Here is a 230,686-nt window from a genome sequence, read left to right as displayed (position 1 = left end):
GCTTTTATACTATTTTTACAAAAAAAAAAAAAAAAATTGAAGAAAAATGAACAGCCTATAAGAAACTTCAATTAATTTTTATAAATGTATGAAAAACAAACTTTTAAGATTATTTTATATTTAAATATTGCCACAAAATACAAATTTTAGCACAAAAGGAAAGGCTAGAATAATTTAAGAAAGATATAAATGTAACAATATTTATTTTTCATACATAAATATCTTAAACTATATTTTACTAATAATCAATTACTTTTATCAAAAAATATTCTAAAAAGCATTAAAAGTCATCTTAATCAATGTTAGGAATAACTCAAAAAATGATATAATGAATCAAGAAGTGGGTGATTTTAACATATGCATGATGGTATTTTTTTAATTAATAAACCAGCTGGAAAAACAAGTAATCAAATTATTCAAGATATTAAGAAAACCTTGATGATTAAAAAAATTGGCCATGCTGGAACTTTAGACCCTTTAGCAACAGGCCTTTTGGTGGTATTAGTCAATAATGCGACTAAAATGAGTGAATATTTGTTAACAGCAGTTAAAGCTTATGATGTTGAAATGCAATTATTTGTTGAAACAGATACTGGTGATATTACTGGCAATGTTGTTAAGGAAGCGCCCCCCTTTAAGCTTCGTAAGAAACAATTAAAGAAAATTTTTAGTGAATTTAATGGATTTATGTATGAACAATATCCTCCTAAATATTCTGCTATTAAAGTTAATGGTAAAAAGCTTTATGAATATGCTCGCCGCGATGAAGTAGTTGAAATTAAACCACGAACAGTTACAATTAAAGAAATTAAGTTGAAAAAATATAATCATCATGACCATACTATTACATTTAGTGTTTTATGTACCAAAGGAACATATATTCGTAGTTTGGTTATGGACCTTGCCGCAAAATTAAATACGATTGCAACGGTTAAAAGTTTATGTCGAACGCAATCAGGGAATTTTTTGTTATCAAAAGCAATTGCTCCCGAAGAAGTAAATTTTGATCGCTTAATTTCAATGTATGATGCCTTGTTCACAAATAAACAGCAGTTATTACTTTATCATTATGATGAAGAAATTAGACAAGGAAAACCAATAGTTATTATTAATCATACAGATCCAATTATTTTTATTATTGATAAAAACAAAAATGTTTTAGCAATTTATAAACATATTGGTAAACATGTTTATGCTTGTCAGCGGGGGTTATGGGCAAATATTGATATTAACCAACAACAAAAAATAGATAAGGATGATCATTATTAATGAAAATTTTAACATGAAATAAACCAGCTAATAACGAAGCAAAAATTGTTTGTTTAGGTCTATTTGATGGTTTTCATTTGGGACATTTAAAACTAATTAATCGGTTAATGGAAATTAAAACAAAACAACATTTAACCACATTATTTTTTACAATGTCACAAAGTGTTACTGATTTTTTACATCAAACTGATACAAAATTATTAGATAATAAATCAAAACAACAAACAGCTGCAAAATTAGAGTTTGATTATTATTTAGAAGTTCCATTGACAAGTGAATTTATGAATTTATCTGCGCAACAATTTTTAACAATATTAAAAGAACGGTTTCATGTTGTTAAAATTGTTATTGGGTCTGATTTTCGGTTTGGAAAAAATCGTGAAGGAGATTTTAACCAAATTATCACTTTTTTTGGCCAAGAAAATGTTTATTTAATTACTCGTCAAGATGATGCTTTTTCTTCAACAAAAATTCGTAATTTATTGTTAAACCATGATTTACCAGCAGCAAATAAATTATTATATGAAGATTATCATTTACGTGGTAAAGTAAAACCAGGTAAACAAATTGGACGAACAATTAATTTTCCAACCGCGAATATGTATTTACCACAAAAAGTAATTTTACCTTATGGGGTTTATATCACACAAACTTGAGCACAAGGGAATCTTTATCCATCAATGACTTCATATCGGTTATTTGAAGCAAAGGAAGTTGTTGAAACATATTTACTAGATGTTGATTTAAATTTATATAATCAAGAAATTATTGTTTATTTTAAAAAATATTTACGTGAAAATATTAAAATAAATAATTTAACCGAATTAGTTGATCTTTTAGAACAAGATTTAGTTGATACACTTGCATTTTTTGCGAATAAAGCATAATATTAATGAGGTTGTTATTTTGTTGGTTTAAGATAACCCTTTCTTAAATTCTTTGATTTAACATTATGCGCCACAGTAATGAAGGGAGAAATTTATTAATGGTTTCAAAAGATAGAAAAGCAGAATTAGTATCGAAATTTGGACAAAATGCGAAAGATACTGGTTCAACAAAAGTACAAATTGCTATTTTAACAGAAGATATTAACAATTTAACTGCACACTTGAAAATTCATCGTAAAGATATTGTTTCAAGAAGAAGTTTATTACAAAAAGTAGCACAAAGAAAGCATTTACTTGCTTACTTAACTAAAATTGATTTTAATGAATATAAAGCAATCATTGAAGAATTAGGAATTAGAAAATAAAGTTTAAAGGTTTTAAACTTTTTTTATTTAATAATTTCCTTTTTTGTTTCAATAATAAGATTAACTAAAGAATAATTAATTCATTTGGCATTTAGTTGACCGAATAAAATAAGTGTCAGTTTTTAAAATTTTATAAGTAGATTCAGCTACTGCATTGTCATAAGGATATCCAGGTTTACTATAAGATTTTTGTACATTGTTCTTAGTCAAAAGTTTATAAATAGTACTATTGTTAAATTCACTTCCTTGGTCAGTATGAAATATTTTAATATTTTCTAAAGAAAAATTAAGTTTGTTAAAAGTACTCTCAACTAATTTTTGGATGGGTTAAGATAAATTGGACAACAATAATGTAGAGTAAAAGATTATAATTAAGTTACAATGGAGGTGTAATTATATGGCAAAGAATCATTATACCGATGAATTTAAACAACAAATTGTTGGTCTTTATAAATCAGGCAAAACATCTGGTCAATTATCTAATGACTATCAAATTGGTAAATCCACTGTTTGAAAATGAGTGCATGAATTTAACAATTCAGGATCATTTAAAGCTAAAGACAATCGCTCTGTTGAACTTATGTTTGAATTAATAATCAATGATATTATGTATATTTATTGATTGATTTGTTTAATCGTGAAATTATTAGCTATGATGTTAGTTCTCATAAAGATGCAAAATTAGTTGAAAGTACTTTTAACAAACTTAATTTTTCTTTAGAAAATATTAAAATATTTCATACTAACCAAGGAAGTGAATTTAACAATAGTACTATTTATAAACTTTTGACTAAGAACAATGTACAAAAATCTTATAGTAAACCTGGATATCCTTATGACAATGCAGTAGTTGAATCTACTTATAAAATTTTAAAAACTGAATTAGTCAAAAATAAAAAATTTAAAAGTATTGAAGAATTTAAATTAGAATTATTTGATTATGTTAATTGATATAATAATACTCGTATTCATAGCAAATTAAATTATTTATCACCAATCCAATATAAAAATCTTTACTCTATATAAAATTTGTCCAAAAAACCCTTGCCATTCCAATCATAAATCTCCTGTAAATAAAGACAAAATGAAGTTTGGAATGGCAACACTTTTTAGGACACTTTTTATGTAGACTTCTGATTTCTAAATTCAACTGGAGTTAAGTAATTCAAACTACCATGAATTCGAATATTGTTGTATCAATTAATGAAATTAAATAGTTCCAACTTTAATTGTTCTAAATTTTTAAATTTTCGGCCATTAATAAATTCAGTTTTAAAAGCTTTATAGGTTGTTTCAGCTACTGCGTTATCGTAAGGGCAACCTTTTGCACTTAATGATCTTTTAATATTAAATGTTAATAAAATTTCTTCAATAATTTTATTTTTAAATTCATTACCACGATCTGTATGAAACAACCTAATTTAATTTAGTGGTCGTGTTATTTTATAAAATGCCTGCTGAACTAGTTCAGCAGTTTTATTTGTTCCAGCGCTATAGCCAATTACTTCACGGTTAAATAAATCAATTAGTAAGCAAATATAATGTCATTTTGAACCAACTTGAACATAGGTTAAATCGCTCACAATAACTTCATTTTGTCTTTTATTACTAAACTCACGATTTAGAATATTACTAATTTGATCATTATTTACAGGAGATTTATGATTGCGATATTTTAATTTAGTATATTTTGATACTAAATTATTTATTGCCATAATTCTTCTAATTTTTCGTCGAGATAAAATAATGTTCTTTCTTGCTAAAATAATTTTAATTAACTTCATTTTCATAAATATTAATTTCAGTTTTAGTGTTCTTATTAATTTGATAATAATACTTTGATTTTGCTATCTTTAATATTTGACACATTTTCCTCACTGAATATTTGTCTTTATTGTTAGTAATTAATATTACTTTTTGCCGATTATCAGTGCTGCTTGCTTTAAAATATCATTTTCCATTCGTAATTGTTTGTTTTCTTTTCGCAACTGAATAAGTTCATTTTCTTCAACAAAGCGATTGTCTTTAGCTTTAAAAGAACCAGAATTCTCAAATTTTTTTACTCATTGATAAAGAACTGCCTTTGAAATTTTATATTCGTTAACAATTTCAATATTACTTTTACCATTTTTATATAACATTACGATTTGTTTCTTGAATTCATCGGTGTACTGGTTTTTTGCCATTTTTATATTCCTGCTTTCCTAATAATTTTAGCTTATTTTTTACAGTCTACATAAATATGGTCCAAGTTATTGTAACCTATCCAGTTATTGTGAGCGATTTAACCTATGTTCAAGTTGGTTCAAAATGACATTATATTTGCTTACTAATTGATTTATTTAACCGTGAAGTAATTGGCTATAGCGCTGGAACAAATAAAACTGCTGAACTAGTTCAGCAGGCATTTTATAAAATAACATGACCACTAAATCAAATTAGGTTGTTTCATACAGATCGTGGTAATGAATTTAAAAATAAAATTATTGAAGAAATTTTATTAACATTTAATATTAAAAGATCATTAAGTGCAAAAGGTTGCCCTTACGATAACGCAGTAGCTGAAACAACCTATAAAGCTTTTAAAACTGAATTTATTAATGGCCGAAAATTTAAAAATTTAGAACAATTAAAGTTGGAACTATTTAATTTCATTAATTGATACAACAATATTCGAATTCATGGTAGTTTGAATTACTTAACTCCAGTTGAATTTAGAAATCAGAAGTCTACATAAAAAGTGTCCTAAAAAGTGTTGCCATTCCAATAAAGTGCTTGGTTTTTTTGTTATTTTAGGATATACTTAATACGCTGTTGAACTTTAATTTATTCTGTGATCCAAAATAATGCCAATATGTGAATTCAACAGTCGTAATGTTAAAAAACAACTAAACTATTTTATATTAACTATTTAAAGGAGACTAAATGAATTTTAATACACTAAATTTATCCCCAGCCTTAGAACGAATGATTACTAAGATGGGATATACTAATCTAACTGAAATTCAAGAAAAAGCTATTCCAGTTGCATTAAATAATCAAGACATTATTGGCAAAAGTCATACTGGAACTGGTAAAACAGCCGCTTTTATTTTACCAATTTTACAAAGGTTAGATCCACAATTAAAACGACCACAAGCTATTATTTTATGCCCAACAAGAGAACTGGCAATGCAGGTAATTGATCAAGTTCGAAAATTTGCGACTTATTTAGAAGGAGTAAACGCAACATTATTATGCGGTGGTTCTCATTTACAACGCCAAATTTACTCATTGCGAAAAAGTAACATTGTTGTTGGAACACCAGGGCGAATTGCTGATCATATCAATCGTAATACCTTGCGGTTAAACACAATTAAAACAATTGTTTTAGATGAAGCAGATGAAATGTTAAAAATGGGTTTTAAAACCGAACTTGATAAGGTGTTTGAAAATGCCCCCAAAAAATATCAGACATTATTATTTTCTGCAACAATGCCAAAACAAGTCTTGGAAATTGCTAATAAGTATCAAAATAATCCTGTTGAAATTGTTGTAACAAGAAATGCTACAGAACAAAACAATATTACTCAGTATTATGTTGATGCAATTTCTTATCGTAAAGAAGATGTTTTAATTGCTCTATATAAAAATTTACAACCAAAACGAAGTATTATTTTTTCTAATACAAAAGCTTTTACTGATAAAATTGCTAAAATGCTTGCAACAATTGGGGTTACTAGTTGTGTTATTAATGGGGATAAACGGCAACGTGAACGATTACAAGCAATGCGATCATTTCGTGAAGGAAAAGCAACGGTATTAGTTGCAACTGATGTTGCTGCACGAGGAATTGATATTGATCAGATTGATTATGTTTTTAATTATGATATTCCAACGGAACGAGAAAGTTATATTCACCGCATTGGTAGAACAGCACGAGCAGGTGCTACGGGAGTTGCAATAACGATTGTTTCGAATCGTAATGATTTAAATGAAATTAAACATTTGGCACAATATCAAAAGAAAAAAATTGAATTATTTGATATTACTAATTATAATTTAAAAGAAAAAATAAAAGAATCTAAGAATTTTAGTGGAAATTACAAAAAGTTAGATTCTAAACAAAATAAGAATAGTAAATATAGTAATTCTTATGGTTCATCCAAAACTGACCGTGGTAATTTTAATAAGAGTAATGCCCCACAATTTGGAAAAAATTGCAAAAAAAAAAAAAAAAATTGCAAAAAACAAATTAAAATTTAATTAAATTTTTATTAGAAAGAAGAAGGTTATCTTCTTTCTTTTTATATATCTAAAAAACAATAATGGAATGGCAAGGGTTTTTTGGACAAATTTTATATAGAGTAAAGATTTTTATATTGGATTGGTGATAAATAATTTAATTTGCTATGAATACGAGTATTATTATATCAATTAACATAATCAAAGGGAGTGTTGCATATAAACGGGTATTATTTAATTTATTTAAAAACAAGAAACTTTTTTCTTTTATAAAAACATAATAACACAAAAAAATAAAAATACAAATAATAATTTCATATTTTAGCACACTAAAAAATAGTTTAAAAAACTAAGATTAAATTATTTTAAATTAACTAAAATTAAATCTCATAATTTTTAAATCTAAAATTTTTTTAAATGTTGAGAATGAAAATGTTTTATTACCGTATCCTAAACAAGATTTTACAACTCTTGAAACATCACTTTCAGCAGATACGCCAATATTTCACTCTTTATTTTGATTTAAAATACCATTTTTTAAATTAATAAAATACTTTAATTTAATTCTTTCATTCTGTAATGATTTTAAAAAAGTTATAAATTCGTCGTATTTTCCTTGTAAAAACAATTCCCTTGCGTATAAATAATTTTTAAAGGATTCTTTACTACGATTACCACAATATATATTATTCTTTAATTCTCTTATTGCATGAAACCTATCAAATATAAACATACCATCTAAAATTTTAGCAGTTTTTTTAATTCACTTAGCGCTATCCCCACCAATAATTAATTTAATATTTTCATAATTTGTATAATGTACGATGAAGCTCCAAAAAAACAACTCTTGTTAGGGTTGTTTTTTTATTTGAAATAAAACAACTCCTAAAAGGAGGTAATGATAATTAAACAACAAAAAAATATGTGATGTTAATGATTGCTATAAAGTAATATCATTCATTACCGAAGAATTTGTATCAAATAAAGTTTTATGAACTTGTGAAAAACATAAAGATTTATTAAATCACACAAAAGATAAAAAACAAAAGCGGTTTTATAAACGCTTAGAAAATTCAAAAATTATCTTTGATTGAGAAACTGGGTTTTTAAAACTTAAATTTTATAAAACAACTTAATGCAGTGTGGGACGGTTATTTTTAATAACTAAGTGTTTTTATTCCACAGCCTGCCGAGGCAAGTACTGAAATAGTGTATGAGGAAAAATGTAAATCGGCGCTGGTTTTTATAACTAAGCGATAGTCGTGATAAGTCCAAGGCTAATATCAAACGACAATAAAAAAAGAGATAGTGACTTAAACAATTAAATTTGCGTTTAGCATTCGGTCCTTCATATGGGTGCAAGTAAATTTAATTTCAAAAACTGAGCGTCAAATCCCAGAGCGAAAGCACAAATGGGCACGGAAGAAGGAAGACATATATGTCTGGCGTACCAACTATACAAACAACTACAAATTGTAGAACATTGTAGTTGATTTACCAACATTTACCAAGATTATAGGAGGTTTATATGAAAAAGTTAAATAAAATTTGTCTTAAACAAAGATATTGAGGTTATTGCTCAAAATGTAATCAAGAAAATAAATTAAATCAATTAATGCTTAAAAGTTATCCAGTTTCATTTGAAGAAATGACTGATGAACATTGAGCATTAGGCAGAAAGAATTAAGAGGAAAAATATATGAATTGAGAAATTAATTATAAAAACGCTTGATTAACTTTTATTAGTGTTAATTGAAATAAATGTAAAGATAAAAAATATAAGTGTTATTGAAAAGATAATTCTATTGACATATTAACATTATCAGAATTATATTTTAATTTTAAAAATACAAGCGAGTTAAATAATTTATTAAGATTGAAAATTGTTAGGAGGAATAAATTATGAATAAAAGATATTTATTAGTAATGAGATGATTTGATCATTTTAATGAGGAAGATATTTTTCAAACATCATTTTTTTATACATTAGAAGAAGCAAAGATTACTGCTGAGTTTCAAAATAAACAAGAATGATTAACAACAATTATTGATTTAGAAAGCATTCAATGAGAAGGAGTTGAATAATATGAAAGAAAAAATTAAAATTAGAGATTATGAAATGACATTAGAAGAATATCAAGTAGATACTTTATTAGATATATTAAGAGAATTTATAAAAGCAAATATTCTTAAAAATAGTGAAGAATTGATTAAAAAATTAGAACTTATAGTAAAGGAAAATACTTCAGAATTATATTCTAATATAGAAAAATTAAAAATTATGGACCCTAAAAAATACAATGAATTATTTGGTAAAGGAGATGAATAATATGGAAAAAAATAATATTAGTATTAATGAATTTTTAAATAAATATAAAGCTAACGAAGATGAAGATGATTTTAAATATGATGTTAAAGTTGGTCATTATTTTGTTGAAGGAGATTGGTCATTAAATTTTAAAGAATTACATCTTGATAAATATAATATTGATGAATTTAAACAGTTAATTAAAGATTATGATAATAATCGTAAATATTGAGAAGAAAATGAAATTTGTAAAGATTGTGAAAGAAGAAAAAGACTAAGTGAAATTTGTAAAGGAGATGAATAATATGAACTTAAAAGATTTGTTAAAAGAAATGTTTGATAATTATCCAGATTGTTATAAAGATTATGGTTTAGCAATTATGGATCGTTATGAAATTGAAGTTGAAAAGAAAAAATTAACACCTGAAGAAATTGATAATCTTACTCATTTATATTTTGATAAACCCAAAAATAATTATATTGTAAATGAAGATTAATACTTATTTTAGAAAGGATGATTAAAAAATGAGTAAATATGCTAGTAAAGATTGAATTAAGAAACATTCAAAAGATGGATTATATCTAAGTTATAATGAAAATTATATTTTTTGTCCAACTCATCGAAAAATGTTAAAAGTTGTAATTAATGATTTAAAAAAATTGATTGGAGATGATAAATAATGAATGATGTAGTTAAAAATATAGTAAATAATATTACATTTCAATTTCCTTTAAAAGGAGATGATTTTAAAAATGCAAGTCTTTTAGCGTATAATATTCAAAAAATTGAAGAAGAAAATAAACAAGAATTAACTGAGTATATTTTTAGACATATTAATCATTATGCATTAAATGGTTATCAAGATGTTCATTTAAAAGATATTCCAAGTGCTATTACTAAAAATAATTTTGTTTTTAAAGAATGATTAGAACCTATTCAAAAATTATTAGATGAACATAATAGAATTGGTAAAATAATTACTAATTATAGAAATTATATTGAAAGATACAGAGTTGAAATTAATAATAATTTGACACAAGCTCGCAAACAAAAACAACAAGAGTTTTTAAAAGAACAAGAATTAAAAAAGCAAGAATTAATTGAAAAAGCAAATAATTTAACTGTTGATATGGGTTTAGATATAGACCAAATTCAAGATGAACAAGTTCGTGTAATGGAAAAAATTGAAGAAATTGATAAATCACTTGATCCAAAACAATTAAAAAAAGTTGGTATTAATATTATTAAAGATAAATTATTAGTAAAAGATATTGAATTAATTGGTATTAATGATGATTTTTTACAAAATGCAGATAAATTAGAACTTATTAATTTAATTAAAAATTATTTAATTATTGATGAAAAAATTGTTAAAAATGAAATTAAAAACCAATGAGATAGTAATAAAGATATTAATTTAATTGGCATTAAAGGTATTAATTTTAAAATAAATAAAGGAGATAAATAATATGGCAAATGAATTACAGCAATATATTAAAGGTGCAATTATTAAATATGAAATTAAAGTTAATGATAAATATTTAAAAGAAAATATTTTAGCACTTGAAGAATTAAAAATGAAAAATGGACAATCTTATATGCAATTAATTAATAATGCTGATAATGCTAAAATCACAGCATTAGGAATTATTAAATTAAGTAATAAAGGATTAATTTTTAGTAAAGATTTTAATATTATTCCATTTAAAAATAAATTAACAACTATTATTGATAGTAAAGTTTATTGTAAAAAAATTGAAGAAGCAGGATATAGTCCACGAAAAGCAATTATATTTAAAGGTGAAAAATTTGAATGAGATACTTTAAATTCATGTCCTAAAATACATGATATTAATTTTAATGCAAATACTAGTGATTATAATGAAATTATTGGTGCTTATGCTTTTGCAAAAGATATGAATGGAAATTATCAAGGTATTTTATTAAGAAAAGCAGATATTGATCGTTTAAAAAATAGTAGTCCAAGTGGAAATAGTGAATATTCACCTTGAAATAAATGACCAAAAGAAATGGTTGAAGCTAAATTATATCGTAAATTAGCATTAGAAATGGGTATTGATATTTCAGATATTGATTTAGATGAAAAAGAAATTAAAGAAGATGGTAATTTTGAATATATTCCATTTAATGATATTACTGTCGCCAAAAATAAGGGGCAAATGAGCGATGAACCATTATCAAATAATATAAATACCCCATCTTATACAGAAATAGCGAACACAAACGATAATGTAGTTAAAGAAGAAGATATATCAAATGTAGTACCAGCAGTTAATAACAATGATGAAGAATGAGCAACTTGATAAAAATTGGTATTGACCCATCAGGAACTGGTACTACCGCTATTGCTATTTTTGAAGATAATAAACTTATTAGAAAAGAATTGTTTGATAATAAAGATTGAAAATGTCATGCTACTTATATTATTGAAATTATTTGAGAATATCTATATCAAAATGAAATTATAAATATTGAAAATTGCTTATATACAAATTCTAATGGTTCAAAAGACCGTGATGATTTATTAAGATTATTAGGTGTTGTTGAAAAACAATTTTGAAATAGTATTAATTGAGTATCACCAAAGCATACTAAATCAGTTGTTAAAAATATGGAAAATTTAAGTAAATATAATGATAATTGTTTATGAGAATTTGAAAAAGATGTTAATTTAACTTATGAATATGGTAAAGGTTGATTCTATAATAATGAAAAAATAAGTAATCATCTCCGCGATGCAATTATTATTGCTAATTATGAGGGTTAATTATGAAACAATCATATAATCAAAAAACAGGAAAATATTATTCTAAATTAATTCGTAATGTTAATGTTTACTTAAATGAAAACCAAGAAAAAGTATGAAATGAATTACCTGAATTATATACTAATAATCAAAAAATACAGCATTTTATTAATTATTATATTATAAATAATAAAGGAGGAAATGATAATGAATAAAGTAAAATATAAAATTAACAACGATATTATTTTTTCTATCACAAAGTATTTAGTTGAAAAATATAATATTAAAGAACCTGTTAAATTACAAAAAATTTTATATTTTTTATATTTAGATTATTTAAAACAATATGATGAAAAATTATTTGATGATGAATTTGAAGCATGGATTTATGGTCCAGTTATAAGAAAAATTTTTAACCATATAAGATATAATGGATATAATTTTATTGAAATAGAAAGTTATACTGATAAATATTTAGAAATAGAAAAAATACAATACTTAACAGATGAAAAAGTGAAAAATTTTATTAATGAAAATATAAAAAAATACATAAATATGTCATCAATAGAATTAGTAGAAAAAACTCGTTATTCATTACCATGAATAAAAGCAAGAAAAAATTTAGGGCCACACGATATATCAAAAAATAAATTATTATTTAAAGATATTCAAGAATTTACAAAAGGCAACAATGATAATGAATAACTATATATTATGTTATAAAACCTTACAAGGTAATAGGCCTTGTAAAACACCATTAGGTAATTATATTACTGGATCAGATATTGAAGATATAAATATTAATTCAACTGAATACTGAGAATATTATAAAAAAACATATGGGGAAAAGAATTTAGTTATATTAGAAAATAAAAAAGGAGGTTAAATAAATGTGTGGAAATTGTAAGTGTCAAAATTGTAAAGATGAAAACAGAAGAATTAGAAAGAAAAATTATGCTTTTGAATTTTGTGAAGAACAAATAAAGAGAAATCCAAATCAATTTGGAATCAGAATAATAATGCGTATGATAGAAGATAACTTTTAGAAAACAAATAAAAAATAACCTTAATTGGTTATTTTTTTAAATACTATTTGTTAGTTGTCTAATAGCATCTTTTTGTGCTTGTTTTTTGTCGTTTACTTTAACTTGTTTTTTAACATTTTTAATTTGACCTGTTTTTAATGCTAATTCTGTTGCATATTCAGGTCCTCGTAAATGTTTTTCGTGTGCAATAACAGCAGTTCTTAATTCTCTAATTTCTGCTTTATATTTTTTAATTTTTTTAGCAGATAATCCAAGAATACCAAGACTACCCATTCCACCAGCACCTGCTAACACAAGTAAAGTAATCATTAATGTTTCATTCATTTTTTTAATTCCTTTCTTATCCTTACTCAAACAGTGGCCATCCATCCTTTCAGAACAAAATAATTTATAAATTAAACTATATAACCACCCAAAATATCAACCGCCCCTATATAGTTTATCTTAATTTATATTTAATTCTTGTTTTTGTTTTTTAATGTTTTCATTCTGTATATTTTTAAATATATCTTCTGTTATACCATCTAATTTATTTCATGCTTTTGCTATTCGTGGTTGAATAACACGCGGATTAATTCGACAATCTAAACAATGTCTTAAATGGTCTTTTTTTCATTTTGATTTATCAATTCAAATAATAATTAAAGAAATTATTAAAGTAATTAAAGGTAATATTGTAAATACTAATCCCATTTTGGATATTTTTAATCGTGGTATATCAATTTTCATATCTACTTTGGGTTTACTACTAGCAACAAATATACCCTGAATTCCGTGTGTAAATAAAGGTGTTAATAAAATAGCAATGCCATTACCTCAATATTGACCATAATTATACCAATTAATATTATCTTTAATTGCATTAATCATTCCATATTCTAATCAACAATTTAATACTAAAAATATTAATGTATAAAAACTAACTACTCAACTACGAATTTTATATTTTCTTTCTCATTCTCTAATATCTTTATGAGTTCAATTATAAGTCGGAATAGGGTCTTTTTTAAATCAATTTCACGGTAATGCACCCTTTAATCAAGTTGTTTTATCTTGTTTCATTAATTAAACTCCTTTCTAACTTATTTTTTTCTTACGCATAATTACAATATTTTTTATTTTTTCATATATTATATTTTTTTTATAAACTCTTATTTTTTTATCAGATACTTTAAATGAAATAGTATATAAATTATCTTGATTTCAAATAGCAATACAATTATTATAATAATTAATATTATCATTAATTGGATAAAAACTTAACATTCCTGATATGTTATCGTTTCCTAATCCATATACTGATATTTTATATTCATAATTGCTATCATATTTATTAAAAATATAACTTGTGCTTTCTGATATAAAATCACTAGTATCTACAATTTCTCAATAATGATGTTGCGTTGGAGTATAATCTTTTACTTCAATTGTATTATTTTCTCCCATTGTTAAAGTACGACCTAAATTAAAATTAATATGATTATCATTACTAATACTAATACCAACGCCATTTTGGATTTTATCTTGTTTAGTATTAATATCTTGTGATGTTTTTACAATATATTTACCATTTTGCTTATCAATATAATTTTTATCTAAATCACTATTTTTAATAACATCTGATGGAACATCGCCACCTTTTTTTGCTTTTCAAACTCCATTTTCATTATAAATTGTATCATTATCAAATGGAACTATTAATTTAATATATTCGTTATAATCAATCTTACTAAAATCATTAATAGTTGGATAAGTTATATTAATTGAATTATTAGTTTGTAATCGTTCTTTTAATCAAAATAATAATGTTGAATAAAAAGTTTTTTTACTAATATGTTTATATTCTTCCTCTCATGAATGAGCATAATTATCTAAACTATAATTATAAGGTCTAGATACTGTTTTACTAGATATAATATCAATAATTTCACCTGCTAATTTTAAAGCATTTTTAACATCACGAGTAATATTTTCATTTGCCTCAGGGTCATTAGTTTGTGAATAAGCAACGCCACCTTGTGAAAATGAAGCACCACCAGTTAAATCATTAACTCCTTTTGGTAAATATCAATTAATAACTGCTAATAAACAAGCAGATTGAATATAACTTAATCATTTATCATATTCAATTAAACCAGTATTATCTTTTTTTACTCAGGGAAATAAATCTTTTTTATTTATTTTATCGGAAATTGTTCCACCTGATAATCTATCCATTCATAAACTAGTTTTTAAAATAGCATTATAAATTAAATTATCATTATAAGCAGATTGTTTTCTATCATTAATAGGTTGTCAAAGTTTACTTTCTTTCACATCTTCAACTGTTATAAATAACAAATTACTTAAATTATTTTCCATATAAAACACCCCTTAATTGATTACGATATTTATTTTTTAAATTACTTGGCTTATAACTATTAACTCTTGTTCTTGTTTTCTTAATTGTTTTAATAGATTTATTAACCTGATAAAATTTATTATTAACTGGTGTTTTATATAAATTCTTAATGTTTTTAACATCACTTCGGCGTTCACGATACCATTTTTTATTATTAATTTCACCAGCAAAATTAAAATTAAAATGTCCAATTTTTAAATTATTAATAAAGTTTTTAATTTGTTGTAATTTTTGAACTGTTGGTAATGTTAATTTAGTAGTTCCTTTGGGGTATTTTTCTTTTAATGCTTGTGGTAATCGTTTTTTAATATAATCTCTTAAATGACTAGGTAATCATTTTCTTAATCAATATCTTCAAAATAATGTTCCAGCGTTAGATACAGCATTACTTAATAATTTTCAAATTTCAACTGGAACACTAGGATAAACATATGGACCATAAAATTTCGGATTTTTTGCTGTTTTTGTATATATTAAAATAGTTAAATTACCTGTTAAAGTTAACTTATTTGTAATATTAAACATACCGCTATCAAGTCAACTACTATTTAAAGGTTGTCAATTAGTATTTAGATAATTTTCATTTTTAAATTGTTCTCTATTTTGAATATTATTATCTTTTTCTAATTGACTTAATATTTGTTGTATTTCTTTTTTATGACCTTTTTTAATTAAATCTAAATAAGTAAATGGATTTAATCACTGATAAATATCTTCAATTTTATTTGTAATTTTATTATATTTATCAGTAATATAATTAATTGGCTTTAATACTTTATTTTTAACTTGATTAACTCTATTAATTAAATTTACAAATTTACTTATTAAAGGTTTATTTTCTAAATTAGATACTAATAAAGTTAAAACGCGTAATATTAGTAAATTCATTGTTTATTAAGAATTTTTAATTACAACATCAATAGGGTTTGTTTGACCAGTGGCGTTATTTTTACCTTCAATTTGAACGGCAACAGTTTTATCATTTGTAATATTAATTGGTCAATCTTCACCTTTACTTTCAATAAAGTAATCAAAATCACTTTCAGTTAAAGAAATATCTACGGTTTTAACTGCTTTTAAAACAACATCTTTAAATTGTGGTTTTAACTGTTCTGGTGTTGCTTTTGTTGGATCTGCAACATGAATAGTAGGTGTATCTAATTTATTAATTTTACTAATATCAATTTTATTTGGTTCTGGAATTACATAATCAATAGGTACACGATAAGTTTTATTTAAATTATCATATGCTTGTTTAACTTCTTCCTTAGTTGGTGCTTTTTCTAAAATAATCTTACATGTTTTTGGATATAAAATAGTTGGTGTAGCATATTGTACTTTACCAATTCATTTAGGGTTAGCAGTATCATTATCCAAAACTTGTTGAATAGTATCCATATTAATTGGATATGCTCATACTTGTTTATTAATAATTAAACCATTTACATTAGTAAAATTATAACCTTTATCACGGTTAACTTGTCCTTGTGTATATGTTTTTTCTAAATGAAAACTTTTAGATACAGGAATACCCATTGCTGTATTCTCGTATAATTCACCATTAACCATTGCTTTTAATTGGGCTTGTGAACCAATTACTTTTAAATAAGCAGGTGTTAATCCTAAATAGGCTCTACGACCTAAAACCATAAACATTTTATCTGTTGGCAATCCAAAATATAAATTACTAATTTGATTTGTTAATTCAATCAAAGTTTCATTTAATGTAAAGAATGCTTTATTTGCATCATCTGCATTTTCTGCTGTATAACTACGAAATGGAATTACTTCATATTGACCATCTGCTAAGCAATAATCATAAATAGCTTGAATTAATTCACATTCTAAATTAACAAATTTATTCTGTACAACACTAGAAATAGCATTAGCAATAACACCATTTTTAATATTTTGTTCTATTAATGCTAAATCAAAAGCCTCATTCATTAATTTTAAATTAAATCTTTTATCAATAGGAACTGGAATTCTTGTTAATCCCATTGTTTGAGTTGTTCCACCATTTGGTAATGAATAATCATTTTGTCATACCACACGATGAGTTAAATTATATAATGCTTGACCAGCATTTGGTAATCAAGCAACTTGTTCTGCTGTTGCAGTTGCATATTGCATAATACTTGCATATTCATTATATAAAGGTCCACGCAATAAAGCATTAACCATATCAACATATGCTTTTTGATCTGTTGTATTACCTTCCAATGTAAAAGGTACTTGTGGCAAATTAATTGTTGCCATAATATTTCACTCCCTTATTATCTAAGGTTTTTAAGTGTATAATCAGTTATTTTTTTAATTTCATCAGGAGTATATGCTCCTTTTTCTTTAATAGTTTCAATTTCATCATTCTTATTTTCAGTAGATTTTTCAATCATATCTTTAATAAAATTAGTTGGTGAAACTGATGGTTGCTCTTCAACAAACAAATCAGGTTTTAATTCTTTTAAAGTTTGCATTTTTTCAATTAAAGAATTACCACTAACTTTATCTAAATTAGTTTTAATATCTTCAATTTTAGTAGATGGAACATCTTTAAATGCTTTTAATTCATCTAATTCATTAGATAATTTAATAAAGTCTTCTTTTGATATAACATCTTCGCGTTTTTGCACACTTTCTCTAATTTGCTTTGCTTCATTATTAAACTGATTTAAGATATTTTCTGCAATTTCTTCACTTAAACCTTGTTCGATTAATTGTTCTTTTGTAAGTGCCATTTTATAAACCTCTCTTTTTTTATTCTTGTCCGATTAACAAGTCAGCATAAACTCTTTTTTATGGAAAAAGATTAAACCTATGCTTTTAATTATATACCAATAGTTCACAATTACAACACTTTTTATATACAAAAATTACTAAACTTAATATATTTTATTGCTAATTTAGGCTTTAAAACGCGTAATAAAGGTATTTACAAACACTTATATTTATATATAATTTAATTAGTAAATAAAAGAGGGAGATATATACATGAAAAGATTATTAAGTATAATTGGTGCAATTTCATTAGTAGGAACAAGTACAACAAGTTTAGTTGCTTGTAATAAAACACATGAATATACACCAGAAGAATTAGCAAAATTAAAAGAAGAAAACAAAATAAATACAAAAGACCAAACTGTTAGAGATAACTTAGAATGAATAGCACCACAAGAAAAACCATTTAATGAGGTTGATAATAAATGATATTATGTAGTATGAAAAAAAAATGATAAATGAGAAATAATTAAAACTTTAAGAAATTATAATATTGAAGTAGGAAAAGAATATAGTATTTATAAAGATGATAATTATGAATTAAAATTCTTTAAATATCCAAATAAAGATGCATCATTATTTTATTATAGTAAAAGTCCTAGTGTTTTTAGAGAATGAAAAAAAACAAATTCTAATTATTTTAAATCAGTTTATCGTTGAAATTTAGATACTAAGGAACCAGATTTAATTATTGATAATAATGGAAATATAAAAGTTAATGGAGAATAGAAAAAGAGATAATTAAATCTCTTTTTATTTTATCTTGGTTTAATAGTTATTTTAACTGGGACATCACTATTATTTACTATATTTAATACACCCAAAGCATTTAAGTCTATTGTTATATCTTTATCATTACCTCAATAATTAAATCCAGTTCCTAATAATAAGTGGACAAATAATACTTTTGAAAATCTAATTTTTAATTTCATATCATTTGTATAATATGCTTGTAAATATGTTTCTGTAATTTTTGAATTGTCATTATTAGATAATTTTGTTATTTGCAATAAAAAATTAATATTTCAATGATTTTGTTCAGATAAATATTTATTTGAATAATCTCCACTAGGCAAACCACTAGTAGAAGCAGTAGCAAATGTTTGAATATCATTTACTTTTATATTGTCTGTATATAAAGTTATTGTATTCTCAAAATTAATATTATCTTTTTGTTCTAATCCTGCTTTTTGTAAAGTTATATTAGATAATAAACCACCACTAAAATTGCAACTATTAGCCCCACCTAGAAAATTAATATTTCTATCTTTAATAAATCGCTCTATATCAGGTTTAAAACATCTAACTTGTAAATTATTAAGATTACTTATTTCTATTGTTTTATAAGAACTAATAAATTTATCAATACTTTGAATTGTTGGGTCAATTTGTCTTAAATCAATTTCAGTTTCATAATAACCTTCATTAAATTTATCAGAAAATAAATTAACATAACTTTGAGAATTTATTGCTTTCTTACATTGTGCTGGTGCTGTAATTTTAGTTTTTAATGCTTTTCCTATTTTAGCATCTCAGATATCTTGTGTATAAGGTTTATAGTTATATGGCACTGGTGGGAGAACATATTCAGGGTAATTAAATGTTGGTATTTCATAATCATGGGGTAATAAGAAACTAGTTTTATAATTAGTTGTCATATCGCGTAAATAATTATTTAAGACACTTTTTGTTTTACCTCTAAAACTTCATACTGATAAGCGTAAATAATCTTCTTCATTATTTGTATATGGATTATCAGCATAAAAGATAATTTCAAAATTACCTTTATATAATGCTTGAATTGAAAACATATCAATAATATAACTACAATTTGTCCCATCTGGTATTTGCAAGAATTCCAAATCATTATCTATTTCACTATCACTAACTGGTGTTTGAGCATCAACTGCTTTAGTTTGTTCATTAATTAAATAAACTCGATTAGTTTTAGGATTTAATTGTTTTAAATTATAAGTTGAATAAATTAATTCTTCGGTTGTCTTACCATCCTTAGTTAAAACAGTACCTTTGCATTTATCAGTTAATAAAGTAGTAAAACCTAAACTAGTAGCATTAGCACCAATCATAGCACCAACTTTATCATTACCTTGTTCTCTAAAAATTTCAAATGGTAAATAACCTTTACCCGCAGCCTTATCACCTCAAAAGGCATCATTATAAAAACTATAAACATTAGCACTCATAAAGCCATTAAGTCATGGGAAATTAGGTCATTTATCATCTTGGGTAATTGTTAAATTACCAATTCAATCCCAAGGAATACCAAACGAAACAAAGTTTAGAAATTTTCCAATAGCAGGTATCGTAAAAGGATTAAATACTAATTTTTGTGTATAGTTTAAAGGCAATGTAGTAATTTGACGATTAATAAAATTATTCATATTTAAAATATCTCAAACATTACAAGAACCCATTTTATTATATTCAATTTGAACTTGACCAACTGTATTACCAAATTCGTCTTTTCTTCTAAAATATGATGATGCTTGGGTACTAATTATATTATCAACATTGCCACTATTTACTTTTACTTTATTTGGTGGTGTTATTTTCCAATTTTTAGACCAATAAGGTTTAGAGTTTTCATTTTCTTCCTTAATAGTTGTACCAACAGTTGGATTAGTTGCTGTTGAACTTGCTTTATCTGTTATTACCATACCCTCATTATTTTTTTCATTTCAAAAATCAGACATTGATTGAATATATTCTTTTCAATCTTTATATCCAGTAATAATTGTTGGTTGAATACCTTGAATATTATATCAACTTACATCAGGTGAAGCATAAGTATTAATTTTATCTGGAGGAGCAGGAAACATGTTATACATTAATAAATCACGAGAATTCATTACTTTTTTATTAAATTGACCTTTAATAATTGGTCGGCCAATAACTGGCATATCAAAAAAGATTGGATTACCATAAAATTTAACTGCCATTGCTCTAACACCAGGGTCTTTTAATAAAATTTCATCTAATTCAACAATACTTTTATTTAGTTTTTCATCATAAGTTATTTTAGGAAAACAATAACCTTCACCTGGTGCACTTGTTTGAATAAATTGTCTTACTGATAAACCACTATGACTAATTTTGTCATTAATACTTGAAAATGTAATTTCTTGTCATAAAAAACTACCGTCATAAGGTGAATAATAATTAATAACATTTGACGGATATAATCATTGTCTATCTTGGGGTGCAGAATTAATATCACCACCTCCAATATTTAAGCCACGGTCATTAAATACAGTATAAAAATTATAATAATCATTAATATTTAATTTCTCAGCATCTTCATCTAAAATTAATAAAGTATATTGCCGTTCTGTTGATTGTTGAGTAAATACTTGTTCAAATTTAGCTTCTCCAAATTGAATTGAACTTCTATCATCAATCATATAAGCATCTCAATATTTACCAACTTTAACCTCTTTTGTATAAAAGTTATCGGCTTTATTATCATTATTAATAAAATAACTTAATTTATATTGATTTAAGTATTCTAACATTCTATTAATATCATAAATATTTTCACCATCAATTAATTTTCAATAAACATTATTATTTTCATCTTTTAATTTTATCGCAAAAGGTGTTTCATTATTGGCTCATATAGTTGAGTTAATAGGTTGATTTTTAAAATCATCAATAGTTAAGATATTAATTTCTTCACCTTTATATTTTTGGATTATTTTTAAACTACCTTGTCATTGAGCAATAGTACTTTCCATATTATCAAATATTCGTGTATAACTACCATAATCACTTGGTTTAGCGTTATTAGGTTTTCAACCTGTTTCAGTATCAGGTATATATGAACTATAAACATTAAAAGGAAATACCATTCAATGTCTATTATCTCTTATGTTTTCTCTGATATCTATTAAAGTATCATGGGCTTGTCTTCTTAATTCTTCCATAACACCTGGGTTAATTCTACTCATTTGTTAGTTCTCCTTAATTTCTGTTCTACCTTGGATAGCATTTTGATTATTACCAGTTTCATCGTATTCCATTAATTTATTATTATGTTCTATTTCTTTTGCTTGCATTTTATCTTGTCATGCTTCTACTTTTTCAAAATATTTTGTTGCTTCTAATTCATCAATATTATCATATTCAGTTATGGCTCTTATTGGTTCCATTGTGCCATTTTCTAATCTAGCAGTAATTAATTCATTTTGTCGCATTTGGTCTACTAAACTAGCACTAACAAAATCAAATCCATAAGGTCGTTCACCATTTCCATCTCATAAACCATAATATTTTAAAACAGTATCAAATATTTTAGTATAATATTGTTTACGATATGCTTGTAAATATGCTTGTTTTTCTAAATCTTTTGTTTTAGTTAATAATGATTGTGTTTTATTTTGGTCATTATCTGATTTATCACCAAATGGACTAGAATAATGACATGCTAAATATACTTGCTCAATAATAGATTTTTGGTCTTCTGTATATGTTTCTAAGGTTGGTGTACCTTGTACTACTTGTAAAGATTGAGATAATTGACCATCTACTGCTGATTGACCTGATTGAATAAAAATATCATCAAAAGCATTTTGTAATACTTTTTTATTACCTTTATTGTAAGCAGTCATTAAATCATCATCTAATATTCCATATCAATGAGTACGATTTGCTCATCGTTCTTTTGATTTAATATCAAAACTATCTTCTAAATCAAATTGTAATTTATAACAATTTGCCATAGTAGGTCATGGATTTAAAGTGGTTGATGTTGATAAAAATAATGGATTAGGTTCATTTATCATTTCTCAAAAAGGTACAATACCTAATTTATTTTTAAATTCTTGTACTAAAACAGGTCTAACATCATCTTTAATTTGTGTTTTACTTTGCCCAACAACTATTTCATTATTTTTAGGTCAACCTTTAATAACTATTTTATCTTTGGTACAAATTAAATTTAAAATAAAACCACTATCTGATTGATGATAATTTAATCAAATATCAGCACCTTGTTCAATTTCGTTTATTTTACTTACACGTGATGTAAAGTTAAAAGGATTAATTCATAAATCAATATTACCATCTGATGTTTCTAATAAACCAAAGATAGTTTTACCCATTAAACTTGCTGTTAATTCATTTTTATCTAATTTTTCTTTTATTTTATAAGTTTCATATCATCAATTTAATTTTTCTAAAATATCTTTACGATGAGACTTAAATAAAATATCTTTACCATTTACTAATCGCATTTGATGGCGAGCAATAATATTGGCTAAATTAATAGTTCAATCATAATTATAAAATTTTAAAACACTATTAATATCATTTAAGTTTGGTAAACTAGGGAAAGTATTATTCATTGTTATTTTGCTCCTTTAATTTTAAAATAAGTGCATAATTAATAATATTTACTGTTAATAAACTAGGTTCATTTGCTAACACTTGCACACATACTTTAACTTTTTGGTATCTTTTAATATATTCGTTATATAAATTTAATTTACATATTGCGATATTATCTTTTTTTAATTCTTGACAAACCCTTTTTTTAACTTGTCCACAAACAGACATATATGGTCTTTTTGCATTTATTACACGCTCATCATGTATTACATAAATATCTTTTTTCATTAAGTTATTCACTCCCTTTGTTGTCATAATTTATAATCTGCTGAATTATTATGTTTAACCATTGGAATTAATTCAAAGTGTAAGGCATAAAAATCACTATCAAAGGTATCATCATATAAGTCTAACGGTCGTTCTTCTCGGGCATCTGGTTTATCTTCTCATTGAATTAATTCATACTGCTTTTTACTTATAGGACATTTTTCTCATAATCATTTTAATTGATTAGTATTTATTAGCATTGTGAATGCTTCAACACGATGTCTTACTTTAAACTTCTGCTTTTGTGCTGGTTTAAAATGCATATATTGACCAAAAGAATAATTATATTTTTCTCGGTTTAAACTTTGCAATGTTGAATAAGCACTATCATCAACATTAATTGATATACCTTGTTGTATTAAATTAAAATATTGATTTAATTGATTGTTATAAAACTCTAAAATATCTTTAACTTGTTCTAATTCAGTTTTAAATTGTTGTGTAGCATTTGAGTGTGTATATTCTGCTACTTTATATGCTTTTTTATCAAATGAATTATATATTCAAAAACTCGCTGCTGTTGTATGTCCTTTGGGACTAGTAGCATTCGCAATATCAACGCCACCTAATAATTTCGTTGGTTGAATAATATCTGTTGCTTGCATTATATCAATATATCTAGCAAAGATTGACCCACTAGTATTACCTGGTAAACCTCAACTCCATACTCTTGCTCTTTCAATATCTAATTGTTCTAATCTTAATTGTTCATTAACTTTATCTTGTGGTAATTCATAATTAAGTCTTCAACTAGAATAATGAATAATAATCTTCATATTTCATTTTTTAATATATTTAATTTGTTCATATTTACTACGCATTATTTCTTCATTAAAAGGTAATAATTGATTACAATAACCAACAATATATCTTTTTAAACTTTCAGGATTACATGTATTAATTGTTATTTTATTTTTATAACCACGAATAGCAAATTCTAAATCACTTAAATCTTTTTGTTGAAATTGATCACATTCTTCTCTTCAATCAATAACTAATTTATATTTATTCAAATCAGCAAAGGCTTTTAATTTTTCTTTCCGACTTGGTGAATGTAACCCTTTACAATATATTTTGCTACCATTTGATAAAGTAAAAGTAAAATTTGATAAATTAATAGTATAAGGAATATGATTTTCATCTAACATATTTCATATGTTTTGAAATACACTATCTTTTAAATCTTTACTTCAATACATACTAGCAATAATACAAATTGGCTCTTGAATTAATAAACTAATTTTTAATAATTCACCAAACATTTTAATATTTGAAATAGTCTTACCACTATATCGTGTTCCAATTTGATTAATTTCATTAACTAACTCATATTTCTTAGCAAAGGGATATTTATTACCAATACTACTATTTTGTAATAACCAATAAGGTGTTTCTAACAAATAAGTAAAATGATTAAGCATTATTATCACTTTCTTTTTTAATATCTCTAATATCAGTTTGTAAATTAACAATTATTGGCTGTTGATTATTTAAGTTTAATTCTTTTTCAAGTTCTTTTTCTTGTAGTGAATATTTATAATTAAATGCTCGTTGTCAATATAATTTAGCACCATCAGGTGATTTCATCATAAAATTAATTATTTCACTTTCAATTCTATCAACTTGTTTTTCAAGTAAAGGAACTATCTTTTCGCTCCGATAAATTTCTTGCCTTCAATGACGAGAAAGGTTGAATTCATTGGTTAAATCATTCAAAGTATATGGTTTATTAGGTGATTTATTTTGCCAAAATTCATCTATTTTACGATAGAATGTTCGTAAACTTGCTTTATTTGGATTAAATTCTTTCATTTTTACTCCTTTTTGCATATTAAAATTGCTATTATTTAACGAATATGATTAAATAAAAGAGTAATAAAACCTATAAAACTGTATCAATATATAAAAGAACTTAATATAATATTTTGTTCTTTTTTATTATCTATATTTTACATCAAAATTAAAAAAAAGTAAATTACTTTACTTTTTATTTTAGTATACAAGCATATAGAGATAAATTGGAACTTGTTACAATATAATTATATAATTAATAATATATTTGTCAATAATTTTAATTTAAAAAAATGTGAAAATTTATCTTTTTTATAAATTTAATGTATAACTATTTTTATAAAAGAATTGGAGGAAATATAGAGTAATGAAAGATTATACACATGTAAAATATGATGAACGAAAATTTTTTAAGGATTTATTTTTATCTGATAGTTGCAAAAAGAAAAATGGCACACTTAATTTATCTGAAATATCAAGACAAATAGGAAGAGATATTAATACTGTTAAAAGAGAAATTAATAGATTTACAAATATAGAAGATTATAATGCCCGTGAGGCACATGATGATTACTATAAAAAACGAAAAAAATCTATTAAAAAACTACCTACATTTACAGAAGAACAACAAGAATTTTTAAATTTAAGATTTAATATTTTGGGTGATTCACCAGCAGAAATTATTCAGCGATTTTTAATAAAATTTGGTATCAAATTTCCCGCTTGCCTTAAAACATTTTATAAATGAATTTTTTTAGGTCTTTTGGGTTTGTTAAAGAAAAATTTATTAAATGGTGGTAGAAGAAATAGAACAAAGAAAAGACCTGATAATCGTGGAAAATTAGATGAAAGATTTAAATCAATATGAGATATTGAAAATAAAAAAACTAATACTGGTTGATTTGAAATGGATACAGTAGTTGGTAAAGACCATCAATCTAGTTGTTTAGTATTAGTTGAACAAAATAGTAAAAATTATTTTGCTATGAAATTAGAAGAACATACTGCTAATGAAGTTTTAAAAAAACTTGAAGAATTAGTTAGAATTAATGGTTTAGTTGGAAAAATTAAAGGAATAATAACAGATAGAGGAAGAGAATTTAGTAAGTTTGAAGAAATGGAAAAGATTACTAGTTCTAATATTTATTATTGTGACCCAGGTTCACCTAAACAAAAACCCTTAATTGAAAGAATGAACCGTGAATTTAGAAAACGATATGGTAAAGGAACAGATTTTAATCTTGTTACGCAACAAGAAATAAATTTAGTAGTTGATATTATAAATGAAAAATTAAGGCCTGTTTTAAATTGAAGAACGGCAAAAGAGGTATTTTCAGAGAATTTTAAATAAGTTTATTTGAATAATTTAATAAACTATTTTTCAGTGTGTTAAAATTAAGATAAATTTACAAATAATTTAACAAATAATTTATTTTTTTTAAAAAATAGTTGCATTTCTTTAAAAGAGTGTTATTATCAAAATAACAAGAGATAAATTTGGAGCTTAAATTTACATAATACAATTTTTAAAAAATTTTTGAATTTGTTTTTTAATAAAAAACGCATTAAATTCTGCACCCCGAGTTTTCTTATTAAGAAAAAAATAACAATATTTTTTATTTAAAGATTTATTATTTTCTTTTCCAGTATTAAATGAAATTATTCTAACAGTTTGCAAATAAGATTTATTATTTTTATTTTTTAAAGTTACATGTGCATCATCTAAATTAATATATAAATTTTCACAATTTTTCAAATTTATTCTTTTATCTTTTCTTTTTATTAATGCTTTTCGTAAAATACGCGAAATAGATGAACAATGTAATTTGCAATTAAACATATCTAATATATCACTATATCTTTTATTTTTTACTATTTCAGCAGTTATTTTTAGTTTTAAATCATTAATTATTCTTTGCCATTTTTTAACTCCAAATTGTTTATCAACAAGAGAAACATATTTTCACTTACCCTTATAAAAATATTTGTAAATTCTTCTCTTATAAATTAATATTCCAAATTCTATTTTAATTTTTCTAGTTTTTATTTCTTTTACAAAATATTTTGTTTTATCTCGTTTTTTCAAAATTATATCATCAGTTCTTTCTATCTTTTCTTTTAACTGATTTAAAGCATTTTCATAAATATTTTCACTAAATTTATTAAAATTAAACATTTTATTATTTCCTTTCTTTATTAAATTAAAATTATTAATTAATATATTTCATAAATTTACACATACTTAAAAAATGTATAGTATAATTATGTTAATTATAACATTTCACAGAAAGGGATAAATATATGAAAAAGTTATTAAGTATTTTAGGAGTAATCGGATTAACAACAGCAATTACAACATCATTAATTAGTTGTGAAAAACCAAATAACAATGAAAACGGGGGTAATAAACCAGAACCACCATATAATCCACAACAACCACCAGAAAATAGTAGTTGAAAGTTAATTAATAATTCTTTAAATAATATACGAAAAGAATTTGAAAAGCATAATGATAAATGATATTTTATTATTTGAAAAAGAGGAAATAGTTCAAATTGAATATGACAATCAATGTTTTTTAAATATAATGAGTCTGCTCCTAGAATGACGGGTGCTTGACTTTCTTCTATAAAATCAATTTATCGTTGAGATGGTTTAAATGAACCTCAAATACCCGAAATTAATACAAATACAGGTGAAATATTAGATTGAAAAGAATAAAAGGACTTTGCAAGTCCTTTTTAAATTAATCGTACAAATTTCATAAAAATAATTAATAAGAATATATTTGTTATTGTATTATACAATGCTGGACTAAATTTTCACACCTCAAATGTCTGACTAAAAAAACTATATATTGTTTGAAATATTTGACCAACACCACTTGCTAATTCATTAACTTGTTTTACCCCAGGAATATTATTGACAATTCAAATTGCCGCATTTCTGATATTACACGCTAAATTATATCAACTACAACTTTCATATTGTGCTTGTCATCATTGCCCATCAGGGAATAATCCACCATTATTTATTTCTTGTCAATTATAAATTCCAAAATTAAAATCATAATAACGATACATATCATTTTCTTTTTGTGCTTGTAATTCAAAAACATTATAACCAATTTTTTGTTCTTCAATCTTTTTATATTTTAAACCATATTTATCTTTTAAAACACCTTCAAAAACATAACCCTCATTTTGATTAATATTATAATTATTTGCAACTGAAAAATCATAATTAAATACATTACCATAATTTGTGTTATAAAACCGATTTTTAAATGCTGAATACAATTTAATATCTAACTGATTATATTTATCAGAAAAATAAAAATAACGAGGATAAATTTTAAAACCATTATTCGCTAATAAACCATATTTTTTATTATATCCTTGAACATAAGTATTATTTTCTAAATCAAAAATGGTTCGTAAATAATCTTTATAAAAGTTTTGCGAAACAGTAAACATACTATTTAATATTTTTTCAAATTGACTTTTATTAGTATTATTTTCATCAATTAAAACATCTCTAAAATTAACTAACTTTAAACCAAAAAAATTAATTAAAACAGTATCATATCGTAAATTATCAATATAACCACTTTCAATAAAATTACTACGATTTTGAAACACAGGTACCAATGCATGAGCAAAAAAGGATTTTAAAAACTTATTAATATCAATTTGTCCTTTCATCTGCTCAAAAACATATTTGTTAGTATTGGGCGAACTACTTTGATTATAGTTATAAGTTTCAGCACTAAAATTAAAGATATTATCTTTTTCTTTCATAAAAGAAAATAAAAAACCTAAATCATCAGTATACCGATAACTATTTGTATTATTACCATTCCAATATTGTTTAAGATGTGTTAATTCTAAACTACCAGCAACAATATTTTTATGCTCATCAATGGTTAAAATCATTCGGTAAATTAATTTTCTAGTTAAAATAATATCAGGTTTTCAATCTAATTTTTCCATATTACTAATAATTTCAAAATCAAATATTATTCTTTGACTACCTAAATTTGGATCATCATAGTTTGGATTTCCACCTTGCTGAACTCTAATATTTTCTTGTACAATAACATCAATATATTTTAATAAAAAAGAACGAGTATTTTGATATTCATTATCAGTTCAAAAAATAACTTCACCAGTACTTTCATTAAATTCTAGTTTTTTAGGTTTATTTGTATTATCTCAACGATAAATTGATTTTATAAAAGAAAGTCAAGCACCCGTCATTCTAGGAGCAGACTCATCATATTTAAAAAACATTGATTGTCATATTCAATTTGAACTATTTCCTCTTTTTCAAATAATAAAATATCATTTATCATTATGCTTTTCAAATTCTTTTCGTATATTATTTAAAGAACTATCAATTAACTTTCAATTTTGATTAACCAAATTAACTTGTTGTAAATTATCAACACCTTTTTCTAATTTATTAATAACTTCCACAGTATTAAAATACTTTGCAAAGGAATAAGAGAAATTAGTTAATTCTTTTAAAAATTGCTTTTTGTCAATATCATAAAATTTATTAATATTATACTGTTTAGCATAAATATCTCAATTTTTATACAAATCCATAAACTCATCACTAGGCTTATCAAATGAAATTCCCGTTGAATAACTATCTTTTAAAAAGTCTAAATATCATTTATCATTGTAAGTTAATGTTTGTGATGTTTTTAAAGTCGGATTAATAAAATAATTTGTTTCTGACCAATTTTCAAAAAAACTACTGCGTAAAAACATTGTATTAATAAAATCAGTTTCATTCATTCCCGTTGTTTGTTGATTAACAGTATAATTTTGCTGATTTAATGGTTTGAATGCTGTTAAAGTAATAAAAGGAATAATTAACCCTAAAATACCTAAAATAAATATGGCAAATAAAGATAATGACTTACGCATTATTCTTTACCACCTTTTCTTTTTTATTTTCTTTTATTAATTTGATAATTTGATTAAATAGATAACCATAAAAATAATGAATTACTAAAATATATCATAATATATCAAATCATAAACCATAAATTATATAACCATTTATACCAGCATATTTCTCTTTTAATTCATCAATAGTTGAAACTGTATCTAATATACATACAAGTGTTAATGAAAAACTTATAATAAGATACAAAATTAAATCAACCCAAGAAATAAATAAACCATTTTTATGTTTCTTTTCATTTTTATTATCCATAAACTTAACTCCTAACTATACAATGTTTTTGAAACAATAAACCCAACAATATATAAACTTGATATCGTTAACATTAACGGATGACTAAACAAAATTGCCATTTTACCAAACAACGAAAGCAAAAAAGTATCTGAGTTATATAAATCCATAATAATATTTTTTGCTGATGTTAATTGATTTATAATGACTGTAATAAATCCTGTTCCAAAAATAGCGATTGCCGCCACCAATAAAACTAATTTAATCATTATTTATGTACTCTCCTATATCCTTGTTCTCTTGTTTTTGCTTGTTTTACTAAATTTGATAATTGTTGTTTATTACGATTAATTTTAAACTGTTTACGATCTTTAATATGTTTTTGCATACCTTGTTTAGTATCTGAAACTCCACGAGCAGTTGCAGAATAAATATTTGATACACCTGTTTGTACTGTTGAACCTAATTCGTTGTATTGAGTTCTTGTACCGTGAATTGCATAAATAGATAACTTAACAACCATAAAAAAGATAATAAAATAAGCAATTGTCGTATTTGTCATTGGTAATTTTGTATTTCAAATTACATCAAAAATAAACAAAAATACATCAAAAATAAAACTAAAAATCTTATCTCAATTACTACTTTCTGATAATAAATTAATCATCTTTACCACTTCCTTTTTCTTTTTTAGGTTTTAAATTCTTTTTCAAAATATCAATATCAAACAATTCTAACCGCTCTTTAACACTCAATTTAGTAATTTCTGACCAATAATATTCTTTATAATTAACTATTTCATCATTTTTTAAATCACGCACAAACTTTAATCATTGACTATCATATTTCTGTGCAAATTCTAACGGAATAATTATTTTAAAAAACCGAATTCCTAACCCGACATCTGACTTATGTTTTGCTCGTTTACCTTCTGCTGTTCGTTCTACTGATTTTGTTTTTCAAATTTCATAATCAGTAATATCTTGAAAAATGCCAATTCGCATAATAAAGAACCGATTAAAAAAATTAAATCCTTTTTTAGCAATAGGTTTTTTCAGTGAAATTGGAATAATAATACCACTTGCTAATTGTCGGATATTATTTCAAATCATACCCTCACGCTGAGCTGTAAACAAAGCACGATTACCAAAATGTCTTGCTAAAACAATTCACGGAATTTTACCACTATGAACTTTTTTCTCATCGTGGGGACTAGTTCCATCAATATATAAATAACTTTCATCAAATAAAATAACACTGTCATCAGGGGGAACTGGTTTTGTTCTATCTGTAAAATCTAAATTTTTAAATGTTAAAACTTTAACTTTATCATCTTCTAACGGATAATTACTATAAATCTTATCTGTTAATAGTTTCATAGTTTGTGATAAATAAGTTAAAAGTAATGTTTTTCCCGTTCCTAATTTACCAATAATTACCGATAACGGATTATCTCAAACAAAATTAACTAACCGAAAAGCATTTAACTGATAAAATATGTTTTTTCAAACTCATCATACAAAATAAACACATTGCAAAGCAAACAATAATCAAAATACTAAACCAGTATAATTTAATGAAATTATTCAAAATAATAAATCAATTAAACTAAACAAAATCATTGAACCACTAATATAACAATAATTTTTTAAGAAAAATATAAACTTTTTCATTACTTAAAATACCCAACTATTTTAAAAATCATTCATAACAAAAACCAAGTTAAAAACAAAATCACAATTCAAACACCAACCATCAGAGTTAAATATTCATTTTGAGTCAAAGTCCAAGTTGTAATACTTTCAACATTTATTTTATCTATAAACAAAAATATATGAATAAAAAACTCTTTTAATTTTTCTCAATCATTTTGCATATTTAAAAACTCCACATTTTTTGAATAAGTTTAAAAAACATCCCAAAAAATAAAACGATAAATAATACAAACGATATCACATATAAAAATTCAGGGGCATTTGAACCAATAATATAACTAACAAATTGAACTCAATAGTCATATAAACTCATTTAATTTAAATCTTTCAAATCATTAATCAATTCTTGCTGTTTTTCAACAGTTCAATTTGTTAAATTATTTTTAGTTGTTTTTACTTTTTTAGGTTCATTTGAAAATAATGCTTTGTGCATATTGTTAAAATAATTTTGTTTATATTGATTATACAAATTAATTAATTCTATTCCAGTTAAATATTTTCAAATATGGCGTTTTAAATTTTCATCATATTTTACAATAGGATAAGAATTATCATAAATTAAACCAATAGCAACTTGATCAGAATGTTTTTCACTCGGATAAATAAACTTATTACTTAATCAAAAACCAATATGGCGATTATGATTAGGCAAATTTATAAAACTTGCTTTATCTGTTTCAAAAACTATTAACTCTTTACGAATAAAATAATTTTCTATATTTTTATTTTTCTTAACAAAATTACTCAATTTTATCAACTCCTTAATAAACATTGTTTCTAATTAACAATGTTATATTTAATGTTCATATATTGCTTATTTATTGATAAAAACATTGATTATTAACAATGTTATACATAATGCTAATATATTGTTTATTTAATGTTTAATAAACAATGTTATTAACAATGTTAAATATATAAAATAGTAAAAATTGGCACACTGAAAAATACTTGGATAGGTTACAATAACTTGGACCATATTTATGTAGACTGTAAAAAAATAAGCTAAAATTATTAGGAAAGCAGGAATATAAAAATGGCAAAAAACCAGTACACCGATGAATTCAAGAAACAAATCGTAATGTTATATAAAAATGGTAAAAGTAATATTGAAATTGTTAACGAATATAAAATTTCAAAGGCAGTTCTTTATCAATGAGTAAAAAAATTTGAGAATTCTGGTTCTTTTAAAGCTAAAGACAATCGCTCTGTTGAAGAAAATGAACTTATTCAGTTGCGAAAAGAAAACAAACAATTACGAATGGAAAATGATATTTTAAAGCAAGCAGCACTGATAATCGGCAAAAAGTAATATTAATTACTAACAATAAAGACAAATATTCAGTGAGGAAAATGTGTCAAATATTAAAGATAGCAAAATCAAAGTATTATTATCAAATTAATAAGATCACTAAAACTGAAATTAATATTTATGAAAATGAAGTTATCAGTGCATTTAAAGAAAGCTATAAAGTTTATGGTGCTAGAAAAATTAAAATTATTTTAGCAAGAAAGAACATTATTTTATCTCGACAAAAAATTAGAAGAATTATGGCAATAAATAATTTAGTATCAAAATATACTAAATTAAAATATCGCAATCATAAATCTCCTGTAAATAATGATCAAATTAGTAATATTCTAAATCGTGAGTTTAGTAATAAAAGACAAAATGAAGTTATTGTGAGCGATTTAACCTATGTTCAAGTTGGTTCAAAATGACATTATATTTGCTTACTAATTGATTTATTTAACCGTGAAGTAATTGGCTATAGCGCTGGAACAAATAAAACTGCTGAACTAGTTCAGCAGGCATTTTATAAAATAACACGACCACTAAATCAAATTAGGTTGTTTCATACAGATCGTGGTAATGAATTTAAAAATAAAATTATTGAAGAAATTTTATTAACATTTAATATTAAAAGATCATTAAGTGCAAAAGGTTGCCCTTACGATAACGCAGTAGCTGAAACAACCTATAAAGCTTTTAAAACTGAATTTATTAATGGTCGAAAATTTAAAAATTTAGAACAATTAAAGTTGGAACTATTTAATTTCATTAATTGATACAACAATATTCGAATTCATGGTAGTTTGAATTACTTAACTCCAGTTGAATTTAGAAATCAGAAGTCTACATAAAAAGTGTCCTAAAAAGTGTTGCCATTCCAGGTAAGATTTTTCAAACAATATATAGTTTTTTTAGTCAAACATTTGAAGTATGAAAATTTAGTCCAGCATTATACAATACAAAAACAGATAACAAAAAAGAATTCCAAAAACCAGTTAACATTAAAAGTGATAAAATTATTAAAGCAACTATGATGAAAGTTGCTGAAGCACATCCAATTTGAGAAAAAAGATAAATTAATCTTGTATTTGTGAAAGAAATAATATAATATTAATTATACAATGCCAAAAGTAATATTTTTGGTAAAGGAGATAATAGGAATGAAAAAATTGTTAAGTATTTTTACTGCAATTAGCATTTTAGCTACTCCAATAACATGAGTTGCTGGTTGCAGTCCAGTTCTTGACTTACCTTATATTTCAAATAATAAAATTTCAGAAAATACAAAGAAAGCAATTAATGATGCTGTTTTAAGTAACAAAAAAGATGCAAAAATTAAGTCATTATTTGATTATAATCTTGATGAATGGTCAAATCCCAACTTTAAACCAGTTAAAAATATTATGACAGTAAAGTTAAATTCGAATGATTTATTTAATCAGACGCATCAATATTTAACAATGCAACAAAAGATGAATAATAATGTAGCAATCAAAAAAGATACTTTAGAATATATGCAAAAAAGTTTATTATCTTCACGAGATATGATTAGTCAACCGTGACCGACAGTTGTGGAAAAGTATAATTGATATTTAGATCAAAAAAGTAAAGATCAAAGTGTTATTGATTTATCACAATTAACGAGTTATTTTGATGGTAGTTCTTCAAATGAAGCTTTAATTGATAAGAAACGCTGATTATATGTTGACCAAGTTCGTAGTAATAACCCAAATGATTGATTTAAAGATGCGCATGCATGGTCATTAAATCCAAAGAGTATTCGTTATAATGAAAAAACTAAATTTGATCAAGGAATTTTTTATCATATTTTACTTAATACCTTTTTAAAAGAAGTTAACAATGAATATAATGTTAAACTAAGAGCAATTTGAAATGAAAATGATAGTCAATATATTGTTAGTCCAGATATTGCGGGGATTACTTTTGCTTTTACCACATGAGATCCAAACAAATGAACGAAACACTTTGTTGATGGTCATCCAATTGTTGAAAGTAATGCCAATATTTTTGAAAACTTACCAATTTTACCAATTGAACAAACAATTGGTGTTAAATTAATTGTTGCTGATATTTATGGAACAATTTCAAGCTATCTGATTGGAAACTTTGTTATTTCTAACTTATTAGGTTTAGACAGTTCTTCATAATTTTTATAATATAATTAAAACATAATTAAAAAAGAGAATTATGAACATCTAAAATAAAATTGACATTATCATTATCTTCTCTTTTTTAATTGATAATTATTTTCATCATAACATTCTCTTATTTTTTTTATATATTTGTGGTATTTTTAAATAATAGTGTTATAATAAAAGCACAAATTTGAGATGAAAGTATATTCCTAATTTTGAATATACCTGTACAACTATACTTTCATTAATTTACATCTTTTATTGTTGATTTTTGAGAGTTTATGGTTGAGACTCTTTTTTATATTAAATACAACTATATCAAACTCATTATCATCAGAAAGTGTGGGCTTCTTGAACATCAACAGAAGGGATTGCTGCAGTATATGTTGATGGTAATATTAATATATATTATGATTAAAACTAATATAACATTAAAGCATTGGATTTATTTGCAATGTTTTTATTTTTTGCAAATTTCTTGCAATAAGGTATTTTGAGATGGGAACAAATTTGATAAAGATTTGATTTCCTTGCATTTCTGTTAGTTTTAAATAAAAATTATCTTGTAAACAGTTTTAAAGTTTACATTTTAACCGTTTAAGACTAGGTAATACTAATTAAATTACCAGAATCATTTGGAGGATAATGATTTGAAGAAAATTTTAGGATTATTAACAGCAATAACGTTAACTAGCAGTAGTGTGGTTAGTGTTATTAGTTGTCAAAAAAACCAACTTATTTGTTTGGTGGATCAACTTCGGTGCAACCGTTAATGAATTCTGTTTTAAAAAAAATTAATTCAGAACATGATATTAGGGTTGCTTACAATAGTAGTGGCTCTAGTGGCGGAGAAACAGGGATTAAAGATAATACCTTAGTTTTTGGTTTTACTTCGCGGGCTTTAAAAACAGAGTTTACAAAAGTTCCGTGTGCTGGTTTAAAATTTGCTATTGATGGTATTTTGATAATTGCTAATTTACCATCAGATTGTATTTTAGCACCTTCAAACTTAGACATTGTTAATGGTAAGGTTGATATTTTACAACAAATTTATGAAGGGGCAACAAAACAATGAGGTGATTTGTTGGGATGCCAATCTTCAAAAAAGGTTATTCCAATTAATCGTGAACATAATTCTGGAACACGTGATGTTTTCCAAGGAAAGCTACAAATTAAAGAATTTAGCTCATCGTTAAGAACAGTAAACAATACTGCTGCGGCAATTCAAGAAGTAAAAAATATTCAAGGAGCAATTGGATATGTTTCATATGGTGCTAAAAAATTGGTAGATGAAGCAAATTTGAGTATTTTAAGATATAAAGGTATTGTAGCATTACCAGCAACTTTAGAAACAGATTATGATTTAAAACGTTATTTTGAGTTAACATTTCGTTTAAAGGATAATAAAAATTTATCATTAGTCAAAGATTTTCTGACGTTCTTAAAAGATAAAGAAAAAGGTCAACAAGCGATTCAGGCTGATGAATTAATCCCAGTTTGAGAATGATATGGCACAAATCCTTTTTCTGATTTATCAACATTAGATTAATTTATGCATCAAATTAATAGTAACGTCTTTAAACGCAAACAAATTACTAATCGTCTTGCAAAAGTAATCATTACTTTATTTTCATTGTGTGGGATTATTGCCGTCCTTTTGATTATTTATTTCATTGTTGCTAGTTCGATTCCCGCTTTGCGGTACCAAGGATTTTGAAAGTTTTTAACAGGAACTAAATGAGTTATTAATAATGAAATGGGAGAATACCAGTTTGGTGCTTTAGCGTTTATTATTGGTACGATTTTAGTTTTAACATTAGCGATTATTATTGCTGCTCCGTTAGCAATTTTAACCGCTCTTTTTGTGACAGAATTTTTATCCCCGCGACTGAGAGCTTTTATTATTTTTATTATTGAATTATTAGCGGGAATTCCTCCGGTTTTATTTGCGGTGTTTGGTCGTGAGACAATTGGAATATTATTTGTGCGGATGGGTGCTAGTGGACCAACAAACTTATTAACAGCGGGTGTTATTTTAGCCTTCTTAGCTTTACCAACAATTTTTGCATTATCCGCAAATGCTTTTTTAAGTGTTCCTAAATCATATCGTTTTGCTGCTTTAGCAATAGGTGCGTCACGAACATATACTGCTTTTAAAGTGGTGAAAAAGGCAGCAAAAACAAAAATTATTGGTGCTGTTATTTTTGGAATGTGTCGTGTTATTGGGGAAGTGACGGCGATGATTTTATTAACTGGAATGGCCGCTCAAATCCCTAATTTAAACGAGGGGTTTTGAAAGTTTTTATTTAGTCCAATTGCGACATTGGCAACCCAAATTGGAATTGAACTACCTGAACATGTTGCTAGTTTACATCGTTCGGCCTTATTTGCTTTAGGGTTGGTTTTATTAATAATGGTTTCAATTTTAAATCTTATTATCTTAACCACTTATAAAATTCAACGACAAAAAGAACGTGGAAAACATTTAATTCCTGGGTTAAAGCGAAAACATCATCAGCTTTTAACCACTATGTTAACAGAAGCAAATTATTCATCAGAGTTGTCACAAGAAAGTTTTCGTGCTTTAATTAATAAAAAAATAACAACTAATTATTATAATAAAACAATGAATTCTTGGCGAATCTTTTGAATGATATTAACTTGCTTATTAACTCTTAGTTTTAGTGCTTGGATTATATTAAATATTATTAGCAATGGGTTTGCCGCAGTTATGTTAATTTTTACCGGAACGTTTTTATCAATTCCAATTGGAATTATTACGGCAATTTATTTAAGTGAATATGCCCGAAAAAATAGCCGCTTAGTAACTTTAATTCAGTTTTCAACTGATGCTTTAGTTGCAACACCATCAATTGTTTTTGCTATTTTTGGTTATGTTGTTCTTGTTGGTGGGTTGCAATTGGGACATAATTTTTGCTCAGCAGGATTAATGTTTTTTGTAATGACTTTACCAATTATTATTCGGGTAGTTGAAGATGCGCTGCGAAATGTACCTCAAGAATATCGTAATGCTGCTTTGGCGTTGGGAACAAGTAAAATTGGAATGGTTTGTAAAGTTGCTTTGCCAAATGTGAAAGGGGGAATTGTAACAGGAGTAATTTTTGCAATTAGTAAAATTATTACCGAAACCGCACCGGTTCTTATTATTTTGACTTCCTCTCCTTTTATTCCAACTGGTTTTAATGATATTGGAACAACATTAACGGTAAAAGTTTTTCAATTAGTTAATGAACCAGGATTGTTACTAGTTCTTTCAAATTATTTGCAAGTTTCATTAACCGAATTAACAAATCATATGATTCATCATTTGTCCTTTATTATTATTCTATTTGTTTTAGCGTTAAATATTTTTGTTAAAATTATTGGATCGTTTGAAAACAATCGTCAACCGAAATGATGAACAGTGATTAGTACTTTTATTAAATGCTATTGTGGTTCTTTGTTAGGACGAAAAAATGCATGAAAAAAACAACTGCAAAAATCAGCGCATAGTTCAAATAAAACTGCAAAAATTACAACAAAAATAAGAAATTACAATGAGCAATTATTAATAATGTATCAGACAAAGTTAACAAAATTAAAAAAAGAAATTGAAAGTATTAATCACCAGAAAAAACAGGATAATTATCAACTATCAATTACTGCTTTAGAACATAAGATTGAGAACTTAGAAGAGGAAATGGAATAAAATATGATGAAAAAAACAACACAAACTTTTAACAATAAAATTAAGCAGTGGTTTAAAAAGTTTTTTCGTTGTTTAATAAATCAGCATCAACATGAGTTATTAAAAACACCAACTGCTTTGCCAAAAAATGTAATTTTGGGAATTGAAAAATTTGGAGCAAAACAAGCATTATTTGATATTAATTTAAATATTTTAAAGAACAAGGTTACTGCTTTAATTGGTTCTTCAGGTTGTGGAAAATCAACATTACTACGGGCAATTAACCGGATGAATGATCTAATTGAAGGGACAAAAATGAGTGGGGCAGTTATGTATAATAATAAAAACATTTATCAGTATCGCCAAAATATTATTTCATTACGGACTAAAATTGGCATGGTGTTTCAAAAACCAAATCCTTTTCCAAAGTCAATTTATGAAAATATTGCTTTTGGGTTAAAAAGTTTAGGAATTTTTGATAAAAGAATTCTTGGCCAAACTGTTGAAGCATCACTACGACAAGCAGCGTTATGAGATGAAGTTAAAGATAACTTACGTGATTCAGGATTGAGTTTATCAGGGGGGTAACAACAACGATTGTGTATTGCTCGTGCTATTGCGTTAAAACCAGAAATTTTATTAATGGATGAACCAACGAGTGCATTAGACCCAATTGCAACAGCCAAAATTGAAGAGTTAATTTCTGATTTAAAAAAGAATTTTACAATTATTATTGTAACTCATTCATTACAACAAGCTGCGCGAATTTCTGATTATACTGCATTTTTTTGAATGGGACAGTTAATTGAATATAATAAAACCGCCTTATTATTTTCCCATCCGCAAGAAACAAAAACAGAAGATTATATTACAGGACGTTTTGGTTAAAACCTATAAAAGATATGATAAAATATAATTGTCCGCAAGGACAGTTTTCTACGTTTATTATAACGTTAAGGTGTGTTTGGGGTTATTAACCGCTATATAAATCAATAACTCTACACCCAAGCACTTAAAGCGGTTCAGAGTTATTTTAAAACTAAATCAAAACTAACACTTGTTGTTAGTTTTTTCATTTAAAAAAGTAGATTCTTCAGTAAAAATTAGTTATATTTATAATGAGATTAGGGAGGTTTAATTGGTGAAAAAAAAGTCATTTTAATTGTTGGACCAACTGCAAGTGGTAAAACCGATTTATCAATTAAGGTTGCCCAACAATTTATGGGAGAATGTGTTAATGCTGATGCAACACAAATTTTTAATGGGTTGAATCTTGCAACCAATAAAATAACTCCTGCTGAGCAAGCGGGAATTCCGCATCATTTATTATCAATAATTGATTTAAATGATAGTTATTCCATTAATACTTATCAAGAACAAGGACGAGTTGTTTTAGAGCAACTTTGAGCAAGCAATAAACTACCAATTGTTGTTGGTGGGAGTGGATTATATATTAATGCTTTATTAAAAAAATACCAGTTTTCTAACCAAGGGCGTGATTTAGCAAAAGCAAAAGAATATGAACAGACCTCAAACCAAGTCTTATGGGAAAGATTAGCAGCAATTGATCCGCAAGAAAGTACTAAAATTCATCCCAATAATCGTAAACGAGTTTGACGAGCGTTAGAATATTACTTTCAAACCGGAACTTTAAAATCAAGGAATGACCAAGCGCATCATGATTGGTATGTTGAGCCATATATTATTGGATTATTACCAGATAAAGCAGAACTTTATCAACATATTGCTGATCGTGTTTTAAGTTTAACGGAACGAGGATTATTTGATGAGGTTAAAGCAGCATATGAATATTGTAACTATGATATAACTAAACAAAGCATGAAGATTATTGGTTGTCCAGAAATTGTCCAGTATTTAAAAGGAGAAATTACATATGAAGCAACGTTAGCGGCAATGGTACAAGCTAATAAAATTTATGCAAAAAAACAAATTACATGATTTAAACATCAATTAACAAATGTTCATTGATATCCAGTTCACTATTCACAATTTGAGGATGTTTGTCACCAGATTATCCTTGATTTACAAAATAGTCATTATTTAAAATAGGAGGCCCCCGTATGAAAATTTCATCAGATTTACAATCATTTGCAGAAATGGTTCAAACAAAACGTCATCAAATAAAAACTAATGAACAAATGCGAAAAGATTGTTATGTTTTCGAAAAAACAAAGTTAGCGGCTGGAAAAGAGCAAGGATGACGAAGAAAAAGCAAAAATCTTAAAAAAGAATATCAAGAAGAAGTCCGTCACTATTATTTAAATGCAAATCATTTTTTACTGAACAAATTTTAGAAATAAAAACAAAAATTAACTTAAACCTTATGACAATAACAAGTTTAAGGAAGAGTACTACCAAAGCTAATAAAAGTGAAGTTAAAACACAAATTAAAACATTGCAAGATAATAATAAAGTTAACTATCAAAAGTTAAACATTTTACAACCACATTTATTTTGAACAGTTGATTTTAGTTTAGCTGTTTTTATTTTTTTAAAGTATAAAAAAGTTAATCCGTTATGAGTAATTTTAGGGTCGGGGTTTGTTGGATTTTGTATTTTTTACTTTATTCATTAATTTCAGGTTTTTCTAGCTAATAATTATTAAATTATTAGAGTTTTTTTGATATAATATAAGATGTCAAAACTTAAAAACTATTTGAGATTTAACTAGATATGATCACAGTAATGATTTTTTACTTGCAAAAATTATATTTAATAATGACTTTATTAATGGGCTATAAGATATTAGAAATATCATCAAATGCTGGTGTTGAAGAAATAAAAGAAAATTTTCGTCGTTTAGCTAAAAAATATCATCCGGATATTTCGAAAGAAAAAAATGCTGAAAACAAGTTTCGTGAAATTACTGAAGCATATGAAATTTTATCAAATCCTAAATCAAAACTTAGTTGAAGAAAATTGTAAAATTTGTGACGGTGTAGGATTCTATCTTGAAAATGGTTTTGAGTGTTTTTGTACGGCTTGTGGTGGTTTTGGCCGCCATGAAGAACAAAAAACCATTGTTGTTTATTTGCCAAGTTTATCAAAACCAAAGCAAAAAGTAATTATTCATCATGTTGGACATGCGGGTTATGCTGGTGGCGAACGGGGTGATGTCCGTTTAAGGTTAATTCTTTACTAGATTTTGTTAATCTTTAACAAAATGATATAATTATTTTAGTCCAAGTTGAGCATAAAAAACAAAAATATCAAAAAAACGAACAAATTGTTCGTTTTCTTTTAGTATAATGATAATAATGGATTTAGAAAAGGATAAACGATGAAATTTATTGATGTTGCAACAATTAAATTATTTGCAGGTAAAGGCGGCGATGGAGCGGTTGCTTTTCATCGTGAATTATATGTTCCAAAGGGGGGGGCATCGGGTGGTGATGGAGGCAATGGTGGAAGCATTATTTTTGTTGGCGAAGAAGGGATGAACACCTTATTGGATTTAAAGTATCAACGAGAAATTAAAGCTCTTGATGGTGAAAATGGGATAATTAAAAATATGCATGGGAAAAATGCTATTAATAAATATATCAAGGTACCATTAGGAACATTAATATATAATAATATAACAAATGAAGTTATTGGTGATATTGTTACTCATCAGCAAGAAATTGTTCTTGCAAAAGGGGGGCAAGGTGGTCGTGGAAATGCTCGTTTTGCAAATGCAAAAAATAAGGCGCCAACCATTTTTGAAGCGGGTGATTTAGGTGAAACATTAGAAATTCGTTGTGAATTAAAAGTTTTGGCTGATGTTGGACTTGTTGGATTACCAAATGCTGGGAAATCAACATTATTAGCTAAAATTTCAAAAGCTAAACCACAAATTGCTGATTATCCCTTTACAACTTTAACACCTCAATTGGGAGTGGTTCGTGACCAAAATAATTATAGTTTTGTTGTTGCAGACTTACCAGGATTAATTGCGGGGGCTGCTGTTGGGAAGGGCTTAGGCCATGATTTTTTACGGCATATTGAGCGTTGTAAATTAATTGTTCATGTGTTAGATATGTCTGGAAATTATGGCACAGAAGATGTTTATCAAAATTATTTAAACATTAAAACCGAATTAAAAGATTACAATTATAAATTAGAATTACGAAAAGAAATTATTGTGGCAAATAAAATAGACCTTGAAACTTCGGCACTAAATTTAGTAAAGTTTAAAGAACAGATGCCAACTGCTGAAATTATTGAGATTAGTGGTTTAAAAAATCATAATTTAACATTGCTAATAAATCAAATTGGGGCTACTTTAGCAACGATTAATGAAGATAAGGCTTTATGACAATTAGATGATCCAACACCAGAACAGGATGACTATAAGGTATATACTTATAGTGAACCGTTTGAAACAGAAATAGTTGTTGATAATCTTGGTAATGGTGTTTGAAAAGTAACCGGAACGGCGGTTCAAAAGGCATATCAAAAAACCCCAATTACAACATATGATAATTTATTATTATTCAATAAAAAATTACAAGATTTAAAAGTTTTTGAAATGTTACGAGCAAAAGGAGCACAACCAGGTGATGTTGTTCGAATTTTTGATTACGAATTAGAATGGGATGGATAAGAATGAAGGATTTAAACCAATATTTAACATATTTAATTGATTGAATTAGAACAGAAGTAACCAAAGCACATTGCCATGGGGTTGTTGTTGGGCTATCTGGTGGAATTGATTCTGCTGTAGTTGGGTTATTAGCTCAAAAAGCTTTTCCTGAGCAGCATTTAACCGTTGTTATGCCTTGTCATTCTGACCAGTTTGATCAAGAATGTGCAAATTTATTAATTAATACGCATCAATTAAAACATCAAATTGTGGATTTATCATCAACATATGATCAATTAGTGGCAACTTTATCATTACCTCAACATCAATTAGCATTAAGTAATATTAAGCCACGTTTACGAATGACAACGTTATATGCTTTAGCACAAAGCTGTAAGTACTTAGTGCTAGGAACTGATAATGCTGATGAATGACATGTTGGTTATTTTACAAAATATGGTGATGGTGGGGTTGACTTAGTTCCAATTATTCATTTGTTAAAAGGTGAAGTTCAACAAGCAGCTCATTTATTAGGGGTTCCAGTTGAAATCATTATGCGTCCGCCAACAGCAGGATTATGAACCGCGCAAACAGATGAGGAAGAGTTAGGGGTTAGTTATCACCAGTTAGATGCTTATTTGCAAGGAAAATCAGTGCCAGTAACTGTAACAAAACGAATTCAACAATTGCACCAAGGTTCTGAACATAAACGTCAATTAGCAAAAACACCACCAGTTGTTTTTAGTGCTTTAATTAGTACATCAAAAAAGTAAAAATTATTAAAAACAGTGATTAATTTTTATTATAATAAAAACCTTTAAAAATAGCAGTTTTTGCCCCTTGTTTTATGAGCAATTTTAGAGTATAATTATATAACAGTAAAAGTGCGAGTAATTTTAAGGAGTATATAAAATGGATGATAAATTAATTGTAGATAATACCGATTTTTACTAAAATTTACACTTGAAAATTTAGATATTTTAAAGAAGTTAAATACTAGACTTGATCAAGAAGTGAATAACTTATATGACCTTGCAAATCAAAAGAAACAGTCAGTTCAACATTTACTAGGAAAATCAAAACATAGTCATAGTAAGATTAAAAGTCGCAATGAATTTTAGAATCTAATTCAACATGCTTTATTGGAAAAATATGTCGAAGGAATTTTAACTCGTTTTGAATTTCGAATTAATACAATTGTTCGTCAATATAATTTAAAAGAAAAATATGTCAGTGTTGTTAATCCCGCTGAAGTAAATGCTAAGAATTTATATTTAAAAATTAAAGAACCACAACGTTATTCAACAAAAGAAATGTTAGAGTTACAAGAGTTATTAAAAGAAGTTAATGTTCCTTTGGTTGGATTAGTTAAACAATATAATGAAAATCTTGCTCAAATTAATGCAAGTAAGGTTATTGATTTTTTCTTATTAGATGATGAAGGTTAAAAATTTTTATTAATTTTTATTTGTTTTGCTGCTTTAACCTGTGAATTATTCGTAGTTTTGTTATAATAAAAATATAGAAACGAGGCGAATATAATGGAATACAAAATTCGTAGCAAAAACATTATTATTACTGATGCAATGCATCAGCATTTAGTAGATACTTTTAATAAATTATTGAAATATCAACAAGTTAATGAAAATGATCTTGTTCATGTTGACGTTGAGTTTACTAAAGAAAACAATGTTGTAATTAATACTTCAATTGATATTAGAGGGAAAAACAATTTTTTAAAAGCAGAAGTTCATAATAGCGATTTTTATAAGGCAATTGACCAAGCTTTACATAAAATTGAAGAACAGTTACGAAAAATTAAAGGCAAAAGAGAAGATCGCCATAATAAAAATCAGCCACTCGGAAAATTTTATGCAACTTCAATTGAAGCAGAAGAGGACCAAGAAGAGGAATTTAGTTAATCTAATATAAAAAAAGTTTAACCACGTGTGTGGTTAAACTTTTTTTATATTAACTGTATTATTTGTGGCATTTGTTTTATTAACCCGAATTGCACCAATTCCTTCTAATAATCAAATTAAAGCCCCAATTACAGCAATTAATTCACCAACAACAATTACTCAAGTTGAAATTTCTTTTGTTGAAGTAATAATTGCCCCGATCATGCCGACAATTGCAATAACAATGAAAACAATTCCAGCAATTAATTTACCAATTTTGTGACGAACAAAGGTTGCAACACAAATAAACAAGAAAGCGGTAATTAGAATAATTGCGCCATTATCACCAGTGTTGTTGTGAACAAAAAGTCTTGTATCAACTTTAACATTTGGGAATGAGCTTAGAATTGCTAAGATAAACAATCACAATCCAGAAATTCAAATCATTACTTTTTGAAAAGTAACATTAATTTTAATTGTTGCATATTTTAATTTTGCCATAATTTTTCCTCCTTAACCATAACAATAGATATATTATAACTTAGTTTTAACGATATTTTTGATAAATTAAATAATTCGTAAAATATCGTTTGTTTTAATATTTAAAAATTTAATCATTCCTGGCGCTAAGCAATAGACAAAATAACATTCGAAAAAATAATGACTCATTTTTTGTGAACCAAAATTTTGAATTGTTGAAATAACTTCAAAGTTTTTATTACAAAAAATAACATCAAGTTGATAAAAAATCCCAAAACTATTAAATCCTCGAACATTTCGTAGTAAATAACCATCTTTCATAGTAATATCTTTTGGCTGAATTAAACTGGTAAATTTATCACGTCAAGACTTAATAATATGAATGTTAGCGTCTTGGGGAATGCTATTGACTGTTAATGTTTTACGATCTTTTAATAAATAATATTTCTTATTTCGTTTATGTTTTGTACGATGAAATTTATAAATTAAATTTGAAAAAACTCCCATAGTAACACCTTTCTCTTTTTTCTTAACCATTATATAAAATTATATTATAATTACCATGAGAAAAGAGGTGTTATTATGAAATTTGCATTATTTTTAGCAACTGGTTTTGAAGAAGGTGAAGTCATTATTACAACAGATGTGTTACGTCGTGGAGGAATTACTTTGGAATTAGTTAGTATTATGAAAAAATTAGAAGTTGTGTCAGCTCATAATGTTACTATAACAGCTGATAAATTAATTGAAGATGTTAAATATGAAGATTATGACGGGTTTGTGTTACCTGGTGGTCGTCTTGGGGTTGATAATTTAACAAAAAGTGAAATGTTAAAGGATTGATTATTAAAAGCAAATAGTGATCAAAAAACAATTGCGGCAGTATGTGCAGCGCCCCAAATTTTAGGACATTTAGGAATTTTGGATAATAAAGAAGCTACAAGTTATCCAGGATGCACAAAAGGGATGGAAAAAGCAATTTACAATGATGAAATGGCAGTGATTACCGATGGTCATGTTATTACAGGTGCTTCAGTTGGGTCAACAATGAATTTTGCGTTGGCAATTGCTGATCGAGTATTAGGACCAGAAAAAGTGATGAAATTACATCATGAATTAGTTATTCGAGATTAAAATTATCTTGCAAATAATTTGCAAGATAATTTTAATTTAACAAATTATTTGCTAAATTAAAAGGGTAAAATAAAACTACCTCAAAGGAACATTAGTAATTTGGAATTAATTGTTAACAACTCTTGGATCTGTTTCTAGTAATCTAGATATTAACTCCCTTTGTCTAAAAAAGAGTTTTTTAACTTAATTGAGGTAGATGGGGTATTTGCTATCTTTTTGATAACAAAGAATATTTTTAACTATAAAATTTAATGTTCATTAATTTATAATACACTAAATTTTAGTAGTAATAATGGTAAAAAAGTGCCATAATAAATTTTGAAAAAACTAAAATATATTAATAAACTTAATTAGATTAAAACTTTAAAAATAGGAGGAAAAATATGAAGAGAATATTAGCTCTTTTAGGAGTAATATCGTTAGTGGGAACAAGTGCCGTTTCAGTTGTTGCTTGTAGTCATCCCCAAAATAAAGTGTCAGTTGATGACATTAAAAAAGAATTAGAACAATACACTGATACACCATTTTTTGCTTCTTCATCACAAATAACAAATGTTAAATTAGCATCAGAATTAGCTAGTCGAATGACATTAGGAAGTTATAAATTAGTTGTTAAAGATGATACCACATTTGTGGAACCAAACATTTCGGATGGTAATACTGTATTGGCACAAAGCATTGCCGATTTTAAAACACAATTAGCAGAACTATCGGTAAAAGGACAATTAGTTGTAAATAATGGTAGCGCAGTTGTTAGTTTGCAAAAAAAAGATAGTGAATTATTTAGTGTTAAAATTAAGTGATCAACAAATGAATTACTATTTTTAGCAAGTACCATTAATTTTATTAATGGTGTGGGAGAAACAACACAAAATATTAAATTTTCGTTGCCACCAATCATTCCAGAATTAGATATTAACCTTGCTGATTTATATAGTTTTCTTAGTGTAATTCAACTACCAGAAGAATTAATCAATAGTATTAATTTGGCAGAAATAAATAATCCAAATTCAGATTTTGTTTCTAAGTTTAATGCTGTCTTAAAAGACATTAGTGATTCTTTAGGAGTTCTTGGACTTGGCGATTTCTTAACAAAAGATGCATCGTTTACGTATCAAATTGTTAAGGATGAGGATAATGATATTTCCTTTGTTGGAGCAGGAACTGTTAAGGACTTATTACATAATTTTGCTCCAGATCTTATTGCGTTATTACAATGATACATTAAAGAGGGAAAACAAAAAATTGAAGCAACTCATAATACTGTTTTACCATTAATACAATACTTATTCTCACCAGTTAATAATAATGTAAAAGAAAATATTAAAACTGAATTTGGTGAAGCTAATTGATTCTATACAAATACAGCAACTAATTTTGATAGTTTGGTTTTTCATTTACTATCAGATTATAAAAGTAAACCAACTGAAGAAGATAATCATTATATCTTTAAGGTTGTTGGTAAGATAAAATATGACACAGGATGAGAAATAAAAATACCTATACCTCTTGATTTTGTTATGAATCAAAATTTACTTGGTGATGAAGGACCTAATGCTCTTCTAGCAGTTCTTTGTTTTAAATTAAATCCAACTCTATTATTGACAAGTATTTTAGATGTTTTTGGTAAAAATGAGGGAAAAGGAATTGATGCTGTTGGAGAAAGCATTTTACAACCAAAACAATGACAAGGAATTAATGATTTTATAACAGATAAAATCCCAGGCATTAATGTTTATTTAGGGCCAAGTATTATGGATTTTGCAGGACCAGCGATCTTACGTAATTTAGGTTTAAGTAGTACTGAAATAGACAACAATAATATTACAATGATTGCTGGAACAGTTAAGTTGCAATTTAAAAATAGCAATAATGAGTGAGAGAATTTTACAACAATTCTTGTAAAAAATGGTGATAAGATGGTTCCAAATTTAACTCAGATTTTAAAGGCAACTGATGTAAAAATTAGTTTTATGAATGTTCAATTTAAAGTTACGCTAAAAGATAATAATAAGATTGTTTATGAAACAAATGGTAATGTAAATTTTGATTTATGATTATCAGACTTGATGAATTAAATATCAAAAAAGAATTTTAAATTTATATTTCTTGCATAATTATAAATATTAGCAAGATATCAGAGTGGGGTTGAAGGCATCGTTAATTATGCTTTCAATCCATTTTTAATATACAAAATTAAAGACACAACAGGGGCAACAACTATTATTAGTTGTTCGTCAAAACCGGCTGTTGACCCCGGCACTGATGATAATGATATTGGAAAAGATTTAGATGTATTATTAAAAATTATGAACGAAGCGTATGAGGCATTTTTAAATTATGCAAATTAAAAGGCTGTTATTGATATGAATGATTATCAAATTCCAGAATTAGACCAATTATTTGTTTTAGTTAGTTCAAAGGAACCGGAAGTTGAATTGCAATTAGAAACTCCTGTTGGTGAGAAAATAAATAATTTTTTTGAAAATGATTTTAAAATAATTTTTGATAGTATTAATCGTCAAATTGCTCATGAATATTCAAATTATTATGTTGATTCATTGTCGTTTACTTTTAAAACCAGTCCTTCGATTTTAAAAGTAAACTATGTTGATTTAACAGCATTACAAAAATGAACAACAGAACCAATTAAGGCTTTAAAAGCAGTTGTGGTAAATTATAGTTTTGGATATACAGGCAAATTTAAAACATTGATTAACCCATCAAGATTTAACATTAAATATGTTATTACAAATAATCCTAATTTGATTAAAACTTTAATGCTTGATTTAACTAACAAAATGGGAAAAGTTTTAATTGATTTTATTAATCAAAATCCTGAAGTTGCCATTGATGTAAATCCGGCGTTTAAAGAAACATATAATATGTTTAGTGTTTATTATGAAAGAGATGCAACATTAATTAATAAGGATATGTTAGTTTTTTTAGATGATATGTTCAAAAAAATGATACAACAAAAGAAATAATGGCAGTAGTAAAGTATGATTCTAATCAAGATATTTTGGATTTAAAAAAGGGGACAATAAATTCAGGTAATCGTATTAATTATGATGGCTCATGATCAGAAATGCAAAACCAAACACCAGCCACTTGAGCAGGTGAGGGACAACAACCTGCTGGGTTAACAGCGGAGAATTTTGTCAAATTTTACCGCGCAAAAATGTCAATTTTGCAGGATACAAGTAAAGATTTAACTTTAGGAACTTTTAGTATTAATTTTAATAAAATAGTTGTAGCTGGCTTGCCATTGTTAGCAAGTGGGTTTAATGATAATAAACCATTAATGATTGAAATTAAGATATCACAAACTGGTTTAAATACAAAATTAACTAATTTTGGCAATATTATTATTGTGTTTATTAAATACTATAATGTCAAATTAAGAAGAAGTGGAACAAATGAATTTTATATGAAGCAAAATGTCCTGGATGAAATTATTGCAAAATATGGAAAGGGTGTAAAAAGTATAAGGCTTAATCCGCTTTATAGTAAAATTTTAGAAGATTTTAAACAAAGTGATATTGCTAAAACATTACCAGATCTTGATTTATTATCTTTACAAGACTTTCGTTCATATTCTCCTACGGTGAATACAATTATTAGTTGTAATAATTGACCAAAGTATATTCCTGATGATGATTCATCAAAAACTATTAACGATGTTGAAATTATGAATAAAATTATTGGGAAAGATTTAGTTGGTGAAGCAATTAGCGAATGACGTTTTCTGGATCAATTAGTAACTGCCTTTAAAACTGAATTTGATAACCTGAATCGTGCAATTAACAATGAATATTCTAACTTTTATCTTAATACACTTCCGTTATCAATGGAATCTAATGATATTTATTTTATTTTAGAGCATATTAATTTTGATAATTTGGCAAAACTAATTATAGTTGATAGTAATAGTATTATGGGAATTACTATTAATTTCAATATTAAATATCAAGTTAAATTTAAAGATTTTGAACAACCTGATAAAATCGACGGATTAGTTGTTATTGCAAATGATCTTGAAGCATTAAGTGGGATTCAAAAAAATCTTGAAAACTATTTTATAAGTTTTATTGATGAACTTTTGAAAAAGCAAAAGTATGAAATTATTGATACCGTAAATCGTAATTTTAATGATCTTAATAGTAGTAATACTATTTGATCAATAATTATGACTGAATTAAACGCAAGATAAAAATAGTCCTTAATGAAATTATTATTTTGAGACATTTCATTTGAGTAAAACAGTATCTAAGTCAGATTCAGTTTTATCATGGGCTGACGGAGGGTATAATGCAGAAAAATTAACCCCCGAAAACTTTTTAAAATTTTATAAACGAAAATATTTTCAAGTAAGTTCGCAAGAAGACTATTATGTTAAAGCAAATATTGAAGCTTTTAAACCAAACAATTTAACAATTGAAAACTTACCTTTTAATAATAAAGATTCATTTAAAAAACTTAAAACTTCAATTAAAGTTTTAACAGCAAAAGATTTTGTTGATCAAAAATTAAATGAATTTGCTGAAACAACGATGAATTTATGACATTATTATCAAATTGAAACATATAATGATAAACTTGTCTTTAAAATGAACCAAAATGATTTTGATAATTTAGTTAAAGCAACTAATTCTTTCTCAGAAAAAAATAATTTATATGTAAATTTAGCGCCAGTATTTCAGAAAGTTGTTTAATTTAAAGAACAAATTGTTGTGGATAGTTTTTCCATCAATTTTTAATTGAAAACTTTTTAATTTTTTTTTTTTTTTTTGTTTATAATTAATTATGAAAAAAAGAAAATTATAGGAAATAAAGGAGCTAAGTTGGTCAATGAAAAAATTATTATTAATTTTAGCTAGTTTAGGTATTACAGCAACCCCCAGCTTTAGTTTAATTGCTTGTAATCCACCCCAAAAGCAAGAAAAAAATATTTTACAAACATTTCAAATTAATTCAAATCAAACAGGTGTTGAAATTTTAGCTAATTTACATACTTTTATGCAAATTCGGTATCGGTTAACCCAAGATCCCACTGCAAGAAAAATTGCTACATATCAGATTTTATATCAAAATAAGGATATTACTAATGATCAAACAGTAACTGTTAATCGTGATGAAATTGTTTATATTACTATTACTTTAGCACCAGCTAATCCATCAATTCAATTTGATCAACAAAATTTAGTGCAAGAAGGATTTAAATTAGGAAATACATATAATGTTGAAATTAAAGTTACTGATGTTAACAAACAGGATATTAAGACAGTTATTGTTCCTGATTTAAAAACTCCCGCTTGAGAAGATGAAACCTATCAAAAATTAAATACTAATTCCAATATTATTGAAGCGGTTCGTGATGCAATTAATCACCGTTTGTCAATTACAGCTTCAAATAGTGATTTTATGATTACTAATAATTATGATCAAAACCCCAGTGAAAAACAAGCACCAGGAACAGTTGTGACTTTTACTGTTAGTGCAACGATAAATAGTAGTTTAATTCAAGGTTCATTTACCTTTACTAATACTTTGTCAGCCCGAAAGGATATTTCTGAAGTTGAAATTAATAATTTACCAGTTAACCCAAATCCAAAATTTACTTATGGCCAATTAAATAATAATAAAGAGATTTTAGATGCAATTATTGGAACAATTAATAATAAGTTACAGATTACTATTACAACAAAAGATTTTATTGTTACAAATGATCAAATGGTTAATAAACAGCAAGAACCAAGTCAAACAGTAACATTTACTGTAACAGCAACAGAAAATAGTAGTTTAATTCAAGGCACCTTTAAATTTACAGTTGTGTTAGCAAAATTAAGTTTAAATTCAGTGAAAATTGATGAAACAAACATTATAATTGTTGCTGATCCTGATTCATTTTATGAGAACTTAAATCAAAATGATGAAATTATTGCAGCAGTAATGACAGCTATTAATAAGACCTTGTTAATTACAGCGACTAACCATGATTTTATAATTAGTAATGACCAGCCAGTTGATAAAAAACAAGAACCAAAGACAGTTATAACTTTTACCATTGCTGCAAGTGAGACTAGCAAATTAATTATTGATCAATTTACCTTTAAAATTACTTTACAAGAAAAAATAATGTAATAACAATCATCAAAATAGAAGAGGAAGTTAATATGAGTCAAGAAAATAAAAATATGAATTGAAAAATAGTAAGTAAAGAAATTATTAATAAGCAACTACAAGAATATTATCAAAATAATATTTCATTCCAACCGCCAACAAAACGCCATCAATTAGTAATACGATGAATGTTGTTTTTAGGACCATTTTTAACATTAATGGGAATTTTTATTAGTATTTTAATTGTTGTTAAAAGTATTGCTATTTACTTAATTTTTTTACCACTTTTAATGTTATTAATGGGAATTAGTTTAATTGTTGTTGTTTCTTATTACATGGTTAAGTGAACGCGGTTATTAAAACTATATGACAAAATTATGCAAAAAATTAATCTAGTTGAAATTTATAATTTAGGTTTAGCCCATTATTTTAGTTCACAATTAATTTTAAAAAACATTAGTCAAACTTTTCAACCAGCACCAAGTGGATTAATTAATTTTAATTCTAATACTAAAATTGATACTGTCTTTAATTTATCACATCCTATGGGTAAAATTTCGTTTGGAACAATTACGCATCATGTAATTAATAAAGTTAATGGTAAAATTGATAAAGAGGAATTTTATCGGTTACCAATTTTTACTGTGCAGCCAGATGCCAAATTAACTGCAGAATTTACAATTCAACCGCGAAGCGTATTAACCAATTTTTTTAATCCACTAACTTATATTAATTTTGATGATAAATTATTTGAAGGAACATTTTTGGTTGGTGGTCATCATGAACGGGTGATTAAAAATTTCTTAATCCCCAAAATTTGTAAGAACTTACTTGTCTTAGCCTCAAAGTCACCGACAATTCCTGCAATTGATGTAGCACAAAATGTTTTAACATTTTTATTTCAATCTTATTTAGTTAAAAATTGAAATGACAAAGAAATGACATTAACACAAGTTGATTTCTCAGGGAGTTTTAACCGTGTAACTGATGATATTATTGCTAAAATTGAAACAGATATTATTTGGTTAAAAGAATGCTTAATTTGATTAAATCAATTTGGGATTATGATGGTATAGTAATTTATTTTAAGAGTAATAATTTTATTAATAAAACAGGAGTGATATGATAATAAATGAAAGAGAAATTGTTTACGAATCAAAATCAGCAAAAACTATTAGTTGAATTAAATCATGAAATGCAAACTGCTGATGAGGTTTGCTTTGTTTTTCCTTTTATTTCAAAAGCAATTATTAATAAAATTGAAGCATCAATTAAGCATTGTTGTGCAAATAAAATTCCAATTCGGATTATCACTACTACTTTTGATGATTTAGCTGAATATAATAATTTATTAGAATTAGCACGATTAGTAACAACTTATGACAATATTCAGATTAAAGTTGAAGATAATTTAGAAAAACGAAGTGAACGAATTCATATTAAAGCTTCAGTTTTTAAACGTTTTAATGGGGTTTCAACAGCAATTATTGGTTCTTCAAATTTAACATATAAAGGAATGATAACGGGACGGGAATGGAATATTAAATTAACAACAATTAATAATCATAGTTTAGTTACAGAAATTATTACTGAATTTGAACAATTATGAAATGAAGTCTTAGTTGATTTTAATGATGAATTTGCTCGGAACCATTTATTAGAACGCATTAATCAAAATCAAACAGCACGCATTGCAACACTGTTCAATAATACGCCAACTGAATTTTTAACAATTCGGAAATACTTATATGATTTTCAAAAAGATATTGTGGCAAAATTACAATATCGTCGAAAATTAGGTAAAAATGCTCATTTAGTAATTATGGCAACCGGAACTGGTAAAACTGTAGTCGCTGCTTTTGATTATTTTTATCAATTGCAAGCAAAGGGTGGCCAACTGGTAAAAATATTGTTTCTAGCTCATCAAAAGGAAATTTTAGATCAAGCATTGCAAACTTTTCGTGGCGTTTTAATGGATCAAACTTTTGGGGAAGTAATGTATGAAGGGAAAACTAGCGAAAATAATGCTCATTTATTTGCGACAATTCAAACGATGGCTAATAAATTATCGCAGTTTAAACGAAATCACTTTGATGTAATTATTTTTGATGAGGCCCATCATATTGCTGCTACTACTTTTGATCAGGTTTTTAATTATTTTCAACCACAACAAGTTCTTGGGTTAACAGCAACCCCAGAACGCGAAGATGGAAAATCAATTAAAAAATATTTTGCTGATGAATATGCAGCAGAATTGCGACTATGGGATGCAATTAATCAACGCTTATTATGTCCATTTGATTATTATTGTATTGATGATAACACCGTTGATTTAACTGGTGTTGATTTAAAAGCCGATAATGAACTTTTCAAAAAGTTAAATACAACAGCACGAAATGATTTATTATTAAAAATGATTGACAAGTATATAGGGTTATATGCAAAACCAACCGCCTTAATCTTTTGTGTTACAACCGAACATGCCAAATTAGTTGCAACATTTTTACGAGCAAATCATTTTCGTGCCGATTATCTAACTTCTGAAAATCGTGAGCAGCGAACAAGGATTTTACATGAATTTAAAATTGGACGTATTAATTATTTATGTGTTGTTAATATGTTTAACGAAGGAATTGATGTTCCAGAGATTAACACAATTATTTTATTACGACCAACAAATTCTAAAACAGTCTATTTACAACAACTTGGCCGGGGATTACGAAAAACGGAATTAAAAAGTCGGTTAGAAGTTTATGATTTAATTAGCAACATTGATAGTAAGTATGATATTACAATTGGAATTAAAAATTTATATGACCCAAAATTAACATCAATAAAGGGATTGTTAGCAAACGATGGGTTACCTTATAATTGCACAATTAGCTTAGAACAACGATCACAAAAAGTTATTTTAAATAATTTGCGAAAATGATATGATAACCGTGCCCGCATTAAAAGTCATATTCGTGAATACTATCAAAAATATCAAAACAATGGTTTGGCGTATTTATTACATGATTATGATTTATCATTATATCAATTTTACAATTATGTAAATGATTTCTACGTTAAAATTGGGCGTAATATTGAATGATACCAAATTGATGAAAATAATACAAACCGTAATAAAAACTTATTAAAACAATTTTTATTTTTAGATAGTTATCAACTTATTAATTATTTTATTTTACGTTTAAGCCAAAAACTTACTAATGAAGAAATTAACTTAGATTATGATAATTTATTAATAACATCACTATTATATGAAGTAACTAGTATGACTGTTTTTATTGAGTTATTTCCAAATTATGCAACAATCCCTGATTTAGTAACATATTTTATTAATCATCATCAGCTTATTGTTACAGAATTATTAATTATTTTACAATATAAATTAGAACATGAAACTTTAAAGATGCACTCTGAGCAAAAAGACCCATTATTAAAAGGAATTACTTACACCGTTAAACAAGTACTATCAGTTATTGGGCGAACTAACTTTTTATTAACACGTGGTGAATTACGAATTATTGCTTTTCAAGCTGGTTATTTAACATTTGATAACGTTAAACAAGTTATTTTAGCAGATGAAGATGGCACTGGTTATGGTAAATTAACAAAATATTTACCAGATGAGCAAGTTTTTTATTGGTCGATTCCTGAAACAATGACCTTGGCTAATAAGTTAGTAAAAGATATTCAAAACAATGACATTGTTAAGTATTTGTTTTTACAAAATAAAATTAATACAAAGTGATCAAATTTAGGGTTAAAATTATATTGTTTTATTGGCTTTGGACATTATGAGGCAATGTTAACAGAAAACTATCTTACAGCTAAATTTTCTATTGAAAAAGATTAAAAGTCATCTTTCATTTTTTCACTTTAATTAATCAGAAATTAATGCAAATTTTTCTTTTTAATAATAAATTAAAAATAAAGTAATTAGTTCGTTCCAATTTGTTAAAAATGTATTATAATTAAAAAATAGTATTATTTTTATCAAAGGAGCCTATAAAAAATGGAAAGCTTTAATTGGAATGGCAACACTTTTTAGGACACTTTTTATGTAGACTTCTGATTTCTAAATTCAACTGGAGTTAAGTAATTCAAACTACCATGAATTCGAATATTGTTGTATCAATTAATGAAATTAAATAGTTCCAACTTTAATTGTTCTAAATTTTTAAATTTTCGACCATTAATAAATTCAGTTTTAAAAGCTTTATAGGTTGTTTCAGCTACTGCGTTATCGTAAGGGCAACCTTTTGCACTTAATGATCTTTTAATATTAAATGTTAATAAAATTTCTTCAATAATTTTATTTTTAAATTCATTACCACGATCTGTATGAAACAACCTAATTTGATTTAGTGGTCGTGTTATTTTATAAAATGCCTGCTGAACTAGTTCAGCAGTTTTATTTGTTCCAGCGCTATAGCCAATTACTTCACGGTTAAATAAATCAATTAGTAAGCAAATATAATGTCATTTTGAACCAACTTGAACATAGGTTAAATCGCTCACAATAACTTCATTTTGTCTTTTATTACTAAACTCACGATTTAGAATATTACTAATTTGATCATTATTTACAGGAGATTTATGATTGCGATATTTTAATTTAGTATATTTTGATACTAAATTATTTATTGCCATAATTCTTCTAATTTTTTGTCGAGATAAAATAATGTTCTTTCTTGCTAAAATAATTTTAATTTTTCTAGCACCATAAACTTTATAGCTTTCTTTAAATGCACTGATAACTTCATTTTCATAAATATTAATTTCAGTTTTAGTGATCTTATTAATTTGATAATAATACTTTGATTTTGCTATCTTTAATATTTGACACATTTTCCTCACTGAATATTTGTCTTTATTGTTAGTAATTAATATTACTTTTTGCCGATTATCAGTGCTGCTTGCTTTAAAATATCATTTTCCATTCGTAATTGTTTGTTTTCTTTTCGCAACTGAATAAGTTCATTTTCTTCAACAGAGCGATTGTCTTTAGCTTTAAAAGAACCAGAATTCTCATTTTTTTACTCATTGATAAAGAACTGCCTTTGAAATTTTATATTCGTTAACAATTTCAATATTACTTTTACCATTTTTATATAACATTACGATTTGTTTCTTGAATTCATCGGTGTACTGGTTTTTTGCCATTTTTATATTCCTGCTTTCCTAATAATTTTAGCTTATTTTTTTACAGTCTACATAAATATGGTCCAAGTTATTGTAACCTATCTAAATCTTGATTTTATTCGAAATTTAACGAGATTAGTAACATTTAATAATGCTGAACAATTGTATCAGACAAAGAAGGTAACATTATTAAAAATTGATGAACAACAAACCTCAAATAACAAAAAAGAATTAATTATTAGTTGCCAAGTTGTAGCAAAAAATAATAGTGATTATTATGAAGTTAATGTTGTTTTTGCCATTGTTGCTGAAATGACATTTTTGACTCGTCAAAGTTGTAGTTGTATTGACTATAATTTTCAGCATCAAATTTGTCAGCATATTATTGCAACTTTGTTGTTTGCTTTTTATGAATCAAAAGAAAACATTCAACAGTGGCGATCAGTATTTACCGCAACTGATCACTTATTAATCACATTTGTTAATAAGAATAAACAAAATTATGAAATTAAAGAAAATATTGTTGATTGTCAATGTAGCTTAATTATTGATTCAACATTTCAAAAACCCGCTGTTGTGCAATTAAAATTGGGTTATGAAAATGATCAGTTTTTTGAAATTAAAAATATTTATCATTTTTTAGGTTTTTTGGCAAAAAATCCCCTTGATTCAGATTATTTAAAAGGTTATGAGATTTCACAAAAATTTGTTTTGTATCCAGCAAAAGTAGTTTTTTCACCATTTGCGGAAAAAGTAATTCGGTTTTTACAGCGAGAATTTATTAATGTTTTTAGTTTTTTACAAACACAGAAAATGGATTTTTATGGTGTGTCAATTACAAAAAGTTTTGGTTTTTCAGCTTATCAAACAGAACAATTTTTAATAACTTTACAGGACGAAACAATTAAATTAATTATTAATGATCATGAATATCCAAATATTAAAATCAGTGTTGATCAGTATCAACCCAGTTTAAAAGTTCAACAAAATGATAATTTAATTCAAATTATTAACAATAAAATAACACCCATAGTTTTAACGACAAATCAAGGAAGTTTATTTGATTATGAACAAATTTTTCTATTAGGAGAAAAAATACCTTTTTGTTAGGACCAATTTATCAAACAATGGCAGTGACTAATCAAAATCAAATTACTTTCACTACTCATCAAACTAGTGCCGTTATTAAAGAAATTGTTGCTTTGTTAGATTATCCTCGTGATGTTGTTAATGTGGATAAAACAATTTTGAACACATTAGAAAAAGCACCATTAATTATTGAAAGTTATTTTGATTTTAAGGGTAAGGAAATTATCTTACGCCCAATCTTTCGTTATGGCACAATAACAATTGATTTGTTAAATAAAACTAACGATGATAGTAAAATTGTGTTACGTGATATTTATCAAGAACAACAATATTTAACTCTTTTAAAACAAATTGGTTTCGTTAAAAAATATAATTATTTAATTTTGAATGATTTAAATTATGTTATTAAATTGTTATCAGAGCATATTTCAACGCTAGAAACACTTTCGCAAATTTTTTATACTGATAATTTTAAAAATGTTCGCTTAGTTGATTTTAATGTTCATAGTTCAACTATTAATGTTAATCAAAAAAATAATTGGTTAGAATTTGAATTTCAAGGATTAATAATGGGAATAAATATCATCAATTAGCAAATGGGGGAATTATTGATTTACAAGCAGAACAATTTGCATCAGGTAAATTGCAATTGCCAAAATATCATGCTTTATCAGTTTAATGATAATGTGCTTTGCTTAAAACAAAATAATTATGGCTATGAAATTTATTTAGTTACAAATAAAAGACTGAATTTTAAGAAGGCAACTCAAATTAAAATGTATACTTTTTTAAAGTATGAGAATGATACGTGTTTTCAGTGATTTGGGTTTTTAGATTTAGCGACAAATAAAATTTTTGGCGACTTATTAACTGTTCCAACAATTGGTGTTAAAACCGCAGTTAAAGTATTACAACAAATTAGTGTTGAAGATTTATTAATGCTTATTCAACAAAATAATATTGTTGAAATTGAAAAATTACAGGGATTAAAGACATAGTGTTCGATTATTATTACATACTTTACAAAAAATTTATTTTAAAAAAAATTATAATAATCTTCAAAATAAAGTAATTAGTTGCTTAAAAGAATTAGGTTATCCGTTGACTGTTATTTATTCTGCAATTAATAGTGTTAATTCGGTTCCAACTAAACTTGACCAATATTTAAAACTAGTTTTATTTAGAATTAGTCAAAATGATACAGTTTAATTTTTGCCCGGTTAATTTTGTTGGCAATAGTGGTGTTTGAAAAACTAGTTTAGCACATTTAATCAAAACTTAGTTACAACAAAAACTATTACTTTTACATGGCCCAAATTTGCAAAAACCAAGTGATTTAATTAGTTCTTTAATGCAGGTAAAAGCATTTAATTTAGTTTTTATTGATGAGGTTCATGCAATTAGTCGTGAGGTTGCTGAAATTTTATACCTGGTTTTAGATGATAACTGTTTAAACTTATTGTTGGGAAAAGATTATAATACAAAAAATGTTGTTTTACCGTTACCATTTTTTACCTTGTTAGCAGCAACAACATTACTATATCAAGTGCCACAACCATTATTAAATCGTTTTACAACAATTTTTCATTTTGATGAATATACTAATGATGATATGCAACAAATTTTAAATAATTTGTTTTTAAAAGTAGGAATAAAATTACCATTAGAAGAACTAGTTTTTTTAGCTAGTTATAGTCAAAATAATCCATGTGCCGCCCTAAAATTATTTTATCGGATTTATGACTATTTATTAGTAACACCACAACCGATAAAATTAAAATTTTTACAAGAAATTTTAAATAATTTAAAGGTTTATCAAGATGGTTTAGAATGAGGAGAAGTAAATTACTTAAAACAAATTTATCTTCTTTTTCAGACACAACCAGTTGGGTTAAGCACCTTAAGTCAAGTTTTATCTGAACCATTGCTAACAATTACAAATATTTTAGAACCTTTCTTGTTAAAAAAAGGTTATTTAGTAAAAACATCTCGTGGACGGGTTTTAACAAATAAAGCAGTGGAATTTTTAAAAAATATTACATAATTTACTTAATTTTTTTGAGAAGTCGGTTATAATAATAATTGGAACTAAGGTAAGGTGTAAAAATGAGCCACAATCATAAAAAGGAACAAGAACAAATTGCAAATTATGCCTGTAAAATGATTAGTTTAAAAGCAGTTGATTTAAGATTATCTAATCCAAATATCACGGAACAAGATGTTGCAGATTATTTAATAAAGATGATTTTAGTCGATAAAACAATTATTGATGTTAGTGAAGTAGCTTATTATATCTTTAATATCAAGATTAATCGGATGATTGAATTTATGAATAATCAAAAAATTACTGCGGCTGATTTATCCTTAGAAGATTTTAAAGATATGTTTATTAAATAATAAAATTAAACAACTAATAGTGTACAATATATAAAGAAAAGTTTTAAAATAGAACAGTGGTGTAGAACGTGAAGAAAAACGAACAAATTACAACAATTAAAGAACCAAAAAATAAAAAGGCAATTAGCAAATTAATTATTCGCATTGGAACTTTGATTGTTTTAATTGTTGCAATGATTGTTGGTACTTATTTTTCAGCTGATAGTTTTCGTTATTCATATAAAACTGGAATTGCTTATTCAGGTGGATATCAAGTTCAGGTTAATGTTTTAAATAAAAATGATCCTAATTTTTCACCAGATACACCAAATGGTGATAGTAAAAAAGGATTGGATTTATTACGTAATAAATTAGATCCATTATCAAATCAAAATTTATATTTACAAACATTAGGTCGCAGCGCTGTTGAAGTTGTTGTTGGAAAAGATATGTTTAAATCTTATAATGCTTTGAGCAAAGTAATTCAACGCTTAGGAGCAATTTACTTAACAGATAGTAAAGGAAAAGACTTACTAGTTGGTGATAACAATGGAACAAAAGAACGAACACCATTAAGTGATGTTATTTCAGGTTCAACAACAGGGGTTGATCAAAATCGTCGCCCAATTATTACTTTAAAAATTAAAGATCAAGCAAAATGAGATAGTATTATTAATAGTTTAAAACCATCAGAAGGTGGGGGCCAAGCACAACCATTGTATATTTGAACTGATATTGGTCAATTTATTGATGATTTACGTCATAATACTGAAAATATTCCAGCAATTGCAACTGTTTTTAATGCTGAAATTCGTAGTAAAGTTTCGGCGAGTGATTGAAGTAATATTTATCAAATTTTTAATGTTGAATATTATGATGCTGGAACTTCACAAATTCGCACTGGTAATTTACTAGATTTAGCTTTAAGTTATCCAATTTCGCAAGTTCAAACTTGAATGGAAGATGCCCGTTTTCGTTTTACTTCTGTACCACTCGACAGGTTATTAATTGACCCAAATGATAAAACAGCAACAACAAATCAGTTTATTGATCCGTTACGACCATATTTACAAACAATTATTGAATATAATACTGCATTAACAGATTTATACAAAGAACATATCATTAATTGAAATTCAATTAAACTTGGGACAGGAGCTGCTGAAAATTCAAATCAAATTACAACTTCAACTGAAACTGAATCTCGTCAAATTAGTAATTTAATTAATGGGGGCTTAAGTGGTTTAGAGTTTGTTATTCGTGGTTATCGTGAAATTCCACCTGTTGTTTCAGCTAGTGTTTTTAAAATTTCTTTAATCATTTTAGGAGTATTAGTATTAGCAATCTTCGTTGTTTTATTAGTTTATTATCGTTTATTTGGTTTTATTGCAATTTTAACGTTATTGTTTACAATAATTGCAACATTATATTTTTCTTCGTTATTGAAAGTTCAAATTTCGCCAGAAAGTATTGCGGCATTAATGATTGCATTTGGTTTAGCACTTGAAGGAAACTTGTTATTCTTTTCACGGTATAAACGTGAGCGGTACGAAAATCAAATTCCATTTGAACCGGCAATGAAAATTGCTAATAAACAAACAATTGCCGTCTTTATTGATGCATTAGTAGTTTTAATTATTTTAGGATTATCATTGTTTTGATTAGGAACAAATAATATTAATTCATTTGCCACAATTTTACTAGTTGGATTAATTATTTCCATTGTAATGGTATTTGCTGTTGCGCGTTTAATGTACTGAATTGTTATTAAATTACGTTGACAAGAAAAACACCCTTGATTAGATGTTTCACGCTTTTCATTATGAAAATTATTTATGAAAAAAAGAGTTACACTAACAACAGCACCAGACGCATTAGCTGCTAGTGCTCAATTGCAAATGCCAGAAACAAGTGAACCTGTCATAACAGCGAATGATAATGTTGCAACTGTAATACCAAAAAAAGGAAAGCAATATAAAGTAGGAAAGTGAACATTTTATAATATTACAAAATGAACACCAGTTGTTGGAATTATTTTATTAATTGTTGCGTTAGCAATTGCTTTTGCTGGAAAAGCAAATGTTGCTAATTCAATTAAACCAGGAATTAATTTTACGATTAATCAAGATTTATGAGGAACTGATAACGATGAAACAGCAATTGCAAAGTTATCAACGCAATTAGAAAGTATTCGCAAAACAGCGCGTTATAACTTTAGTTACAATATTTATATTCTTAAAAAACAAGAAAGTGGCATTAATAACCGAATTTTAGTTGTTAGTACCAATATTACAAAGGGGACTTTTGAACGAGAATTGTTAACAGCCATTGCATCATTTTATAATGCAACCCCTGATGACCCTTCATTAGCATTGCAACAGACTGATCCGGTTATGGAAGGCTATATTCTAAAAAATGCCGCAATTAGTATTGGTGTTGGATTAGTATGTATCTTTGTTTATACTTTATTCCGTTTAGACTGAGCGCAATTTGTAGGAATGGTTTTAGCTAGTTTATTTGCTTTAGTCACAACTATTGGAATTGCAATTATTACTCAAGTATTAATTACTTTTGAAATGTCAATCGCATTCTTAGCAATTTTTGGTTTTGCAATTGCCTTTGCAACAATGGTAATGGTTCGGGCAAAACAAAATAAAAAAGCGATTAATATTCGTGAATATGAAACATTTTTCACCTATATGTCAGAGCACCGTTCACAAATTAAACGTTTACGTCGGGCACATAAAGCTTATTATCAAGAAGAATTAAAGAAATTAGCAATCAAACATCCTGAATTAACCTTACGAGAAATTAAAAAACAATATCATGATCAATTAAAACGAACACAATTAGCGGCAAAAGATATTAAAAGTAAAAATAATAAAGTAATTCGTGAAGTTCGTAAAGACTTTAGAGTTTATAATTATGAACATAACTTTTTGCAAAAAGTTGCTAATATTACGATTAAACAAATACTACAACATTGTTTGACACTAGGAATTATGTTTGCAGTTTTATTAATTACTTTAGCTGCTTTTTCAGGAACATGGTTTGGCTTTAATATTGTGATTTTAATTGGTTTAATTGCTGGAATGTTTGCAACATTATTTGTTGGAATTCCAATTTGAGTAGCCTTAGAAAAATATCGGGCTTTAAATAAAATCCGTGTTAAAAATTATTTAGATTCACAACGTGTTGAAATTGATGAACAAACCGTGATTGGTATTAATGATTAAAATATTAACCAAGAAAGGGATTTTGAAAAAATGGAACTAAAAAACTTTATTGTTGACATTCCTAATTATCCAAAACCAGGGGTTATTTTTCGGGACATTACACCAATTTTAAATAATCCTCCTGTTTTTAAAATGGTTGTTGATCAATTGGCAGCTTATGCAATTACACAACAAGCAACGGTGATTATTGCTCCAGAAGCACGTGGGTTCTTATTTGGACCAACAGTTAGTTATGCTGCAAACTTGCGTTTTGTTCCGGTTCGAAAACTGGGGAAATTACCGCGCCAAGTTGTTAGCGCTAAGTATAGTTATGAGTATGCGACTAATCAGTTAGAAATGCATGTTGAAGATTTAAAACAAAATGACCGCGTATTAATTGTTGATGATGTTTTAGCAACAGGAGGAACAGCACAAGCAATTTGTCAACTTGTTCAAAATAAACAGGCAACAATTGTTGGATTAGCCTTTGTTGTTGATTTAACATATTTAAATGGTAAAAAAGATTTAGGTGGATATCCAATTAAAGATAGAATAAAAAATTAGGGTACCTCCTAATATTAGAAAAACGTCTATAATATAGGCGTTTTTCTAATATTCTACAAAAGTCAAGTAGGAGGTAAAAAAGATGGTAAAAACTAATTTTAATGATATAGAAAATAAAAATATTCCTAAGTATGTATTAAATTTTATATTGGATGGGTTAAGATAAATTGGACAACAATAATGTAGAGTAAAAGATTATAATTAAGTTACAATGGAGGTGTAATTATATGGCAAAGAATCATTATACCGATGAATTTAAACAACAAATTGTTGGTCTTTATAAATCAGGCAAAACATCTGGTCAATTATCTAATGACTATCAAATTGGTAAATCCACTGTTTGAAAATGAGTGCATGAATTTAACAATTCAGGATCTGGAATGACAAGGGTTTTTGGACAAATTTTATATAGAGTAAAGATTTTTATATTGGATTGGTGATAAATAATTTAATTTGCTATGAATACGAGTATTATTATATCAATTAACATAATCAAATAATTCTAATTTAAATTCTTCAATACTTTTAAATTTTTTATTTTTGACTAATTCAGTTTTTAAAATTTTATAAGTAGATTCAGCTACTGCATTGTCATAAGGATATCCAGGTTTACTATAAGATTTTTGTACATTGTTCTTAGTCAAAAGTTTATAAATAGTACTATTGTTAAATTCACTTCCTTGGTCAGTATGAAATATTTTAATATTTTATAAAGAAAAATTAAGTTTGTTAAAAGTACTCTCAACTAATTTTGCATCTTTATGAGAACTAACATCATAGCTAATAATTTCACGATTAAACAAATCAATCAATAAACATACATAATATCATTGATTATTAATTCAAACATAAGTTAAATCACTGACAACAACTTCATGTAATTTATAATTATCAAAATATTGATTTAACAAATTATTATAATTAAATTATATTTTTGCATTATTTGACTAATTTTTATTCGTGACAATATAATATTTTGTTGTGCTAACATAACTTTAATTTTTCTTGTACCATAGTTTTTTCTACTTTTTAAGAAAATACTGATAATAGTATTATCAATATGTTGGGCTTGACTAAGTTTATTTGATTTTAATTGATAATAAAATGTTGATCTAGCAACTTTTAGTGTTTTACATAAATTAGTAATTTTATACTTTTCTTTGTTATTTTTTATAATTACTATTTTTTGCCGATTATCAGTGCTGCTTGCTTTAAAATATCATTTTCCATTCGTAATTGTTTGTTTTCTTTTCGCAACTGAATAAGTTCATTTTCTTCAACAGAGCGATTGTCTTTAGCTTTAAATGATCCTGAATTGTTAAATTCATGCACTCATTTTCAAACAGTGGATTTACCAATTTGATAGTCATTAGATAATTGACCAGATGTTTTGCCTGATTTATAAAGACCAACAATTTGTTGTTTAAAATTGTAACTTAATTATAATCTTTTACTCTACATTATTGTTGTCCAATTTATCTTAACTCATCCAATATAATAATACTCGTATTCATAGCAAATTAAATTATTTATCACCAATCCAATATAAAAATCTTTACTCTATATAAAATTTGTCCAAAAAACCCTTGCCATTCCAAAACTTTATTCTAAGCCAATTAAAACCCTGATTGAATATTCAGCTTAATCGGTATATAATTATAATTAGTATAAAGAAAAGGGGTTGTTTATAGTGGATCGGGATATTAAATACGAAGAGGTCTTAGCCCAAATTAAGTTGTACATCAAAGATGCGACAACATTAAAAGAAATTCAGAAAGCATATGAATATGCAGAAGAAAAACATCAAGGCCAAGTTCGTAATAGTGGAATACCATATATTAATCATCCATTATGAACAACCTTTTTTTTGGCACAATGACGAATGGGACCAAAAACATTAATTGCAGGATTATTGCATGATGTGTTAGAAGATACCCCAGCTACATTTGAAGAGTTACAAGAACGGTTTGGAATTGAAATTGCTAATTTAGTTGAAGGAGTAACAAAAGTTAGTTATTTTGCGAAAGAAAACCGAACACAAATTAAGGCACAATATTTACGTAAATTATATTTATCAATGGCAAAAGATATTCGTGTTATTATTATTAAGTTAGCAGATCGGTTACATAATTTAAAAACAATTGGTTATTTAAAACCAGAACGTCAGCAAATTATTGCCCGTGAAAGTTTAGAAATTTATTCAGCAATTGCCCATCGGTTAGGAATGAAGGCTGTTAAACAGGAAATTGAAGATATTAGTTTTAAAATTATTAATCCGGTTCAATATAATAAAATTGTTTCGTTGCTAGAATCAAGTAATAAAGCACGCGAAAATACTATTAATCAAAAAATTGAAGAATTAAAACAAATCTTAATTACTGAAAAAAAAATGTCAGTCAAAGTATATGGTCGGAGCAAATCAATTTATTCAATTTATCGTAAAATGAATCAATTTGGAAAAAACTTTGATGATATTCATGATATTTTAGCAGTTCGCATTATTACAAATAGTGTTGATGAATGTTATAAAGTATTAGGATTTGTCCACCAGCATTATACTCCGTTAAATAATCGTTTTAAAGATTATATTGCAACTCCAAAACATAATTTATATCAATCATTACATACAACAATTGCAGCTGATGATGGTGTTATTTTTGAAGTGCAAATTCGAACTGAAGAAATGGATGAGTTAGCAGAACAAGGAGTTGCTGCTCATTGACGTTATAAAGAAGGCGAAAATTATGATATTGCTAAAAAACAAAAAGATATTGATGATCGCTTAGATATTTTTAAACGAATTTTGGATTTAGAAAATATTTCCGTGCAAGAACGAGATGAAATTCAACAAGAAGTTTATAAACCTGATCAATTAATGGAAGAGATTATTCAAAATGACATTTTTTCTTCGTTAATTTATGTTTTAACGCCAAACGGGAAAGTAGTTACGTTGCCATTTGGTTCAACGGTGCTTGATTTTGCCTATAAAATTCACTCTGAAATTGGAGAGAAAACAATTGGGGCTAAAATCAATGGTTTATTTTCTCCAATTTCAACAGTTTTAAAATCAGGAGATGTTGTTGATATTAAAACAGCGGCGACTCAAAAGCCAAATCATTCTTGGCTAGTGGTTGCTAAAACATCATCAGCATTACAAAAAATTAAAAAATATTTAAAAAAAGAATTAGCAGAAGCAACCAATGATACAAAATCAATTAACCTAGAAAAAATTAAACAAACAAAAGGACAAATTGAAGAGTACATTGCTAAAAAAGATTTAAAATGAAAATTAGTTGATTCAGAAACGCAACTAGAACGATTGCATGCGATTAACTATAATAATATTGAAGATTTTTTATTAGATGTTGCTAACGATGAATACACGTTGGAAGAAGCAATTAATTTAATTTATTTAGATCAAGCAACAAGTCAGAATGAAAAAATTCTAAAAAAACTACAAGACAAACAATATAAAAAAGCCCAGTTAAAAGATGATATTATTGTGCAAGGAATTTCAAGTATTAAGGTTGTGATTTCACAATGTTGTTTGCCATTGCCATATGAAGAAATTACAGGGTATGTTTCAAAAGCAGAAGGAATTAAAGTACATTTAAAAACTTGTCGTAATTTACAAAGCAGTGAAAAACAAGAACGACAAGTGGAAGTTAGTTGAAATGAAGCGGTTTGTAAAAATAAACAGTATGATTGTGCAATTCGGATTGAAGCAATTGATCGTCCCGCTTTGTTAGTTGATGTCACAAAAGTGTTAAGTCATTTAAATGCTTCAGTTCAAATGATGACAGCTAATATTTCTAGTGATTTAATGAATATTACCATTAAGACAATTATTAAAATTAGTAATGCTGATCGATTTCAACAAATTCGTTTGTCGTTGTTAGCAATTCCCGATATTAAAATTGTGGAACGAGTTATGATGTAACAACAACTTTGGAACACAAACACTATATACGGTTATTAGTTTTCTTGGTATAATAAAGATACCTAAGAAAATAGAAAATGGAGGAAGTTATGACAATAAAGTCTTGGCTAAAATTTAGTAGCATATGATTTTTAGCAGGAATTGTAATTATTATGGCCGGAGCAGTTGTTCCAACTTTAAACCAACAGGTAGGTGCGTTAAAAGAAGAAATTATTAAATCATTAAGTGTTAATGGTTTGACACCCAATCCTTTAGAAAGTTTAAAAGGTGATAGTGCTTATAATATTTTAAATTTTTTATTATCATATGGATCATTTCAAGCAATTTTTAGTTTGGATGGTTTTGGTCTTTTTAAATTTTGAGTAATTGATTTATATATTTTTGTTCCTATTTTAAGTGTGTTTGCTGTTGGGACAGCAATTTTTGTTGTTGTTTTACTAACAAATGCAACTGCTGCGCATTGAAAATGGAATGCTCGCTTGTTAGTTGGAAAAATTTTAACAATAGGAGGAGGGATTACATTATATGTTACTTTATTCCTAGGATTATTTTTAGTTGCAATTGCTGATAATTCAAATTTTGTTAATGGACAAGAAAAAGATTGATATAATTTAACAAGCGGTGGTTTAGTAACATGAACTAATAATGTTCAGTATCAACCAAATGTTTTTTCCGTGTTAGGATTAAGTATTAATCAAACTGGTTTAAGTACCTTTTTAGCACAAGCGCCTGGAGTTTTACAAGTTGGGGCGGTTTTCATTATTTTCATTGCCTCAATTGTGGTTGCAATCTTAACGGTTGGTTTAGCAATTCGGATTGCAATTGAATTATTATTACCATCGTCATCAAGCCATCGTGGTGGTCTTGGAGCAAGTTTTGTCCAATGATTAGGATATATTAATATTTCTTCTCGTCGTGAATTACGTAAACGATTAGGAAGCAATATTGGGATGATTTTATTAATGATTGGTTTTCTTGTTGTTATGATTTTTCCGGCCTTTACTTCAACAACTCATTATGTGACAGCCAATTGAGTTATTTTAGGAATTGCGATTGTGTTAATGATTATTAGTTTTATTCCGCTTTATTTTATGCTCTTTTGTTTAGCTCGTTTGCAAGGATTTTCTTATAATTTACTAATGTTTATACAAATGTTGACATGATTAGTGATTGGTTTAATTTGACAAATTTTAATGTGAACTGAGTTTACACAATATTTTCAATATCCAGCAGTGGTACCAGTTATTATGCTTTTCTTCTTTATTAACATTCTATTAGTTTCATTTTATTTACTAGTTCGTGGTTATCGAAAATAAGAATTGGTCTTTAACTTCTTTGAAATAAAGAAGTTTTTTTCTTTTCGTATGCTATAATTCTATTAATTATTAAAAAGAAGGGAAAGTTAGGATGACAAAACTTACAGCAAATGCGATTCGAAAAATGTGGTTAGATTTTTTTCGGAGTAAAGATCATTACGAATTGCCATCAGTATCATTAATTCCCGTTGATGATCCATCATTATTATGAATTAATTCCGGGGTGGCAACATTAAAACCATATTTTGATGGTCGAAAAACACCGCCAGCACCACGGTTAACAAATTCACAAAAATCAATTCGGACAAATGATATTGAGAATGTAGGACATACGGCCCGTCATCATACGTTATTTGAAATGTTAGGTAACTTTTCAATTGGTGATTATTTTAAAAAGGAAGCAATTGTTTATGCTTGAGAATTTTTAACTGATAAAAAATGAATTGGATTTAGTCCTGACAAATTATATGTTACTGTTTATAAAGATGACCAAGAAGCATATGACGTTTGACACAATGTTATAGGGTTAAGTCCTGAACGAATTATTAAGGGGGATAAAGATACTAATTTTTGAGAAATTGGAGAAGGGCCATGTGGACCAAATACCGAAATTTTTTATGATCGCGGTGAAAAATATGACCCTGAACATGTTGGGATAAGGTTATTACAAGAAGACCTAGAAAATGATCGTTATTTAGAAGTTTGAAATATTGTTTTTTCTCAATACAATAATAATGGGGATGGAACTTATATCGATTTACCGCGAAAAAACATTGATACGGGGGCTGGATTAGAACGAATTACTTCTATTATTCAAGAAACACCAACTAATTTTGAAACAGATTTATTTATGCCCATTATTAAAGCAGTTGAAAAATTAGTGCAGGGGAAATATCATTATGATCAAACCGCATTGTTTACTAGTGATGCGCATCAAATTAAAATTAATACAGCGTTTAAAGTAATTGCTGATCATTTACGAGCAGTAACATTTGCAATTGCGGATGGTGCTTTTCCGGGTAACAAGGATCGTGGTTATGTTATTCGTCGGTTAATTCGTCGTGCTAGTCTATATGGAAAAAAATTAGAATTAGAACAACCATTTTTATACCAATTAGTACAAACAGTAATTACCATTATGAGTGAATATTATACTTATTTAATTGAGAAACAACCAATTATTGAACAAGCTGTTTTAGATGAAGAAAATAAATTTTTAAAAACATTAGAACAAGGGAACAAATTATTTAACGAAGTTAAAACAAAGTATGGAATAATTTCAAAAGAACATGCCTTTCGCTTATTTGAAAGTTACGGTTTTCCAATTGAATTAATTGTTGAAGAAGCTCACGAGGCAGGAATAAAAGTTGACCGAACTGGTTTTGAAGAATTATTGGCAAATGCAAAAGAAATTTCACGAACCAATCGTAAAGATATTAAAGCAATTCATTTACAAAGTGAACTTTTTACGCAGTTAGATGTTGTTAGTAAATTTGTTGGTTATAAACATGAACAAGTTAATAATACAGAAATTGTTTTTATGTTCGCAAATGATCAGCCAGTTTCTGAATTAACAAATACAACGGGATATCTTATTTTAGCAGAAACACCTTTTTATGCAGAAAAGGGTGGGCAAGCAACCGACCGTGGTTTAATCTTAAAAGATAATAACACTGCTTATGTCTTAGATGTGCAACAAGGACCAAATAAACAACACTTGCATTTTGTAAGAGTGGAAGGAACTTTAAAAAGTGGTGATTTAGTAAATGCTTCAATTGATAGTGATCGTCGATTTTATACGCGTAAAAACCATTCTGGAACGCATCTAATTCATGCGGCATTACGAGAAGTATTAGAAACCCATGTTATGCAAACTGGTTCTTATAATGATGATGAACGATTGCGAATTGATATTACCCATAATCAACCAATTATTCCTGAAGAAATTATGGCTGTTGAAGTGTCAGTAAGAAAAGCTATTCGTGCGGCAATTCCTTGTGAAATAATTTATACTGATATGCAAACAGCACTAGAAGTACATCAAGCGTTAGCTTTCTTTACTGAAAAATATGATGAAGAAGTACGAATTATTAAATTTGGAACTTATTCATGCGAGCTTTGTGGAGGAACGCATGTTGCTAATTCACAAGATGTCGAAGATTTATTAGTAACTGGAATTGAATCAAAAGGGGTTGGAACCTTTCGAATTCATGCCATTACATCAAATAGAACAATTGCTAGTTATTTAAATGAACAATTTCTAAAAGAAAAAACAGAGGCAATTAATTATTTTGAAAAATACAATCAAGGAAAAGCAGTTTTAACTAATCAAGAGTTAGAGCAAATTTGAAACCAAATTAGTAATTTAACTGTTTCAAAAGAAAACTGAAAATTATTAAAACAATTAGTAAATCAATTTAAAGAGAGTTTTAAACATTGACAAAAACAATATGATAATGTTATTGTGCAAGATTTTGTGAAGCAATATCATGCTTTACCATTGCAAGAAAAAAATGGCATTCAAGTTTTGACTTATCAATTTCCAACAAAAGTTGATGTTAATGCTTTGAAAGTATTAATTGATGATTATAAAGCACGGTATTCTAATATTTTAATTTTTTTTGTTGATATTACTGATTCGACCCAACAAAAATTAGTGGTTGGTGTTAGTGATACTTTACATGATCGTTACCAAGCGGGACGTATTATTCAACAACTAAATTCATTACTTGATGGCAAGGGGGGAGGGAACAACAGCGTGGCACAAAGTGGTTTCAAAAATAAAACTATTATTGCAGAATTGCTGGCCGACCCACTGCTGTTTTTACAACAACATGGCTAAATATTATTTAGGAATTGACTTAGGGACAAAAACATTAGGACTTGCCACAAGTCATGGCGTGATCGCAACAAGTTATGGTGTTTATCAATTTTCTGATCATGATTTTTTAAATGCAGCACAATATTTAGCAACCTTAATTGCAAATGAAAAGATTACTGATATTGTAATTGGTTATCCTAAAAATATGAATAATACAATTGGACCACGAGCAATCATGGCGGATGAATTCATTGCTTTATTAAAACCAATGTTAAGTGTTATTATTGAGATTCACTTAATTGATGAACGTTTAACAACACGACAAGCACATCAAATTATGTTAGAAGCTAATTTATCGCGGCAAAAGCGAAAAAGTAAAAAAGATAGTTTAGCAGCACAATTAATTTTAGAAACATTTCTTCAACAAAAATAAAAGAGAACTTCTCTTTTATTTTTTTAATTAATTATCATACAAGTATCGATAGAAAAAGCAAGAAAAAAATGATATAATTTTATGGAAAGCATTTTACTTATGGTTATAAATAAAATTGAGGTAAAGATGATGGCTAAGAAGAAACTAAATGAAACAAAACAACTACAAGAAGTTAACAACAGTTTAAAAATGAAGGTTAATGAAACAACTGTTATTAAAGCTTTAACAAAAGCTTGAAAAAAATCAGAACCGTATTTAAAGTTAATGACAGAATATGAAACATTAAATGCAACTAGTACGGTTGATTGAGATAATCGTTATGAAAAAGAATACGAAAAATTTATCAAAGCAGTTCTGGGAGAAAATGTTAACTTTAAAAAAACAACAACTAAAAAAGCATCAAGACCAATAGAAAAAATAAAAGCAACAGCAAGTAAAAAAAGTAATATGGGATTAAATCCCAGACAATTAGATCTTTTAACAAAACGAAAACTATATCGTTCAGAAGATTTATTTCCAGCCCGAGTGGTAAGAGGATACCAAGAATCACAAGAAGCAATTGAATCAGAATTAAAAGAACCACGAGAAAGTTTTTTAAATAATAATATTAATGCATTGGCAGTTGATCAAAAAGAAAAAGAAGTAGGATTAATTTCAACAGTCAATCTTACTTTTGAAACAGAAGATGATAATTTGGCGGTTGAAAATATAACCGGAAAATCAACACCAAAAGAAGTTGAAGATTTAATTAGAAAATTAAATCCAAATCAACAACGTTTAATTCGACAACGGAATGAACAATACGGTCGCTATCATAGTGAACGAGAAAAAAACATTTCTGAACATCATGATGAAGATACTGGTGAAATATTAAAAACTTTTAATAACCAAGTTAAAGAACATGCAAAGAGTTGAGGTTTAAATCAAAATCAAATTGAATTATTAGCACGACGTGATGCGACGAATCATGATGAACATCTAGAATTATTGTCTCGTCGTGATTCACATCCGTCAGAATGAAAACAATATATGAAAGAAATTACTTTGTCGAAGGATGATAATGAAGAAAAAGTTGTGATTAATCCAGAAAATGTTATTAAAAAACGTAATCAAATGGTGCAAGAAAGTTTATCTCGTAGTTTAGGAAAAACAAAAAAACAAATTGGGGGTAAATATATTCGAAATTTCATCACTGATGAGCCACAACGAAAACCAATTTTTAAAACAGATCTTTATTTAGACACAGCAATTACTAATCAAATTAGACAATTGTTTGTTAAAGCAATTCAGAAACCAAAACCAAAAGTTTTATCAAAATTTGCAACTACTAACGTAATGTCAAATCCAGCAAATACCTCATTTTCAGCGCCAAGTAGTAATAACTTAACACAATTAAATGGCGCAGCAAAAGAAAGTACACCAAGTAAGACAACAGTTCTTCCTGCAATGTCACCGCAAGAAAAATATATTTCAACAGTTGATTCTAAAAAACGACCTAATTTAAAAAAAACTAAAATTTGGTAATAATTACGAAGAAAAAAGAATGAAAAAACTAGATGTCATAACAATGACGAAAGAACAACTTTCATTAGACAATATGAAAATAAAAAAAGATGCTAATGAGAAAGCACGATTAATTGATTTAACAAGGAAGTACGCTATCAAAAAAACTGCGTTATCGAAAAGTTAAACCAAAACCATTACCACAGATTTTAATTAATAAATATCTTGCAGAAGGAAAAAAAGTTGTTAATGGTTTTTTAGTTGACCCAGTAGAAGATAAAACTGGCGAGGAGCATCAAAAAATAGTGAGGGAATAATAATGGGAGCAAAACAAACAACATTACCAACAGCAGATTTAATTCGAAAATATTTTGATGAAGTTGTCACGTCAAGTGGGATTGATCCGCAAAAACGACCAGATGTTGTTCTTCAATGAGCGCAAGAAAAAGAGCTCTGAGCACAAGAAACTGATGCTAAAATGCAACAACAATTGTTACAAGTGTTAAAAATTAATCAAAAAGTTCAAGCGCAACAGTTGCATCGTCAACAAGAATTAATTTTGCGTGATTTGCAACAATCACGGCTAGTCGAACTAAAAAAACGAGAAGAATATTTAGCAACATTAGCAAAGCCAGTTAAACTACCAAAGATAAATAAAAAAATACTTAATAGTGAGATTGAAGCAAAAGATTCACTTCCAAAATCATTTTTTGCAAAAGATAACAAAATGACACCTTCCTATGAAGAAGATAATTATGGCACAATTTTAATGCGCGAAATTGGACAAGCGTTAGCTAATGAATATGAGATATATCATCCGGTGCAAATTGAAAAACCAATTAAGCAAGGGGTTGTTCCGAAAATAACAAAATGACAGCGGTTAATTTATAAAAAAGGTCTCAAATAAAGGTGATAGAGTTTAATTAAAATAATGAAATAATATTATAAATAATTTATTAAAAAAAGCAAGGTTTTTTGCTAAAACTATTTAAAAAAGTTTAAAAATTTTATATAATATATATATGTATTAAAAATGAGAAAGCAAATAAGAGGATTAAAAAATGGCAAAAGAAAAAGACTCAGAAACTGTTGTCGTTACTCGTGCTAATTATGGTAGCATTGTTGATTCAGAACGAGATGCAGCAGAACTAATGGATAAAAAATTAACTCCAGCAACAATTAAAGTTTTATTAAGACAATTAGATGAAAATAGCCCAGAGTATCAAGCATTAAAACAAAAATATTTAATTGAAGTTGTTGGAACCAAAAAAAAGGGAGTTATTCGTTTAAAAGATAAAGATAATGCTTGAGAAGAACAAAAAAATAAAAGTAAATTCATTGATTATAGTTATCGTAGTGACAAAGAAATTCCAGTTTTTGCAAGATTAAACAATCATAAAGCAAAAAAAGCAGCTAGTAAAAAACCAGCAGCAAAAGTGAAGCAGCCACTTCAGCAAGATATCCTAATTTCAACACCATTAGATCAACCAAAAACTAATAAAACTGTTAGTAGAACAAAAAGGTCTGCTAAAAATGCCATTCCGAAAACAACTAATTTAATTAAACCACCGTTAAAAGATAGTGAATTAATTAATGATCAATTTAATACTTTCTCGAATTGAAATAGTTTAGATGTTGATCGTGTAAAAACAAAATTAGGGTCATCAGAACCAGAAACAAACGAAATGAAAACAATTATTCGGCGAACTGAAACAGAAGAAGTAACAACAATTCGTCGTGATTTACGCCCAATTTTAGCCCACCAGATTTCACAAATTAAACAAAATGGGTTATCAGTTGTTGACTTTGTTGTTGATTCTGATGATAAAATTGAAATTGAAAAAGGGGACGAAGAAATCCTTGTTCGCTTAATTAAACAAAATCAAGTTGAAATTAACTTAAATGAATTTGCGGCAAGAGATATTGTACCACCAAAACCAAAACCAGTTAAAATAATTCGTACTGCTGAAGATCCATTATCAATGGAAGAACGATTAATTTTACGGTTAGAAAATAAGGCACGTTTTTATAAATTAAATGCGGAAGAACAAACACAATTAGAACATTTAAAAGAAACATTTGCTTTTAAAACAAAGCAAAAAAAGAATAAAAAAGAAAGCCCTGCACTAAAAGCAAAGAACAAAAAAGGAGAAACCTCAACAATGGACTTTGCTAATGAACAAGCAGAATTACTGAGTGAAGATCGTTATAAAAAAACAAATTATAATCATCAGTATGATGAGAAGAAACGACCTAATATCGATCAACGTTTAGTCTATGAACAAAAAATGTTGCAGTATTTATTAGAAGTTCGACAACAATATGAACAAGGTTATAATCGCCAAATTTCACAAGAATTAGCTGATTTTAACCGGGCAATCAATTTATCACGAACAATTAAAACAAATGATGATAAATTAAATGCGGCAATTTTAGAAAATCGTAATAAATCAATTGCGCTGTTACGAAAACATGTTATGTTATTAAACCAGAAGCAATATGCTGAAATTAAGTTGTTAGATAAACAAGTTCTTAAATATAAAAACACAAAAGGAAATATTGAAGAGTTTATTAAACGTCAAAAAGAATTTCAACGATTATTACGAATTCGTGACGAAGTGAAAGAAAATCGCCAAGCTTTAATTGAATCATTACGAGTGCAAGCACAATTGATGCAAGAAGCACGGAACAACAAATAACGTATTAATTATCAACTCGTTAACTATCAACCAAAATTAGCAATAAAAGAGAGATAGAAGAGGAGGTAACGAGAAATGATAAGAGATATAAAACCGGACATTTATTTTTTTTACATAATGGGAAAATTATTTGTATTGATCGAATGCATAAAAATCAAATGTTTTTTTTGCTGACAATGAACAAGATTATAATCATTATCTTAGTTATAATGTTTATACCGAAGATAATGTCGCAAACTCCCCGAGTAAAAATGACTTTATTTTATTACAAAATGTTAAGTTACATGGGAAATTATTGTATTTATATCCAAAAGAAATTAGGTTTTTAAAGTTAGCAGAAATTAAAGCACCATTATTACTTAATGGCATTCATGTTCGTGTTCATGAAAAAACATTTGATTATCAAGAAGCATTAACACGGAAAGACAACGATGTTTTAATTGAACAGCTAATTGCTGAAGATGAAATACAATATCGTTATCAACATCAAAAACGAACTAGTCACTTTTGATATCGTAAGAAACCGTAGGTTTCTTTTTTACTTAATTTAAGAGAAAGGAGGGGAAATAATGTTAACTCATAAGAATCAACATTATTTAACAAAAATTCGTCAGGAATTAGGATTACCAGCGTTAAATTGAAAACAAGAATTAAAATTAGAGCAATATCGTTATTTTGATAAAATTATTGAACGATATGTTAAAACGGTTAATTATATGTGATATTTTAAAAATATTGCTTTTTATGATGATGTTAGCAAAATAATATATTATTTTCCCCGGTTAATTTTAACTCGTAAGAATCTTTATTTTTTAAAAATACAAACATTAAATGGGTCAGTTAGTACAACAATGGCAGGCCCAGTGTGAGAACAAAATAATACTTTAATTACTTCTCCCGTTGTAACACAACAATTCATGATTAATCGAATGATGAAAATGATTAATGCGAAACAATTCTTACGAACAGCAACCATTAATTTGGTTGTCATTAATAGTAAAGAACCATTTACAATAACAGATGCTAAAAATTATAATAATATTCAAATAATTAATCAACAAGAATATCATTGAAGTGATATAATAAAACATATTGAAAAGAACGATGATTTAACAAATGATCACTTAGCTGATGAAACAATTTTAATGTTACATCATTTATTTGGAGTTCATAGTCATCGTCATAATTCTCGGTTACAAAAACGAAGTTTATTTTGTTTATATCACTATATTTAAAAAGGAGTATGTCACGTGTCAAAACGCCAAGAACGGATTAATATTATTAATTTGTTATATCGTCATTTTATTTTGCAACATGATGTTTTAACAACAAAACAAGAGGCTTATGATTTTTCACAAGTTGTAACAACTAGCATTGAATCAGAACAAATTGATGATATTTTAGGTAATTTAACAACAATTATTGGGCTTATTAATCAACATTTAAAATCAGGATGAAGTTTTGAACGATTAAGTAATTATCATAAAGCTGTTTTAGTGTATGGTGTTTATGCAATTCATTATCAAGGATTAGCAAAGGCAATTGTTATTAATGAAAGTTTAGAAATTCTAAAACTTTATAGTGAAGATACTAATTTTAGTTATATTAATTCAGTTTTAGATCAAATTTAATGTTTTTATCTATCTGATAAAATAAAAAGTCATAAATCAACGAAAAAAAGTAAGGTTATGCTTTTTTTTTTTTTTTTGATAAAATAAACAAGCATATTTATTAATTAAAATTGAATAAATATAGCTAGGAAGTTGTAAAAGAACGCAAAGCGATTGATGCGTCCAAACCGTTAGTTGAAGTAATTGATGTTACAAAAAAGTACAAAAATAAAGTTGCTTTAAATAATGTTAATTTAGTGTATATTGTAAATGCAATTGCGCTTTTCCAAAGCTCTTATTAATTAGATAATAACACTATAGAAAAATAATGCAACACTTTTTGTGTTATTTTTTTAATTTGTTCTCATTTTAGCATAATGAAAAATATTTATTAAATTTTTCAATAAGTTTATTTACTAACTATTTTCAATCATAAAATTAAATGCTTCTTTTGAAGATATTCAGTTTAAACAAGGCCGGAGTTTTTCATTTATTATTTTCATAACTCAGTTTAACTGTTTATTATCAACTTTATTAAAATCTGTTCCTTTAGGTAATTCACGCCTAATATCTCTATTTACTCTTTCAACATCAGTAATCAACTTTCAATTATCTTCAATTAAATTAACTACTTGTAAATCAGTTATATTTGTTTTTAATTTATTTAACTAACATTTGCATTAAATTATATTTATTTGCAAATGAATAAACAAAATTAGTTAATTCTTTTAAAAATTGTTTTTTGTCAGCATCATAAAATTTATCAATACTATATTGTTTAGCATAACTATCTCAATTTTTATATAAGTCCATAAACTCATCACTAGACTTATCAAATGAAATTCCTGTTGAATAACTATCTTTCAAAAAATCTAAATACCATTTATCATTGTAAGTTAATGTTTGTGATGTTTTTAAAGTCGGATTAATAAAATAATTTGTTTCAGACCAATTTTCAAAAAAAGTACTACGTAAAAACATTGTATTAATAAAATCAGTTTCATTCATTCCCGTTGTTTGTTGATTAACAGTATAATTTTGCTGATTTAAGGGTTTAAATGCTGTTAAAGTAATAAAAGGAATAATTAAACCTAAAATACCTAAAATAGATATTGCAAATAAAGATAATGATTTTTTCATATTTATAATTCAACTCCTAACTATACAATGTTTTTGAAACAATAAACCCAACAATATATAAACTTGATATCGTTAACATTAACGGATGAGAAAACAAAATTGCCATTTTGCCAAACAACGAAAGCAAAAAAGTGTCTGAGTTATATAAATCCATAATGATATTTTTTGCTGATGTTAATTGATTTATGATTACTGTTATAAAACCAGTACCAAAAATAGCGATTGCCGCAACTAATAAAACTAATCTAATCATTATTTATTTACTCTCCGATATCCTTGTTCTCTTGTTTTTGCTTGTTTTGCTAAATTTGATAATTGTTGTTTATTACGATTAATTTTAAACTGTTTACGATCTTTAATATGTTTTTGCATACCTTGTTTAGTATCTGAAACTCCACGAGCAGTTGCAGAATAAATATTTGATACACCACTTTGTACTGTTGAACCTAATTCGTTGTATTGAGTTCTTGTACCGTGAATTGCATAAATAGATAACTTAACAACCATAAAAAAGATAATAAAATAAGCAATTGTCGTATTTGTCATTGGTAATTTTGTATTTCAAATTACATCAAAAATAAACAAAAATACATCAAAAATAAAACTAAAAATCTTATCTCAATTACTACTTTCTGATAATAAATTAATCATCTTTAACACTTCCTTTTTCTTTTTTAGGTTTTAAATTTTTTTTCAAAATATCAATATCAAACAATTCTAACCGCTCTTTAACACTCAATTTAGTAATTTCTGACCAATAGTATTCTTTGTTATTAATTATTTCATCATTTTTTAAATCACGCACAAACTTTAATCATTGACTATCATATTTCTGTGCAAATTCTAACGGAATAATTATTTTAAAAAACCGAATTCCTAACCCAACATCCGACTTATGTTTTGTTCGTTTACCTTCTGCTGTTCGTTCTACTGATTTTGTTTTTCAAATTTCATAATCAGTAATATCTTGAAAAATGCCAATTCGCATAATAAAGAACCGATTAAAAAAATTAAATCCTTTTTTAGCAATAGGTTTTTTCAGTAAAATTGGAATAATAATACCACTTGCTAATTGTCGGATATTATTTCAAATCATACCTTCACGTTGAGCTGTAAACAAAGCACGATTACCAAAATGTCTTGCTAAAACAATTCACGGAATTTTACCACTATGAACCTTTTTCTCATCGTGCGGACTAGTTCCGTCAATATATAAATAACTTTCATCAAATAAAATAACACTATCATCTGGGGGAACTGGTTTTGTTCGATCTGTAAAATCTAAATTTTTAAATGTTAAAACTTTAACTTTATCATCTTCTAACGGATAATTACTATAAATCTTATCTGTTAATAGTTTCATAGTTTGTGATAAATAAGTTAAAAGTAATGTTTTTCCCGTTCCTAATTTACCAATAATTACCGATAACGGATTATCTCAAACAAAATTTACTAACCGAAAAGCATTTAACTGATAAAATATATTTTTTCAAACTCATCATACAAAATAAACACATTGCAAAGCAAACAATAATCAGAATACTAAACCAGTATAATTTAATGAAATTATTCAAAGTAATAAATCAATTAAACTAAACAAAATCATTGAACCGCTAATATAACAATAATTTTTTAAGAAAAATATAAACTTTTTCATTTTACCTCCAATAGTTATTTATAATTAAACTAGTATTATTATGGTTTTCTCTCCCCACAAATCAAAAAGGAAAGTAATAAAAATTAAGAAAATTTTAAAAATAATTTCAATATTATTGCCTATCATTGAAATTATAAACTTTTTAATTAATCCTATCGGAAAATTAATTACTACAATTAATTTTATAAAATGAATATTTAAGAATATTAGTCAAATAAATGCAAAAGAAATATTTTTTATAACATTATTTATATTAATAATTACTGCATTCATAATGAAAATATATATTATATTCAAAAAAAGATTTTAAAATTTTGTGGGGAGAGAAAACCATAATAATAACAAAATTTAATTATTTAAAATAACTAACTATTTTGAAAACCATTCACAATAAAAACCAAGTTAAAAATAAAATAACAATTCAAATGCTAATCATAAGAATAAGAGTTAAATATTTATTTTGAGTCAAAGTTCAAGTTGTAATACTTTCAACGTTAGATTTATCAATAAATAAAAATACATGAATAAAAAACTCTTTTAATTTTTCTCAATCTTTTGTCATAATTTAAAAGCTTCACATTTTTTGAATAATTTTAAAAAACATACCAAAAAATAATGTAAAGTAAAGATGCAAATAGGACATTTAACCCTTATTAATTTGATAATATATCTTTTATTAAAAAATGCAATACTTTTTTGAAAAAAATAATTTTTTTTTAAATATAAGTTAATATTTCAGCACGCAAAAAAGGAAACTTTGCTACAAATATATAATTCATATTTAAAAAAATTAAATATTAATATTTTGTAAAAATACATCTTTGGAAGATAATCAACCTAAACTCGGTCGCGGTTTTTCATTAATAATTTTCATAATTTTATTAATTTCTTTTTGAGTAATTTGATTAAAATCTGTTCCCTTAATGAGATATTCTCTAATATCTCTATTCATTCTTTCAACTTTGGGTTTTCGAATGGCAACACTTTTTAGAACACTTTTTATGTAGACTTCTGATTTCTAAATTCAACTGGAGTTAAGTAATTCAAACTACCATGAATTCGAATATTGTTGTATCAATTAATGAAATTAAATAGTTCCAACTTTAATTGTTCTAAATTTTTAAATTTTCGACCATTAATAAATTCAGTTTTAAAAGCTTTATAGGTTGTTTCAGCTACTGCGTTATCGTAAGGGCAACCTTTTGCACTTAAAATTTCTTCAATAATTTTATTTTTAAATTCATTACCACGATCTGTATGAAACAACCTAATTTGATTTAGTGGTCATGTTATTTTATAAAATGCCTGCTGAACTAGTTCAGCAGTTTTATTTGTTCCAGCGCTATAGCCAATTACTTCACGGTTAAATAAATCAATTAGTAAGCAAATATAATGTCATTTTGAACCAACTTGAACATAGGTTAAATCGCTCACAATAACTTCATTTTGTCTTTTATTACTAAACTCACGATTTAGAATATTACTAATTTGATCATTATTTACAGGAGATTTATGATTGCGATATTTTAATTTAGTATATTTTGATACTAAATTATTTATTGCCATAATTCTTCTAATTTTTTGTCGAGATAAAATAATGTTCTTTCTTGCTAAAATAATTTTAATTTTTCTAGCACCATAAACTTTATAGCTTTCTTTAAATGCACTGATAACTTCATTTTCATAAATATTAATTTCAGTTTTAGTGATCTTATTAATTTGATAATAATACTTTGATTTTGCTATCTTTAATATTTGACACATTTTCCTCACTGAATATTTGTCTTTATTGTTAGTAATTAATATTACTTTTTGCCGATTATCAGTGCTGCTTGCTTTAAAATATCATTTTCCATTCGTAATTGTTTGTTTTCTTTTCGCAACTGAATAAGTTCATTTTCTTCAACAGAGCGATTGTCTTTAGCTTTAAAAGAACCAGAATTCTCAAATTTTTTTACTCATTGATAAAGAACTGCCTTTGAAATTTTATATTCGTTAACAATTTCAATATTACTTTTACCATTTTTATATAACATTACGATTTGTTTCTTGAATTCATCGGTGTACTGGTTTTTTGCCATTTTTATATTCCTGCTTTCCTAATAATTTTAGCTTATTTTTTTACAGTCTACATAAATATGGTCCAAGTTATTGTAACCTATCCAGAAAGTGGAATTATAGCTTATGATACTGATAAAGGAATTACTGGAACAAGTGCAGTTTTATTAAGTATAATTGTTGCTTTGTGATCTATTTTACCGCAAGTAATAGAATTACCTAATTATTTACAATTTTTAAAATGTGGTTTAGAAAATGTTGATTGAAAAAATAATTATGGAAATGCATTATTAATGTTAATTATTCCGTCTAGTGCTAGTTTTTTTTATCAAAAAGCACTTAAAATTATTCCAAATGCAAAGATAAGATTATTAACTAATATTGCAACTAAAATTATTCCAGTTATTATTCTTACTATTTTTATTTGATTTATTTTAAAAATGAAAGCATATTTTAAAGCAAGAGAAAATGAAAAATCAATTAATATTGCTAAACATGCTGAAAATAAAAAATTAAAAATAGAAAAACAAAAAGAATTAATAGTTCAAAAACAAGCTTTAAAAATATTACGAGAGGAAAATAAAAAATATGGCAAAAAAACAAATTAAAAGAAATATTGAAAAAATGCGAATGGATAAAAATATTTGTTGGATGATAATTGATGGTAAAGAGTGTTTTAAAAAAGTAAGTAAAAATTGAAATGGTATTGGTGTTCCTGCTTGTGAAGAACATACTAAAATATTTCAAGAATTAATGAAAGAAACTTATGATTATGGTGTAAATAATAAAAAAGAATATTTAGATCAATATGAAAAAGGTTTTAAAGAAGGAATTGAAGAAGCTAGAACTGAAATTAAGAAAAAATACCCACAAGTTTACAAAAATTAAAATGATGGTAAGATGGTGACGATAGTTTTTGAAATTTTCTATAAAAAATAATGGAGGGATTAAAGTATGACAAACTTTAAATATGATTATAAAGAAAATATGACACAAGATGAAATTAATGCTTTATTAGAACAAAAAGAAAAGCAAGTATTATCTAGTGTTTTACCAAATGCAGAAACTCGTATTAAAACTGAAACAGAAAAACAATATGAAGAAAAAATTAATAGTTATCAGTCAAAAATAAGAGAATATGAGTTATCACAAGTACCACAAGAAAATCGTAAAATAGTAGCAAATCTAACAACAGAAGGACATTTATTATTATCAGCACAAGAAATGAGAGTTAAAGATATTTTATCAAACCCTGATTATTATACATTTCATCGTTTAACAGCAACAGCACAATCAAGTCCTAATATGGAAAGTGCTGATTATGCAGTAGCAATTTATACAATTCCAGAACGATTATTTTATGGAGATAGTGAGTGAAATCACGAAAAAGGAAACCCAAAACAAAATCAAAATGCTAAGCGTGGTCGTTTAGTAATTGATCATACTATTGGTTTAAAAACACAATGAAGACGATTTGATTTATCTCGTTTAAAAAATACTGATCCATCATTACGAGGTGAATTAGTAGCAAAATGAACAGGTTCAATTACAGAAAATATGATGTTTAATTTAGAATTATACTTTTTAAAAGGTGTAATTGATAATTATATTGCTCGTAGTAAATTTAATAAAGATTATGCTTTTGTTTATGATACAACTAAAATTAAAACTCAACAAGATGCCTTAGATTTAATGTATAAATTAGGGCATCGTATGACAGATGAAACAAGAAAAATTAATGCATCTCAAATTGGGACAAATACTAGTGATTGAGAAATGATTTGAGAACCACATTCATATTTAGATTTAACACGAGCATATACTCAATTAATTGGTGAAAATATTTCAGCAAATACAATGGTAACTGGTACTTTATTCCAAGATAAAGTTTTAGGTTATATGGTTTCTAAATCATTATGACTTGGTCAAAATATTAAACCTTTACATGGTAAAACATCAGATGGACAATTAGAAATTAATTTACAAGGAATGAATAGAACTCGTGGCTTTGATTTATCTATTAATAATAAAATAGAAGCATTAGTTATTCATAGAGATAATGTCGCAATGATTACTATTTTTACTGAAAATATTAGTTATGTTGATAATGATACACAAGAACCTGCATTTACTAGTCGTGTATTATTTTCATTACCTGCTTTAACAAGACCTGAATTAGGTTTCTTAATTGTTAAAGAAATGTTTACAGAACAAGAACAAATGGATGCTATTGCTCGTATGTGAGATAATACAGATCCAACTGGTGATTCATGACAAAAATATAATGAATTTACTGGTGAATGAGAAAATGAATTAACTTATCAATTATTAGATTATGATCCAAATTATAAAGATTTTTATAATCCTACATTTAAAACTGCAATTCAAAATACTATTACTAATATTAATAATTTAGATGTAGATCAAACAGCATTAAATATGGATGTATCTAAAAAATATAATGAGTTTTTTGGAATTACTCCAACAACTCCTGACACAGCAGAAATTAAAAAATTATTTGATAAAATTTTAGATAATAATTTAACTACACCACAGAAAAAACGAGTTTTAGCATTTATGCGTTCTATTATGATATTAAGTGATGGCAAAAATGATTATCCAATTCAAACAAATTCAGCAGGTATTTATTTACCAGTTAATGAAATTGTAAGTGGTAATATTTATTTACATATTAATGCAGGTATTATTGATAATCAAAATATTAATGATAAAAAAATATTAATTAAAGGTAATTCTAAAATAAATATTAGTGGAATTAATAAATTAGATAAACCTACTATTCATATTGCAGTCCCAACAAAAGCAACAGCTGAACAGTTAAAACCACAATTTAAAGATGTTGTTTTAAAAGCAGTAAAAGCAGTAAATAGTTCTTTAATTGAAAGTGATTTTGATTACTTTATTGAAAGTAAAGGTGAAGACTGACCAATTAATATTACAAATGATAAAACAGTTGTAGTTCAAATTGAAGGTAAAAACAACGCTACTGGTCAAACAAATCCGATTGATGTAGTAATTAAAAATTCATAGTATATAAAAAATAGGAATTAACCTATTTTTTATTTTTTATATTATTTACTGGATGTTTAATTATATTAATTCCTTTTTTAAGTTCTTTATAAAGATTAATTGTTTTTGGTTTTGATATTATTTTAGTATGTAAATTTTTATATCCTGTTTTTAAATTAGTAGCATATTCTCTTTGTTGATTTAATCAATTTTTATTATCGATATATTGTTTATTTTTATTTAATTTACTATCTTTTAAATTATAAAAATTAGTACTATATTTATTAATTTCTTTATTTAATTCTAATAGGTTTTTATTAATACGACTAGCTCTTAATTTAACATCTCCACTTGCTTTATTTTGTTTAGTATTTATTTGTCAATTTACATATTCTCTTAATTCACTGCGTAATCATACATGTAATCACATATTTCATAATACTGATCCTGCCCCAGTTCCATTTTTACCAGTTGCTGATTTCATTGCTTGTCATACTTGGATATGTACTTTTGGGTAAGTATATGGTCCATATCATCTTCTTTGTTTATCATTATCTGATTGAATTAAAATAGTTAAATTACCTATTAATTTTTGTTTATTAGTTATTTGAAAAAATCCTTTTTTACATCAACTACTAGATAAGATAGTTCAATTACTTTCTGTTGGAGTTAATGATTTTACAATTTCTTTATATTTATTTTTATCTAAAAAACTAATATCTTTAAATAATTGTATTTCTAAACTACGAGGTATTTTTTTTAAAAGATCATTTAAAACATTTGGATTTAAATAATATTGAATTTGTGCTAATTGATGTTCAATATCTTGAATACTTTGTAAAATTGCTTTTATTTTAGAATTATCATATTTTTCTAATAATTTTATAATTCTTAATGCTATTTTGGGGTTTTTTAAAATACTAGTAATTAATGTTAATAATTTTCACATTTTTTGACACTCTCCTTATGGTGATTATATAATGGGTGATGACAAAAAGAGGTGTAAAAATGCAAGATAAACAAGAAATAAATTTTAATGAATTAATTAATAAGCCTGAATATTTAAGTTATGTATAATGTACGATGAAGCTCCAAAAAAACAACTCTTGTTAGGGTTGTTTTTTTATTTGAAATAAAACAACTCCTAAAAGGAGGTAATGATAATTAAACAACAAAAAATATGTGATGTTAATGATTGCTATAAAGTAATATCATTCATTACCGAAGAATTTGTATCAAATAAAGTTTTATGAACTTGTGAAAAACATAAAGATTTATTAAATCACACAAAAGATAAAAAACAAAAGCGGTTTTATAAACGCTTAGAAAATTCAAAAATTATCTTTGATTGAGAAACTGGGTTTTTAAAACTTAAATTTTATAAAACAACTTAATGCAGTGTGGGACGGTTATTTTTAATAACTAAGTGTTTTTATTCCACAGCCTGCCGAGGCAAGTACTGAAATAGTGTATGAGGAAAAATGTAAATCGGCGCTGGTTTTTATAACTAAGCGATAGTCGTGATAAGTCCAAGGCTAATATCAAACGACAATAAAAAAAGAGATAGTGACTTAAACAATTAAATTTGCGTTTAGCATTCGGTCCTTCATATGGGTGCAAGTAAATTTAATTTCAAAAACTGAGCGTCAAATCCCAGAGCGAAAGCACAAATGGGCACGGAAGAAGGAAGACATATATGTCTGGCGTACCAACTATACAAACAACTACAAATTGTAGAACATTGTAGTTGATTTACCAACATTTACCAAGATTATAGGAGGTTTATATGAAAAAGTTAAATAAAATTTGTCTTAAACAAAGATATTGAGGTTATTGCTCAAAATGTAATCAAGAAAATAAATTAAATCAATTAATGCTTAAAAGTTATCCAGTTTCATTTGAAGAAATGACTGATGAACATTGAGCATTAGGCAGAAAGAATTAAGAGGAAAAATATATGAATTGAGAAATTAATTATAAAAACGCTTGATTAACTTTTATTAGTGTTAATTGAAATAAATGTAAAGATAAAAAATATAAGTGTTATTGAAAAGATAATTCTATTGACATATTAACATTATCAGAATTATATTTTAATTTTAAAAATACAAGCGAGTTAAATAATTTATTAAGATTGAAAATTGTTAGGAGGAATAAATTATGAATAAAAGATATTTATTAGTAATGAGATGATTTGATCATTTTAATGAGGAAGATATTTTTCAAACATCATTTTTTTATACATTAGAAGAAGCAAAGATTACTGCTGAGTTTCAAAATAAACAAGAATGATTAACAACAATTATTGATTTAGAAAGCATTCAATGAGAAGGAGTTGAATAATATGAAAGAAAAAATTAAAATTAGAGATTATGAAATGACATTAGAAGAATATCAAGTAGATACTTTATTAGATATATTAAGAGAATTTATAAAAGCAAATATTCTTAAAAATAGTGAAGAATTGATTAAAAAATTAGAACTTATAGTAAAGGAAAATACTTCAGAATTATATTCTAATATAGAAAAATTAAAAATTATGGACCCTAAAAAATACAATGAATTATTTGGTAAAGGAGATGAATAATATGGAAAAAAATAATATTAGTATTAATGAATTTTTAAATAAATATAAAGCTAACGAAGATGAAGATGATTTTAAATATGATGTTAAAGTTGGTCATTATTTTGTTGAAGGAGATTGGTCATTAAATTTTAAAGAATTACATCTTGATAAATATAATATTGATGAATTTAAACAGTTAATTAAAGATTATGATAATAATCGTAAATATTGAGAAGAAAATGAAATTTGTAAAGATTGTGAAAGAAGAAAAAGACTAAGTGAAATTTGTAAAGGAGATGAATAATATGAACTTAAAAGATTTATTAAATGAAATGTTTGATAATTATCCAGATTGTTATAAAGATTATGGTTTAGCAATTATGGATCGTTATGAAATTGAAGTTGAAAAGAAAAAATTAACACCTGAAGAAATTGATAATCTTACTCATTTATATTTTGATAAACCCAAAAATAATTATATTGTAAATGAAGATTAATACTTATTTTAGAAAGGATGATTAAAAAATGAGTAAATATGCTAGTAAAGATTGAATTAAGAAACATTCAAAAGATGGATTATATCTAAGTTATAATGAAAATTATATTTTTTGTCCAACTCATCGAAAAATGTTAAAAGTTGTAATTAATGATTTAAAAAAATTGATTGGAGATGATAAATAATGAATGATGTAGTTAAAAATATAGTAAATAATATTACATTTCAATTTCCTTTAAAAGGAGATGATTTTAAAAATGCAAGTCTTTTAGCGTATAATATTCAAAAAATTAAAGAAGAAAATAAACAAGAATTAACTGAGTATATTTTTAGACATATTAATCATTATGCATTAAATGGTTATCAAGATGTTCATTTAAAAGATATTCCAAGTGCTATTACTAAAAATAATTTTGTTTTTAAAGAATGATTAGAACCTATTCAAAAATTATTAGATGAACATAATAGAATTGGCAAAATAATTACTAATTATAGAAATTATATTGAAAGATACAGAGTTGAAATTAATAATAATTTGACACAAGCTCGCAAACAAAAACAACAAGAGTTTTTAAAAGAACAAGAATTAAAAAAGCAAGAATTAATTGAAAAAGCAAATAATTTAACTGTTGATATGGGTTTAGACATAGACCAAATTCAAGATGAACAAGTTCGTGTAATGGAAAAAAATGAAGAAATTGATAAATCACTTGATCCAAAACAATTAAAAAAAGTTGGTATTAATATAATTAAAGAAAAATTATTAGTAAAAGATATTGAATTAATTGGTATTAATGATGATTTTTTACAAAATGCAGATAAATTAGAACTTATTAATTTAATTAAAAATTATTTAATTATTGATGAAAAAATTGTTAAAAATGAAATTAAAAACCAATGAGATAGTAATAAAGATATTAATTTAATTGGCATTAAAGGTATTAATTTTAAAATAAATAAAGGAGATAAATAATATGGCAAATGAATTACAGCAATATATTAAAGGTGCAATTATTAAATATGAAATTAAAGTTAATGATAAATATTTAAAAGAAAATATTTTAGCACTTGAAGAATTAAAAATGAAAAATGGACAATCTTATATGCAATTAATTAATAATGCTGATAATGCTAAAATCACAGCATTAGGAATTATTAAATTAAGTAATAAAGGATTAATTTTTAGTAAAGATTTTAATATTATTCCATTTAAAAATAAATTAACAACTATTATTGATAGTAAAGTTTATTGTAAAAAAATTGAAGAAGCAGGATATAGTCCACGAAAAGCAATTATATTTAAAGGTGAAAAATTTGAATGAGATACTTTAAATTCATGTCCTAAAATACATGATATTAATTTTAATGCAAATACTAGTGATTATAATGAAATTATTGGTGCTTATGCTTTTGCAAAAGATATGAATGGAAATTATCAAGGTATTTTATTAAGAAAAGCAGATATTGATCGTTTAAAAAATAGTAGTCCAAGTGGAAATAGTGAATATTCACCTTGAAATAAATGACCAAAAGAAATGGTTGAAGCTAAATTATATCGTAAATTAGCATTAGAAATGGGTATTGATATTTCAGATATTGATTTAGATGAAAAAGAAATTAAAGAAGATGGTAATTTTGAATATATTCCATTTAATGATATTACTGTCGCCAAAAATAAGGGGCAAATGAGCGATGAACCATTATCAAATAATATAAATACCCCATCTTATACAGAAATAGCTAACACAAACGATAATGTAGTTAAAGAAGAAGATATATCAAATGTAGTACCAGCAGTTAATAACAATGATGAAGAATGAGCAACTTGATAAAAATTGGTATTGACCCATCAGGAACTGGTACTACCGCTATTGCTATTTTTGAAGATAATAAACTTATTAGAAAAGAATTGTTTGATAATAAAGATTGAAAATGTCATGCTACTTATATTATTGAAATTATTTGAGAATATCTATATCAAAATGAAATTATAAATATTGAAAATTGCTTATATACAAATTCTAATGGTTCAAAAGACCGTGATGATTTATTAAGATTATTAGGTGTTGTTGAAAAACAATTTTGAAATAGTATTAATTGAGTATCACCAAAGCATACTAAATCAGTTGTTAAAAATATGGAAAATTTAAGTAAATATAATGATAATTGTTTATGAGAATTTGAAAAAGATGTTAATTTAACTTATGAATATGGTAAAGGTTGATTCTATAATAATGAAAAAATAAGTAATCATCTCCGCGATGCAATTATTATTGCTAATTATGAGGGTTAATTATGAAACAATCATATAATCAAAAAACAGGAAAATATTATTCTAAATTAATTCGTAATGTTAATGTTTACTTAAATGAAAACCAAGAAAAAGTATGAAATGAATTACCTGAATTATATACTAATAATCAAAAAATACAGCATTTTATTAATTATTATATTATAAATAATAAAGGAGGAAATGATAATGAATAAAGTAAAATATAAAATTAACAACGATATTATTTTTTCTATCACAAAGTATTTAGTTGAAAAATATAATATTAAAGAACCTGTTAAATTACAAAAAATTTTATATTTTTTATATTTAGATTATTTAAAACAATATGATGAAAAATTATTTGATGATGAATTTGAAGCATGGATTTATGGTCCAGTTATAAGAAAAATTTTTAACCATATAAGATATAATGGATATAATTTTATTGAAATAGAAAGTTATACTGATAAATATTTAGAAATAGAAAAAATACAATACTTAACAGATGAAAAAGTGAAAAATTTTATTAATGAAAATATAAAAAAATACATAAATATGTCATCAATAGAATTAGTAGAAAAAACTCGTTATTCATTACCATGAATAAAAGCAAGAAAAAATTTAGGGCCACACGATATATCAAAAAATAAATTATTATTTAAAGATATTCAAGAATTTACAAAAGGCAACAATGATAATGAATAACTATATATTATGTTATAAAACCTTACAAGGTAATAGGCCTTGTAAAACACCATTAGGTAATTATATTACTGGATCAGATATTGAAGATATAAATATTAATTCAACTGAATACTGAGAATATTATAAAAAAACATATGGGGAAAAGAATTTAGTTATATTAGAAAATAAAAAAGGAGGTTAAATAAATGTGTGGAAATTGTAAGTGTCAAAATTGTAAAGATGAAAACAGAAGAATTAGAAAGAAAAATTATGCTTTTGAATTTTGTGAAGAACAAATAAAGAGAAATCCAAATCAATTTGGAATCAGAATAATAATGCGTATGATAGAAGATAACTTTTAGAAAACAAATAAAAAATAACCTTAATTGGTTATTTTTTTAAATACTATTTGTTAGTTGTCTAATAGCATCTTTTTGTGCTTGTTTTTTGTCGTTTACTTTAACTTGTTTTTTAACATTTTTAATTTGACCTGTTTTTAATGCTAATTCTGTTGCATATTCAGGTCCTCGTAAATGTTTTTCGTGTGCAATAACAGCAGTTCTTAATTCTCTAATTTCTGCTTTATATTTTTTAATTTTTTTAGCAGATAATCCAAGAATACCAAGACTACCCATTCCACCAGCACCTGCTAACACAAGTAAAGTAATCATTAATGTTTCATTCATTTTTTTAATTCCTTTCTTATCCTTACTCAAACAGTGGCCATCCATCCTTTCAGAACAAAATAATTTATAAATTAAACTATATAACCACCCAAAATATCAACCGCCCCTATATAGTTTATCTTAATTTATATTTAATTCTTGTTTTTGTTTTTTAATGTTTTCATTCTGTATATTTTTAAATATATCTTCTGTTATACCATCTAATTTATTTCATGCTTTTGCTATTCGTGGTTGAATAACACGCGGATTAATTCGACAATCTAAACAATGTCTTAAATGGTCTTTTTTTCATTTTGATTTATCAATTCAAATAATAATTAAAGAAATTATTAAAGTAATTAAAGGTAATATTGTAAATACTAATCCCATTTTGGATATTTTTAATCGTGGTATATCAATTTTCATATCTACTTTGGGTTTACTACTAGCAACAAATATACCCTGGATTCCGTGTGTAAATAAAGGTGTTAATAAAATAGCAATGCCATTACCTCAATATTGACCATAATTATACCAATTAATATTATCTTTAATTGCATTAATCATTCCATATTCTAATCAACAATTTAATACTAAAAATATTAATGTATAAAAACTAACTACTCAACTACGAATTTTATATTTTCTTTCTCATTCTCTAATATCTTTATGAGTTCAATTATAAGTCGGAATAGGGTCTTTTTTAAATCAATTTCACGGTAATGCACCCTTTAATCAAGTTGTTTTATCTTGTTTCATTAATTAAACTCCTTTCTAACTTATTTTTTTCTTACGCATAATTACAATATTTTTTATTTTTTCATATATTATATTTTTTTTATAAACTCTTATTTTTTTATCAGATACTTTAAATGAAATAGTATATAAATTATCTTGATTTCAAATAGCAATACAATTATTATAATAATTAATATTATCATTAATTGGATAAAAACTTAACATTCCTGATATGTTATCGTTTCCTAATCCATATACTGATATTTTATATTCATAATTGCTATCATATTTATTAAAAATATAACTTGTGCTTTCTGATATAAAATCACTAGTATCTACAATTTCTCAATAATGATGTTGCGTTGGAGTATAATCTTTTACTTCAATTGTATTATTTTCTCCCATTGTTAAAGTACGACCTAAATTAAAATTAATATGATTATCATTACTAATACTAATACCAACGCCATTTTGGATTTTATCTTGTTTAGTATTAATATCTTGTGATGTTTTTACAATATATTTACCATTTTGCTTATCAATATAATTTTTATCTAAATCACTATTTTTAATAACATCTGATGGAACATCGCCACCTTTTTTTGCTTTTCAAACTCCATTTTCATTATAAATTGTATCATTATCAAATGGAACTATTAATTTAATATATTCGTTATAATCAATCTTACTAAAATCATTAATAGTTGGATAAGTAATATTTATTGAATTATCTGTTTGTAATCGTTCTTTTAATCAAAATAATAATGTTGGATAAAAAGTTTTTTTACTAATATGTTTATATTCTTCCTCTCATGAATGAGCATAATTATCTAAACTATAATTATAAGGTCTAGATACTGTTTTACTAGATATAATATCAATAATTTCACCTGCTAATTTTAAAGCATTTTTAACATCACGAGTAATATTTTCATTTGCCTCAGGGTCATTAGTTTGTGAATAAGCAACGCCACCTTGTGAAAATGAAGCACCACCAGTTAAATCATTAACTCCTTTTGGTAAATATCAATTAATAACTGCTAATAAACAAGCAGATTGAATATAACTTAATCATTTATCATATTCAATTAAACCAGTATTATCTTTTTTTACTCAGGGAAATAAATCTTTTTTATTTATTTTATCGGAAATTGTTCCACCTGATAATCTATCCATTCATAAACTAGTTTTTAAAATAGCATTATAAATTAAATTATCATTATAAGCAGATTGTTTTCTATCATTAATAGGTTGTCAAAGTTTACTTTCTTTCACATCTTCAACTGTTATAAATAACAAATTACTTAAATTATTTTCCATATAAAACACCCCTTAATTGATTACGATATTTATTTTTTAAATTACTTGGCTTATAACTATTAACTCTTGTTCTTGTTTTCTTAATTGTTTTAATAGATTTATTAACCTGATAAAATTTATTATTAACTGGTGTTTTATATAAATTCTTAATGTTTTTAACATCACTTCGGCGTTCACGATACCATTTTTTATTATTAATTTCACCAGCAAAATTAAAATTAAAATGTCCAATTTTTAAATTATTAATAAAGTTTTTAATTTGTTGTAATTTTTGAACTGTTGGTAATGTTAATTTAGTAGTTTCTTTGGGGTATTTTTCTTTTAATGCTTGTGGTAATCGTTTTTTAATATAATCTCTTAAATGACTAGGTAATCATTTTCTTAATCAATATCTTCAAAATAATGTTCCAGCGTTAGATACAGCATTACTTAATAATTTTCAAATTTCAACTGGAACACTAGGATAAACATATGGACCATAAAATTTCGGATTTTTTGCTGTTTTTGTATATATTAAAATAGTTAAATTACCTGTTAAAGTTAACTTATTTGTAATATTAAACATACCGCTATCAAGTCAACTACTATTTAAAGGTTGTCAATTAGTATTTAGATAATTTTCATTTTTAAATTGTTCTCTATTTTGAATATTATTATCTTTTTCTAATTGACTTAATATTTGTTGTATTTCTTTTTTATGACCTTTTTTAATTAAATCTAAATAAGTAAATGGATTTAATCACTGATAAATATCTTCAATTTTATTTGTAATTTTATTATATTTATCAGTAATATAATTAATTGGCTTTAATACTTTATTTTTAACTTGATTAACTCTATTAATTAAATTTACAAATTTACTTATTAAAGGTTTATTTTCTAAATTAGATACTAATAAAGTTAAAACGCGTAATATTAGTAAATTCATTGTTTATTAAGAATTTTTAATTTTAACATCAATCGGATTTGTTTGACCAGTGGCGTTATTTTTAGCTTCAATTTGAACGGCAACAGTTTTATCATTTGTAATATTAATTGGTCAATCTTCACCTTTACTTTCAATAAAGTAATCAAAATCACTTTCAATTAAAGAACTATTTACTGCTTTTACTGCTTTTAAAACAACATCTTTAAATTGTGGTTTTAACTGTTCTGGTGTTGTTTGTGTTGGATCTGCAACATGAATAGTAGGTGTATCTAATTTATTAATTTTACTAATATCAATTTTATTTGGTTCTGGAATTACATAATCAATAGGTACACGATAAGTTTTATTTAAATTATCATATGCTTGTTTAACTTCTTCCTTAGTTGGTGCTTTTTCTAAAATAATCTTACATGTTTTTGGATATAAAATAGTTGGTGTAGCATATTGTACTTTACCAATTCATTTAGGGTTAGCAGTATCATTATCCAAAACTTGTTGAATAGTATCCATATTAATTGGATATGCTCATACTTGTTTATTAATAATTAAACCATTTACATTAGTAAAATTATAACCTTTATCACGGTTAACTTGTCCTTGTGTATATGTTTTTTCTAAATGAAAACTTTTAGATACAGGAATACCCATTGCTGTATTCTCGTATAATTCACCATTAACCATTGCTTTTAATTGGGCTTGTGAACCAATTACTTTTAAATAAGCAGGTGTTAATCCTAAATAGGCTCTACGACCTAAAACCATAAACATTTTATCTGTTGGCAATCCAAAATATAAATTACTAATTTGATTTGTTAATTCAATCAAAGTTTCATTTAATGTAAAGAATGCTTTATTTGCATCATCTGCATTTTCTGCTGTATAACTACGAAATGGAATTACTTCATATTGACCATCTGCTAAGCAATAATCATAAATAGCTTGAATTAATTCACATTCTAAATTAACAAATTTATTCTGTACAACACTAGAAATAGCATTAGCAATAACACCATTTTTAATATTTTGTTCTATTAATGCTAAATCAAAAGCCTCATTCATTAATTTTAAATTAAATCTTTTATCAATAGGAACTGGAATTCTTGTTAATCCCATTGTTTGAGTTGTTCCACCATTTGGTAATGAATAATCATTTTGTCATACCACACGATGAGTTAAATTATATAATGCTTGACCAGCATTTGGTAATCAAGCAACTTGTTCTGCTGTTGCAGTTGCATATTGCATAATACTTGCATATTCATTATATAAAGGTCCACGCAATAAAGCATTAACCATATCAACATATGCTTTTTGATCTGTTGTATTACCTTCCAATGTAAAAGGTACTTGTGGCAAATTAATTGTTGCCATAATATTTCACTCCCTTATTATCTAAGGTTTTTAAGTGTATAATCAGTTATTTTTTTAATTTCATCAGGAGTATATGCTCCTTTTTCTTTAATAGTTTCAATTTCATCATTTTTATTTTCAGTAGATTTTTCAATCATATCTTTAATAAAATTAGTTGGTGAAACTGATGGTTGCTCTTCAACAAACAAATCAGGTTTTAATTCTTTTAAAGTTTGCATTTTTTCAATTAAAGAATTACCACTAACTTTATCTAAATTAGTTTTAATATCTTCAATTTTAGTAGATGGAACATCTTTAAATGCTTTTAATTCATCTAATTCATTAGATAATTTAATAAAGTCTTCTTTTGATATAACATCTTCGCGTTTTTGCACACTTTCTCTAATTTGCTTTGCTTCATTATTAAACTGATTTAAGATATTTTCAGCAATTTCTTCACTTAAACCTTGTTCGATTAATTGTTCTTTTGTAAGTGCCATTTTATAAACCTCTCTTTTTTTATTCTTGTCCGATTAACAAGTCAGCATAAACTCTTTTTTACGGAAAAAGATTAAACCTATGTTTTTAATTATATACCAATAGTTCACAATTACAATACTTTTTATATAATAAATCTAAACTTAATATATTTTATTGCTAATTTAGCCCTTAAAACAATTAATAAAGGTATTTACAAATACTTATATTTATATATAATTAATATTGTAAATAAACTATATCATCAGAGAAAGGCTGTAAAGTCCAGGTTATTTATTGTTTTTGGTCCTGAGTTAAGGAATTTTGTTTATTTTATATCCTTTAATAAATTGGTTAATAACAATGATGATTGAGTGGATTAACCTAAAAAACAGTAAAAAAAGAAATTTAATTATCTCTTTTTTTATTTTTTATTATATAATTTAACTAATAGAAAAAAGGGTTAATTGGAATGAAAAGATTATTAAGTATTATTGGTGCAATATCATTACTAGGAACAAGTACAACAAGTTTAGTTGCTTGTAATAAAACACATGAATATACACCCGAAGAATTAGCAAAATTAAAAGAAGAAAACAAAATAAATACCAAAGATCAAACTATTAGAGATAACTTAGAATGAATTGCAGCACAAGAAAAACCATTTAATACAGTTGATAATAAATGATATTATGTTGTATGAAAAGGTAAAAATTGAAATAATACAAAAATTAAAAATGACCAAGAAATAATAACACCTCCAAAATGAGAATATAGATATAAAGATTTAGATATAAAAAAAGAATATAAACTTCAATTACGTTATTACTCGCGTAATAATACTACAATTGACTTAATTATTTTTAAATCAATTAATGACCCAAGTTTAATATGGAAAAAAGATACTAATAATTTTAAAGTCTACCGTTGAAATTTAGATATAACAGAGCCTAATTTAGTAGTTGATAATGATGGCAATATAAAAGTTGATGGAGAATAAAAAAAGAGATTTAATCTCTTTTTTCTTTTACCTTGGTTTAATTATAATTTGGATTGGGTTATCACTATTATTTAGTATATTTAATACACCCAAAGCATTTAAGTCTATTGTTATATTTTTATCATTACCAGAATTATAAAAATCAAGACCATTATCAGTATTACGCAGAAATAATTGAGCAAAAAGTACTTTTTTAAATCTAATTTTTAATTTCATATCATTTGTATAATATGCTTGTAAATATGTTTCTTTAATTTTATTATCATCATTATCAGATAATTTTGTTATTTGAAGTAAAAAATTAATATCACCTTTCCCTTTTTCTGTTGTATAACTATTTTTATAATTTCCGCTTGGTAAACCATTTGTAGTGCCTGTTAAAAATGTTTGAATATCATTAACTTCTATTTCATCAGTATATATAATTTTTTTCTCAAAAGTAATATTATCTTTTTGTTCTAACCCTGTTTTTTGTAAAGTAATTTTAGATAATGAACCATAATCATATCAGCAATTTCCTAAACGACCACCAGTTAAATTAACATCTCTATCTTTAATAAAATGTTCTATGTTAGGTTTCAAACATCTAACTTGTAAATTATTAATATTACTTATTTCAATAGTTTTATAAGCATCTTTAAATTTATCTATACTTTGAATTGTTGGGTCAATTTGTCTTAAATCAATTTCAGTTTCATAATAAGCATCCTTAAATTCATCAGAAAATAAATTAATATAACTATTAGGAGTATTTGAGCGGTTACATTGTGCTGGTGCTGTAATTTTAGTTATTAATGCTTGTCCTGTTTTACCATTTCAAATATCTTGTGTATAAGGTTGATAGTTATAAGGTACTGGTGGGAGAACATATTGTGGGTAATTAAAGGTTGGTATTTCATAGTCGTGTGGGAGTAAGAAACTAGTTTTATAATTAGTTGTCATATCTCGTAAATAATTATTTAATACACTTTTTGTTTTTCCACGAAAACTCCATACTGATAAGCGTAAATAATCTTCTTCATTATTAGTATATGGATTATCAGCATAAAAGATAATTTCAAAATTACCTTTATATAATGCTTGAATTGAAAACATATCAATTATATAACTACAATTTGTACCATCAGGTGTTTGTAAGAATTCACAATCATCATCTTGTTCACTAAGAGTAACTGGTGTTTGAGCATCAACTGCTTTAGTTTGTTCATTAATTAAATAAACTCGGTTAGTTTTAGGATTTAATTGTTTTAAATTATATGTTGAATAAACTAACTCACTTGTTTTTGAACCATCGTTAGTTAAAACAGTACCTTTACATTTATCAGTTAATAAAGTTGTAAAACCTAAACTAGGTGAAGGCTATGTAATTCCTAAAATAATATGAGATGATTTAGGTATTCCAAAAGATTATGAAATTAACGAGAAATTTACTGGTGATAATGGTATTAAAAGTATTCAATTAACTTTATTAGGTAATAATGGTTTTACTGCACCAGTTATTTTTGGTCGCCCGATTGAAAATTTAGGGAAATGAAATGAAAAAGTATATCCACAGCGTAGATTATTTATTGATAATTTAAAAATGCCAGTAGCAGATAGTTTAACAAAATCATCTAAACCATTAACTACTTATTTATTAACAAATGGAATTCCTGCTATTAATGGTCAATATGATAATTGATTAAAAAGAAAACAAGGTCAATCTAACCAAGAGGTTAAAAAGAATTATGAAGGATACTTAAATACTGATAGAAAATTAACTCAAGCAACTAACCCCAATAATTTAACAGTTAAAGATGTTGCTTTAAATTATAAAGGTAATAAAGTTATTAAAGATTTTGATGTACGAGCAAATGGTTATTTTAAATATAATGTTGATATTGGATATAATACAATTAACCCAAGTAAAAATCGTGGGCAATTAAAAGATATGTTAAATTTATTTAGTATTATGGTTAATCATATTATTAGTTTGCCAATAGATATTACTGAAAGTATTGCATGAACTCAGCGTGATATACCTATTGTTGGTAAATTTTTAAATGCAATAAGTTTAGGTATTCCGATTTATTGAAAAACTATTGATAATAATACTAATAATTTATATCCAAATATTAAAACAGGAATTCCCTTATTTATTGGTAAAGCAAATTATACATTTTATGATGAAAGTTATTGACCTATTGTTGAAGATAGTACGCGTCCCCAAGCAAAAAATCAAGGTAATATCCCCTTAGATGCATTTAGATATAATACCCAAGATGAGGTAAATGATATTATTGGTGCTAGTGCAAGTAACACAAGTTGAGCATTTACTTTAACTGATAAAATAACAGTATCAAGATGAGGCAAAAAATCAAAAACAGAAGATGGTAAAAATTATAGAATTAGTAGTGTTATGATACCTCAATCATTTAATAATGAAGATAGTATTTATTTAATTAATGAAGAAACAGTATCTTTACCAACAATGGAAAGTGAAAATATATTAACTGATATTGTTGGCAGTGGTAGATATATAATTGATGCAGTTGGTTTTTATAATTTAGGTAAAACTGCCTGTCGTATTTATATGTTTTCTGATGATATTGATATATATGACCCATATTCAATTATGAGTTATTTTGTTAGTTTACAAACTACAAGTTTATATAATAATTCAGTACGAGATTGATTAACTCTTTATTCACTTAGTTATTTAGATCAGTACATAGATGATGATATCGTACACGATTGACCTGTTAAATTACCAGACCCACCACCAAGTATTAATTTTTATCCAGTACAAATTAATTTAAGTAAAGCAAATATTGAATTAAATGTTAAAAGTACATGAGATGGTTGATCATCTACTCCCGATGAAAAACAATATTCACAAAATATAATATTATTTGATTTTGGAACATTTGGAGCAACTGATTGACAAACAGTTATAGATAATTATGATAGTTTTACAATTAGTACAAACTCGGCAAGAGTAAGAATATGAGGATATCCAAGTGGATCTGGGGGAAAAATAAAAGAATACATTAATGAACCATTAGGAGTAAATACTGAAATTAAAATTAAAGATATTAATAATTCTGGATTTACTGTTTTTGAATATTTAAGAGAAAAAGATTATCCTTGAAATAGAAATAAATCTGGTTATCATTTTAAAACCCAAATTGTATTTTATAATGATAGTGTTAAATTAAAAATGCGAGTTTTATATGAATTATTTGTTAGAGGTGGTAATTACGATATTATCGCTGAAACTATGGAGGGAAATTTTAAAGTTGAAATTAATCCACTAGCATACATTAAATTAAAAGAAAAATAGGTTTTTATACCTATTTTTTATTCTCCTTTAACTTTTACATTACCTTTGTCATCAATAATTAATTCAGGTTCCTTAGTATCTAAATTTCAACGATAAACTGATTTAAAATATGAACCATCATCAGCATATCAAGTATGATCTGTATTAATAATGCCTTTTTTAATTAAAAATGTATAATAACGAAAATAAGGAGGTTTAAAAATAAGACTATATTTATCATAATTATCTATTTTTTTTCATTATTTGTATTATTTTTAAATTTACTAAGTTTTCAATTATCATTTTTATCACCACGCCATACTACATAATAATATTTATTATCCACAGTATTAAATGGTTTTTCTTGTGGTGCTATTCATTCTAAATTATCTTTAATAGTTTGGTCTTTTGTATTTATTTTGTTTTCTTTTTTAAATGTTCTAATTCTTCCTTTGTATATTCTTGTTGTGTTTTATTACAAGCAACTAAACTTGTAGAGCTTGTTGCTGTTAATCCGATTGCTCCTAAAATGCTTAATAATTTTTTCATATGTATTATCCCTCTTTTATCTATTTTATTCACATCTTTTTTCGTTGCATATTAAACAAATATCGTATTTATTGTCATAGTTTTTATTTTTACTCTTATAAATAGCATGATTTAGATCTAAAAATAAGGGAGTAATAATAAAAATACCTAAATTGTTATCGTTAATTGTACTAAAAAATAATCTAGGTTTATTCCCAGATAAACCACATTGAAATATATTTGCGCTAATTATATTTTGAGATATTCATTCATCATTATAATTAAATTCTTTAAATTTGTAAGTCAGATACAAAATGATTATGATTTCCCTTAGAAAGTTCACTATGAAAACGATTGTTTTTAGAAATTGTTATAAAGTTATCAAAATATGTTTTAATAATTTTTTTAATTAAATTTTTATCTGTTTTGTATGTATATCTAATACCATATTTTTTAAAATCCATACAACCATAAATAAAATTGTTATAGTTTATTAAATTCTTCACTTTTTACAAATTTTTTTATTAACTCAAATGAAATAACTTTATCAGATGGCTCATCATATTCTAATTCTCCACGGGTTTCTTTTCACGGTAATGTATTATGACTTTTTTCTACTAACTCTATTGGTGATAATGATAAATATTTTTTAATATCTTCATCAATAAAATTTTTAATATCTTCATCATCCAATTCTTTTATTTCAGTTAATTCATATTTATCATATTCTTCAATTAGTGAAAAAATACAACCGTTATTTTTCATATGGTTAAAAATTTTTCTTATAACTGGCCCATAAACTCATGCTTCAAATTCATCTTCAAATAATTTTTTACCATATTGTTTTAAATAATCTAAATATAAAAAATATAAAATCTTTTGCAACTTAGTTGATTGTTTAATATCGTATTTTTCAACTAAATATTTTGATATAGAAAAAATAATTTCATTATTTATTTTTTTATTTAAACTTTTCATATTTTTCGCTCCCTCTTTTATTTCTTTACTAAATTATATAATAAAAAATAAAAAAGAGATAATTAAATCTCTTTTTTTGTCGGGCAGCTTGCCTGCTCTCTAAGAACACACCAGCAACTTTGTTTCTAGAAGTATTTACCGACTAGACTCTGGCCGACAGCAATTACATTTATAATTGCTTATACAATTATTATAAACTATTTTTGGAAATTTACAATTTAAAATTTTAATTTCATGATTTTTTAATAAATCTAAAAATTTATATATTTCATTATATGAATTTAAATATTTATTTGAAAAGTTTGCTATTATATCAGCACCTTGTATGCAATCTTTTATAGAGTTTAAATGTTTTAATTCCTTAATTCATATATTTTGTTTTCGCAAAAATCCAATCATACGATGGCATCGTGTAAGTGAAGTGCAACAAATCAACTCAGAAAGGGGTTGATTTTTTATTGAAAAGAAACATTATTTTATTTTGCGGTCCTTAGTAACTAAGTATGGGAAAGATAATGTTATTAATACTGTTAATAACATTGTAATTAATAATGAAAAAGAAGATGAATAAATTATCCGCGTAATTTATTAGCGGTAATTTATTCAATATTGTTTATTTTGAGCGTAGCGAACACGCGAAGCGTGTCGCAAAATTAGATTTTTAGGAGGATTAAATTATGCCATTTTGATTAACGACAATATTTAGTGTTGTTATTATATTAGGTATTTTTGCTTGAATTGGTTTATCAATTTATCAAAAAATTCGCCAAATTCGAGGTAAAAAAAAGATAAAAAAGAAATTGAAAACAAGGAGGATAAGAAATAATGTTAGGTATGTATTTAAAAACAGCAATTAATTTTTTAGCAGTTGGTGATAAGCCTACTATTTCAGATGGAATGGGTTCGATTTGAAGTGGTTTAGGACAAGCAATGATGAAAGTTAAAGAAGCAATTTATGCTGTATTACCACAATTAATGACCTTTTTAGGTGATGCGTGAATTATTTTAATTTCATTTGGTATTTTTGTTATTGTTAAGATATTAAACTTTTTCCGTGTTATGGTTAAAGGATTTTAATATTTAGTATAACTGATTATATATTTTAGCTGTGGCACACTAACTTTGTTATGTGATTTTATTAAATAATTTTATTGTTTATTTTTACACTATACACTGTTTACAAATTTATTTTTTAATAAACTTTATTATTGTTAATATTGGAATAATAAAAATTCCTATTATACATATAAATTTAACTATATTTTCTATAGTGGATAAATCTATATTTGGATAGGTTACAATAACTTGGACCATATTTATGTAGACTGTAAAAAAATAAGCTAAAATTATTAGGAAAGCAGGAATATAAAAATGGCAAAAAACCAGTACACCGATGAATTCAAGAAACAAATCGTAATGTTATATAAAAATGGTAAAAGTAATATTGAAATTGTTAACGAATATAAAATTTCAAAGGCAGTTCTTTATCAATAAGTAAAAAAAATTGAGAATTCTGGTTCTTTTAAAGCTAAAGACAATCGCTCTGTTGAAGAAAATGAACTTATTCAGTTGCGAAAAGAAAACAAACAATTACGAATGGAAAATGATATTTTAAAGCAAGCAGCACTGATAATCGGCAAAAAGTAATATTAATTACTAACAATAAAGACAAATATTCAGTGAGGAAAATGTGTCAAATATTAAAGATAGCAAAATCAAAGTATTATTATCAAATTAATAAGAACACTAAAACTGAAATTAATATTTATGAAAATGAAGTTATCAGTGCATTTAAAGAAAGCTATAAAGTTTATGGTGCTAGAAAAATTAAAATTATTTTAGCAAGAAAGAACATTATTTTATCTCGACAAAAAATTAGAAGAATTATGGCAATAAATAATTTAGTATCAAAATATACTAAATTAAAATATCGCAATCATAAATCTCCTGTAAATAATGATCAAATTAGTAATATTCTAAATCGTGAGTTTAGTAATAAAAGACAAAATGAAGTTATTGTGAGCGATTTAACCTATGTTCAAGTTGGTTCAAAATGACATTATATTTGCTTACTAATTGATTTATTTAACCGTGAAGTAATTGGCTATAGCGCTGGAACAAATAAAACTGCTGAACTAGTTCAGCAGGCATTTTATAAAATAACACGACCACTAAATTAAATTAGGTTGTTTCATACAGATCGTGGTAATGAATTTAAAAATAAAATTATTGAAGAAATTTTAAGTGCAAAAGGTTGCCCTTACGATAACGCAGTAGCTGAAACAACCTATAAAGCTTTTAAAACTGAATTTATTAATGGTCGAAAATTTAAAAATTTAGAACAATTAAAGTTGGAACTATTTAATTTCATTAATTGATACAACAATATTCGAATTCATGGTAGTTTGAATTACTTAACTCCAGTTGAATTTAGAAATCAGAAGTCTACATAAAAAGTGTTCTAAAAAGTGTTGCCATTCCAACCTCCATTGTAACTTAATTATAATCTTTTACTCTACATTATTGTTGTCCAATTTATCTTAACCCATCCACTTTAAGAACTATATTTTAAAAAAGAATTAAGTAATTTTTAAATTACTTAATTCTTTTTTCTTTCTTAAAAATTATGATTTATTTTTTTCTGTTTATGAGACAAAAATGCTTGCATTTATTAATAAAATTTGTTAAATATATTATTGGCAGTTACATATGCCATTTGCTAAAAATTATAAATAAGGAGGGATTTTTGATGATAAAACCATTGGGCAAAAATATTGTCTTAGCAAAAGAAGAAAAAGAAGAAACTTTCATTAATGGAATTTATTTACAAGAAGATGAAAAAAGCAAAAGTCATATCGGAAAAATAATTGCAATTAGTACCGAAGTTGAAAAGGAACAAACATTTGAAGGAAAAATCAATAATAAAGTTTTTTATCGTGAATATGCTGGAACCGAAGTTGAATATAATAATAAAAAATTAGTTTTAATTTCTGTAGAAGATGTTTTAGGTATTATTGAAGAATAAATTTTAAAGGGGGAATCAAATTATGGCAAAAGAAATTAAATTTTCAGAAGATGCAAGAATGATGCTAATTAACGGAATTAATAAATTAACTGACGCTGTTAAAGTAACATTAGGCCCAAAAGGAAAATATGTTTTATTAGAAAAAGAATATGGTTCACCATTAATTACAAATGATGGTGTTACCATTTCCAAAGAAATTGAATTAAGTAATCATTTTGAAAACATGGGAGCAAAATTAGTTGCTGAAGTAGCTAATAAAACAAATGATGTGGCTGGTGATGGGACAACAACAGCCATTGTTTTAACACAAGCAATCGTTAAGGAAGGATTAAAAAATATTACTGCGGGAGCTAATGCAGTAGCAATTCGAAATGGGATTGAAAAAACAGTTAAAGCAATTGTGGAATTATTACAACAATCAGCAAAACAAATTAAAACTAAAGCAGAAATTGCTCAAGTTGCTAGTGTTAGTTCAAAAGACCAAGAAATTGGTAATTTAATTGCTGAAATTATGGGAAAGGTTGGTAATGATGGTGTTATTACCATTGAAGAATCAAAGACAATTGATACTGAATTAAGTATTACCGAAGGATTACAATTTGATAAAGGTTATCTATCACAATATATGGTAACTGATAGTGAAAAAATGTTAACAGAATTTGAAAATCCTTATATTTTACTTACTGATAAAAAAATTAGTAATATGAAAGAGATTCTACCAATTTTAGAAAAAATTGTTGAAGAAGGACGTGCGTTATTAATTATTGCTGATGATATTGATGGTGATGTTTTACCAACATTATTACTAAATAAAATGCGTGGGGCATTTAATATTTGTGTTGTTAAAGCACCAGAATTTGGTGATAATCGTAAAAACTTATTAGAAGACATTGCTATTTTAACTAATGCAAAATTTATTAATGGTGAGTTAGGAATGGATTTTAAAACATTAACTTTAGATGATCTAGGAACAGCAAAAAAAGTAATTATTTCAAAAGATACAACAACAATTATTGAAGGAGGTTGCAAAAAAAGTGATTTAGAAGCGCGAAAAGAGTTTATTCGTGGTCAAATTAAAAGTGCAACTTCATCATTTGAACAAGAAAAATTACAAAAACGTTTAGCAAAATTAGCTGGTGGAGTTGGAATTATTAGAGTTGGTGCACCAACCGAAACCGAAATGAAAGAGAAAAAACTACGTATTGAAGATGCGTTAAATTCAACAAAAGCAGCAGTTGAAGAAGGAATTGTTGCTGGTGGGGGAACTGCTTTAGTGCAAGTTGGTTCAAAATTAGCTAATTTAAAATTAAATGAAGAAGAAAAGTTAGGATTAAATATTGTATTACGAGCAATTGAAGAACCAGTTCGTCAAATCGCTGCTAATGCCGGGGTTGATGGTTCAATAATTATTAATAAATTAAAAGACCAAGCTAATAATGTTGGTTATAATGCTGCAACAAATGTTTGAGAAGACATGATCACAGCCGGAATTGTTGATCCCGTTAAAGTGACAAGATATGCATTACAACATGCTGGTAGTGTTAGTGCCTTATTGTTAACAACAGAAGCTGTTGTGGTAAATAATCCAGAAGAAAAGCACTCAAAAATGCCAAGTTATCCTGATTTAGGAATTTAATAAAAAAAACAAAAAAACAAGTAAAACTTGTTTTTTTGTTTTTTTTATTAAAATAGAAAAGTAATAAGGGTGATAATAATAATAATAATAATGATATTCCTGAAAAACTTCGTAATATGATTAATACAACAGGACTGTTAACAAAAATTACTTTATTAGCACGTCATGAGAATTTAAATTTTAATCCAAGTGAACTTGTGCGAAGTTTATATGCTCCAGCAGCATATTGAAAATCAATTCCAAGTATTTATACTTACAATAATCAAAAAATTAATTTATCAAAATTAGTTCAAGATTTTAACAACAATTACAATAAAATGATTGCTCACACAAAAAATGCTGATCCTAAGTCAACCCGTGAACAATTGTTACCACAATATTATATTGGAATGTATGATAATACTTATTATCGTGATTTTCTTGCGAATGGTTTTTTTGAACCTGCAAAACAACAAATTGATGCTAATCGTAGTGAATTATTAGGTTATAACTATGATATGGGTGCTTTGTCAGCTTTAATGAACAATGTTGGTATTAAGTTCTGAATTCCAGCAACGCGTGCTTTCTATGTTAGTTATCCTGCAGGAGGAATGGGCTTATCAACTAATCCTTTCTATAATAACCAACATGTTGGTGTTAAAGAAAAAAATTTATTTATTGATACTGAACAAAGTACTGGTTTAAAACCACAATATGAATTCGGTGATAATGAATATACAATTGAAAAAACTTCAACTTTAACGGCAATTTATGGTAAAACGGCGCAATTTTTATCAATGTTAAATCAAGTTGATGAAAATCCATTAGGTGCTCAAATTGGGGCAATGTTTTTAAATAATATTTTTAACTTTATTGGTAAAGATGCTCAAGTAGAAACAAATCCAATTTATGTTTTATTGCGAGTAATTATTAGTGAATTTTTAGCACAAATTAATTCTTTGGTGGGAATTGATAGTGGTTTTTGAGGATTTTTATCAATTGGTGAAGTTAATGATGAATTAAAAAAATTAGTGGAACAAAGTCCGGAAACAAAAGAACTATTAACAAAGTTAAAAGATGAAACAAGCAAAGGATATCATAATTTTAATTTAACAAATGCCATTATGAATAAAAAAATTCCTGATTTTAAAACTTATAATGATAATAATCTTGCTGGAAACTATCAAAATATTGGTCATGTTGGTGAATTACTACTAAATATTTGGAAAAAATTATCCCCAGCAACCCAAAAAGCATTAAATCTTAAAATAACAAATAATATTATTGATAGTCTGGCTAGTAAAATAAAAACTGCAATTTGGTGAGCTTCAGAGCAAGCACAAAAAACAAGTTTACAACAATTACTAGATATTTTATTAGCTTTACAAGGTGATAAAGTTAATTTTAAATTTACTTTATCAAATATCTTCTTTGATTTAACAGATTTAATTAAGACTTTAACAAATGATAATGATATTTTGACAACTCTAAGTGGTTATCAAAACTTAGCAAATTCTTTTGAAGAGTTAACAACAACTAATTTAAATAATGTTTTAAAAACAATGAGTTGAAATAATAGTACAAACAAGTTTGAAAAAAATTCATTATTACAACATTTACTAGTTGCTATTTCTGATCCAACCGCTATTGCTTATCAAGATTATAATTACTTATTTTTTAATAGTAATAGTCCTTTCTTTGCTGGTGTTAATAATGTTATGAAAACTTTACATGAAAATGTATTACAATATGTTGTTGATGATAAATATTGAAAAGTAAGTAATCCACAATATACACAAAAAGTGGTAGGAGCAGAAGAACGTTTATCATATGATTTTGAATATAATGGTGTTGGTGATAGTTCAGTAACAAAATTGTATACTGAAAGTCATACTAATCAAATTAATGTTAATGATCAATTTTATGATGATCATTACAATCCAAAACAGTTTTATAGTATTGATAATAAGCAGGAAAACATTGCATATAGCGGATTGGGATTGTCAGATAATTTAAAACCAGTTAGTCATAAGTACCATATTGAATGAACTAATGTTGGTAATTTAGAACAACCAATGTGAATTATTACAAAAATTGATAATTATGTTCGTTCTGGTGAAATTACGAACGGAATTAGGTCAACTCAAAGTGGAGCGTGAAAACAAATTTATTTCTTATATTAATTAAGTAAAAAATATGAAAGGAATTTATAAATGTTTAAAAAAATTGCAATGTCATTAATTTTATTTTTAACGATTTTTACTGCTGTAGTGACAATTGTTTTATTTGTGAAAAAGGATAGTTTTATGCGAAGTGTTTGATTAGAGGGTTGTCAACCAACAACGCAAAGTCAAAGTAAAGATAAAACTCCTTATGTTCACACTTTTTTTGGTAGTCAACATGATAATTATGCTTTATATCAGCCAAATGAATTAAGCAATGATTTAAAAAATGCTAAGTTTTATGGTAATTTAGAAAATTATAATAATTGTATTAATCCTAATGTTAATTTGCAATTATGAAAACAAGATTTTATTAATACACAATTAGTTCTGAAAACAAACAACTATGATATTACTAATTTAACCGCAACTGTTACTAATGCTGCTGAGTTAGAAAAAACCAATCTGACAATTCAGATTGGTTTTAATCGTTTTATTTATGCATCATATTCGTTAACAACTCAACGAATTCCAAATCCATATGGAATTAATGAAAAATTATTAGTTCCTGATGCAATTACTACAAATTCAATTGAAAAAAATGCTTATAAAAATAAAGTTTATATTTTATGAATCAAAATTATGAGCTTTAAAGATAAAGTTGTGGCTAATCCAGGAAATTATACTGTTAATGTTCAATTAACTGGTGATGTTCTGGGAACAAAACAAACTAATGTACTTTTAAGTGAAAATGAAATTCAAGTTAAAGTTGCTGACTTATTATTGCCAGCAGAACAAAAAAATCCGATTTTAATATTTATTCATTTTTTGGTTGAAGTGCTGCTTACTATAATAATTATCAAGTTCCAAATATTATTAAAAACAAATATGATAATATTGAATATATTGATTATAATTGAGATCGTTATTGAAAACAAGAGAACACTTATTTACATAATGTTTTAGGGATGAATTATTTTCAAAGTTCAATTTCATTAAATGAACGAAAAAATACCGAATGGCATAATAATTGATTGGATGGAAACAAAGTTCAAACATTTTTACCATGACGGTATAAGCAGCAAAAAGGATTATACGATGACAAGCCGCTTGAAATAAAACTTATAAAACTAATAATGTTTGAGATGAAGATAAACAAGACTATATGCCAATTAGTATGAATATGTATGTTGAAGACGGGATTAGAAATAACGAATGATTTTTAAAACAATTGTTAAATCATATTAAAACAGTTAAACCGAAATGAACACAAACTGTTACTCCATATCTTTATATTGATGAATTACCCGATTCAACAATTGGTAAATATTTAACATTAATTCAGAAATATGATCCTAACCGTGAAATGATAAAGGATATATTACGGGTCAGTATTCATTAGATGCTGATAATACGTTTAATTTAATTCGTTCTGAACCCGGGGTAAGTTCTTATATTCAATTAGCTTTATTAAAAGAAAATGCTCCACATTATATGCGTTATCTTTTAAATGGATGGACCGAAACAGCATATTGATCAGCTGATTATGATGAACATACTGGTTTAATTTATATTGCTGGTGATACAATGTTTGCTTATCCTTCAATTGCAAATTCTGATCCAAACAATAATGTTGTTGCTGATTTTAATCCCTCAACACGATTAGATGCCATTGCCTACGGAGTTAATATGAACAATAAAATTATGTACTTAAAAAAATTAAACTTATTACCAAATTATGTAACAATGATGTCATATGTTAATAGCAATGTTAAATTAAGTAAACCAACTAGTCATAGTAAGTTCAATTTTAATTACAATGCGTTAACAGCAGAAAGTGATATTAAATTATCAAATTCATTCTTATATCGCTTTTTAACACGAAATAATATTGATGAAGTAATGGTTGTTAAAACATTTGAAAATATCATTAATAAAGTTGTAACAACATATTTAGGAGGTTAAGATGGTTCCATTTTATTTAGTTATTCTTGAAATCTTTATTTATTTAGCATTAGCAATTTGACTTATTGGTACAATATATTTGATTTACGGTTATTGTCAAAGTTTTCTTCGGAAAAACCGAATTATTTCGTGGATTTTTTTTGGGGTTAATGTTGGAACAACAGTAATATTATTAATCTTAGTAATTTTATCGTTCTTAGTAATTTTTGAACCAATTATTTTTGGAAATGGTGATATTTCTAACGAAGCAACATTATTAAACATTGCTTATTTTGGCATAAGTACTTTAATTTTAGCAATATTATGAATTATTTATTTAAGTAGTTGCTCGATATATTTTACGATTTATCAAAAAAATGATCGTGTTTATTTATTTGACAGTTATTTTGATCAAAATAAAAATAAAAAAATTATTGCAAATAAACATGTCTTAATTTATCAAAATAAAATTTTTTTTACAATTATTTTTCGTTTTTCTAAAACTTATCAATATTTAACTACTAAATAAAAAGAATTAATAACACTTTTAACGAAAGAGGACAGAAAAATGTGATTATTGTTGAAACAAGGAATTTTAAATACTTTTAAAAATAAAACACAAGTTTTTATTTTTGTTATTTTAATTGTTTTAACAGCACTATTTTCAACTGTTTGTTTAACTTCTTTTGATCGGTTGCAAAAAGCAAATAAAACAATGGGATATGGAACATTAAATATTGATTATAACTATAATTATATTTCAACTAATTATGAAGCAAACAATCAACAAACCATTACACCTTGGTTTGCTTTTGACGTTGATTATGCTGGGATTGGAAATGGTTTTTTTGAAAAAAACTATGGAACCTTAACAATTGGGGGTCCAGATGATGTTTTAAAACCATTTGATTTAGGTACGGGTTTAAAAGGGGAAAAATACCAATTTAAAATTGATAAAAACCATTTGAAAATTGCAAAAAGTGGTAGTTGAGTACCATTTGAAAATATTTTATTAGATTATAATGCAATTAACCTGACTGATAATAATGTTTTAACGGGAGAATTTTCACAGTTATATCGGTTTAATTTTAATGCGTATTCATTTCAAAAATCATTATTAGGACAATTATACAAGCGTTTTATTTTTAATAATAGTATTGATCAACTGTTAAAACACAAGCAATTAATTTGGTAAAACGTTATATGCATTTTATTTTAGAGTCACGGTTAACTTATTTAGTGTATAAAAACATTGAAGTTTATGCGTTAAAAAATAATACTACAGATACTGACCTTTTAAATCAGTTTATTAACGGGGCAAACTTAGGTGAACATTGGCAAACAAAAAATTTAGGAATTGATAATCCTGGTAAAAATGTTGCTCGAGCAGATCGAATTTTTTTAACCCCAACAGCAACAACCGATAAATATTAGGGGATGCGGGGAACAATAGGTTTTCCAATTTATGATCCAAATAATACTTTGGGGTTAAAAGAACTTGAATGTCAGAATAGCACTGGTTGTACAGGAGTCGAAAATTATCGTTATTTTTTAACTGATGCTAAAAATGATAATATTGTGCAACTTTTGAATGATAAAAATGATCATAGTAATGCTACTAAAAACTTTTTGTTAAACGGTAGTTATAAGGTTCGTAATTTAAGTGCATATGACTTTTTTGGTCAGTATGATTATAATAATAAATTTATTAATAATGATTTTTTAACAACTTATCAAGATATGCTTGGAATGATTAGCAATTTTCAAGTTGTTAATCGTAACCAAGGAATTGCGTGAACAACTGATGGAAAAAATATAAGTTTATTGACTGAACGCAACCTTATAATTCAGGACAATTAAAAATATTACAAAAATCAAAATGATTTGATCGGGGTTTAAATGAAATGGTTGATACGGCAATTGTGTTACCACAGTATTTTAAAGCAAATCATTTGCGTTTTGATGATACGATTTTAGTTAATCAATTAAAACTTTATATTGAAGCTGTTGGAGGCGATACACAAAATATTTATCCAACAATTTATGATACTGATTTTTTACCTGATGTATAATGTACGATGAAGCTCCAAAAAAACAACTCTTGTTAGGGTTGTTTTTTTATTTGAAATAAAACAACTCCTAAAAGGAGGTAATGATAATTAAACAACAAAAAATATGTGATGTTAATGATTGCTATAAAGTAATATCATTCATTACCGAAGAATTTTTATCAAATAAAGTTTTATGAACTTGTGAAAAACATAAAGATTTATTGAATAAAGTAAAAGATAAAACACAAAAACAATTTTATCAAAAATTAGAAAATTCAAAAATTATCTTTGATTGAGAAACTGGGTTTTTAAAACTTAAATTTTATAAAACAACTTAATGCAGTGTGGGACGGTTATTTTTAATAACTAAGTGTTTTTATTCCACAGCCTGCCGAGGCAAGTACTGAAATAGTGTATGAGGAAAAATGTAAATCGGCGCTGGTTTTTATAACTAAGCGATAGTCGTGATAAGTCCAAGGCTAATATCAAACGACAATAAAAAAAGAGATAGTGACTTAAACAATTAAATTTGCGTTTAGCATTCGGTCCTTCATATGGGTGCAAGTAAATTTAATTTCAAAAACTGAGCGTCAAATCCCAGAGCGAAAGCACAAATGGGCACGGAAGAAGGAAGACATATATGTCTGGCGTACCAACTATACAAACAACTACAAATTGTAGAACATTGTAGTTGATTTACCAACATTTACCAAGATTATAGGAGGTTTATATGAAAAAGTTAAATAAAATTTGTCTTAAACAAAGATATTGAGGTTATTGCTCAAAATGTAATCAAGAAAATAAATTAAATCAATTAATGCTTAAAAGTTATCCAGTTTCATTTGAAGAAATGACTGATGAACATTGAGCATTAGGCAGAAAGAATTAAGAGGAAAAATATATGAATTGAGAAATTAATTATAAAAACGCTTGATTAACTTTTATTAGTGTTAATTGAAATAAATGTAAAGATAAAAAATATAAGTGTTATTGAAAAGATAATTCTATTGACATATTAACATTATCAGAATTATATTTTAATTTTAAAAATACAAGCGAGTTAAATAATTTATTAAGATTGAAAATTGTTAGGAGGAATAAATTATGAATAAAAGATATTTATTAGTAATGAAAAGTAAATATGGTGATTTAATAACAAACTGCTTTTATACATTAGAAGAAGCGAAAATTACTGCTAATGTTGAAAATAAACAAGAATGATTAACAACAATTATTGATTTAGAAAGCATTCAATGAGAAGGAGTTGAATAATATGAAAGAAAAAATTAAAATTAGAGATTATGAAATGACATTAGAAGAATATCAAGTAGATACTTTATTAGATATATTAAGAGAATTTATAAAAGCAAATATTCTTAAAAATAGTGAAGAATTGATTAAAAAATTAGAACTTATAGTAAAGGAAAATACTTCAGAATTATATTCTAATATAGAAAAATTAAAAATTATGGACCCTAAAAAATACAATGAATTATTTGGTAAAGGAGATGAATAATATGGAAAAAAATAATATTAGTATTAATGAATTTTTAAATAAATATAAAGCTAACGAAGATGAAGATGATTTTAAATATGATGTTAAAGTTGGTCATTATTTTGTTGAAGGAGATTGGTCATTAAATTTTAAAGAATTACATCTTGATAAATATAATATTGATGAATTTAAACAGTTAATTAAAGATTATGATAATAATCGTAAATATTGAGAAGAAAATGAAATTTGTAAAGATTGTGAAAGAAGAAAAAGACTAAGTGAAATTTGTAAAGGAGATAAATAATTATGAATTTAAAAGATTTATTAAATGAAATGTTTGATAATTATCCAGATTGTTATAAAGATTATGGTTTAGCAATTATGGATCGTTATGAAATTGAAGTTGAAAAGAAAAAATTAACACCTGAAGAAATTGATAATCTTACTCATTTATATTTTGATAAACCCAAAAATAATTATATTGTAAATGAAGATTAATACTTATTTTAGAAAGGATGATTAAAAAATGAGTAAATATGCTAGTAAAGATTGAATTAAGAAACATTCAAAAGATGGATTATATCTAAGTTATAATGAAAATTATATTTTTTGTCCAACTCATCGAAAAATGTTAAAAGTTGTAATTAATGATTTAAAAAAATTGATTGGAGATGATAAATAATGAGTGATGTAGTTAAAAATATAGTAAATAATATTACATTTCAATTTCCTTTAAAAGGAGATGATTTTAAAAATGCAAGTCTTTTAGCGTATAATATTCAAAAAATTAAAGAAGAAAATAAACAAGAATTAACTGAGTATATTTTTAGACATATTAATCATTATGCATTAAATGGTTATCAAGATGTTCATTTAAAAGATATTCCAAGTGCTATTACTAAAAATAATTTTGTTTTTAAAGAATGATTAGAACCTATTCAAAAATTATTAGATGAACATAATAGAATTGGCAAAATAATTACTAATTATAGAAATTATATTGAAAGATACAGAGTTGAAATTAATAATAATTTGACACAAGCTCGCAAACAAAAACAACAAGAGTTTTTAAAAGAACAAGAATTAAAAAAGCAAGAATTAATTGAAAAAGCAAATAATTTAACTGTTGATATGGGTGTAGACATAGACCAAATTCAAGATGAACAAGTTCGTGTAATGGAAAAAATTGAAGAAATTGATAAATCACTTGATCCAAAACAATTAAAAAAAGTTGGTATTAATATAATTAAAGAAAAATTATTAGTAAAAGATATTGAATTAATTGGTATTAATGATGATTTTTTACAAAATGCAGATAAATTAGAACTTATTAATTTAATTAAAAATTATTTAATTATTGATGAAAAAATTGTTAAAAATGAAATTAAAGACCAATGAGATAGTAATGCCGATGTAAATACTATTGGAGTTAAAGGTATTAATTTTAAAATAAATAAAGGAGAAAAATAAATATGTTAGAAGATACTAAAAGAGAAATAAAAAATATTATTGATGATATAGATACTTTAAAAAATGAGATTGATTATTACGAAGATGCAGAAACAACAAAAGATATGGATTTTGGTGGTTGATATAAAAGTTTTATAAATATTATTACCCAATTAAAAGAAATAATTAAGGAGGATTAAAATATGGCAAATATGATTGATTTTTTAAAAGAAGAAAAAACAACTCAATGAATTAAAAGTAAATTTTCTAATGAAAGTGAAATTGCTAGATTTAAAAGTAATTTAGTAGCTATTTCTAACAGCAATGATTTATTACAAAAAGCAAGTCCTGCAACAATTATGACTGCTTGTTATCAAGGTGTTTTATTAAATTTACCTATGGAAAAGCAATTTGGTTATGCTTATGTCGTTCCATATAATACTAAAATAACAAGAATTATTAATGGTCGTGAAATCCAAGAATGAGTTAATCAAGCACAATTTCAAATGGGTTATAAAGGTTATATTCAATTAGCACAAAGAAGTGGTCAATATTTAGATATGTCAGTATCTGATGTCAGAAATGGTGAATTAGTAAATTATGATCGTTTAAAAGGTACTACTTTTAATTGAATACAAGATGAAGATGAAAGAGAAAAATTATCAATTATAGGTTATGTAGCATATTTTAAAATGGTTAATGGTTTTGAAAAAACTTTATATATGACAAAAGAACAAATGGAAAATCATTTTATGAAATACTCTAAAACTTATGCTAAAAATAAATCATTTTATATTGCTAGTTTTGATGAAATGGCATTAAAAACAGTATTAACTAGTTTATTAAGAAAATGAGGTATTATGTCTGTTGAATTACAACAAGCATATAAATCAGATCAAGCCGTTATTACGACTAATGATGAAAAGATTTATATTGATAATGATATTACTGTCGCCAAAAATCAGGGGCAGATGAGCGTTGAACCTGTATCAAATAATATAAATACCACATCTTATACAGAAATAGCGGACACAAACGATAATGTAGTTAAAGAAGAAGATATATCAAATGTAGTACCAGCAGTTAATAACAATGATGAAGAATGAGCAACTTGATAAAAATTGGTATTGACCCATCAGGAACTGGTACTACCGCTATTGCTATTTTTGAAGATAATAAACTTATTAGAAAAGAATTGTTTGATAATAAAGATTGAAAATGTCATGCTATTTATATTATTGAAATTATTTGAGAATATCTATATCAAAATGAAATTATAAATATTGAAAATTGCTTATATACAAATGCTAATGGTTCAAAAGACCGCGATGATTTATTAAGATTATTAGGTGTTGTTGAAAAACAATTTTGAAATAGTATTAATTGAGTATCACCAAAACATACTAAATCAGTTGTTAAAAATATGGAAAATTTAAGTAAATATAATGATAATTGTTTATGAGAATTTGAAAAAGATGTTAATTTAACTTATGAATATGGTAAAGGTTGATTCTATAATAATGAAAAAATAAGTAATCATCTCCGCGATGCAATTATTATTGCTAATTATGAGGGTTAATTATGAAACAATCATATAATCAAAAAACAGGAAAATATTATTCTAAATTAATTCGTAATGTTAATGTTTACTTAAATGAAAACCAAGAAAAAGTATGAAATGAATTACCTGAATTATATACTAATAATCAAAAAATACAGCATTTTATTAATTATTATATTATAAATAATAAAGGAGGAAATGATAATGAATAAAGTAAAATATAAAATTAACAACGATATTATTTTTTCTATCACAAAGTATTTAGTTGAAAAATATAATATTAAAGAACCTGTTAAATTACAAAAAATTTTATATTTTTTATATTTAGATTATTTAAAACAATATGATGAAAAATTATTTGATGATGAATTTGAAGCATGGATTTATGGTCCAGTTATAAGAAAAATTTTTAACCATATAAGATATAATGGATATAATTTTATTGAAATAGAAAGTTATACTGATAAATATTTAGAAATAGAAAAAATACAATACTTAACAGATGAAAAAGTGAAAAATTTTATTAATGAAAATATAAAAAAATACATAAATATGTCATCAATAGAATTAGTAGAAAAAACTCGTTATTCATTACCATGAATAAAAGCAAGAAAAAATTTAGGGCCACACGATATATCAAAAAATAAATTATTATTTAAAGATATTCAAGAATTTACAAAAGGCAACAATGATAATGAATAACTATATATTATGTTATAAAACCTTACAAGGTAATAGGCCTTGTAAAACACCATTAGGTAATTATATTACTGGATCAGATATTGAAGATATAAATATTAATTCAACTGAATACTGAGAATATTATAAAAAAACATATGGGGAAAAGAATTTAGTTATATTAGAAAATAAAAAAGGAGGTTAAATAAATGTGTGGAAATTGTAAGTGTCAAAATTGTAAAGATGAAAACAGAAGAATTAGAAAGAAAAATTATGCTTTTGAATTTTGTGAAGAACAAATAAAGAGAAATCCAAATCAATTTGGAATCAGAATAATAATGCGTATGATAGAAGATAACTTTTAGAAAACAAATAAAAAATAACCTTAATTGGTTATTTTTTTAAATACTATTTGTTAGTTGTCTAATAGCATCTTTTTGTGCTTGTTTTTTGTCGTTTACTTTAACTTGTTTTTTAACATTTTTAATTTGACCTGTTTTTAATGCTAATTCTGTTGCATATTCAGGTCCTCGTAAATGTTTTTCGTGTGCAATAACAGCAGTTCTTAATTCTCTAATTTCTGCTTTATATTTTTTAATTTTTTTAGCAGATAATCCAAGAATACCAAGACTACCCATTCCACCAGCACCTGCTAACACAAGTAAAGTAATCATTAATGTTTCATTCATTTTTTTAATTCCTTTCTTATCCTTACTCAAACAGTGGCCATCCATCCTTTCAGAACAAAATAATTTATAAATTAAACTATATAACCACCCAAAATATCAACCGCCCCTATATAGTTTATCTTAATTTATATTTAATTCTTGTTTTTGTTTTTTAATGTTTTCATTCTGTATATTTTTAAATATATCTTCTGTTATACCATCTAATTTATTTCATGCTTTTGCTATTCGTGGTTGAATAACACGCGGATTAATTCGACAATCTAAACAATGTCTTAAATGGTCTTTTTTTCATTTTGATTTATCAATTCAAATAATAATTAAAGAAATTATTAAAGTAATTAAAGGTAATATTGTAAATACTAATCCCATTTTGGATATTTTTAATCGTGGTATATCAATTTTCATATCTACTTTGGGTTTACTACTAGCAACAAATATACCCTGAATTCCGTGTGTAAATAAAGGTGTTAATAAAATAGCAATGCCATTACCTCAATATTGACCATAATTATACCAATTAATATTATCTTTAATTGCATTAATCATTCCATATTCTAATCAACAATTTAATACTAAAAATATTAATGTATAAAAACTAACTACTCAACTACGAATTTTATATTTTCTTTCTCATTCTCTAATATCTTTATGAGTTCAATTATAAGTCGGAATAGGGTCTTTTTTAAATCAATTTCACGGTAATGCACCCTTTAATCAAGTTGTTTTATCTTGTTTCATTAATTAAACTCCTTTCTAACTTATTTTTTTCTTACGCATAATTACAATATTTTTTATTTTTTCATATATTATATTTTTTTTATAAACTCTTATTTTTTTATCAGATACTTTAAATGAAATAGTATATAAATTATCTTGATTTCAAATAGCAATACAATTATTATAATAATTAATATTATCATTAATTGGATAAAAACTTAACATTCCTGATATGTTATCGTTTCCTAATCCATATACTGATATTTTATATTCATAATTGCTATCATATTTATTAAAAATATAACTTGTGCTTTCTGATATAAAATCACTAGTATCTACAATTTCTCAATAATGATGTTGCGTTGGAGTATAATCTTTTACTTCAATTGTATTATTTTCTCCCATTGTTAAAGTACGACCTAAATTAAAATTAATATGATTATCATTACTAATACTAATACCAACGCCATTTTGGATTTTATCTTGTTTAGTATTAATATCTTGTGATGTTTTTACAATATATTTACCATTTTGCTTATCAATATAATTTTTATCTAAATCACTATTTTTAATAACATCTGATGGAACATCGCCACCTTTTTTTGCTTTTCAAACTCCATTTTCATTATAAATTGTATCATTATCAAATGGAACTATTAATTTAATATATTCGTTATAATCAATCTTACTAAAATCATTAATAGTTGGATAAGTAATATTTATTGAATTATCTGTTTGTAATCGTTCTTTTAATCAAAATAATAATGTTGGATAAAAAGTTTTTTTACTAATATGTTTATATTCTTCCTCTCATGAATGAGCATAATTATCTAAACTATAATTATAAGGTCTAGATACTGTTTTACTAGATATAATATCAATAATTTCACCTGCTAATTTTAAAGCATTTTTAACATCACGAGTAATATTTTCATTTGCCTCAGGGTCATTAGTTTGTGAATAAGCAACGCCACCTTGTGAAAATGAAGCACCACCAGTTAAATCATTAACTCCTTTTGGTAAATATCAATTAATAACTGCTAATAAACAAGCAGATTGAATATAACTTAATCATTTATCATATTCAATTAAACCAGTATTATCTTTTTTTACTCAGGGAAATAAATCTTTTTTATTTATTTTATCGGAAATTGTTCCACCTGATAATCTATCCATTCATAAACTAGTTTTTAAAATAGCATTATAAATTAAATTATCATTATAAGCAGATTGTTTTCTATCATTAATAGGTTGTCAAAGTTTACTTTCTTTCACATCTTCAACTGTTATAAATAACAAATTACTTAAATTATTTTCCATATAAAACACCCCTTAATTGATTACGATATTTATTTTTTAAATTACTTGGCTTATAACTATTAACTCTTGTTCTTGTTTTCTTAATTGTTTTAATAGATTTATTAACCTGATAAAATTTATTATTAACTGGTGTTTTATATAAATTCTTAATGTTTTTAACATCACTTCGGCGTTCACGATACCATTTTTTATTATTAATTTCACCAGCAAAATTAAAATTAAAATGTCCAATTTTTAAATTATTAATAAAGTTTTTAATTTGTTGTAATTTTTGAACTGTTGGTAATGTTAATTTAGTAGTTCCTTTGGGGTATTTTTCTTTTAATGCTTGTGGTAATCGTTTTTTAATATAATTTCTTAAATGACTAGGTAATCATTTTCTTAATCAATAACGCCAAAATAAAGTTCCAGCATTAGAAACAGCATTACTTAATAATTTTCAAATTTCAACTGGAACACTAGGATAAACATAAGGTCCATAAAATTTTGGATGTTTTGCTGTTTTTGTATATATTAAAATAGTTAAATTACCTGTTAAAGTTAACTTATTTGTAATATTAAACATTCCACTATCAAGTCAACTACTATTTAAAGGTTGTCAATTAGTATTTAGATAATTTTCATTTTTAAATTGTTCTCTATTTTTAATATTATTATCTTTTTCTAATTGACTTAATATTTGTTGTATTTCTTTTTTATGACCTTTTTTAATTAAATCTAAATAAGTAAATGGATTTAATCACTGATAAATATCTTCAACTTTATTTGTAATTTTATTATATTTATCAGTAATATAATTAATTGGCTTTAATACTTTATTTTGAATTTGATTAACTTTATTAATTAAATTTACAAATTTACTTATTAAAGGTTTATTTTCTAAATTAGATACTAATAAAGTTAAAACGCGTAATATTAGTAAATTCATTGTTTATTAAGAATTTTTAATTTTAACATCAATCGGATTTGTTTGACCAGTGGCGTTATTTTTAGCTTCAATTTGAACGGCAACAGTTTTATCATTTGTAATATTAATTGGTCAATCTTCACCTTTACTTTCAATAAAGTAATCAAAATCACTTTCAATTAAAGAACTATTTACTGCTTTTACTGCTTTTAAAACAACATCTTTAAATTGTGGTTTTAACTGTTCTGGTGTTGTTTGTGTTGGATCTGCAACATGAATAGTAGGTGTATCTAATTTATTAATTTTACTAATATCAATTTTATTTGGTTCTGGAATTACATAATCAATAGGTACACGATAAGTTTTATTTAAATTATCATATGCTTGTTTAACTTCTTCCTTAGTTGGTGCTTTTTCTAAAATAATCTTACATGTTTTTGGATATAAAATAGTTGGTGTAGCATATTGTACTTTACCAATTCATTTAGGGTTAGCAGTATCATTATCCAAAACTTGTTGAATAGTATCCATATTAATTGGATATGCTCATACTTGTTTATTAATAATTAAACCATTTACATTAGTAAAATTATAACCTTTATCACGGTTAACTTGTCCTTGTGTATATGTTTTTTCTAAATGAAAACTTTTAGATACAGGAATACCCATTGCTGTATTCTCGTATAATTCACCATTAACCATTGCTTTTAATTGGGCTTGTGAACCAATTACTTTTAAATAAGCAGGTGTTAATCCTAAATAGGCTCTACGACCTAAAACCATAAACATTTTATCTGTTGGCAATCCAAAATATAAATTACTAATTTGATTTGTTAATTCAATCAAAGTTTCATTTAATGTAAAGAATGCTTTATTTGCATCATCTGCATTTTCTGCTGTATAACTACGAAATGGAATTACTTCATATTGACCATCTGCTAAGCAATAATCATAAATAGCTTGAATTAATTCACATTCTAAATTAACAAATTTATTCTGTACAACACTAGAAATAGCATTAGCAATAACACCATTTTTAATATTTTGTTCTATTAATGCTAAATCAAAAGCCTCATTCATTAATTTTAAATTAAATCTTTTATCAATAGGAACTGGAATTCTTGTTAATCCCATTGTTTGAGTTGTTCCACCATTTGGTAATGAATAATCATTTTGTCATACCACACGATGAGTTAAATTATATAATGCTTGACCAGCATTTGGTAATCAAGCAACTTGTTCTGCTGTTGCAGTTGCATATTGCATAATACTTGCATATTCATTATATAAAGGTCCACGCAATAAAGCATTAACCATATCAACATATGCTTTTTGATCTGTTGTATTACCTTCCAATGTAAAAGGTACTTGTGGCAAATTAATTGTTGCCATAATATTTCACTCCCTTATTATCTAAGGTTTTTAAGTGTATAATCAGTTATTTTTTTAATTTCATCAGGAGTATATGCTCCTTTTTCTTTAATAGTTTCAATTTCATCATTTTTATTTTCAGTTGATTTTTCAATCATATCTTTAATAAAATTAGTTGGTGAAATTGATTGTTGTTCTTCAACAAACAAATCAGGTTTTAATTCTTTTAAAGTTTGCATTTTTTCAGTTAAAGAATTACCACTAACTTTATCTAAATTAGTTTTAATATCTTCAATTTTAGTAGATGGAACACCTTTAAATGCTTTTAACTCATCTAATTCATTAGCAACTTTTAAATACTCTTCTTTTGAAATAGTATCTTTTCGTTTTTGTATTCCCTCAATAATTTGTTTTGTTTCATTATGAAATTCATTTAAAATATTATCTGCTATTTCTTCACTTAAACCTTGTTCTATTAATTGTTCTTTTGTAAGTGCCATTTTATAAACCTCTCTTTTTTTATTCTTGTCCGAATAACAAGTCAGCATAAGTCTTTTTAAGGCGGAAAGCATAAACCGTAAATTACTTTTTTGTTAAAAGGATAAACCGTTAACTTTATTTTACACTATTATTTTAGTAATACAACTATTAATATAAATATTATAACTTAATATATTTCATTGCTAATATAGCTCTTAAAACAATTAATAAAGGTATTTACATTTATTTATATTTTTATATAATTTAACTAATAGAAAAGAGGGTTAATTGGAATGAAAAGATTATTAAGTATTATTGGTGCAATATCATTAGTAGGAACAAGTACAACGAGTTTAGTTGCTTGTAATAAACCACAACAAGAATATACAAAAGAAAAATTAGCAGATTTAAAAAAAGAACATCAAATAGATACAACTGATGAAAGTATTAAAAACAATTTAGAATGAATAGCACCACAAGAAAAACCATTTAATAAGGTTGATAATAAATGATATTATGTTGTGTGGCGTGGTGATGAAAATAATGATTGAAGAATTATTAAATTTCAAAATAATGATTTACAACACAACAAAATTTTAGATAAATATAATGAATGTGTACTTGTATTAGAATTTTTATCATCACATAATACAGATTTATTTATTCAAGAAAATAAATATCCAAATCGCCGTTGATATTGAAAAAATGATAATAGTACATATATAAAATCAACTTATCGTTGAAATTTAGATACTAAGGAACCTGAATTAATTATTGATGATAAAGGTAATATAAAAGTTAATGGTGAATAAAAAAAGATATGTAAAATCTCTTTTTATTTTTTATCTTGGTTTAATTGTAATTTTAATAGGATTATCACTATTATTTATCATATTTAATACACCTAAAGCATTAAGGTCTATTGTTATATCTTTATCATTGCCTACATAACCTCCATCAGAAAAACCAAATAATATTCCTAATTGTGCGAATAATACTTTTGAAAATCTAATTTTTAATTTTAATTCATTAGTATAATATGCTTGTAAATAAGTTTCTTTAATTTTATCCTTAATATTATCAGATAATTTTGTTATTTGTAATAAAAATTTAATACGACTATTACTATGCTTTTCAGTTATATAAATATTTTGATAGTTTTCGCTAGGTAAACCAGTAGTATAAGCAGTAGCAAATGTTTGAATATTATTATTTATATTATCTGTATATAAAGTTATTGTATTTTCAAAATTAACATTATCCTTTTGTGATAAACCCTTATTATATATTTTTACATTATTTAATGTTCCCAAACTAGTACTACAAGAATTTACTCCACCCGATAAATTAATATCTCTATCTTTAATAAAATGTTCTATATCAGGTTTAAAACATCTAACTTGTAAATTATTAAGATTACTTATTTCTATTGTTTTATAAGAACTAATAAATTTATCAATACTTTGAATTGTTGGGTCAATTTGTCTTAAATCAATTTCAGTTTCATAATAACCTTCATTAAATTTATCAGAAAATAAATTAACATAACTTTGAGAATTTATTGCTTTCTTACATTGTGCTGGTGCTGTAATTTTAGTTTTTAATGCTTTTCCTATTTTAGCATCTCAGATATCTTGTGTATAAGGTTTATAGTTATATGGCACTGGTGGGAGAACATATTCAGGGTAATTAAATGTTGGTATTTCATAATCATGGGGTAATAAGAAACTAGTTTTATAATTAGTTGTCATATCGCGTAAATAATTATTTAAGACACTTTTTGTTTTACCTCTAAAACTTCATACTGATAAGCGTAAATAATCTTCTTCATTATTTGTATATGGATTATCAGCATAAAAGATAATTTCAAAATTACCTTTATATAATGCTTGAATTGAAAACATATCAATAATATAACTACAATTTGTCCCATCTGGTATTTGCAAGAATTCCAAATCATTATCTATTTCACTATCACTAACTGGTGTTTGAGCATCAACTGCTTTAGTTTGTTCATTAATTAAATAAACTCGATTAGTTTTAGGATTTAATTGTTTTAAATTATAAGTTGAATAAATTAATTCTTCGGTTGTCTTACCATCCTTAGTTAAAACAGTACCTTTGCATTTATCAGTTAATAAAGTAGTAAAACCTAAACTAGTAGCATTAGCACCAATCATAGCACCAACTTTATCATTACCTTGTTCTCTAAAAATTTCAAATGGTAAATAACCTTTACCCGCAGCCTTATCACCTCAAAAGGCATCATTATAAAAACTATAAACATTAGCACTCATAAAGCCATTAAGTCATGGGAAATTAGGTCATTTATCATCTTGGGTAATTGTTAAATTACCAATTCAATCCCAAGGAATACCAAACGAAACAAAGTTTAGAAATTTTCCAATAGCAGGTATCGTAAAAGGATTAAATACTAATTTTTGTGTATAGTTTAAAGGCAATGTAGTAATTTGACGATTAATAAAATTATTCATATTTAAAATATCTCAAACATTACAAGAACCCATTTTATTATATTCAATTTGAACTTGACCAACTGTATTACCAAATTCGTCTTTTCTTCTAAAATATGATGATGCTTGGGTACTAATTATATTATCAACATTGCCACTATTTACTTTTACTTTATTTGGTGGTGTTATTTTCCAATTTTTAGACCAATAAGGTTTAGAGTTTTCATTTTCTTCCTTAATAGTTGTACCAACAGTTGGATTAGTTGCTGTTGAACTTGCTTTATCTGTTATTACCATACCCTCATTATTTTTTTCATTTCAAAAATCAGACATTGATTGAATATATTCTTTTCAATCTTTATATCCAGTAATAATTGTTGGTTGAATACCTTGAATATTATATCAACTTACATCAGGTGAAGCATAAGTATTAATTTTATCTGGAGGAGCAGGAAACATGTTATACATTAATAAATCACGAGAATTCATTACTTTTTTATTAAATTGACCTTTAATAATTGGTCGGCCAATAACTGGCATATCAAAAAAGATTGGATTACCATAAAATTTAACTGCCATTGCTCTAACACCAGGGTCTTTTAATAAAATTTCATCTAATTCAACAATACTTTTATTTAGTTTTTCATCATAAGTTATTTTAGGAAAACAATAGCCTTCACCTGGGGCACTTGTTTGAATAAATTGTCTTACTGATAAACCACTATGACTAATTTTGTCATTAATACTTGAAAATGTAATTTCTTGTCATAAAAAACTACCGTCATAAGGTGAATAATAATTAATAACATTTGACGGATATAATCATTGTCTATCTTGGGGTGCAGAATTAATATCACCACCTCCAATATTTAAGCCACGGTCATTAAATACAGTATAAAAATTATAATAATCATTAATATTTAATTTCTCAGCATCTTCATCTAAAATTAATAAAGTATATTGCCGTTCTGTTGATTGTTGAGTAAATACTTGTTCAAATTTAGCTTCTCCAAATTGAATTGAACTTCTATCATCAATCATATAAGCATCTCAATATTTACCAACTTTAACCTCTTTTGTATAAAAGTTATCGGCTTTATTATCATTATTAATAAAATAACTTAATTTATATTGATTTAAGTATTCTAACATTCTATTAATATCATAAATATTTTCACCATCAATTAATTTTCAATAAACATTATTATTTTCATCTTTTAATTTTATCGCAAAAGGTGTTTCATTATTGGCTCATATAGTTGAGTTAATAGGTTGATTTTTAAAATCATCAATAGTTAAGATATTAATTTCTTCACCTTTATATTTTTGGATTATTTTTAAACTACCTTGTCATTGAGCAATAGTACTTTCCATATTATCAAATATTCGTGTATAACTACCATAATCACTTGGTTTAGCGTTATTAGGTTTTCAACCTGTTTCAGTATCAGGTATATATGAACTATAAACATTAAAAGGAAATACCATTCAATGTCTATTATCTCTTATGTTTTCTCTGATATCTATTAAAGTATCATGGGCTTGTCTTCTTAATTCTTCCATAACACCTGGGTTAATTCTACTCATTTGTTAGTTCTCCTTAATTTCTGTTCTACCTTGGATAGCATTTTGATTATTACCAGTTTCATCGTATTCCATTAATTTATTATTATGTTCTATTTCTTTTGCTTGCATTTTATCTTGTCATGCTTCTACTTTTTCAAAATATTTTGTTGCTTCTAATTCATCAATATTATCATATTCAGTTATGGCTCTTATTGGTTCCATTGTGCCATTTTCTAATCTAGCAGTAATTAATTCATTTTGTCGCATTTGGTCTACTAAACTAGCACTAACAAAATCAAATCCATAAGGTCGTTCACCATTTCCATCTCATAAACCATAATATTTTAAAACAGTATCAAATATTTTAGTATAATATTGTTTACGATATGCTTGTAAATATGCTTGTTTTTCTAAATCTTTTGTTTTAGTTAATAATGATTGTGTTTTATTTTGGTCATTATCTGATTTATCACCAAATGGACTAGAATAATGACATGCTAAATATACTTGCTCAATAATAGATTTTTGGTCTTCTGTATATGTTTCTAAGGTTGGTGTACCTTGTACTACTTGTAAAGATTGAGATAATTGACCATCTACTGCTGATTGACCTGATTGAATAAAAATATCATCAAAAGCATTTTGTAATACTTTTTTATTACCTTTATTGTAAGCAGTCATTAAATCATCATCTAATATTCCATATCAATGAGTACGATTTGCTCATCGTTCTTTTGATTTAATATCAAAACTATCTTCTAAATCAAATTGTAATTTATAACAATTTGCCATAGTAGGTCATGGATTTAAAGTGGTTGATGTTGATAAAAATAATGGATTAGGTTCATTTATCATTTCTCAAAAAGGTACAATACCTAATTTATTTTTAAATTCTTGTACTAAAACAGGTCTAACATCATCTTTAATTTGTGTTTTACTTTGCCCAACAACTATTTCATTATTTTTAGGTCAACCTTTAATAACTATTTTATCTTTGGTACAAATTAAATTTAAAATAAAACCACTATCTGATTGATGATAATTTAATCAAATATCAGCACCTTGTTCAATTTCGTTTATTTTACTTACACGTGATGTAAAGTTAAAAGGATTAATTCATAAATCAATATTACCATCTGATGTTTCTAATAAACCAAAGATAGTTTTACCCATTAAACTTGCTGTTAATTCATTTTTATCTAATTTTTCTTTTATTTTATAAGTTTCATATCATCAATTTAATTTTTCTAAAATATCTTTACGATGAGACTTAAATAAAATATCTTTACCATTTACTAATCGCATTTGATGGCGAGCAATAATATTGGCTAAATTAATAGTTCAATCATAATTATAAAATTTTAAAACACTATTAATATCATTTAAGTTTGGTAAACTAGGGAAAGTATTATTCATGGTTATTTTGCTCCTTTAAATTTAAGATAAGTGCATAATTAATTATATTTACTGTTAATAAACTAGGTTCATTTGCTAAAACTTGTACACATACTTTAACTTTTTGATATTTCTTAATATATTCGTTATATAAATTTAATTTACATATTGCGATATTATCTTTTTTTAATTCTTGACAAAGTCTTTTTTTAACTTGTCCACAAACAGACATATATGGTCTTTTTGCATTTATTACACGCTCATCATGTATTACATAAATATCTTTTTTCATTAAGTTATTCACTCCCTTTGTTGTCATAATTTATAATCTGCTGAATTATTATGTTTAACCATTGGAATTAATTCAAAGTGTAAGGCATAAAAATCACTATCAAATGTATCATCATATAAGTCTAACGGTCGTTCTTCTCGGGCATCTGGTTTATCTTCTCATTGAATTAATTCATACTGCTTTTTACTTATAGGACATTTTTCTCATAATCATTTTAATTGATTAGTATTTATTAGCATTGTGAATGCTTCAACACGATGTCTTACTTTAAACTTCTGCTTTTGTGCTGGTTTAAAATTCATGTATTGACCAAAAGAATAATTATATTTTTCTCGGTTTAAACTTTGCAATGTTGAATAAGCACTATCATCAACATTAATTGATATACCTTGTTGTATTAAATTAAAATATTGATTTAATTGATTGTTATAAAACTCTAAAATATCTTTAACTTGTTCTAATTCAGTTTTAAATTGTTGTGTAGCATTTGAGTGTGTATATTCTGCTACTTTATATGCTTTTTTATCAAATGAATTATATATTCAAAAACTCGCTGCTGTTGTATGTCCTTTGGGACTAGTAGCATTCGCAATATCAACGCCACCTAATAATTTCGTTGGTTGAATAATATCTGTTGCTTGCATTATATCAATATATCTAGCAAAGATTGACCCACTAGTATTACCTGGTAAACCTCAACTCCATACTCTTGCTCTTTCAATATCTAATTGTTCTAATCTTAATTGTTCATTAACTTTATCTTGTGGTAATTCATAATTAAGTCTTCAACTAGAATAATGAATAATAATCTTCATATTTCATTTTTTAATATATTTAATTTGTTCATATTTACTACGCATTATTTCTTCATTAAAAGGTAATAATTGATTACAATAACCAACAATATATCTTTTTAAACTTTCAGGATTACATGTATTAATTGTTATTTTATTTTGATAACCACGAATAGCAAATTCTAAATCACTTAAATCTTTTTGTTGAAATTGATCACATTCTTCTCTTCAATCAATAACTAATTTATATTTATTCAAATCAGCAAAGGCTTTTAATTTTTCTTTCCGACTTGGTGAATGTAACCCTTTACAATATATTTTGCTACCATTTGATAAAGTAAAAGTAAAATTTGATAAATTAATAGTATAAGGAATATGATTTTCATCTAACATATTTCATATGTTTTGAAATACACTATCTTTTAAATCTTTACTTCAATACATACTAGCAATAATACAAATTGGCTCTTGAATTAATAAACTAATTTTTAATAATTCACCAAACATTTTAATATTTGAAATAGTCTTACCACTATATCGTGTTCCAATTTGATTAATTTCATTAACTAACTCATATTTCTTAGCAAAGGGATATTTATTACCAATACTACTATTTTGTAATAACCAATAAGGTGTTTCTAACAAATAAGTAAAATGATTAAGCATTATTATCACTTTCTTTTTTAATATCTCTAATATCAGTTTGTAAATTAACAATTATTGGCTGTTGATTATTTAAGTTTAATTCTTTTTCAAGTTCTTTTTCTTGTAGTGAATATTTATAATTAAATGCTCGTTGTCAATATAATTTAGCACCATCAGGTGATTTCATCATAAAATTAATTATTTCACTTTCAATTCTATCAACTTGTTTTTCAAGTAAAGGAACTATCTTTTCGCTCCGATAAATTTCTTGCCTTCAATGACGAGAAAGGTTGAATTCATTGGTTAAATCATTCAAAGTATATGGTTTATTAGGTGATTTATTTTGCCAAAATTCATCTATTTTACGATAGAATGTTCGTAAACTTGCTTTATTTGGATTAAATTCTTTCATTTTTACTCCTTTTTGCATATTAAAATTGCTATTATTTAACGAATATGATTAAATAAAAGAGTAATAAAACCTATAAAACTGTATCAATATATAAAAGAACTTAATATAATATTTTGTTCTTTTTTATTATCTATATTTTACATCAAAATTAAAAAAAAGTAAATTACTTTACTTTTTATTTTAGTATACAAGCATATAGAGATAAATTGGAACTTGTTACAATATAATTATATAATTAATAATATATTTGTCAATAATTTTAATTTAAAAAAATGTGAAAATTTATCTTTTTTATAAATTTAATGTATAACTATTTTTATAAAAGAATTGGAGGAAATATAGAGTAATGAAAGATTATACACATGTAAAATATGATGAACGAAAATTTTTTAAGGATTTATTTTTATCTGATAGTTGCAAAAAGAAAAATGGCACACTTAATTTATCTGAAATATCAAGACAAATAGGAAGAGATATTAATACTGTTAAAAGAGAAATTAATAGATTTACAAATATAGAAGATTATAATGCCCGTGAGGCACATGATGATTACTATAAAAAACGAAAAAAATCTATTAAAAAACTACCTACATTTACAGAAGAACAACAAGAATTTTTAAATTTAAGATTTAATATTTTGGGTGATTCACCAGCAGAAATTATTCAGCGATTTTTAATAAAATTTGGTATCAAATTTCCCGCTTGCCTTAAAACATTTTATAAATGAATTTTTTTAGGTCTTTTGGGTTTGTTAAAGAAAAATTTATTAAATGGTGGTAGAAGAAATAGAACAAAGAAAAGACCTGATAATCGTGGAAAATTAGATGAAAGATTTAAATCAATATGAGATATTGAAAATAAAAAAACTAATACTGGTTGATTTGAAATGGATACAGTAGTTGGTAAAGACCATCAATCTAGTTGTTTAGTATTAGTTGAACAAAATAGTAAAAATTATTTTGCTATGAAATTAGAAGAACATACTGCTAATGAAGTTTTAAAAAAACTTGAAGAATTAGTTAGAATTAATGGTTTAGTTGGAAAAATTAAAGGAATAATAACAGATAGAGGAAGAGAATTTAGTAAGTTTGAAGAAATGGAAAAGATTACTAGTTCTAATATTTATTATTGTGACCCAGGTTCACCTAAACAAAAACCCTTAATTGAAAGAATGAACCGTGAATTTAGAAAACGATATGGTAAAGGAACAGATTTTAATCTTGTTACGCAACAAGAAATAAATTTAGTAGTTGATATTATAAATGAAAAATTAAGGCCTGTTTTAAATTGAAGAACGGCAAAAGAGGTATTTTCAGAGAATTTTAAATAAGTTTATTTGAATAATTTAATAAACTATTTTTCAGTGTGTTAAAATTAAGATAAATTTACAAATAATTTAACAAATAATTTATTTTTTTTAAAAAATAGTTGCATTTCTTTAAAAGAGTGTTATTATCAAAATAACAAGAGATAAATTTGGAGCTTAGATTTACATAATACATGATGCAAAAAATGAATCAATTGTTTATGTTCATCCTCAAATGTTTAATCGTTTATTTGGTTACAATAATGAAGGTTTTACTAGTCAACAGTATCAAGATGTTAGTATAGTTCAATTAACATATTATGGGGATAATCAAAATAAGATGGGAACTGATTTAAGTTATTATCGTGTTTATTTAGCTGATAATATTAACCTTTTGGGAAAAACAGTAGAGGCAATTTTTCAAAAGGCATCGTGTAAGTGAAGTGCAACAAATCAACTCAGAAAGGGGTTGATTTTTTATTGAAAAGAAACATTATTTTATTTTGCGGTCCTTAGTAACTAGGTATGGGAAAGATAATGTTATTAATACTGTTAATAACATTGTAATTAATAATGAAAAAGAAGATGAATAAATTATCCGCGTAATTTATTAGCGGTAATTTATTCAATATTGTTTATTTTGAGCGTAGCGAACACGCGAAGCGTGTCGTAAAATTAGATTTTTAGGAGGATTAAATTATGCCATTTTGATTAACGACAATATTTAGTGTTGTTATTATATTAGGGATTTTTGCTTGAATTGGTTTGTCAATTTATCAAAAAATTTGCCAAATTCGAGGTAAGAAAAAAGATAAAAAAGAAATTGAAAACAAGGAGGATAAAAAATAATGTTAGGGATGTATTTAACAACAGCAATTAATTTTTTAGCAGTTGGTGATAAGCCTACTATTTCAGATGGAATGGGTTCGATTTGAAGTGGTTTAGGACAAGCAATGATGAAAGTTAAAGAAGCAATTTATGCTGTATTACCACAATTAATGACCTTTTTAGGTGATGCGTGAATTATTTTAATTCCATTTGGTATTTTTGTTATTGTTAAGATATTAAACTTTTTCCGTGTTATGGTTAAAGGATTTTAATATTTAGTATAACTGATTATATATTTTAGCTGTGGCACACTAACTTTGTTATGTGATTTTATTAAATAATTTTATTGTTTATTTTTACACTATACACTGTTTACAAATTTATTTTTTAATAAACTTTATTATTGTTAATATTGGAATAATAAAAATTCCTATTATACATATAAGTTTAACTATATTTTCTATAGTGGATAAATCTATATTGTTTATTATTCATAATATTGAGTCTATTATGAAAAATATTTTTTTAGTAGGATTTAATAAAAATAAGAATATTTCTATTAAAGGTCATATTAGTAATAGATTTGGAAAATAAATTTTTATAATATTTTTTATAAATACACCTACTTTCTTTAAAATTTGTAAACAGTGTATAGTGTAAAAATATCAATTTAATTATAAATTATTAATTTTATATTTTAATAAATATTATTAAAAATTAAATAGTATTTTTCAGTGGCACACTAGTTTTTATGTGAATTGAATAAATAATTTTGTTGTTTATTTTTGCATTATACACTGTCTACAAAGTTAACAAGATGAAAAATGGAATGGCAACACTTTTTAGGACACTTTTTATGTAGACTTCTGATTTCTAAATTCAACTGGAGTTAAGTAATTCAAACTACCATGAATTCGAATATTGTTGTATCAATTAATGAAATTAAATAGTTCCAACTTTAATTGTTCTAAATTTTTAAATTTTCGACCATTAATAAATTCAGTTTTAAAAGCTTTATAGGTTGTTTCAGCTACTGCGTTATCGTAAGGGCAACCTTTTGCACTTAATGATCTTTTAATATTAAATGTTAATAAAATTTCTTCAATAATTTTATTTTTAAATTCATTACCACGATCTGTATGAAACAACCTAATTTGATTTAGTGGTCGTGTTATTTTATAAAATGCCTGCTGAACTAGTTCAGCAGTTTTATTTGTTCCAGCGCTATAGCCAATTACTTCACGGTTAAATAAATCAATTAGTAAGCAAATATAATGTCATTTTGAACCAACTTGAACATAGGTTAAATCGCTCACAATAACTTCATTTTGTCTTTTATTACTAAACTCACGATTTAGAATATTACTAATTTGATCATTATTTACAGGAGATTTATGATTGCGATATTTTAATTTAGTATATTTTGATACTAAATTATTTATTGCCATAATTCTTCTAATTTTTTGTCGAGATAAAATAATGTTCTTTCTTGCTAAAATAATTTTAATTTTTCTAGCACCATAAACTTTATAGCTTTCTTTAAATGCACTGATAACTTCATTTTCATAAATATTAATTTCAGTTTTAGTGATCTTATTAATTTGATAATAATACTTTGATTTTGCTATCTTTAATATTTGACACATTTTCCTCACTGAATATTTGTCTTTATTGTTAGTAATTAATATTACTTTTTGCCGATTATCAGTGCTGCTTGCTTTAAAATATCATTTTCCATTCGTAATTGTTTGTTTTCTTTTCGCAACTGAATAAGTTCATTTTCTTCAACAGAGCGATTGTCTTTAGCTTTAAAAGAACCAGAATTCTCAAATTTTTTTACTCATTGATAAAGAACTGCCTTTGAAATTTTATATTCGTTAACAATTTCAATATTACTTTTACCATTTTTATATAACATTACGATTTGTTTCTTGAATTCATCGGTGTACTGGTTTTTTGCCATTTTTATATTCCTGCTTTCCTAATAATTTTAGCTTATTTTTTTACAGTCTACATAAATATGGTCCAAGTTATTGTAACCTATCCAAAATCCTGTTTAAAGAAACTAAGGCACACTAGTTTTTTATGTGATATTTAAGGTATTATTATGGTTTTCTCTCTGTATAAAATATTTATAAATTTGTTAATTTATTAAAAATTCAAATAATAAAGTTAAAAGTTGTTATTAAAACTATTATTATTGAAATAATTGTTTTAATTGGTGATACCATTATGATAAGCAAAAAATAGATGGTATCACGTTTGTAAAAAATGAATTTATTAAATAGAAAAATGAATTTATTATTTCTTCGATATTTTATTTCTCCTTTCTATTTAAAATAATTTATACAGAGAGAAAACCATAATAATATCAACTTAATTATAAACTTATGATTTTATATTTTAATAGTTATTGTTATAAATTAAATAGTATTTTTCAGTGTGCCAATTTTTACTATTTTATATATTTAACATTGTTAATAACATTGTTTATTAAACATTAAATAAACAATATATTAGCATTATGTATAACATTGTTAATAATCAATGTTTTTATCAATAAATAAGCAATATATGAACATTAAATATAACATTGTTAATTAGAAACAATGTTTATTAAGGAGTTGATAAAATTGAGTAATTTTGTTAAGAAAAATAAAAATATAGAAAATTATTTTATTCGTAAAGAGTTAATAGTTTTTGAAACAGATAAAGCAAGTTTTATAAATTTGCCTAATCATAATCGCCATATTGGTTTTTGATTAAGTAATAAGTTTATTTATCCGAGTGAAAAACATTCTGATCAAGTTGCTATTGGTTTAATTTATGATAATTCTTATCCTATTGTAAAATATGATGAAAATTTAAAACGCCATATTTGAAAATATTTAACTGGAACAGAATTAATTAATTTGTATAATCAATATAAACAAAATTATTTTAACAATATGCACAAAGCATTATTTTCAAATGAACCTAAAAAAGTAAAAACAACTAAAAATAATTTAACAAATTGAACTGTTGAAAAACAGCAAGAATTGATTAATGATTTGAAAGATTTAAATTAAATGAGTTTATATGACTATTGAGTTCAATTTGTTAGTTATATTATTGGTTCAAATGCCCCTGAATTTTTATATGTGATATCGTTTGTATTATTTATTGTTTTATTTTTTGGGATGTTTTTTAAACTTATTCAAAAAATGTGGAGTTTTTAAATATGCAAAATGATTGAGAAAAATTAAAAGAGTTTTTTATTCATATATTTTTGTTTATAGATAAAATAAATGTTGAAAGTATTACAACTTGGACTTTGACTCAAAATGAATATTTAACTCTGATGGTTGGTGTTTGAATTGTGATTTTGTTTTTAACTTGGTTTTTGTTATGAATGATTTTTAAAATAGTTGGGTATTTTAAGTAATGAAAAAGTTTATATTTTTCTTAAAAAATTATTGTTATATTAGTGGTTCAATGATTTTGTTTAGTTTAATTGATTTATTACTTTGAATAATTTCATTAAATTATACTGGTTTAGTATTCTGATTATTGTTTGCTTTGCAATGTGTTTATTTTGTATGATGAGTTTGAAAAAACATATTTTATCAGTTAAATGCTTTTCGGTTAGTTAATTTTGTTTGAGATAATCCGTTATCAGTTATTATTGGTAAATTAGGAACGGGAAAAACTTTACTTTTAACTTATTTATCACAAACTATGAAATTATTAACAGATAAAATTTATAGTAATTATCCGTTAGAAGATGATAAAGTTAAAGTTTTAACATTTAAAAATTTAGAGTTTACCGATCGAACAAAACCAGTTCCCCCTGATGATAGTGTTATTTTATTTGATGAAAGTTATTTATATATTGATGGAACTAGTCCGCACGATGAGAAAAAAGTTCATAGTGGTAAAATTCCGTGAATTGTTTTAGCAAGACATTTTGGTAATCGTGCTTTGTTTACAGCACAGCGTGAGGGTATGATTTGAAATAATATCCGACAATTAGCAAGTGGTATTATTATTCCTATTTCATTGAAAAAACCAATTGCTAAAAAAGGATTTAATTTTTTTAATCGTTTCTTTATTATGCGAATTGGTATTTTTCAAGATATTACGGATTATGAAATTTGAAAAACAAAATCAGTAGAAAGAACAGCAGAAGGTAAACGAGCAAAACATAAGTCGGATGTTGGGTTAGGAATTCGGTTTTTTAAGATAATTATTCCGTTAGAATTTGCACAGAAATATGATAGTCAATGATTAAAGTTTGTTCGTGATTTAAAAAATGATGAAATAGTTAATTATAAAGAATATTACTGGTCAGAAATTACTAAATTGAGTGTTAAAGAGCGTTTAGAATTGTTTGATATTGATATTTTGAAAAAAAATTTAAAACCTAAAAAAGAAAAAGGAAGTGGTAAAGATGATTAATTTATTATCAGAAAGTAGTAATTGAGATAAGATTTTTAGTTTTATTTTTGATGTATTTTTGTTTATTTTTGATGTAATTTGAAATACAAAATTACCAATGACAAATACGACAATTGCTTATTTTATTATCTTTTTTATGGTTGTTAAGTTATCGATTTATGCAATTCACGGTACAAGAACTCAATACAACGAATTAGGTTCAACAGTACAAAGTGGTGTATCAAATATTTATTCTGCAACTGCTCGTGGAGTTTCAGATACTAAACAAGGTATGCAAAAACATATTAAAGATCGTAAACAGTTTAAAATTAATCGTAATAAACAACAATTATCAAATTTAGCAAAACAAGCAAAAACAAGAGAACAAGGATATCGGAGAGTGAATAAATAATGATTAGATTAGTTTTATTAGTTGCGGCAATCGCTATTTTTGGTACTGGTTTTATAACAGTAATCATAAATCAATTAACATCAGCAAAAAATATCATTATGGATTTATATAACTCAGACACTTTTTTGCTTTCGTTGTTTGGCAAAATGGCAATTTTGTTTTCTCATCCGTTAATGTTAACGATATCAAGTTTATATATTGTTGGGTTTATTGTTTCAAAAACATTGTATAGTTAGGAGTTGAATTATAAATATGAAAAAATCATTATCTTTATTTGCAATATCTATTTTAGGTATTTTAGGTTTAATTATTCCTTTTATTACTTTAACAGCATTTAAACCCTTAAATCAGCAAAATTATACTGTTAATCAACAAACAACGGGAATGAATGAAACTGATTTTATTAATACAATGTTTTTACGTAGTACTTTTTTTGAAAATTGGTCTGAAACAAATTATTTTATTAATCCGACTTTAAAAACATCACAAACATTAACTTACAATGATAAATGGTATTTAGATTTTTTAAAGGATAGTTATTCAACGGGAATTTCATTTGATAAACCTAGTGATGAATTTATGGATTTATATAAAAATTGAGATAGTTATGCTAAACAATATAGTATTGATAAATTTTATGATGCTGATAAAAAACAATTTTTAAAAGAATTAACTAATTTTTCTTATTCATTTGCTAAGTATTTTAATACAATTGAAGTTATTAATAAGTTAGAAAAAAGTGTTGATAATTTACAACAAGTTAATTTAAAGTTTCAAAATTGAAAGTTAATAACATCTGTTATTGGTGAAGGAAATACTGGTAAAACTTATATTGGTATTTTTGGAAGTAAAACAAACTGAAATATTATAGATTGAAAAGGAATTGAAGGAGAAGGAAAATGACATTTATATGAGTATAAATCAATTTATCGTTGAGATGGTGAAGGTGAGCCTGAAATACCAACAGTTGACAATAATGGCAATCCTAGTTTTTGGACTGACAATCAATATCAAAATACTCGTTCTTTTTTATTAAAATATATTGATATTATTGTGCAAGAAAATATTCGAGTTCAGCAAGGTGGTAACCCTGATTATGATGATCCAAATTTAGGTAGTCAAAGAATAATTTTTGATTTTGAAATTATTAATAATATGGAAAAATTAGATTGAAAACTTGATATTATTTTAACTAGAAAATTAATTTATCGAATGATTTTAACGATTGATGAACAAAAAAATATTATTGCTGGTAGTTTAGAGTTGACACACTTTAAAAAATATTGGAATGGATATGATTATAATAGTTATCGATATACTGATGATTTAGGGTTTTTATTTTCTTTTATGAAAGAAAAAGAAAATATCTTTAATTTTAGTGCTGAAACTTATAATTATAATCAAAGTAGTACTCCTAATACTGGTAAAAAGGTTTTTGAATGGATGAAAGGTCAAATTGATATTAATAAGTTTTTAAAAGCATTTTTTGCACATGCTTTGGTGCCTGTATTTCAAAATCGTAGTAATTTTATTGAAAGTGGGTATATTGATAATTTACAATATGATACGGTTTTAATTAACTTTTTTGGTTTGAAATTAGTTAATTTTAAAAATGTTTTAATTGATGAAAAAAATACTAATAAAAATCAATTTGAAAGATTATTAAATAGTATGTTTACAGTTTCGCAGAACTTTTATAAAGATTATTTACGAACAATTTTTGACTTGGAAAATAATACTTATGTACAAGGATATAATAAAAAATATGGTTTATTAGCAAATAATGGTTTTAAGATTTATCCTCGTTATTTTTATTTTTCTGATAAATATAAGCAATTAGATATTAAATTGTATTCAGCATTTAAAAATCGGTTTTATAACACAAATTATGGTAATGTATTTAATTATGATTTTTCAGTTGCAAATGATTATAATATTAATCAAAATGAGGGTTATATTTTTGAAGGTGCTTTAAAAGATAAATATGGTTTAAAATATAAAAAGATTGAAGAACAAAAAATTGGTTATAATGTTTTTGAATTGCAAGCACAAAAAGAAAATGATATGTATCGTTATTATGATTTTAATTTTGGAATTTATAACTGACAAGAGATTAATAATGGTGGGTTGTTTCCAGACGGTCAATGATGACAAGCACAATATGAAAGTTGTAGTTGATATAATATTGCGTGTCATATCAGAAATGCTGCAATTTGAGTTGTAAATAATATTCCCGGTGTTAAACAAGTGAATGAATTAGCAAGTGGTGTTGGTAAGATTTTTCAAACAATATATAGTTTTTTTAATCAAACATTTGAGGTATGAAAATTTAGTCCAGCATTATATAACACAATAACAAATATATTCCTATTAATTATATTTATGAAATTTGTACGATTAATTTAAAAAGGAACTATTAAGTTCCTTTTATTCTTTTCAATCTGTAATTTTTCCTGTTTTATTGTCAACTGTTGGTATTTCAGGCTCACCTTCACCATCTCAACGATAAATTGATTTATACTCATATAAATGTCATTTTCCTTCTCCTTCAATTCCTTTTCAATCTATAATATTTCAGTTTGTTTTACTTCCAAAAATACCAATATAAGTTTTACCAGTATTTCCTTCACCAATAACAGATGTTATTAACTTTCAATTACTATTTTCTGGTGGTTGTTGTGGATTATATGGTAGTTCTGGTTTATTGCCCCCGTTTTCATTGTTATTTGGTTTTTCACAACTAATTAATGTTGTTGTACTTGTTGCTGTTAATCCGATTGTTCCTAAAATGCTAAGTCATTTTTTCATATTTTACTTCTCCTTTATATATTTTACTTCTCCTTTATTAAAATTACTTGAATACTATAATTAATTATATCATATATCAATAATGTATTAAATAATTTTAATATTAAATTTATAAATTAATGAAAGGTATATAAATGTTATGTATAGTCATTTAAGTTTTATTGATAAGGTTAAATTGGAAAAATTATTATTATCCAAATTATTTTTAAAAAAGAATGGTGAAATAAATATTTCACAAATTGCTAAATGTTTGAACAGACATCGTAGTACTATTTTACGAGAAATTAAGCGTTTTAAAACTATTGATGAATATAGTGCTTATAAGTCAGATAAAATGTATTATGAGAAAAGAAAAAAGAATAATAAAAGATATAAGTTTACAGAAAAACAATTAAATTTTATTAATATAAGATTTAATGTTTATCGTGATTCTCCATCACAACTTATCCATCGTTATTTTTTAAAGTTTGGTATTAAATTTCCTGTTTGTGTTAAAACATTGTATAAATGAATTTATTTAGGTTTTTATGGTTTTTTAAAGCAGAATTTACGTCATCATGGTAAAAAATATAAAACAAAAGGAAAATTTGATAATCGTGGTAAATTAACTAATTTTAAATCAATATGAGATATTGAAAATAAAAAAATTAATGCTGGTTGATTTGAAATGGATACAGTAGTTGGTAAAGACCATCAATCTAGTAATTTAGTTTTAGTAGAACAATTAAGTAAAAATTACTTTGTAATTAAATTAAAAAATCATACTGCTAATGAAGTTGTAGAAAAGTTTAAAGATATTGTTATAAGTAATAATTTAATTGGGAAAATTAAAGGAATAATAACCGATAGAGGAAAAGAATTTAGTAAATGAAGAGAATTAGAAATATTTGCTGAAACACAAGTTTATTTTTGCGATCCGGGTTCACCACAGCAAAAACCACTAATTGAATATATGAATTCTGAACTTAGAGAATGATATCCTAAGGGAACTGATTTTAATAATGTTAGTCAACAAAAAATAAATTGAGTAGTTAATGTTATAAATGATAAATTAAGGCCTATTTTAAATTGAAGAACATCAAAAGAGGTATTTTTAGAGAATTTTTAAATAAATTTATTACTTAACTTAATAAATTATTTTTTAGTATGGCTAAGTGTGCTTAAAATAAAGTAAAAATTATAAATATTTTAATTTTTGAAAATTTATAATTGATTTTTTATGATTTTTATTATATTATTTGATTAATAAGATTTGTTGCATTTCATTTTACATGATTCCAAATAAAACGGATGTTATTAATAATAATTGGAATTGTAATCTTTTTTGCCATAATTATTATGATTATTTTATTTATTCAATTAAAAAGTATGATTGAAAAGCAACGGAGTCAAATTGGGATTTTAAAGGCAAATGGTTATAATAATTTTAAAATTTCATTATCCTATGTGATGTATTTTTTGACGGCTTTAATAATTGCTACTCCAATTGGGTGATTACTTGGTTTAGGCTTACAGGTTCCAATTATTAATTTATTTGGACAATATTTTATCTTACCAAGTACTTTTGTCATTAGTTGGCAAGTGTTATTATTGTTTTTCCTTTTAGCAGGAAGCATTATTTTTATTCTTGTTGTGATTAAATGTAATGTCATATTAGGTCGAGAAGTGTTAGCATTAATAAATTCAAATCGTGATTTTAAACCAAACAAATTAATTAGTCAATTATCATTATATTTTACTAAGCGGTCATTTAAGACCCTATTTCGGTTAGTCCTATTAGGAGCTAGTTGAAAAGCAGTTATTATGTTCTTAGTAACAACTTTTATTGCCACGGGCACAATTACGTTAGCAGCTTTGGTTCCAAATAGTATCAAAACCTTAAGCAAACAATATTATCAAAACTTAAATTATGCCAATGAATTAAATTATCAAAATATTATTTATAATAATCCGTTAAGTCGTTATGAACTTTATGATAGTCCTAGTGAAAATCTTCCAAATTATGGTGGAGTTAATGACCCAATTTATCAAAAGTTAGAAAATGTCCCAATTGCACCGTATGTATATGCACGAGGTGCAGATAATACAACAAAATGAATTACGTTGTTTGTTGTTAATATGTTAGTACAAAATATGACGGTATTTAAAGGCAGCAATATTTCAGTTGGGTTATTACGCTATTTATATGATTTATCAACGGATAGTAATATTAAAACTCGGCTTGATAATCAATTATCATTAGTAACATGTACTTTTTTACCTCAATTATTTGGTCAATCACCAGTTTCAAATTCAGAAGCAGCAGGAACAACATGACATAAATGGTCGTATTGTATTGAACAAGCAACTAATACAATTTTACCAACTGTTATTAAGGAAAAATGAGCAGCAAATGAAAAATATCAGTTACGCTTTAACTTTGGGTTCAACTCAATGGCTTATGATCAAAAAACAGATAGTTTATTTACCGGTTTTGATACAAAAATTGCTGCTGTCAATAGAATTATCCGTGATAGTGCAAAAAATCAAATTTCATCATATGGTCTTAATGTCAATGATAACCAAGTTGTTTTTACAAATGACTTAAAAACAAAATTACAAAAAGTTCCTTCAAAACAGAATAAAGCAATTCCAATTGCAATTAATGATTCAGCAGCGGTAAAATATAATTTAAGATTGAATGATATTATTAATTTTTATACCAATCAACCACGACTGCAATTTTTAGGTAAAGACCAACAATATTATGATATTAAACCTGAATGATGAACTTATCAAAATGGTAATATTACAAATAACCCTTGAACTTTAAATCTATCACATTTAACAAATTCTTTATTAACAGGGACTAATAATGACCAGTGAGGAACAAATGTTAATCAGCCATATGCTTCAATTAGTGGTTTAAAATTAAATTTACCAGTTAATATGATTAATGCGCATGCTTGGAGTCAAGACAAGATTGATATTAATCCAGAAAGTGGTCCAATGAAAGTTGATTTATTAAATAATAAAGTAACTAAAATTGAACAAAATAACTATGTTATAGGTGCATATGATTTAGATTTTGACCATCCTTTAAAATCATTGATTGATTTAGTAAATGGTGGTTTTGCTAAAAATTGGTATGGGCAAGCTTTGAAATTAGGACTGTTGCGAGTAACAACATCTAATTTTAATGTCTTATCTAATTATCAATTTAAGGTGGTTGGAGTCCAACATTCTTATGATCAAGCTCGAATTTTTTTAGATCAAAAATGAGCAAATCATGTTCTTGGATATCAAGATAGTTCCCAATGATTTAATGGTAAATATACGAAAGCAATCCAACCCGCTGATCAATTTCAACGCTATGTGTTATCTTCTGTTAGCGCGGATAATTCGCTAAATGATGGTTTAACTTTTTTCAGTTCGGCAGTTGGTAAAGTTGATTATTTATATAATAAGAAACAAGTTGTTAATCAGTTAAGTTATTTTACAACTGTGTTAGCAGGAGCAATGGTATCGATTATTATTTTCTTAGTAACAGATGTTTTTATGGAACGATATACAAAATTTATTGCTTTAATGCGAGTTTTTGGTTACCGGCGTGGAGAAATTAATAGTATGACATTAGCAATTTTTATTCCCTTTGCCATTTTAGGTTGATTACTAGGCTTTTTCTTAGTTTGAACAGCGGTTTATTTTCCCGTTAAAATGGGGTTACAAGCGATTAGTTTGCCATTAAGTTTATCAATGCCGTGATTATTATTTATTGCGATTTTTGGAATTATTAGTGTGATTTTTGCCTTAACATTTGTTTTATCAACAAGAAAAATTAACCAGTTACCAATTCAAACAATTGTCACATTAAGTGATGAATAGGAGTTAGAACCAATGAAAAAAATATGAACAATTTTGACAGTTGGAATGTTAATGTTAGGGCTACCTTTAACATTAATAAGTTGTACAAAGAATGATAATCTATATCCCGAACAAAAAAATACATTAGCATTGGCAGTTCAAAAGGTTACCAATACAGTTAAAACATATCAAGAAATTGAAATTGATAAGAATAAAGTAACTTTAACTGAAGGTAAAATTTATGCAGTAAATACTATTTATAATGTTTTGGGGGGGCGATAACAACATTTATGGTGTTACCCCGCAGAACATTAAAATTACAACTGTTTTAGATCGTGATGGTCAAATTCTTGATGATCATAGTTTTTCGGTTGGAATTGTTTTTGAAGTAAAATATGATATTAATAATAGTTTTGAATTTTTAACTAATGAATCATTCTGATTATCATTAAAATATTTAACTCCTGATGAAATAATTAAAAATAATTTAGTTTTTACAGTAAGCAGTGCTTTTCAAATCACTAATAATAGTATTTTAGAAATTGGTAGTCAAGGTGCAATTGCAATTGAAAAAACACCGACGGGTTATCAAACAACAGATCAAGAATTATTACAGTGAGATTGTGATACTGTTAATCATCAAAACTTATTACAGCTTGGACGAATGATATTTCCGAAAAACATTAACAAAATTCCAAATAATACAATGCGAATTAATGTTATTCAACATTATCCAAATAACAGACAGTTATATATGGTAACACAAGCAGTTAATAATGGTCAATTAGCTCAACCAAAATATAAGGCAATTAAAGTACAAGGAAATGATCAATGAGATTTGTTAACGGTTGCTTTAATTCAAGTAATTGAAATTCGCAATAAATTATATGTTGTTGTTATTAATCCGGCAACAGAAAACTTAGATCCAATTTTATTTAATTTACAATATAATGGTTCAGATTGAATGTTAGATTTAACAGCCCCAATTTTTCTTAATTTAAAACAAGGTTTTATTTCTGGCGAAGAATATTTAGCAACAAATTCATTATTTACTGTTAAAGGCGTAACTTATGTTATGACAACACTTGGTAACTTATATCAAATTGATTATTTAAACCAAACTCTTTTATTAAAAAAATTCTTAATGAAAAAGAAACAACTAATAATATTCATAGTTATATTATTGACGAACAAAATAACAAAATGTTTCGAATTAATCATGATCAGTTAGAAGAAGTAAATAATATTTATTAAAATTAGTTTAATTTTAAACTAATTTTAATTCTTTTCAGTGATATTATTAATTGGAAGATAATGGCATATGGAGGGGTTTTATGAGTAAGAACATTTATACTGTTAGTGAAGTTAACGCATATTTAAAAACAGCAATTGAACAAAATCCCAATTTTATTAATATTTCTCTACAAGGTGAAATTTCTAATATTACAAACCATTCGTCAGGACATATTTACTTTACAATTAAAGATGATAAGGCCCAAATTCGGGCAATTATGTTTGCTTTTAATGCTAAAAATTTACAGTTTAAATTAAAAGAAGGATTAAAGATTGTTGCAACAGGTTCAATTAAAGTATATGAACCGCAGGGAACGTATAGTTTACAAGTTGTTTCTTTATCTTTACATGGGGTAGGGGACTTGTTTTTAAAGTATGAAGCATTAAAGCAAGAATTAAGCAAAAAAGGATGATTTGATCAATCATTAAAAAACCAATTCCTCAGTTTCCAACCAATATTGGAGTAATAACAGCCCCAACTGGAGCAGCTATTCGTGATATTATTACCACGATTCATCGACGTTATCCACAAGCTAATATTTATTTATTTCCAAGTTTAGTTCAAGGTAGTGAAGCAAAGCATGATATTCGAAAAAATATTAAAGCAGCCTTAACTTTTGAGCCTAAAATTGATACCTTGATTGTCGGTCGTTGTGGGGGTAGTATTGAAGATTTATGAGCTTTTAATGAATTGGAAGTTGTTGAAGCAATTTTTCAAGCAACAATTCCTGTTATATCAGCGGTAGGATATGAAATTGATTTTACTTTAGCAGATTTTGTTAGTGATTTACGAGCACCAACCCCAACCGCAGCAGCTGAATTAGCAACACCTGATCAAAAAGAGTTAATGAATTTTTTAAACCACCAACAACGTACTTTAATAACAACGATTAAAACAAAAGTTGATAAATTTGTTGATAAAATAACAGAATTAAAAAATAGTTATGTTTTTACAAAACCCCAAGCATTGTATGGTCAACAAGAACATTCTTATCAATTATTAGTAAAGCAGTTTAATGTTTGCCAAGAAACTTTTTTCCTGGCCAACAAGAATGTTATTCAAACTTATTATCAAAAATTAACCACATTAATCCAACAACAAATTTTAGCAATTGAATATACGAAAAATAATTTATTAAGTAAATTAACATCAATTCAAGAAGTAACGAATAATGATATAATAATGACACGTGTGCAAGATGGAATTATTGAGTCAATTGTACAAACAATTAAAAAGGATGGTGAAGAAAATGGCAGAGAATAAATCATTTGAACAAGTTTTAGAACAATTAAAACAAATCGTTAATGATTTAGAAAATAATCAGTTATCATTAGATCAAGCGATTGATGCTTTTGAAACGGGAATTAAATTAACTAAATTACGAGATATTAAAGATAAAGTCACTAAAATTGTGAAAGATAATAATACAACTGATTTTAAAGTTGATGAAGAATAATTTATTATGGCAGGACAAATTTTTGAACGAAGTGGCTGAGTTAAAAAAAACAATATTAAAATTAGGAAAAAATTATTTAAATTAAAATTAAGTCGAGTTGTTTTAAAGGATTTTAAAACATTTGATGAAAAAGATATTTTAATTAAGAATTTTGTTTATTTACTGCGGTTAAATAATTTTGATGAAAAAGAATACTTTGATAGTATTATTTTAATTAAGTTAGTTTTAATTTATTATCATATGCAATATATTCGTCATCCTAGGGTGAAACGTGAAGAAATTCAAATTTTAAAGGTAATTGAGGCATTAGAACAAAAAATTTTAGTTAATAAAATTGCTACAAATTATGAAAAAGAAATTTTTGCAAATGTTAAAATTGATGATCCAAAGATTATTAAATACTATCGTTTTGATTTGTTATATAATTTTATTGCAAATATTTTCTATCAGCCCTTTATAAAAAAACAAAATGCTGAATTATATTTTGACTATGGATATTATCTTGTTTTTTTAATTAACTTAACAGTAATGAAAAAACTATTTAAGGATAGTGCTAATGTTGAAATTTATAAAATTAAATTAGATGTAACAGCTAATTGTCATTATTTAATTGGTGAAATTACCCCATTATATTTCAATAATTTTGTGCAGCAAATTAATTATTTTTTACAAAAATATTAAGCGAGGTTAGAGAATGAAGTTAAGAGATTATCAGAGTCATTATGATCTAAAAGATTTAAAAACAAAAGCATTAATTGAATTAGCCAATGATGTTCGCCAACTGATTATTGCAACAGTAACTAAAAATGGGGGCCATTTGGGTAGTAACTTAGGGACAGTTGAATTAACAATTAGTTTACTAAAGATTTTTGATATTGATAATAATGATATTATTATTTTTGATACTGGTCATCAAACCTATGCTTATAAAATTTTGACTGATCGAAAAACACATTTTTCAACAATTCGTTTGCCAGATGGTTTAGCGGCATTTCAACATGTTAACGAAAGCAAATATGATTATATTTCAAATGGTCATGCGGGAACTGGTTTATCAACAGCTATTGCTTATAGTTATAATCCAAAATACAATAATATTATTTGTGTAATCGGTGATGCATCTTTTACTAACGGCTTAACTTTAGAAGCTTTAACTCATTTGGGGTTGATTTCAAATAAAATTATTGTTGTTTTGAATGATAATGGGATGAGTATTTCAAAAAATGTTAATATTTTACATACAACAGTTAGTAAGGTTCGAACAGGATGATTATATCGTAGTGCCAGTAAGGTTTCTAAAGTATTACGATACATTCCACCATTGACATTATTATGATTAGCACATTTATTAGTAGAAAAAATTATTCGTAGTTTTGCAATTCCGGGCTTATTTGCTGGATTTAACCTAGATTATATTGGCACTGTTGATGGTCATAACTTTCAAAAACTAAACAAAAGTTTCCGCCAAGCAAAAAAGAGTTCAAGTAGTGTTATTGTCCATGTTAAAACAAAAAAGGGTTATGGTTATGGTTTGACTCAAACAGAGCAAGAAAAGTATCATTCGTATAGTTTAAAAGATACTAAAACTAGTGAATGAAGTTATTATGTTGCGCAAACAGTTGAAAAAGTTTTTCATACTGTTCATGAAAAATTTTATTTTATTTCAGCGGCAATGCAAGCTTCAATCTATTTAGAAGAGTTTATGTTAAAAAATGAAAAATATTGCATTGATGTTGGGTTGGCTGAAGAACATACGATTACATTAGCATCTGGTTTTGCATTAGATCATCAACCAGTTGTTGTTAGCATGTATGCTAGTTTTTTGCAACGAACTTATGATCAAATTTTACACGATGTTGTTCGTAATCGATTACCTGTTATTTTTTTAATTGATCGTGCTGCTTTATCACCAGGTGATGGTGATAGTCATCATGGGATTTATGATGTTGGTTTTTTAAATAGTATGGGTGATATTCCAATTATTAGTCAACCAGCAACTAGTGGTGAATTTGACCATTTATTTAAATTAGCACTTGTAAATAAGCAAGATCCATTTTTTATTCGCTATCCAAAAGGAGGTATTATTATACAACCTTTAAAAAAAGAATTTAATCTTGGGCAATGAGAACATGTTATTAACAATAAAGAAGCATCTATTCTCTTAATAACTTATGGTAATAATGTTACAAAAGCTCAAAGCATTATTACTAAATTAGCAACAAATAAAATTGATGTTATTAATGCAAGATTTATTAATCCAGTTGATAAACCAATGTTAAAGCAAATTAGCACAAATAATTATCAACAGATTATTATTTTTGAAGAAGTGATTAATCAAACAGGATTATATGCTAAAATTATTGATTTTTTACCAAGTAAGAAAACAAGCATTACCCATTATGGTTATCAAAATGGGTTAAGTAAAAATGAGGACAATAAGCTGGAAGAAATTTTACAAAATTTAATTAATTAAATAAAAAAACCTTGTATTCTAGAAAAATAAGGGTTAAATTTATATATAAGAAAAAGGAGAAGTAATATGAAAGAATATGTTAAATTTAAATTAAATAAACAAACAGAATTAGCGCAGTATTTAAAAAATCATCAAGTTGATGGGGTTTTATTTCATTCTACGATTAATCGTTTTTGATTTTCTGAATTTGAATCATCAGAAGGATATTTGTTATTTACAAAAAATGAATCAATTTTGTATTTAGATGGTAGATATATTACCGCTGGAAAAAAACAAGCTAAAAATGTAACGCACATTAAAGAAATGATAACAAATAATGCTGGTAGTTTTTTTGGAATGTTGCAAGATGGTTTAGCGAAAAATAAGGTAAAAGTATTAGCTTTCGAAAGTGATTATTTAACATATTTAACTTATCAAAATTTAGCCAAAAGTTTATCAACAATTGAATTAAAACCTGTTGATTTTTCTGAATTACGAGCAATTAAATCAAATCAAGAGATTAATGCTTTAAAACAAGCATGCGCAATTGGCGATATTGCTATTAATAATGTTATTAAGACAATTAAACCAGGAATGACTGAACGTCAAGTTGAACAAATTATTATTAATAGTTTTATTGAAGCAGGAGCAGATAAGCCAAGTTTTGATACAATTGTTGCATCAGGATGACGTGGTGCTTTACCGCATGGGCGTGCAACAGATAAAGTTATTGAAAATAGTGAATTAATTACAATTGATTTTGGTTGTATTTATAAAGGGTATTGTTCTGATACTACTCGTACTATTGGGTTAGGAAAACCTTCTGATCAAATGTTAGAAATTTTTGATGTTGTTTATCAAGCCCAAAAATTAGGGATTGAAGCAATCAAACCAGGTGTTAGCACTGCAACAATTGATAAAATTTGTCGTGATTATATTACAAGTAAAGGCTATGGGCAATATTTTACGCATTCAACTGGTCATGGAGTTGGCATTGAAATTCATGAATTTCCACGAGTATCACCATTTTGTAATGCTTCATTAGAACCAGGAATGATTATTACTGTTGAGCCAGGAATTTATATTCCTGATGTTGGTGGTGTTCGAATTGAAGATGATATTTTAGTAACAGAAACTGGTTATGAACTTTTAACAGAAGCAAAGCGTGATTTAATTTTAATTTAATGAAACTATCCAAAACACAAATTACTTTTCTTATCTTTTTTATTTTCATGCTTTTGTTTCTATTATTATCAATCATCTTAATTGTAATTGCTGGAAATCAAATACATAAATTACTTGTTAATAATCAGATATATGTTTTATCAGGGGTTGCAGATTTTCCATCAGCATTTTGATTAATCCAATATGGAATTAACTTTGTTTTTTCAATGAAAATTATTGATCAAAACAATATCGAAGTATTAACAACTAATTTTATAATTTTATACCAAATCGGTTATGCTTTCTTATTAATCGTTGTTCCTATATGTGGTGTTAGTTTTTTAATTACGATAGTAATCTGGTTATTAACATTGCGAAAAACAGCAAGAACAGCGTTATCGTCAACACCAGTTGATAAAAACGCAGATAATCAATTATTAAATGACTTAAAAACGAATATGAACCAAATCCAAGATTATTTAATTAAACTGCATAATGATATCAAAGCTTTAAAAAAATTTACGGGATTAATTACCCCCAAAACAAAGAATCCTTCAACACAAGTTAGTGAAGAACAAGTTGAACGTTTTGGGCATGATTTAAATGTGATTCAAGAAAAACTAGGACAACAGCAGCACGCTGAAATGTTAAAAATAGTTGATCGTGATGAGTTTGAACGAACAAATAGTGGCATTGAACGACCAATTAGTTTGGTTAAACCAACAGAATATATTATGCCGAAACGTGATACAAATTTTGTTAATGATTTTCCAACGCAACAATTTTTGTCCACAAAAATGTTATCAGAAACAAAAAGTGAAAAAAAACTTTCTTTAAGTTCAATTTTTGATCGGAAAAAAGTTAAAGAAGAATTAGAAACAGAAAATGAAGAAGTTTTCAAAGCTTTTCCATTAGAATTTAATGATCCAACAGTTATTGAAGATAAAGTGTTTCGTGAAAAAGTTGGTTTTGATTTAAATGATTATGATTATACAACTGAAAATGATATCAATGCCATTGAATTTCAAACTATTTACCAAGTTGGTGATCGGATGATTGATAATGGTGTTGAATATGAGATTGTTTTAGTTGTTCCACGGCACATTAATGATACGGTAATGTATGAGTTAACATTAAAATCAACTCTTGACGAATCAGTTAAGTCAGTTATGAGAAAATAATTTAGACATGATTTTTATTGTTAAAAGAGGATAAATATAATTTATTGGTTTGTCTTATTTTCTAGTTTTGGTTTTGTAAAAATAAAACAAAAACCTAATATTAACATTAAGATAATAACACTATAGATAATTATATAGGTTAACATTATTGTATGGAAATTAATAATAACTGGAATAATGATAATACTTAACAATAAACTAAAAATAGCATGGCCAAAAACATGTTCAAACATTAAAGCTAATGTTAAATGTTCAGTTCCAACTAAACTAATAATATTGTTTTTTTGTATTCGGCTTAAATGTCCTAAACAAAGACCAATTAAAATTTGACTTCCTCCTAACCCTACGGTTAGATATAAAAGATGATTTAATAGTGGTGGTTGCATAAGATAAGCGATTGTTAATCCTAATAATAGACCAACGGCAATAATGGCAATAATAGTATTGCAACAAACATCTCGTTTAATAGTCGTAGTATTAGTTTTAATCAAATACCCAAGGAAATAACTTAGTTTTCGAATAACATATAAAACTCCAACGGCAATAATCATTAAGTTTGTATCTTTAAAAATTAAAACTGGTAATAAGTAACCAAATACCTCGTTAATACTATATAAAAAACTTGATGAATATAAATAACTTCAAAATTGTTTATTTTTTTTCAAGGTTTTTCAACTTGTTGGATTAATTTTAAAGGTAACTTCCTTAGTTTTTAAGTCATGGTTAAAAAAGATTAAACTAAAATTAGTTAAAGTAATAAGAGTAAAATATGCTTGTAAAGCAATATTAGTTCCTAAGTCATTTAAGAAATATTGAAATAAAAAGGGAATAATAATAGTAAAAACACTACCTAAGGTAAAATAAAGACTTGGATTTGTTTTTAATTGATGTTGCCGAGCATAACTACGAATGATTTCCATTGTAAAAGGAACCATTCCAGCAACAAAAATCCCAGTGGTAAAAAGTAAAAGTGGATAAAAATAAATAATTAATTTGTTATCAAAAAAATTAATCATCATTAATAAAGAAACAAAAAGAAAAAGAAAAAAACTGTTAATTTGTAAAATAAATATATTATCTTTTTTCTTTTTTCTTTTTGCTCATAGGGGTGTAAAAAAGAACATTGCGGTCGGAAGTAATAGGAAAAATCAAATTTTTGATAGTCCAAATTTTTGATAAATTTCAAAAGGTAAAAAGGAAAATAGGGCTCCCATTAAAATGCCTTGAATAATTAAGGCTGTTTTTCAACTACGTAATTTAGTTGTCATTTTTGTTATCACATCCTTTGCTTTCTTGTTTTGTTTTCGGTGTTATTTTATATAAATTAATTTTACTATTATTTAAGAAATAATAGCTTTGTTTTTTAACTCTTTTTTGCATCATCAAAATTTTTTATTTTTTATAATCAAAAATAAAATTTGAGATTATCAACCAAAAAGAAGAGTGAATTGTTTCAAATATAATATTATTTAACATCTTTTACATGTAACGTTCTCCATTTATTATTATGTATTTTAAAATGCTTCCTTTTGGCAAAGCTAAAGGACATCATCACGGCTCTTAAACAAATATTTAACCATTACCATCACTCTTTTTCTATTTTGAACTGCCAACTTTTTCTTATTATAAATTAATAATTAGAAAAAAGTAAAATTTGAATAATTATTTTGCAAATTATAAATATCTTTCTTTTAATTCGTTGTACAATGTTAATATGAATATTAATTAAACAGTGTATAAAAAAGGAGAATACAGAATGAAAAAATCAATTGATGCAATTAGAATGTTAGGAATTGAAGCAATTAATAAAGCTAATTCAGGGCATCCAGGCATTGTTCTTGGGGCTGCGCCAATGGCCTATACTTTATTTACTAAGCATCTAAATGTTAATCCGCAAGTTGATAAATGAACTAACCGGGATCGGTTCGTTTTAGCGGCAGGACACGGGAGTGCTTTATTATATTCTTTATTACATTTATCAGGATTTGACCTTAACATTGAAGATTTACGAAATTTTCGTCAAGTTGATTCAATTACTCCTGGTCATCCTGAGTCACATTTAACACCAGGGGTTGATGTTAGTACTGGCCCATTAGGACAAGGAATTGCAACGGCAGTTGGCTTAGCATTAGCAGAGTCACATTTGGCAGCAAAATATAATACGAAAAAATATTCGCTTTTTGATCATTATACTTATGTTTTATGTGGTGATGGTGATTTACAAGAAGGGGTAACTCAAGAAGCAATTTCTTTAGCTGGACATTGAAAGTTAAATAAATTAATTGTCCTATTTGATTCAAATGATGTTCAATTAGATAATATGGTTAATGTTGCACAAAGTGAAAAAATTGGCGATCGTTTTCAAACAGCAAATTGAAATTATCTTTTTGTTAAAGATGGTAATGATGTTGAAGCAATTAACAAAGCTATTATTAAAGCAAAAAATAGTGATAAACCAACTTTAATTGAAGTAAAAACAATAATTGGATTTGGAGCAACCAAACAAGGGACACCAGCAGTTCACGGTGCACCGTTAGGAACAGATATTGAAACCGTTCGTAATTTATTAGGATGAACCGAAAAACCATTTGAAATTCCTGGTGAAATTTATGATGATTTTGAAGTTAATGTTAAAAATCGTGGAATTAAAAAATATGAACAATGGTTAAAAATGTATGAAGCATTTTGTCAGGAAAACCCAGCTTTAGGAAAAGAAGTCGATGAAGCAATTCACGGGAACTTTACTTTTAATCCACAACAATTTCTTGACTTAAAACCAACGAAACCGCAAGCAACCCGCATTAGTAGTGGTGCTATTATTGAACGCATTTCAAACATTATTCCAAATTGAATTGGTGGTAGTGCTGATTTAAGTGGGAGTACTAAAGCAAAAGGAGCAGATGGTGTTTATAGCGCAGAAAATCGCAAAGGACGTAATCTAGCCTATGGAGTTCGTGAATTTGCAATGACAGCTATTAATAATGGAATATGTTTACATCGTGGTTTATTACCATTTGCTAGTGGCTTTTTTGTTTTTGCTGATTATATGAAACCAGCAATTCGGTTAAGTTCACTAATGGAAATCCCAGTTGTTTATGTTTTATCACATGATTCTATTGTTGTTGGTGAAGATGGACCAACACATCAACCAATTGAGCAATTAGCAATGTTACGAAGTCAACCAAATTTAAATGTTTTTCGTCCAGCAGATTTTAATGAAACACTAGGAGCTTATCATCTTGCGCTGCAGTCTCGTCATACTCCAAGTGCTATTTTAATTACACGTCAAGATTTACCAGAGTTGGAACATTCTAGCGTTGAAATGGTCAAAAAGGGAGCATATCAAGTTTATGGTTCAGAGCATCATAATGATGTCGTTTTAATTGCAACAGGTAGCGAAGTAAGTATGGCTATTGCGGTTGCAAAAAAATTAGAGCATGATAAAAAGATTAATGTAAAAGTAGTCTCAATGCCATCATGAGAATTATTCGATAAGCAAGATATTACTTATAAAACAAAATTGTTGGAACCAACAGCGTTAATTGCTTCGATTGAATTAGGAACAACCTTTGGTTGAGAACGTTATACTTCAAATACGGGATTAAACTTTGGAATCAATACTTTTGGTCAATCAGGACCATTCCACGATGTGTTAGAATATTTTGGTTTTAATGTTGAAAATATTGTTAATGCCATTAGTAAAAAAATATAATTATCAAAATAATGATAATTACATTTTTATTTATGATTTAATTAGAAATAGGAGTACCAAATGATTTTATTTGAAACACCCCGACTAATAATTCGAATGTGAAAACCTACTGATTTATCAGCATTTCAATTATTAAATGCTGATCAAATGGTAATGAAATATTTTTCAAAGGTCTTATCAGTTGCAGAAACAACTGATTTTTATGTTAAAATTCAAACTAATTTTAAAACCAACGGTTATGGTTTATATGTTGTTGAAGCAAAATCAAGACATGAATTTCTTGGTTTTTGTGGTTTTAATAATGTTACTTTCCCCGCTGATTTTACCCCCTGTGTTGAAATTGGATGGAGGTTAAAACAATCAGTTTGAGGACAAGGTTTTGCAACTGAAGCAGCACAAGGATGTTTAAATTATGCTAAAAATAATTTACCTTTTCGAACGATTTATAGTTTTACCAGTGTTTTTAATCATCAATCAGAAAATGTTATGAAAAAACTTGGAATGCAAAAAGTACAAGAGTTTTATCATCCAAATCTAGTAAAAACTAATTGATTATTAAGTTTTTTAACCTTCATATTTTAAATAACGTTGTCAAAAGACGGGAGTTAAACCCCGCAACGCTAGCGGAATCACAATTTGCATAATTGGATAAGTAAAAATAAAATTATGAATAAAGTTATAAACAATTGAATATAATCAATTAGTATAGCCTGGTCAAACTGAATCAGGGAATAACGTTGTTCAAATTAGAGCGCCAACTATAACTTGTGAAACATAAATTAAACTAATAATACTAAAACAAATAATAATATAATTAATATATGTAATGTACTTTTTATCGTTATTAACCTTAAAACGCATAAATCCAGCAATCATAGGCACAATCATTGGAATAAAGTAATCCAATAAATATGATCACGGTGAAACAATAAAACCTGACGAAATAAATAAAAGCGACATTAATGCGCTAATTGCTCCTGTGATAAATCCAGCTAGTGCTGAGTGAATAAAGGCAATAATTGTTAATGGAATATATTTTAAAGCGATACTTCCACCATGTGGTAAAATCGGAATAAGTGTTTCTAAAAAAGCTAAGACAAGAGTTACTGCGGCAAACATTGCAATAATCACAAAATCAAATGTTTTTCATTTTCAAATTCCTAAATTAATTAAGAATCGTTTTCTCTTGCTTACTTTTGAAAAAAGGACATCACTAACTTTAACTTCATAACTATAAATAATAATATTACTAATTAAATTAAGAATATTAAGACTAATAATATTTAAAATAATAAATTGCATTTTATAATTAATATATTCTTCATAAGTAGTTAATCAAGTACTAATGGTATATATAATACTAAAAATTAAACCAAAAACACAAATTGCAATGAAAAAAATTGATATATTTTTAAAATTTTGATCATTTGCTAAGTGCAAAATGGTACTTAATGTTGCTAATGGTAAAACACTAAGAGTGATTAAAAAAGCTAAATATAAACTAATTGGAATAAAAATTGTTAATTTATTGTATCATAAAACAATTCGTTGTTGTTTTACAGTACATTTAAAAATTAGATTTTGCTCCATATATAAAAAAATCTCCTTACACAAATAACTTTATAATTAACATCTGTGAAAATGAGGATCAAACTAAATTTATTGAATTAATAAATAATCAATTTGAACTCCCTCCGCTAGTTTTAACTAGATCAGGTTCTAAGAGTATTTCTCAAACTTATTAAAAATAATAAGCTACCTCTGTCAATTACATTATAATAATAACATTGTTAGAAAAAACTGCAAGAAATTTTATAATTTATTATATAATATATAATATAAGTTAGAGGAAAAGATATGTTTAAATGATTTAGAAGAAAGAAAAAACAGGATATAATTGTTAATTTAGCGTCAGCTAGTAGTTTTGATGATGACATTGAAGCAGCAAGAGCAAGTGGCATTGATTTTAGAGAAAATTTTGTTAGTGAAACACCATTATCAGCTATAGAAGATGATAATTTAGAAATTAATACAAAACCAACTGTTGATCAAAAAAATGTTAATAATATTCATAGTCTTGTTCAAAACGCTCGGAGTCAAATAAGTAAGTATAAAGAAGAAAACAATGTTAATGAACATGAAAATTTATTAGAACGGTTAGAGCGATTAAAACATCTTCGTGATAGTTCGCAATCAAAGCCAAATGAATTCCAACAAATGTTAAATCAAATTAAAGAACGTAATTTTAATGATCGAATGGCATATATTATGGATCGAATTAAAATTTCACATCGTGATGATCATAAGTTAGAATTAGATCAAAAAGGTGAACCAAAAAAGAAGAAAGAGTTAAACCAAACAAAAGAAGATAATATTGCAATTACTGGGAATAAAAAAGAAATTACTAAAATTAAACAAAAATTATCGCACGAAGATTATTCTGTTGCAAAACAACATAATGATTTTACAATTACTTTATCCGTTGAACAATTTCAACATATTGTTCGTGACACTGTTGAAGATGTTTTGGTTGAATTAGGAATTAAAAACAAAGATGAATAATTATTCTTTCTTTTTCATTTTGGGGGAAGTTAAAAAAAGAATTAGGTGATGGAGGCAAGGATTATGAAGATAGCGTTATTTGGGGGCAGTTTTGATCCATTTCATACTGATCATTTAGCAATGATTAAATTGGTTAAAACTAAAACAGATATTGATGAAGTATGAATTATCCCAACAAATCAAAACCCTTTTAAAATACGAAAACTATCTCCCGCTAACGATCGATTAGCAATGATTAAATTAGCAATTAGCAAATTATCATATGTTAGAATTAATTTAATCGAATTAGAAAACACAAAACCTAGTACAACTTACGATACTGTTTTAAAATTACAACAACAATTTCCTATGCATCAGTTTTACTTTATGATTGGGTCTGATCAATTACAAACATTAGGGAAATGAAATAATATTGCTGAACTAATAAAAATGCAGACATTTATTATTTTTCAACGAGATGATCAGATTAAACAAAGTGTTCTGCAACAATATCAAGCACTTTTAATTCCTTTTACTAATAATTTACATTTATCTTCAACGTTGTTACGAGAAGGAAAAAAAGTTAATTTACAATTACCAGCAATTAGAAATTATATCAATAATAACTTATTATATTTGCCAGAACGGTTAGCTAAAAATATGGATGCTGAGCGTTATCAACATTGTTTAAATGTTGGTAAAAAGGCCCAGGAATTGGCATTACGACATGGTTTTGATTCTCACAAAGCGTTAATTGCGGGAACTTATCATGATATTACAAAACAATGAGCAAAAGAAAAACAAGAGGTTTATTTAACAAAATATTTGCCAAGTTTCTTAAAAGAACCAATTCCAACTTGACATTCATATACGGGATATTGTTATTTAAAATATGACCTTTTATTTACTGATAAAGAAATTTTATCAGCAATAAAATGGCATACTGTTGGTCATCGTCAAATGACACCCTTTGAAATGATAATTTTTGTTGCTGATAAAATTAGTGCGGAACGAAATTATCCTGGTATTGAAAGTTATCGTGCTTTAGCAGAGCAAGATTTAATGAAGGCATTTCAAGCATTATTAACAATGCAATTTGAACGTGCTGTGATGCAAACGGGTCTTGCTTTGTTAGGAAATAAACTTAAATTAACTTATCAAGAATGAAAGCGAGGAAAATAATACGATGAATTTAGTTATTAGTGCAATGCAAGCTGAATTATCTGCAACAATAGTAGCTTTACAACCAACTGAAATCATTAAGTATGATGATATTAAATTATATCAAAAGGGAACATGATTATTTGCAATTAGTAAAATTGGATTAGTAAATGCCACGATGAGTTTAACAACCTTAATTAATGATTATGCCATTAAAACAATTTATAATATTGGAACTGTTGGGAGTTTAAAAAAACGGTTACCGCCATTAACTGTTTTGCTTATTTCCGAAGCATATTACACTTTTGCTGATGCACAAGCATTTGGATATGCAATTGGACAAATTCCTGGAGAAGTAAGCAGTTATCATAGTAATGAAACATTGTTAACATTAGCTGAAACAAAAATATTAGATAGTCAACAAGCTGTTTTAGGGAGTAGTGATATTTTCATTGATAAAGCAGAATATTTTAACTATATTAAAACAAAGTTTAAAGATAAAATTGATGTTGCTGATATGGAAGGAACTGCTTTTTTTCAAGTTGCTGCAAAGCACCATTTGCCAATGATTAGTATTAAGATTGTCAGTGATTATTTAGAACCAAGTGGGGATAGTGCAACTAGTCAATTTGAAAAAAATTTACCCCAAGTTAGTTTGATAATTCGTGATTTAATTATGAAATTTTTAAAAGATTAAATAATAAGGAGTTATTATTAAAAAATTGGTCATAATGCATTATCTGAAAATACATTTTATCATTTGGTTGTTGAATGATTACCTTGTGATGAATATCAAAGTATAGATGAAGCAATAAGTGATATTAAATTATATGTTCATTTTTATAATTTTGAACGTATTCATAGTAAATGAAATGGATTGCCACTAATAAACGTAGGATAAAATGTAATTAAATATTTTAGATACTAAATTTAATGCTATTTTTAATAACATTAATAATTGGAATGGCAACACTTTTTAGGACACTTTTTATGTAGACTTCTGATTTCTAAATTCAACTGGAGTTAAGTAATTCAAACTACCATGAATTCGAATATTGTTGTATCAATTAATGAAATTAAATAGTTCCAACTTTAATTGTTCTAAATTTTTAAATTTTCGACCATTAATAAATTCAGTTTTAAAAGCTTTATAGGTTGTTTCAGCTACTGCGTTATCGTAAGGGCAACCTTTTGCACTTAATGATCTTTTAATATTAAATGTTAATAAAATTTCTTCAATAATTTTATTTTTAAATTCATTACCACGATCTGTATGAAACAACCTAATTTGATTTAGTGGTCGTGTTATTTTATAAAATGCCTGCTGAACTAGTTCAGCAGTTTTATTTGTTCCAGCGCTATAGCCAATTACTTCACGGTTAAATAAATCAATTAGTAAGCAAATATAATGTCATTTTGAACCAACTTGAACATAGGTTAAATCGCTCACAATAACTTCATTTTGTCTTTTATTACTAAACTCACGATTTAGAATATTACTAATTTGATCATTATTTACAGGAGATTTATGATTGCGATATTTTAATTTAGTATATTTTGATACTAAATTATTTATTGCCATAATTCTTCTAATTTTTTGTCGAGATAAAATAATGTTCTTTCTTGCTAAAATAATTTTAATTTTTCTAGCACCATAAACTTTATAGCTTTCTTTAAATGCACTGATAACTTCATTTTCATAAATATTAATTTCAGTTTTAGTGATCTTATTAATTTGATAATAATACTTTGATTTTGCTATTTTTAATATTTGACACATTTTCCTCACTGAATATTTGTCTTTATTGTTAGTAATTAATATTACTTTTTGCCTATTATCAGTGCTGCTTGCTTTAAAATATCATTTTCCATTCGTAATTGTTTGTTTTCTTTTCGCAACTGAATAAGTTCATTTTCTTCAACAGAGCGATTGTCTTTAGCTTTAAAAGAACCAGAATTCTCAAATTTTTTTACTCATTGATAAAGAACTGCCTTTGAAATTTTATATTCGTTAACAATTTCAATATTACTTTTACCATTTTTATATAACATTACGATTTGTTTCTTGAATTCATCGGTGTACTGGTTTTTTGCCATTTTTATATTCCTGCTTTCCTAATAATTTTAGCTTATTTTTTTACAGTCTACATAAATATGGTCCAAGTTATTGTAACCTATCCAATATGAAACTTATAAAATAAAAGAAAAATTAGATAAAAATGAATTAACAGCAAGTTTAATGGGTAAAACTATTTTTGGTTTATTAGAAACATCAGATGGTAATATTGATTTATGAATTAACCCTTTTAACTTTACATCACGCGTAAGTAAAATAAATGAAATAGAACAAGGTGCTGATATTTGATTAAATTATCATCAATCAGATAGTGGTTTTATTTTAAATTTAATTTGTACCAAAGATAAAATAATTATTAAAGGTTGACCTAAAAATAATGAAGTAGTTGTTGGACAAAGTAAAACACAAATTAAAGATAATGTTAAACCTGTTTTAGTACAAGAATTTAAAAATAAATTAGGTATAGCACCTTTTTGAGAAATGATAAATGAACCTAATCCTTTATTTTTATCAACATCAACCACTTTAAATCCATGGCCTACAATGGCAAATTGTTATAAATTACAATTTGATTTAGAAGATAGTTTTGATATTAAATCAAAAGAACGATGAGCAAATCGTACACACTGATATGGAATATTAGATGATAATTTAATGAATGCTTATAATAATGGTAATAAAAATGTAATGCAGGATGTTTTTAATGATATTTTTGTTCAATCTGGTCAAACAGCAGCAGATGGAACATTATCACAATCTTTACAAGTAGTACAAGGCAAACCAACCTTAGAAACATATACCAAAGATCAAAAATCAATTATTGAACAAGTATACTTAGCATGTCATTTTTCTAGTCCTTTTGGTGATAAATCCGATAATGATCAAAATAAAACACAATCATTATTAACTAAAACAAAAGATTTAGAAAAACAAGCTTATTTACAAGCATATCGTATACAATATTATACTAAGGTGTTTGATACTGTTTTAAAATATTATGGTTTATGAGATGATGTTGGTGAACGACCTTATGGTTTTGATTTTATTAGTGCTAGTTTAGTTGACCAAATGCGACAAAATGAATTAATTACTGCTAGATTAGATAACGGTACAATGGAACCAATAAGAGCCATAACTGAATATGATAATATTGATGAATTACAAGCAACAAAATATTTAGAAAAAATAGAGGTATGACAAGATAAAATGCAGACCAAAGAAATAGAACATAATAATAAATTAATGGAATATGATGAAACTGGTAATAATCAAAATGCCTTACAAGGTAGAACAGAAATTAAGGAGAATTAACAAATGCAAAAAATTAGTCCAGCAGTTATGCAATTATTAAGAACAGGAGCAGGTGCTACTGCAATAGAAATAAGAGAAAGTATAAAAGAACATAGACATTGAATGGTATTTCCTTTTAATGTTTATAGTTCATATATTCCTGATACAGAAACAGGGTGAAAACCTAATAATGCTAAACCAAGTGATTATGGTAGTTATTCACGCATATTTGATAATATGGAAAGTACGATTGTTCAATGACAAGGTAGTTTAAAAATAGTACAAAAATATAAAGGTGAAGAAATTAATATCTTAACGATTGATGATTTTAAAAATCAACCAATTAACTCAACTATATGAGCCAATAATGAAACACCTTTTGCTATAAAATTAAAAGATGAAAATAATAATGTTTATTGAAAATTAATTGATGGTGAAAACATTTATGATATTAATAGAATGTTAGAATACTTAAATCAATATAAATTAAGTTATTTTATTAATAATGATAATAAAGCCGATAACTTTTATACAAAAGAGGTTAAAGTTGGTAAATATTGAGATGCTTATATGGTTGATGATGTAAGTTCTATTAAATTTGGTGATGCTAAATTTGAACAAGTATTTACTCAACAATCAACAGAACGACAATATACTTTATTAATTTTAGAAGAAGATGCTGAAAAATTAAATATTAATGATTATTATAATTTTTATACTGTATTTAATGACCGTGGTTTAAATATTGGTGGTGGTGATATTAATTCTTCTTCACAAGATAGACAATGATTATATCCCTCAAATGTTATTAATTATTATTCCGTAGAAGATGGTGATTTCTTATGACAAGAAATTACATTTTCAAGTATTAATGACAAAATTAGTCATAGTGGTTTATCAGTAAGACAATTTATTCAAACAAGTGCACCAGGTGAAGGTTATTGTTTTCCTAAAATAACTTATGATAAAAAATTAAATAAAGGTATTGTTGAATTAGATGAGATTTTATTAAAAGACCCAGGCGTTAGAGCAATGGCAGTTAAATTTTATGGTAATCCAATCTTTTTTGATATGCCAGTAATTGGACGACCAATTATTAAAGGTGAATTTAATAAAAAAGTAATGAATTCCCGAGATTTATTAATGTATAATATGTCTCCTGCTCCTCCGGATAAAATTAATACTTATGCTTCACCTGATGTAAGTTGATATAATATTCAAGGTATTCAACCAACAATTATTACTGGATATAAAGATTGAAAAGAATATATTCAATCAATGTCTGATTTTTGAAATGAAAAAAATAATGAGGGTATGGTAATAACAGATAAAGCAAGTTCAACAGCAACTAATCCAACTGTTGGTACAACTATTAAGGAAGAAAATGAAAACTCTAAACCTTATTGGTCTAAAAATTGGAAAATAACACCACCAAATAAAGTAAAAGTAAATAGTGGCAATGTTGATAATATAATTAGTACCCAAGCATCATCATATTTTAGAAGAAAAGACGAATTTGGTAATATAATTGGTCAAGTTCAAATTGAATATAATAAAATGGGCAAATGTAATGTTTGAGATATTTTAAATATGAATAATTTTATTAATCGCCAAATTACTACATTGCCTTTAAACTATACACAAAAATTAGTATTTAATCCTTTTACGATACCTGCTATTGGAAAATTTCTAAATTTTGTTTCGTTTGGTATTCCTTGGGATTGAATTGGTAATTTAACAATTGCCCAAGATGATAAATGACCTAATTTCCCATGACTTAATGGCTTTATGAGTGCTAATGTTTATAGTTTTTATAATGATGCCTTTTGAGGTGATAAGGCTGTGGGTAAAGGTTATTTACCATTTGAAATATTTAGAGAACAAGGTAATGATAAAGTTGGTGCTATGATTGGTGCTAATGCTACTAGTTTAGGTTTTACTACTTTATTAACTGATAAATGCAAAGGTACTGTTTTAACTAAGAATGGTAAATCAACCGAAGAATTAATTTATTCAACATATAATTTAAAACAATTAAATCCTAAAACTAATCGAGTTTATTTAATTAATGAACAAACCAAAGCCGTAGATGCTCAAACACCAGTTAGTGATAGTGAAAAAGATAATGATTTAGAATTTTTACAAACACCAGATGGTACAAATTGTAGTTATATAATTGATATGTTTTCAATTCAAGCATTATATAAAGGTAATTTTGAAATTATCTTTTATGCTGATAATCCATATACAAATAATGAAGAAGATTATTTACGCTTATCAGTATGAAGTTTTAGAGGTAAAACAAAAAGCGTATTAAATAATTATATTCGTGATATGACAACTAATTATAAAACTAGTTTTTTAATACCACATGACTACGAAATACCAACTTTTAATTATCCTGAATATGTTTTACCACCAGTTCCATATAACTATAAACCATACACAACAGAAATTATTTCAGACAATATGAAATTACCTATTAATTCAAGTTTTAAAGTAAATCCAATATGTAATATTGCTGGTTCAACTGGAATTCCTAATTTATTTGATGATACAACAGAATATAAGGGAAATTATGAAGTAGAAATTGATTTAAGAAAAATTGATCCAACTATTCAAAGTATAGAAAAATTTAAAAGTGCTTATAAAACAATTGAATTAAGTAATATGAGTAATTTTTCTGTTAGCAACAATGGTATAAAAATAAGTGATTATAATTATGATAATGTAGAAATTTTTATTGGATATAATGGATGTAATATTAATTGTGGTTTAATAACTGATTTACATATTACAAAATTAGCTAATTTACAAGATGATATAAAAATAAATTTTGATAATATAATAACTTTATATACAGACAATATAACTAATGATGCTCAAACATTTAGTACATCTTCAGCGGATGATTTACCACCAACTGTTCCTTCCAAAGGTTATTTTACATATTATAAAACTAATAATGATGATGGTTTAGCATTTAATTTTTAACATCAGTAATAAGTGGTGCAACTGGACAAAATCCTAATGTAAAAAATGCTTATATAGAAGCATATTATACTAATGATTTAAAATTAAAAATTAGATTTTCAAAAGTAATAAGACCATATTTAAGTTCAAATACACCAGGAAGACCTAATAATATAAATGATAGGACTATATTATGACTTACAAATAATAGTACTGATTCTGTTAAAATTACAATTAAACCAAGATAAAAATAAAAAGAGATTTTACATCTCTTTTTTTATTCATCTTTAACTTTTACATTACCGTCATTATCAACGATTAGATCTGGCTCTGTTGTATCTAAATTTCAACGATAAACTGATTTGAAATGGTCATTTAAGTTTCTTCAACCTTTAAAAGTAGCTCAATCATCATTTTTAATTATTCCAATTGTAGTATAATCTGAGAATACTTGTCAGTAAGATATATCAAAATTAGGATTGGATGTTTTTAAAATATAGCCATATTCAAGTTTTTCATTTTTAAATTTAAAAATTTCTCAGTTATTATTTTTATCAAAGCGAGATACAACATAATATCATTTATTATCAACTTGATTAAATGGTTTTTCTTGTGGTGCTATTCATTCTAAGTTGTTTTTAATGGTTTGATCTGTTGTATCTATTTGGTTTTCTTTTTTTAAATGTTCTAATTCTTCCTTTGTATATTCTTGTTGTGTTTTATTACAAGCAACTAAACTTGTAGAGCTTGTTGCTATTAATCCGATTGCACCTAAAATACTTAATAATTTTTTCATATGTATTCTCCCTCTTTTATCTATTTTATTCACATCTTTTTTCGTTGCATATTAAACAAATATCGTATTTATTGTCATAGTTTTTATTTTTACTCTTATAAATAGCATGATTTAGATCTAAAAATAAGGGAGTAATAATAAAAATACCTAAATTGTTATCGTTAATTGTACTAAAAAATAATCTAGGTTTATTCCCAGATAAACCACATTGAAATATATTTGCGCTAATTATATGATTACTTATTTTTTCATTATTATATTTTCAACCTTTACCATATTCATAAGTTAAATTAACATCTTTTTCAAATTCTCATAAACAATTATCATTATATTTACTTAAATTTTCCATATTTTTAACAACTGATTTAGTATGGCGTGGTGATACTAAAGTAATATAATCTTCAAATTGTTTTTCAATAGCACCTAATAGTCGTAATAAATCATCTCTATCTTTACTTGCATTAGCAGATGTATATAAACAATTTTCAATATTTATAATTTCATTTTGATATAGATATTCTCAAATAATTTCAATAATATAAGTAGCATGACATTTTCAATCTTTATTATCAAACAATTCTTTTCTAATAAGTTTATTATCTTCAAAAATAGCAATAGCGGTAGTACCAGTTCCTGATGGGTCAATACCAATTTTTATCATGCGTATACATCCTCATCATTGTTATTATTAACTACTGGTACTACATTTGATATATCTTCTTTTTTAACTACATTATTGTTTGTGTCCGCTATTTCTGTATAAGATGCGGTATTTATATTATTTGATAAGGGTTCATCGTTAATTTGCCCCTTATTTTTGGCGACAGTAATATCATTAAATGGTATATAATCAAAATTACCATCTTCTTTAATTTCTTTTTCATCTAAATCAATATCTGAAATATCAATACCCATTTCTAATGCTAATTTACGATATAACTTAGCTTCAACCATTTCTTTTGGTCATTTATTTCAAGGTGAATATTCACTATTTCCACTTGGACTACTATTTTTTAAACGGTCAATATCTGCTTTTCTTAATAATATACCTTGATAATTTCCATTATTATCTTTGGCAAAAGCATAAGCACCAATAATTTCATTATAATCACTAGTATTTACATTAAAATTAATCTCATGTAATTTAGGGCAAGAATTTAAAGTATCTCATTCAAATTTTTCACCTTTAAAAATAATTGCTTTTCTTGGACTATAACCTGCTTCTTCAATTTTTTTACAATAAACTTTACTATCAATAATAGTTGTTAATTTATTTTTAAATGGAATAATATTAAAATCTTTACTAAAAATTAATCCTTTATTACTTAATTTAATAATTCCTAATGCTGTGATTTTAGCATTATCAGCATTATTAATTAATTGCATATAAGATTGTCCATTTTTCATTTTTAATTCTTCAAGTGCTAAAATATTTTCTTTTAAATATTTATCATTAACTTTAATTTCATATTTAATAATTGCACCTTTAATATATTGCTGTAATTCATTTGCCATATTATTTATCTCCTTTATTTATTTTAAAATTAATACCTTTAATGCCAATTAAATTAATATCTTTATTACTATCTCATTGGTTTTTAATTTCATTTTTAACAATTTTTTCATCAATAATTAAATAATTTTTAATTAAATTAATAAGTTCTAATTTATCTGCATTTTGTAAAAAATCATCATTAATACCAATTAATTCAATATCTTTAATTAATAATTTATCTTTAATAATATTAATACCAACTTTTTTTAATTGTTTTGGATCAAGTGATTTATCAATTTCTTCAATTTTTTCCATTACACGAACTTGTTCATCTTGAATTTGGTCTATATCTAAACCCATATCAACAGTTAAATTATTTGCTTTTTCAATTAATTCTTGCTTTTTTAATTCTTGTTCTTTTAAAAACTCTTGTTGTTTTTGTTTGCGAGCTTGTGTCAAATTATTATTAATTTCAACTCTGTATCTTTCAATATAATTTCTATAATTAGTAATTATTTTACCAATTCTATTATGTTCATCTAATAATTTTTGAACAGGTTCTAATCATTCTTTAAAAACAAAATTATTTTTAGTAATAGCACTTGGAATATCTTTTAAATGAACATCTTGATAACCATTTAATGCATAATGATTAATATGTCTAAAAATATACTCAGTTAATTCTTGTTTATTTTCTTCTTTAATTTTTTGAATATTATACGCTAAAAGACTTGCATTTTTAAAATCATCTCCTTTTAAAGGAAATTGAAATGTAATATTATTTACTATATTTTTAACTACATCATTCATTATTTATCATCTCCAATCAATTTTTTTAAATCATTAATTACAACTTTTAACATTTTTCGATGAGTTGGACAAAAAATATAATTTTCATTATAACTTAGATATAATCCATCTTTTGAATGTTTCTTAATTCAATCTTTACTAGCATATTTACTCATTTTTTAATCATCCTTTCTAAAATAAGTATTAATCTTCATTTACAATATAATTATTTTTGGGTTTATCAAAATATAAATGAGTAAGATTATCAATTTCTTCAGGTGTTAATTTTTTCTTTTCAACTTCAATTTCATAACGATCCATAATTGCTAAACCATAATCTTTATAACAATCTGGATAATTATCAAACATTTCATTTAATAAATCTTTTAAATTCATAATTATTTATCTCCTTGCCATTTAATATTTTCATTTTCTAAATCAATAATAGTTGTTGACCATTTTTGTTTATTTTTAAACTCAGCAGTAATTTTTGCTTCTTCTAATGTATAAAAAAATGATGTTTGCCTAATGCTCAATCTCAATGTTCATCAGTCATATCTTCAAATGATACTGAATAACTTTTAAGCATTAATTCATTTAATTTATTAATAGTTTTTTTATTTAACTTTTTCATAAAAACCTCCTAAATTATTCCTTTGATTTTTTGGTCAATTTACAAACTTTTATATTCTGTCATTTATTTATCCTCCTAGTTTTAACTCGCTGGCACTCACTCCCAAGTGAAAGTGTCAAGCGAGAATTATTTACATAAAGTATTTATCTATTTATTTACTACGCCATCCGCTTCACTGCGGGTGAGCGGTGGCGGTATATTATTTAATAATCCACAGTTGTTTTTTGTTTTTTACGCCAGAGAGTTTTTTCTCTCTTCATCCGCACCATTTCAGGTCAAAGCGTTCAGTTTTTAAAATAAATTCACTTGCACCTTGAAGAGCCTAATGCTATACGCAAATTTATTTATAAAGTGATCATCTCAATATTTATTGTCGTTCGATGTTGACTTTGCACTTATCACGACTATCGCTTTTGTTAAAACGTCTATTATTTCCGGACTGATTACCGTTGGGCTAGACCGCCTATGTGGAATAAAAACACTTAGTTATTAAAAATAACCGTCCCACACTGCATTAAGTTGTTTTATAAAATCAAAGTTTTAAAAAACCAGTTTCATAATCAAAGATAATTTTTGAATTTTCTAGTTTTTGATAAAATTGCTTTTGTGTTCTATCTTTTACTTTATTCAATAAATCTTTATGTTTTTCACAAGTTCATAAAACTTTATTTGATACAAATTCTTCGGTAATGAATGATATTGTTTTATAGCAGTTATCAATATCGCAAATTTGTTGTTGCTTATTAATTTTCATTACTTACTCCTTTCTTTTATTAAGTTTTTTTATTAGCAAATTAATTAACTGAAACAGAGAAAGGACAACACCTTAAATTAGGAGAAAAACAGATACACTTTGTAAAGATTTCTAAGATATTTAATAAATGTGTAAACAACTTAAAGAGGGTATCAAAAAGTTATTATAGTTTTTTTATAAATATTTAAGATGCTGTCCTTTCTTTGAAACAATTAATAATTTTGGTTTTACAAATAAAAAACCATTTTAGTAAATGGTTTAATTTATTATTCTTATTCAATTTCCGAGTTTTTTTCCAAAACCCTTATTTTATTTATACGACCGCATGGATAGGTTACAATAACTTGGACCATATTTATGTAGACTGTAAAAAAATAAGCTAAAATTATTAGGAAAGCAGGAATATAAAAATGGTAAAAGTAATATTGAAATTGTTAACGAATATAAAATTTCAAAGGCAGTTCTTTATCAATGAGTAAAAAAATTTGAGAATTCTGGTTCTTTTAAAGCTAAAGACAATCGCTCTGTTGAAGAAAATGAACTTATTCAGTTGCGAAAAGAAAACAAACAATTACGAATGGAAAATGATATTTTAAAGCAAGCAGCACTGAAAATCGGCAAAAAGTAATATTAATTACTAACAATAAAGACAAATATTCAGTGAGGAAAATGTGTCAAATATTAAAGATAGCAAAATCAAAGTATTATTATCAAATTAATAAGATCACTAAAACTGAAATTAATATTTATGAAAATGAAGTTATCAGTGCATTTAAAGAAAGCTATAAAGTTTATGGTGCTAGAAAAATTAAAATTATTTTAGCAAGAAAGAACATTATTTTATCTCGACGAAAAATTAGAAGAATTATGGCAATAAATAATTTAGTATCAAAATATACTAAATTAAAATATCGCAATCATAAATCTCCTGTAAATAATGATCAAATTAGTAATATTCTAAATCGTGAGTTTAGTAATAAAAGACAAAATGAAGTTATTGTGAGCGATTTAACCTATGTTCAAGTTGGTTCAAAATGACATTATATTTGCTTACTAATTGATTTATTTAACCGTGAAGTAATTGGCTATAGCGCTGGAACAAATAAAACTGCTGAACTAGTTCAGCAGGCATTTTATAAAATAACACGACCACTAAATCAAATTAGGTTGTTTCATACAGATCGTGGTAATGAATTTAAAAATAAAATTATTGAAGAAATTTTATTAACATTTAATATTAAAAGATCATTAAGTGCAAAAGGTTGCCCTTACGATAACGCAGTAGCTGAAACAACCTATAAAGCTTTTAAAACTGAATTTATTAATGGTCGAAAATTTAAAAATTTAGAACAATTAAAGTTGGAACTATTTAATTTCATTAATTGATACAACAATATTCGAATTCATGGTAGTTTGAATTACTTAACTCCAGTTGAATTTAGAAATCAGAAGTCTACATAAAAAGTGTCCTAAAAAGTGTTGCCATTCCAAAAACAAGAATTTATAAATAAAGATTGAAAAAAACATTATGAATTTATTGATAATTTAATAAATAAATATTATTATGCCGATGATGAATATGGCTATTTAATTAAAGATAGTTGAAAACTAATTTTAAAAATTGAAAATTGTTTATATACATCTGCTAATGCAAGTAAAGATAGAGATGATTTATTACGACTATTAGGTGCTATTGAAAAACAATTTGAAGATTATATTACTTTAGTATCACCACGCCATACTAAATCATTTGTTAAAAATATGGAAAATTTAAGTAAATATAATGATGGTTTCATTCAAGATTTTAGTAAAGATGAAAATTTAACTTATCAATATGGCCAAGGTTGAAAATATAATAATGAAAAAATATCTCATCATATTAGAGATGCAATTATAATAGCTCATTATGAAAACTAATTTAGGTGAATTAATACTTGGTGATTCATTAGAAATATTAAAAACAATACCTGATAAAAGTATTGATTTAATATTAACTGATCCACCTTACCTTTACCCTGATATTGCTAAAAAATTAGAAAATAAAGAAAAACATATTGAATATAATTTAAAAAAATTAAATGATCCTAATACATCTAATATTCAATATCAAATTCGTAAAAGAGAACTTGAATTTTTACAAGGTGAATTTATTGATAGTTTTGATATACCATTATATTTTAAAGAATGAATGCGAATTATTAAAAAACCAAATTTTATTATTTATTTATCAAAACAGCAATTAAAAGAATATTTAATTGAAATTGAAAATTATAATTTAAAGTTTGAATTAATAATTTATCAAAAAACAAATGATGCACCTAGTAATAATGCATATCGTAAAGATAAAGAATTATGTTTATATATTTATAATAAACCAATTTCTTATAGTAATGTTTGAAATCAAGATATGAAAACTATTTATCAAATTACTAATAGTAATAATCAATTTATAGGAACAATTAAACATCCTACTGTTAAAGATATTAATTTAATAAAACTACAAATTAATAAACATAGTAAAGTTGGCGATACTGTATTAGATTGTTTTTTAGGGAGTGGAACAACTGCTATTGCTTGTGAACAATTAAATTGCAAATGAATTGGAATTGAAATAAATGAAAAATATTATAACTTAACAAAGGAGCGATTAAAATATGTTCAACCAACATTATTCTATTAAAATAAAATGTAATGAATGTAATAAAAATATTAATCACGGTAATATTGTTGCTAAAAATAATAAAGTAATGCATTATCTTTGTTATAAAAGGTTTAAAAATGAAATCAAAAAAGCATCAAGTTGTAATTAGAAATATTAATGTTTATTTAAATAAAGAACAAGAAAAAGTATGAAATGAATTACCTGAATTATATACTAATAATCAACGAATACAGCATTTTATAAATTATTATATTGTAAATGAAAGGAAAAAAGTAAATGAAAATAAAAAATAAAAATTTAGAATTAATATTAGAAAATAAAAAATAACCTTAATTGGTTATTTTTTAAATTTAATAATTAACTCACCAATTTTCTATAAAGTATTATATTTTGAATTATATCTTTACCAAAATTTCCAAATGATATATTTCCATATTCAGTATTTATTCTTACGATTAAATTATTATCTAGTGTTGGAATATATCTTGTTCATTCAATAGCACCATTATAATTTATGGGTGTTTCAATAGCTGTAGTTAAAGTAATATTCTGTTGATACTTATAAATTGCTCATAATTTATATTGATATTTTGTTTTATTAAAATCTTTAATAAAATATTGTGACCCATCTGGAATAAAATCACTAATATCAACTACTTCTCAATCATTACCACCGCTAATTGAAATATCACCATTACCTAATAATGAATTACCATTAATAGTTTTAATATTTGTACCGCTTACTAATTTATCTTGTAACTTGGACCATATTTATGTAGACTGTAAAAAAATAAGTTAAAATTATTAGGAAAGCAGGAATATAAAAATGGCAAAAAACCAGTACACCGATGAATTCAAGAAACAAATCGTAATGTTATATAAAAATGGTAAAAGTAATATTGAAATTGTTAACGAATATAAAATTTCAAAGGCAGTTCTTTATCAATGAGTAAAAAAATTTGAGAATTCTGGTTCTTTTAAAGCAAAAGATAACAGAACACCAGAAGAAAATGAGTTAATTGAACTAAGAAAACGAAATAAGCAACTAGAAATGGAAAATGATATTTTAAAGCAAGCAGCACTGATAATCGGCAAAAAGTAATATTAATTACTAACAATAAAGACAAATATTCAGTGAGGAAAATGTGTCAAATATTAAAGATAGCAAAATCAAAGTATTATTATCAAATTAATAAGAACACTAAAACTGAAATTAATATTTATGAAAATGAAGTTATCAGTGCATTTAAAGAAAGCTATAAAGTTTATGGTGCTAGAAAAATTAAAATTATTTTAGCAAGAAAGAACATTATTTTATCTCGACGAAAAATTAGAAGAATTATGGCAATAAATAATTTAGTATCAAAATATACTAAATTAAAATATCGCAATCATAAATCTCCTGTAAATAATGATCAAAATAGTAATATTCTAAATCGTGAGTTTAGTAATAAAAGACAAAATGAAGTTATTGTGAGCGATTTAACCTATGTTCAAGTTGGTTCAAAATGACATTATATTTGCTTACTAATTGATTTATTTAACCGTGAAGTAATTGGCTATAGCGCTGGAACAAATAAAACTGCTGAACTAGTTCAGCAGGCATTTTATAAAATAACATGACCACTAAATCAAATTAGGTTGTTTCATACAGATCGTGGTAATGAATTTAAAAATAAAATTATTGAAGAAATTTTATTAACATTTAATATTAAAAGATCATTAAGTGCAAAAGGTTGCCCTTACGATAACGCAGTAGCTGAAACAACCTATAAAGCTTTTAAAACTGAATTTATTAATGGTCGAAAATTTAAAAATTTAGAACAATTAAAGTTGGAACTATTTAATTTCATTAATTGATACAACAATATTCGAATTCATGGTAGTTTGAATTACTTAACTCCAGTTGAATTTAGAAATCAGAAGTCTACATAAAAAGTGTCCTAAAAAGTGTTGCCATTCCAAAAACAAGAATTTATAAATAAAGATTGAAAAAAACATTATGAATTTATTGATAATTTAATAAATAAATATTATTATGCCGATGATGAATATGGCTATTTAATTAAAGATAGTTGAAAACTAATTTTAAAAATTGAAAATTGTTTATATACATCTGCTAATGCAAGTAAAGATAGAGATGATTTATTACGACTATTAGGTGCTATTGAAAAACAATTTGAAGATTATATTACTTTAGTATCACCACGCCATACTAAATCATTTGTTAAAAATATGGAAAATTTAAGTAAATATAATGATGGTTTCATTCAAGATTTTAGTAAAGATGAAAATTTAACTTATCAATATGGCCAAGGTTGAAAATATAATAATGAAAAAATATCTCATCATATTAGAGATGCAATTATAATAGCTCATTATGAAAACTAATTTAGGTGAATTAATACTTGGTGATTCATTAGAAATATTAAAAACAATACCTGATAAAAGTATTGATTTAATATTAACTGATCCACCTTACCTTTACCCTGATATTGCTAAAAAATTAGAAAATAAAGAAAAACATATTGAATATAATTTAAAAAAATTAAATGATCCTAATACATCTAATATTCAATATCAAATTCGTAAAAGAGAACTTGAATTTTTACAAGGTGAATTTATTGATAGTTTTGATATACCATTATATTTTAAAGAATGAATGCGAATTATTAAAAAACCAAATTTTATTATTTATTTATCAAAACAGCAATTAAAAGAATATTTAATTGAAATTGAAAATTATAATTTAAAGTTTGAATTAATAATTTATCAAAAAACAAATGATGCACCTAGTAATAATGCATATCGTAAAGATAAAGAATTATGTTTATATATTTATAATAAACCAATTTCTTATAGTAATGTTTGAAATCAAGATATGAAAACTATTTATCAAATTACTAATAGTAATAATCAATTTATAGGAACAATTAAACATCCTACTGTTAAAGATATTAATTTAATAAAACTACAAATTAATAAACATAGTAAAGTTGGCGATACTGTATTAGATTGTTTTTTAGGGAGTGGAACAACTGCTATTGCTTGTGAACAATTAAATTGCAAATGAATTGGAATTGAAATAAATGAAAAATATTATAACTTAACAAAGGAGCGATTAAAATATGTTCAACCAACATTATTCTATTAAAATAAAATGTAATGAATGTAATAAAAATATTAATCACGGTAATATTGTTGCTAAAAATAATAAAGTAATGCATTATCTTTGTTATAAAAGGTTTAAAAATGAAATCAAAAAAGCATCAAGTTGTAATTAGAAATATTAATGTTTATTTAAATAAAGAACAAGAAAAAGTATGAAATGAATTACCTGAATTATATACTAATAATCAACGAATACAGCATTTTATAAATTATTATATTGTAAATGAAAGGAAAAAAGTAAATGAAAATAAAAAATAAAAATTTAGAATTAATATTAGAAAATAAAAAATAACCTTAATTGGTTATTTTTTAAATTTAATAATTAACTCACCAATTTTCTATAAAGTATTATATTTTGAATTATATCTTTACCAAAATTTCCAAATGATATATTTCCATATTCAGTATTTATTCTTACGATTAAATTATTATCTAGTGTTGGAATATATCTTGTTCATTCAATAGCACCATTATAATTTATGGGTGTTTCAATAGCTGTAGTTAAAGTAATATTCTGTTGATACTTATAAATTGCTCATAATTTATATTGATATTTTGTTTTATTAAAATCTTTAATAAAATATTGTGACCCATCTGGAATAAAATCACTAATATCAACTACTTCTCAATCATTACCACCGCTAATTGAAATATCACCATTACCTAATAATGAATTACCATTAATAGTTTTAATATTTGTACCGCTTACTAATTTATCTTGTAACTTGGACCATATTTATGTAGACTGTAAAAAAATAAGTTAAAATTATTAGGAAAGCAGGAATATAAAAATGGCAAAAAACCAGTACACCGATGAATTCAAGAAACAAATCGTAATGTTATATAAAAATGGTAAAAGTAATATTGAAATTGTTAACGAATATAAAATTTCAAAGGCAGTTCTTTATCAATGAGTAAAAAAATTTGAGAATTCTGGTTCTTTTAAAGCAAAAGATAACAGAACACCAGAAGAAAATGAGTTAATTGAACTAAGAAAACGAAATAAGCAACTAGAAATGGAAAATGATATTTTAAAGCAAGCAGCACTGATAATCGGCAAAAAGTAATATTAATTACTAACAATAAAGACAAATATTCAGTGAGGAAAATGTGTCAAATATTAAAGATAGCAAAATCAAAGTATTATTATCAAATTAATAAGAACACTAAAACTGAAATTAATATTTATGAAAATGAAGTTATCAGTGCATTTAAAGAAAGCTATAAAGTTTATGGTGCTAGAAAAATTAAAATTATTTTAGCACGAAAGAACATTATTTTATCTCGACGAAAAATTAGAAGAATTATGGCAATAAATAATTTAGTATCAAAATATACTAAATTAAAATATCGCAATCATAAATCTCCTGTAAATAATGATCAAAATAGTAATATTCTAAATCGTGAGTTTAGTAATAAAAGACAAAATGAAGTTATTGTGAGCGATTTAACCTATGTTCAAGTTGGTTCAAAATGACATTATATTTGCTTACTAATTGATTTATTTAACCGTGAAGTAATTGGCTATAGCGCTGGAACAAATAAAACTGCTGAACTAGTTCAGCAGGCATTTTATAAAATAACATGACCACTAAATCAAATTAGGTTGTTTCATACAGATCGTGGTAATGAATTTAAAAATAAAATTATTGAAGAAATTTTATTAACATTTAATATTAAAAGATCATTAAGTGCAAAAGGTTGCCCTTACGATAACGCAGTAGCTGAAACAACCTATAAAGCTTTTAAAACTGAATTTATTAATGGTCGAAAATTTAAAAATTTAGAACAATTAAAGTTGGAACTATTTAATTTCATTAATTGATACAACAATATTCGAATTCATGGTAGTTTGAATTACTTAACTCCAGTTGAATTTAGAAATCAGAAGTCTACATAAAAAGTGTCCTAAAAAGTGTTGCCATTCCAAAAACAAGAATTTATAAATAAAGATTGAAAAAAACATTATGAATTTATTGATAATTTAATAAATAAATATTATTATGCCGATGATGAATATGGCTATTTAATTAAAGATAGTTGAAAACTAATTTTAAAAATTGAAAATTGTTTATATACATCTGCTAATGCAAGTAAAGATAGAGATGATTTATTACGACTATTAGGTGCTATTGAAAAACAATTTGAAGATTATATTACTTTAGTATCACCACGCCATACTAAATCATTTGTTAAAAATATGGAAAATTTAAGTAAATATAATGATGGTTTCATTCAAGATTTTAGTAAAGATGAAAATTTAACTTATCAATATGGCCAAGGTTGAAAATATAATAATGAAAAAATATCTCATCATATTAGAGATGCAATTATAATAGCTCATTATGAAAACTAATTTAGGTGAATTAATACTTGGTGATTCATTAGAAATATTAAAAACAATACCTGATAAAAGTATTGATTTAATATTAACTGATCCACCTTACCTTTACCCTGATATTGCTAAAAAATTAGAAAATAAAGAAAAACATATTGAATATAATTTAAAAAAATTAAATGATCCTAATACATCTAATATTCAATATCAAATTCGTAAAAGAGAACTTGAATTTTTACAAGGTGAATTTATTGATAGTTTTGATATACCATTATATTTTAAAGAATGAATGCGAATTATTAAAAAACCAAATTTTATTATTTATTTATCAAAACAGCAATTAAAAGAATATTTAATTGAAATTGAAAATTATAATTTAAAGTTTGAATTAATAATTTATCAAAAAACAAATGATGCACCTAGTAATAATGCATATCGTAAAGATAAAGAATTATGTTTATATATTTATAATAAACCAATTTCTTATAGTAATGTTTGAAATCAAGATATGAAAACTATTTATCAAATTACTAATAGTAATAATCAATTTATAGGAACAATTAAACATCCTACTGTTAAAGATATTAATTTAATAAAACTACAAATTAATAAACATAGTAAAGTTGGCGATACTGTATTAGATTGTTTTTTAGGGAGTGGAACAACTGCTATTGCTTGTGAACAATTAAATTGCAAATGAATTGGAATTGAAATAAATGAAAAATATTATAACTTAACAAAGGAGCGATTAAAATATGTTCAACCAACATTATTCTATTAAAATAAAATGTAATGAATGTAATAAAAATATTAATCACGGTAATATTGTTGCTAAAAATAATAAAGTAATGCATTATCTTTGTTATAAAAGGTTTAAAAATGAAATCAAAAAAGCATCAAGTTGTAATTAGAAATATTAATGTTTATTTAAATAAAGAACAAGAAAAAGTATGAAATGAATTACCTGAATTATATACTAATAATCAACGAATACAGCATTTTATAAATTATTATATTGTAAATGAAAGGAAAAAAGTAAATGAAAATAAAAAATAAAAATTTAGAATTAATATTAGAAAATAAAAAATAACCTTAATTGGTTATTTTTTAAATTTAATAATTAACTCACCAATTTTCTATAAAGTATTATATTTTGAATTATATCTTTACCAAAATTTCCAAATGATATATTTCCATATTCAGTATTTATTCTTACGATTAAATTATTATCTAGTGTTGGAATATATCTTGTTCATTCAATAGCACCATTATAATTTATGGGTGTTTCAATAGCTGTAGTTAAAGTAATATTCTGTTGATACTTATAAATTGCTCATAATTTATATTGATATTTTGTTTTATTAAAATCTTTAATAAAATATTGTGACCCATCTGGAATAAAATCACTAATATCAACTACTTCTCAATCATTACCACCGCTAATTGAAATATCACCATTACCTAATAATGAATTACCATTAATAGTTTTAATATTTGTACCGCTTACTAATTTATCTTGTAACTTGGACCATATTTATGTAGACTGTAAAAAAATAAGTTAAAATTATTAGGAAAGCAGGAATATAAAAATGGCAAAAAACCAGTACACCGATGAATTCAAGAAACAAATCGTAATGTTATATAAAAATGGTAAAAGTAATATTGAAATTGTTAACGAATATAAAATTTCAAAGGCAGTTCTTTATCAATGAGTAAAAAAATTGAGAATTCTGGTTCTTTTAAAGCAAAAGATAACAGAACACCAGAAGAAAATGAGTTAATTGAACTAAGAAAACGAAATAAGCAACTAGAAATGGAAAATGATATTTTAAAGCAAGCAGCACTGATAATCGGCAAAAAGTAATATTAATTACTAACAATAAAGACAAATATTCAGTGAGGAAAATGTGTCAAATATTAAAGATAGCAAAATCAAAGTATTATTATCAAATTAATAAGAACACTAAAACTGAAATTAATATTTATGAAAATGAAGTTATCAGTGCATTTAAAGAAAGCTATAAAGTTTATGGTGCTAGAAAAATTAAAATTATTTTAGCAAGAAAGAACATTATTTTATCTCGACGAAAAATTAGAAGAATTATGGCAATAAATAATTTAGTATCAAAATATACTAAATTAAAATATCGCAATCATAAATCTCCTGTAAATAATGATCAAAATAGTAATATTCTAAATCGTGAGTTTAGTAATAAAAGACAAAATGAAGTTATTGTGAGCGATTTAACCTATGTTCAAGTTGGTTCAAAATGACATTATATTTGCTTACTAATTGATTTATTTAACCGTGAAGTAATTGGCTATAGCGCTGGAACAAATAAAACTGCTGAACTAGTTCAGCAGGCATTTTATAAAATAACATGACCACTAAATCAAATTAGGTTGTTTCATACAGATCGTGGTAATGAATTTAAAAATAAAATTATTGAAGAAATTTTATTAACATTTAATATTAAAAGATCATTAAGTGCAAAAGGTTGCCCTTACGATAACGCAGTAGCTGAAACAACCTATAAAGCTTTTAAAACTGAATTTATTAATGGCCGAAAATTTAAAAATTTAGAACAATTAAAGTTGGAACTATTTAATTTCATTAATTGATACAACAATATTCGAATTCATGGTAGTTTGAATTACTTAACTCCAGTTGAATTTAAAAATCAGAAGTCTACATAAAAAGTGTCCTAAAAAGTGTTGCCATTCCAAATGGAATTTTACTTTCAGTTTATGTTCCAGTTTTTCGTAAGCAATTTAAAAAAGTCCAAATTAATCGTCCCATTAATTATCTTTTTGGTACTGTTTTTGGATTTTGCACAATGATGATTTTTAGTTATTTTTTAACAAACTTACTTTCAACAAATGTTTTTTACAACAAAAATAATTTTTCCCAAGATTTTCCAACAATGATCAACGCAACACAAAATGAAGTTGATAAATATCCTAATCAATTTCGTCATAGTCCAACTAATAAGATGTTTAATTGATTGCCATTTTGACAAGTCCAAAAATCTGGTGATGCCATTACATACTGATTCTGAATGGCAATTACTTTAAAAAATGATACATCATTATCTTCTAATTCTGATGATTTTATTAACAATATTGATAATGCTTTGAATGGACTTTCTGATAGTAATAAAAATGATGTTGTTAATGATATTATAGGCCCAATTGTCGATAAAATTGACAAAAATACTAGTGGATTACCTGCAACAACAACTGATTGAATTGATATTAATCAAGCTGTTGTTAATTGAAAAAATAACAATCCTGGTCACCAATTTAATGGTCCTGCGGTTGAAACAATGATGCCTTCAACGCCAAATGATGAAAATAACCCATATTATTATTTTGTTAAACTTCGTGAATATGGCGAAACAACAACAGCAAATAGTGAATTTTCAGTTATTTTAACTAATGGAAATAAGTTTTATACAACTTTAAAAAACATTTATTTACTAGGAAAAATGACCCCAAATGCAAATACAATTCAAAGTTTTAATACTATTATTAATAAATATGTTACTGGTATGACAATTATCAATTCTGGGGAAGATGACCCATTATATCCAAATTATCAACAATTATCATCTTGGTTTACCTAAAAAAGATAATCCTTACTATTTCCAATCCTGAATTATGATAAAATAATACCAGAAAGGAAAGATAACGATGTCAAATAAAGTATTAGTAATTTATGGAACTGTTAGTCCTGATGAGAAATCATATTCAAAAGCTTTAGCAGCTCGTTTTATTAAACATTATCAAGCATTAAATGCCGAAGATGAAATTATTCATTTAGATTTAAATAATACCGCAATGGCTTTAAAAACATTAACGCGTGATAACTTTGATAGTTATTTTAATGCCGAAGATACCGATGTTTATATTAACCAATTAAAAGAAGTTCAAAAGGTCATTATTGTTTGTCCAATGAATAACTTTAATGTTTCGGGGCTAATGAAAAATTATTTAGATCATGTGTTAGTTGCTAATAAAACATTTTCATATAAATATTCGAAAAAAGGAGATGCAATTGGACTATTACCACATTTAAAAGTTCAAATTTTAACAACTCAAGGAGCGCCTTTTGGGTGATATCCATGAGGAAACCATACCGAATATTTAAAAGGAACATGAGAATTTGTTGGTGCAACAGTTAATAAACCAATTTTAGTTGCGGGAACAAAAGTACCTCCAACAAATGCATTAGCACCTGATGAATTAATTGATCAATATGATGAAGAAATTCAAAAAGTTGTTAAAACATTTTAAATACAATAATAAAAAACTCAATTAATAAAATTGAGTTTTTTATTTTACAAAACAAATTAAAAATAAAAACTACTAATTATAAAACTAGTAGCAGTGCAAATAATACATATGGAGTTAATTGTTATTTTAATAAAATAATTAGGTGGATAGGTTACAATAACTTGGACCATATTTATGTAGACTGTAAAAAATAAGCTAAAATTATTAGGAAAGCAGGAATATAAAAATGGCAAAAAACCAGTACACCGATGAATTCAAGAAACAAATCGTAATGTTATATAAAAATGGTAAAAGTAATATTGAAATTGTTAACGAATATAAAATTTCAAAGGCAGTTCTTTATCAATGAGTAAAAAAATTTGAGAATTCTGGTTCTTTTAAAGCTAAAGACAATCGCTCTGTTGAAGAAAATGAACTTATTCAGTTGCGAAAAGAAAACAAACAATTACGAATGGAAAATGATATTTTAAAGCAAGCAGCACTGATAATCGGCAAAAAGTAATATTAATTACTAACAATAAAGACAAATATTCAGTGAGGAAAATGTGTCAAATATTAAAGATAACAAAATCAAAGTATTATTATCAAATTAATAAGATCACTAAAACTGAAATTAATATTTATGAAAATGAAGTTATCAGTGCATTTAAAGAAAGCTATAAAGTTTATGGTGCTAGAAAAATTAAAATTATTTTAGCAAGAAAGAACATTATTTTATCTCGACAAAAAATTAGAAGAATTATGGCAATAAATAATTTAGTATCAAAATATACTAAATTAAAATATCGCAATCATAAATCTCCTGTAAATAATGATCAAATTAGTAATATTCTAAATCGTGAGTTTAGTAATAAAAGACAAAATGAAGTTATTGTGAGCGATTTAACCTATGTTCAAGTTGGTTCAAAATGACATTATATTTGCTTACTAATTGATTTATTTAACCGTGAAGTAATTGGCTATAGCGCTGGAACAAATAAAACTGCTGAACTAGTTCAGCAGGCATTTTATAAAATAACACGACCACTAAATTAAATTAGGTTGTTTCATACAGATCGTGGTAATGAATTTAAAAATAAAATTATTGAAGAAATTTTATTAACATTTAATATTAAAAGATCATTAAGTGCAAAAGGTTGCCCTTACGATAACGCAGTAGCTGAAACAACCTATAAAGCTTTTAAAACTGAATTTATTAATGGTCGAAAATTTAAAAATTTAGAACAATTAAAGTTGGAACTATTTAATTTCATTAATTGATACAACAATATCCGAATTCATGGTAGTTTGAATTACTTAACTCCAGTTGAATTTAGAAATCAGAAGTCTACATAAAAAGTGTCCTAAAAAGTGTTGCCATTCCAATCAATGTTTTTATCAATAAATAAGCAATATATGAACATTAAATATAACATTGTTAATTAGAAACAATGTTTATTAAGGAGTTGATAAAATTGAGTAATTTTATTAAGAAAAATAAAAATATAGAAAATTATTTTATTCGTAAAGAGTTAATAGTTTTTGAAACAGATAAAGCAAGTTTTATAAATTTGCCTAATCATAATAAACATATTGGTTTTTGATTAAGTAATAAGTTTATTTATCCGAGTGAAAAACATTCTGATCAAGTAGCTATTGGTTTGATTTATGATAATTCTTATTCTATTGTAAAATATGATGAAAATTTAAAACGTCATATTTGAAAGTATTTAACTGGAACAGAATTAATTAATTTGTATAATTAATATAAACAAAATTATTTTAATTCTATGCACAAAGCATTATTTTTAAATGAACCTAAAAAAGTAAGAGCAAGAATTAATTAATGATTTAGAAAGTTTAAATTAAATGAGTTTATATGACTATTGAGTTCAATTTGTTAGTTATATTATTGGTTCAAATGCCCCTGAATTTTTATATGTTATATCGTTTGTATTATTTATCGTTTTATTTTTTGGGATATTTTTTAAACTTATTCAAAAAATGTGGAGTTTTTAAAAATGCAAAATGATTGAGAAAAATTAAAAGAGTTTTTTATTCATATATTTTTGTTTATAGATAAAATAAATGTTGAAAGTATTACAACTTGGTCTTTGACTCAAAATGAATATTTAACTCTGATGGTTGGTGTTTGAATTGTTATTTTGTTTTTAACTTGGTTTTTGTTATGAATGATTTTTAAAATAGTTGGGTATTTTAAGTAATGAAAAAGTTTATATTTTTCTTAAAAAATTATTGTTATATTAGCGGTTCAATGATTTTGTTTAGTTTAATTGATTTATTACTTTGAATAATTTCATTAAATTATACTGGTTTAGTATTCTGATTATTGTTTGCTTTGCAATGTGTTTATTTTGTATGATGAGTTTGAAAAAACATATTTTATCAGTTAAATGCTTTTCGGTTAGTAAATTTTGTTTGAGATAATCCGTTATCGGTAATTATTGGTAAATTAGGAACGGGAAAAACATTACTTTTAACTTATTTATCACAAACTATGAAACTATTAACAGATAAGATTTATAGTAATTATCCGTTAGAAGATGATAAAGTTAAAGTTTTAACATTTAAAAATTTAGATTTTACAGATAGAACAAAACCGGTTCCCTCTGATGATAGTGTTATCTTATTTGATGAAAGTTATTTATATATTGATGGAACTAGTCCCCATGATGAGAAAAAAGTTCACAGTGGTAAAATTCCGTGAATTGTTTTAGCAAGACATTTTGGTAATCGTGCTTTGTTTACAGTTCAACGTGAGGGTATGATTTGAAATAATATCCGACAATTAGCAAGTGGTATTATTATTCCAATTTCACTGAAAAAACCTATTGCTAAAAAAGGATTTAATTTTTTTAATCGGTTCTTTATTATGCGAATTGGCATTTTTCAAGATATTACTGATTATGAAATTTGAAAAACAAAATCAGTAGAACGAACAGCAGAAGGTAAACGAGCAAAACATAAGTCGGATGTTGGGTTAGGAATTCGGTTTTTTAAAATAATTATTCTGTTAGAATTTGCACAGAAATATGATAGTCAATGATTAAAGTTTGTTCGTGATTTAAAAAATGATGAAATAGTTAATTATAAAGAATATTACTGGTCAGAAATTACTAAATTGAGTGTCAAAGAGCGTTTAGAATTGTTTGATATTGATATTTTGAAAAAGAATTTAAAACCTAAAAAAGAAAAAGGAATAAGTTATCTATTTATGCAATTCACGGTACAAGAACTCAATACAACGAATTAGGTTCAACAGTACAAACAGGTGTATCAAATATTTATTCTGCAACTGCTCGTGGAGTTTCAGATACTAAACAAGGTATGCAAAAACATATTAAAGATCGTAAACAGTTTAAAATTAATCGTAATAAACAACAATTATCAAATTTAGTAAAACAAGCAAAAACAAGAGAACAAGGATATCGGAGAGTGAATAAATAATGATTAAATTAGTTTTATTGGTGGCGGCAATCGCTATTTTTGGAACAGGATTTATTACAGTCATTATAAATCAATTAACATCAGCAAAAAATATTATTATGGATTTATATAACTCAGATACTTTTTTGCTTTTGTTGTTTGGTAAAATGGCAATTTTGTTTAGTCATCCATTAATGTTAACAATATCAAGTTTATATATTGTTGGGTTTATTGTTTCAAAAACATTGTATAGTTAGGAGTTGAATTTATGAAAATTAAAATTTTAAAGTTTTTAAAAGAAAAATGATGAAAAATATTATTATATTTTTTGGTAATTAGTTTGGGAATGTTCATACCTTTTCTTTATATTGATATTAAAGAATTTCAATTATTTTTGAGTAAATTTGGTTCAGTTTCTTCAATTATGTGTATCGGATATATAATTTTTTGAATTTTAACTGCTGCGGGAATTATTGATTTAATATTATGAATTAAGAAAAAAATTAATAAAGATATAGTTAAAGGTGGCAAAGAATAATGCGTAAGTCATTATCTTTATTTGCAATATCTATTTTAGGTATTTTAGGGTTAATTATTCCTTTTATTACTTTAACAGCATTCAAACCATTAAATCAGCAAAATTATACTGTTAAACAACAAACAACGGGAATGAATGAAACTGACTTTATTAATACGATGTTTTTACGCAGTAGTTTCTTTGAAAATTGGTCAGAAACAAATTACTTTATTAACCCTACTTTAAAAACATCACAATCATTAACTTATAATAATAAATGATATTTAGATTTTTTAAAGGATAGTTATTCAACGGGAATTTCATTTGATAAGCCGAGTGATGAATTTATGGATTTATATAAAAATTGAGATACTTATATTAAACAGTATAACATTGATAAGTTTTATAATGTTGACAAAAAAACAATTTTTAAAAGAATTAACAAATTTTATTTATTCTTTTACAAATAAATATAATTTAACACAAATGTTAAATAAATTAAAAACAAATATAAATGATTTACAATCCGTTAATTTAATTGAAAATAATTGAAAATTAATTGATAGAAATAGTTTTGATAATGAGTTTAATAGAGAAAATAATAAATCATATTTATTTCTTAATTTATTTGATGTAGGTAGATATGGTATATATTTAGCAAAAAATAATGGTAATATATCACAAAGAAAAAATAATATTTGATATTTAGAAACATATAATCCAAAAGATTTTGTAATGTTTAACACTGCAAATATAAAATCGCTTTATCGTTGAGATGGAAACAGTGAACTACAAAAACCAACAATTAACAAAACTACTGGTGAAATAACAGATTGAAGTGTTGAAAATCAAAATAAAGTTAAAGATTTTTTAAATAAGTATTTAGATATTATTATTCAAGAAAATATTAGAGTTCAACAAGGTGGAAATCCAAACTATGATGATCCAAATTTAGGTAGTGAAAGAATAATTTTTGATTTTGAAATTATTAATAATTTGGATAAGTCTAGTACTGGTACTATTTTAACTAAAAAATCAATTTATCGGATGATTTTAACGATTGATGAACATAAAAATATTGTAATAGTTATTGATATACTGATGATTTAGGGTTTTTATTTTCTTTTATGAAAGAAAAAGAAAATATCTTTAATTTTAGTGCTGAAACTTATAATTATAATCAAAGTAGTACTCCTAATACTGGTAAAAAGGTTTTTGAATGGATGAAAGGTCAAATTGATATTAATAAGTTTTTAAAAGCATTTTTTGCACATGCTTTGGTGCCTGTATTTCAAAATCGTAGTAATTTTATTGAAAGTGGGTATATTGATAATTTACAATATGATACGGTTTTAATTAACTTTTTTGGTTTGAAATTAGTTAATTTTAGAAATGTTTTAATTGATGAAAAAAATACTAATAAAAATCAATTTGAAAGATTATTAAATAGTATGTTTACAGTTTCTCAAAATTTTTATAAAGATTATTTACGAACGATTTTTGATTTAGAAAATAATACTTATGTACAAGGATATAATAAAAAAATATGGTTTATTAGCGAATAATGGTTTTAAGATTTATCCTCGTTATTTTTATTTTTCAGATAAATATAATCAGTTGGATATTAAATTATATTCAGCATTTAAAAATCGATTTTATAATACAAATTATGGTAATGTATTTAATTATGATTTTTCAGTTGCAAATAATTATAATATTAATCAAAATGAGGGTTATATTTTTGAAGGTGCTTTAAAAGAAAAATATGGTTTAAAATATAAAAAAATTGAAGAACAAAAAATTGGTTATAATGTTTTTGAATTACAAGCACAAAAAGAAAATGATATCTATCGTTATTATGATTTTAATTTTGGAATTTATAATTGACAAGAAATAAATAATGGTGGATTATTTCCTGATGGACAGTGATGACAAGCACAATATGAAAGTTGTAGTTGATATAATTTAGCGTGTCATATCAGAAATGCTGCAATTTGAATTGTCAATAATATTCCTGGTGTAAAACAAGTAAATGAATTAGCAAGTGGGGTTGGTAAAATTTTTCAAACAATATATAGTTTTTTTAGTCAAACATTTGAGGTGTGAAAATTTAGTCCAGCATTATATAACACAATAACAAATATATTCCTATTAATTATATTTATGAAATTTGTAAGATTAATATAAAAAAGGACTTTTGTTAGTCCTTTTATTTTTTTCAATCTGTTATTTCACCAGTAGTTTTGTTAATTGTTGGTTTTTGTAGTTCACTGTTTCCATCTCAACGATAAAGCGATTTTATATTTGCAGTGTTAAACATTACAAAATCTTTTGGATTATATGTTTCTAAATATCAAATATTATTTTTTCTTTGTGATATATTACCATTATTTTTTGCTAAATATATACCATATCTACCAATTAATTTTCAATTACTATTTTCTGGTGGTTGTTGTGGATTATATGGTGGTTCTGGTTTATTACCCCCGTTTTCATTGTTATTTGGTTTTTCACAACTAATTAATGTTATTGTACTTGTTGCTGTTAATCCGATTGTTCCTAAAATGCTAAGTCATTTTTTTATATATTTATTCCTTTCTGTGAAATGTTATAATTTTTTTAATTATACTATACCTTTTTTAAAGCAGGTGTAAATTTATGAAATATATTAACTAATAATTTTAATTTAATAACGAAAGGAAATAATAAAATGTTTAATTTTAATAAATTTAGTGTAAATATTTATGAAAATGCTTTAAATCAGTTAAAAGAAAAGATAGAAGGAACTGATGATATAATTTTTAAAAAACGAGATAAAACAAAATATTTTGTAAAAGAAATAAAAACTAGAAAAATTAAAACAGAATTTGGAATATTAATTTATAGAGAAGAATTTATAAATATCTTTATAAGGGTAAGTGAAAATATGTTCCTCTTGTTGATAAACAATTTGGAGTTAAAAAATGGCAAAGAATAATTAATGATTTAAAACTAAAAATAACTGCTGAAATAGTAAAAAATAAAAGATATAATGATATATTAGATATGTTTAATTGCAAATTACATTGTTCATCTGTTTCGCGTATTTTACGAAAAGCATTAATAAAAAGAAAAGATAAAAAAATAGATTTGAAAAATTGTAAAAATTTATATATTAATTTAGATGATGCCCATGTAATTTTAAAAAATAAAAATAATAAATCTTATTTGCAAACTGTTAGAATAATTTCATTTAATACTGGAAAAGAAAATAATAAATTTTTAAATAAAAAATATTGTTATTTTTTTCTTAATAAGAAAACTCGGGGTGCGGAATTTAATGCGTTCTTTATTAAAAAACAAATTCAGAAATTTTTTAAAAATTATGAAAATATTAAATTAATTATTGGTGGGGATAGTGCTAAATGGATTAAAAAAACTGCTAAAATTTTAGATGGTATGTTTATATTTGATAGATTTCATGCAATAAGAGAATTAAAGAATAATATATATTGTGGTAATCGTAGTAAAGAATCCTTTAAAAATTATTTATACGCAAAAGAATTATTTTTACAAGGAAAATACGACGAATTTATAACTTTTTTAAAATCATTACAGAATGAAAGAATTAAATTAAAATATTTTATTAATTTAAAAAATGGTATTTTAAATCAAAATAAAGAGTAAAATATTGGCGTATCTGCTGAAAGTGATGTTTCAAGAGTTGTAAAATCTTGTTTAGGATACGGTAATAAAACATTTTCATTTTCAACATTTAAAAAAATTTTAGATTTAAAAATTATGAGATTTAATTTTAGTTAATTTAAAATAATTTAATCTTAGTTTTTAAACTATTTTTTAGTATGTTAAAATATGAAATTATTTTTTGTATTTTTATTTTTTTGTGTTATAAAGTTTCTTGTTTTTAAATAAATTAAATAATACCCGTTTATATGCAACACTCCCAAATATTTATATACAGTTCCACAAATATTATTTACAGCTTCATTATATTCTTTTCTTAACTGTTAACAATAACTTTAATTCCAATTCTTAAAATATCAACTTTGTTTCAAGGTTTTTAGAATATAAAGTAAATAATTTGTGTCAAAGAACAGGGGATAAAACAAGACCATCTTTGTTCTTGTATTTAAATTTGGTATAATTAATATAGTTAAAAAAGGTGATAAAATGCAAAATAACAAATTTAATTATTATAATTGAGCAAGCAATAAATGAGCTAAGAAATGACGAATGTCAAATGATGTTAAACAACGCTTATTAACACTAAAGGGAAGAATTCATTTTATTCCCTTATGAAAGCCCGCCGAAATTATTGTTGATCTTGATAATCAACAATTAATTATTCCAAAAAATTTAACATTTTTAACACAAAAATATCAATTACCACAAACATCTTATTATCTTTTTAAATATCATAATATTAATAATATAATGTTAGAATGTAATTATATTATTAGTAATTATTCAACTATTATTGAAGCAAAAATTGATCAAAATGTTATTTCCTTACAATGATCATTATCATATGGTGCTTATTTTTTTAAAAAAATTACCAATTATATTTTAGACCAAGATACTATTTTAAAAACTTATCGTACAACAAAAACTCGTAAACAACGGTTATTATTTCGTCATAAAAACCATCATGCCTTTAATAAAACAAAATGGAAGGAAGAATAAACTTTAATGAAAACGCGTTTAGACCAATTATTAGTTAATCATAATTTAGCGCCATCTCGTGAGAAGGCAAAAGCAATGATTTTAGCTAATAATGTTTTAGTTAATAATGTTCCAGCGTTAAAAGCCGGTGATTTAGTAGATGCTGATAGTATTATTACTTTACGAGGTGAACCATTAAAATATGTTTCGCGAGCTGGGAAAAAATTAGCAAAAGGACTAGAAACATTTCAAATCAAAGTTGATAACCTAATTTGTCTTGATATTGGATCATCAACTGGTGGTTTTACCGATTGTTTATTACAAAATAACGCCAAAAAAAATTATGCCCTTGATGTTGGCACTAATCAATTAGCATGAAAATTACGCAATAATCCACAAGTAATTTCCTTAGAAAAAACTAACTTTCGTTATGTCACAAAGCAATTATTTGAACCCGATCAAATTGAATTTGCTTGTTGTGATGTTTCTTTTATTTCATTAGATAAAATTATCCCACCGCTAAAAGAAATCTTATTATTAGATCATTATGCTTTTTTCTTAATTAAACCTCAATTTGAAAGTACAAGAGCAACAGTTAATAAGGGCAAAATAAATAGTAAAAAAGCCCATCAAATTGTCATCAAAAAAGTAATTAATTTAGCACTTACTAATGGTTTTAGTATTATTAATCTAGATTATTCACCAATTTTAGGTAATAAAAAGAAAAATATTGAATTTATTTGTTTATTACAACGAACAATAACACCAATTAATCATTTGTCTGATTTAAAAATCATTGAAATTATTGAAAATGCTTGAAATTCCTTGCTATCTTAATTAACTTTTAGTATATAATATTATCAAAATGAGAAGGGAGGGTCAGAATTTATGGCTAAAGGAACAATGAGCGGCGATGTTGCGACACTAATTCCAACAAATCATATTAAAATTGGTGATACTTTAACATTTAAAGCAGATACTGTTAAATGAGCAGATTTTGAATTAGCAAATGTTAGTAAAGAATATAAAGTTATTTCTGCTGTTCCTAGTATTGATACTAGTGTTTGTTTGTTACAAACAAAACAATTTAACGAAACAATTATTAACAAATATCCCGCTGTCCAATTAATAACAATTTCACGAGATTTACCATTTGTCTTGCAACGTGCTTGTGAATCATTTATTAATCCCAAACATATTTTATTATCAGATACAAACTATCGTGAGTTTGGTCACAAAACAAAATTATTCTTTGAATTCAATAATTTATTAGCACGTAGTGTTATGGTTCTTGATCAAAATAATCAAGTTATTTATCTACAAATAGTATCACCGGTTAGTTCGGAACCAAATTATCAAGATATTTATCTTTTTTTAGATAATTTGGTAAAATAAATAGATACCCCTTATTTTAGGGGTATCTATTTATTTTAAATTAGAAATTGCCAAAGTATTTCATTAGGAAATTAATTATCATTATTATTAAAAAATATATACTATTTTTTGTATTAACCCTATTTATAATTTTATCCTCCGTTCATATATGGAAATTTTATCCATTGGTAGATATTTTTTAATAAGAAAGGTGTTTATTACAAGTATTTTATGAAAGGAGAACACAAAAACCATGGCTTTCGAAAATAACAATACAGCTGAAACAAAAAAAGATTAGCAATGCCAGATAGTGTCTTCATTGGTTGTGAACAACATGCTAATGAATGTCCAAAATGTGCGGCAATGCAAGAATCACAAAAGTCAATTTTAACATGTCAAATGTGTGAACAACCGGTGTTTTTCTGTCGCTCAAAACCTTGTGAGTATAAATTGCATTGTACCAATCCAGAGTGTATTAAATCAAAACATAACTTTGTTTTTATTGGTAAAAACAATGCTAAAACAAAAAGATATCAAGATCAATCGTTTCAAAAATAAAGTTTTAAAAACAAATAATTAATGACTAAATAATATCAAAATTACAACCTTCTTTTTATAAAAAGAAGGTTTTTAATTGGAAAATATAATAAAAAAATGGAAATATATTTTTTTATGATAAGATAAAAATAGATAGTTAAAATAGAAAGCACACCCAAAATGAATATTATATTACTATTACAACATTATACTTTATTAAGTAATACTAACAATCTAGAAAAATTAGATAACTATACTCAAACTTTAATTTGAGGGGGCGTAATTATAGTTAGTATTCTTTTTATTGTTGTTTTTTTATCAATTCATTTTTTTTACTGACGAAATAAGAATAATCAACGCTATTCACAACGATTTGGGGTAAATCGTGAGCGTGGTGTTTTATTTGAAATTAGACGAAATATTTTCTTAATTCTAACTTCATTATTTGCCATTTCCTTAGCTGTCGGTATTATTACGATTATTAAACTAATTACTATTTAAATAGAAAGAAGGGAATAGCAATGCAATATTTGCAAAAATTAGGAAAAGCTCTACAATTTCCAATTGTTGTCTTGCCTGTTGCCGCCTTGTTACTGAGGTTGGGGGTTATGAACGATGCATCAATCAACCCTGATTTATCACAAACAGGACCATTATCTGCAATTTGATATATTGGTTCAATTTTTCAGACAGTTGGAAACGCAGCAATTAGTAATTTAGCCCCATTATTTGCAATCGGGTTAGGATTTTTGGAATGGCCAAGAACTTTCGCGGGGAAGCTGCTTTGGTTGCATTCTTTGGATGAGCTGTAATTGAAGGGTTAATGGGAATTGTGCCCCAATGATATTATAATAATGTTTTATTAGGACATACACCAATTGGTAATTTTCAAGATAACCAATTTTGAACAACACCACATTCACAAATTTTATACGTTTTTGATTTTAGTAAAGGAAATGCTACTGAAGGTTATGGAGCCAAATATAACATTAGTATGGGAGTATTTGGCGGAATTTTAGCGGGATGTCTTGTTGCTTTAATCTACAATAAATATTCAAATGTAAAATTACCAGCAGCATTAGGGTTCTTTTCGGGACGTCGTTTTGTCCCAATGATGACTGCTGCTTACTTCTTACTTGGAGCATTTACTTTAGCAGCAATTTGGCCTTGGTTCCAATTAAGATTACAATATCTGGGATATGAATTAGGAGCAATCCCACCATTAGGAGCATTTTTCTATGGTATTTTTAACCGGTTATTGTTACCATTTGGGTTACACCAAGTATTAAACACTTATTTATGGTTCCAACAACCAATTATTGGTCATTTAATGAACTACCAAGGAACAAACTTATGACAAATTGTTAATGGAGTTTTACAATGGACTGATTATTCAATTAATAAGGACGGTATCTTAACAATTCATGGTTGAACTTTAAACGGAGTTATTACAACTATGAATGGAGATATTACAGCCTTTTTAGGGAAACTATATGCTGATGCTAAATTTGGTTTAGCAGGAGGAAGTGAAATGTTCCAAGCGGGATTCTTCCCAATGATGATGTTTGGATTTGGATTTTCAGCTGGATTCATTGATTGAGCTGTCTCAATGAAAACATCATGAGATATGGCAACAATTTCGTCTAGTTTACAATCAGGAGTTTATAAAGTCTTAGGAAATCCATTCATGATTCTCCCAATTGGAGTACTGGAAGGGGCTGCTGACTTCTTTAGTTTTAAATACATTATTAAAAAAATGAATTTATCAACACCTGGCCGCGAAGATGAAACAGCAATGATTGCAAAATCATAAATGTTACCGTTGCAACAACAGCCGGAAATGTTAGTGTTCCGTTCCAAACCAACGGTGTTAATAAACGAATTGATATTCAAAAAGATCCAGAAGGACCATTAAAATTAGCACAAGTTATTTATGATGCCATTGGCCATGATAACTTAGTTAAAGTTGATAACTGTATGACAAGATTACGTTTGACAGTTGAAGACAATACTAAAATTGACCAGCAGACAATTAAAGATGCTGGTGTTGCCGGAATGGTTTTGGTTTCAAAAACTAAAGGAATTCAAATTATAAGCCAAAAAAAAAAAAAAAAAGTTGACATCATTTGATTTTAGTTTTTTAAGATATAATATAAATTTATTTAGAATAAAATGTTTTAAATTAGATTGAATCTTCAACAAGAAAAAACATAATATCACTTTAACAATTGTCACTAAAATAAGATGTAATAATATTTTAATTATAATTCTTACTTTTATTTATCAAATAATATGAAATTTGGTGGGGTGGTTGGGTTGTTAAGAAGAGAGGCCTTATATTATGAAAAAACTATTAAGTACTTTAGGAGTAATAGCAATCTTGGGTAGTACTATTTCAAATGTTATTACTAATGATTTCTATCACAAAACATTAGAACAAAATAATAGGAGTATTAAATTATGAGTTATTCGTAGAATTCAAGAAACCAATTGGTTTTGTGTCCCAACTGATATTCAAATGATTTTTGGATATTTTAATATTGCACGGAGACAAACTCAAATTTATAATGATTTAGGTGGAGTTGGTGAAAACGGATTACTTATTAATCAAAATTTAGTTAACTATTTAAATAATAATATTAGACCAGTAAATCAAAACATCAATTATGGTCTTGTCCAAATTCATACTAATTTTGGACATACTAGATCTGAACAACTATTATTTGAAAATTATGTATACGAATCATTATTTAATAATCATCCCCTTCTCTTTGGTTATAGCATTGAAAACGATGGGCATGCTATTCTGATTACAGGAATCAATATTAATGAAAACAACCCTGGCGAAACCCAATATACTTATCTTGAACCAGCAGATGGGGCACAAATGACATTTAAAAGGTGTAAATTGTAAATACCAACCGATAAAAAGTTAACTATTAATTTAGTTAACTTTTTTAAGTTAATTATTTTTTCTTATTCTTTTGCAAAGTATTTTAATACTGTTGAAGTTATTAATAAATTAGAAAAAAGTGTTGATAATTTACAACAAGTTAATTTAAAGTTTCGAAATTGAAAATTAGATAATAATCCAAATTTTATTAATTATAAAGTTGATAATAAATGATATATTGCAATTTTTAAAAATTATACAAAAGATTGATATATTGTTAATTTTTTAAATGCTAGTAGAAATGATAAAATTTTAGGTGAATTTTGTTTTGATGATACTTGTCAAAATCTTTATTTATCTAGTCTTAGAGAATTTTTTAAACGGGGTGATGTAAAAACAGTTTATCAATGAAATGGTATTAATAATCCAAATACGCCAGAAATCAACAAAAATACTGGTGATGTTATTTTTTGAACTGATAATGAATATCAAAATATCCGTTCTTTTTTATTAAAATATATTAATGCTATTATTCAAGAAAATATTAGAGTTCAAGTAATTATAATAATTATCCGTATACTGATGATTTAGGTTTTTTATTTTCTTTTATGAAAGAAAAAGACGATATTTTTAATTTTAGTGCTGAAACTTATAATTATTATCAGGGTAATTCACCTAATACTGGTAAAAAGGTTTTTGAATGGATGAAAGGTCAAATTGAGATTAATAAATTTTTAAAAGCATTTTTTACTCATGCATTGGTACCAGTGTTTCAAAATCGTAGTAATTTTATTGAAAGTGGTTATATTGATAATTTACAATATGATACTATTTTAATTAACTTTTTTGGTTTAAAATTAATTAATTTTAGAGATGTTTTAATTGATGAAAATAATGCTAATAAAAGTCAATTTGAAAAATTATTAAATAGTATGTTTATTGTTTCTCAAAATTTTTATAAAGATTATTTACGAACCATTTTTGATTTAGAAAATAATACTTATGTACAAGGAGATATAATAAAAAAATATGGTTTATTAGCAAATAATGGTTTTAAGATTTATCCTCGTTATTTTTATTTTTCAGATTGGAATGGCAACACTTTTTAGGACACTTTTTATGTAGACTTCTGATTTTTAAATTCAACTGGAGTTAAGTAATTCAAACTACCATGAATTCGGATATTGTTGTATCAATTAATGAAATTAAATAGTTCCAACTTTAATTGTTCTAAATTTTTAAATTTTCGACCATTAATAAATTCAGTTTTAAAAGCTTTATAGGTTGTTTCAGCTACTGCGTTATCGTAAGGGCAACCTTTTGCACTTAATGATCTTTTAATATTAAATGTTAATAAAATTTCTTCAATAATTTTATTTTTAAATTCATTACCACGATCTGTATGAAACAACCTAATTTGATTTAGTGGTCATGTTATTTTATAAAATGCCTGCTGAACTAGTTCAGCAGTTTTATTTGTTCCAGCGCTATAGCCAATTACTTCACGGTTAAATAAATCAATTAGTAAGCAAATATAATGTCATTTTGAACCAACTTGAACATAGGTTAAATCGCTCACAATAACTTCATTTTGTCTTTTATTACTAAACTCACGATTTAGAATATTACTATTTTGATCATTATTTACAGGAGATTTATGATTGCGATATTTTAATTTAGTATATTTTGATACTAAATTATTTATTGCCATAATTCTTCTAATTTTTCGTCGAGATAAAATAATGTTCTTTCTTGCTAAAATAATTTTAATTTTTCTAGCACCATAAACTTTATAGCTTTCTTTAAATGCACTGATAACTTCATTTTCATAAATATTAATTTCAGTTTTAGTGTTCTTATTAATTTGATAATAATACTTTGATTTTGCTATCTTTAATATTTGACACATTTTCCTCACTGAATATTTGTCTTTATTGTTAGTAATTAATATTACTTTTTGCCGATTATCAGTGCTGCTTGCTTTAAAATATCATTTTCCATTCGTAATTGTTTGTTTTCTTTTCGCAACTGAATAAGTTCATTTTCTTCAACAGAGCGATTGTCTTTAGCTTTAAAAGAACCAGAATTCTCAATTTTTTTACTCATTGATAAAGAACTGCCTTTGAAATTTTATATTCGTTAACAATTTCAATATTACTTTTACCATTTTTATATAACATTACGATTTGTTTCTTGAATTCATCGGTGTACTGGTTTTTTGCCATTTTTATATTCCTGCTTTCCTAATAATTTTAGCTTATTTTTTTACAGTCTACATAAATATGGTCCAAGTTATTGTAACCTATCCATAGTAATAAATTTAGTTGTATTTTGACAGATAGAGGAAAAGAATTTTATAAATGAAAAACAATAGAGAAATCTTTTAAAATAAGAGTTTATTTTTGTGATCCTGGTAAACCAAAACAAAAAGCATTAGTTGAACGGATAAATAGAGATATAAGGCGATGGTTTGGAACAAATGAACCTTTGATTAACATTCGTACTAGATTAAAAAATGTTTTAAATATATTAAACGCTACCATTAGACCTTGTTTAGGTAATTTTACATCAAAGCAATATTTTAAAAAAATATTTGTTCATTAATTAGTTAATGTATATAATAAAAATAATAAAATCTATTAATTATTTTTGTGTTTAACAAATTATTTTCAGCACTTTAATAATATAATTAGGTTTAGTAAAGGAGAAAAAAATATTATGTATGATAAAAATAACAAAATTATTGTAAAAATAACAAATATTACTCCCTATGGTGCTTTTTGTAGAGCAGGAAAGGCTGATGGTTTAATCCATATTAGTGAAGTTTCAGATTATTTTGTTAAAGATATTAAAGATTTTTTTGATATTGGTGATGAAATTGAAGTTAAGGTGCTTGATTTTAATACAGTTAGAAAACATCTTAAATTAAGTTATAAAAATTGTCACCCTGAATTATTAAAAAATGATGATAAAGAAATTCAGGAAATAAAAACAGCATTCCAAAACTTAAATAAAAAACAAGATAAAACAGACAATATTGAAAATATTAGTAAAACAAACGAAAATGAATAAATTAATAAAAATATAAAAAAGTAAAAAATAGTTTTATACTATTTTTTACTTTTTTATTGTATTTCATAATTAATATGTTAATATAATTATAACTTTTTATCGTTTAGTTTTACAGTATACAAGGCAATGAAATTAGTAACTATATTCAAACTGATGGTGAATTAGTTGGTTTTGATGAAGAGTCTGACTTTAATAAAGATGCTTTGCAAATTGCTATTGAAAATGAAAAAGTTGATAAAAATATGAGTTAGTCCACTCATTGAAATTGAAAGTGCAATTGAAGAAATTGGTGGGGCTCATATTGATGGTCACATTTCGGCACAAGTCATATTTTCTCATTCTAGTATAAATCATCTAATTTTAACTTTAATAATTTATGTTGGTGGACAATGTTGATTAACTGGGAATTGACCACATATTTGATTTATGACTGGTCAAATTTTAAGTTTTTATAAAAAGTAAAAGCAAATAAAGGAGAAACAATAATGAAAAAAATACTACTATTTTTATCAAGTGGTTTATTAGCAACTACGACTGCTAGTTATTTAATTAAAGAAAATATTGTTACCAGACAAAATAATATTGTAATTAACATTCCGCCGACTGAAAAATACAACGATAATTTAGCAAGTGAAAGTGGGGAAATTAAATGATTAATTTCAACAAAATGAATGGATTTAACAGCTTATACAGGAATAAAATCAACAGTGGGAATTGGGATGTTTACTCATGCTAAAGGTGAACATAGTCTACAGTATATGGACCAATAACTGACAAGAAAATTGATTATCAAATTATTTTAATATTGTTGAAGAAAGAGAAACAATTGGTTCAGCTGAATTATATGCTTGAATTGGTGCAAAAGTTGAAACAATGACAAACAAAAAATAAGACATTTAATGTTACGAATTCACTTTTATGGTTCTGGTAATTATGCTGCTACTGGTAGTAGGCCTTGGGGAAGAATATTTTCTGGTGATATCTTTAATATAATATGAAGATAAAAAAATAAAAAATTCGAAGTTAACTTCGAATTTTTTATTTTCGTTTTTTTTGATAATTATAAACTGATGTTAAAACACAACTTTGTGGTGCTCATTTTGTTAAGGTTTTTACCATCTTATTAACGGCTCCTGTTATAATATAATTTTTTCTTTTTGTCTTTAAACCTAGCATTAAACTTTTTCGAGCATATGTTGCTATTTTCATCACTTTCACTGTTGAATGATATTTTGCATCTTTTTGATTACTACTTCGATTTCAGAAATCTGTTTTTAATGGACCAGGACATAAAGTAATTACCCGAACAAGTGATTTTGTTTTCTTTAATTCCGTATTAATTGCGACTCCCAAACTTCAAACATAAGCTTTTGAAGCATAATAACTAGCAAAAACAGGAGCAGGGGTAAAGGCTGCTAAACTACCAATATTTAAAACACGCCCTTTATTTTGATCAATAAAACGTTGAACAAATAATTTAGTTAAGATATGTAAAGCTTTAATGTTTAAATCAACCATATTCATTTCTTGTTCTAAACTTGATTCATTAAAATAACCTCACACCCCATAACCAGCATTATTTATTAAAAGGGTTACATTTTCTGTTTTTACATCAGCAAACAACTGATAAACATTAACTGAATTACTTAAGTCATAATTTAATGTTTTAATTGCTTGGTTTGGATATTTTTCATGCAAAACAGTAAGCGATGTTGTATCACGAGCAACGGCAATAACATTATAACCAAGTTTTAATAGTTCTTCACAATAACAATAACCTAAACCTTTACTAGCTCCTGTTACAACTGCTCATTCTGAATTATTTATTATTTTTTTAGCCATTTTATTTTTCTTCGCTTTCTAATTTTGGCTTTTTAATCACGGTCATATCAAATAATGCTTTTCGATTTAAATAAATATAATTTCCAGCAGCTACCAATGATAAAATTGTTGCTAAATACATTGGAATCATAATAATTTGATTAACTCAACCAAATTCATCTCATTGTCCAGTTTTTAAGCTTTCCCCGCCAAACATACGAAAACCAATAAAAAATAAAATTGTCATTCCAAACATTTCAACTGCTGCTCGAACACGACCCAATTGATTAGCTGCCATTATTACTTTTTGTGACGCTAAAATTTGACGAACAACATCAATTACAAAGTCACGAGCAATTAGCACAACTGTCATTCAAACCGGAATAATATTAGCACAAGCAAAAACAATTAAAACCGTGTTTGTTAATAATTTATCTGCAATTGAATCAAAAAATTTTCCAAAAGTAGTAACTTGATTATAACGACGGGCAATATAACCATCTAGTAAATCAGTTAAACTACCAATAATAAATAATAATCCAGCAATCAAATAACTAATCGGTAACGAGTAGGTCACATTAGGTCCTTTAATTGTTAACCATTGATCTCAGCCATGATATAGTGATGTCCCCGGAAATGGAACAATTACCATGAGAACAATAATAATTGGTATTAAAAAAATTCGAATTAATGTAATACGGTTAGCTCAATTCATTTTAATTCCTCTTTTCTAAAAATATTCTTTTTCTGACAATTTAATATTACTTACATATTATATTATATAAATGTATAATATTAAAGAAAGTTTTTGAGGTGAACAACGAAAATGACACAAGAATTAATCCAATTATTACAACAAAAACAATTAACAATAGCAGCCTATGAATCAATCACTGGTGGTCTTTTTAGTCATCTTTTAACAAATATTCCTAATGCTAGTCAAGTTTTTTTAGGAAGTATTGTTACTTATACCAATGATGTTAAAGTTAACATTGGTCATGTACCAGCAAGTATAATTACACAATATGGTGTTGTTTCAAAACAAACTGCAGAAGCAATGGCGATTGCTTGTCAAAATCAATTTAACAGTGATCTTGCCGTTAGTTTTACTGGTAATGCTGGTCCTGGCAAATTAGATCAATTGTCAATTGGAACAATCTTTGCTACTATTGTTCATCAAAACCAATCAAGCACATTTGAATTATCCTTAAATCCAACTTGATCACGCGAAAAAATAAAACTTATTGCAGTTCAAACAATAATTAACCATCTTTTACAAATTATTTCAAAATAAGAAAAGGAATAATCAATTAAAATAGATAAAACTAATTAGAAAGGAGTGTTGCAAATGGAAAAAGATAATAAAACAAATTCTGATAACATCAAAACTATCGACGAAGATGAAATTCTAAAAAATGTGATGAAAGAAATTGAAAAAGCATATGGTAAAGGTGCCATTATGAAATTAGGAGATAAAAGTAACTTAACCATTGAAGCGATTTCAACAGGTAGTTTATTGCTTGATGAAGCAATTGGGATTGGTGGATATCCAAAAGGACGCATCATTGAAATTTTTGGTCCAGAATCATCTGGAAAAACAACATTGTCATTACATGCCATTGCTGAAACACAAAAAAGGGGAGGAAGAGGTGCTTTTATTGATGCTGAACATGCTTTAGATCCAAATTATGCCAGAAAATTAGGTGTTAACATTGATGAATTAATTATTGCTCAACCTGATTCTGGTGAACAAGCATTAGATATTTTAGAAACACTAGTTAAATCAAATGCGATTGATTTAGTTGCTGCATTAGTACCAAAAGTAGAATTAGATGGTGAAATGAGCGATGTTACCATTGGTGCCCAAGCACGATTAATGAGTAAAGCATTACGAAAATTAAATGGCGCTATTAATAAAACAAATTCCATTGTTATTTTTATTAATCAAATTCGTGAAAAAGTTGGCGTTTTCTTTGATAATCCCGAAACAACGGCGGGTGGTCCTCCGACAGTTCATACTAAAACATCTTGACCGACCGCTTGGGTTTTAAGATTATTCAAATCACTAGCATTTCCTGTTAATTCAGTAATGATAATGTTGTTATTATTAATAAGCTCATTAATAAGTTTCTGACCCAGTTTTCCCTGAGCACCAAGTAATAAAATTTTCATAATATTCCTCCTTAGAAAATATCTTAACATATTTTATTATTATAAAAGCAAGAAATCAATAAATAAAAAAGTGAATATTGATACCTACTTGTAATAATATTGTTAAGTTATATGATATTATTATCAGTAAAATATTATCAATTAGAAAGGAAGCAAACTATGAATCCAAAATTTAAAGCCTTATTTCAACCATTTGCCTTTCCAAACGGAGTGACAATTAATAACCGAATTGTTATGAGCCCAATGACCACTTTTTCTGGTTTTGAAAATGGAAAATACACCCTTGATGAATTAAATTATTATCAAGCACGCGCTAAAATTTTAGGAATGATAATTGCTGGGTGTAGTTATGTTAATCGAAATGGAAAAGCTTTTATTGGTCAACCAGCAATTGACGATGATAAATATATTCCAAGTTTAGCAAAATTAGCCAATATTATTCATCAAAAAATAGTCTTGCCATTATGCAAATTCATCACGGCGGACGTCAATGTACAGCTGCAACATTACTTGATAAACAACCATTATCTGCTAGTGCTGTTAATTCTTTACGACCAACAGCAATTGAACCACGTGCAATGACTAATGAAGAAATTAATACCATTATTGAGGATTTTGGTAATGCTACTTTACGAGCAATTAAAGCTGGGTTTGATGGAGTAGAAATTCATAAAGCCAATACTTATCTTATTCAGCAATTTTTTTCACCACATTCAAATCAACGAACAGATCAATGAGGTGGTAACTTAACAAAACGAATGGCATTTCCGTTGGCAATCGTTAAAAAAGTTAGTGCTATTATTAAAACACATGCGACAAAACCATTTATTCTAGGCTATCGAATTTCACCAGAAGAGATTGAAGAACCAGGAATTACCTTAGAAGACACTTATGAACTAATGGATGAATTAATTAAATTTTCGTTAGATTATATTCATATTTCATTATCATATTTATGACGAAAAAGTATGCGTAATAAAACTAATCCAACCCCACCAATCAGCAGTATTTTACAGCGTTATCAAGGGAAGATTCCTTTAATTGGTGTTTGGTGGTATTTGTACACCAGAAGATGCTTTAAAAGGACTAGAAAACGGGTTATCATTGATTGCTATTGGTCGACAACCAATTATTGATCCCCAATGACTAACAAAAGTGGCAATTGGAGCAGAGCAAACAATTAATACCGCTCTTAACTTAGCAAACATTAATGAATTGGTCATTCCCCAACCTTTAATTGATCTTTTTGTCGAAGATGGTCAAAATTGAAAAATCAATATTATTGATATGCCAAAATAGTTCAACAAAAATTAAAAATTATCATTTTTTATGTAACATAAAACTTTTTGATTTATTTTTTACATAAAATAATTTGTTAAATTAAAAAATATTTGCAAAATTTTTGCAAATAAAATATAATACTTATGTAGTTAAACAAGTTACATAAAGACTAATTAGTTATTAATATGGTCCAATCTTAATAATTAATTATGTTTTTAATTATATGTTTCCCTTGTAAAAGACTACAAAACTATGTTGTAATTTCAATTCAATACACTTTATAATTGTATAATCATTTAACGGTCCAAAATGTTGCTTTTATTATTAATAAAAGTAGTTTGTTTATAAAATTATTAAAATAATAAAATATAATTGAAATTACTACAAAAAATCTATATGTTGCCTTTGAGCGCTTTACTTTAGTTAAAGCGCTTTTTTATAGTAAAATTAAACAGATAAGTTTATAATTATTTTAAAGAACATTAATTAAGAGGGGAATTCATAAATGCAAGATGGATTAGAAAAACAATTAGAGCACAATTTAAAAGGGTCAGAACAAGCAATGTTTGATGCTTTACTAAAAAGCTATTATTTAGATGATGACCAATTAGATTATTTGCACAAATATTACCGCCCAATTTTTACCTTTGCTGATAATGAAGATTGTATTTGTTTAAGCAAACAAAAGTATGAAACTTGTTGCAAATCAAAAGTATTAAATTCAGAAAAAAAACGAAAAGAATATATTTCAATTTTACAGGCAGTAGGGGATCCAACCTTAAAAGAACCATATCTTCAACAAGAAACAGCCCATTATCAACGTGTTTTACAAGAATGTTCAAATCAAACATGTATCTTACAAGATTGCAACAATAAAGTAGCACAACATAACCTTTATCCACTTAGTACAAGTAAAAATTGTTATTATTTAAATCGTTATCATTCAAAACATTTTTTTAAAAATATTAAAACACCGTTTTTAGATGTAACAGACGAAAAACAGGTTCCTTATTCATTTAATGTTTTTTGTCAAAATCATCTTAATGAATATTTAACCCAAGAACAAGAACTTTCGCCTCAATTAGCAGCTCTTTTAATAAATATCAATGATAACTTAATTGATCATCAAGTACTTTATCAAACTTATTTAGACTTTTATCATCATTTAACTGTTGCTGAACAAGTAATTTTAACCTTTAAATTACGTCGAATTATGAAATTACATTTAATTTATGAATTAGAACTATATCGTTTAATTAATGATCTTGATAATAAAAATCGTAATTATGTCATTAAAAAGATTATTTTACCAAAAGAAATTTATTCTATTACTTGAAATGATATTTTATTAGCGCAACTAACACCAATTACATTCCAAGCTATTAACTCACCTAATAATCCATTTTTACCGAATAAAATTTTATATAGTCGGTTGGTTAATCATAAAAAAAATGGAGAGGTTCATTTTATCTATCATAAAAATAATCGAATTTTTAATACTTACTTCACTGAATGAGAAGAAAAAATCAAAAATGAAAAGCAATGACAAAACTTTATTTCTAGTCTTATTATTAATCAAGGAACGCATTTTTTAATTGATAAAAAATACTATGATAAATTAAACCAAAAAACAAAAGAATTAATTAATATTTATTACTATAATCGGTTTGAACAACCACGAAATTCAGCTGAAGAATTGATGCTACAAACCTTTATTAATAATTTTAATAAAGGAATTAATATTTTAAAATAGAAAGTGGATGACAATGACAACATTAGGATGAATTATAATTGCTATTTTTCTTGCTTTATTAATTATTTTTATTAGCTTTTTTATATGGTTTTATCATAAAAAGCAACATTTATTCTATGAAATTTATAAACAATTAGAAGTAGACAATCAAGAATACATTAATAATAAATTTTCAATGTTAGCATTACAAGAAATTAGTGTTAAATTCAAATTACAACCTGGTGAAAAAGTTTTTGGTAATACACTCGTTACGATTTACCTTCATCGTCAAACACCAAAAGTTCCTTATCAGACTCAATCAAAATATCATATTCCTTTTGATAACGGTATTAGTGTTGGCTATGGTGATGGTAAAAAGATTAAATTAATTGAACAAGTGCCATTCCAAACGGGTCATCTTTTTATTACCAACCAATGAATGTTAATTATCAATAACGACATTACAACAATATGAGATTTAAAAAAAATTGATAATCTTGAATTAAGCATTTTTCGCATAAATAATACTTTACTACAAGGGTTTTATTTATACATTGAACAAAAACGTTTTATGATTATTGTAAAAGGTTTTGAAATTCCATATTTAATCTATAAGGTGTGAAAAAATAATGGCTAGTTATTGAATTGGAATTATTTTATTTGTAAGTATTTTGGGGTTAGCAATTATTATTGTTTTAATTTTAGCATTATTTCAACAACAAAAAATTAAGCAATTTAAACAAAAGAACCAAGCATTACAAACTGACATTGATCATAATCTTTCATTTTTAAATAGTTCATTAACTGAAATTACAATTAGCTATGAATTGCCTAAAAACGAAAGATGTTATTATCATGATAAAGTTAATGGTTATGAAATTGTAAAGAAAAAAGAACTTGATCAAAACGGATATTATTTAAGACCACCAATTAATCTGCAATATCATATTGAGAATCTCCCGGGTTATCTAAATCTTACTTCTGTTTCAGGAAGTGAAACGATTAGTGGCGACATTTATGTCACTAATCATCGTTTAGTAATTACTGCAAAGCAACAAAATTTGATAATTTGATTACGGGATATTAATTTTGCTTTACCCAGTGTTTTTAATCTTAATGGCTTATATCAAATTGGTTTTTTTATTAGTACAAATGAAAAAATTTACCGTTTTATTACAAATGATGTTAAAATATCAATGACAATTTTTAAAGTATGACAACAGAAAGGGATATAACAAATGACAATGCATATTATTTTAATTTTTAGTTTAATTCTAATGCTTGCATTATATACCTTTCATATTTTATTTTTTTTACATTATCAAAGACAAAAAGAAAACATCCATTTTACTAGCGAATACCGATGAAAACAAATGTTAATTTTCATCTTTGTGACAATTTATTTTATCTTAACACCAATCAATGTGTTTATTATTGTTGGTTATATCTTATTAATGACCTTAACAAATATTCCTAACATTCTAGTTTATTTATATGTTATTATTGCAATTTGTAATTATGTTTTAATTCTCAGCTACTTAATTATTCAAACTCTAGTTAATAATAGCCTATGAATTAAAGTTAATGATCACACAATCTTCTTTCTAGACGAAGAAATTGCCTTAACTCAAATTATTGGAATTGATATAAATGGTTTTTTTAACAAAGTTCTTTATACTCTTGATGGTGAAACAGAAAAAAAGTAATTATTGGAAAAAAAACATTTCAATTTCTTGAACAAATTAATGTTACAAATTAAAAGAGATTACTTATCGGGAAAACAAATAATCTCTTTTTTCTGTTTGGAAAACAAGAATAATTATTTTGGCGAAAATAAGGGTTTATTTAAAATTATTTTATAAGAGATAACCTAACGGGGAGAGATAGTAGTGTTTAATAAAGCAAAAACTAATAAAAGGGCAATATAATACTAATTATGATATTTTCAATTAAAAAAACTTAGAGCTTATTTTTTTAATTGAAAAGTAACTACCGATTGTATTTGTAACAATTCCTCAATCACTCAAAGAATTTGCAACGTATTTTTCATTTATTTTTTTAAAATTATCGAATATAACTTTAATTAAAATATCAATATCACTTTCACTAATATTTTTGTTTCAACCGCTATGACCTTCTTTATAAAAATTAATGATTTCTTTTTTGATTATATATAAAAATTTTTGATAATTATTAAAGAATTGTTGATAGGTTTGACTTATCTTTTTTCATTTGAAGGAATCAATTCTTATTTTGTAATATTAACAAAATTCTTTTTCCTATTTTAAATGCTACCATTTTAAGTTATAATAAGAATAAATATAAAAAGAGTAGGGGAGTTTTACAATGGGAGTACCAACATTTTGTCCAGTTCATATGAAAATTCATGAATGTCCAGAAAACAGTAATAAAGCCATTTCAAGTGCAAATGAAACAAAAATTAAAGCTAAAATGGCACGTATGCTAAACCCAACGGCTACTACTGAACCAGAAAAAACACAACAGCCGGAAAAAGGAACAATTCAATATATTTTAGAAAATGCGAAAAAAAATAATAATACAATTAAAAATAAACTGGGACTGGAAAACGAAGAGGGGAGAAGTGTTGGTATTGATGAAAATGATATTAAAGCTAAAATGGCACGTTTGCGAGCATCAGTTAATGGGACCCAAAGTAATCCAAATTCTGACTCAGGTTCCCCTACTTCTAATCAACAAGGATCTGGATTACAAGAAATAATTGACCATGCTTATCGAATTAATCGTGGTATTGAGCGAATTAAAAGTCCAGAAGAAGAACAATTAACAGCAACAACAAATAGTAGGACAAAAACAGTTAAAAATGGTTCTAATAAGACTATTTCTGCTACCAAAAAGCCGAAACCAAAAACAACTAATGCTAATAATTCCACAACTAAAACAAAAACAAATAATAAAACCGTTGTCTTAACAACTGATGAAATTGAAGATTTAATTGAAAAAGCAGTTACTAAAGCAATGGCAAAAGAGAAAGATAATAAAAAGAAAAGGGGTTCTTAATTGTCTCTAATAAGGGTAAATCAGGAAACTCTGCTAACGGATGAACAAGATTTGGAACATCTTCTGGGCGAATTAACGTAATTCCCATTGGTTTTTTTAAATCACTAGCAATTTTTGCTAAACATTCATCAATCGAAGCAACCTCAATTTGATTGGTATAATGCGTACTAACATGATTAACAACTTCTAAATTAGGATAAATTTCTTTTGCCTTATATAATGGCATTGGACTATTAATTCCTAATTTTCGTGCTGCATAATTTGCTGTTGTAACAATTGCTCTTCGTGACGGTGAAGAAACCACTAATGGTTTTGTTTCCCATTGTGGATCTAATGCTTGATGACAACTAGCAAAAAAACTATTCATATCGATATGAAAAATAACCTTCATAACAAAACTCCCCTACCCTATTCTTATAAACCAAATGGACCAGTATATTTATAAAGCCGTTTAAAAATAAAATTATAACCAAATAAATAGGTAAATTGTACCCCACGAGCATAACTACGAGCAATAATTCAATCATCATATAATTCAGGAAATTCTTTTTTAACAAATGGCCGCATTTCTGTTTCATACAAATTTTCTAAGTTTTGTTTAAAATGACCATTAAAGCTTAATAAAATTAAATATGCCCCAATGATAAAAATTAAGATTAAATTTAAAATGCCATAATGTTCAATGAAATAAAAAAAATTAAGATCTAATAAGTTTGGATTTACTTTCGTTAAAACATAAAAAACAATAATAAGGATTGATAGTATGAAAAATAAAAATAAAAATAACGGTGGTGCTAAATACAATAAAAAATTCATTGTTTGTACATGACGATTTTTCAAATGTAATTGAGTGGCAAAAAAAGTCCGTCCTAAAACATAATCTAATCCCATCCCTGATAAAAAATAAGACTGACTATATAATTGTAAATCATTAATATAAAATGTTTTCTTTTTATAAGAATTAGTAATTAACACTTGATGTGGTTTTCGTACTACTTTTAACCCACTAATTTTCTTTTTGGTTAAATAACGATCAATCACTTCTAAAGATGTCATTGTTTGACTAGGAGTATTATTTAAATTTGGAATTGGTACTAAAATATTTCGATAAGAAATAACTAAAAAAATTAACACAATAATATTAATTACAACAAAAAATCCAATTAAAATAAAGGCAATTTCACTATTTCCTAATATCATTTCAATCATCCTTTGCTTGTACTTATTTATCATATTATAACTTGAAAATAACAACATTAATAGACTCTATTAATAAAAATTAGTTTTTTTCACAAAACAAAAACTGATGTTTCTAGGCGATTAAAAGTTATTTTACCCACCAGCTTTATTTTGGGTTGTTTCTTCTATTAATTCAATTTCACCTGCATTTATTTTTTGTAATCGTTTCTTAACAATTTCTGATAATGAACTCAAGCTACCATTGTTTAACTTCATTTGTAACATTTTTTTTCGTTCTTCATTATTTGGATCAGCGGCTAATTTTAACAATCGTAATCGTTGTTCATAACTTAAATGGTCAGGGTCTAAAACATCATTCTCGTTAATAAAAATTGCTTCTTCTTTACTGATTGCAATATTTTTCTTTGCATTTTTCAAGATATCACTCATCACAGGATTTTGGTCCATTGAATTTTCATCAGGAATGGTTGTTATTTTTCCTTCTATAAAAGTTAAATTCTCCTGATTTTGATCAGTTGCTAAATCATTAACTTCTGGTTTCCCAATACCTTCTCCTTGCACTTTTAACAGTAAATCAGCATTATTAAAGTATTTCTTTTCCGGATAAATTTCATCACCACCAGCACGAGGTGTTGCATCCAATACAACTTTTGCTGGTTTATTAAGTAATTCTTCTAATGTTTCAGGAACAAGAAAACTATATTTTCGACGACCTTCAACACGAGGTTCTTGTACTCGATTACGAAGAACATCTAATTTCCGTGTAATTAAATTAGTTTTTGATTTTTGTCAACGATCATAAATTTGATTAACATCCAAAACTGGTTCAAGGGTATCATTTTCATCAAGTGGAACAAAGCGATTTTCATTGTTTAAATTTAATTCATCTAAATCATTTAACTCTTCTGATTGATCAACTTCAACTATTTTTTCCGATCGATTTGATAATCTTTCAAGTTCCTCACCTGTTGCTAATTCATCATAACTATCATTATTATTAAAAATCTCGTTATCCTGGTTTTGATTAACATTAAATTTATTATTATAATATGAAAACGTTTCATAATCATCAGTGGTTTCAACATTATTGATAATATTTCGTTCCAAATGATGTTCATCAATATTTGTCTTACCAATTGACATTGGACGTTTTGACGGATCAAATTCATTTGGATCATAATCATCTCAATAATCAATGACTTTTTTCATATCCCCCATTATTAAAACCCCCATATGTTTTTACTTATATATTATACTACAATTTTAACTTGAAAAAAAGACCCCATAATTAAAACTATTTTTATCATTTAAAAAGACTGGGTTCTAATCAGTCTTTTTAAAAAATGCATTTATATTCATTTTGTTAAGCATTTATACTAAACATTTATTTTATTTAATATCAAACTACACTTATTACTCTATATAATAAATTGTAAACAATGAACCTAAGTAAACTAAATCTTTTTAAACTTGACACAAAACAGACATTACTCCAAATACTTCACTTAAAATATCTCCAAAATGAGGAATATATTTAGTTATTTGACTAGCAACTTTTGTTCTGCAACGTTATCTTTTCATATATTCTTTTGAGCCTCAGAAAGTTTAGGAACATCTTCTATAATTTCACGTTTTATTCGCTTTTTTCAATCTTTTAAATTATATAATCATAATTGTGCTTTTGGATCATTAACAAGAATATCATTGATTTTTTTCAAATTAACTTTTAATTTTAATAAAAAACCTTCACTAAGACTCAAAAGTTCTTCTTTTTTTATAATTTCAACATCATTAATATTTAAATTAGGATATTGAACTTTAATTCTATCAAAAATATAATTATTATTGTTATCTTCAATGATTCCTAGACCAACTTTTTCTCACTTTATTAAATCACTTTTAAAATCATCATTTAATTTTTTAACATATGAATTTGAATATAATATTGTGTCATTAGGGACAATGGAAGCATTAAAATGATCAATATTCATAGAAATCACAGAAGTATATAATCTATAATTAATTTTTATTCTTTTGTCTCTTTAGAACTGTTTTTATATACCTCAATAATTTCATTTCAATGATCTCATATAGCTTCCCCAAGAGCATAGTCAGGCGAATTAACATATATTCCGGTTATATTTTTTTTAGCAAATTCTAGAAAAGTGTTACTAAATAACCGTTTATCGTTCTTATTTGAATAATAAATGTGTGCTAAATTTTCAAAAGTTTCTGGTTTTAACAAAAGCTCAAAATAACTAAAATTATCGTCTTTATCAGTTTCAATTCCCACTAATTATTAATACACTTACTAAACTTAAAATTTTTTTCATAACTATTCCTTTCTCTTATGTTGTTTTGTTTAATCCCTAACCATCAACTATTACAATTATTATATATCTTTTATTATGAAAATAATTTTCACAATAACTTTTGCAAAATTAAAAAACATCAATTAATAAAATTTATAATCTCTTATTACAAAGATTTGTTTTATTAATTGATGTTTAAGATTACATTTGCAAAAAATTAATAAAGTTCTTCAAAAAAACTATTTAGCTCGTTTCATTGAATTCATTACTTTTTTAATGTCTGCTTCAGAAGGCTTTCTCCCCATTTGCATATACATTGCCCGAATTTGTTTTTCAGTAATTGGAGGATTATCACGTAATTGTTTTTGAACAATTTTTTTTGTAATTAAAAACCCTAATACCCCACCAATAACTAAACTACCAATTCCTATAATAAGTCCTGCTCATCAAGGCATTTAAAATTCCTCCTTTTATAATTCTATTAACTACCCTATAATTTCTATAATATTTTAACATATTTTAAGATATTAATTAAGTATTATCCTGATATTTCACCTCAAAAAGCAAAAGAATTACGAAATTATACTCATATATCAATGATATTAAGGTTATTTTCTAATTTATGGACACTAATATTATTATCTTGTGTGATAAAAAAGAAAATATTGCCTTCCAAATTATCTTCTGTTTGTTGTCCAGTAATAAGAAGATTGTTTTCCCAAAAATTAATTGATTGAACAGTTAAAACAACATTATCATTTATACTCGTAAGCTTTGTTATTAATATTAAATCATTAGTTAAAATATTATTACGATATAAACTACCATCATTCAAAAGCAAATAAAAATAACGGCTATCGTCTCATGCCGGACTAGCAGTTAAACCAACAATACTTTTATTTTCAAAAATAGTTTCAACAACTAATGTTGGTTTTAAAGAGTTTGTCATTCGATATAAAACCAAATCTATTGCAATATATAAATAGTTATTAATAACCATCATTAGAACATTTTTAGTTTCATCATCTCAAAAAGAAGCAATAATATCTCATTGATAATTATGAAAACGAATTAATTTTTTAGTATTATCTTCTGAAAAAGTAACCACTAAATATTCCCTTTCAAGGAATGAACAACTAGCAAAAATTTCATTAAGTTGCAATTTATCATCAAAAATAACGGTTTGTTCATTTTTTAATAAATTATAATAGGTTAAATAAATCCCTGTTTGGCCGTGTTTCTGATACAAATAATATACAAGAAGTTCTCCTGTTCCTGACTGTGAAAAATTAATACATTTTATCACTAATGACTGGGGTAATAATATTTGTTTAATTTTTGTAATTGTCAAACCATCTATTTTATAACAAATAATATTTTGATTAAAATACTCAAAAAAATAAAGTTCTTCTTTAAACTTATTTTTTTTACGATAACTATTATTTGTTAAATCACCAAGTTTAGTGATCATATTTGGTGCAAAATGATATATTCCATTATTTGTTACTAACAACATTTTCTCATCCGTTGACATTTTGTTTCCTTCTTTATCTTAATTATTTCCATTTTAGTTTAATTCCTAATTCATCTAATTGCTTTGAATCAACTGAACTTGGTGCCTCGGTCATTGGATCACTTCCGGAAGCATTTTTCGGAAAAGCAATTACATCACGAATTGAATCACTATTTGTTAAAATCATTGCTAATCGATCAAGACCAAAGGCAATACCTCCATGTGGTGGCACACCATAATTGAAAGCATTTAGAAATCAACCAAATTTACTTTCAATTTCTTTGAAACTTAATTGTAATGATTCAAACATTTTTTGTTGAATCTCACTTTGATGAATTCGAATACTTCCCCCACCAATTTCATAACCATTTAATACTAAGTCATAAGCATTGGCACGTGCAGTTGCTAAATTTTGTTCAAAATTATTTAAGTATTCTGTTGTTGGCGCAGTAAAAGGATGATGGGCCGCTTCATAACGGTTTGTTTCATCTGATCATTCATATAATGGTCAATTAACAATTCATAAGAAATGATATTCATTGGGTGGAATTAAGGTGAACATCTTTGCTAATTCAACTCGAACTGCTCCTAATGCTTGGCAAGTAACAGTCTTTTCATCACTAACAAAAAAGAACGTTCCAGTTTGATTATTACTAATTTTTAATAATGCCATTTTTTCAGCATCACTAATAAATTTTGCAATTGACCCTTCTCATTCATTATTTTCTTGTTTAACTCATGCTAATCCTTTTGCTTTATTTTGTTGTGCAATTCGAGTTAATTCCTCAACTTGTTTTTTTGTTACTAAATGCGGAATAAAAATTCCTTTTAAACTAAGATTATTTTGTAAGGCACTAGCAAAAATACTAAAAGTTGTTTGAGCAAAAATAGTTCTTGCATCAAACAATTGTAAATCATATCGTGTATCTGGTTTATCTGTTCCATATTTTTCAATTGTATCATCATAATTCATTTGCAGAAATGGTGTTTTGATTTTAACTTTCATTACTTCAGCCATAATAACCTGAAACAATGCTTCGACTAACGCAAAAATATCTTCTCGCTCAACAAAACTCATTTCTAAATCTAATTGCGTAAATTCTGGTTGCCGGTCACTTCGTAAATCTTCATCACGAAAACACTTTGCAATTTGAAAATACTTATCAAATCCAGCTAACATTAGTAATTGCTTAAATAACTGCGGTGATTGTGGTAATGCATAAAAATTATGTAAACTTTGCCGTGATGGGACTAAAAAATCACGAGCTCCTTCTGGCGTTGATTTATTTAAAATTGGTGTTTCAATATCAATAAATTTTTGTTCTTGTAAAAATTGACGAATTGTATTAATTAAATGATTCCGTAACATAATTTTTTGTTGCATTACTGGTCGTCGTAAATCTAAGTAACGATACTTCATTCGCACATCTTCTAACGCATCAGTAACATCATTGATTATTAAAGGCGTTGTCTGTGCTTTTGATAAAATTGTTACTGCTGTTACACTAATTTCAATTTCCCCTGTTTTTAACTCTAAGTTTTTATTTTTTCGTTCAACAACATTCCCTTCAACACGAACAACAAATTCATTACGAATACTGTTTATAATTTCATACTGAGGATGTTCGGGTTGAACAACAATTTGTGTAATCCCCTCGCGATCACGTAAATCTAAGAAAATAATGCCCCCCATTCGGCGATTTTTAGCCACTCATCCTTCTAAAACAACTTTTGCTTTAACATTTTTTAATGTTAATTTCCCACAAGTGTGTGTTCTTTTCATTATTTATTCTCCTTACTTAAAAATGTAATAATTTTTTCAAATTTAACTTCTTGCTCTTTTCCAGTTGTTTGATTTTTAATTTTAACAACATTTTTCTTCAATTCCTCATCACCAATAATAATCGCATTCTTCGCTTTTAATCGTTCTAATGATTTAAACTGTGCTTTAACACTTCGCGATAAATAATCACAATCAGCACGAAAGCCGCTTCCACGCAATAGTAATAATAGTGATGATGCAAAATAACAGGCATGATCAGATAAACAAATTAAATAAACATCTAAATAAGGTTCATCAGCTAACTTAATTTCATTTTCTGCTAAAGTTAATAATAATCGTTCTAATCCTAAGGCAAAACCAACTGCCGGGTAATCTAAACTAGGTTCAAAACTACTTACCAATTGGTCATATCTTCCCCCACCTAATAAAGTCAATTCTCGTTCTTGCTTATTAACTACAACTTCAAACACAAGAGAAGTATAATAATCTAATCCTCGTACTAATTTATGATCTAATACAAATGGAATTGCTAATTTTGTTAAAATATTTTGTAAATTATTAAATTCCGTTTGATCACTTTCTGTTAAATAATCATAAATTTTTGGTGCTTGATCAAATTTTTTATTATCAATTTTACAATCTAATATTCGCAATGGATTTTTTTCCACCCGAATAGCACAATCAGCACATAAATCTTGTGTTTTTAAAAACGTTTTTAAAACTGTAATGTATTTTGACCGTTCTGTCCCAACTGCTAAATAATTTAATTTTAAAGCAAGATTTGACAAACCAAGCGCTTTTAAAAGATTATAACCAAGTAAAATCACTTCAACATCTAATAAATAATTTTTAACTCCAACAACTTCAACACCAAACTGATTAAATTGTCGTAATCGTCCGTGTTGTGGTCGTTCATAACGAAACATACTACCAAAATAGAACAATTTTAATGGTAATTCATATTTCCCATATAATTTTTCTTCCAAAATACTACGAATCACAGGTGCTGTTGCTTCTGGACGTAACACAAATTCTCGTTCTTTTTTATCTAATAATTCAAACATTTCTTTAGTCACAATATCAGTTTCATTTCCAACAGCACGAACAAATAAATCCTTTGCTTCAAAGATTGGTGTTCTAATTTCATGGTAATTATACTGCATCACAATATCTCGTAAAATTAATTCTAATGCACTTAATTCACTAGCTTTTTCATAATAGATGTCTTCGGTTCCCCGTGGTTTTTGAATATTCATAACTTTCTTTCCTCTCTAAATAAAAAACTAAAAGATTTCTTAGGAACGAAAAATCGTGGTGCCATCCTATTTCATTATCTTTTAGTTAATGCGCTTTATTTTGTCAAAATCTATTAAATTTTTATAATGAAGTTGTCAACACTGTTTAAAAGGGTAATAGTTTCCACCGACCACTATTTCTCTGAGCAATTATTTTTATCAATAATTTCTTTCAATTAAAATTATACCTATTTTTTAAAAAAAGTAAATTAATTAAAAGCAAAGATTCAAATAAAAGTTTAGGTGCCTATAAACCTGTTATAAAGATAGATTTTAAGGTAAAATCTAATATTATTTATAATATTCGTTAAATAAAAAAAGCAATAAAATTGCTCTTTTTCAATATCTTTTTATGTACCTATACTAAAGAGATAAAATCTATCATTTTCGAATTTTTTCAATCGTTATATAATCTAAGACCATGTCCAAAGCCCATTCAGATTCCACCCCCGCCTTGGTACGTTCCTTTTGTTAAAACATTATATCCAATTGAAAATTATAAATAATAATTTCCATTTTCAAAATAATAACTTAAAATAATAAATTGTTTTCCTCAAATTTTATTTCCTCATAACGTATAATTAAAATTAAAATTTTGAATTTCAAGACATTTTTTTAACTTGTCATTGTTTAAAACAATAAAATTATTAGAAGATAACTTTCTATTTAAAATTTTGTCTTTTAATAATGACCCATTAAATTCATTCGGTTTTCTCCCTGTAAAGGGATCATTCCCTCAACTTATTTTTGAATAAAATTCAGAATTATTTCCTATAAATTCAAATTTTTCATAATTTAATGGATTAACTGTGCCAAGATTAAAAGTATATAATACTTTTAATGTTATTTTTTGATTCTTATAAGTTTTATATATAGCAGAATTATAATTAGATAATCTTGAATATGCAGAAGTTCAATCATTATTAAAAGGTTTGTTATTGTTATTAGAAAAATTTAATGATAATTCATTTTCATTATAATGACTAGGGTTTGGCAATTCTACAACGTTCTCTGTTCCCGCAACTAATTTATAAACACCATTTTCAGCAGCAATATATAGATCACCATCAAATGCAAGAGAACTAACTGTCTGATTCATTTCTTTAATTTTAGTTATTGTTTTAAAAATAGCACTTAGTTTATATATCCCAGTTTCTGTTCCAAAGTAAACATTGTTAGCACTATCTGCTGTTATTATTTTAACTTTTGATGTAATTTGTTTAAGTTTTACTGGTCAAGATAATCAATCCCGTTTCAACATATAAATACTATTTTCTTCCTCATAAAAAACATTCCCAAGGCGATCCTTAAAATATATAATATTTTCACGATTTATATCCAGTTTTATTTTCAAATTTGACAAAAACTGTACTTTTTCAAGCAGCGACGGTACCTCTGATGTTGGATTTTTATTAACTGCTAATGTATTCATTTCTATTTTTTTTGATTTAAATTCAAATTAGTAGCAATGTTAGGTAAAATTGTAGAACCCGCCATTGCAAGGGTTCCTAATATCACTAATATTTTACGCATTTTTATCTCCTTTCTGTTTCTTAATTAAATTGCAAAAAAAATATTATTAGTTTTAAAATAATAAAATAATTCTATTTCCATAATGAATAAATTAATATCGATTGTCTTTTGATATTAAATAATATTTTGGAAGAAAAAAAATATTTTTATTTAAAAATTAGAAAATTTTTTATTAAACATCTTCTTTATAATATTTATTTCATGAAGCAATATCATCACTATCTGTTTTTTTAGATTCCTCTCCTGATGGTTCAGTTTCACCCTCCGAATTTTTATCTTCAATCGTTTCTTTTGTGCGATCAACAATAAAATCATTTTCTGGTGCAGTTCGATTTTGTAATGATGAAATTTGCATTCTCATTCGTGACATTGTTAAATTATTATCTTTAAATTCAATTATTCATTGAATTGGTAATGTTAACGGATCAATTTTCTCCGAATTACGAATTAACATTAATAACATATTAATGAATTTTCCAAAACCTTCTTCCCCTACTCAATGATTCATTTCCAATGGATCATGGACTAATTGGTTTTTAACTAAATCATAATTTGAAGCATGTGCTTCAGTAATTCTTTCAGCTCACTCTGATTCAGAAATTAAATAAAAATTTGTTGATAAACTGCAATTAAACAAGTGTTGTTGATTTTTAAATAATGAAAAATTAAACTTATCAACAATAATAGCACTAATGCTAATTGTTAAACCTGTTAAATCAGTTACATCATTCATTCAACGAAAAATTGCTTGCACATAACGCAGAATAAATTTTAATTTTCCCGATGAATAAAGAACTGTTTTTCAACTTTCATAATCAAATTGATATTCTGCATCATGACGTACTTTGCGAATATTTTTATCAGGCTCTAAATCCAAGAAGTCCTCAGCTGATAAAATTATCATATCTTTTTTCATACGCTTACTCCCCTATAAATATAACCTAGTTATTTAATTTAACTTATTGATGAATTATACCATAAATTTTAAAATAAAACTACCCTCTAAAATATAAAGTTTTGAATAGTTAAAATAAAGGAAATGCCCTATCTTGTGTTAAATTCGAAATGGTGGAGAATATTTTAAGGTTCCTGTAGTATTAGATAAACTATTCAAGTATTAGATAAACTATTCAAATATAATTATTTAACCATAAAATATTTATCTTCAATTTCAAAAGGAGCTTTAATTGCATAATTAATAGCCGGAACATAGTTAAATTTTGAATAATAATTTGGATCTCCTAAAATAAAAATTGCTTGATACCCTTTTGTTGTTGCTTTATTTTCTAAAAATTTAATTAATTTTGTACCAATCTTTTGTCCTTGATATTCTTTTTGAACAGCAATTGGCGCTAATGCCAATAATTTATGATTATCATTGATTGTAACAGTGCTTAAAAAAGCATGGCCAACAATCTGATTGTTAATAATAGCAACAACATCAAAGGTAGGAACATACTCCGGCAATAATCTTAAATTATCAACCAAAATATGTTCAATAACATCTTTCTTGTCGTTAGTATTAAATGTTTTAAAAATAATTTTTCTTGTTTCTGCTTTTTCTTCTTCTTTTAATTGTTCTAATTTCCATTGTTTTTCATCCTTTTATAACATCTTAATTTTAATTATACCGAAATATATATGATATTATTAAAGATGGAATAAATTATGTGGTTGTTGGGCCATATTTTAAATGTTTATTTTTACATTATAAGCATTTAAAATAAAAAGAGAATACCATATCACTGATATTCTCATAAATAATTACTTGAATTATTTGTTATCTTAAAATTTAAATTTCTTCTTGAACAATTGGATTCTCTTCTGTTGATGGATCAACAATGTTATTCCAAATTTCTTTTGTTAAAGGTTTTAAATCTTTAATTACATTTAAAGTATCATCAGTTACTCATAATCCTCATTTTGTAAAGAATGGTGCTAAATTATAACCTGTTACTTGTGAAGTTAATTTAATAAATCCTTGTACTTTTTTATCATCATCATCAAAACGAGGATCTGTATCAGGATCTTGACCATTAATTATTTTACGATATTTTTGATTTACTATAGTATAAAAATTATTACCAAATGCCATATTTAATTGTCAAAACATTGACACTTTAGTTCATGTATTATCTCCATAATCTTCTTTCATATCTAAGAAATGTTTATCCTGATCAGGTTGATTCAAATATTTTGTTACAACATCTCGAAATTCAAAAACTTTTGGTTTAACTCTTAACGATTGTTGAACATAAACTTTACTAACTTCAGCTCGAGTTTTACCCGTATTTGAAAAGGTATATTGTGCCGCTGTATAAGTGTGAGCACTTTCGTGTCATAATGCTCCTTGGTCTCTGGTTTAATGAAATAAATCATCACCAGCATTAGTGCTATTAGGAAACATAACACGTCCATTTGTGGCATTAGCATAACCAGCACCATCATCAGCATTGGCAATATGAATGTATTGACAATATTTATGATTAATATCTGTAGTTTCTTCACTTAAACCTCATTGTTGCAAAATAATGTTTTGAAACAAACTCCACAAAAGGAGAATTTGTTGTTTTAGTTTCTTTTTCAAATTCTTTTTCATTTGTTTCATTTACTTTAAAAGTTGGGATTTTGATAACATCCTCTGGATTATCTCCTGCTACATTAACTATTTGTAAATTAGTTTGGTTGTTATCAGCAACATAAAGAACCCCAGATTTTTTGGCTATAAATGAAATTTCTTGACTATTAGATGATATTTGATATTCTGAGAAAGTATTATCATTTTGTTGTAACATAGCATTTGCATATTTTCCTCATTGACCAATTGATAATTTAACATTTTTTGCTTCATCATCAGTAACTCTACGATTTAAAATAATTTTGTATCTTGAATCTTTTTAATAATTCATTTTTTTGTTTTATTATTGTTGATTGTTTATAACTTGCTTCATTATTAGTGTCAAATATTTTGCAACTAACTAAACTTGGTATACTAGTTCCTGTTATTGTTAAGGCGCTTAATAAACTGAATAATTTTTTCATTATTTTTTCTTCCTTTCTGAAATTATTATTATTGTCATAATTTGTAATTTAATAAAGTGTTAGTTAGCAATATATGGTGCTATCATAACAAAGATAAAATATCTTTGTAGAAGCATTATAACATAATTTCTTATTTTATTTCATTAATGTAAAACTAATTCCAGGGTGAGCCATATGGTTTAAACTTTACCCTCAAAAACAAACTTTTTAATATTCTGCTTTGCACAAACAAATTAAATAAAAAAATTATAAAAGATTTAAAAACATTTTATAATTAATGTAAGTTAAAAAAAGGATTGGTCACAAATTATGATTAAATTTATTCACTTGAAAAATAAAACATCACATTATCTAAAACTTAAAAAATGATTAAATGAACCTGAAATTTTAAAATTTTATGAGGGCGAAGATAAAAAATAGTAGATAAAAATATTACTGCATTATTTATTGCTTTAGAAAATAAAAAATTGGATACTTACAATTTTATCAATTAGATCAAAAGACCAAAAATATTCTAAATTATAATAGAGCATCATTAGTAATTGGTTTTGATTTATTTTTATCAAAAAAATATCAAAACCAAGGATTAGGGAAAAAAGTAATTCTCTCATTTATTGAATATTTATTCCTTAATAACATAGTTTATAATAAACTAATTGTTGATCCGCTCTCGAAAAATATAATAGCAATTAAATGTTATAAAGCTTGTAATTTTGCCCCCATAAAGTTAATTAAAAATTATCAACTACATAATGGCATTCTTGAAGACACTCTGTTTTTGGAATTGCAAAAATAACTTAAATTATAAATTACTCATACTATTATTAAAATCTTTTCTTTTTAAAAAATTGCTTAATTTTATTTAACATTTTCTATTAACCCTTACTAAAAAACATTAAACAAAATAAAAAATGTTTATTTAAAAACATTTTTAACCTGCGGTAAAAACTCAGCAATTTGATCCTTTGTTAAAACTTCGGTAAAAAGATGTTCTCTAACACCGTTATCATCAACAGAAACTGTTGTTGCATTAGCAATTTTTTTTAATTCTAAGACACTATTCCCCATTGCCACTGTATAACCAACACTTTTAGCAAGTTCAAGGTCATTATAATTATCACCATAAAAGATAAATTGATGTGGTTCATACCCTTTTAATTCACATAATTTCTTAAAAGAATTTCCTTTATTAATATCTAAAGATTGAATATCAAATAAGTCCTTTTGTGAAAATACTCCTTCAACTTGATCTTTAAATGGTTCATTAATAGCTTGAACACGGTCTAATTCACCCTGCGAAGTAAAGGGAAACAAAATCTTTAAAGCTTGAATATTATTATTTTTTAATAATGTTAGATAATTTGTTTCAGTATCTAATGGAATTCAATAACTTTCATCAATTAATTGTTCATTATATTTCATCATCAAAGCAATTCGTTTTGAATGCGGATGACCATAAATCATATTTGCAGTATAAACAATATGATCAATATCATGTTCTAATGCTTTCATAATAATTTCAATTGCTAAATCTTGTGGTAAGGTTTGTTGGTATAAGACTTCATTACTAATAGGGTCTCGAATTAAAGCACCATTACAAGAAATAATTGGTGTCTTGACTTTTAACTTTGCAAAATACTCTTTAGCCATTAAATCTAACCGTCCTGATGCCAAAAACAAATGATAATCACTCACTAACTGATATGTTTGTAAAGCTTCATAAGTTTCGTCGTTAATTACATAACCTTCATTGGCTATTGTTCCATCTAAATCAGTAATAACATAAGGATATTTTTTAAAAAGATTCATATAACCTTCTTCCTTTCTAACTATCTACCTTTAATTATAAAACTAAATAAACCGTTTTCGTAAATTAATTTTAATGTTTTGATTTGTTCCAACCATTATTTCTTGTCCTGGACTACCTTTAAAAGTAATTCACCCTAATCCGGCAATCAATAACGAATAATCCCCGGGTTCTTCAATGATGATCGTTTGTTCTTTTCACAGATGATAATCTTTCAATCTTAAAGACGCTTGCATTAAATGCTGATTAAAATAATGGTCTTTATTTATTAATTTTGTGCGATGTAACTTAATATTATTATTTTTATAAAAATGAAAACTTGTTTTTAATCCTTTTAAAAAAGAAAAACTTGCTAAGCCTTCATAAAAAATTGTTTGCTCAGAATCTAATTGAAATGTAATCGGTTTTATTAATTTATTAGTAATCATTTTTTTGTCATTATGTTCTAAATAAGAAATAATGGTATGGTTATTAACAATTCCTGGAGTATCATAAATTTTATGTCTTGTTCCTAATTTAACCTCAATATTACCAAGCGTTGTTGAAACATTATTCGAAACTGTTATTTTTTGTTTGTAATTGGTTAACTTAATTAAACTATTTAGTAAAGTACTCTTCCCCGTATTTGAACTACCAACAAAAACAACATCCTCGCTTTGATGTTTTATATAGCGATATAATTCATCTAATGAATAATTTTTTAAAGCACTAACTAAAATAATATTTTCAATCCTTGGCAATAAAACCGAATTAGTAAAAAGTTCTTCAACAAAAGTAAGAATTTTATTATTACTAATTAACTTTTGAATTAAATCAATTTTATTAATAATTAATGTTACCTTATTATTTTGTAAGATTTGCTCTAATGCTAAATTTCGTGAACCATCTAAATCATAGACATCTAAAACATAGAAATAATGGTATGTTAAATCATAGTTATTATTAAGATTTGTTAAAAAATCAGTTTCATTTAAATCATAATTAATTAATTCATTATAATGCGTTAAACGAAAACAACGATAGCAATAATCCTGTGTTAAATTTTCAACATAACCAATTTGTTCTTGCTTAGTATTTTGTAAAATAATACCACAACCCTGACATTTCTTATAAGATATCATAATCTAACCCATATTCTCCTTCATCAAAGAATCCTTTATGTAAAATGTTTTTTTGTGCTAATCGTTTGTAAACTAAACTTTCTAATAAACGAATAAAGCGATTTGACTCATCAACACCAGTTACAGGAACAACCAAAATACTTTCCATATGCGCACGGTTTGCAAACAAAACATCAGTAATTAACTGATCACCAACCATAATCATTTCGTGAGGATTAACATTAAATTGTCGTGAAATAATTCGAAAATATTTTAATAATGGTTTTTTAGCATTCCAATAATAATGTTCAATTCCTGCTTTTAACGCAAACCGTTCCACTCGTTTACGGGCATTATTTGAAACTAGCACAAATGTCATTCCCAAGTCTTGTACCTTTTGAATTAAATTTAAATTATCTGCATTTGGAATACCACGATAAAATGGTGTTAAGGTGTTATCTAAATCACAAATAAAAACTTTAATCCCATGTTTTTTTAATGATTCAAGATTAATCTTATTAACATTTTGAACATAAATTGACGGTTTAAAATAATTTAATAATAAGTTACGATTCTTTTTTTTTCCAAAAATTTTTTTAGCCATTATTAAAAACCCTCACTTCTTTCTTTTATCATTATACCAAATTCAATAAAAAAGTTATTCTTTAAAGGAAAAGAATAACTTTTCAAATGTTTTAATTCATTGTAATTTCATTGATAAGATACTTATCATGTTGCAATTTAACAACAATCTTAATAATCTTATTATTAATTTCATATTCAAAAACATTGTCAACTGTTTGTGATAATACCTCTACTTGTAAAGCATCAAATGTTTGTTGGATTATTGCTGCTAATTTTTGTTGATTAACATTAAAATCATCAATATATTTATTTATTACTTTAAATGCTCCTTTAATTCCCATAATGTTTTCTAAAATACCTTTTAAATAAAATAATGGTGTTTTATCAACAATTACGTTGTTCTTAAATCCTAAAATGGCAAAAAACTCATCTGGATTTAACAAGACATCTTTTAAGAGATAGGAATTATTGGTTGTTGGGGTTAAAAAACTATTAAATAGCTGATAAACATCTTGAGCATTAATAAAGGCTGGTGTGGTAATTGCTTGATTTAAATCTGTCACAACCTCAACTATACTTTTTTCGCCAATAATATTTGTAAACTGATTTGCTGGCATTCAATTTTGTAACGGGTCATTTAACATTGCTTTTAAATTTTTAACATTACTTAACGGTGAATCTGGTAATAACATTTTGAAAATATCACCTAAAATGTCACCTTGATATAATGCTGTAAATAAATCTTTAATTGCAACAAAATCAGTTTTGATTTTGTCAATCACTGGTTTAATACTCTCTGGAAGTTTGTCAGCTATTAACTTATTGTTTAAAAACGCCACCATATCATCTAACGTTTCTTTTGCTGAAATAGTATTGATCAAGTCTCATACGACATTACCAAGATAAACTTTAATAGAACCAAGTATTTCAAGCGGCATATATTTATTAATTAAAATTTTTCCAATCGCTGATAGTCCCGATGGAGTCAAATCTTCCTTTGATAAAAAACCAAGATTAGCGAAAGGATTTGATTTAATCTGATGATGTTCAGAACTTTGAAATAAAATTGCAATTAAACTACGTAATCCTTCACCATTAGTACTAGTTAATCTAACTGATAAATCATTAAGAATTTTTTTAAAATCAATTTTTGAATTTAACTTATAAGTTGTTGTTCGAACAGTATTGATTTCTGCTCAAGTTGGACTTTTTGCTGAATCAAATTGATCAAGATAAGTTAAGACAATCCGAACAAACCGAATAACTTCACCAATTGCTGTTAAATTATTAAATATATTAAATTTAAAACCAATTTTACCATTCATTACATCAACAATTGTTGTTCCAAATTGATTTAACGCATCAAGATAATTTGTGGCATCTGCTTGCAGATTTTCTTT

Annotated in this window: 278 protein-coding genes, 18 pseudogenes and 1 riboswitch (1 of these 297 cut by a window edge); of the genes and pseudogenes, 198 read left to right on the top strand and 98 right to left on the bottom strand. The window is 25.6% G+C overall.

Annotated elements, in window-relative coordinates; translation table 4 throughout:
* Positions 1–357: 357 nt before the first annotated feature.
* From truB to rpsO, 3 genes are all read left to right on the top strand, one after another.
* Entirely contained in the window at positions 358–1,269 is a 912-nt protein-coding gene (gene truB / locus ACOBWH_RS05465; protein WP_424525882.1) for a tRNA pseudouridine(55) synthase TruB, read from the top strand.
* Positions 1,269–2,156: a riboflavin kinase gene (locus ACOBWH_RS05460; protein ID WP_424525880.1), complete on the top strand. Its 888-nt coding sequence runs from the start codon at positions 1,269–1,271 to the stop codon at positions 2,154–2,156. The genes truB and ACOBWH_RS05460 overlap by 1 nt, the downstream gene beginning before the upstream one ends.
* 98 nt (positions 2,157–2,254) lie before the next feature.
* Positions 2,255–2,521, top strand: a complete 267-nt coding sequence (gene rpsO / locus ACOBWH_RS05455) for a 30S ribosomal protein S15 (protein ID WP_070406865.1) — start codon at positions 2,255–2,257, stop codon at positions 2,519–2,521.
* A 75-nt stretch (positions 2,522–2,596) separates the two neighbouring features.
* On the opposite strand, the gene ACOBWH_RS05450 is transcribed toward rpsO, so the two are convergent.
* Positions 2,597–2,731: a hypothetical protein gene (locus ACOBWH_RS05450; RefSeq protein WP_424525878.1), complete on the bottom strand. Its 135-nt coding sequence runs from the start codon at positions 2,729–2,731 to the stop codon at positions 2,597–2,599.
* A 187-nt stretch (positions 2,732–2,918) separates the two neighbouring features.
* On the opposite strand from ACOBWH_RS05450, the gene ACOBWH_RS05445 reads away from it, so the two are divergent.
* Together ACOBWH_RS05445 and ACOBWH_RS05440 are read left to right on the top strand one after the other, a co-directional pair.
* A complete protein-coding gene (locus ACOBWH_RS05445; protein WP_424525876.1) occupies positions 2,919–3,206 on the top strand; it encodes a transposase in 288 nt (95 codons plus the stop codon).
* The gene (locus tag ACOBWH_RS05440) at positions 3,140–3,547 is read left to right on the top strand and encodes a transposase (RefSeq protein WP_424525874.1); all 408 of its coding nucleotides are present in this window, start codon (positions 3,140–3,142) and stop codon (positions 3,545–3,547) included. Before ACOBWH_RS05445 ends, ACOBWH_RS05440 begins: the two co-directional genes overlap by 67 nt.
* A gap of 95 nt (positions 3,548–3,642) precedes the next feature.
* Here ACOBWH_RS05440 and ACOBWH_RS05435 read toward each other — a convergent pair.
* Positions 3,643–4,707 (bottom strand): annotated as a pseudogene (locus ACOBWH_RS05435) (IS3 family transposase).
* Positions 4,708–4,790: 83 nt separating this feature from the next.
* Between ACOBWH_RS05435 and ACOBWH_RS05430 the strand changes: the two are divergent.
* Positions 4,791–5,258 (top strand): annotated as a pseudogene (locus ACOBWH_RS05430) (IS3 family transposase); the annotation flags it as partial.
* 188 nt (positions 5,259–5,446) lie between these two features.
* Positions 5,447–6,766 (top strand): DEAD/DEAH box helicase, encoded by a 1,320-nt coding sequence (locus ACOBWH_RS05425; RefSeq protein WP_424525872.1) that lies wholly within the window; start codon positions 5,447–5,449, stop codon positions 6,764–6,766.
* 92 nt (positions 6,767–6,858) lie between these two features.
* Here ACOBWH_RS05425 and ACOBWH_RS05420 read toward each other — a convergent pair whose 3' ends face one another.
* Positions 6,859–6,966, bottom strand: a complete 108-nt coding sequence (locus ACOBWH_RS05420) for an IS3 family transposase (protein WP_424527419.1) — start codon at positions 6,964–6,966, stop codon at positions 6,859–6,861.
* A 149-nt stretch (positions 6,967–7,115) separates the two neighbouring features.
* The gene (locus ACOBWH_RS05415) at positions 7,116–7,589 is read right to left on the bottom strand and encodes a UPF0236 family transposase-like protein (protein ID WP_424525870.1); all 474 of its coding nucleotides are present in this window, start codon (positions 7,587–7,589) and stop codon (positions 7,116–7,118) included.
* A gap of 684 nt (positions 7,590–8,273) precedes the next feature.
* Between ACOBWH_RS05415 and ACOBWH_RS05410 the strand changes: the two genes are divergently transcribed.
* Genes ACOBWH_RS05410 through ACOBWH_RS05345 form a run of 14 tightly spaced genes read left to right on the top strand, consistent with a single transcriptional unit; the run spans position 8,274 to position 12,867 of the window.
* Positions 8,274–8,432: a hypothetical protein gene (locus tag ACOBWH_RS05410; protein ID WP_424525688.1), complete on the top strand. Its 159-nt coding sequence runs from the start codon at positions 8,274–8,276 to the stop codon at positions 8,430–8,432.
* 12 nt (positions 8,433–8,444) lie between these two features.
* A complete protein-coding gene (locus ACOBWH_RS05405) occupies positions 8,445–8,669 on the top strand; it encodes a hypothetical protein (RefSeq protein ID WP_424525686.1) in 225 nt (74 codons plus the stop codon).
* Positions 8,648–8,830 (top strand): hypothetical protein, encoded by a 183-nt coding sequence (locus ACOBWH_RS05400; protein WP_424525740.1) that lies wholly within the window; start codon positions 8,648–8,650, stop codon positions 8,828–8,830. The genes ACOBWH_RS05405 and ACOBWH_RS05400 overlap by 22 nt, the downstream gene beginning before the upstream one ends.
* Before the next feature lies 1 nt (position 8,831).
* Positions 8,832–9,074, top strand: a complete 243-nt coding sequence (locus tag ACOBWH_RS05395) for a hypothetical protein (protein ID WP_424525683.1) — start codon at positions 8,832–8,834, stop codon at positions 9,072–9,074.
* 1 nt (position 9,075) lies between these two features.
* The gene (locus ACOBWH_RS05390; RefSeq protein ID WP_424525738.1) at positions 9,076–9,357 is read left to right on the top strand and encodes a hypothetical protein; all 282 of its coding nucleotides are present in this window, start codon (positions 9,076–9,078) and stop codon (positions 9,355–9,357) included.
* A 1-nt stretch (position 9,358) separates the two neighbouring features.
* Complete coding sequence (locus ACOBWH_RS05385) at positions 9,359–9,550, top strand: hypothetical protein (RefSeq protein WP_424525868.1); 192 nt, start codon at positions 9,359–9,361, stop codon at positions 9,548–9,550.
* A gap of 28 nt (positions 9,551–9,578) precedes the next feature.
* On the top strand, positions 9,579–9,734 hold the full coding sequence (locus ACOBWH_RS05380) for a hypothetical protein (protein WP_424525579.1): 156 nt from the start codon (positions 9,579–9,581) through the stop codon (positions 9,732–9,734).
* Entirely contained in the window at positions 9,734–10,522 is a 789-nt protein-coding gene (locus ACOBWH_RS05375) for a hypothetical protein (protein WP_424525866.1), read from the top strand. The genes ACOBWH_RS05380 and ACOBWH_RS05375 overlap by 1 nt, the downstream gene beginning before the upstream one ends.
* Before the next feature lies 1 nt (position 10,523).
* Entirely contained in the window at positions 10,524–11,381 is an 858-nt protein-coding gene (locus tag ACOBWH_RS05370; protein ID WP_424525734.1) for a recombinase RecT, read from the top strand.
* Positions 11,366–11,842, top strand: a complete 477-nt coding sequence (locus ACOBWH_RS05365) for a hypothetical protein (protein ID WP_424525732.1) — start codon at positions 11,366–11,368, stop codon at positions 11,840–11,842. The genes ACOBWH_RS05370 and ACOBWH_RS05365 overlap by 16 nt, the downstream gene beginning before the upstream one ends.
* A 2-nt stretch (positions 11,843–11,844) precedes the next feature.
* Positions 11,845–12,036: a hypothetical protein gene (locus ACOBWH_RS05360; protein ID WP_424525671.1), complete on the top strand. Its 192-nt coding sequence runs from the start codon at positions 11,845–11,847 to the stop codon at positions 12,034–12,036.
* The gene (locus tag ACOBWH_RS05355) at positions 12,029–12,526 is read left to right on the top strand and encodes a Panacea domain-containing protein (protein WP_424525669.1); all 498 of its coding nucleotides are present in this window, start codon (positions 12,029–12,031) and stop codon (positions 12,524–12,526) included. The genes ACOBWH_RS05360 and ACOBWH_RS05355 overlap by 8 nt, the downstream gene beginning before the upstream one ends.
* Positions 12,519–12,707 carry a hypothetical protein gene (locus ACOBWH_RS05350; RefSeq protein ID WP_424525667.1) on the top strand — a complete coding sequence of 63 codons (189 nt, stop codon included), beginning with the start codon at positions 12,519–12,521 and terminating at the stop codon, positions 12,705–12,707. Before ACOBWH_RS05355 ends, ACOBWH_RS05350 begins: the two co-directional genes overlap by 8 nt.
* 4 nt (positions 12,708–12,711) lie before the next feature.
* Positions 12,712–12,867 (top strand): hypothetical protein, encoded by a 156-nt coding sequence (locus tag ACOBWH_RS05345; RefSeq protein ID WP_424525665.1) that lies wholly within the window; start codon positions 12,712–12,714, stop codon positions 12,865–12,867.
* Positions 12,868–12,903: 36 nt separating this feature from the next.
* On the opposite strand, the gene ACOBWH_RS05340 is transcribed toward ACOBWH_RS05345, so the two are convergent.
* From ACOBWH_RS05340 to ACOBWH_RS05315, 6 genes are all read right to left on the bottom strand, one after another.
* The gene (locus ACOBWH_RS05340; RefSeq protein WP_424525663.1) at positions 12,904–13,236 is read right to left on the bottom strand and encodes a hypothetical protein; all 333 of its coding nucleotides are present in this window, start codon (positions 13,234–13,236) and stop codon (positions 12,904–12,906) included.
* Positions 13,237–13,311: 75 nt separating this feature from the next.
* On the bottom strand, positions 13,312–13,929 hold the full coding sequence (locus tag ACOBWH_RS05335; protein WP_424525661.1) for a hypothetical protein: 618 nt from the start codon (positions 13,927–13,929) through the stop codon (positions 13,312–13,314).
* A 15-nt stretch (positions 13,930–13,944) separates the two neighbouring features.
* Positions 13,945–15,228, bottom strand: a complete 1,284-nt coding sequence (locus ACOBWH_RS05330) for a hypothetical protein (protein WP_424525864.1) — start codon at positions 15,226–15,228, stop codon at positions 13,945–13,947.
* Positions 15,218–16,156, bottom strand: coding sequence for a hypothetical protein (locus tag ACOBWH_RS05325; RefSeq protein ID WP_424525862.1), 939 nt, complete (start codon positions 16,154–16,156; stop codon positions 15,218–15,220). The genes ACOBWH_RS05330 and ACOBWH_RS05325 overlap by 11 nt, the downstream gene beginning before the upstream one ends.
* 6 nt (positions 16,157–16,162) lie before the next feature.
* Positions 16,163–17,527 carry a hypothetical protein gene (locus tag ACOBWH_RS05320; protein ID WP_424525860.1) on the bottom strand — a complete coding sequence of 455 codons (1,365 nt, stop codon included), beginning with the start codon at positions 17,525–17,527 and terminating at the stop codon, positions 16,163–16,165.
* Positions 17,528–17,544: 17 nt separating this feature from the next.
* Positions 17,545–18,006 (bottom strand): hypothetical protein, encoded by a 462-nt coding sequence (locus ACOBWH_RS05315; RefSeq protein WP_424525728.1) that lies wholly within the window; start codon positions 18,004–18,006, stop codon positions 17,545–17,547.
* A 253-nt stretch (positions 18,007–18,259) separates the two neighbouring features.
* Here ACOBWH_RS05315 and ACOBWH_RS05310 point away from each other — a divergent pair, with 253 nt between their 5' ends.
* Positions 18,260–18,775, top strand: a complete 516-nt coding sequence (locus tag ACOBWH_RS05310; RefSeq protein WP_424525858.1) for a lipoprotein — start codon at positions 18,260–18,262, stop codon at positions 18,773–18,775.
* A gap of 29 nt (positions 18,776–18,804) precedes the next feature.
* Here the strand turns inward: ACOBWH_RS05310 and ACOBWH_RS05305 are convergent, their stop codons facing one another.
* The 5 genes from ACOBWH_RS05305 to ACOBWH_RS05285 are packed head-to-tail and all read right to left on the bottom strand — an operon-like array spanning position 18,805 to position 25,549.
* A complete protein-coding gene (locus ACOBWH_RS05305) occupies positions 18,805–22,014 on the bottom strand; it encodes a hypothetical protein (RefSeq protein WP_424525856.1) in 3,210 nt (1,069 codons plus the stop codon).
* A gap of 3 nt (positions 22,015–22,017) precedes the next feature.
* On the bottom strand, positions 22,018–23,409 hold the full coding sequence (locus ACOBWH_RS05300; RefSeq protein ID WP_424525647.1) for a hypothetical protein: 1,392 nt from the start codon (positions 23,407–23,409) through the stop codon (positions 22,018–22,020).
* A complete protein-coding gene (locus ACOBWH_RS05295) occupies positions 23,402–23,680 on the bottom strand; it encodes a hypothetical protein (protein WP_424525854.1) in 279 nt (92 codons plus the stop codon). The genes ACOBWH_RS05300 and ACOBWH_RS05295 overlap by 8 nt, the downstream gene beginning before the upstream one ends.
* Complete coding sequence (locus ACOBWH_RS05290) at positions 23,680–25,140, bottom strand: PBSX family phage terminase large subunit (protein WP_424525852.1); 1,461 nt, start codon at positions 25,138–25,140, stop codon at positions 23,680–23,682. Before ACOBWH_RS05290 ends, ACOBWH_RS05295 begins: the two co-directional genes overlap by 1 nt.
* A complete protein-coding gene (locus ACOBWH_RS05285) occupies positions 25,133–25,549 on the bottom strand; it encodes a hypothetical protein (protein ID WP_424525643.1) in 417 nt (138 codons plus the stop codon). The genes ACOBWH_RS05290 and ACOBWH_RS05285 overlap by 8 nt, the downstream gene beginning before the upstream one ends.
* A gap of 328 nt (positions 25,550–25,877) precedes the next feature.
* Between ACOBWH_RS05285 and ACOBWH_RS05280 the strand changes: the two genes are divergently transcribed.
* A complete protein-coding gene (locus ACOBWH_RS05280) occupies positions 25,878–26,861 on the top strand; it encodes an IS30 family transposase (RefSeq protein WP_424525641.1) in 984 nt (327 codons plus the stop codon).
* Between the two features lie 159 nt (positions 26,862–27,020).
* Here ACOBWH_RS05280 and ACOBWH_RS05275 read toward each other — a convergent pair whose 3' ends face one another.
* A complete protein-coding gene (locus tag ACOBWH_RS05275; protein WP_424525850.1) occupies positions 27,021–27,686 on the bottom strand; it encodes a UPF0236 family transposase-like protein in 666 nt (221 codons plus the stop codon).
* A gap of 125 nt (positions 27,687–27,811) precedes the next feature.
* On the opposite strand from ACOBWH_RS05275, the gene ACOBWH_RS05270 reads away from it, so the two are divergent.
* On the top strand, positions 27,812–28,231 hold the full coding sequence (locus ACOBWH_RS05270) for a lipoprotein (RefSeq protein ID WP_424525848.1): 420 nt from the start codon (positions 27,812–27,814) through the stop codon (positions 28,229–28,231).
* A gap of 20 nt (positions 28,232–28,251) precedes the next feature.
* Here the strand turns inward: ACOBWH_RS05270 and ACOBWH_RS05265 are convergent, their stop codons facing one another.
* The 7 genes from ACOBWH_RS05265 to ACOBWH_RS05235 form a co-directional block, all read right to left on the bottom strand.
* Entirely contained in the window at positions 28,252–30,447 is a 2,196-nt protein-coding gene (locus ACOBWH_RS05265) for a spiroplasma phage ORF1-like family protein (protein ID WP_424525846.1), read from the bottom strand.
* Positions 30,440–30,739 (bottom strand): hypothetical protein, encoded by a 300-nt coding sequence (locus ACOBWH_RS05260; RefSeq protein ID WP_424525844.1) that lies wholly within the window; start codon positions 30,737–30,739, stop codon positions 30,440–30,442. Before ACOBWH_RS05260 ends, ACOBWH_RS05265 begins: the two co-directional genes overlap by 8 nt.
* Before the next feature lie 11 nt (positions 30,740–30,750).
* Complete coding sequence (locus ACOBWH_RS05255) at positions 30,751–30,987, bottom strand: hypothetical protein (protein ID WP_424525843.1); 237 nt, start codon at positions 30,985–30,987, stop codon at positions 30,751–30,753.
* The gene (locus tag ACOBWH_RS05250) at positions 30,987–31,385 is read right to left on the bottom strand and encodes a hypothetical protein (protein ID WP_424525841.1); all 399 of its coding nucleotides are present in this window, start codon (positions 31,383–31,385) and stop codon (positions 30,987–30,989) included. The genes ACOBWH_RS05255 and ACOBWH_RS05250 overlap by 1 nt, the downstream gene beginning before the upstream one ends.
* A complete protein-coding gene (locus ACOBWH_RS05245; RefSeq protein ID WP_424525839.1) occupies positions 31,378–32,391 on the bottom strand; it encodes a hypothetical protein in 1,014 nt (337 codons plus the stop codon). Before ACOBWH_RS05245 ends, ACOBWH_RS05250 begins: the two co-directional genes overlap by 8 nt.
* Positions 32,391–32,594, bottom strand: coding sequence for a DUF2649 family protein (locus tag ACOBWH_RS05240; protein ID WP_004028252.1), 204 nt, complete (start codon positions 32,592–32,594; stop codon positions 32,391–32,393). Before ACOBWH_RS05240 ends, ACOBWH_RS05245 begins: the two co-directional genes overlap by 1 nt.
* A gap of 152 nt (positions 32,595–32,746) precedes the next feature.
* A complete protein-coding gene (locus tag ACOBWH_RS05235; protein ID WP_424525837.1) occupies positions 32,747–33,181 on the bottom strand; it encodes a DUF3627 domain-containing protein in 435 nt (144 codons plus the stop codon).
* A 288-nt stretch (positions 33,182–33,469) separates the two neighbouring features.
* Here ACOBWH_RS05235 and ACOBWH_RS05230 point away from each other — a divergent pair.
* The 16 genes and pseudogenes from ACOBWH_RS05230 (at position 33,470) to hpf (ending at position 46,078) form a co-directional block, all read left to right on the top strand.
* A protein-coding gene (locus tag ACOBWH_RS05230) for an IS3 family transposase (protein ID WP_424525593.1) occupies positions 33,470–34,578 on the top strand; the annotation gives its coding sequence in 2 pieces (ribosomal slippage) (positions 33,470–33,710 and positions 33,710–34,578; 1,110 coding nt in all).
* Positions 34,575–34,697, top strand: a pseudogene (locus ACOBWH_RS05225) (spiroplasma phage ORF1-like family protein); the annotation flags it as partial. The gene ACOBWH_RS05230 and the pseudogene ACOBWH_RS05225, both read left to right, overlap by 4 nt.
* Positions 34,698–34,887: 190 nt before the next feature.
* Positions 34,888–35,895, top strand: a complete 1,008-nt coding sequence (locus ACOBWH_RS05220; RefSeq protein WP_424525835.1) for a hypothetical protein — start codon at positions 34,888–34,890, stop codon at positions 35,893–35,895.
* Between the two features lie 638 nt (positions 35,896–36,533).
* Positions 36,534–36,656: a lipoprotein gene (locus ACOBWH_RS05215; RefSeq protein ID WP_424525833.1), complete on the top strand. Its 123-nt coding sequence runs from the start codon at positions 36,534–36,536 to the stop codon at positions 36,654–36,656.
* The gene (locus ACOBWH_RS05210; protein ID WP_424525831.1) at positions 36,644–37,432 is read left to right on the top strand and encodes a PstS family phosphate ABC transporter substrate-binding protein; all 789 of its coding nucleotides are present in this window, start codon (positions 36,644–36,646) and stop codon (positions 37,430–37,432) included. Before ACOBWH_RS05215 ends, ACOBWH_RS05210 begins: the two co-directional genes overlap by 13 nt.
* A gap of 3 nt (positions 37,433–37,435) precedes the next feature.
* Positions 37,436–39,592 carry an ABC transporter permease subunit gene (locus ACOBWH_RS05205; RefSeq protein ID WP_424525829.1) on the top strand — a complete coding sequence of 719 codons (2,157 nt, stop codon included), beginning with the start codon at positions 37,436–37,438 and terminating at the stop codon, positions 39,590–39,592.
* A 99-nt stretch (positions 39,593–39,691) separates the two neighbouring features.
* A pseudogene (gene pstB / locus ACOBWH_RS05200) lies at positions 39,692–40,459 on the top strand (phosphate ABC transporter ATP-binding protein PstB).
* Between the two features lie 246 nt (positions 40,460–40,705).
* Positions 40,706–41,641, top strand: coding sequence for a tRNA (adenosine(37)-N6)-dimethylallyltransferase MiaA (gene miaA / locus ACOBWH_RS05195; protein ID WP_424527417.1), 936 nt, complete (start codon positions 40,706–40,708; stop codon positions 41,639–41,641).
* Between the two features lie 11 nt (positions 41,642–41,652).
* Positions 41,653–41,886 carry a hypothetical protein gene (locus tag ACOBWH_RS05190; RefSeq protein WP_424525827.1) on the top strand — a complete coding sequence of 78 codons (234 nt, stop codon included), beginning with the start codon at positions 41,653–41,655 and terminating at the stop codon, positions 41,884–41,886.
* A gap of 29 nt (positions 41,887–41,915) precedes the next feature.
* Positions 41,916–42,167, top strand: a complete 252-nt coding sequence (locus tag ACOBWH_RS05185; protein ID WP_424525825.1) for a hypothetical protein — start codon at positions 41,916–41,918, stop codon at positions 42,165–42,167.
* A 143-nt stretch (positions 42,168–42,310) separates the two neighbouring features.
* Positions 42,311–42,517, top strand: coding sequence for a DnaJ domain-containing protein (locus ACOBWH_RS05180; RefSeq protein WP_424525823.1), 207 nt, complete (start codon positions 42,311–42,313; stop codon positions 42,515–42,517).
* Positions 42,468–42,734, top strand: a complete 267-nt coding sequence (locus tag ACOBWH_RS05175) for a hypothetical protein (RefSeq protein ID WP_424525821.1) — start codon at positions 42,468–42,470, stop codon at positions 42,732–42,734. Before ACOBWH_RS05180 ends, ACOBWH_RS05175 begins: the two co-directional genes overlap by 50 nt.
* A gap of 138 nt (positions 42,735–42,872) precedes the next feature.
* Positions 42,873–44,177 (top strand): GTPase ObgE, encoded by a 1,305-nt coding sequence (gene obgE / locus ACOBWH_RS05170; RefSeq protein ID WP_424525819.1) that lies wholly within the window; start codon positions 42,873–42,875, stop codon positions 44,175–44,177.
* A gap of 2 nt (positions 44,178–44,179) precedes the next feature.
* The gene (gene nadE, locus ACOBWH_RS05165) at positions 44,180–44,929 is read left to right on the top strand and encodes an NAD(+) synthase (protein ID WP_424525817.1); all 750 of its coding nucleotides are present in this window, start codon (positions 44,180–44,182) and stop codon (positions 44,927–44,929) included.
* A gap of 369 nt (positions 44,930–45,298) precedes the next feature.
* Entirely contained in the window at positions 45,299–45,604 is a 306-nt protein-coding gene (locus tag ACOBWH_RS05160) for a hypothetical protein (RefSeq protein WP_424525815.1), read from the top strand.
* A gap of 93 nt (positions 45,605–45,697) precedes the next feature.
* Positions 45,698–46,078, top strand: a complete 381-nt coding sequence (gene hpf, locus ACOBWH_RS05155; RefSeq protein WP_070406832.1) for a ribosome hibernation-promoting factor, HPF/YfiA family — start codon at positions 45,698–45,700, stop codon at positions 46,076–46,078.
* 33 nt (positions 46,079–46,111) lie between these two features.
* Here hpf and ACOBWH_RS05150 read toward each other — a convergent pair whose 3' ends face one another.
* Together ACOBWH_RS05150 and ACOBWH_RS05145 are read right to left on the bottom strand one after the other, a co-directional pair.
* Complete coding sequence (locus ACOBWH_RS05150; protein ID WP_424525813.1) at positions 46,112–46,558, bottom strand: hypothetical protein; 447 nt, start codon at positions 46,556–46,558, stop codon at positions 46,112–46,114.
* Positions 46,559–46,624: 66 nt separating this feature from the next.
* Positions 46,625–47,074 carry a hypothetical protein gene (locus tag ACOBWH_RS05145; protein ID WP_424525811.1) on the bottom strand — a complete coding sequence of 150 codons (450 nt, stop codon included), beginning with the start codon at positions 47,072–47,074 and terminating at the stop codon, positions 46,625–46,627.
* A gap of 45 nt (positions 47,075–47,119) precedes the next feature.
* Here ACOBWH_RS05145 and ACOBWH_RS05140 point away from each other — a divergent pair, with 45 nt between their 5' ends.
* The 8 genes from ACOBWH_RS05140 to ACOBWH_RS05105 all read left to right on the top strand — a co-directional run bounded on the left by ACOBWH_RS05140 (position 47,120) and on the right by ACOBWH_RS05105 (position 57,656).
* Positions 47,120–47,671: a DJ-1 family glyoxalase III gene (locus tag ACOBWH_RS05140; RefSeq protein ID WP_424525809.1), complete on the top strand. Its 552-nt coding sequence runs from the start codon at positions 47,120–47,122 to the stop codon at positions 47,669–47,671.
* 383 nt (positions 47,672–48,054) lie between these two features.
* Positions 48,055–49,749 (top strand): lipoprotein, encoded by a 1,695-nt coding sequence (locus ACOBWH_RS05135; protein WP_424525807.1) that lies wholly within the window; start codon positions 48,055–48,057, stop codon positions 49,747–49,749.
* 288 nt (positions 49,750–50,037) lie between these two features.
* Complete coding sequence (locus ACOBWH_RS05130; RefSeq protein ID WP_424525805.1) at positions 50,038–50,658, top strand: hypothetical protein; 621 nt, start codon at positions 50,038–50,040, stop codon at positions 50,656–50,658.
* Positions 50,658–51,884, top strand: coding sequence for a hypothetical protein (locus ACOBWH_RS05125; protein WP_424525803.1), 1,227 nt, complete (start codon positions 50,658–50,660; stop codon positions 51,882–51,884). Before ACOBWH_RS05130 ends, ACOBWH_RS05125 begins: the two co-directional genes overlap by 1 nt.
* 40 nt (positions 51,885–51,924) lie before the next feature.
* Positions 51,925–52,386, top strand: a complete 462-nt coding sequence (locus tag ACOBWH_RS05120) for a hypothetical protein (protein ID WP_424525801.1) — start codon at positions 51,925–51,927, stop codon at positions 52,384–52,386.
* Positions 52,387–52,522: 136 nt separating this feature from the next.
* Positions 52,523–53,815 (top strand): spiralin repeat-containing protein, encoded by a 1,293-nt coding sequence (locus ACOBWH_RS05115; protein ID WP_424525799.1) that lies wholly within the window; start codon positions 52,523–52,525, stop codon positions 53,813–53,815.
* A gap of 32 nt (positions 53,816–53,847) precedes the next feature.
* Positions 53,848–54,870, top strand: coding sequence for a hypothetical protein (locus tag ACOBWH_RS05110; RefSeq protein ID WP_424525797.1), 1,023 nt, complete (start codon positions 53,848–53,850; stop codon positions 54,868–54,870).
* A gap of 56 nt (positions 54,871–54,926) precedes the next feature.
* On the top strand, positions 54,927–57,656 hold the full coding sequence (locus ACOBWH_RS05105) for a DEAD/DEAH box helicase family protein (RefSeq protein WP_424525795.1): 2,730 nt from the start codon (positions 54,927–54,929) through the stop codon (positions 57,654–57,656).
* A 203-nt stretch (positions 57,657–57,859) separates the two neighbouring features.
* On the opposite strand, the pseudogene ACOBWH_RS05100 reads toward ACOBWH_RS05105, so the two are convergent.
* Positions 57,860–58,966: pseudogene (locus ACOBWH_RS05100) on the bottom strand (IS3 family transposase).
* 57 nt (positions 58,967–59,023) lie between these two features.
* On the opposite strand from ACOBWH_RS05100, the gene ACOBWH_RS05095 reads away from it, so the two are divergent.
* The 8 genes from ACOBWH_RS05095 (at position 59,024) to ACOBWH_RS05060 (ending at position 66,632) form a co-directional block, all read left to right on the top strand.
* Positions 59,024–60,055, top strand: coding sequence for an SWIM zinc finger family protein (locus ACOBWH_RS05095; protein WP_424525793.1), 1,032 nt, complete (start codon positions 59,024–59,026; stop codon positions 60,053–60,055).
* Positions 60,049–60,627, top strand: coding sequence for an SNF2 helicase associated domain-containing protein (locus ACOBWH_RS05090; protein WP_424525791.1), 579 nt, complete (start codon positions 60,049–60,051; stop codon positions 60,625–60,627). The genes ACOBWH_RS05095 and ACOBWH_RS05090 overlap by 7 nt, the downstream gene beginning before the upstream one ends.
* Before the next feature lie 183 nt (positions 60,628–60,810).
* Positions 60,811–61,032, top strand: a complete 222-nt coding sequence (locus ACOBWH_RS05085) for a hypothetical protein (RefSeq protein ID WP_424525789.1) — start codon at positions 60,811–60,813, stop codon at positions 61,030–61,032.
* 284 nt (positions 61,033–61,316) lie between these two features.
* Entirely contained in the window at positions 61,317–62,078 is a 762-nt protein-coding gene (locus ACOBWH_RS05080; RefSeq protein WP_424527415.1) for a Holliday junction DNA helicase RuvB C-terminal domain-containing protein, read from the top strand.
* Positions 62,079–62,140: 62 nt separating this feature from the next.
* Positions 62,141–62,431 carry a hypothetical protein gene (locus ACOBWH_RS05075; RefSeq protein ID WP_070406818.1) on the top strand — a complete coding sequence of 97 codons (291 nt, stop codon included), beginning with the start codon at positions 62,141–62,143 and terminating at the stop codon, positions 62,429–62,431.
* Between the two features lie 68 nt (positions 62,432–62,499).
* Positions 62,500–65,646: a protein translocase SecDF, variant type gene (locus tag ACOBWH_RS05070; RefSeq protein WP_424525787.1), complete on the top strand. Its 3,147-nt coding sequence runs from the start codon at positions 62,500–62,502 to the stop codon at positions 65,644–65,646.
* Between the two features lie 30 nt (positions 65,647–65,676).
* Positions 65,677–66,189 carry an adenine phosphoribosyltransferase gene (locus tag ACOBWH_RS05065; RefSeq protein ID WP_424525785.1) on the top strand — a complete coding sequence of 171 codons (513 nt, stop codon included), beginning with the start codon at positions 65,677–65,679 and terminating at the stop codon, positions 66,187–66,189.
* Positions 66,190–66,416: 227 nt separating this feature from the next.
* Positions 66,417–66,632 (top strand): transposase, encoded by a 216-nt coding sequence (locus tag ACOBWH_RS05060; protein WP_424525783.1) that lies wholly within the window; start codon positions 66,417–66,419, stop codon positions 66,630–66,632.
* Here the strand turns inward: ACOBWH_RS05060 and ACOBWH_RS05055 are convergent.
* The 4 genes from ACOBWH_RS05055 to ACOBWH_RS05040 all read right to left on the bottom strand — a co-directional run bounded on the left by ACOBWH_RS05055 (position 66,594) and on the right by ACOBWH_RS05040 (position 67,521).
* A complete protein-coding gene (locus ACOBWH_RS05055) occupies positions 66,594–66,833 on the bottom strand; it encodes an IS3 family transposase (RefSeq protein WP_424525781.1) in 240 nt (79 codons plus the stop codon). The two genes, ACOBWH_RS05060 and ACOBWH_RS05055, sit on opposite strands and share 39 nt — an antisense overlap.
* Positions 66,834–66,896: 63 nt before the next feature.
* Entirely contained in the window at positions 66,897–67,100 is a 204-nt protein-coding gene (locus ACOBWH_RS05050) for a DDE-type integrase/transposase/recombinase (protein WP_424525779.1), read from the bottom strand.
* Entirely contained in the window at positions 67,094–67,249 is a 156-nt protein-coding gene (locus tag ACOBWH_RS05045; protein ID WP_424527413.1) for an IS3 family transposase, read from the bottom strand. The genes ACOBWH_RS05050 and ACOBWH_RS05045 overlap by 7 nt, the downstream gene beginning before the upstream one ends.
* Before the next feature lie 119 nt (positions 67,250–67,368).
* Entirely contained in the window at positions 67,369–67,521 is a 153-nt protein-coding gene (locus ACOBWH_RS05040; RefSeq protein ID WP_424525777.1) for a hypothetical protein, read from the bottom strand.
* Positions 67,522–67,676: 155 nt separating this feature from the next.
* On the opposite strand from ACOBWH_RS05040, the gene ACOBWH_RS05035 reads away from it, so the two are divergent.
* From ACOBWH_RS05035 to ACOBWH_RS04980, 12 genes are all read left to right on the top strand, one after another.
* Positions 67,677–67,757, top strand: a complete 81-nt coding sequence (locus ACOBWH_RS05035) for an IS3 family transposase (RefSeq protein WP_424527397.1) — start codon at positions 67,677–67,679, stop codon at positions 67,755–67,757.
* A gap of 122 nt (positions 67,758–67,879) precedes the next feature.
* A complete protein-coding gene (locus ACOBWH_RS05030; RefSeq protein ID WP_424525775.1) occupies positions 67,880–70,129 on the top strand; it encodes a RelA/SpoT family protein in 2,250 nt (749 codons plus the stop codon).
* A gap of 77 nt (positions 70,130–70,206) precedes the next feature.
* Positions 70,207–71,445 carry a motility-associated protein Scm1 gene (gene scm1, locus ACOBWH_RS05025; protein WP_424525773.1) on the top strand — a complete coding sequence of 413 codons (1,239 nt, stop codon included), beginning with the start codon at positions 70,207–70,209 and terminating at the stop codon, positions 71,443–71,445.
* 91 nt (positions 71,446–71,536) lie between these two features.
* Positions 71,537–74,287, top strand: coding sequence for an alanine--tRNA ligase (gene alaS, locus ACOBWH_RS05020; RefSeq protein ID WP_424525771.1), 2,751 nt, complete (start codon positions 71,537–71,539; stop codon positions 74,285–74,287).
* Positions 74,280–74,699 carry a Holliday junction resolvase RuvX gene (gene ruvX / locus ACOBWH_RS05015; protein WP_424525769.1) on the top strand — a complete coding sequence of 140 codons (420 nt, stop codon included), beginning with the start codon at positions 74,280–74,282 and terminating at the stop codon, positions 74,697–74,699. Before alaS ends, ruvX begins: the two co-directional genes overlap by 8 nt.
* A gap of 129 nt (positions 74,700–74,828) precedes the next feature.
* Complete coding sequence (locus ACOBWH_RS05010; protein ID WP_424525767.1) at positions 74,829–76,223, top strand: hypothetical protein; 1,395 nt, start codon at positions 74,829–74,831, stop codon at positions 76,221–76,223.
* Between the two features lie 43 nt (positions 76,224–76,266).
* Positions 76,267–76,389, top strand: a complete 123-nt coding sequence (locus ACOBWH_RS05005; protein WP_424525765.1) for a hypothetical protein — start codon at positions 76,267–76,269, stop codon at positions 76,387–76,389.
* Positions 76,390–76,521: 132 nt separating this feature from the next.
* The gene (locus ACOBWH_RS05000) at positions 76,522–77,109 is read left to right on the top strand and encodes a hypothetical protein (RefSeq protein ID WP_070406810.1); all 588 of its coding nucleotides are present in this window, start codon (positions 76,522–76,524) and stop codon (positions 77,107–77,109) included.
* Positions 77,110–77,263: 154 nt separating this feature from the next.
* On the top strand, positions 77,264–78,901 hold the full coding sequence (locus ACOBWH_RS04995) for a hypothetical protein (protein WP_424525763.1): 1,638 nt from the start codon (positions 77,264–77,266) through the stop codon (positions 78,899–78,901).
* A gap of 295 nt (positions 78,902–79,196) precedes the next feature.
* Complete coding sequence (locus tag ACOBWH_RS04990; protein WP_424525761.1) at positions 79,197–79,430, top strand: hypothetical protein; 234 nt, start codon at positions 79,197–79,199, stop codon at positions 79,428–79,430.
* Between the two features lie 40 nt (positions 79,431–79,470).
* The gene (locus ACOBWH_RS04985) at positions 79,471–80,136 is read left to right on the top strand and encodes a hypothetical protein (RefSeq protein ID WP_424525759.1); all 666 of its coding nucleotides are present in this window, start codon (positions 79,471–79,473) and stop codon (positions 80,134–80,136) included.
* 15 nt (positions 80,137–80,151) lie between these two features.
* Positions 80,152–80,532, top strand: coding sequence for a transcription antitermination factor NusB (locus ACOBWH_RS04980; RefSeq protein ID WP_424525757.1), 381 nt, complete (start codon positions 80,152–80,154; stop codon positions 80,530–80,532).
* Positions 80,533–80,927: 395 nt separating this feature from the next.
* Here ACOBWH_RS04980 and ACOBWH_RS04975 read toward each other — a convergent pair.
* From ACOBWH_RS04975 to ACOBWH_RS04940, 8 genes and pseudogenes are all read right to left on the bottom strand, one after another.
* Positions 80,928–81,101 (bottom strand): annotated as a pseudogene (locus ACOBWH_RS04975) (IS30 family transposase); the annotation flags it as partial.
* Positions 81,099–81,651, bottom strand: a pseudogene (locus ACOBWH_RS04970) (spiroplasma phage ORF1-like family protein); the annotation flags it as partial. The pseudogenes ACOBWH_RS04975 and ACOBWH_RS04970, both read right to left, overlap by 3 nt.
* Before the next feature lie 16 nt (positions 81,652–81,667).
* The gene (locus ACOBWH_RS04965; RefSeq protein ID WP_004027616.1) at positions 81,668–81,904 is read right to left on the bottom strand and encodes a hypothetical protein; all 237 of its coding nucleotides are present in this window, start codon (positions 81,902–81,904) and stop codon (positions 81,668–81,670) included.
* On the bottom strand, positions 81,904–82,302 hold the full coding sequence (locus ACOBWH_RS04960) for a hypothetical protein (RefSeq protein ID WP_004027786.1): 399 nt from the start codon (positions 82,300–82,302) through the stop codon (positions 81,904–81,906). The genes ACOBWH_RS04965 and ACOBWH_RS04960 overlap by 1 nt, the downstream gene beginning before the upstream one ends.
* The gene (locus ACOBWH_RS04955; RefSeq protein ID WP_424525755.1) at positions 82,295–83,308 is read right to left on the bottom strand and encodes a hypothetical protein; all 1,014 of its coding nucleotides are present in this window, start codon (positions 83,306–83,308) and stop codon (positions 82,295–82,297) included. Before ACOBWH_RS04955 ends, ACOBWH_RS04960 begins: the two co-directional genes overlap by 8 nt.
* Positions 83,309–83,660: 352 nt before the next feature.
* Complete coding sequence (locus ACOBWH_RS04950) at positions 83,661–83,870, bottom strand: DUF2649 family protein (RefSeq protein ID WP_424525754.1); 210 nt, start codon at positions 83,868–83,870, stop codon at positions 83,661–83,663.
* A gap of 228 nt (positions 83,871–84,098) precedes the next feature.
* Positions 84,099–84,281, bottom strand: a pseudogene (locus ACOBWH_RS04945) (IS30 family transposase); the annotation flags it as partial.
* 26 nt (positions 84,282–84,307) lie between these two features.
* A protein-coding gene (locus ACOBWH_RS04940) for an IS3 family transposase (RefSeq protein ID WP_424525752.1) occupies positions 84,308–85,389 on the bottom strand; the annotation gives its coding sequence in 2 pieces (ribosomal slippage) (positions 84,308–85,149 and positions 85,149–85,389; 1,083 coding nt in all).
* 57 nt (positions 85,390–85,446) lie between these two features.
* On the opposite strand from ACOBWH_RS04940, the gene ACOBWH_RS04935 reads away from it, so the two are divergent.
* The 3 genes from ACOBWH_RS04935 to ACOBWH_RS04925 all read left to right on the top strand — a co-directional run bounded on the left by ACOBWH_RS04935 (position 85,447) and on the right by ACOBWH_RS04925 (position 88,417).
* Positions 85,447–85,974 carry a hypothetical protein gene (locus ACOBWH_RS04935; RefSeq protein ID WP_424525750.1) on the top strand — a complete coding sequence of 176 codons (528 nt, stop codon included), beginning with the start codon at positions 85,447–85,449 and terminating at the stop codon, positions 85,972–85,974.
* A complete protein-coding gene (locus ACOBWH_RS04930) occupies positions 85,955–86,254 on the top strand; it encodes a hypothetical protein (RefSeq protein WP_424525748.1) in 300 nt (99 codons plus the stop codon). The genes ACOBWH_RS04935 and ACOBWH_RS04930 overlap by 20 nt, the downstream gene beginning before the upstream one ends.
* 66 nt (positions 86,255–86,320) lie before the next feature.
* A complete protein-coding gene (locus ACOBWH_RS04925; protein ID WP_424525746.1) occupies positions 86,321–88,417 on the top strand; it encodes a hypothetical protein in 2,097 nt (698 codons plus the stop codon).
* 22 nt (positions 88,418–88,439) lie between these two features.
* Here the strand turns inward: ACOBWH_RS04925 and ACOBWH_RS04920 are convergent, their stop codons facing one another.
* Positions 88,440–89,345 (bottom strand): hypothetical protein, encoded by a 906-nt coding sequence (locus ACOBWH_RS04920; protein WP_424525744.1) that lies wholly within the window; start codon positions 89,343–89,345, stop codon positions 88,440–88,442.
* Positions 89,346–89,553: 208 nt separating this feature from the next.
* Between ACOBWH_RS04920 and ACOBWH_RS04915 the strand changes: the two genes are divergently transcribed.
* The 15 genes from ACOBWH_RS04915 to ACOBWH_RS04845 all read left to right on the top strand — a co-directional run bounded on the left by ACOBWH_RS04915 (position 89,554) and on the right by ACOBWH_RS04845 (position 94,776).
* On the top strand, positions 89,554–89,790 hold the full coding sequence (locus tag ACOBWH_RS04915; protein WP_424525742.1) for a hypothetical protein: 237 nt from the start codon (positions 89,554–89,556) through the stop codon (positions 89,788–89,790).
* A 392-nt stretch (positions 89,791–90,182) separates the two neighbouring features.
* Positions 90,183–90,341, top strand: a complete 159-nt coding sequence (locus ACOBWH_RS04910; RefSeq protein WP_424525688.1) for a hypothetical protein — start codon at positions 90,183–90,185, stop codon at positions 90,339–90,341.
* Between the two features lie 12 nt (positions 90,342–90,353).
* The gene (locus ACOBWH_RS04905; RefSeq protein ID WP_424525686.1) at positions 90,354–90,578 is read left to right on the top strand and encodes a hypothetical protein; all 225 of its coding nucleotides are present in this window, start codon (positions 90,354–90,356) and stop codon (positions 90,576–90,578) included.
* The gene (locus ACOBWH_RS04900) at positions 90,557–90,739 is read left to right on the top strand and encodes a hypothetical protein (protein ID WP_424525740.1); all 183 of its coding nucleotides are present in this window, start codon (positions 90,557–90,559) and stop codon (positions 90,737–90,739) included. Before ACOBWH_RS04905 ends, ACOBWH_RS04900 begins: the two co-directional genes overlap by 22 nt.
* A gap of 1 nt (position 90,740) precedes the next feature.
* On the top strand, positions 90,741–90,983 hold the full coding sequence (locus tag ACOBWH_RS04895) for a hypothetical protein (protein ID WP_424525683.1): 243 nt from the start codon (positions 90,741–90,743) through the stop codon (positions 90,981–90,983).
* 1 nt (position 90,984) lies between these two features.
* Positions 90,985–91,266, top strand: coding sequence for a hypothetical protein (locus ACOBWH_RS04890; RefSeq protein ID WP_424525738.1), 282 nt, complete (start codon positions 90,985–90,987; stop codon positions 91,264–91,266).
* A 1-nt stretch (position 91,267) separates the two neighbouring features.
* Positions 91,268–91,459, top strand: a complete 192-nt coding sequence (locus tag ACOBWH_RS04885; protein ID WP_424525577.1) for a hypothetical protein — start codon at positions 91,268–91,270, stop codon at positions 91,457–91,459.
* Between the two features lie 28 nt (positions 91,460–91,487).
* Positions 91,488–91,643: a hypothetical protein gene (locus tag ACOBWH_RS04880; RefSeq protein ID WP_424525579.1), complete on the top strand. Its 156-nt coding sequence runs from the start codon at positions 91,488–91,490 to the stop codon at positions 91,641–91,643.
* Positions 91,643–92,431 (top strand): hypothetical protein, encoded by a 789-nt coding sequence (locus tag ACOBWH_RS04875; RefSeq protein WP_424525736.1) that lies wholly within the window; start codon positions 91,643–91,645, stop codon positions 92,429–92,431. The genes ACOBWH_RS04880 and ACOBWH_RS04875 overlap by 1 nt, the downstream gene beginning before the upstream one ends.
* 1 nt (position 92,432) lies before the next feature.
* Positions 92,433–93,290, top strand: a complete 858-nt coding sequence (locus ACOBWH_RS04870) for a recombinase RecT (RefSeq protein WP_424525734.1) — start codon at positions 92,433–92,435, stop codon at positions 93,288–93,290.
* A complete protein-coding gene (locus tag ACOBWH_RS04865; RefSeq protein WP_424525732.1) occupies positions 93,275–93,751 on the top strand; it encodes a hypothetical protein in 477 nt (158 codons plus the stop codon). The genes ACOBWH_RS04870 and ACOBWH_RS04865 overlap by 16 nt, the downstream gene beginning before the upstream one ends.
* A 2-nt stretch (positions 93,752–93,753) precedes the next feature.
* Complete coding sequence (locus ACOBWH_RS04860; RefSeq protein ID WP_424525671.1) at positions 93,754–93,945, top strand: hypothetical protein; 192 nt, start codon at positions 93,754–93,756, stop codon at positions 93,943–93,945.
* A complete protein-coding gene (locus ACOBWH_RS04855) occupies positions 93,938–94,435 on the top strand; it encodes a Panacea domain-containing protein (RefSeq protein WP_424525669.1) in 498 nt (165 codons plus the stop codon). The genes ACOBWH_RS04860 and ACOBWH_RS04855 overlap by 8 nt, the downstream gene beginning before the upstream one ends.
* Positions 94,428–94,616 carry a hypothetical protein gene (locus ACOBWH_RS04850; RefSeq protein ID WP_424525667.1) on the top strand — a complete coding sequence of 63 codons (189 nt, stop codon included), beginning with the start codon at positions 94,428–94,430 and terminating at the stop codon, positions 94,614–94,616. The genes ACOBWH_RS04855 and ACOBWH_RS04850 overlap by 8 nt, the downstream gene beginning before the upstream one ends.
* 4 nt (positions 94,617–94,620) lie before the next feature.
* Positions 94,621–94,776: a hypothetical protein gene (locus ACOBWH_RS04845; protein WP_424525665.1), complete on the top strand. Its 156-nt coding sequence runs from the start codon at positions 94,621–94,623 to the stop codon at positions 94,774–94,776.
* Positions 94,777–94,812: 36 nt separating this feature from the next.
* On the opposite strand, the gene ACOBWH_RS04840 is transcribed toward ACOBWH_RS04845, so the two are convergent.
* From ACOBWH_RS04840 to ACOBWH_RS04815, 6 genes are all read right to left on the bottom strand, one after another.
* Entirely contained in the window at positions 94,813–95,145 is a 333-nt protein-coding gene (locus tag ACOBWH_RS04840; protein WP_424525663.1) for a hypothetical protein, read from the bottom strand.
* 75 nt (positions 95,146–95,220) lie between these two features.
* Positions 95,221–95,838 carry a hypothetical protein gene (locus ACOBWH_RS04835; RefSeq protein WP_424525661.1) on the bottom strand — a complete coding sequence of 206 codons (618 nt, stop codon included), beginning with the start codon at positions 95,836–95,838 and terminating at the stop codon, positions 95,221–95,223.
* A 15-nt stretch (positions 95,839–95,853) separates the two neighbouring features.
* Complete coding sequence (locus tag ACOBWH_RS04830) at positions 95,854–97,137, bottom strand: hypothetical protein (RefSeq protein ID WP_424525659.1); 1,284 nt, start codon at positions 97,135–97,137, stop codon at positions 95,854–95,856.
* Positions 97,127–98,065 carry a hypothetical protein gene (locus ACOBWH_RS04825; protein WP_424525730.1) on the bottom strand — a complete coding sequence of 313 codons (939 nt, stop codon included), beginning with the start codon at positions 98,063–98,065 and terminating at the stop codon, positions 97,127–97,129. The genes ACOBWH_RS04830 and ACOBWH_RS04825 overlap by 11 nt, the downstream gene beginning before the upstream one ends.
* Before the next feature lie 6 nt (positions 98,066–98,071).
* Positions 98,072–99,436 carry a hypothetical protein gene (locus ACOBWH_RS04820; RefSeq protein WP_424525655.1) on the bottom strand — a complete coding sequence of 455 codons (1,365 nt, stop codon included), beginning with the start codon at positions 99,434–99,436 and terminating at the stop codon, positions 98,072–98,074.
* 17 nt (positions 99,437–99,453) lie between these two features.
* Positions 99,454–99,915: a hypothetical protein gene (locus tag ACOBWH_RS04815; protein ID WP_424525728.1), complete on the bottom strand. Its 462-nt coding sequence runs from the start codon at positions 99,913–99,915 to the stop codon at positions 99,454–99,456.
* 449 nt (positions 99,916–100,364) lie between these two features.
* Here ACOBWH_RS04815 and ACOBWH_RS04810 point away from each other — a divergent pair, with 449 nt between their 5' ends.
* Positions 100,365–100,892: a lipoprotein gene (locus ACOBWH_RS04810; RefSeq protein WP_424525726.1), complete on the top strand. Its 528-nt coding sequence runs from the start codon at positions 100,365–100,367 to the stop codon at positions 100,890–100,892.
* A gap of 27 nt (positions 100,893–100,919) precedes the next feature.
* Here ACOBWH_RS04810 and ACOBWH_RS04805 read toward each other — a convergent pair whose 3' ends face one another.
* Complete coding sequence (locus ACOBWH_RS04805; RefSeq protein WP_424525724.1) at positions 100,920–101,987, bottom strand: hypothetical protein; 1,068 nt, start codon at positions 101,985–101,987, stop codon at positions 100,920–100,922.
* 487 nt (positions 101,988–102,474) lie between these two features.
* Here ACOBWH_RS04805 and ACOBWH_RS04800 point away from each other — a divergent pair, with 487 nt between their 5' ends.
* Complete coding sequence (locus tag ACOBWH_RS04800) at positions 102,475–104,214, top strand: hypothetical protein (RefSeq protein ID WP_424525722.1); 1,740 nt, start codon at positions 102,475–102,477, stop codon at positions 104,212–104,214.
* A 393-nt stretch (positions 104,215–104,607) separates the two neighbouring features.
* Here the strand turns inward: ACOBWH_RS04800 and ACOBWH_RS04795 are convergent, their stop codons facing one another.
* From ACOBWH_RS04795 to ACOBWH_RS04785, 3 genes are all read right to left on the bottom strand, one after another.
* On the bottom strand, positions 104,608–104,742 hold the full coding sequence (locus ACOBWH_RS04795) for a lipoprotein (RefSeq protein ID WP_424525720.1): 135 nt from the start codon (positions 104,740–104,742) through the stop codon (positions 104,608–104,610).
* A 269-nt stretch (positions 104,743–105,011) separates the two neighbouring features.
* Positions 105,012–105,185: a hypothetical protein gene (locus ACOBWH_RS04790; RefSeq protein WP_424525718.1), complete on the bottom strand. Its 174-nt coding sequence runs from the start codon at positions 105,183–105,185 to the stop codon at positions 105,012–105,014.
* Positions 105,186–105,204: 19 nt separating this feature from the next.
* A complete protein-coding gene (locus ACOBWH_RS04785) occupies positions 105,205–105,699 on the bottom strand; it encodes a Panacea domain-containing protein (protein ID WP_424525716.1) in 495 nt (164 codons plus the stop codon).
* A gap of 421 nt (positions 105,700–106,120) precedes the next feature.
* On the opposite strand from ACOBWH_RS04785, the gene ACOBWH_RS04780 reads away from it, so the two are divergent.
* From ACOBWH_RS04780 to ACOBWH_RS04630, 31 genes and pseudogenes are all read left to right on the top strand, one after another.
* Entirely contained in the window at positions 106,121–106,270 is a 150-nt protein-coding gene (locus ACOBWH_RS04780) for a hypothetical protein (protein ID WP_424527466.1), read from the top strand.
* Positions 106,271–106,376: 106 nt separating this feature from the next.
* Positions 106,377–106,525: pseudogene (locus ACOBWH_RS04775) on the top strand (hypothetical protein).
* Positions 106,525–106,776, top strand: coding sequence for a hypothetical protein (locus tag ACOBWH_RS04770; protein ID WP_424525714.1), 252 nt, complete (start codon positions 106,525–106,527; stop codon positions 106,774–106,776). The pseudogene ACOBWH_RS04775 and the gene ACOBWH_RS04770 overlap by 1 nt, the downstream one beginning before the upstream one ends.
* Before the next feature lie 294 nt (positions 106,777–107,070).
* Positions 107,071–108,152: pseudogene (locus ACOBWH_RS04765) on the top strand (IS3 family transposase).
* A gap of 296 nt (positions 108,153–108,448) precedes the next feature.
* The gene (locus tag ACOBWH_RS04760) at positions 108,449–108,724 is read left to right on the top strand and encodes a hypothetical protein (RefSeq protein WP_424525712.1); all 276 of its coding nucleotides are present in this window, start codon (positions 108,449–108,451) and stop codon (positions 108,722–108,724) included.
* Positions 108,725–108,746: 22 nt separating this feature from the next.
* Positions 108,747–110,360, top strand: coding sequence for a chaperonin GroEL (gene groL / locus ACOBWH_RS04755; protein ID WP_424525710.1), 1,614 nt, complete (start codon positions 108,747–108,749; stop codon positions 110,358–110,360).
* 116 nt (positions 110,361–110,476) lie between these two features.
* Positions 110,477–112,522 carry a hypothetical protein gene (locus ACOBWH_RS04750; protein ID WP_424525708.1) on the top strand — a complete coding sequence of 682 codons (2,046 nt, stop codon included), beginning with the start codon at positions 110,477–110,479 and terminating at the stop codon, positions 112,520–112,522.
* 30 nt (positions 112,523–112,552) lie between these two features.
* Positions 112,553–113,467 carry a hypothetical protein gene (locus ACOBWH_RS04745; protein WP_424525706.1) on the top strand — a complete coding sequence of 305 codons (915 nt, stop codon included), beginning with the start codon at positions 112,553–112,555 and terminating at the stop codon, positions 113,465–113,467.
* A gap of 199 nt (positions 113,468–113,666) precedes the next feature.
* Positions 113,667–113,903, top strand: a complete 237-nt coding sequence (locus tag ACOBWH_RS04740; RefSeq protein ID WP_424525704.1) for a hypothetical protein — start codon at positions 113,667–113,669, stop codon at positions 113,901–113,903.
* Between the two features lie 92 nt (positions 113,904–113,995).
* Positions 113,996–114,466 (top strand): hypothetical protein, encoded by a 471-nt coding sequence (locus ACOBWH_RS04735; RefSeq protein ID WP_424525702.1) that lies wholly within the window; start codon positions 113,996–113,998, stop codon positions 114,464–114,466.
* A gap of 1 nt (position 114,467) precedes the next feature.
* Entirely contained in the window at positions 114,468–114,974 is a 507-nt protein-coding gene (locus tag ACOBWH_RS04730; protein WP_424525700.1) for a hypothetical protein, read from the top strand.
* Positions 114,975–115,013: 39 nt separating this feature from the next.
* Complete coding sequence (locus ACOBWH_RS04725) at positions 115,014–115,640, top strand: hypothetical protein (RefSeq protein ID WP_424525698.1); 627 nt, start codon at positions 115,014–115,016, stop codon at positions 115,638–115,640.
* Positions 115,641–115,648: 8 nt separating this feature from the next.
* Positions 115,649–115,879 carry a hypothetical protein gene (locus ACOBWH_RS04720; protein WP_424525696.1) on the top strand — a complete coding sequence of 77 codons (231 nt, stop codon included), beginning with the start codon at positions 115,649–115,651 and terminating at the stop codon, positions 115,877–115,879.
* Between the two features lie 3 nt (positions 115,880–115,882).
* On the top strand, positions 115,883–116,305 hold the full coding sequence (locus ACOBWH_RS04715; protein ID WP_424525694.1) for a hypothetical protein: 423 nt from the start codon (positions 115,883–115,885) through the stop codon (positions 116,303–116,305).
* 44 nt (positions 116,306–116,349) lie between these two features.
* Positions 116,350–116,517 carry a hypothetical protein gene (locus tag ACOBWH_RS04710; RefSeq protein ID WP_424525692.1) on the top strand — a complete coding sequence of 56 codons (168 nt, stop codon included), beginning with the start codon at positions 116,350–116,352 and terminating at the stop codon, positions 116,515–116,517.
* 80 nt (positions 116,518–116,597) lie between these two features.
* Entirely contained in the window at positions 116,598–116,834 is a 237-nt protein-coding gene (locus tag ACOBWH_RS04705; protein WP_424525690.1) for a hypothetical protein, read from the top strand.
* A gap of 392 nt (positions 116,835–117,226) precedes the next feature.
* On the top strand, positions 117,227–117,385 hold the full coding sequence (locus ACOBWH_RS04700; protein ID WP_424525688.1) for a hypothetical protein: 159 nt from the start codon (positions 117,227–117,229) through the stop codon (positions 117,383–117,385).
* A 12-nt stretch (positions 117,386–117,397) separates the two neighbouring features.
* On the top strand, positions 117,398–117,622 hold the full coding sequence (locus ACOBWH_RS04695) for a hypothetical protein (protein WP_424525686.1): 225 nt from the start codon (positions 117,398–117,400) through the stop codon (positions 117,620–117,622).
* Positions 117,601–117,768 carry a hypothetical protein gene (locus tag ACOBWH_RS04690; RefSeq protein WP_424525684.1) on the top strand — a complete coding sequence of 56 codons (168 nt, stop codon included), beginning with the start codon at positions 117,601–117,603 and terminating at the stop codon, positions 117,766–117,768. Before ACOBWH_RS04695 ends, ACOBWH_RS04690 begins: the two co-directional genes overlap by 22 nt.
* 1 nt (position 117,769) lies before the next feature.
* The gene (locus ACOBWH_RS04685) at positions 117,770–118,012 is read left to right on the top strand and encodes a hypothetical protein (protein WP_424525683.1); all 243 of its coding nucleotides are present in this window, start codon (positions 117,770–117,772) and stop codon (positions 118,010–118,012) included.
* A 1-nt stretch (position 118,013) separates the two neighbouring features.
* The gene (locus tag ACOBWH_RS04680; RefSeq protein ID WP_424525681.1) at positions 118,014–118,295 is read left to right on the top strand and encodes a hypothetical protein; all 282 of its coding nucleotides are present in this window, start codon (positions 118,014–118,016) and stop codon (positions 118,293–118,295) included.
* Positions 118,296–118,297: 2 nt separating this feature from the next.
* A complete protein-coding gene (locus tag ACOBWH_RS04675) occupies positions 118,298–118,489 on the top strand; it encodes a hypothetical protein (RefSeq protein WP_424525577.1) in 192 nt (63 codons plus the stop codon).
* A 28-nt stretch (positions 118,490–118,517) separates the two neighbouring features.
* Positions 118,518–118,673 (top strand): hypothetical protein, encoded by a 156-nt coding sequence (locus tag ACOBWH_RS04670; RefSeq protein ID WP_424525579.1) that lies wholly within the window; start codon positions 118,518–118,520, stop codon positions 118,671–118,673.
* Positions 118,673–119,461, top strand: a complete 789-nt coding sequence (locus ACOBWH_RS04665) for a hypothetical protein (RefSeq protein WP_424525679.1) — start codon at positions 118,673–118,675, stop codon at positions 119,459–119,461. The genes ACOBWH_RS04670 and ACOBWH_RS04665 overlap by 1 nt, the downstream gene beginning before the upstream one ends.
* A gap of 2 nt (positions 119,462–119,463) precedes the next feature.
* Positions 119,464–119,640: a hypothetical protein gene (locus ACOBWH_RS04660; protein WP_424525677.1), complete on the top strand. Its 177-nt coding sequence runs from the start codon at positions 119,464–119,466 to the stop codon at positions 119,638–119,640.
* 3 nt (positions 119,641–119,643) lie between these two features.
* Positions 119,644–120,558 (top strand): recombinase RecT, encoded by a 915-nt coding sequence (locus ACOBWH_RS04655; RefSeq protein WP_424525675.1) that lies wholly within the window; start codon positions 119,644–119,646, stop codon positions 120,556–120,558.
* Entirely contained in the window at positions 120,543–121,019 is a 477-nt protein-coding gene (locus ACOBWH_RS04650) for a hypothetical protein (protein ID WP_424525673.1), read from the top strand. Before ACOBWH_RS04655 ends, ACOBWH_RS04650 begins: the two co-directional genes overlap by 16 nt.
* Before the next feature lie 2 nt (positions 121,020–121,021).
* Complete coding sequence (locus tag ACOBWH_RS04645; RefSeq protein ID WP_424525671.1) at positions 121,022–121,213, top strand: hypothetical protein; 192 nt, start codon at positions 121,022–121,024, stop codon at positions 121,211–121,213.
* Positions 121,206–121,703 (top strand): Panacea domain-containing protein, encoded by a 498-nt coding sequence (locus tag ACOBWH_RS04640; protein ID WP_424525669.1) that lies wholly within the window; start codon positions 121,206–121,208, stop codon positions 121,701–121,703. The genes ACOBWH_RS04645 and ACOBWH_RS04640 overlap by 8 nt, the downstream gene beginning before the upstream one ends.
* Complete coding sequence (locus ACOBWH_RS04635; RefSeq protein ID WP_424525667.1) at positions 121,696–121,884, top strand: hypothetical protein; 189 nt, start codon at positions 121,696–121,698, stop codon at positions 121,882–121,884. Before ACOBWH_RS04640 ends, ACOBWH_RS04635 begins: the two co-directional genes overlap by 8 nt.
* A gap of 4 nt (positions 121,885–121,888) precedes the next feature.
* A complete protein-coding gene (locus ACOBWH_RS04630; protein ID WP_424525665.1) occupies positions 121,889–122,044 on the top strand; it encodes a hypothetical protein in 156 nt (51 codons plus the stop codon).
* Between the two features lie 36 nt (positions 122,045–122,080).
* Here ACOBWH_RS04630 and ACOBWH_RS04625 read toward each other — a convergent pair whose 3' ends face one another.
* From ACOBWH_RS04625 to ACOBWH_RS04600, 6 genes are all read right to left on the bottom strand, one after another.
* The gene (locus ACOBWH_RS04625; RefSeq protein WP_424525663.1) at positions 122,081–122,413 is read right to left on the bottom strand and encodes a hypothetical protein; all 333 of its coding nucleotides are present in this window, start codon (positions 122,411–122,413) and stop codon (positions 122,081–122,083) included.
* A 75-nt stretch (positions 122,414–122,488) separates the two neighbouring features.
* A complete protein-coding gene (locus tag ACOBWH_RS04620; protein ID WP_424525661.1) occupies positions 122,489–123,106 on the bottom strand; it encodes a hypothetical protein in 618 nt (205 codons plus the stop codon).
* Positions 123,107–123,121: 15 nt separating this feature from the next.
* Positions 123,122–124,405, bottom strand: a complete 1,284-nt coding sequence (locus tag ACOBWH_RS04615; RefSeq protein WP_424525659.1) for a hypothetical protein — start codon at positions 124,403–124,405, stop codon at positions 123,122–123,124.
* The gene (locus ACOBWH_RS04610; RefSeq protein ID WP_424525657.1) at positions 124,395–125,333 is read right to left on the bottom strand and encodes a hypothetical protein; all 939 of its coding nucleotides are present in this window, start codon (positions 125,331–125,333) and stop codon (positions 124,395–124,397) included. Before ACOBWH_RS04610 ends, ACOBWH_RS04615 begins: the two co-directional genes overlap by 11 nt.
* Positions 125,334–125,339: 6 nt before the next feature.
* On the bottom strand, positions 125,340–126,704 hold the full coding sequence (locus ACOBWH_RS04605; RefSeq protein ID WP_424525655.1) for a hypothetical protein: 1,365 nt from the start codon (positions 126,702–126,704) through the stop codon (positions 125,340–125,342).
* A gap of 17 nt (positions 126,705–126,721) precedes the next feature.
* A complete protein-coding gene (locus ACOBWH_RS04600; protein WP_424525653.1) occupies positions 126,722–127,183 on the bottom strand; it encodes a hypothetical protein in 462 nt (153 codons plus the stop codon).
* A gap of 273 nt (positions 127,184–127,456) precedes the next feature.
* On the opposite strand from ACOBWH_RS04600, the gene ACOBWH_RS04595 reads away from it, so the two are divergent.
* Positions 127,457–127,975 carry a lipoprotein gene (locus tag ACOBWH_RS04595; RefSeq protein WP_424525651.1) on the top strand — a complete coding sequence of 173 codons (519 nt, stop codon included), beginning with the start codon at positions 127,457–127,459 and terminating at the stop codon, positions 127,973–127,975.
* Positions 127,976–128,005: 30 nt separating this feature from the next.
* Here ACOBWH_RS04595 and ACOBWH_RS04590 read toward each other — a convergent pair whose 3' ends face one another.
* The 5 genes from ACOBWH_RS04590 to ACOBWH_RS04570 are packed head-to-tail and all read right to left on the bottom strand — an operon-like array spanning position 128,006 to position 134,759.
* The gene (locus ACOBWH_RS04590) at positions 128,006–131,224 is read right to left on the bottom strand and encodes a hypothetical protein (protein ID WP_424525649.1); all 3,219 of its coding nucleotides are present in this window, start codon (positions 131,222–131,224) and stop codon (positions 128,006–128,008) included.
* A 3-nt stretch (positions 131,225–131,227) separates the two neighbouring features.
* Positions 131,228–132,619: a hypothetical protein gene (locus tag ACOBWH_RS04585; RefSeq protein WP_424525647.1), complete on the bottom strand. Its 1,392-nt coding sequence runs from the start codon at positions 132,617–132,619 to the stop codon at positions 131,228–131,230.
* Positions 132,612–132,890 carry a hypothetical protein gene (locus tag ACOBWH_RS04580; protein ID WP_348734977.1) on the bottom strand — a complete coding sequence of 93 codons (279 nt, stop codon included), beginning with the start codon at positions 132,888–132,890 and terminating at the stop codon, positions 132,612–132,614. Before ACOBWH_RS04580 ends, ACOBWH_RS04585 begins: the two co-directional genes overlap by 8 nt.
* A complete protein-coding gene (locus tag ACOBWH_RS04575) occupies positions 132,890–134,350 on the bottom strand; it encodes a PBSX family phage terminase large subunit (protein ID WP_424525645.1) in 1,461 nt (486 codons plus the stop codon). The genes ACOBWH_RS04580 and ACOBWH_RS04575 overlap by 1 nt, the downstream gene beginning before the upstream one ends.
* Positions 134,343–134,759 carry a hypothetical protein gene (locus ACOBWH_RS04570; RefSeq protein WP_424525643.1) on the bottom strand — a complete coding sequence of 139 codons (417 nt, stop codon included), beginning with the start codon at positions 134,757–134,759 and terminating at the stop codon, positions 134,343–134,345. The genes ACOBWH_RS04575 and ACOBWH_RS04570 overlap by 8 nt, the downstream gene beginning before the upstream one ends.
* A gap of 328 nt (positions 134,760–135,087) precedes the next feature.
* On the opposite strand from ACOBWH_RS04570, the gene ACOBWH_RS04565 reads away from it, so the two are divergent.
* The 4 genes from ACOBWH_RS04565 to ACOBWH_RS04550 all read left to right on the top strand — a co-directional run bounded on the left by ACOBWH_RS04565 (position 135,088) and on the right by ACOBWH_RS04550 (position 137,147).
* Positions 135,088–136,071: an IS30 family transposase gene (locus ACOBWH_RS04565; RefSeq protein ID WP_424525641.1), complete on the top strand. Its 984-nt coding sequence runs from the start codon at positions 135,088–135,090 to the stop codon at positions 136,069–136,071.
* A gap of 211 nt (positions 136,072–136,282) precedes the next feature.
* Positions 136,283–136,570: a hypothetical protein gene (locus tag ACOBWH_RS04560; RefSeq protein ID WP_424527464.1), complete on the top strand. Its 288-nt coding sequence runs from the start codon at positions 136,283–136,285 to the stop codon at positions 136,568–136,570.
* A 176-nt stretch (positions 136,571–136,746) separates the two neighbouring features.
* Positions 136,747–136,896 carry a hypothetical protein gene (locus ACOBWH_RS04555; protein WP_424525639.1) on the top strand — a complete coding sequence of 50 codons (150 nt, stop codon included), beginning with the start codon at positions 136,747–136,749 and terminating at the stop codon, positions 136,894–136,896.
* Positions 136,896–137,147: a hypothetical protein gene (locus ACOBWH_RS04550; RefSeq protein ID WP_126821177.1), complete on the top strand. Its 252-nt coding sequence runs from the start codon at positions 136,896–136,898 to the stop codon at positions 137,145–137,147. The genes ACOBWH_RS04555 and ACOBWH_RS04550 overlap by 1 nt, the downstream gene beginning before the upstream one ends.
* A 582-nt stretch (positions 137,148–137,729) precedes the next feature.
* On the opposite strand, the gene ACOBWH_RS04545 is transcribed toward ACOBWH_RS04550, so the two are convergent.
* A protein-coding gene (locus ACOBWH_RS04545; protein ID WP_424525593.1) for an IS3 family transposase occupies positions 137,730–138,838 on the bottom strand; the annotation gives its coding sequence in 2 pieces (ribosomal slippage) (positions 137,730–138,598 and positions 138,598–138,838; 1,110 coding nt in all).
* Between the two features lie 670 nt (positions 138,839–139,508).
* On the opposite strand from ACOBWH_RS04545, the gene ACOBWH_RS04540 reads away from it, so the two are divergent.
* From ACOBWH_RS04540 to ACOBWH_RS04515, 6 genes are all read left to right on the top strand, one after another.
* Positions 139,509–139,943, top strand: coding sequence for a DUF3627 domain-containing protein (locus ACOBWH_RS04540; RefSeq protein ID WP_424525637.1), 435 nt, complete (start codon positions 139,509–139,511; stop codon positions 139,941–139,943).
* Between the two features lie 152 nt (positions 139,944–140,095).
* Entirely contained in the window at positions 140,096–140,299 is a 204-nt protein-coding gene (locus ACOBWH_RS04535; protein ID WP_004028252.1) for a DUF2649 family protein, read from the top strand.
* Positions 140,299–141,312, top strand: coding sequence for a hypothetical protein (locus ACOBWH_RS04530; RefSeq protein ID WP_424525635.1), 1,014 nt, complete (start codon positions 140,299–140,301; stop codon positions 141,310–141,312). Before ACOBWH_RS04535 ends, ACOBWH_RS04530 begins: the two co-directional genes overlap by 1 nt.
* Positions 141,305–141,703, top strand: coding sequence for a hypothetical protein (locus ACOBWH_RS04525; protein ID WP_004027786.1), 399 nt, complete (start codon positions 141,305–141,307; stop codon positions 141,701–141,703). Before ACOBWH_RS04530 ends, ACOBWH_RS04525 begins: the two co-directional genes overlap by 8 nt.
* Positions 141,703–141,939 (top strand): hypothetical protein, encoded by a 237-nt coding sequence (locus tag ACOBWH_RS04520; protein ID WP_004027616.1) that lies wholly within the window; start codon positions 141,703–141,705, stop codon positions 141,937–141,939. The genes ACOBWH_RS04525 and ACOBWH_RS04520 overlap by 1 nt, the downstream gene beginning before the upstream one ends.
* A 16-nt stretch (positions 141,940–141,955) precedes the next feature.
* Complete coding sequence (locus tag ACOBWH_RS04515; RefSeq protein ID WP_424525633.1) at positions 141,956–144,109, top strand: spiroplasma phage ORF1-like family protein; 2,154 nt, start codon at positions 141,956–141,958, stop codon at positions 144,107–144,109.
* Between the two features lie 21 nt (positions 144,110–144,130).
* Here the strand turns inward: ACOBWH_RS04515 and ACOBWH_RS04510 are convergent, their stop codons facing one another.
* Entirely contained in the window at positions 144,131–144,511 is a 381-nt protein-coding gene (locus tag ACOBWH_RS04510) for a lipoprotein (protein WP_424525631.1), read from the bottom strand.
* Between the two features lie 139 nt (positions 144,512–144,650).
* Here ACOBWH_RS04510 and ACOBWH_RS04505 point away from each other — a divergent pair, with 139 nt between their 5' ends.
* The 11 genes from ACOBWH_RS04505 (at position 144,651) to ACOBWH_RS04455 (ending at position 155,901) form a co-directional block, all read left to right on the top strand.
* On the top strand, positions 144,651–145,619 hold the full coding sequence (locus ACOBWH_RS04505) for an IS30 family transposase (protein ID WP_424525629.1): 969 nt from the start codon (positions 144,651–144,653) through the stop codon (positions 145,617–145,619).
* A gap of 182 nt (positions 145,620–145,801) precedes the next feature.
* Positions 145,802–148,375: an FtsX-like permease family protein gene (locus ACOBWH_RS04500; RefSeq protein ID WP_424525627.1), complete on the top strand. Its 2,574-nt coding sequence runs from the start codon at positions 145,802–145,804 to the stop codon at positions 148,373–148,375.
* 12 nt (positions 148,376–148,387) lie between these two features.
* Positions 148,388–148,636, top strand: coding sequence for a hypothetical protein (locus tag ACOBWH_RS04495; protein WP_424525625.1), 249 nt, complete (start codon positions 148,388–148,390; stop codon positions 148,634–148,636).
* A complete protein-coding gene (locus ACOBWH_RS04490) occupies positions 148,617–149,585 on the top strand; it encodes a hypothetical protein (protein ID WP_424525623.1) in 969 nt (322 codons plus the stop codon). The genes ACOBWH_RS04495 and ACOBWH_RS04490 overlap by 20 nt, the downstream gene beginning before the upstream one ends.
* 103 nt (positions 149,586–149,688) lie before the next feature.
* Positions 149,689–150,114 (top strand): exodeoxyribonuclease VII large subunit, encoded by a 426-nt coding sequence (locus ACOBWH_RS04485; RefSeq protein WP_424525621.1) that lies wholly within the window; start codon positions 149,689–149,691, stop codon positions 150,112–150,114.
* Positions 150,057–150,911, top strand: a complete 855-nt coding sequence (gene xseA, locus ACOBWH_RS04480) for an exodeoxyribonuclease VII large subunit (protein WP_424525619.1) — start codon at positions 150,057–150,059, stop codon at positions 150,909–150,911. The genes ACOBWH_RS04485 and xseA overlap by 58 nt, the downstream gene beginning before the upstream one ends.
* Positions 150,898–151,104 (top strand): exodeoxyribonuclease VII small subunit, encoded by a 207-nt coding sequence (xseB, locus tag ACOBWH_RS04475; protein WP_424525617.1) that lies wholly within the window; start codon positions 150,898–150,900, stop codon positions 151,102–151,104. The genes xseA and xseB overlap by 14 nt, the downstream gene beginning before the upstream one ends.
* A gap of 6 nt (positions 151,105–151,110) precedes the next feature.
* On the top strand, positions 151,111–151,785 hold the full coding sequence (locus ACOBWH_RS04470; RefSeq protein WP_424525615.1) for a hypothetical protein: 675 nt from the start codon (positions 151,111–151,113) through the stop codon (positions 151,783–151,785).
* 13 nt (positions 151,786–151,798) lie between these two features.
* Complete coding sequence (locus ACOBWH_RS04465; RefSeq protein ID WP_424525613.1) at positions 151,799–153,577, top strand: 1-deoxy-D-xylulose-5-phosphate synthase; 1,779 nt, start codon at positions 151,799–151,801, stop codon at positions 153,575–153,577.
* A gap of 66 nt (positions 153,578–153,643) precedes the next feature.
* A complete protein-coding gene (locus ACOBWH_RS04460) occupies positions 153,644–154,741 on the top strand; it encodes an aminopeptidase P family protein (protein ID WP_424525611.1) in 1,098 nt (365 codons plus the stop codon).
* A gap of 47 nt (positions 154,742–154,788) precedes the next feature.
* Positions 154,789–155,901: a hypothetical protein gene (locus ACOBWH_RS04455; protein ID WP_424525609.1), complete on the top strand. Its 1,113-nt coding sequence runs from the start codon at positions 154,789–154,791 to the stop codon at positions 155,899–155,901.
* A 41-nt stretch (positions 155,902–155,942) separates the two neighbouring features.
* Here ACOBWH_RS04455 and ACOBWH_RS04450 read toward each other — a convergent pair whose 3' ends face one another.
* Positions 155,943–157,169 (bottom strand): hypothetical protein, encoded by a 1,227-nt coding sequence (locus tag ACOBWH_RS04450; protein ID WP_424525607.1) that lies wholly within the window; start codon positions 157,167–157,169, stop codon positions 155,943–155,945.
* Complete coding sequence (locus ACOBWH_RS04445; RefSeq protein WP_424525605.1) at positions 157,159–157,284, bottom strand: hypothetical protein; 126 nt, start codon at positions 157,282–157,284, stop codon at positions 157,159–157,161. The genes ACOBWH_RS04450 and ACOBWH_RS04445 overlap by 11 nt, the downstream gene beginning before the upstream one ends.
* A gap of 373 nt (positions 157,285–157,657) precedes the next feature.
* Between ACOBWH_RS04445 and tkt the strand changes: the two genes are divergently transcribed.
* Positions 157,658–159,613, top strand: a complete 1,956-nt coding sequence (gene tkt / locus ACOBWH_RS04440; RefSeq protein WP_424525603.1) for a transketolase — start codon at positions 157,658–157,660, stop codon at positions 159,611–159,613.
* A gap of 60 nt (positions 159,614–159,673) precedes the next feature.
* Positions 159,674–160,195 (top strand): GNAT family N-acetyltransferase, encoded by a 522-nt coding sequence (locus tag ACOBWH_RS04435; RefSeq protein WP_424525601.1) that lies wholly within the window; start codon positions 159,674–159,676, stop codon positions 160,193–160,195.
* Here the strand turns inward: ACOBWH_RS04435 and ACOBWH_RS04430 are convergent.
* Complete coding sequence (locus ACOBWH_RS04430; protein ID WP_424525599.1) at positions 160,178–161,203, bottom strand: energy-coupled thiamine transporter ThiT; 1,026 nt, start codon at positions 161,201–161,203, stop codon at positions 160,178–160,180. The two genes, ACOBWH_RS04435 and ACOBWH_RS04430, sit on opposite strands and share 18 nt — an antisense overlap.
* 82 nt (positions 161,204–161,285) lie before the next feature.
* A riboswitch (TPP riboswitch) is annotated at positions 161,286–161,386 on the bottom strand.
* 84 nt (positions 161,387–161,470) lie between these two features.
* On the opposite strand from ACOBWH_RS04430, the gene ACOBWH_RS04425 reads away from it, so the two are divergent.
* The 3 genes from ACOBWH_RS04425 to mtnN all read left to right on the top strand — a co-directional run bounded on the left by ACOBWH_RS04425 (position 161,471) and on the right by mtnN (position 164,012).
* On the top strand, positions 161,471–162,175 hold the full coding sequence (locus tag ACOBWH_RS04425) for a hypothetical protein (RefSeq protein WP_424525597.1): 705 nt from the start codon (positions 161,471–161,473) through the stop codon (positions 162,173–162,175).
* Positions 162,176–162,238: 63 nt separating this feature from the next.
* Entirely contained in the window at positions 162,239–163,336 is a 1,098-nt protein-coding gene (locus tag ACOBWH_RS04420; RefSeq protein ID WP_070406782.1) for a nicotinate-nucleotide adenylyltransferase, read from the top strand.
* A gap of 4 nt (positions 163,337–163,340) precedes the next feature.
* Complete coding sequence (gene mtnN, locus ACOBWH_RS04415) at positions 163,341–164,012, top strand: 5'-methylthioadenosine/S-adenosylhomocysteine nucleosidase (protein ID WP_424525595.1); 672 nt, start codon at positions 163,341–163,343, stop codon at positions 164,010–164,012.
* A gap of 291 nt (positions 164,013–164,303) precedes the next feature.
* Here the strand turns inward: mtnN and ACOBWH_RS04410 are convergent.
* Positions 164,304–165,412, bottom strand: a protein-coding gene (locus ACOBWH_RS04410; protein WP_424525593.1) for an IS3 family transposase whose coding sequence is annotated in 2 segments (ribosomal slippage) — positions 164,304–165,172 and positions 165,172–165,412 — 1,110 coding nt in all. Because the reading frame shifts where the segments join, the coding sequence is not laid out codon by codon here.
* Positions 165,413–165,554: 142 nt separating this feature from the next.
* On the opposite strand from ACOBWH_RS04410, the gene ACOBWH_RS04405 reads away from it, so the two are divergent.
* Both ACOBWH_RS04405 and ACOBWH_RS04400 read left to right on the top strand, forming a co-directional pair.
* Positions 165,555–166,703 (top strand): hypothetical protein, encoded by a 1,149-nt coding sequence (locus ACOBWH_RS04405; protein ID WP_424525591.1) that lies wholly within the window; start codon positions 165,555–165,557, stop codon positions 166,701–166,703.
* Positions 166,704–166,706: 3 nt separating this feature from the next.
* Positions 166,707–169,676: a hypothetical protein gene (locus ACOBWH_RS04400; protein ID WP_424525589.1), complete on the top strand. Its 2,970-nt coding sequence runs from the start codon at positions 166,707–166,709 to the stop codon at positions 169,674–169,676.
* A gap of 256 nt (positions 169,677–169,932) precedes the next feature.
* Here ACOBWH_RS04400 and ACOBWH_RS04395 read toward each other — a convergent pair whose 3' ends face one another.
* From ACOBWH_RS04395 to ACOBWH_RS04355, 9 genes are all read right to left on the bottom strand, one after another.
* Positions 169,933–170,451, bottom strand: coding sequence for a lipoprotein (locus ACOBWH_RS04395; protein WP_424525587.1), 519 nt, complete (start codon positions 170,449–170,451; stop codon positions 169,933–169,935).
* A gap of 25 nt (positions 170,452–170,476) precedes the next feature.
* Positions 170,477–171,112 carry a hypothetical protein gene (locus ACOBWH_RS04390; RefSeq protein ID WP_424525585.1) on the bottom strand — a complete coding sequence of 212 codons (636 nt, stop codon included), beginning with the start codon at positions 171,110–171,112 and terminating at the stop codon, positions 170,477–170,479.
* Entirely contained in the window at positions 171,106–171,966 is an 861-nt protein-coding gene (locus ACOBWH_RS04385; RefSeq protein WP_424525583.1) for a recombinase RecT, read from the bottom strand. The genes ACOBWH_RS04390 and ACOBWH_RS04385 overlap by 7 nt, the downstream gene beginning before the upstream one ends.
* 1 nt (position 171,967) lies before the next feature.
* The gene (locus ACOBWH_RS04380; RefSeq protein WP_424525581.1) at positions 171,968–172,756 is read right to left on the bottom strand and encodes a hypothetical protein; all 789 of its coding nucleotides are present in this window, start codon (positions 172,754–172,756) and stop codon (positions 171,968–171,970) included.
* Positions 172,756–172,911 carry a hypothetical protein gene (locus ACOBWH_RS04375; protein WP_424525579.1) on the bottom strand — a complete coding sequence of 52 codons (156 nt, stop codon included), beginning with the start codon at positions 172,909–172,911 and terminating at the stop codon, positions 172,756–172,758. The genes ACOBWH_RS04380 and ACOBWH_RS04375 overlap by 1 nt, the downstream gene beginning before the upstream one ends.
* Before the next feature lie 28 nt (positions 172,912–172,939).
* Positions 172,940–173,131 (bottom strand): hypothetical protein, encoded by a 192-nt coding sequence (locus tag ACOBWH_RS04370; protein ID WP_424525577.1) that lies wholly within the window; start codon positions 173,129–173,131, stop codon positions 172,940–172,942.
* Positions 173,132–173,133: 2 nt separating this feature from the next.
* Positions 173,134–173,271: a hypothetical protein gene (locus tag ACOBWH_RS04365; protein WP_424525575.1), complete on the bottom strand. Its 138-nt coding sequence runs from the start codon at positions 173,269–173,271 to the stop codon at positions 173,134–173,136.
* On the bottom strand, positions 173,235–173,369 hold the full coding sequence (locus tag ACOBWH_RS04360; protein WP_424525573.1) for a hypothetical protein: 135 nt from the start codon (positions 173,367–173,369) through the stop codon (positions 173,235–173,237). The genes ACOBWH_RS04365 and ACOBWH_RS04360 overlap by 37 nt, the downstream gene beginning before the upstream one ends.
* Before the next feature lie 514 nt (positions 173,370–173,883).
* On the bottom strand, positions 173,884–174,123 hold the full coding sequence (locus ACOBWH_RS04355) for a hypothetical protein (protein ID WP_424525571.1): 240 nt from the start codon (positions 174,121–174,123) through the stop codon (positions 173,884–173,886).
* 385 nt (positions 174,124–174,508) lie between these two features.
* On the opposite strand from ACOBWH_RS04355, the gene ACOBWH_RS04350 reads away from it, so the two are divergent.
* The 35 genes and pseudogenes from ACOBWH_RS04350 to ACOBWH_RS04180 all read left to right on the top strand — a co-directional run.
* Positions 174,509–175,584 (top strand): IS3 family transposase gene (locus ACOBWH_RS04350; protein WP_424527411.1). Its coding sequence is split into 2 segments (ribosomal slippage): positions 174,509–174,743 and positions 174,743–175,584, totalling 1,077 coding nucleotides; the frame shifts between segments, so codons are not numbered across the junction.
* A gap of 15 nt (positions 175,585–175,599) precedes the next feature.
* A complete protein-coding gene (locus ACOBWH_RS04345) occupies positions 175,600–176,040 on the top strand; it encodes a hypothetical protein (RefSeq protein ID WP_424525569.1) in 441 nt (146 codons plus the stop codon).
* Positions 176,030–176,803: a DNA-methyltransferase gene (locus ACOBWH_RS04340; protein ID WP_424525567.1), complete on the top strand. Its 774-nt coding sequence runs from the start codon at positions 176,030–176,032 to the stop codon at positions 176,801–176,803. Before ACOBWH_RS04345 ends, ACOBWH_RS04340 begins: the two co-directional genes overlap by 11 nt.
* Before the next feature lie 98 nt (positions 176,804–176,901).
* Positions 176,902–177,078, top strand: a complete 177-nt coding sequence (locus tag ACOBWH_RS04335) for a hypothetical protein (protein WP_424525565.1) — start codon at positions 176,902–176,904, stop codon at positions 177,076–177,078.
* Positions 177,079–177,611: 533 nt separating this feature from the next.
* Positions 177,612–178,720, top strand: a protein-coding gene (locus tag ACOBWH_RS04330; RefSeq protein ID WP_424527353.1) for an IS3 family transposase whose coding sequence is annotated in 2 segments (ribosomal slippage) — positions 177,612–177,852 and positions 177,852–178,720 — 1,110 coding nt in all. Because the reading frame shifts where the segments join, the coding sequence is not laid out codon by codon here.
* A 15-nt stretch (positions 178,721–178,735) separates the two neighbouring features.
* Positions 178,736–179,176: a hypothetical protein gene (locus ACOBWH_RS04325; protein WP_424525569.1), complete on the top strand. Its 441-nt coding sequence runs from the start codon at positions 178,736–178,738 to the stop codon at positions 179,174–179,176.
* Entirely contained in the window at positions 179,166–179,939 is a 774-nt protein-coding gene (locus tag ACOBWH_RS04320; RefSeq protein WP_424525567.1) for a DNA-methyltransferase, read from the top strand. Before ACOBWH_RS04325 ends, ACOBWH_RS04320 begins: the two co-directional genes overlap by 11 nt.
* Positions 179,940–180,037: 98 nt before the next feature.
* The gene (locus tag ACOBWH_RS04315) at positions 180,038–180,214 is read left to right on the top strand and encodes a hypothetical protein (RefSeq protein ID WP_424525565.1); all 177 of its coding nucleotides are present in this window, start codon (positions 180,038–180,040) and stop codon (positions 180,212–180,214) included.
* A gap of 533 nt (positions 180,215–180,747) precedes the next feature.
* Positions 180,748–181,856 (top strand): IS3 family transposase gene (locus ACOBWH_RS04310; RefSeq protein WP_424527353.1). Its coding sequence is split into 2 segments (ribosomal slippage): positions 180,748–180,988 and positions 180,988–181,856, totalling 1,110 coding nucleotides; the frame shifts between segments, so codons are not numbered across the junction.
* 15 nt (positions 181,857–181,871) lie between these two features.
* A complete protein-coding gene (locus ACOBWH_RS04305) occupies positions 181,872–182,312 on the top strand; it encodes a hypothetical protein (protein WP_424525569.1) in 441 nt (146 codons plus the stop codon).
* A complete protein-coding gene (locus ACOBWH_RS04300) occupies positions 182,302–183,075 on the top strand; it encodes a DNA-methyltransferase (RefSeq protein WP_424525567.1) in 774 nt (257 codons plus the stop codon). The genes ACOBWH_RS04305 and ACOBWH_RS04300 overlap by 11 nt, the downstream gene beginning before the upstream one ends.
* Positions 183,076–183,173: 98 nt before the next feature.
* Positions 183,174–183,350, top strand: a complete 177-nt coding sequence (locus ACOBWH_RS04295; protein WP_424525565.1) for a hypothetical protein — start codon at positions 183,174–183,176, stop codon at positions 183,348–183,350.
* Between the two features lie 533 nt (positions 183,351–183,883).
* Positions 183,884–184,991 (top strand): annotated as a pseudogene (locus tag ACOBWH_RS04290) (IS3 family transposase).
* A gap of 140 nt (positions 184,992–185,131) precedes the next feature.
* Positions 185,132–185,920, top strand: a complete 789-nt coding sequence (locus ACOBWH_RS04285; RefSeq protein ID WP_424527351.1) for a hypothetical protein — start codon at positions 185,132–185,134, stop codon at positions 185,918–185,920.
* A 67-nt stretch (positions 185,921–185,987) separates the two neighbouring features.
* Positions 185,988–186,590, top strand: coding sequence for an FMN-dependent NADH-azoreductase (locus ACOBWH_RS04280; RefSeq protein ID WP_424527349.1), 603 nt, complete (start codon positions 185,988–185,990; stop codon positions 186,588–186,590).
* A 226-nt stretch (positions 186,591–186,816) separates the two neighbouring features.
* Positions 186,817–187,925, top strand: a pseudogene (locus ACOBWH_RS04275) (IS3 family transposase).
* A gap of 95 nt (positions 187,926–188,020) precedes the next feature.
* Positions 188,021–188,413 (top strand): annotated as a pseudogene (locus tag ACOBWH_RS04270) (DUF3627 domain-containing protein); the annotation flags it as partial.
* A 177-nt stretch (positions 188,414–188,590) separates the two neighbouring features.
* Positions 188,591–188,794: a DUF2649 family protein gene (locus ACOBWH_RS04265; protein ID WP_424527347.1), complete on the top strand. Its 204-nt coding sequence runs from the start codon at positions 188,591–188,593 to the stop codon at positions 188,792–188,794.
* On the top strand, positions 188,794–189,843 hold the full coding sequence (locus ACOBWH_RS04260) for a hypothetical protein (protein WP_424527345.1): 1,050 nt from the start codon (positions 188,794–188,796) through the stop codon (positions 189,841–189,843). The genes ACOBWH_RS04265 and ACOBWH_RS04260 overlap by 1 nt, the downstream gene beginning before the upstream one ends.
* A pseudogene (locus ACOBWH_RS04255) lies at positions 189,792–190,037 on the top strand (hypothetical protein); the annotation flags it as partial. The gene ACOBWH_RS04260 and the pseudogene ACOBWH_RS04255, both read left to right, overlap by 52 nt.
* Positions 190,037–190,273 (top strand): hypothetical protein, encoded by a 237-nt coding sequence (locus ACOBWH_RS04250; protein ID WP_424527343.1) that lies wholly within the window; start codon positions 190,037–190,039, stop codon positions 190,271–190,273. The pseudogene ACOBWH_RS04255 and the gene ACOBWH_RS04250, both read left to right, overlap by 1 nt.
* A gap of 11 nt (positions 190,274–190,284) precedes the next feature.
* Positions 190,285–190,554, top strand: a complete 270-nt coding sequence (locus ACOBWH_RS04245) for a hypothetical protein (RefSeq protein WP_424527341.1) — start codon at positions 190,285–190,287, stop codon at positions 190,552–190,554.
* Positions 190,554–192,720, top strand: a pseudogene (locus tag ACOBWH_RS04240) (spiroplasma phage ORF1-like family protein). The gene ACOBWH_RS04245 and the pseudogene ACOBWH_RS04240 overlap by 1 nt, the downstream one beginning before the upstream one ends.
* A 523-nt stretch (positions 192,721–193,243) precedes the next feature.
* Positions 193,244–193,510 carry a hypothetical protein gene (locus ACOBWH_RS04235; protein ID WP_424527339.1) on the top strand — a complete coding sequence of 89 codons (267 nt, stop codon included), beginning with the start codon at positions 193,244–193,246 and terminating at the stop codon, positions 193,508–193,510.
* Positions 193,426–194,199: an Mbov_0401 family ICE element transposase-like protein gene (locus ACOBWH_RS04230; protein ID WP_424527409.1), complete on the top strand. Its 774-nt coding sequence runs from the start codon at positions 193,426–193,428 to the stop codon at positions 194,197–194,199. The genes ACOBWH_RS04235 and ACOBWH_RS04230 overlap by 85 nt, the downstream gene beginning before the upstream one ends.
* Positions 194,200–194,703: 504 nt before the next feature.
* Positions 194,704–195,216 carry a hypothetical protein gene (locus ACOBWH_RS04225; protein ID WP_424527337.1) on the top strand — a complete coding sequence of 171 codons (513 nt, stop codon included), beginning with the start codon at positions 194,704–194,706 and terminating at the stop codon, positions 195,214–195,216.
* A gap of 6 nt (positions 195,217–195,222) precedes the next feature.
* The gene (locus ACOBWH_RS04220; RefSeq protein ID WP_424527335.1) at positions 195,223–196,032 is read left to right on the top strand and encodes a TlyA family RNA methyltransferase; all 810 of its coding nucleotides are present in this window, start codon (positions 195,223–195,225) and stop codon (positions 196,030–196,032) included.
* Positions 196,033–196,083: 51 nt separating this feature from the next.
* Positions 196,084–196,590: a redoxin family protein gene (locus ACOBWH_RS04215; RefSeq protein WP_424527333.1), complete on the top strand. Its 507-nt coding sequence runs from the start codon at positions 196,084–196,086 to the stop codon at positions 196,588–196,590.
* Positions 196,591–196,869: 279 nt separating this feature from the next.
* The gene (locus ACOBWH_RS04210) at positions 196,870–197,127 is read left to right on the top strand and encodes a hypothetical protein (RefSeq protein WP_424527331.1); all 258 of its coding nucleotides are present in this window, start codon (positions 196,870–196,872) and stop codon (positions 197,125–197,127) included.
* A 159-nt stretch (positions 197,128–197,286) separates the two neighbouring features.
* On the top strand, positions 197,287–197,607 hold the full coding sequence (locus ACOBWH_RS04205) for a hypothetical protein (RefSeq protein ID WP_424527329.1): 321 nt from the start codon (positions 197,287–197,289) through the stop codon (positions 197,605–197,607).
* A gap of 107 nt (positions 197,608–197,714) precedes the next feature.
* Positions 197,715–197,918, top strand: a complete 204-nt coding sequence (locus tag ACOBWH_RS04200) for a hypothetical protein (RefSeq protein ID WP_424527327.1) — start codon at positions 197,715–197,717, stop codon at positions 197,916–197,918.
* Complete coding sequence (locus ACOBWH_RS04195) at positions 197,861–198,919, top strand: PTS transporter subunit EIIC (protein WP_424527325.1); 1,059 nt, start codon at positions 197,861–197,863, stop codon at positions 198,917–198,919. Before ACOBWH_RS04200 ends, ACOBWH_RS04195 begins: the two co-directional genes overlap by 58 nt.
* Entirely contained in the window at positions 198,871–199,242 is a 372-nt protein-coding gene (locus ACOBWH_RS04190) for a PTS transporter subunit EIIB (RefSeq protein WP_424527407.1), read from the top strand. The genes ACOBWH_RS04195 and ACOBWH_RS04190 overlap by 49 nt, the downstream gene beginning before the upstream one ends.
* Before the next feature lie 205 nt (positions 199,243–199,447).
* Positions 199,448–200,020 (top strand): C39 family peptidase, encoded by a 573-nt coding sequence (locus ACOBWH_RS04185; protein ID WP_424527323.1) that lies wholly within the window; start codon positions 199,448–199,450, stop codon positions 200,018–200,020.
* 57 nt (positions 200,021–200,077) lie between these two features.
* Positions 200,078–201,087 (top strand): annotated as a pseudogene (locus tag ACOBWH_RS04180) (spiroplasma phage ORF1-like family protein); the annotation flags it as partial.
* A 29-nt stretch (positions 201,088–201,116) separates the two neighbouring features.
* Here the strand turns inward: ACOBWH_RS04180 and ACOBWH_RS04175 are convergent.
* Positions 201,117–202,224 (bottom strand): annotated as a pseudogene (locus tag ACOBWH_RS04175) (IS3 family transposase).
* Positions 202,225–202,330: 106 nt separating this feature from the next.
* On the opposite strand from ACOBWH_RS04175, the gene ACOBWH_RS04170 reads away from it, so the two are divergent.
* The 5 genes from ACOBWH_RS04170 (at position 202,331) to ACOBWH_RS04150 (ending at position 203,962) form a co-directional block, all read left to right on the top strand.
* Positions 202,331–202,603: a hypothetical protein gene (locus tag ACOBWH_RS04170; protein ID WP_424527321.1), complete on the top strand. Its 273-nt coding sequence runs from the start codon at positions 202,331–202,333 to the stop codon at positions 202,601–202,603.
* 114 nt (positions 202,604–202,717) lie between these two features.
* Positions 202,718–203,071, top strand: a complete 354-nt coding sequence (locus tag ACOBWH_RS04165) for a S1 RNA-binding domain-containing protein (protein WP_424527319.1) — start codon at positions 202,718–202,720, stop codon at positions 203,069–203,071.
* 222 nt (positions 203,072–203,293) lie between these two features.
* Entirely contained in the window at positions 203,294–203,533 is a 240-nt protein-coding gene (locus ACOBWH_RS04160) for a hypothetical protein (protein WP_424527317.1), read from the top strand.
* A gap of 23 nt (positions 203,534–203,556) precedes the next feature.
* Entirely contained in the window at positions 203,557–203,841 is a 285-nt protein-coding gene (locus ACOBWH_RS04155) for a hypothetical protein (protein WP_424527315.1), read from the top strand.
* Positions 203,801–203,962 (top strand): hypothetical protein, encoded by a 162-nt coding sequence (locus ACOBWH_RS04150; RefSeq protein WP_424527313.1) that lies wholly within the window; start codon positions 203,801–203,803, stop codon positions 203,960–203,962. The genes ACOBWH_RS04155 and ACOBWH_RS04150 overlap by 41 nt, the downstream gene beginning before the upstream one ends.
* A gap of 147 nt (positions 203,963–204,109) precedes the next feature.
* Here ACOBWH_RS04150 and ACOBWH_RS04145 read toward each other — a convergent pair whose 3' ends face one another.
* Both ACOBWH_RS04145 and pgsA read right to left on the bottom strand, forming a co-directional pair.
* Complete coding sequence (locus tag ACOBWH_RS04145) at positions 204,110–204,913, bottom strand: SDR family NAD(P)-dependent oxidoreductase (RefSeq protein WP_424527311.1); 804 nt, start codon at positions 204,911–204,913, stop codon at positions 204,110–204,112.
* A 1-nt stretch (position 204,914) separates the two neighbouring features.
* Positions 204,915–205,607: a CDP-diacylglycerol--glycerol-3-phosphate 3-phosphatidyltransferase gene (gene pgsA, locus ACOBWH_RS04140; RefSeq protein ID WP_424527309.1), complete on the bottom strand. Its 693-nt coding sequence runs from the start codon at positions 205,605–205,607 to the stop codon at positions 204,915–204,917.
* A gap of 111 nt (positions 205,608–205,718) precedes the next feature.
* Between pgsA and ACOBWH_RS04135 the strand changes: the two genes are divergently transcribed.
* The 9 genes and pseudogenes from ACOBWH_RS04135 (at position 205,719) to ACOBWH_RS04095 (ending at position 213,116) form a co-directional block, all read left to right on the top strand.
* Entirely contained in the window at positions 205,719–206,186 is a 468-nt protein-coding gene (locus ACOBWH_RS04135) for a CinA family protein (RefSeq protein ID WP_424527307.1), read from the top strand.
* A 54-nt stretch (positions 206,187–206,240) separates the two neighbouring features.
* Positions 206,241–207,158: a recombinase RecA gene (gene recA / locus ACOBWH_RS04130; protein ID WP_424527305.1), complete on the top strand. Its 918-nt coding sequence runs from the start codon at positions 206,241–206,243 to the stop codon at positions 207,156–207,158.
* Positions 207,159–207,175: 17 nt separating this feature from the next.
* Positions 207,176–208,248: pseudogene (locus ACOBWH_RS04125) on the top strand (NADH-dependent flavin oxidoreductase).
* A complete protein-coding gene (locus tag ACOBWH_RS04120; RefSeq protein WP_424527303.1) occupies positions 208,220–208,363 on the top strand; it encodes a hypothetical protein in 144 nt (47 codons plus the stop codon). The pseudogene ACOBWH_RS04125 and the gene ACOBWH_RS04120 overlap by 29 nt, the downstream one beginning before the upstream one ends.
* A 487-nt stretch (positions 208,364–208,850) precedes the next feature.
* A complete protein-coding gene (locus ACOBWH_RS04115) occupies positions 208,851–210,098 on the top strand; it encodes a hypothetical protein (protein ID WP_424527301.1) in 1,248 nt (415 codons plus the stop codon).
* Positions 210,099–210,111: 13 nt separating this feature from the next.
* Positions 210,112–210,714 carry a hypothetical protein gene (locus tag ACOBWH_RS04110; protein WP_424527299.1) on the top strand — a complete coding sequence of 201 codons (603 nt, stop codon included), beginning with the start codon at positions 210,112–210,114 and terminating at the stop codon, positions 210,712–210,714.
* Positions 210,707–211,312 carry a hypothetical protein gene (locus tag ACOBWH_RS04105; protein ID WP_424527297.1) on the top strand — a complete coding sequence of 202 codons (606 nt, stop codon included), beginning with the start codon at positions 210,707–210,709 and terminating at the stop codon, positions 211,310–211,312. Before ACOBWH_RS04110 ends, ACOBWH_RS04105 begins: the two co-directional genes overlap by 8 nt.
* 3 nt (positions 211,313–211,315) lie before the next feature.
* Positions 211,316–211,783, top strand: coding sequence for a hypothetical protein (locus tag ACOBWH_RS04100; RefSeq protein ID WP_424527295.1), 468 nt, complete (start codon positions 211,316–211,318; stop codon positions 211,781–211,783).
* Between the two features lie 640 nt (positions 211,784–212,423).
* Positions 212,424–213,116: a hypothetical protein gene (locus tag ACOBWH_RS04095; RefSeq protein WP_424527293.1), complete on the top strand. Its 693-nt coding sequence runs from the start codon at positions 212,424–212,426 to the stop codon at positions 213,114–213,116.
* Here the strand turns inward: ACOBWH_RS04095 and ACOBWH_RS04090 are convergent.
* The 16 genes from ACOBWH_RS04090 to ACOBWH_RS04015 form a co-directional block, all read right to left on the bottom strand.
* Entirely contained in the window at positions 213,067–213,507 is a 441-nt protein-coding gene (locus tag ACOBWH_RS04090; RefSeq protein WP_424527292.1) for a hypothetical protein, read from the bottom strand. The genes ACOBWH_RS04095 and ACOBWH_RS04090 overlap by 50 nt on opposite strands.
* Positions 213,508–213,530: 23 nt before the next feature.
* Positions 213,531–214,316 (bottom strand): hypothetical protein, encoded by a 786-nt coding sequence (locus ACOBWH_RS04085; RefSeq protein WP_424527290.1) that lies wholly within the window; start codon positions 214,314–214,316, stop codon positions 213,531–213,533.
* A 132-nt stretch (positions 214,317–214,448) separates the two neighbouring features.
* Positions 214,449–215,534, bottom strand: coding sequence for a hypothetical protein (locus ACOBWH_RS04080; RefSeq protein WP_424527288.1), 1,086 nt, complete (start codon positions 215,532–215,534; stop codon positions 214,449–214,451).
* A 320-nt stretch (positions 215,535–215,854) separates the two neighbouring features.
* The gene (locus tag ACOBWH_RS04075) at positions 215,855–216,307 is read right to left on the bottom strand and encodes a hypothetical protein (RefSeq protein ID WP_424527286.1); all 453 of its coding nucleotides are present in this window, start codon (positions 216,305–216,307) and stop codon (positions 215,855–215,857) included.
* Between the two features lie 35 nt (positions 216,308–216,342).
* Positions 216,343–216,609, bottom strand: a complete 267-nt coding sequence (locus tag ACOBWH_RS04070) for a hypothetical protein (RefSeq protein ID WP_424527284.1) — start codon at positions 216,607–216,609, stop codon at positions 216,343–216,345.
* Between the two features lie 258 nt (positions 216,610–216,867).
* Complete coding sequence (locus tag ACOBWH_RS04065; RefSeq protein ID WP_070406733.1) at positions 216,868–217,083, bottom strand: YneF family protein; 216 nt, start codon at positions 217,081–217,083, stop codon at positions 216,868–216,870.
* 125 nt (positions 217,084–217,208) lie between these two features.
* Positions 217,209–218,162, bottom strand: coding sequence for a hypothetical protein (locus ACOBWH_RS04060; protein ID WP_424527282.1), 954 nt, complete (start codon positions 218,160–218,162; stop codon positions 217,209–217,211).
* A 22-nt stretch (positions 218,163–218,184) separates the two neighbouring features.
* The gene (aspS, locus tag ACOBWH_RS04055) at positions 218,185–219,924 is read right to left on the bottom strand and encodes an aspartate--tRNA ligase (RefSeq protein ID WP_424527280.1); all 1,740 of its coding nucleotides are present in this window, start codon (positions 219,922–219,924) and stop codon (positions 218,185–218,187) included.
* Positions 219,924–221,180, bottom strand: coding sequence for a histidine--tRNA ligase (gene hisS / locus ACOBWH_RS04050; protein ID WP_424527278.1), 1,257 nt, complete (start codon positions 221,178–221,180; stop codon positions 219,924–219,926). The genes aspS and hisS overlap by 1 nt, the downstream gene beginning before the upstream one ends.
* Positions 221,181–221,715: 535 nt before the next feature.
* Positions 221,716–222,651 (bottom strand): hypothetical protein, encoded by a 936-nt coding sequence (locus ACOBWH_RS04045; RefSeq protein WP_424527276.1) that lies wholly within the window; start codon positions 222,649–222,651, stop codon positions 221,716–221,718.
* 273 nt (positions 222,652–222,924) lie between these two features.
* Positions 222,925–223,668, bottom strand: a complete 744-nt coding sequence (locus ACOBWH_RS04040) for a hypothetical protein (RefSeq protein ID WP_424527274.1) — start codon at positions 223,666–223,668, stop codon at positions 222,925–222,927.
* Positions 223,669–223,892: 224 nt separating this feature from the next.
* Positions 223,893–224,219, bottom strand: a complete 327-nt coding sequence (locus ACOBWH_RS04035) for a GNAT family N-acetyltransferase (protein ID WP_424527272.1) — start codon at positions 224,217–224,219, stop codon at positions 223,893–223,895.
* A gap of 325 nt (positions 224,220–224,544) precedes the next feature.
* Positions 224,545–224,943 (bottom strand): M60 family metallopeptidase, encoded by a 399-nt coding sequence (locus ACOBWH_RS04030; protein WP_424527270.1) that lies wholly within the window; start codon positions 224,941–224,943, stop codon positions 224,545–224,547.
* Positions 224,944–225,114: 171 nt separating this feature from the next.
* Entirely contained in the window at positions 225,115–225,279 is a 165-nt protein-coding gene (locus ACOBWH_RS04025) for a hypothetical protein (RefSeq protein ID WP_424527268.1), read from the bottom strand.
* Positions 225,239–225,547, bottom strand: coding sequence for a hypothetical protein (locus tag ACOBWH_RS04020; protein ID WP_424527266.1), 309 nt, complete (start codon positions 225,545–225,547; stop codon positions 225,239–225,241). Before ACOBWH_RS04020 ends, ACOBWH_RS04025 begins: the two co-directional genes overlap by 41 nt.
* Before the next feature lie 67 nt (positions 225,548–225,614).
* On the bottom strand, positions 225,615–225,794 hold the full coding sequence (locus ACOBWH_RS04015) for a Vmc-like lipoprotein signal peptide domain-containing protein (RefSeq protein WP_424527264.1): 180 nt from the start codon (positions 225,792–225,794) through the stop codon (positions 225,615–225,617).
* 466 nt (positions 225,795–226,260) lie between these two features.
* Here ACOBWH_RS04015 and ACOBWH_RS04010 point away from each other — a divergent pair, with 466 nt between their 5' ends.
* Positions 226,261–226,590, top strand: a complete 330-nt coding sequence (locus tag ACOBWH_RS04010; protein ID WP_424527405.1) for a GNAT family N-acetyltransferase — start codon at positions 226,261–226,263, stop codon at positions 226,588–226,590.
* A gap of 119 nt (positions 226,591–226,709) precedes the next feature.
* Here the strand turns inward: ACOBWH_RS04010 and ACOBWH_RS04005 are convergent, their stop codons facing one another.
* The 4 genes from ACOBWH_RS04005 to ACOBWH_RS03990 form a co-directional block, all read right to left on the bottom strand.
* A complete protein-coding gene (locus ACOBWH_RS04005; protein WP_424527262.1) occupies positions 226,710–227,603 on the bottom strand; it encodes an HAD family hydrolase in 894 nt (297 codons plus the stop codon).
* Positions 227,604–227,645: 42 nt separating this feature from the next.
* Complete coding sequence (gene yqeH, locus ACOBWH_RS04000) at positions 227,646–228,722, bottom strand: ribosome biogenesis GTPase YqeH (RefSeq protein ID WP_424527260.1); 1,077 nt, start codon at positions 228,720–228,722, stop codon at positions 227,646–227,648.
* Positions 228,709–229,305 carry a YqeG family HAD IIIA-type phosphatase gene (locus tag ACOBWH_RS03995; RefSeq protein ID WP_070406720.1) on the bottom strand — a complete coding sequence of 199 codons (597 nt, stop codon included), beginning with the start codon at positions 229,303–229,305 and terminating at the stop codon, positions 228,709–228,711. The genes yqeH and ACOBWH_RS03995 overlap by 14 nt, the downstream gene beginning before the upstream one ends.
* Positions 229,306–229,396: 91 nt before the next feature.
* Positions 229,397–230,686, bottom strand: partial view of an MOLPALP family lipoprotein gene (locus ACOBWH_RS03990; RefSeq protein WP_424527258.1) — the 3' portion only. The gene runs 624 nt beyond the window's last position; only the last 1,290 of its 1,914 coding nucleotides appear in the window; its start codon lies off the right edge, out of view; its stop codon occupies positions 229,397–229,399.

Origin of the sequence: Spiroplasma endosymbiont of Glossina fuscipes fuscipes (genome assembly GCF_049669535.1) — a bacterium.
Lineage (GTDB): Bacteria > Bacillota_I > Bacilli_A > Mycoplasmatales > Mycoplasmataceae > Spiroplasma.
This window is presented reverse-complemented; position numbering and strand designations above follow the sequence as displayed.